The 185899-nt window shown below is 63.5% G+C and carries 188 protein-coding genes, 2 tRNA genes and 2 pseudogenes (1 of these 192 cut by a window edge); 92 read left to right on the plus strand and 100 right to left on the minus strand.

All coding sequences use genetic code 11. From position 1 onward, the window contains the following. On the minus strand, nucleotides 1-76 hold the start of the coding sequence (locus tag DKB74_RS07480) for a LysR family transcriptional regulator (protein ID WP_109807493.1). 851 nt of this gene lie to the left of the window's left edge; 76 of the gene's 927 nt are visible here — the first part of the coding sequence; its start codon is at nucleotides 74-76; the stop codon falls past the left edge of the window. A gap of 88 nt (nucleotides 77-164) precedes the next feature. On the opposite strand from DKB74_RS07480, the gene DKB74_RS07485 reads away from it, so the two are divergent. Together DKB74_RS07485 and DKB74_RS07490 are read left to right on the plus strand one after the other, a co-directional pair. Then, complete coding sequence (locus DKB74_RS07485) at nucleotides 165-485, plus strand: hypothetical protein (protein ID WP_145960923.1); 321 nt, start codon at nucleotides 165-167, stop codon at nucleotides 483-485. 26 nt (nucleotides 486-511) lie between these two features. Continuing rightward, a complete protein-coding gene (locus DKB74_RS07490) occupies nucleotides 512-1210 on the plus strand; it encodes a pirin family protein (RefSeq protein ID WP_109807693.1) in 699 nt (232 codons plus the stop codon). 50 nt (nucleotides 1211-1260) lie between these two features. Here DKB74_RS07490 and DKB74_RS07495 read toward each other — a convergent pair whose 3' ends face one another. Then, on the minus strand, nucleotides 1261-2391 hold the full coding sequence (locus tag DKB74_RS07495) for a Glu/Leu/Phe/Val family dehydrogenase (RefSeq protein ID WP_109807495.1): 1131 nt from the start codon (nucleotides 2389-2391) through the stop codon (nucleotides 1261-1263). Between the two features lie 125 nt (nucleotides 2392-2516). On the opposite strand from DKB74_RS07495, the gene DKB74_RS07500 reads away from it, so the two are divergent. Continuing rightward, nucleotides 2517-2981, plus strand: coding sequence for an Lrp/AsnC family transcriptional regulator (locus tag DKB74_RS07500; protein ID WP_109807496.1), 465 nt, complete (start codon nucleotides 2517-2519; stop codon nucleotides 2979-2981). A 13-nt stretch (nucleotides 2982-2994) separates the two neighbouring features. Here the strand turns inward: DKB74_RS07500 and DKB74_RS07505 are convergent, their stop codons facing one another. From DKB74_RS07505 to DKB74_RS07535, 7 genes are all read right to left on the minus strand, one after another. Next, on the minus strand, nucleotides 2995-4182 hold the full coding sequence (locus DKB74_RS07505; RefSeq protein ID WP_109807497.1) for a membrane dipeptidase: 1188 nt from the start codon (nucleotides 4180-4182) through the stop codon (nucleotides 2995-2997). Further along, nucleotides 4179-5771, minus strand: coding sequence for a serine hydrolase (locus DKB74_RS07510; RefSeq protein ID WP_109807498.1), 1593 nt, complete (start codon nucleotides 5769-5771; stop codon nucleotides 4179-4181). The genes DKB74_RS07505 and DKB74_RS07510 overlap by 4 nt, the downstream gene beginning before the upstream one ends. Beyond that, nucleotides 5768-6895 (minus strand): YkvI family membrane protein, encoded by a 1128-nt coding sequence (locus tag DKB74_RS07515; RefSeq protein WP_109807499.1) that lies wholly within the window; start codon nucleotides 6893-6895, stop codon nucleotides 5768-5770. Before DKB74_RS07515 ends, DKB74_RS07510 begins: the two co-directional genes overlap by 4 nt. After that, the gene (locus DKB74_RS07520; RefSeq protein WP_109807500.1) at nucleotides 6892-7941 is read right to left on the minus strand and encodes an N-acetyltransferase DgcN family protein; all 1050 of its coding nucleotides are present in this window, start codon (nucleotides 7939-7941) and stop codon (nucleotides 6892-6894) included. The genes DKB74_RS07515 and DKB74_RS07520 overlap by 4 nt, the downstream gene beginning before the upstream one ends. 12 nt (nucleotides 7942-7953) lie before the next feature. After that, nucleotides 7954-10164, minus strand: a complete 2211-nt coding sequence (locus tag DKB74_RS07525) for a TonB-dependent receptor (protein WP_109807501.1) — start codon at nucleotides 10162-10164, stop codon at nucleotides 7954-7956. Between the two features lie 244 nt (nucleotides 10165-10408). Continuing rightward, a complete protein-coding gene (locus DKB74_RS07530; protein ID WP_420822399.1) occupies nucleotides 10409-11422 on the minus strand; it encodes a dipeptide epimerase in 1014 nt (337 codons plus the stop codon). Nucleotides 11423-11427: 5 nt separating this feature from the next. Further along, entirely contained in the window at nucleotides 11428-13383 is a 1956-nt protein-coding gene (locus tag DKB74_RS07535) for a serine hydrolase domain-containing protein (protein WP_239987418.1), read from the minus strand. A 164-nt stretch (nucleotides 13384-13547) separates the two neighbouring features. On the opposite strand from DKB74_RS07535, the gene DKB74_RS07540 reads away from it, so the two are divergent. From DKB74_RS07540 to DKB74_RS07550, 3 genes are all read left to right on the plus strand, one after another. Next, nucleotides 13548-14180 (plus strand): helix-turn-helix domain-containing protein, encoded by a 633-nt coding sequence (locus tag DKB74_RS07540; protein ID WP_109807503.1) that lies wholly within the window; start codon nucleotides 13548-13550, stop codon nucleotides 14178-14180. Between the two features lie 191 nt (nucleotides 14181-14371). Then, nucleotides 14372-16015, plus strand: a complete 1644-nt coding sequence (locus tag DKB74_RS07545) for a GMC family oxidoreductase (protein ID WP_109807695.1) — start codon at nucleotides 14372-14374, stop codon at nucleotides 16013-16015. Between the two features lie 15 nt (nucleotides 16016-16030). Further along, nucleotides 16031-16594: a carboxymuconolactone decarboxylase family protein gene (locus DKB74_RS07550; protein ID WP_109807504.1), complete on the plus strand. Its 564-nt coding sequence runs from the start codon at nucleotides 16031-16033 to the stop codon at nucleotides 16592-16594. Nucleotides 16595-16629: 35 nt separating this feature from the next. Here the strand turns inward: DKB74_RS07550 and DKB74_RS07555 are convergent, their stop codons facing one another. From DKB74_RS07555 to DKB74_RS07615, 13 genes are all read right to left on the minus strand, one after another. Then, entirely contained in the window at nucleotides 16630-17352 is a 723-nt protein-coding gene (locus tag DKB74_RS07555) for an SDR family NAD(P)-dependent oxidoreductase (RefSeq protein WP_109807505.1), read from the minus strand. Then, nucleotides 17349-18401, minus strand: coding sequence for a phosphotransferase (locus tag DKB74_RS07560; RefSeq protein ID WP_109807506.1), 1053 nt, complete (start codon nucleotides 18399-18401; stop codon nucleotides 17349-17351). Before DKB74_RS07560 ends, DKB74_RS07555 begins: the two co-directional genes overlap by 4 nt. Further along, nucleotides 18398-19567 (minus strand): acyl-CoA dehydrogenase family protein, encoded by a 1170-nt coding sequence (locus DKB74_RS07565; RefSeq protein WP_109807507.1) that lies wholly within the window; start codon nucleotides 19565-19567, stop codon nucleotides 18398-18400. Before DKB74_RS07565 ends, DKB74_RS07560 begins: the two co-directional genes overlap by 4 nt. Continuing rightward, nucleotides 19560-20357 (minus strand): enoyl-CoA hydratase/isomerase family protein, encoded by a 798-nt coding sequence (locus DKB74_RS07570; protein WP_109807508.1) that lies wholly within the window; start codon nucleotides 20355-20357, stop codon nucleotides 19560-19562. Before DKB74_RS07570 ends, DKB74_RS07565 begins: the two co-directional genes overlap by 8 nt. Continuing rightward, nucleotides 20354-21163, minus strand: a complete 810-nt coding sequence (locus DKB74_RS07575; protein ID WP_109807509.1) for an SDR family oxidoreductase — start codon at nucleotides 21161-21163, stop codon at nucleotides 20354-20356. Before DKB74_RS07575 ends, DKB74_RS07570 begins: the two co-directional genes overlap by 4 nt. 10 nt (nucleotides 21164-21173) lie before the next feature. After that, nucleotides 21174-22052, minus strand: coding sequence for a crotonase/enoyl-CoA hydratase family protein (locus tag DKB74_RS07580; RefSeq protein ID WP_109807510.1), 879 nt, complete (start codon nucleotides 22050-22052; stop codon nucleotides 21174-21176). Between the two features lie 32 nt (nucleotides 22053-22084). Further along, nucleotides 22085-22879, minus strand: coding sequence for a crotonase/enoyl-CoA hydratase family protein (locus DKB74_RS07585; protein ID WP_109807511.1), 795 nt, complete (start codon nucleotides 22877-22879; stop codon nucleotides 22085-22087). Between the two features lie 4 nt (nucleotides 22880-22883). Continuing rightward, nucleotides 22884-24047, minus strand: coding sequence for an acyl-CoA dehydrogenase family protein (locus tag DKB74_RS07590; RefSeq protein ID WP_239987419.1), 1164 nt, complete (start codon nucleotides 24045-24047; stop codon nucleotides 22884-22886). A gap of 4 nt (nucleotides 24048-24051) precedes the next feature. Next, entirely contained in the window at nucleotides 24052-24834 is a 783-nt protein-coding gene (locus tag DKB74_RS07595) for an SDR family NAD(P)-dependent oxidoreductase (RefSeq protein ID WP_109807513.1), read from the minus strand. Nucleotides 24835-24859: 25 nt separating this feature from the next. Next, a complete protein-coding gene (locus DKB74_RS07600; RefSeq protein WP_109807514.1) occupies nucleotides 24860-26119 on the minus strand; it encodes an acetyl-CoA C-acetyltransferase in 1260 nt (419 codons plus the stop codon). 54 nt (nucleotides 26120-26173) lie between these two features. Continuing rightward, nucleotides 26174-28519 (minus strand): CaiB/BaiF CoA-transferase family protein, encoded by a 2346-nt coding sequence (locus tag DKB74_RS07605; protein ID WP_109807515.1) that lies wholly within the window; start codon nucleotides 28517-28519, stop codon nucleotides 26174-26176. Further along, the gene (locus DKB74_RS07610; RefSeq protein WP_109807516.1) at nucleotides 28519-28944 is read right to left on the minus strand and encodes a GFA family protein; all 426 of its coding nucleotides are present in this window, start codon (nucleotides 28942-28944) and stop codon (nucleotides 28519-28521) included. The genes DKB74_RS07605 and DKB74_RS07610 overlap by 1 nt, the downstream gene beginning before the upstream one ends. A 169-nt stretch (nucleotides 28945-29113) precedes the next feature. Continuing rightward, nucleotides 29114-31561: a TonB-dependent receptor gene (locus DKB74_RS07615; RefSeq protein ID WP_109807696.1), complete on the minus strand. Its 2448-nt coding sequence runs from the start codon at nucleotides 31559-31561 to the stop codon at nucleotides 29114-29116. A 178-nt stretch (nucleotides 31562-31739) separates the two neighbouring features. On the opposite strand from DKB74_RS07615, the gene DKB74_RS07620 reads away from it, so the two are divergent. Then, complete coding sequence (locus DKB74_RS07620) at nucleotides 31740-32420, plus strand: TetR/AcrR family transcriptional regulator (RefSeq protein WP_161956830.1); 681 nt, start codon at nucleotides 31740-31742, stop codon at nucleotides 32418-32420. A 9-nt stretch (nucleotides 32421-32429) separates the two neighbouring features. Here DKB74_RS07620 and DKB74_RS07625 read toward each other — a convergent pair whose 3' ends face one another. The 5 genes from DKB74_RS07625 to DKB74_RS07645 form a co-directional block, all read right to left on the minus strand. Continuing rightward, a complete protein-coding gene (locus DKB74_RS07625) occupies nucleotides 32430-33659 on the minus strand; it encodes a cytochrome P450 (protein WP_109807518.1) in 1230 nt (409 codons plus the stop codon). Between the two features lie 10 nt (nucleotides 33660-33669). Next, nucleotides 33670-35169 carry a class I adenylate-forming enzyme family protein gene (locus DKB74_RS07630; RefSeq protein ID WP_109807519.1) on the minus strand — a complete coding sequence of 500 codons (1500 nt, stop codon included), beginning with the start codon at nucleotides 35167-35169 and terminating at the stop codon, nucleotides 33670-33672. Nucleotides 35170-35220: 51 nt separating this feature from the next. Further along, nucleotides 35221-36402: an aromatic ring-hydroxylating oxygenase subunit alpha gene (locus tag DKB74_RS07635; RefSeq protein ID WP_109807520.1), complete on the minus strand. Its 1182-nt coding sequence runs from the start codon at nucleotides 36400-36402 to the stop codon at nucleotides 35221-35223. An 87-nt stretch (nucleotides 36403-36489) separates the two neighbouring features. After that, complete coding sequence (locus tag DKB74_RS07640) at nucleotides 36490-37344, minus strand: alpha/beta fold hydrolase (RefSeq protein WP_109807697.1); 855 nt, start codon at nucleotides 37342-37344, stop codon at nucleotides 36490-36492. 23 nt (nucleotides 37345-37367) lie between these two features. Beyond that, a complete protein-coding gene (locus DKB74_RS07645; protein ID WP_109807521.1) occupies nucleotides 37368-38858 on the minus strand; it encodes an aldehyde dehydrogenase in 1491 nt (496 codons plus the stop codon). A 313-nt stretch (nucleotides 38859-39171) separates the two neighbouring features. Between DKB74_RS07645 and DKB74_RS07650 the strand changes: the two genes are divergently transcribed. Both DKB74_RS07650 and DKB74_RS07655 read left to right on the plus strand, forming a co-directional pair. Then, complete coding sequence (locus DKB74_RS07650; protein ID WP_109807522.1) at nucleotides 39172-39492, plus strand: 2Fe-2S iron-sulfur cluster-binding protein; 321 nt, start codon at nucleotides 39172-39174, stop codon at nucleotides 39490-39492. Nucleotides 39493-39646: 154 nt separating this feature from the next. Continuing rightward, complete coding sequence (locus tag DKB74_RS07655) at nucleotides 39647-40870, plus strand: molybdopterin molybdotransferase MoeA (RefSeq protein WP_109807523.1); 1224 nt, start codon at nucleotides 39647-39649, stop codon at nucleotides 40868-40870. Nucleotides 40871-40994: 124 nt separating this feature from the next. On the opposite strand, the gene DKB74_RS07660 is transcribed toward DKB74_RS07655, so the two are convergent. After that, nucleotides 40995-42215: an NAD(P)/FAD-dependent oxidoreductase gene (locus DKB74_RS07660; RefSeq protein WP_109807524.1), complete on the minus strand. Its 1221-nt coding sequence runs from the start codon at nucleotides 42213-42215 to the stop codon at nucleotides 40995-40997. A gap of 194 nt (nucleotides 42216-42409) precedes the next feature. On the opposite strand from DKB74_RS07660, the gene DKB74_RS18780 reads away from it, so the two are divergent. Beyond that, nucleotides 42410-43165, plus strand: coding sequence for a DUF2889 domain-containing protein (locus DKB74_RS18780; RefSeq protein ID WP_161956831.1), 756 nt, complete (start codon nucleotides 42410-42412; stop codon nucleotides 43163-43165). After that, nucleotides 43153-43308 carry a DUF2889 domain-containing protein gene (locus tag DKB74_RS18785; protein WP_420822400.1) on the plus strand — a complete coding sequence of 52 codons (156 nt, stop codon included), beginning with the start codon at nucleotides 43153-43155 and terminating at the stop codon, nucleotides 43306-43308. Before DKB74_RS18780 ends, DKB74_RS18785 begins: the two co-directional genes overlap by 13 nt. A 17-nt stretch (nucleotides 43309-43325) precedes the next feature. On the opposite strand, the gene DKB74_RS07670 is transcribed toward DKB74_RS18785, so the two are convergent. From DKB74_RS07670 to DKB74_RS07700, 7 genes are all read right to left on the minus strand, one after another. Then, nucleotides 43326-44549: an acyl-CoA dehydrogenase family protein gene (locus DKB74_RS07670; RefSeq protein ID WP_338062885.1), complete on the minus strand. Its 1224-nt coding sequence runs from the start codon at nucleotides 44547-44549 to the stop codon at nucleotides 43326-43328. After that, nucleotides 44546-45538, minus strand: a complete 993-nt coding sequence (locus DKB74_RS07675) for an NAD(P)H-dependent flavin oxidoreductase (RefSeq protein WP_109807527.1) — start codon at nucleotides 45536-45538, stop codon at nucleotides 44546-44548. Before DKB74_RS07675 ends, DKB74_RS07670 begins: the two co-directional genes overlap by 4 nt. Before the next feature lies 1 nt (nucleotide 45539). After that, on the minus strand, nucleotides 45540-47888 hold the full coding sequence (locus DKB74_RS07680) for an enoyl-CoA hydratase-related protein (protein ID WP_109807528.1): 2349 nt from the start codon (nucleotides 47886-47888) through the stop codon (nucleotides 45540-45542). 79 nt (nucleotides 47889-47967) lie between these two features. Next, a complete protein-coding gene (locus DKB74_RS07685) occupies nucleotides 47968-49188 on the minus strand; it encodes an acyl-CoA dehydrogenase family protein (protein WP_109807529.1) in 1221 nt (406 codons plus the stop codon). Nucleotides 49189-49192: 4 nt separating this feature from the next. Beyond that, complete coding sequence (locus DKB74_RS07690; protein WP_109807530.1) at nucleotides 49193-50326, minus strand: acyl-CoA dehydrogenase family protein; 1134 nt, start codon at nucleotides 50324-50326, stop codon at nucleotides 49193-49195. A 14-nt stretch (nucleotides 50327-50340) separates the two neighbouring features. Further along, nucleotides 50341-51858: an acyl-CoA synthetase gene (locus tag DKB74_RS07695; protein WP_109807531.1), complete on the minus strand. Its 1518-nt coding sequence runs from the start codon at nucleotides 51856-51858 to the stop codon at nucleotides 50341-50343. A gap of 7 nt (nucleotides 51859-51865) precedes the next feature. Next, nucleotides 51866-53296 carry an aldehyde dehydrogenase family protein gene (locus DKB74_RS07700; RefSeq protein WP_109807532.1) on the minus strand — a complete coding sequence of 477 codons (1431 nt, stop codon included), beginning with the start codon at nucleotides 53294-53296 and terminating at the stop codon, nucleotides 51866-51868. 151 nt (nucleotides 53297-53447) lie between these two features. Between DKB74_RS07700 and DKB74_RS07705 the strand changes: the two genes are divergently transcribed. Continuing rightward, a complete protein-coding gene (locus DKB74_RS07705; RefSeq protein WP_109807533.1) occupies nucleotides 53448-54119 on the plus strand; it encodes a nitroreductase in 672 nt (223 codons plus the stop codon). Here the strand turns inward: DKB74_RS07705 and DKB74_RS07710 are convergent. Beyond that, nucleotides 54107-55003, minus strand: a complete 897-nt coding sequence (locus tag DKB74_RS07710) for an alpha/beta fold hydrolase (RefSeq protein ID WP_109807534.1) — start codon at nucleotides 55001-55003, stop codon at nucleotides 54107-54109. The genes DKB74_RS07705 and DKB74_RS07710 overlap by 13 nt on opposite strands. 189 nt (nucleotides 55004-55192) lie before the next feature. Between DKB74_RS07710 and DKB74_RS07715 the strand changes: the two genes are divergently transcribed. Both DKB74_RS07715 and DKB74_RS07720 read left to right on the plus strand, forming a co-directional pair. Then, a complete protein-coding gene (locus DKB74_RS07715; protein ID WP_205007849.1) occupies nucleotides 55193-55624 on the plus strand; it encodes a Zn-ribbon domain-containing OB-fold protein in 432 nt (143 codons plus the stop codon). Further along, nucleotides 55621-56793, plus strand: coding sequence for a thiolase C-terminal domain-containing protein (locus DKB74_RS07720; protein ID WP_109807536.1), 1173 nt, complete (start codon nucleotides 55621-55623; stop codon nucleotides 56791-56793). Before DKB74_RS07715 ends, DKB74_RS07720 begins: the two co-directional genes overlap by 4 nt. Nucleotides 56794-56813: 20 nt before the next feature. Here DKB74_RS07720 and DKB74_RS07725 read toward each other — a convergent pair whose 3' ends face one another. The 9 genes from DKB74_RS07725 to DKB74_RS07765 all read right to left on the minus strand — a co-directional run bounded on the left by DKB74_RS07725 (nucleotide 56814) and on the right by DKB74_RS07765 (nucleotide 66866). Beyond that, a complete protein-coding gene (locus DKB74_RS07725) occupies nucleotides 56814-57473 on the minus strand; it encodes a TetR family transcriptional regulator (RefSeq protein WP_275658163.1) in 660 nt (219 codons plus the stop codon). Nucleotides 57474-57543: 70 nt separating this feature from the next. Further along, nucleotides 57544-58647 (minus strand): CaiB/BaiF CoA transferase family protein, encoded by a 1104-nt coding sequence (locus tag DKB74_RS07730; RefSeq protein WP_109807537.1) that lies wholly within the window; start codon nucleotides 58645-58647, stop codon nucleotides 57544-57546. Nucleotides 58648-58649: 2 nt separating this feature from the next. Next, nucleotides 58650-59828 (minus strand): acetyl-CoA C-acetyltransferase, encoded by a 1179-nt coding sequence (locus tag DKB74_RS07735; RefSeq protein ID WP_109807538.1) that lies wholly within the window; start codon nucleotides 59826-59828, stop codon nucleotides 58650-58652. Nucleotides 59829-59848: 20 nt separating this feature from the next. Beyond that, the gene (locus tag DKB74_RS07740; RefSeq protein ID WP_239987420.1) at nucleotides 59849-61918 is read right to left on the minus strand and encodes a 3-hydroxyacyl-CoA dehydrogenase NAD-binding domain-containing protein; all 2070 of its coding nucleotides are present in this window, start codon (nucleotides 61916-61918) and stop codon (nucleotides 59849-59851) included. Nucleotides 61919-61942: 24 nt separating this feature from the next. Further along, nucleotides 61943-62719: an SDR family NAD(P)-dependent oxidoreductase gene (locus DKB74_RS07745; protein WP_109807539.1), complete on the minus strand. Its 777-nt coding sequence runs from the start codon at nucleotides 62717-62719 to the stop codon at nucleotides 61943-61945. After that, nucleotides 62719-63501, minus strand: coding sequence for an enoyl-CoA hydratase-related protein (locus DKB74_RS07750; RefSeq protein ID WP_239987421.1), 783 nt, complete (start codon nucleotides 63499-63501; stop codon nucleotides 62719-62721). Before DKB74_RS07750 ends, DKB74_RS07745 begins: the two co-directional genes overlap by 1 nt. A 67-nt stretch (nucleotides 63502-63568) precedes the next feature. Beyond that, complete coding sequence (locus tag DKB74_RS07755; protein ID WP_239987422.1) at nucleotides 63569-64342, minus strand: SDR family NAD(P)-dependent oxidoreductase; 774 nt, start codon at nucleotides 64340-64342, stop codon at nucleotides 63569-63571. Then, entirely contained in the window at nucleotides 64342-65349 is a 1008-nt protein-coding gene (locus DKB74_RS07760) for an NADPH:quinone oxidoreductase family protein (RefSeq protein WP_109807541.1), read from the minus strand. The genes DKB74_RS07755 and DKB74_RS07760 overlap by 1 nt, the downstream gene beginning before the upstream one ends. Further along, nucleotides 65349-66866, minus strand: a complete 1518-nt coding sequence (locus DKB74_RS07765) for a class I adenylate-forming enzyme family protein (RefSeq protein WP_109807542.1) — start codon at nucleotides 66864-66866, stop codon at nucleotides 65349-65351. Before DKB74_RS07765 ends, DKB74_RS07760 begins: the two co-directional genes overlap by 1 nt. 224 nt (nucleotides 66867-67090) lie before the next feature. Between DKB74_RS07765 and DKB74_RS07770 the strand changes: the two genes are divergently transcribed. The 3 genes from DKB74_RS07770 to DKB74_RS07780 are packed head-to-tail and all read left to right on the plus strand — an operon-like array spanning nucleotide 67091 to nucleotide 70106. After that, entirely contained in the window at nucleotides 67091-67831 is a 741-nt protein-coding gene (locus DKB74_RS07770) for an SDR family NAD(P)-dependent oxidoreductase (protein WP_109807701.1), read from the plus strand. 17 nt (nucleotides 67832-67848) lie between these two features. Further along, nucleotides 67849-69063 carry an acyl-CoA dehydrogenase family protein gene (locus DKB74_RS07775; RefSeq protein WP_109807543.1) on the plus strand — a complete coding sequence of 405 codons (1215 nt, stop codon included), beginning with the start codon at nucleotides 67849-67851 and terminating at the stop codon, nucleotides 69061-69063. 8 nt (nucleotides 69064-69071) lie between these two features. After that, nucleotides 69072-70106, plus strand: coding sequence for a phosphotransferase family protein (locus tag DKB74_RS07780; protein WP_109807544.1), 1035 nt, complete (start codon nucleotides 69072-69074; stop codon nucleotides 70104-70106). Between the two features lie 6 nt (nucleotides 70107-70112). On the opposite strand, the gene DKB74_RS07785 is transcribed toward DKB74_RS07780, so the two are convergent. The 3 genes from DKB74_RS07785 to DKB74_RS07795 are packed head-to-tail and all read right to left on the minus strand — an operon-like array spanning nucleotide 70113 to nucleotide 72917. Beyond that, the gene (locus tag DKB74_RS07785) at nucleotides 70113-70436 is read right to left on the minus strand and encodes a 2Fe-2S iron-sulfur cluster-binding protein (RefSeq protein ID WP_205007851.1); all 324 of its coding nucleotides are present in this window, start codon (nucleotides 70434-70436) and stop codon (nucleotides 70113-70115) included. After that, nucleotides 70433-71653, minus strand: a complete 1221-nt coding sequence (locus DKB74_RS07790; protein ID WP_109807546.1) for a cytochrome P450 — start codon at nucleotides 71651-71653, stop codon at nucleotides 70433-70435. Before DKB74_RS07790 ends, DKB74_RS07785 begins: the two co-directional genes overlap by 4 nt. Before the next feature lie 31 nt (nucleotides 71654-71684). Continuing rightward, a complete protein-coding gene (locus DKB74_RS07795) occupies nucleotides 71685-72917 on the minus strand; it encodes an aromatic ring-hydroxylating oxygenase subunit alpha (protein WP_109807702.1) in 1233 nt (410 codons plus the stop codon). Between the two features lie 175 nt (nucleotides 72918-73092). Here DKB74_RS07795 and DKB74_RS07800 point away from each other — a divergent pair, with 175 nt between their 5' ends. Then, complete coding sequence (locus tag DKB74_RS07800) at nucleotides 73093-75249, plus strand: molybdopterin-containing oxidoreductase family protein (RefSeq protein ID WP_145960925.1); 2157 nt, start codon at nucleotides 73093-73095, stop codon at nucleotides 75247-75249. 17 nt (nucleotides 75250-75266) lie between these two features. On the opposite strand, the gene DKB74_RS07805 is transcribed toward DKB74_RS07800, so the two are convergent. From DKB74_RS07805 to DKB74_RS07820, 4 genes are read right to left on the minus strand one after another with little or no spacing between them, the layout of a single operon-like run. Further along, on the minus strand, nucleotides 75267-76076 hold the full coding sequence (locus tag DKB74_RS07805) for a TauD/TfdA dioxygenase family protein (RefSeq protein WP_109807548.1): 810 nt from the start codon (nucleotides 76074-76076) through the stop codon (nucleotides 75267-75269). A gap of 59 nt (nucleotides 76077-76135) precedes the next feature. Then, a complete protein-coding gene (locus DKB74_RS07810) occupies nucleotides 76136-76756 on the minus strand; it encodes a TetR family transcriptional regulator (RefSeq protein WP_109807549.1) in 621 nt (206 codons plus the stop codon). 20 nt (nucleotides 76757-76776) lie between these two features. Continuing rightward, nucleotides 76777-78075: an MFS transporter gene (locus DKB74_RS07815; protein WP_161956833.1), complete on the minus strand. Its 1299-nt coding sequence runs from the start codon at nucleotides 78073-78075 to the stop codon at nucleotides 76777-76779. A gap of 1 nt (nucleotide 78076) precedes the next feature. Further along, nucleotides 78077-79567 carry a class I adenylate-forming enzyme family protein gene (locus tag DKB74_RS07820; protein WP_109807551.1) on the minus strand — a complete coding sequence of 497 codons (1491 nt, stop codon included), beginning with the start codon at nucleotides 79565-79567 and terminating at the stop codon, nucleotides 78077-78079. 401 nt (nucleotides 79568-79968) lie between these two features. Between DKB74_RS07820 and DKB74_RS07825 the strand changes: the two genes are divergently transcribed. Then, the gene (locus tag DKB74_RS07825; RefSeq protein WP_109807703.1) at nucleotides 79969-80751 is read left to right on the plus strand and encodes an SDR family NAD(P)-dependent oxidoreductase; all 783 of its coding nucleotides are present in this window, start codon (nucleotides 79969-79971) and stop codon (nucleotides 80749-80751) included. Between the two features lie 218 nt (nucleotides 80752-80969). Continuing rightward, nucleotides 80970-82157: an aromatic ring-hydroxylating oxygenase subunit alpha gene (locus tag DKB74_RS07830; RefSeq protein WP_109807552.1), complete on the plus strand. Its 1188-nt coding sequence runs from the start codon at nucleotides 80970-80972 to the stop codon at nucleotides 82155-82157. 20 nt (nucleotides 82158-82177) lie between these two features. On the opposite strand, the gene DKB74_RS07835 is transcribed toward DKB74_RS07830, so the two are convergent. Next, nucleotides 82178-83710: an acyl-CoA synthetase gene (locus DKB74_RS07835; RefSeq protein WP_109807553.1), complete on the minus strand. Its 1533-nt coding sequence runs from the start codon at nucleotides 83708-83710 to the stop codon at nucleotides 82178-82180. Nucleotides 83711-84075: 365 nt separating this feature from the next. On the opposite strand from DKB74_RS07835, the gene DKB74_RS07840 reads away from it, so the two are divergent. The 7 genes from DKB74_RS07840 to DKB74_RS07870 all read left to right on the plus strand — a co-directional run bounded on the left by DKB74_RS07840 (nucleotide 84076) and on the right by DKB74_RS07870 (nucleotide 90634). Further along, nucleotides 84076-84149: transfer RNA gene (locus tag DKB74_RS07840), tRNA-Gly, on the plus strand. A 416-nt stretch (nucleotides 84150-84565) separates the two neighbouring features. Beyond that, complete coding sequence (locus DKB74_RS07845; protein WP_109807554.1) at nucleotides 84566-86194, plus strand: phytoene desaturase family protein; 1629 nt, start codon at nucleotides 84566-84568, stop codon at nucleotides 86192-86194. A gap of 311 nt (nucleotides 86195-86505) precedes the next feature. Continuing rightward, the gene (locus tag DKB74_RS07850; RefSeq protein ID WP_109807555.1) at nucleotides 86506-86694 is read left to right on the plus strand and encodes a hypothetical protein; all 189 of its coding nucleotides are present in this window, start codon (nucleotides 86506-86508) and stop codon (nucleotides 86692-86694) included. A gap of 129 nt (nucleotides 86695-86823) precedes the next feature. Next, nucleotides 86824-87465: a type II toxin-antitoxin system toxin DNA ADP-ribosyl transferase DarT gene (gene darT / locus DKB74_RS07855; protein ID WP_205007852.1), complete on the plus strand. Its 642-nt coding sequence runs from the start codon at nucleotides 86824-86826 to the stop codon at nucleotides 87463-87465. Beyond that, nucleotides 87465-88556 (plus strand): type II toxin-antitoxin system antitoxin DNA ADP-ribosyl glycohydrolase DarG, encoded by a 1092-nt coding sequence (gene darG, locus DKB74_RS07860; protein ID WP_109807556.1) that lies wholly within the window; start codon nucleotides 87465-87467, stop codon nucleotides 88554-88556. Before darT ends, darG begins: the two co-directional genes overlap by 1 nt. An 11-nt stretch (nucleotides 88557-88567) precedes the next feature. Next, entirely contained in the window at nucleotides 88568-89347 is a 780-nt protein-coding gene (locus tag DKB74_RS07865; protein WP_109807557.1) for a DUF5131 family protein, read from the plus strand. Between the two features lie 27 nt (nucleotides 89348-89374). After that, entirely contained in the window at nucleotides 89375-90634 is a 1260-nt protein-coding gene (locus DKB74_RS07870) for a three-Cys-motif partner protein TcmP (protein WP_109807558.1), read from the plus strand. A 110-nt stretch (nucleotides 90635-90744) separates the two neighbouring features. On the opposite strand, the gene DKB74_RS07875 is transcribed toward DKB74_RS07870, so the two are convergent. Next, a complete protein-coding gene (locus DKB74_RS07875) occupies nucleotides 90745-91500 on the minus strand; it encodes a competence/damage-inducible protein A (protein ID WP_109807559.1) in 756 nt (251 codons plus the stop codon). A 65-nt stretch (nucleotides 91501-91565) separates the two neighbouring features. Here DKB74_RS07875 and map point away from each other — a divergent pair, with 65 nt between their 5' ends. After that, nucleotides 91566-92393 carry a type I methionyl aminopeptidase gene (gene map, locus DKB74_RS07880; RefSeq protein WP_109807560.1) on the plus strand — a complete coding sequence of 276 codons (828 nt, stop codon included), beginning with the start codon at nucleotides 91566-91568 and terminating at the stop codon, nucleotides 92391-92393. A gap of 30 nt (nucleotides 92394-92423) precedes the next feature. On the opposite strand, the gene DKB74_RS07885 is transcribed toward map, so the two are convergent. The 3 genes from DKB74_RS07885 to DKB74_RS07895 all read right to left on the minus strand — a co-directional run bounded on the left by DKB74_RS07885 (nucleotide 92424) and on the right by DKB74_RS07895 (nucleotide 93924). Further along, the gene (locus DKB74_RS07885; protein ID WP_109807561.1) at nucleotides 92424-92930 is read right to left on the minus strand and encodes a hypothetical protein; all 507 of its coding nucleotides are present in this window, start codon (nucleotides 92928-92930) and stop codon (nucleotides 92424-92426) included. Between the two features lie 141 nt (nucleotides 92931-93071). After that, the gene (locus DKB74_RS07890) at nucleotides 93072-93359 is read right to left on the minus strand and encodes a hypothetical protein (protein WP_109807562.1); all 288 of its coding nucleotides are present in this window, start codon (nucleotides 93357-93359) and stop codon (nucleotides 93072-93074) included. A 79-nt stretch (nucleotides 93360-93438) separates the two neighbouring features. Then, on the minus strand, nucleotides 93439-93924 hold the full coding sequence (locus tag DKB74_RS07895; RefSeq protein WP_145960926.1) for a hypothetical protein: 486 nt from the start codon (nucleotides 93922-93924) through the stop codon (nucleotides 93439-93441). Between the two features lie 270 nt (nucleotides 93925-94194). On the opposite strand from DKB74_RS07895, the gene DKB74_RS07900 reads away from it, so the two are divergent. The 5 genes from DKB74_RS07900 to DKB74_RS07920 all read left to right on the plus strand — a co-directional run bounded on the left by DKB74_RS07900 (nucleotide 94195) and on the right by DKB74_RS07920 (nucleotide 98891). Beyond that, nucleotides 94195-94533, plus strand: coding sequence for a P-II family nitrogen regulator (locus DKB74_RS07900; protein WP_109807564.1), 339 nt, complete (start codon nucleotides 94195-94197; stop codon nucleotides 94531-94533). Nucleotides 94534-94628: 95 nt separating this feature from the next. Continuing rightward, complete coding sequence (gene glnA, locus DKB74_RS07905; protein ID WP_109807565.1) at nucleotides 94629-96041, plus strand: type I glutamate--ammonia ligase; 1413 nt, start codon at nucleotides 94629-94631, stop codon at nucleotides 96039-96041. A gap of 138 nt (nucleotides 96042-96179) precedes the next feature. Further along, complete coding sequence (locus DKB74_RS07910; protein ID WP_109807566.1) at nucleotides 96180-97142, plus strand: hypothetical protein; 963 nt, start codon at nucleotides 96180-96182, stop codon at nucleotides 97140-97142. A gap of 67 nt (nucleotides 97143-97209) precedes the next feature. Then, nucleotides 97210-97986, plus strand: coding sequence for an SDR family NAD(P)-dependent oxidoreductase (locus DKB74_RS07915; protein ID WP_239987423.1), 777 nt, complete (start codon nucleotides 97210-97212; stop codon nucleotides 97984-97986). Nucleotides 97987-97991: 5 nt separating this feature from the next. Next, nucleotides 97992-98891, plus strand: a complete 900-nt coding sequence (locus tag DKB74_RS07920) for a glycoside hydrolase family 130 protein (protein WP_109807567.1) — start codon at nucleotides 97992-97994, stop codon at nucleotides 98889-98891. Nucleotides 98892-98909: 18 nt separating this feature from the next. On the opposite strand, the gene DKB74_RS07925 is transcribed toward DKB74_RS07920, so the two are convergent. Continuing rightward, nucleotides 98910-99884 carry a quinone oxidoreductase family protein gene (locus tag DKB74_RS07925; RefSeq protein WP_109807568.1) on the minus strand — a complete coding sequence of 325 codons (975 nt, stop codon included), beginning with the start codon at nucleotides 99882-99884 and terminating at the stop codon, nucleotides 98910-98912. Between the two features lie 117 nt (nucleotides 99885-100001). Here DKB74_RS07925 and DKB74_RS07930 point away from each other — a divergent pair, with 117 nt between their 5' ends. Then, complete coding sequence (locus DKB74_RS07930) at nucleotides 100002-101426, plus strand: aldehyde dehydrogenase family protein (protein ID WP_109807569.1); 1425 nt, start codon at nucleotides 100002-100004, stop codon at nucleotides 101424-101426. A gap of 100 nt (nucleotides 101427-101526) precedes the next feature. Here the strand turns inward: DKB74_RS07930 and DKB74_RS07935 are convergent, their stop codons facing one another. Together DKB74_RS07935 and DKB74_RS07940 are read right to left on the minus strand one after the other, a co-directional pair. Further along, a complete protein-coding gene (locus tag DKB74_RS07935; protein ID WP_109807570.1) occupies nucleotides 101527-103296 on the minus strand; it encodes an SLC13 family permease in 1770 nt (589 codons plus the stop codon). A gap of 149 nt (nucleotides 103297-103445) precedes the next feature. After that, entirely contained in the window at nucleotides 103446-103649 is a 204-nt protein-coding gene (locus tag DKB74_RS07940; RefSeq protein ID WP_109807706.1) for a hypothetical protein, read from the minus strand. A gap of 174 nt (nucleotides 103650-103823) precedes the next feature. On the opposite strand from DKB74_RS07940, the gene DKB74_RS07945 reads away from it, so the two are divergent. Further along, nucleotides 103824-104012 carry a hypothetical protein gene (locus DKB74_RS07945; RefSeq protein ID WP_109807571.1) on the plus strand — a complete coding sequence of 63 codons (189 nt, stop codon included), beginning with the start codon at nucleotides 103824-103826 and terminating at the stop codon, nucleotides 104010-104012. Nucleotides 104013-104049: 37 nt separating this feature from the next. Here DKB74_RS07945 and DKB74_RS07950 read toward each other — a convergent pair whose 3' ends face one another. Next, nucleotides 104050-104679 (minus strand): S24 family peptidase, encoded by a 630-nt coding sequence (locus DKB74_RS07950; RefSeq protein WP_338062886.1) that lies wholly within the window; start codon nucleotides 104677-104679, stop codon nucleotides 104050-104052. 90 nt (nucleotides 104680-104769) lie between these two features. Between DKB74_RS07950 and DKB74_RS07955 the strand changes: the two genes are divergently transcribed. Both DKB74_RS07955 and DKB74_RS07960 read left to right on the plus strand, forming a co-directional pair. Next, a complete protein-coding gene (locus DKB74_RS07955) occupies nucleotides 104770-104955 on the plus strand; it encodes a hypothetical protein (protein ID WP_109807708.1) in 186 nt (61 codons plus the stop codon). Further along, on the plus strand, nucleotides 104952-105272 hold the full coding sequence (locus tag DKB74_RS07960; protein WP_164497932.1) for a hypothetical protein: 321 nt from the start codon (nucleotides 104952-104954) through the stop codon (nucleotides 105270-105272). Before DKB74_RS07955 ends, DKB74_RS07960 begins: the two co-directional genes overlap by 4 nt. Nucleotide 105273: 1 nt before the next feature. On the opposite strand, the gene DKB74_RS07965 is transcribed toward DKB74_RS07960, so the two are convergent. Together DKB74_RS07965 and DKB74_RS07970 are read right to left on the minus strand one after the other, a co-directional pair. Then, on the minus strand, nucleotides 105274-106206 hold the full coding sequence (locus DKB74_RS07965; RefSeq protein WP_109807572.1) for a hypothetical protein: 933 nt from the start codon (nucleotides 106204-106206) through the stop codon (nucleotides 105274-105276). Continuing rightward, nucleotides 106203-107441, minus strand: coding sequence for a TIGR04063 family PEP-CTERM/XrtA system glycosyltransferase (locus tag DKB74_RS07970; protein WP_109807573.1), 1239 nt, complete (start codon nucleotides 107439-107441; stop codon nucleotides 106203-106205). The genes DKB74_RS07965 and DKB74_RS07970 overlap by 4 nt, the downstream gene beginning before the upstream one ends. Between DKB74_RS07970 and DKB74_RS18820 the strand changes: the two genes are divergently transcribed. From DKB74_RS18820 to DKB74_RS07980, 3 genes are read left to right on the plus strand one after another with little or no spacing between them, the layout of a single operon-like run. After that, a complete protein-coding gene (locus tag DKB74_RS18820; protein WP_145960927.1) occupies nucleotides 107440-107709 on the plus strand; it encodes a hypothetical protein in 270 nt (89 codons plus the stop codon). The two genes, DKB74_RS07970 and DKB74_RS18820, sit on opposite strands and share 2 nt — an antisense overlap. Continuing rightward, a complete protein-coding gene (locus tag DKB74_RS07975) occupies nucleotides 107702-109066 on the plus strand; it encodes a putative O-glycosylation ligase, exosortase A system-associated (protein ID WP_109807574.1) in 1365 nt (454 codons plus the stop codon). The genes DKB74_RS18820 and DKB74_RS07975 overlap by 8 nt, the downstream gene beginning before the upstream one ends. Then, nucleotides 109063-110160 (plus strand): acyltransferase family protein, encoded by a 1098-nt coding sequence (locus DKB74_RS07980; RefSeq protein WP_109807710.1) that lies wholly within the window; start codon nucleotides 109063-109065, stop codon nucleotides 110158-110160. Before DKB74_RS07975 ends, DKB74_RS07980 begins: the two co-directional genes overlap by 4 nt. Nucleotides 110161-110164: 4 nt before the next feature. Here the strand turns inward: DKB74_RS07980 and DKB74_RS07985 are convergent, their stop codons facing one another. Further along, nucleotides 110165-110722, minus strand: a complete 558-nt coding sequence (locus DKB74_RS07985; protein WP_109807575.1) for a type 1 glutamine amidotransferase domain-containing protein — start codon at nucleotides 110720-110722, stop codon at nucleotides 110165-110167. A gap of 117 nt (nucleotides 110723-110839) precedes the next feature. Between DKB74_RS07985 and DKB74_RS07990 the strand changes: the two genes are divergently transcribed. Next, nucleotides 110840-111859 carry a DNA topoisomerase IB gene (locus DKB74_RS07990; protein ID WP_109807576.1) on the plus strand — a complete coding sequence of 340 codons (1020 nt, stop codon included), beginning with the start codon at nucleotides 110840-110842 and terminating at the stop codon, nucleotides 111857-111859. Nucleotides 111860-111870: 11 nt separating this feature from the next. After that, nucleotides 111871-113082, plus strand: coding sequence for a mechanosensitive ion channel family protein (locus tag DKB74_RS07995; protein WP_109807577.1), 1212 nt, complete (start codon nucleotides 111871-111873; stop codon nucleotides 113080-113082). Nucleotides 113083-113128: 46 nt separating this feature from the next. On the opposite strand, the gene DKB74_RS08000 is transcribed toward DKB74_RS07995, so the two are convergent. Next, complete coding sequence (locus DKB74_RS08000; protein ID WP_109807578.1) at nucleotides 113129-114055, minus strand: DUF2167 domain-containing protein; 927 nt, start codon at nucleotides 114053-114055, stop codon at nucleotides 113129-113131. 96 nt (nucleotides 114056-114151) lie between these two features. Then, a complete protein-coding gene (locus DKB74_RS08005; protein ID WP_239987424.1) occupies nucleotides 114152-114658 on the minus strand; it encodes a hypothetical protein in 507 nt (168 codons plus the stop codon). Nucleotides 114659-114742: 84 nt separating this feature from the next. Between DKB74_RS08005 and DKB74_RS08010 the strand changes: the two genes are divergently transcribed. Then, nucleotides 114743-115363, plus strand: a complete 621-nt coding sequence (locus tag DKB74_RS08010; protein WP_109807580.1) for a TetR/AcrR family transcriptional regulator — start codon at nucleotides 114743-114745, stop codon at nucleotides 115361-115363. 65 nt (nucleotides 115364-115428) lie between these two features. Here DKB74_RS08010 and DKB74_RS08015 read toward each other — a convergent pair. Both DKB74_RS08015 and cpdR read right to left on the minus strand, forming a co-directional pair. Further along, a tRNA-Val gene (locus DKB74_RS08015) sits at nucleotides 115429-115503 on the minus strand. A gap of 62 nt (nucleotides 115504-115565) precedes the next feature. Continuing rightward, nucleotides 115566-115943 (minus strand): cell cycle two-component system response regulator CpdR, encoded by a 378-nt coding sequence (gene cpdR / locus DKB74_RS08020; RefSeq protein ID WP_109807581.1) that lies wholly within the window; start codon nucleotides 115941-115943, stop codon nucleotides 115566-115568. A gap of 108 nt (nucleotides 115944-116051) precedes the next feature. On the opposite strand from cpdR, the gene DKB74_RS08025 reads away from it, so the two are divergent. After that, a complete protein-coding gene (locus DKB74_RS08025; RefSeq protein WP_109807582.1) occupies nucleotides 116052-116897 on the plus strand; it encodes an N-formylglutamate amidohydrolase in 846 nt (281 codons plus the stop codon). 197 nt (nucleotides 116898-117094) lie between these two features. Here DKB74_RS08025 and DKB74_RS08030 read toward each other — a convergent pair whose 3' ends face one another. Genes DKB74_RS08030 through DKB74_RS08040 form a run of 3 tightly spaced genes read right to left on the minus strand, consistent with a single transcriptional unit; the run spans nucleotide 117095 to nucleotide 119897 of the window. After that, nucleotides 117095-117625 carry a cytochrome b gene (locus tag DKB74_RS08030; RefSeq protein WP_109807583.1) on the minus strand — a complete coding sequence of 177 codons (531 nt, stop codon included), beginning with the start codon at nucleotides 117623-117625 and terminating at the stop codon, nucleotides 117095-117097. A gap of 10 nt (nucleotides 117626-117635) precedes the next feature. Continuing rightward, complete coding sequence (locus DKB74_RS08035; protein WP_109807711.1) at nucleotides 117636-118418, minus strand: SapC family protein; 783 nt, start codon at nucleotides 118416-118418, stop codon at nucleotides 117636-117638. A 30-nt stretch (nucleotides 118419-118448) separates the two neighbouring features. Next, a complete protein-coding gene (locus DKB74_RS08040) occupies nucleotides 118449-119897 on the minus strand; it encodes an FAD-binding oxidoreductase (RefSeq protein WP_109807584.1) in 1449 nt (482 codons plus the stop codon). A 164-nt stretch (nucleotides 119898-120061) separates the two neighbouring features. On the opposite strand from DKB74_RS08040, the gene DKB74_RS08045 reads away from it, so the two are divergent. The 3 genes from DKB74_RS08045 to DKB74_RS08055 all read left to right on the plus strand — a co-directional run bounded on the left by DKB74_RS08045 (nucleotide 120062) and on the right by DKB74_RS08055 (nucleotide 122328). Beyond that, on the plus strand, nucleotides 120062-121522 hold the full coding sequence (locus DKB74_RS08045; protein ID WP_109807585.1) for a DEAD/DEAH box helicase: 1461 nt from the start codon (nucleotides 120062-120064) through the stop codon (nucleotides 121520-121522). A gap of 99 nt (nucleotides 121523-121621) precedes the next feature. Beyond that, entirely contained in the window at nucleotides 121622-122137 is a 516-nt protein-coding gene (locus DKB74_RS08050; protein ID WP_109807586.1) for a thioredoxin family protein, read from the plus strand. Further along, a complete protein-coding gene (locus DKB74_RS08055; RefSeq protein ID WP_109807587.1) occupies nucleotides 122122-122328 on the plus strand; it encodes a DUF1289 domain-containing protein in 207 nt (68 codons plus the stop codon). The genes DKB74_RS08050 and DKB74_RS08055 overlap by 16 nt, the downstream gene beginning before the upstream one ends. A gap of 160 nt (nucleotides 122329-122488) precedes the next feature. On the opposite strand, the gene DKB74_RS08060 is transcribed toward DKB74_RS08055, so the two are convergent. Both DKB74_RS08060 and DKB74_RS08065 read right to left on the minus strand, forming a co-directional pair. Continuing rightward, on the minus strand, nucleotides 122489-123016 hold the full coding sequence (locus DKB74_RS08060) for a TIGR00645 family protein (protein WP_109807712.1): 528 nt from the start codon (nucleotides 123014-123016) through the stop codon (nucleotides 122489-122491). Between the two features lie 79 nt (nucleotides 123017-123095). Continuing rightward, a complete protein-coding gene (locus DKB74_RS08065; protein WP_109807588.1) occupies nucleotides 123096-123728 on the minus strand; it encodes a glutathione S-transferase family protein in 633 nt (210 codons plus the stop codon). Nucleotides 123729-123889: 161 nt separating this feature from the next. Between DKB74_RS08065 and DKB74_RS08070 the strand changes: the two genes are divergently transcribed. Next, on the plus strand, nucleotides 123890-124237 hold the full coding sequence (locus DKB74_RS08070; protein WP_109807589.1) for a DUF2200 domain-containing protein: 348 nt from the start codon (nucleotides 123890-123892) through the stop codon (nucleotides 124235-124237). A 75-nt stretch (nucleotides 124238-124312) separates the two neighbouring features. Here DKB74_RS08070 and DKB74_RS08075 read toward each other — a convergent pair whose 3' ends face one another. The 3 genes from DKB74_RS08075 to DKB74_RS08085 form a co-directional block, all read right to left on the minus strand. Further along, entirely contained in the window at nucleotides 124313-124999 is a 687-nt protein-coding gene (locus DKB74_RS08075) for a DUF1013 domain-containing protein (protein ID WP_109807713.1), read from the minus strand. 127 nt (nucleotides 125000-125126) lie between these two features. Continuing rightward, nucleotides 125127-126149 carry a glycosyltransferase family 4 protein gene (locus tag DKB74_RS08080; RefSeq protein WP_109807714.1) on the minus strand — a complete coding sequence of 341 codons (1023 nt, stop codon included), beginning with the start codon at nucleotides 126147-126149 and terminating at the stop codon, nucleotides 125127-125129. A gap of 14 nt (nucleotides 126150-126163) precedes the next feature. After that, nucleotides 126164-127039, minus strand: a complete 876-nt coding sequence (locus DKB74_RS08085) for a UDP-2,3-diacylglucosamine diphosphatase (RefSeq protein ID WP_109807590.1) — start codon at nucleotides 127037-127039, stop codon at nucleotides 126164-126166. 198 nt (nucleotides 127040-127237) lie between these two features. On the opposite strand from DKB74_RS08085, the gene DKB74_RS08090 reads away from it, so the two are divergent. Together DKB74_RS08090 and DKB74_RS08100 are read left to right on the plus strand one after the other, a co-directional pair. Continuing rightward, on the plus strand, nucleotides 127238-127480 hold the full coding sequence (locus tag DKB74_RS08090) for a hypothetical protein (protein ID WP_109807591.1): 243 nt from the start codon (nucleotides 127238-127240) through the stop codon (nucleotides 127478-127480). A gap of 637 nt (nucleotides 127481-128117) precedes the next feature. Next, nucleotides 128118-128360: a hypothetical protein gene (locus DKB74_RS08100; RefSeq protein ID WP_109807593.1), complete on the plus strand. Its 243-nt coding sequence runs from the start codon at nucleotides 128118-128120 to the stop codon at nucleotides 128358-128360. 221 nt (nucleotides 128361-128581) lie between these two features. Here DKB74_RS08100 and DKB74_RS08105 read toward each other — a convergent pair whose 3' ends face one another. Then, nucleotides 128582-129562: an NAD(P)H-quinone oxidoreductase gene (locus DKB74_RS08105; protein ID WP_109807715.1), complete on the minus strand. Its 981-nt coding sequence runs from the start codon at nucleotides 129560-129562 to the stop codon at nucleotides 128582-128584. Nucleotides 129563-129692: 130 nt separating this feature from the next. On the opposite strand from DKB74_RS08105, the gene DKB74_RS08110 reads away from it, so the two are divergent. The 3 genes from DKB74_RS08110 (at nucleotide 129693) to DKB74_RS08120 (ending at nucleotide 133517) form a co-directional block, all read left to right on the plus strand. Then, complete coding sequence (locus tag DKB74_RS08110) at nucleotides 129693-129890, plus strand: DUF1192 domain-containing protein (protein WP_109807594.1); 198 nt, start codon at nucleotides 129693-129695, stop codon at nucleotides 129888-129890. Nucleotides 129891-130029: 139 nt separating this feature from the next. Then, nucleotides 130030-132348, plus strand: coding sequence for an ATP-dependent Clp protease ATP-binding subunit ClpA (gene clpA / locus DKB74_RS08115; RefSeq protein WP_109807595.1), 2319 nt, complete (start codon nucleotides 130030-130032; stop codon nucleotides 132346-132348). Nucleotides 132349-132536: 188 nt separating this feature from the next. Continuing rightward, on the plus strand, nucleotides 132537-133517 hold the full coding sequence (locus DKB74_RS08120) for a hypothetical protein (protein ID WP_109807716.1): 981 nt from the start codon (nucleotides 132537-132539) through the stop codon (nucleotides 133515-133517). Here the strand turns inward: DKB74_RS08120 and DKB74_RS08125 are convergent. After that, entirely contained in the window at nucleotides 133504-134715 is a 1212-nt protein-coding gene (locus DKB74_RS08125; RefSeq protein ID WP_239987425.1) for a DUF418 domain-containing protein, read from the minus strand. The two genes, DKB74_RS08120 and DKB74_RS08125, sit on opposite strands and share 14 nt — an antisense overlap. Before the next feature lie 133 nt (nucleotides 134716-134848). Here DKB74_RS08125 and DKB74_RS08130 point away from each other — a divergent pair, with 133 nt between their 5' ends. The 4 genes from DKB74_RS08130 (at nucleotide 134849) to DKB74_RS08145 (ending at nucleotide 139634) form a co-directional block, all read left to right on the plus strand. Further along, nucleotides 134849-136537 carry a GGDEF domain-containing protein gene (locus DKB74_RS08130; protein ID WP_239987426.1) on the plus strand — a complete coding sequence of 563 codons (1689 nt, stop codon included), beginning with the start codon at nucleotides 134849-134851 and terminating at the stop codon, nucleotides 136535-136537. A gap of 59 nt (nucleotides 136538-136596) precedes the next feature. Next, nucleotides 136597-136803 carry a hypothetical protein gene (locus tag DKB74_RS18825; protein ID WP_109807596.1) on the plus strand — a complete coding sequence of 69 codons (207 nt, stop codon included), beginning with the start codon at nucleotides 136597-136599 and terminating at the stop codon, nucleotides 136801-136803. A gap of 64 nt (nucleotides 136804-136867) precedes the next feature. Then, complete coding sequence (locus tag DKB74_RS08140) at nucleotides 136868-138562, plus strand: AMP-binding protein (protein ID WP_109807597.1); 1695 nt, start codon at nucleotides 136868-136870, stop codon at nucleotides 138560-138562. 46 nt (nucleotides 138563-138608) lie between these two features. Next, nucleotides 138609-139634 (plus strand): serine hydrolase domain-containing protein, encoded by a 1026-nt coding sequence (locus DKB74_RS08145; protein WP_161956834.1) that lies wholly within the window; start codon nucleotides 138609-138611, stop codon nucleotides 139632-139634. Nucleotides 139635-139696: 62 nt separating this feature from the next. On the opposite strand, the gene DKB74_RS08150 is transcribed toward DKB74_RS08145, so the two are convergent. Next, entirely contained in the window at nucleotides 139697-141061 is a 1365-nt protein-coding gene (locus DKB74_RS08150; protein WP_109807720.1) for an NAD-dependent succinate-semialdehyde dehydrogenase, read from the minus strand. Between the two features lie 84 nt (nucleotides 141062-141145). On the opposite strand from DKB74_RS08150, the gene DKB74_RS08155 reads away from it, so the two are divergent. The 9 genes from DKB74_RS08155 to DKB74_RS08195 all read left to right on the plus strand — a co-directional run bounded on the left by DKB74_RS08155 (nucleotide 141146) and on the right by DKB74_RS08195 (nucleotide 150332). Continuing rightward, the gene (locus DKB74_RS08155; protein WP_109807719.1) at nucleotides 141146-141391 is read left to right on the plus strand and encodes an exodeoxyribonuclease VII small subunit; all 246 of its coding nucleotides are present in this window, start codon (nucleotides 141146-141148) and stop codon (nucleotides 141389-141391) included. A gap of 61 nt (nucleotides 141392-141452) precedes the next feature. Then, on the plus strand, nucleotides 141453-142298 hold the full coding sequence (locus DKB74_RS08160) for a polyprenyl synthetase family protein (protein WP_420822401.1): 846 nt from the start codon (nucleotides 141453-141455) through the stop codon (nucleotides 142296-142298). A 9-nt stretch (nucleotides 142299-142307) separates the two neighbouring features. Further along, entirely contained in the window at nucleotides 142308-142979 is a 672-nt protein-coding gene (locus tag DKB74_RS08165; protein ID WP_109807600.1) for a GH25 family lysozyme, read from the plus strand. Between the two features lie 55 nt (nucleotides 142980-143034). Further along, nucleotides 143035-143541 (plus strand): pantetheine-phosphate adenylyltransferase, encoded by a 507-nt coding sequence (gene coaD, locus DKB74_RS08170; protein WP_109807601.1) that lies wholly within the window; start codon nucleotides 143035-143037, stop codon nucleotides 143539-143541. An 83-nt stretch (nucleotides 143542-143624) separates the two neighbouring features. Continuing rightward, nucleotides 143625-144311, plus strand: coding sequence for a peptidylprolyl isomerase (locus tag DKB74_RS08175; protein ID WP_109807602.1), 687 nt, complete (start codon nucleotides 143625-143627; stop codon nucleotides 144309-144311). Nucleotides 144312-144345: 34 nt separating this feature from the next. Beyond that, on the plus strand, nucleotides 144346-145377 hold the full coding sequence (gene queA / locus DKB74_RS08180; protein ID WP_109807603.1) for a tRNA preQ1(34) S-adenosylmethionine ribosyltransferase-isomerase QueA: 1032 nt from the start codon (nucleotides 144346-144348) through the stop codon (nucleotides 145375-145377). Nucleotides 145378-145545: 168 nt separating this feature from the next. After that, a complete protein-coding gene (locus DKB74_RS08185; protein ID WP_109807604.1) occupies nucleotides 145546-148560 on the plus strand; it encodes a pre-peptidase C-terminal domain-containing protein in 3015 nt (1004 codons plus the stop codon). Between the two features lie 142 nt (nucleotides 148561-148702). Then, nucleotides 148703-149632 carry a cation diffusion facilitator family transporter gene (locus DKB74_RS08190; protein WP_109807605.1) on the plus strand — a complete coding sequence of 310 codons (930 nt, stop codon included), beginning with the start codon at nucleotides 148703-148705 and terminating at the stop codon, nucleotides 149630-149632. Then, nucleotides 149625-150332 (plus strand): HAD hydrolase-like protein, encoded by a 708-nt coding sequence (locus tag DKB74_RS08195; protein WP_239987428.1) that lies wholly within the window; start codon nucleotides 149625-149627, stop codon nucleotides 150330-150332. The genes DKB74_RS08190 and DKB74_RS08195 overlap by 8 nt, the downstream gene beginning before the upstream one ends. Nucleotides 150333-150577: 245 nt before the next feature. Here the strand turns inward: DKB74_RS08195 and DKB74_RS08200 are convergent, their stop codons facing one another. Continuing rightward, nucleotides 150578-150871 (minus strand): YciI family protein, encoded by a 294-nt coding sequence (locus DKB74_RS08200; RefSeq protein ID WP_109807721.1) that lies wholly within the window; start codon nucleotides 150869-150871, stop codon nucleotides 150578-150580. A gap of 193 nt (nucleotides 150872-151064) precedes the next feature. On the opposite strand from DKB74_RS08200, the gene DKB74_RS08205 reads away from it, so the two are divergent. Together DKB74_RS08205 and DKB74_RS08210 are read left to right on the plus strand one after the other, a co-directional pair. Next, nucleotides 151065-151475, plus strand: coding sequence for a MarR family winged helix-turn-helix transcriptional regulator (locus DKB74_RS08205; RefSeq protein WP_161956835.1), 411 nt, complete (start codon nucleotides 151065-151067; stop codon nucleotides 151473-151475). Beyond that, nucleotides 151472-152137 (plus strand): VOC family protein, encoded by a 666-nt coding sequence (locus DKB74_RS08210; RefSeq protein WP_109807608.1) that lies wholly within the window; start codon nucleotides 151472-151474, stop codon nucleotides 152135-152137. Before DKB74_RS08205 ends, DKB74_RS08210 begins: the two co-directional genes overlap by 4 nt. Nucleotides 152138-152159: 22 nt before the next feature. Here the strand turns inward: DKB74_RS08210 and DKB74_RS08215 are convergent, their stop codons facing one another. Then, nucleotides 152160-152477, minus strand: a complete 318-nt coding sequence (locus DKB74_RS08215; RefSeq protein ID WP_109807722.1) for a cupin domain-containing protein — start codon at nucleotides 152475-152477, stop codon at nucleotides 152160-152162. Nucleotides 152478-152556: 79 nt separating this feature from the next. Here DKB74_RS08215 and tgt point away from each other — a divergent pair, with 79 nt between their 5' ends. Both tgt and DKB74_RS08225 read left to right on the plus strand, forming a co-directional pair. Then, the gene (gene tgt / locus DKB74_RS08220; protein WP_109807609.1) at nucleotides 152557-153690 is read left to right on the plus strand and encodes a tRNA guanosine(34) transglycosylase Tgt; all 1134 of its coding nucleotides are present in this window, start codon (nucleotides 152557-152559) and stop codon (nucleotides 153688-153690) included. A 144-nt stretch (nucleotides 153691-153834) separates the two neighbouring features. Next, on the plus strand, nucleotides 153835-154854 hold the full coding sequence (locus DKB74_RS08225) for a cell wall hydrolase (protein ID WP_109807610.1): 1020 nt from the start codon (nucleotides 153835-153837) through the stop codon (nucleotides 154852-154854). A 69-nt stretch (nucleotides 154855-154923) separates the two neighbouring features. Here DKB74_RS08225 and DKB74_RS08230 read toward each other — a convergent pair whose 3' ends face one another. After that, nucleotides 154924-155286, minus strand: coding sequence for a hypothetical protein (locus DKB74_RS08230; protein WP_109807611.1), 363 nt, complete (start codon nucleotides 155284-155286; stop codon nucleotides 154924-154926). 224 nt (nucleotides 155287-155510) lie between these two features. Here DKB74_RS08230 and DKB74_RS08235 point away from each other — a divergent pair, with 224 nt between their 5' ends. Continuing rightward, complete coding sequence (locus DKB74_RS08235) at nucleotides 155511-155807, plus strand: winged helix-turn-helix domain-containing protein (RefSeq protein WP_109807723.1); 297 nt, start codon at nucleotides 155511-155513, stop codon at nucleotides 155805-155807. Between the two features lie 4 nt (nucleotides 155808-155811). Here the strand turns inward: DKB74_RS08235 and recN are convergent, their stop codons facing one another. Then, nucleotides 155812-157476, minus strand: a complete 1665-nt coding sequence (gene recN, locus DKB74_RS08240; protein WP_109807612.1) for a DNA repair protein RecN — start codon at nucleotides 157474-157476, stop codon at nucleotides 155812-155814. Nucleotides 157477-157528: 52 nt separating this feature from the next. After that, a complete protein-coding gene (locus DKB74_RS08245) occupies nucleotides 157529-158329 on the minus strand; it encodes an outer membrane protein assembly factor BamD (RefSeq protein ID WP_109807613.1) in 801 nt (266 codons plus the stop codon). A 190-nt stretch (nucleotides 158330-158519) separates the two neighbouring features. Between DKB74_RS08245 and DKB74_RS08250 the strand changes: the two genes are divergently transcribed. Then, on the plus strand, nucleotides 158520-158990 hold the full coding sequence (locus tag DKB74_RS08250; RefSeq protein WP_109807614.1) for a glycine zipper 2TM domain-containing protein: 471 nt from the start codon (nucleotides 158520-158522) through the stop codon (nucleotides 158988-158990). Between the two features lie 85 nt (nucleotides 158991-159075). On the opposite strand, the gene DKB74_RS08255 is transcribed toward DKB74_RS08250, so the two are convergent. Continuing rightward, nucleotides 159076-159303: a hypothetical protein gene (locus DKB74_RS08255; protein WP_109807615.1), complete on the minus strand. Its 228-nt coding sequence runs from the start codon at nucleotides 159301-159303 to the stop codon at nucleotides 159076-159078. A gap of 140 nt (nucleotides 159304-159443) precedes the next feature. On the opposite strand from DKB74_RS08255, the gene DKB74_RS08260 reads away from it, so the two are divergent. The 7 genes from DKB74_RS08260 (at nucleotide 159444) to DKB74_RS08290 (ending at nucleotide 163958) form a co-directional block, all read left to right on the plus strand. After that, nucleotides 159444-160172, plus strand: coding sequence for a hypothetical protein (locus tag DKB74_RS08260; RefSeq protein WP_109807616.1), 729 nt, complete (start codon nucleotides 159444-159446; stop codon nucleotides 160170-160172). 54 nt (nucleotides 160173-160226) lie between these two features. Beyond that, nucleotides 160227-160604, plus strand: a complete 378-nt coding sequence (gene crcB / locus DKB74_RS08265; RefSeq protein WP_109807617.1) for a fluoride efflux transporter CrcB — start codon at nucleotides 160227-160229, stop codon at nucleotides 160602-160604. Then, nucleotides 160601-161683 (plus strand): RluA family pseudouridine synthase, encoded by a 1083-nt coding sequence (locus DKB74_RS08270; protein ID WP_109807618.1) that lies wholly within the window; start codon nucleotides 160601-160603, stop codon nucleotides 161681-161683. Before crcB ends, DKB74_RS08270 begins: the two co-directional genes overlap by 4 nt. Before the next feature lie 137 nt (nucleotides 161684-161820). Next, the gene (locus DKB74_RS08275) at nucleotides 161821-162318 is read left to right on the plus strand and encodes a hypothetical protein (RefSeq protein ID WP_109807619.1); all 498 of its coding nucleotides are present in this window, start codon (nucleotides 161821-161823) and stop codon (nucleotides 162316-162318) included. Between the two features lie 22 nt (nucleotides 162319-162340). Next, entirely contained in the window at nucleotides 162341-163048 is a 708-nt protein-coding gene (locus DKB74_RS08280) for an HAD-IA family hydrolase (protein ID WP_109807620.1), read from the plus strand. Then, nucleotides 163045-163266, plus strand: coding sequence for a hypothetical protein (locus DKB74_RS08285; protein WP_109807621.1), 222 nt, complete (start codon nucleotides 163045-163047; stop codon nucleotides 163264-163266). Before DKB74_RS08280 ends, DKB74_RS08285 begins: the two co-directional genes overlap by 4 nt. Then, nucleotides 163263-163958 (plus strand): ATP12 family chaperone protein, encoded by a 696-nt coding sequence (locus DKB74_RS08290; RefSeq protein ID WP_109807622.1) that lies wholly within the window; start codon nucleotides 163263-163265, stop codon nucleotides 163956-163958. The genes DKB74_RS08285 and DKB74_RS08290 overlap by 4 nt, the downstream gene beginning before the upstream one ends. Here DKB74_RS08290 and DKB74_RS08295 read toward each other — a convergent pair. From DKB74_RS08295 to fumC, 5 genes are all read right to left on the minus strand, one after another. Next, on the minus strand, nucleotides 163955-164518 hold the full coding sequence (locus DKB74_RS08295) for a hypothetical protein (RefSeq protein ID WP_109807623.1): 564 nt from the start codon (nucleotides 164516-164518) through the stop codon (nucleotides 163955-163957). The two genes, DKB74_RS08290 and DKB74_RS08295, sit on opposite strands and share 4 nt — an antisense overlap. 28 nt (nucleotides 164519-164546) lie before the next feature. Then, entirely contained in the window at nucleotides 164547-165197 is a 651-nt protein-coding gene (gene gmk / locus DKB74_RS08300; protein ID WP_109807624.1) for a guanylate kinase, read from the minus strand. Nucleotides 165198-165260: 63 nt separating this feature from the next. After that, nucleotides 165261-165416, minus strand: coding sequence for a hypothetical protein (locus tag DKB74_RS18695; RefSeq protein ID WP_154670830.1), 156 nt, complete (start codon nucleotides 165414-165416; stop codon nucleotides 165261-165263). After that, nucleotides 165413-165631 carry a hypothetical protein gene (locus tag DKB74_RS08305; protein ID WP_109807625.1) on the minus strand — a complete coding sequence of 73 codons (219 nt, stop codon included), beginning with the start codon at nucleotides 165629-165631 and terminating at the stop codon, nucleotides 165413-165415. Before DKB74_RS08305 ends, DKB74_RS18695 begins: the two co-directional genes overlap by 4 nt. A 347-nt stretch (nucleotides 165632-165978) precedes the next feature. Continuing rightward, on the minus strand, nucleotides 165979-167403 hold the full coding sequence (gene fumC / locus DKB74_RS08310) for a class II fumarate hydratase (RefSeq protein WP_109807626.1): 1425 nt from the start codon (nucleotides 167401-167403) through the stop codon (nucleotides 165979-165981). 571 nt (nucleotides 167404-167974) lie between these two features. Here fumC and DKB74_RS08315 point away from each other — a divergent pair. Continuing rightward, on the plus strand, nucleotides 167975-168223 hold the full coding sequence (locus DKB74_RS08315) for a hypothetical protein (RefSeq protein ID WP_145960928.1): 249 nt from the start codon (nucleotides 167975-167977) through the stop codon (nucleotides 168221-168223). A 190-nt stretch (nucleotides 168224-168413) separates the two neighbouring features. Here DKB74_RS08315 and DKB74_RS08320 read toward each other — a convergent pair whose 3' ends face one another. Continuing rightward, nucleotides 168414-168950 carry a TetR/AcrR family transcriptional regulator gene (locus DKB74_RS08320; RefSeq protein WP_161956836.1) on the minus strand — a complete coding sequence of 179 codons (537 nt, stop codon included), beginning with the start codon at nucleotides 168948-168950 and terminating at the stop codon, nucleotides 168414-168416. A gap of 150 nt (nucleotides 168951-169100) precedes the next feature. On the opposite strand from DKB74_RS08320, the gene DKB74_RS08325 reads away from it, so the two are divergent. Next, nucleotides 169101-169457, plus strand: coding sequence for a VOC family protein (locus DKB74_RS08325; RefSeq protein WP_109807724.1), 357 nt, complete (start codon nucleotides 169101-169103; stop codon nucleotides 169455-169457). Nucleotides 169458-169463: 6 nt separating this feature from the next. Here DKB74_RS08325 and DKB74_RS08330 read toward each other — a convergent pair whose 3' ends face one another. From DKB74_RS08330 to DKB74_RS08350, 5 genes are all read right to left on the minus strand, one after another. Continuing rightward, nucleotides 169464-170312 carry an ABC transporter permease gene (locus tag DKB74_RS08330; RefSeq protein ID WP_109807629.1) on the minus strand — a complete coding sequence of 283 codons (849 nt, stop codon included), beginning with the start codon at nucleotides 170310-170312 and terminating at the stop codon, nucleotides 169464-169466. Further along, nucleotides 170305-171228: an ABC transporter ATP-binding protein gene (locus DKB74_RS08335; RefSeq protein ID WP_205007853.1), complete on the minus strand. Its 924-nt coding sequence runs from the start codon at nucleotides 171226-171228 to the stop codon at nucleotides 170305-170307. The genes DKB74_RS08330 and DKB74_RS08335 overlap by 8 nt, the downstream gene beginning before the upstream one ends. A gap of 86 nt (nucleotides 171229-171314) precedes the next feature. Next, a complete protein-coding gene (locus DKB74_RS08340) occupies nucleotides 171315-172073 on the minus strand; it encodes a sulfotransferase-like domain-containing protein (RefSeq protein ID WP_205007854.1) in 759 nt (252 codons plus the stop codon). Nucleotides 172074-172084: 11 nt separating this feature from the next. Next, nucleotides 172085-173008, minus strand: coding sequence for an aminotransferase class IV (locus DKB74_RS08345; RefSeq protein WP_109807631.1), 924 nt, complete (start codon nucleotides 173006-173008; stop codon nucleotides 172085-172087). A gap of 116 nt (nucleotides 173009-173124) precedes the next feature. After that, nucleotides 173125-173616, minus strand: coding sequence for an SspB family protein (locus DKB74_RS08350; protein ID WP_109807632.1), 492 nt, complete (start codon nucleotides 173614-173616; stop codon nucleotides 173125-173127). A 101-nt stretch (nucleotides 173617-173717) separates the two neighbouring features. Between DKB74_RS08350 and hisB the strand changes: the two genes are divergently transcribed. The 7 genes from hisB to DKB74_RS08390 all read left to right on the plus strand — a co-directional run bounded on the left by hisB (nucleotide 173718) and on the right by DKB74_RS08390 (nucleotide 177513). Beyond that, the gene (hisB, locus tag DKB74_RS08355; RefSeq protein ID WP_109807726.1) at nucleotides 173718-174305 is read left to right on the plus strand and encodes an imidazoleglycerol-phosphate dehydratase HisB; all 588 of its coding nucleotides are present in this window, start codon (nucleotides 173718-173720) and stop codon (nucleotides 174303-174305) included. After that, a complete protein-coding gene (locus DKB74_RS08360) occupies nucleotides 174302-174592 on the plus strand; it encodes a YciI family protein (RefSeq protein ID WP_109807633.1) in 291 nt (96 codons plus the stop codon). The genes hisB and DKB74_RS08360 overlap by 4 nt, the downstream gene beginning before the upstream one ends. Next, a complete protein-coding gene (gene hisH / locus DKB74_RS08365) occupies nucleotides 174589-175191 on the plus strand; it encodes an imidazole glycerol phosphate synthase subunit HisH (RefSeq protein ID WP_109807634.1) in 603 nt (200 codons plus the stop codon). The genes DKB74_RS08360 and hisH overlap by 4 nt, the downstream gene beginning before the upstream one ends. Continuing rightward, on the plus strand, nucleotides 175179-175913 hold the full coding sequence (hisA, locus tag DKB74_RS08370) for a 1-(5-phosphoribosyl)-5-[(5-phosphoribosylamino)methylideneamino]imidazole-4-carboxamide isomerase (RefSeq protein ID WP_109807635.1): 735 nt from the start codon (nucleotides 175179-175181) through the stop codon (nucleotides 175911-175913). The genes hisH and hisA overlap by 13 nt, the downstream gene beginning before the upstream one ends. A gap of 241 nt (nucleotides 175914-176154) precedes the next feature. Beyond that, nucleotides 176155-176916, plus strand: a complete 762-nt coding sequence (gene hisF / locus DKB74_RS08380; protein WP_109807637.1) for an imidazole glycerol phosphate synthase subunit HisF — start codon at nucleotides 176155-176157, stop codon at nucleotides 176914-176916. Nucleotides 176917-176951: 35 nt separating this feature from the next. Next, nucleotides 176952-177161, plus strand: a complete 210-nt coding sequence (locus DKB74_RS18985; RefSeq protein ID WP_109807638.1) for a hypothetical protein — start codon at nucleotides 176952-176954, stop codon at nucleotides 177159-177161. A 31-nt stretch (nucleotides 177162-177192) separates the two neighbouring features. Continuing rightward, a complete protein-coding gene (locus tag DKB74_RS08390) occupies nucleotides 177193-177513 on the plus strand; it encodes a phosphoribosyl-ATP diphosphatase (protein WP_109807639.1) in 321 nt (106 codons plus the stop codon). Between the two features lie 656 nt (nucleotides 177514-178169). Here the strand turns inward: DKB74_RS08390 and DKB74_RS08395 are convergent. Further along, a pseudogene (locus DKB74_RS08395) lies at nucleotides 178170-178245 on the minus strand. A gap of 64 nt (nucleotides 178246-178309) precedes the next feature. Here DKB74_RS08395 and DKB74_RS08400 point away from each other — a divergent pair. Together DKB74_RS08400 and DKB74_RS08405 are read left to right on the plus strand one after the other, a co-directional pair. Next, a complete protein-coding gene (locus DKB74_RS08400) occupies nucleotides 178310-178690 on the plus strand; it encodes a histidine triad nucleotide-binding protein (RefSeq protein ID WP_109807640.1) in 381 nt (126 codons plus the stop codon). A 176-nt stretch (nucleotides 178691-178866) separates the two neighbouring features. Continuing rightward, nucleotides 178867-180450, plus strand: a complete 1584-nt coding sequence (locus DKB74_RS08405; RefSeq protein ID WP_109807641.1) for an amino acid permease — start codon at nucleotides 178867-178869, stop codon at nucleotides 180448-180450. Nucleotides 180451-180508: 58 nt separating this feature from the next. On the opposite strand, the gene DKB74_RS08410 is transcribed toward DKB74_RS08405, so the two are convergent. Together DKB74_RS08410 and DKB74_RS08415 are read right to left on the minus strand one after the other, a co-directional pair. Beyond that, nucleotides 180509-181222 carry a class I SAM-dependent methyltransferase gene (locus tag DKB74_RS08410; protein WP_239987429.1) on the minus strand — a complete coding sequence of 238 codons (714 nt, stop codon included), beginning with the start codon at nucleotides 181220-181222 and terminating at the stop codon, nucleotides 180509-180511. Next, nucleotides 181197-181673 carry an RrF2 family transcriptional regulator gene (locus DKB74_RS08415; protein ID WP_109807642.1) on the minus strand — a complete coding sequence of 159 codons (477 nt, stop codon included), beginning with the start codon at nucleotides 181671-181673 and terminating at the stop codon, nucleotides 181197-181199. The genes DKB74_RS08410 and DKB74_RS08415 overlap by 26 nt, the downstream gene beginning before the upstream one ends. A 110-nt stretch (nucleotides 181674-181783) precedes the next feature. On the opposite strand from DKB74_RS08415, the gene DKB74_RS08420 reads away from it, so the two are divergent. After that, nucleotides 181784-183325 carry an alanine/glycine:cation symporter family protein gene (locus tag DKB74_RS08420; RefSeq protein ID WP_205007855.1) on the plus strand — a complete coding sequence of 514 codons (1542 nt, stop codon included), beginning with the start codon at nucleotides 181784-181786 and terminating at the stop codon, nucleotides 183323-183325. Nucleotides 183326-183419: 94 nt separating this feature from the next. Here DKB74_RS08420 and DKB74_RS08425 read toward each other — a convergent pair whose 3' ends face one another. After that, nucleotides 183420-184418: an adenosine kinase gene (locus DKB74_RS08425; RefSeq protein WP_109807643.1), complete on the minus strand. Its 999-nt coding sequence runs from the start codon at nucleotides 184416-184418 to the stop codon at nucleotides 183420-183422. 352 nt (nucleotides 184419-184770) lie between these two features. Here DKB74_RS08425 and DKB74_RS08430 point away from each other — a divergent pair. Then, nucleotides 184771-185475, plus strand: a pseudogene (locus DKB74_RS08430) (tyrosine-type recombinase/integrase); the annotation flags it as partial. Between the last annotated feature and the right edge of the window lie 424 nt (nucleotides 185476-185899).

The following is a 185899-nucleotide window of genomic DNA, read 5'->3' on the forward strand; positions in this document are numbered from 1 at the left end:
TCGCAAAACTGCCCGTTTCCACGACAGCGAGGAACAGCCGGATCTGGTCATAGGTCGGCGTGCCGGTGCTTACCATTTCAACTTCCTCGAATAGTTCGTCCGATTTTATCCCACTGAACAGAATTATCCACAAGACCTAACTAGGGCGGGCAACGGCGATGGAGATGAGAATGCAACCCGGCGACCCGATTCTGACCAAGACCGAATGGATGGCCGTGGCGGTCGCGTTGCACGATGTTTCGAACTGCGGTTGCGGCAGCGCGTCCGATCGCACCGGCGTTGCTCGACGGCTTGTCGCGCCGCTTCAGCGGTGGCTGGGCGCGGGACCCGCGCTGCCGCTTGCCGACCCCCGACTGGAGGCGGTCCGCCGTTTCATCTGCGCCAGCAGCACAAGCGGACAGGTGCTGCCGGAAGAAACCGAGCGGCTGGAGCAAGTCGGCTTCAACGCCGCCCAGATCCGGGCGCTGAGCCTTTTGGCGCACTGATTTCAAACTGTTACGGGAGAATGACGATGATCGAACTGAGACCCTATGCGAGCCTGGGCGGCGCCAATCATGGCTGGCTGGACGCCAAGCACCATTTCTCGTTCGCCAACTATCACGATCCGCAGCGGATGCAGTGGGGCAATCTGCGCGTCTGGAACGACGATACGATCCAGCCGCAAAGCGGTTTTCCCCCGCATCCGCACCGCGACATGGAAATCATCACCTATGTTCGCAAAGGCGCGATCACCCATAAGGACAATCTGGGCAATCACGGCCGCACCGAAGCGGGCGATGTTCAGGTGATGAGCGCCGGGACCGGCATCGCGCACAGCGAATATAATATGGAGGACGAAGTCACCCAGATCTTCCAGATCTGGATCCTTCCCACCCGGCAGGGCGAGGCACCGAGCTGGGGCGCGAAACCCTTTCCCAAGGGCGACCGCGCCGGGCAGTTCGTAACGCTCGCTTCGGGCTTTGCCGAAGACGGCGATGCGCTGCCGATCCGGACCGATGCCCGAGTGATCGGCGCCACGTTGCGCGCCGGGGAAACCGCCGAATACCAGCTGGGCGACGACCGGCGCGGCTATCTGGTCCCCGCTACCGGCGCAGTCGATGTCAACGGCGTCCGCGTGCATGCGCGCGACGGCGCCGCGATCGAGAATGTCGCGGTGCTGAAAGTCACTGCGATCGAGGACAGCGAGATCGTTCTGGTCGACGCGGCCTGACCCACCAACCCTCCGCCGATGCACCCATCGGCGGAGGGTTTTTCCTTGAGTCAGACAGCGACCGGCTCACGGCTCGCGCTGCCGGATTCCGCTTCGCGCGAAGTATCGCCGCTTGCCGACGCCGCGTCCGCGGTCTCGGCATGTCCGGTCGCGATGATGCGGCGCGCGAGCGCCTCGGCTGCCGCACTCGGCACGACTCCGGCCTCGTCCGCCTCGCGAAACACGCGAAGCAGGCGCGCGCCCGTACCGTCGACGCGACGCTGAACCTCGCTTGCGTCCCAGCGCAGATATTCCGCCGCGACGCTGATGATCCCGCCGGCATTGACCACATAATCGGGCGCATAGAGAATTTCGCGCGCCGCGAGCATTGCCGCCGCCCGGTCGTCGGCGAGCTGATTATTCGCAGCGCCGCAGACCACCCGCGCATTGAGCCGCATCGCGGTTTCCACGTTGAGCACCCCGCCCAGCGCACAGGGCGCGAAAATGTCGGCGCGGGCATCGACAATCGCGTCTTTCGACATGATCTCCGCATCGCATTCGACCGCAAGCCTGGCGGCGACGCCGGGCTTCGGATCGGCGACGATCAATCGCGCTCCGGCAGCGTGGAGCAGACGGACAAGATGCGCGCCGACATGGCCCAGCCCCTGTACGGCAACCGTACATTCGGACAGGTCGCGTCCCAGACGCAGCTCGGCGGCGATCCGCATCGCGTCGAGCACGCCACGCGCGGTCCATGGCGAAGGATCGCCCCCGGGGCGGCCCGGCACGGGCGGCAGGCCCGCCACATGCCGCGTCTCGCGCGCCACCACTTCCATATCGCTGACGCTGGTGCCGACATCCTCTGCGGTGACATAGCTGCCGTCGAGCGCTTTCACCGCGCGGCCGAATGCCGCGAACAGCTGCGTCCGGCTGAATGGCGGTTCGGGCATGCGCAGCACGGCCTTGCCACCGCCCAGCGGCAGCTCTGCCACGGCGTTCTTATACGCCATACCCTCCGCCAGGCGCAGCGCATCATCGACTGCGGCGGCCGGATTGTCATAGTGCCAGAAACGGCAACCGCCGGCGGCAGGGCCGAGCGCGGTCGAGTGAATCACGATCACGCCGCTCAGACCGGAAGCAGGATCCTCCACCGGGCAAACCCGCTCGGGCGGGAGCGCCCGGTCGCTGTGCGTCATAACCATCGCTCAACTCCATTTTGTGATGCCGCCCTTGTCGCGCATCGCAGCAGGAAAAGCTGACCCGAATTGACGGGAGATTGGGATTTTGAGACAGATATATCCTGCATACCCTCATATACGGGATAACCATGCCGGATACCCTCGATAGATACGAACGATCTATCCTGAAACTGCTTCAGGAGGATTGCTCGCGATCGACCGCCGAAATCGCCGAAGCGGTCGGCCTGTCGGCTTCGCCCTGCTGGCGGCGCATCGACCGGATGGAACGCGAAGGGATCATCACGCGCCGCGTCGCGCTGGTCGATCGCCAGAAGATCGGCATGAACGCCCAGATATTCGCACAGGTGAAGCTGAACGCGCATGGCCGCGCGCATCTCGACGAATTCAGCGCCGCGATCCGCGGCTTTCCCGAAGTGCTCGAATGCTATGTGCTGATGGGACCGGTCGATTTCATGCTGCGGATCGTGACTCGCGATATCGAAGCCTATGAACGCTTCTTCTTCGACAAATTGTCGAAGCTGCCCGGGGTGCAGGAAATCAATTCGACCATGGCGCTGTCGGAAATCAAGGCGACAACGGCGGTCCCGGTTTAGGAGCAAGGCCGCGTCAGTGCGCGGCCTTTGCCTGAGCCTCCTCGACGATACGCAGGATATTGCCGCCCCACATCTTGGCGAGGTCGGTTTCGTCATAGCCGGCCTCAAGCAGCCGCTGCGTCACCACCGGCAGCATGGTGATATCCTCAAAGCCGGGAAAGCCGCCGCCGCCGTCCCAGTCGCCGCCGAAACAGGTGTGATCCACTCCGGCGACTTCGATCACGTGCAGCACCTGTTCCATATAGCGGTCGAAATCGACGCTCCACATCGGCTCGGTCTTGTCGAGCGCGCGCCATTTGCGGGCGAGATCGGCCTGCTGTTCGGGCGTCATCGTGTCCATATGCTCATAGTCGGTGAACAGCTTTTCGCGCTCGGGCCCCATATGCATTTCGGACAGATAGATGGTGCTGACGCAGATCGCCCCGCCCTTTGCCGCCAGCGCGCGAATGCGCCCATCGTCCAGGTTACGCGGCTGATCGCTCGCCCAGCGCGCGCTGGAATGCGACAAGAGGATAGGCGCAGTCGACAGCGCCAGCATCTGATCGAATGCCTCGTCCGAGGCGTGGCTCGCATCGATGACGATGCCGAGCCGGTTGGCCTCCTGGACCCATTCGCGCCCCAGCGGGCTGAGGCCATGCCATTTCGGCGTGTCGGTCGCACTGTCGGCAAATTCGTTGTTCTTGCCATGGACCGGCCCCATCAGCCGCACGCCGCGATCGTAGAATTCGCGCATCCGCGACAGGTCTTCGCCGAGCGGATAGCTGTTTTCCATGCTCTTGAACGCAATCAGCTTGCCCGCTGCAGCCGCCGCACGCGCCTGCGCCGCCGTCGTCACCGCAACGATGCGATCGGGGTAGCGCGCCAGCGTGCGATCGATCAGGTCCGATCGCCCGCGCGCAAAGGCAAGCGCATCGGTATAGCCCTGCGGCGTCAGCGGCCCCTGATCGGTATAGATCGCAAAGAAGCCGCCATCGAGATCGCCCGCCTCCATCCGCTCCATATCGACTTGCACCAGATCGCTCGCCGGATCGTGATGCCCGGCGAAATCCCAGCCGGGACGCTGAAAATGCAGCGGGGTATCAAGATGCGTGTCGAGCACGATCAGCCGGTCATGCAGCGATTTTGCCCGTTGGAGCGTCGGATGCGGCGTCGTCGCACAGCCGGCGAGCAGCAACGCAGTCAGGGGGATCAGGCGTTTCATCGGGCATTCTCCACAGGGCGCAAGTCGAGGTCGCGATAATCATAGCTGAAATCGGCGATCGGGCTTTCGACGCGCATCTTGACGCGATCCACCGAACCGTCGTCGTTCAGTTGAAAGGTGACGATCGCATTTTCGATATCGGTATCGCTGAAGCGCGTGACGAAGCTGTCATATTGATACGGCTCCAGCCGACCCTTCATATTCGGGGTGGTGGTGAAATCGATCGTCAGCCCGTCACCATCGCGTCCGACCACGACATCGCCATACCAGGGATCGCGATACGTGCCGACATAGCGATCCAGCGGCAGCGAAGGACCGCCCGGCGCGGCTTCGCCATGTGCGGCGGCGAGCGCCGCCTTGCCGCCATCGACCATGGCATTCATGAAGCTGTCGAAGCGCCCGAACCAGTCCTCGGGCGGACGGCCGGTATAATGATCGAGCAATTCGTACATCAGCCCGCGCCGCAACTCCGATTCCTCGGAATTGACGACAATGGCGAAGCCGACATCCTGATCGGGCAACAGCACCACCATGGTTATCGATCCATAGACGCCGCCGCCATGTTCGATCACCGTGACGCCGTGATACTCCTCGACCGTCCAGCCGAGCGCATAGCTGTTATAGCTGGGCAGCGCGGCATCGATCGGCGCGGGCCATTCGGCCACCGGCATCGGCGTCACCGGAGTCCACATCTCCTTCGCCGCCGCTTCGCTGTAAAGCCGCCCGCCCCCGGGCAATGCGCCATGACCGAGCTGGATCTGCAGCCAGCGCGCCAGTTCGTCGGCGCTGAGCGCGAGCCCACCGGCGGGCGCGGCATTGGCGCTGATATAAACCGCGCGTTCGTCGAGCGCGGTGATCGGACCATCGCCGCGAATGACGCCGCTGACCCGCGCATGCGGATGCGCGCGATTGGCATCGGCCAGCCGCGCTTCATTGGTCGCGGTGGCACGATCCATCCCCGCCGGCCGCAGCAAATCGTCGGTGATGAAGTCTTCCCAGCTTTTGCCCGACACTTCCTCGATCAACTGGCCGGCAGCGGTGTAGAGGATATTGTCATAGGCATAGGCCGATCGGAAACTGGTCGCGGGCTTCATATAACGCAGCCGTTCGACGGTTTCCCTGCGGCTCAGCGAAGCACGCGGAACGAACAGCAGATCGCCCTGCCCCAGCCCCAGCCCGCTGCGATGCGTCAGCAGGTCGCGCACGGTCATTTCGTTGGTCACCCAGGGATCGTACATGCGGAACCACGGCATGTGATCGATCACCTTGTCGTCCCAGCCCAACTGCCCGCGATCGACCAGCAGCGCGAGTGCCGCGACCGTGAACGCCTTGCCCGAAGATCCGATCTGGAACAGCGTATCGGCATCCACCGGCGCCGGCTTGCCGATTTCGCGCACGCCCCAGCCGCGAACCAGCGTCGGCTGGCCATGTTCGACGATTGCGATGGCGATGCCGGGCGAGCCGCTGCGCTGCCGCAGCGCCTCGACATGCGCGACGAACCCGGCGGGCGGATCGGCGAGCGCGGCGCCGGGCAACAGGCCAAGCAAGAGCGCGGACAGCGCAGTGGCGGGACGGAAGATGCGGATCATGCAGATAGCCTTTCCGATGGGGATGCCGGTGTTCGCAACAGGCGTGCGACGCCCAGAGTGAGCACCGGCAGGACGAAGACGATGAGGAACAGGATGGCGAGCAGCCGATAGCCGCTGGCGATCAGCGCGACGAGGCCGACCCGGTCGGCGACGAACATGCACCCGATCAACAGCAGCGCACCGAACAGTGCGCGCGCGCCGGGGCCGAAGCTGCTTCCGCGCGCATCGGCAACCCCGGCGATGCGTTCGTTGATCGAATGGACCGCTCCCACCCCGCTTTCGAGCAGCGCGATGAAGATCATCCCCTGAAACAGCCAGTGAAAGGCCGGCGCATCAAGGCGGCTGAGCAGGAAATCGCTGGGCAGCGTTTCGTCGCCGATGCCGGGATAGAAACCGACCATGCAGATGAAGAAAAGGATCGCCGGCAGCATCGCCAGAGGACCGGCGAGTGCGCCGGCGATCAGCGCGTCACGCCTGCCGGTGAGGTGGCGCAGCACCGGCAGGATGACGACGGCACCCACGATATTATAACTGGCATAGGTGATCCCCCCGGTCAGCCAGCCGTCGCTCGGCGCCGACGTTTCGAACCCGGCAAGGATGCGGTCGCCAAACCGCGACAGGCTGAGGATCAGGAAAGCGGCATAGACCCCGTACAGCGCGATCGAGGCGAATTTGAACAGGCGTTCGACCATCGTTTCGCCGAACGAAGTCACCAGCAGGATCGCGATGGCGAGCAATCCAGCCCCGACAAAGCCCGGCCAGCCGAACATCGCCTCGCCGATCGCGCCCGCGGTCGCGCCGAACACCGCCAGCACCAGCACGATGAAGATCAGATAGGCCATTTCGAACAGCCGCCATCCCGGCCCCAGCAACCGGATGAAAAAGGCGCGATATTCATAGGCGCCGGTCATCTGGGCAAAGGCGAAGGTGACTGCCGCGATCAGGCTCCACAACGCCATTGCGAGCACCATGCCGGCAAGACCGCCGAGCGGTCCGCTGGCCAGGAAATATTCGGCGAGTTCGCGGCCCGTGGCATAGCCGCCGCCGATAATGAATGCCTTCAGCGCGAAGCCCGGCAGCAGGAAACGCTGAAACCAGCTCGCTCCTGCCGCCGGGCCGCTCATGCTGCGTCCAGACAGGCGTCGACCAGCGCGTCGAACGCCGCACCGCCGCGGATCGGATCGGCAACGGGCAGGCCCAGCCGGTCGGCTTCGCGCGCGATATGCGCTTGCGCCTCGGCCTGCGTCATATCGCTGGTGTTGAGCGCGATGCCGCCGCAACGGATCGCCGGATTGGTGCGCTTGCCCAGCAGGATGGTGAGGTCAATCACTTCCTCGATGCTCGGCAGCGTGTAGCTGTCGAGTCCCAGAATATGGGTGCGCGCCGGGCTGTGGCACACGACGAACATGTCGGGCTGGCTGCCGTGCAGCAGCCCCAGCGAGACCGGCGCATAGGCGGGGTGAAACAGCGACCCCTGCCCCTCGACCACGTCCCAGTGCGCCGGGTCCGCGTCGGGCGACAGAATCTCGGCAGCGCCCGCTTCGAAATCGGCGACCACGGCATCCATCGGAATGCCCGATCCCGAAATCATGATCCCGGTCTGGCCGGTCGCACGGAAATCGGCATCGACACCGCGTTGCTGCATCGCCCGCCACAGCGACAGCGCAGTATATTTCTTGCCCAGCGCGCAATCGGTGCCGACCGTCAACAGTCGCTTGCCGGTACGCTTTCGCCCGGTCGCCACCGGAATGCCGGGCGGCGGCGTGCGAATGTCGATCAGCTGACGGCCATATTTTTCCGCCGCTTCGACCAGCGCCGGCATATCGGCGAGCCGGGCATGGAGGCCGCTCACCAGATCGAGCCCGACCTTCAGCGCCTCGAGCAGCGCGGGTACCCAGCCGGGATTGATGACGCCGCCCTGATTTGCGACGCCGATCACCAGCGCGCGGGCACCGGCATCATGCGCCTGCGCCGGCGTCATTTCGGAAAGGCCGGTCGAAACCGTGCATCCCGCGACGCGATATTCGCCGATACACAGATCCGTGGCCCAGTCGCGCAGCCCGAACGCCGTCTTGGCAAATTCGGGATCGCGGACGTCGCCGAGGAAGAGAAGATAGGGCTGCGGCAAGGTAAGCGGCTCGGCAGCCCGGTTCTGAAATGGTGCGTTCATTGCCACCAACGTTTAAAAGGCAAGATCGGCGGCGAGGCCGATGGTGCGCGGCTGAAGCGGCGCGATTGCCAGATAGGACGGAATGTTGAGCCCGTCGGTAAACAGGATCCGGCTGCGCTCGCCCTTGTCGTTGAACAGGTTGCGGCCATAGAGCCGCAGCGTCCAATGTTCGTCGAACATATAGCCGATATTGGCATCGACCGTGGTATAGGGTCTGGCCGAAACCGTCAGCGGATCGCTTTCGACCAGCGACAGGCGGCTGCTGGCATGGCGGACGCCGATGCCGAAATCGACCCGGTCCTTGTCGCCGACCGGCATCGTATAATCGATCCGGGCCGAGCCGCTGAATTTGGGGACTTCGGGAAGCCGGTCGCCCTTGAACCCGCCGATTTCGGGAACGTCCTCGCTCAACGTCGCGTCGGTATAGGCTGCGGTAAAGCCCAGCGTCAGTCCGCTGGTCGGCGTGATGGTAAGCGCGGCTTCGACTCCCTTGCTTTCGGCGGCGCCACCATTGGCCAGAGCGCCGATGCCGCCGAAGGAGGTCGCGACCTGAATATCCTGCCAGTCCATGTAGAAACCGGCGAGTTCGACGACGACGAGGCCGTTCGCCAGCGCGCCCTTATAGCCGATTTCATAGTTGGTCAGCGTATCCGAGTTCACCATCGGCGGAACCCCGGGAAGGATGACGTTCGGCCCGCCCGGGCGATAGCCGCTGGCCACCCGCACATAGAACATCGAATTTTCGCCGAGGAACAGCTGCGGGCTGACACTATAGGTGACGACGTCCTCGCTCGACGTCCCGGGATCGTCGGCCGGCGGCACAATGGCGCCATAGCTGACCTGCCGGAAATCCTGCTCGTTGCGCGCCCAGCGCACCCCGCCGGTAATCGCGAACATGTCGCCCAGATGCAGCGTCGCGTTCCCGAACACCGCATATTCCTGATACGCCGCCGGCAATTGTACGATCGCAAGCGGATCGAGCGCGGGGATGACATTGCCGGCCATGTCATAGGAGCGGATCGTCTGATCCTGCGTGCTGTCCTCATGCGTATAAAATCCGCCGATCAGCCATTCGAATGCGCCAGTGCCGTTCGACGCCAGCCGGACTTCCTCGGTCCATTTCTTGAGCGAGACCGTATTGTCGTACGGCGTGATACCCGCCGGGATCAGCCCTCCGGTCAGCAGCGGAAACAGCGCGCCATAGACCAGGCTGGTGTCGCGCACCTGCTGGATATGCCGCTCGCTATAGGTCGTGGTCGATGTGAGCGAAGCCCCGCCGAAATCATAGTCGAGGCTCGCGGCATAATAGTCGAAGCTCGCATTGAACGGCTCGGCGACAAAATTGTTCGCCGAATGGCCGTTGCCCAGGCGATTGCCCGACAGGTCGGCGGCATAGCGGCCCGCGCTGTCGGCATTGGTCGCCTGCCAGATGCCGCTGAGCGAAATCGAGAAATTGTCGGTCGGGCGGTATAGCAGGCTGACGCGCCCGCCGCGCTGTTCGACATCATTCTGGTCGGCCAGATCGGCATTGTTGACGCTGTCGACATAGCCCGGCGTCTTGCGCCAGGCGAAGCTGCCGGTGATACCCAGCTTGCCGGTCGCCAGCGGGGCATTGACCATCACCTGCCCCGCCCAGCCGGGATCGGCCGCAGTATCGATCATGAAAATCTCACCGCCGCCGCGCACGCCGAACTGCTCGAGATCGGGCTGCACGGTGACATATTTCACCAGCCCGCCGATCGAGCTGGCGCCGTACAGCGTTCCCTGCGGACCGCGCAGCACTTCGAGCCGTTCGATGTCATAGGGCAGCAGGTCGAGCGACATTTCGCTCCCGCGCCCGTAAAGGCTGCTCGATCCGATCGGCGCATCATCAACGTAAAAGCCGACTGCGGCCGCACTGGTCGTAGCGGAAATACCGCGCAGCGAAACCGACGCCAGCCCCGGCGTGCCGCCGCTGCTCACTTCCATGCCGGCGACATAGTTGGAATAATCGACCAGCGACGTCGCGCCCTGCTGCTGCAGCGTTTCGCCATCGACCACGCTGATCGACAACGGCACTTCGAGCAGATTCTCTTCGCGCTTCTGCGCAGTGACGACGATTTCCTGCGCGCCCGCGCGCTGCCCGGATTCCGCCTGCTGGGCCATGGCCGGCATCGCGGTGCCGATCAGCGGCAGCGCGGTCCAGGCGAGTAGCTGATGCTTCTTCATTGCGAATGTCCCCATATCTGCCGCCCGATTCCCTAGCGCCCTGTGCGCGGGTCGGATGGCACCCCTTTGCCGTTGCGAAACTCCGTCCTTCGGTCCGGCGCACGGCAGGCCCGGATGGCGGGCAGGCTGCTCCGGACGCGGAAAGCCGAAGCTTCCAGCGTGCCAGGAAACCAATTTCCTGACGCCGACTCCCGAATAACGATTATTTCAAATTGGAGACTATTGTCCTGATTAGAGAACTGTCAACCCCAATAGAAAATCAGTTGCCGGATCGCGGATATCCCCAGATTTCCGCCGGGCAATGCACGTTACCGTCGCGATAAAAGACCCCGGGCGTGCGATCGCGCGCCAGAAATGTCGGCCCGTCGAGGTCCACGACGTTGCACAATTGCCCCAGCAGGAACGACGGCGCCATCGACAGGCTCGACCCCATCATGTTGCCGACCATTACGCCAAGGCCGAGCTGGCGGGCGCGGCGGGCAATCGCAATGCCTTCGGTGAGGCCGCCGCACTTGTCGAGCTTGATGTTGACCATGTCGAACCGCCCGACCAGCCCGTCGACATCGGCGAGCGACAATGCGCTTTCGTCGGCGGCGACGGGGATCGTGCGTTTCACTCCCTCCATTCCGGCCTCGTCGCCCCGCGCCAGCGGCTGTTCGAGCAGCGCGACATCATGCCGTTCGAGCATCGCGAACAACGCCGGCAGCGCGTCGGCGCGATAGCCCTGATTGGCGTCCACGCCGATCCAGCAATCGGGTCGCGCCGATCGCACCGCCGCCACGCGCGCGGCATCGAGCGCGGCGTCGCCGGTCAGTTTCAGCTTGAGCGTAGTCGCATCGGCCAGCGCCGTCGCCGCATCGGCCATGGCGCGCGGTTCCTCCGCGCCCAGCGTGATCGTCGTGCGCAGCGGCCGTGGTTCGGGCAGCCCGGCCAATTGCCATACCGGCTCGCCACGCTGCTGCGCCTCAAGCTCCCACAAGGCACAATCGAGCGCGTTGCGCCCCCCGCAGGGCGGCAGCAATTGCTGCAATCCTGCGCGGTCGGCCCCCGCTTCGATCGCATCGCGGACGCGTTCGATCGCGGCGGTCATCGTCGCAATGTCGTCCTGCAGATAATAGGCGCCCGCCGCCTCGCCGCGCGCCCGATGCGGCCCTTCCGCAATCTCGACCACCACCAATGCGGTTTCGGTGAAGACATGGCCGGTGATGCGGAAGGGCTTCACATAGGGGAAGCGTTCGACACGGACATCCAGGGTGCGGCGCGTGCGCATCATGCCCCTCAATAGCGGGTGCCAAAGCCGATCAGATGATAGGCAAGGCCGACATAGAGGAGAAGGAACGCCGACAGGGCGAGCAGCACGCTCCACAGCTTGGCGCCCCATTTCCGGCCGCCGGTCCACACCGTCCAGCCATACCAGAGCGAGAGGCCCAACAGCCCGACAAATGCGATCGGCGTCAGGAACTGGAGCAGATAAAGTGCCCAGTCGAGCGCGCCACCCAGCGCGTTGAGATCGCTGATCATCGTGGTGACCAGCAGCATCCAGCCAATCATCACGCCAAGCGCCAGCCAGGCAAAGCCGCGGCTGAGCCGATAGGCACGCCGCGCCCGCCCGGTGAGCGCCAGCGTTGCGCCATACCGACGCCGGGCGATCGCGGCCCAGGGCCAGGCCAATGCCGTCACCGCGACAATGCCGAGCGCGAGCAACAATGCGGGCAGCAGCCATGCGGCGTTATATTGCCAGGGCGTGCGGGAGAGCACCATGAAGGGCGAGAACATGTCCGAACTGAAGCGCGTAACCTTGCCGTCCTTCACTTCGGCGGCGAGCCGTTCGCCGGTCACGGTGTCGACCCACACAAAGGGTTCGACTTCCTTCCAGTGGCGCGGCTGATCGGCCATGCTCGGCACGCCGGGGACCAGCAACCCGCCCTGTTCATCAAGGCCGACCGTCGTTTGCCCGATCAGATCGAGAATGCTGAGGAAATTGCGATAGGCGCCGCGGCTGTTGGTGTAATTGCCGACCATCATCGCGGCATGTTCGCGCGCAGTGGCTTCGTCCACCTGCCCCTTGGGCGCCGGTCCGGGCAGATAGCGATCGGCGAACTGGTGGAATAACTGCCCCCGCACCGCCAGCGAACTGCCCGGCGTGCCCTGGCTGTTCATCGAAAAGAAAATGCCGATTTTCTGATCGGGGAACAGCCACAGATAGGAATGGAAGAAATCGGTATCGCCGCCATGGGCGATCGCGCGATGGCCGTTCACCTGTTGCTCGTAGAAACCAAGCGCCATGTGATTGAGGCCGTGGATGCCCGGCGCCTCAAAATCATGCATCATCGCCGTGGTTTGCGGAGACAGCAACGGGCCGCCGCCATTGAGATGCGCGATCATGAACCTGGCCATGTCGCTGCCGCTGGCCGAAAGGCTGCCGGCAGGCGCGGGATAGATGATCTCGAACGGCTTGGGCTTTTGGGTCGAGAGCACATAGCCCTTGGACATCATCGGTGCGAGCGCAGGCGGCAGCGGCTGACGGAACGAGGAATGCCGCATGCCGAGCGGGGCGAAAATCTTCTGCTCGACATAATCGTCGAACTTCATCCCCGACTGGCGCTGGACGATATAGGCGGCCAGTGCCGTCGCATAGTTTGAATAGGCCGGGGTGGTGCCCGGTTCGAACACGCGCTGCGTCCGGCCCTCGCGAACATAATCGCCAAGCGCCATCACCGTGTCGGGATCATTGCCGATCAGGTGGCGCATGCTTTCTTCGAAACCTGCCGTATGCGTCATGATCTGGCGCATCGTGATCGGCTTGCCGTCAAAGGCGGGCATTTCGAAATCGAGATAGGTGTTCACATCGGCGTCGAGATCGATCTTGCCCTGTTCGACCAGCTGCATGACCGCGGTCCAGGTGAACAGTTTCGACACCGAACCGGGGCGGAACAGCGTGCCGTCCGGCGTTACCGGTTTCTGCGCGGCAACATCGGCATAGCCATAGCCGCGTTCGAACAGCAGCTGATCGCCCTGCACCACCGTGACGACCGCGCCGGCGATCCCGCCGCGGGCAAGCGCATAGGGCATCATGCCGTCGAGCCATGCCGACAGATCCTGTTCCGTCAGCGGATGTCCGCCCGTGGCTCCGTTATTTGCCGGCGCTGCGACCGGCGCGGGCGCCTGCCCGGCTTGCGGCGCGCTTTCCTGCGCGACCAGTGGCGTCATCGCCAGCAGGGCTCCCAAGCCCAACAACTTTCCTAAGACTCGCATTGCCAACCCCCTTGTCGACGTGTCGCGGTTGCGCTCTTTGTCGGATCGGCCTAACCTCAACTGAGAAATATTGGGCCGGATAAGGACATAATGATCCTGATTGGAAAATTGTCAAATCGGCATTCCGAACGGGAGTACCGGTAATGACCAGCGATCAGCCGACTCTGGGTGCCGTGCTGCGCGGAATTCGTGCCAAACGCGGCTGGACTCTCAAGGAAATGAGCGCGCAGAGCGGTATTCCGGTCTCGACTCTGTCGAAGGTCGAACATGACCGGCTGACGCTGACCTATGACAAGCTGCAGCAGCTCAGCCGCCGACTAAACATGCGCATGTCGGATCTGTTCGCCGAGGAGCAACAACCGGCCGATTCGCCCCGAGTCACGGCGCGGCGTTCGATCGGCAGCCTAGAAAACGCGTTCCGGGTCGAAACCGACAATTACGATTATCATTATCTCTGCACCGACCTTCGCCGGAAACGGATGATCCCGATCCTGACGCGGATTCGCGCGCGCAGCACCGAGGAATTTGGCGACCTCGTCCGTCACCATGGCGAAGAGCTGATCTATGTGATCGAAGGCCGGATCGTCGTTCACACCGAATATTATGACAGCGTCGAACTGGGACCGGGCGAATCCATCTATATCGATTCGTCGATGGGCCATGCCTATCTGGTGGCGCCCGGCCATGACGAAGCGCTGGTGCTCGGCGTGTGTTCGAGCCCAGACGAAGGGCTGATGGATTCGCTGATGAGCCTGCACGGCGAAGTCGCCGCCTGATCGCTCGCGCGCCGGCGGACGCCGATGCGTCAGGATCGACGCTCCCGGCGCTTTCCCGCTATTTTTTTGCATGTTGCGGTGGTTGCCCCTGCTGCAGCACGGCAAACAGGCTGACTTGTAATTGTTCAGTTAATTGATATCCAGTTCCAACGCTTTCTCTACCGATGATTGCATTGAAGAGGCATGATACGATGACTGAATCCACCGGCAGTGATTTCGACTATGTGATCGTCGGCGCCGGAGCGGCCGGATGCGTGCTGGCGAACCGGCTGAGTGAGGATCCCGCGATCCGCGTGGCGCTGCTGGAGGCGGGCGGGAGCGATCGACATCCCTTCTTCGCGATTCCGCGCGCGGTTCCCAAGGTGATGGGGCGCGTGGCAAATCTGTGGGGCTATCCCGTCGAACCCGAAGAAGGCACCGGAAACAAACAGGAAATGTGGCTGCGCGGCAAGGTGATCGGCGGTTCGACCTCGATCAACGGGCTGATGTATGTGCGCGGCCAACCGGCCGATTTCGATGAAATCGCCGAGCTTTCGAGCGACGATTGGGACTGGTCTAACATCGGTCCCGCCTATGCCGCCATCGAAGGCCATGAATTGGGTGCGGGCGACACCCGCGGAGCCGATGGGCCGCTCAAAATTTCGCTGCCCGGCGCCGATGTTCGCAACGACTGGCACGAAGCCGTGCTCGAAGCCGGGCAGAATATGGGCGTGCCGGAGAAAGCCGACATCAATACCCCCGACAATGACGAGGGCATCGGCTATAATCCGCGCACCGTGTGGAAGGGCAAGCGGCAATCCGCCGCGACGGCATTCCTCAAGCCGATCCTCAAGAAGCGCAGAAACCTGACGCTGATCACCAACGCCGCAGTCGATACGCTGCTGCTCGAAGGAAAGCGCGCAACCGGCGTCACGCTGAACGACGGCAGGGAGATTCGCGGTCGCGAGATCATCCTGGCGGCCGGGGCGATGGCGTCGCCGGGCATCCTCGAACGATCGGGGATCGGCGATCCGGCGGTGCTGGAGCCGCTTGGAATAACCGTCCGGCATGCGCTTCCCGCAGTCGGCGGCAACCTGCTCGAACATCGCGCGCTGCTGATGCAATGGCGCACATCGGACCATCGCTATTCGTATAATCGCGATCACAAGGGGCTGCGGCTCGCGCTCAACGGAATCAAATATCTCCTTACCCACAAGGGCGTTCTTACGTCCGCGACGTTCGATATGGGCGCATGGGTGAAAAGCCGGCCCGGGCTCAATCGCCCCGACGTCCAGTTCCTGATCGCGCCGCACAGCCTGGATTTCGCCAAGCTCGGCCGGACGACCGAGGATTTTCCTGGAATGTCGCTGGTTGTCTATCCGCTGCGCCCGTCTTCGATCGGCAGCATCCACATCACCAGCACCGACCCCAATTTGCCGCCGCGGCTCAAGCCCAACCATCGCGACACGCCGGAGGACCGGCGCGCGATGATCGACGGCGTCCGCGCGGTGCGCAGGTTCGTATCGCAGCCACCGCTCGACAAGATCGTGGTCGAGGAAACCGTTCCCGGCCCGAGCTTTCAGACCGATGAAGAGATCATCGCCGCCTATGACACCTTTGCCACCTGCGGCTATCATGCCGTCGGCAGCTGCCGCATGGGCAAGGACGAAGCCTCGGTGGTCGATCCGGAGCTGAAGGTTCGCGGAATCGAGGGGCTCCGGATCATGGACACGTCGATCATGCCGGTGGTGCCGTCGGGCAACACCCAGGGTCCGACGATGGCGATGGCGTGGCGCGCCGGCGACATCATTCTTCGCGATCGCGCAAAGACACAGGCGCCTGCCCGGGCGGCGTGACGGAAGGATAGCGCAGTGGCTCGAATCCCCTTTCCCGCCCCGGAAGATCAGAGCGAAGAGATCCGTCAGACGCTCGCCAAATATGGCGGGCTGAACGTCACGCGGATGATGTCGCACCAGCCCGGACTGATGCAGGCCTATGCAAAGATGGGCGTGCAGATACTGCGATACGGAACGCTCGATCCGGTGCTGCGCGAACGGATCATCCTGCGCGTCGGCCAGCTGTGCCGATGCGAATATGAACGCCATCAGCATCTGAGCGTAGCGCGTGCCATCGGCATGACCCCGGACCAGATCGCGGCAAGCGAGCGCGACGACCGCGCGGCGATGACCGAGGCCGAGCGGACCGCGCTGACCATCGTCGATCAGATCCATGGCGAAGGCGCAGCATCGGCTCAGGCGATCGCCGATGCCGAACGACTTTTCGGACCCGACCAGATCGTCGAGATTTGCGTGGTCACCGGCTATTACATCATGACCGCGGGCTATCTGCGCAGTCTCGACGTCGAGTGCGAGGATACGCCCCCGCTGGGCGACCGCATGGCCGCGGGCGAGCAAACCGTGATCTCCAGGTCGTGACCCCATAAACGGCGCCGCTGGCGCGCCGGCGCCTTTTATCGCAGCGTATAGCCGCCGTCCGCGACCAGCGTATGGCCGCGCACATAGGATGCCTGCGGCGACGCGAGGAACAGCACGCAGGCGGCTATTTCCTCCGGCGTACCGATCCTGCGTTCGGGAATGGCCTGAACAAATTTCTGCATCAGCGCCGCGTCGGACCGCGCCCATTCGATGATTGCCGTATCGACAAAGCCCGGCGCGACCGCGTTGCAGCGGATCGCATATTTGGCCCACAGGTCGGCGATCGATCTGGTGAACCCCACCAGCCCATGTTTGCTGGCGGCATAGGCGGGCTGATCGCGCATGCCGATGAACGACGCGACCGAGGCGATATTGACGATCGCGCCCTTGCGCGCCGAAAGCCGCTCGCGAAACCGATAGCAAAGATCGACCACGGCATTGAGGTTGATCTCGATGATCCGTTCATGCCCTTCAAGGCTATATTCATCGTCACCCGCCGCGCCGGCATTGTTGACCAGAATGTCGAGTTCGGCGATCGCCTCGCTCAATGCCGCGCGTTCGGCGGGGTTTTCCATCCGGACGCGGTGATAGGAAAAGCGTGAAAGGTCGTTGGCATAATCATCCGCGGCGGCGCGGGTGCCGGTGATATGCACGCATGCGCCGGCATCGGCAAAGGCACTCGCAATGCCGAACCCGATCCCCTGCGTACCGCCGGTGACGAGTACGACACAGCCCGAATAGTCGAACCGCAACGTCATCCCATATCCTCGGCGATGCGTCGCGCGATCGCGGCCAGAATGTCCATATTGGCCACCATCGCGGCGGCGTCGGGCGACGACGCATTGCCCCGCAACATCCGCCCCTTGATCCCATGGATGATCGCGGCGAGGCGGAACAGGTTGAAGACGATATAGACGTCGAGATGATCGATCCGCGCGCGGCCGGTGCGTTCGCAATAGGCAGCGACATATTCGGCTTCGCTCGGCAGGTTCAGCGCGGCGAGATCGCGATCGGCCAGCCCCCAGGGGATCGTGCCGGGAACGCGATACATCATCAGATTATACGTGAAATCGACCAGCGGGTGCCCCAGCGTCGACAATTCCCAGTCGAGCACCGCGATCACGCGCGGCTCGCTGGGGTGAAAGATCATATTGTCGATGCGAAAATCGCCATGCACGACACGCGTTTCTTCATTTTCCGGCGCATGTTCGGGAAGCCATTCCACCAGAAAATCGAGATCGGCCGTCGCACCGGCGAGTGTATCCTCGCGATACTGGCGCGACCAGCGGTCGATCTGCCGCTGCAGATAGCGCCCCGGCCGGCCATAATCGCCAAGGCCGATCGCTTCGGGATCGAACCCGTGCAGCGCCGCCAGCGTTGCTCCCATCGCATCCTGATGCGCGCGCTTTTGCTCCGCGTCGACGCCGGGGAAACTGCCGTCCCAGAAGATACGGCCTTCCACCATATCCATGACGTAGAACCAGGAACCGATGACAGTGTCGTCGGTACAAAGCGCATGGACATGCGGCACCGGGAATCCCGCGCTTTCCAGCGCCCGCATCACCCGCGCCTCGCGATCGACGGCATGCGCACCCTTCAGCAACTGGCCCGCCGGCTTGCGCCGCATGACATAACGCCCGCTCGGCGCAGTCAGTTTGAAGGTCGGATTGGATTGGCCCCCGGCGAATTGCTCCACCGACAGCGGCCCGCGAAACCCCGGGACGTTCGCGCCCATCCAGCGTTCGAGCGCCGCGACATCGAACCGCGCATTGGCGCGGACCTGTGTCGTCCCGCCCTGCTCGCTCATGCCGGATTCTCTGCCAGCGCCTTGCGCTTGATCTTCTTGGCGAGGCTCCATTTGTGGACCTCCGTCGGGCCGTCATAGATGCGGAAGGCGCGCACTTCGCGGAACACCTGTTCGACGATCGTATCGCCCGAAACCCCGGTGCCGCCCATCACCTGCACGCAGCGATCGGCAATCCGCATCAGCGTTTCGGAAACCGCGACCTTGGTCATCGAGCTTTCGACGCCGCCATCCGCGCCCGTATCGAGCACGCCCGCGCACCAGTCGATCATCAATTCGGTCTGTTTGAGGTCGATCATGTTTTCCGCCAGCATGAAGCCGACGCCTTCGTGATCGATCAGCAGCTTGCCGAACGCCTGACGCTTTACGGCATAGGCCGTGGCGATTTCGTTCGCGCGGACACAGGCCCCATGCCAGCGCATGCAATGCGTAAGCCGCGCGGGGGCAAGGCGGATCTGCGCGAGCTTGAACCCCTGACCCGGCTGACCGAGAATCTGGTCGGCGGGCACGCGCAACCGGTCGATCGTCACCACCGCATGGCCGCCGGGCATCGAACTGTCGATCGTGTCCAGGACGCGTTCGATCCGGATGGCGGGGTCGGGCAAATCGACGAGGAACATCGTCGCGCCTTCCTCTGTCATCGCCATGACGATCCCCACTTTGGCGCCGACGGCGCCGGTGATGAACGCCTTGCGCCCCTCGATCACCCAATGGTTGCCATCGCGCGTCGCCTTGGTGCTCAGCAGCGACGGATCGGAGCCGGCGCCGCCATCCTCGGCCGGTTCGGTCATGAAAAAGGCCGAACGCGCCTCCCCGGTCAGCATCGGGGCGAGAAAACGCTCCTTCTGTTCGGGGCCGGCGGCATGGCCCAGCAGGAACATATTGCCTTCGTCCGGCGCCGCGACATTCAGCGCGACGGGGCCGAGCGGCGACACGCCCGAGGCGCGCAAAATCTTCGCCACGTCGCGATGCGCATAATGGCCGCCATCGGCCCGGATATGCGGGGTCATCAACCCTTCGGCCCGCGCCAGATCGCGCATCTCGACCACCAGCGATTCCTCCGGGCCATGCGCGCCCAGCCGCGCATCGCGCTCGAACGGAACGATCTTCTCGCGCACGAACGCTTCGACGCGCGCGGCGACTGCGGCGCCGTCCCCAATATCAGTCATCGGTCGGTTTTCCCCAGTCGCTTGCATAGGCGGGGCGGCGCTTTTCGAAGAATGCTGAGACGCCCTCGACGAAATCCCGGCTGCTCGCACACAGTACCTGATTGCGATCCTCCATCGCGATCGCCGCCTCCAGGCTCGGCGCGTCGATCGCCATGCGCAGGCATTCCTTGGTAAGGCGCAGGCCCATCGGCGCAGTCGTCATCATCGCCTCGAGTATCGGTTCGGCGGCGGCGGCCATGTCGTCGTCGGGCACGACCCGACTGACCAATCCCAGCGCAAGCGCGCGCTGAGCGTCGATGAACGCGCCGGTGAGCATCAGTTCGGACGCAAGGCTCGCGCCCACCAGCCGGGGCAGGAAATAGGATACGCCGATGTCACAGGCAGAAAGGCCCAGCCGGATGAAGGCCGCGTTCATTCGCGCACTTTCCCCGGCGATACGGATGTCGGAAGCCAGCGCCATCCCGAAACCGCCACCGCATGCCGGACCATGCACCAGGCTGATGATCGGTTGCGGGCAATAGCGCATCTTCATCACGATCTCGGCAATCCGGCGCTGCAACGCAAACCGGTCTGTAAGATCCATCTCGCGACCCACGTCGTCACCAAGATCGAGCCCGGCGCAGAAACCCCGACCTTCGCCGCGCAACACCACGGCGCGCGTTTCCCGGTCCCCGGCCAGCGCAGAGAAATAGCCATGGAGTTCGTCGATCAGACCGCGATCGAGCGCGTTCAACTGATCGGGCCGATCGAGCGTCACCCAATCGACCGCACCGCGTTTTTCGACCTTCATCGGCTGCGCTCCGGCAAGGTGAGCGCATCGGCGGAAGCATCGCCCAGCAGCAGCCCGCCATCGACCTCTAGCGTCACGCCCGTGATGTAGCGCGCATTGTCGCTGGCAAGGAACAGCGCGGCATCGGCAATGTCCCGTTTCGTGCCATAATCACGCAGCGGGATGCGACGCTTGATCGCCGCAGTCTCTTCGTCGGTCGGCGCAAGCCGCGCCATGCCTTCGGTATCGCCGATCGGCCCCGGCGATATCGCGTTGACGCGCACGCCGGCCGGTCCCCATTCCATCGCCAGTGTTTCGGTGAGGTTGTTGATCCCCGCCTTGGCTGCGCTGGCATGCGCCTGAAAGGGAATTGCCCGCTTGGCCTGACCCGCGCTGATCGAAATCAGCGAGGCGCCGGGCTTGCGAAGATGGTCCCACGAGGCACGCAGCACATTGAACGTGCCGATCAGATCGATTTCGATCACCGTGCGAAAGGCATTGGCGGAGAGCCCGATGGCCGGCGAAAGGAAATTGCCCGCCGCGCCCGAGACGACGGTGTCGATCGCGCCCCATTTTTCCGCCACCTGCGCAAAGGCGGATGCAACCGCATCATAATCGCGCACATCGGCGGCGATACCGACCGCCTCCGCGCCGGTGCCACGCACCGATTCGGCAGCGGCGGCGATACGATCCTCGCTACGGCTGATCAGCGCGACGCGCGCGCCCATCGCGCCGAAGCGCATCGCAATGCCAAGGTTGATGCCGCTCGACCCGCCGGCCACGAAGATCGTCTTGCCGGCAAAGGCGTTGTCGCAAAAAATATCCATTCTCATTTCCTCAGCTGTACACCGGCTCTTCCCACCAGGGGAAAAAGTCGGGCATATCGGTCGAAACACGGTCCGGGAACGTGGCTTTGCGCTTTTCCAGAAACGCACTGACCCCTTCGGCGACATCGCCGCTGCGTCCGCGGGACAGGATGCCACGACTGTCGATCTTGTGCGCGTCCATCGGGCTGGTCATTTCCAGCCCCCGCCACATCATCTGACGGATCAGCGCGACCGAAACCGGTGCAGTATCCGCGGCGAATTCGCGCGCCAGTGCGCGAGCGGCGGGAAGCAGATCGTCGGGGGCGTGAAGCGAGCGCACCAGCCCGCCCGAAAGCGCTTCGCGCGCATCGAAGACGCGACCGCTATAGCACCATTCGAGCGCCTGCTGGATGCCGACGATACGCGGCAGGAAAAAGGACGAGCAGGCTTCGGGCACGATGCCGCGCCGCGCAAAGACGAAACCCATGCGCGCGTTTTCGCTCGCCAGGCGAATGTCCATCGCCAGCGTCATCGTCGCGCCGATTCCAACGGCGGGGCCATTGATCGCGGCAATGATCGGCTTGAGGCAATTATGCAGCCGCAGCGTCACCCGCCCGCCGCCGTCACGCGCGGCGTCGGGCGAATAGTTGAGGCTGCCATCGGGGTTCACGACGTCGCCTTCGAACACGAACGCATCGGCGCCTTCCGACAGGTCGGCGCCGGCGCAGAATGCCCGCCCTTCGCCCGTGACGATCACCGCGCGAACCGCATCGTCCGCATCGACGCGGTCGAGTACATCGAGCATTTCATCCATCATCTCGGTGGTGAAGGCATTGAGCTTGTCCGGACGCGACAACGTGATCGTCGCGATGCCGTCGTCCACAATATAACCAAGCGTGTTGTAGGTCATACATCCTCTCACAAATATCGGGCGGCAGCGGCCTATTCGGGAACATCGACGAAATTCGCCGGGCGCTTTTCCATCCCGGCGGCGACGGCCTCTCGCTGATTGGGGGTTCCGAACAGTGCCGACTGCTCGGCAGCCTCGGCGCGCAGGATCTCGGCTTCGGTCCCGCGCATCCGCAACAGCCGTTTGGCGGCGCGGATGGCATCCGGGCTGAGCGCGGCTATCCTGTGCGCAAGGTCGCTTGCCGCAACCTGCGGCGCTTCGGAAAGCTGTGTCGCCAGGCCGAGCCGCAGCGCTTCGGTTCCGTCGAACATGCGTGCGGTAAAAATCAGTTCGGCAAGGATATCGGGGCGCAAAAGATCCCGAAGCAGGGCCATGCCCGCCATATCGGGTACCAGACCCCATTTCGCCTCCATCACCGCCATCCGGGTGTCGGGTGCAACAATGCGGATATCGGCGCCCAAGGCGAGCTGAAATCCGCCACCCAATGCCACGCCATGCACCGCGGCGATCACCGGCATCGGCAGCCGCTGCCACACCAGCACGGCATGTTGCGCCACATTGGCGCCATCGGCGACGATCGTGTCGAGATCGATCGCGCGTTCGCCGCCGCCGCTTGCCGATCGCAGGCTGTCGAGGTCGATTCCGGAGCAAAAGCCGCGCCCCTCGCCACGCAGGATGACGGCGCGACAATCGCTGCGACCCGCCAGCATGCGGCCCGTTTCGGACAATGCCGCGATCAGTTCGTTGTTGAGCGCGTTCAGTCGTTCCGGCCGATCGAGCACGACATGCGCGACCGGCCCTTGCCAGTCGATCCGCAGCACGGCCATCGCCTTACTCCTCCAGCGTGCGCGCGATCAGCAGCTTCATGATCTCGCTGGTGCCGCCATAGACGCGCTTGACCCGCACGTCCTTGTACATCTGCGCGATCGGATATTCGTTCATATAGCCATAGCCGCCGAACAGCTGCTGACAGCGATCGATGATCGTCTGGGCATGTTCGGAAAGCCAGTATTTCGCCATGCTGGCGGTCGGCGCGTCGAGGGTTCCGGCGATATAGCGACCGATGCAATCGTCGACGAAGCTGCGGCCGATGGTCGCTTCGGTCTTGCAATCGGCAAGGACGAATTGCGTATTCTGAAAATCGAGCAGCCGCTTTCCGAATGCCTTGCGTTCGCGGACATATGCAAGCGTGTGCTCGATCGCCGATTCCATCAGCGCCAGGCACTCGACGGCGATCATCAACCGTTCCTTGGGCAACTCCTTCATCAGCTGATACAGGCCCTGCCCCTCTTCGCCGCCGATCAGATTGTCGGCGGGCACCTGAACATTGTCGAAGAAAAGTTCGGACGTGTCGCCCATCGGAATCCCGATCTTGTCGAGATTGCGCCCGCGCGAAAATCCCGCACTGTCCGCTTCGACCGCGATCAGCGAAATGCCCTTGCTGCCCGCCGACGGATCGGTCTTGGTCACGACGATGATCAGATCGGCATGCTGGCCGTTGGTGATGAAAGTCTTCTGCCCCGTCACCGCATAGCCATTGCCGCTGCGGACGGCCTGGGTCCGGATGCCCTGCAGGTCCGATCCGGCGCCGGGCTCGGTCATCGCGATCGCAGTGATCATCTCGCCCGAAACGATTTTCGGCAGCCAGCGCTGCTTCTGCTCTTCGGTGCCGTATTTTTCGATATAGGCGGCGCAGATCGCATTGTGCAGCGGGATGCCCCAGCCTTCGGCGCCGATCAGGCCCAGCCGGCGCAACAGCACCGCCTCATGCCGGAAATCGCCGCCCGCGCCGCCATATTCGGGCGACACCGAAACCCCGAGCAGACCGGCCTGTGCAGCCGCGTCCCATCCCGATCGTTCGACAATCCCGTCGGCGGCCCATTTTTCGAGCCGGCTCGCCGGGGCTATTTCGGCCAGCGCACGCTGAACCGAATCGTCGAACATGACGAGTTCTTCGTCCATCCAGGGCGAAGCATGCGGGAACAGGGCGCCCATCGGATCAGCGCGGCGCCATGCGGATGCCGCCGTCGAGACGCACATCCTCACCGTTGAAATAGCCGTTTTCGACCATCGTCAGCGCCAGATTCGCATATTCGCCCGGATCGCCGAGCCGCTTGGGGAACGGAACCGAGGCGGAAAGCGCATCGACGACCTTCTGCCCCGCGCCCAGCATCAGCGGAGTCAGGAAAATGCCCGGCAGGATCGTGTTGACGCGAATACCCTCACCCATCAGGTCGCGCGCGATCGGCAGCGTAAGGCTGACCACGCCGCCCTTCGACGCGGAATAGGCCGCCTGCCCCATCTGCCCGTCCTCTGCAGCCACCGACGCCGTCATCACGATCGCTCCGCGGTCATTATCTTCCAGCGGATCGAGCGTAAGCATGCCCGCCGCCGCTTTCGCAACACAACGGAAAGTCCCGATCAGGTTGATCTGGATGATCTTTTCGAACGCGTCGGTCGGAAAGGACTTGATGCTGCCATCTTCCTTCGACCGGCTCGCGGTCTTGATCGCATTGCCGGTGCCGGCGCAGCAGATCAGGACACGCTCCTGACCATTCGCGGCGCGCGCCTTTTCGAACCCGGCATCGACGCTGGCTTCATCGGTCACATCGACCTTGCAGAACACGCCGCCGAGTTCGCTGGCGATCGCTTCGCCGCGTTCGGCATTGAGATCGAAAATCGCGACCTTGGCACCCTTGGCCGCCAGCGCGCGCACCGTCGCTTCGCCCAGACCCGACGCGCCGCCCGTGACGATTGCGGCAACCGAACTATCCACCTTCATTTCAAAAATTCCTTCCTCGGTCGCTTCAGCCGTCGATACGTTCGATGATGATCGCGGGCGCCATGCCCCCCGCCGCGCACATGGTGACGAGCCCGTAGCGGCCGCCCGTGCGCTCCAGTTCGTCGAGCAGCGTTCCGATCAGGATCGCGCCGGTCGCGCCGATCGGATGACCCAGCGCGATCGAACCGCCATTGACGTTCACCTTGTTGCGATCGAGATCGAGATCGCGGACGAACTTCTCCGCCACGACCGCGAACGCCTCGTTGATTTCCCACAGGTCGATATCGTCCTTGGTGAGCCCCGCCTTCGCGAGCACCTTCTTTGCGGCAGGCACCGGTGCGTTGAGCATCAGTGTCGGATCGTCGCCGATATTGGCCGTCGCCACGATCCGCGCACGCGGCTTGAGCCCATGTTTTTCGGCATATTCGCGCGATGCGATCAGCACCGCGGCCGCACCGTCGACGACACCCGAGGAATTGCCGGCATGATGGACATGCTCGATTTCGAGGTCGGGGAATTTGCGATTGATCTGCTGACGGAAGGTCGATCCCTTTTCGTCATAGGCCCAGTCGGCCAGCGCGGCGAAGGCAGGTTTGAGCTGCGCCAGCCCCTCCGCCGTGGTTTCGGGGCGGGGATATTCGTCCTTGTCGAGCAGGACATTGCCGTCCTCGTCGGTGACCGGGACGATCGACTTGTCGAAACGCCCCTCCGCAATCGCGCGCGCCGCCTTGCGCTGGCTTTCGAGGCCGAACGCATCGAGTTCTTCGCGGGTAATGCCTTCGAGCGTCGCAATCGCATCACCGCAAATCCCCTGATGCGACTGCGGATGCAGCGCATCGAGATGGTCGTTGAGCGCGCCCATCATCGTGGGTTCCAGCCCGGCGGCCTGTTCGGCGGCAGTGATGCTGTTGGTATAGCTCATCATCTCGGTCCCGCCGGCGACGATGAGGTCTTCCATGCCGCTCATCACCTGCGCCGCGGCAAGGCTGACGCTGGTGATGCCGCCGCCACAGAACCGGTCGAGCGTCATGCCGCTCGCGGTGATGGCATAGCCGGCGTCGAGAGCGGCCATCCGCCCCAGATCGCCGCCCTGACGACCCTTTTGCATCGAAGTCGACCAGATGACGTCGTCGACATCGGCGGTGTCGAGCGCGTTGCGCTCCGCTATTGCCTTGAGCACGGTCGCCGCCAGTCGCTGGGGGTGCAGATGCGCCAGCGCACCCTTCCCCAATTTACCTATGCCGCGCGGCGTGCGGACCGCATCGATGATCAACGCATCAGACATGTGAATTCATTGCTCCTGCTATCGCATTTCAATTAATCATACGATTAAGAAAGGTCAACTCAAGACCGCATTGTGTCTGGCGCGCTCTTCCTCGACCGCCTTGAGCTCCGCCGGATCGATCGCCTCGAGGATGCCGCGTTCGAACAACTCGGCAACCGCAGCTTCGGGCAAATCGAGCCATTCGGCGACGACATCATGGCTGTGTTCCCCGGCCATAGGCGCCGGGCGGCGCAGGGCGTCGTCCAGATTGCGGCTCCGCGTATGCGCGGCCTCGGACGTCACGTCCTCGTTCAGATAGGGATGCTGCTCGACGCGATAAAAGCCGCGCTCGCGATAATAGGAAAAGCCCGGCAAATCGGCGAGACGCAGCATCGGCGCAGCCGGCACGCGCGCCGATTGCAGCGACTGCGCGGCATCCGACGGCGATCGTTGCGCGATCCATGGCGCCACGGCCGCATCGATCCGATCGGCTGCGGCGAGCCGGGCCTGGGCACCTTTGAGCGCGCGCCCTTCGTCCCAGCCGATCCGATCGCACAATGCCATCCAGTCGTTGTCGTCGCGGATCGCCACGGCGCACCATTCATCCTCGCCCTGGGCGGGATAGGCGGTCCATGGCCAGTCCGGCGCCCGCTGCGGCGCGAGCCCGTCGGACACGCGCGCCACATCCGCCGCGAAATGCGCCAGCATCACTTCCGATTGCGCCACGCTGGCGGTGCCGCCGCGTCCGGTACGAAGCCGCCGGATCAGCAGCGCGACAGTCGCAATCGCGCCGATCCGGGCGGCGACGTGATCGGGATAGATGGTGATCGTATCCGAAAAGCCTTCCGGATCGTCGGGATAGCGCCACGCAAGCGTCAGCCCGGTCGCCGCACGCACCAGCGGGCCATAGCCCATGCGGTTGCTCCACGGGCCGGAACTGCCGAACGCCGAACTGTCGGTCATCACGATCGCCGGATTGACCGCCGCGATCTCCGCATAGGACAGCCCGAGATTTTCGAGGGCGCCGGGTTTGAAATTGGAAAGGATCACATCGGCTTGCGCGGCAAGCTTCAGAAAGACCGCGCGGCCTTCCGGATCGCGCAGATTGATCCCCAGACTGCGCTTGTTGCGATGGCCGGCGGCGAAACTGACCGACATGCCATAGCTGAGATAGGATTGGCGGTTGCCGTCGGGATAGGCGCGTGATTCGACCTTGACGACATCGGCGCCCTGATCGCCGAGCAGGCGCCCGGTTTCGGCGCCGACCACGATCACCCCCATGTCGAGCACCTTGAGCCCGGCGAAGGGCCGCTCGGCATCCGGCCGCGAAGGCCCGGGAAATGCAGTCGCACTCGCCTGGCGCGGCGCCAGGTCGAGTCCCATGCGGCGGCCGTCGATCGTGACGACGCCATTGGGCAATGTGACGCTCCGGTCGCCCTCGATGGGGACCTGCGTTACCCCATGGCGTTCGCGCACATGGCTGGTGGCGATGCTTTCCTCGAAAGTGAGCACCGCGGAAATCGGAACGCCATGCTCCTGCCCTTCCCGCTCCAGATCCTCGCGCGTCCGACCGGCGAAAAACCGGGCGATCGCCGGCAGCAGATCCGGTGACTTATACCGCGCCACCATGTTGTTGAGCCTGGGATCGGCGAATTCGGGCGGCTCGCCCATCCAGCGAAACATCCCCTGCCATTGCCGTTTCGACAACAGGCAGATGCGGACATGGCCGTCGGCGCATTTCAGAACCGGATATTGAAATCCCTGCGACGGGCGATCGCGCGACAGAAGATTGGCGGGCTTGCCCATCGTCGCGCTGCCGCTGATGCCGTAACCGGGATCAAGCGCCTGGACCGCACCGTCCAGCGCGGAAAAGTCGATAAGATCGCCCTTGCCGGTTCGCAGCGCCCGGAACAGCGCCGTCACGAGCGTATAGGCCGCCTGCGAAGCTGCGCATTGATAGGCGAGGTCGCCGGGCGGCAACAGCGGCGCACGGCCACGGATACCGGATCGGGCCAACTCGCCTGACAGCGCGTGCAGCACCGGACCCGCGCCCTGCCAGTCGGAAATGCCGGTATCGCTGCCGAAATCGCTGACCCGCATCACCACCAGTTCCGGCCTCGCATCAGCGAGCGCCTGAAGGTCGAGCGACTGTGCCGCATCGGCAACCACGATATCGGCAGCCGCGATCAATGCGCGTGCCGCATCGCTGTCCGGCGCGATATGGTGACGCTGCTTTCCGGCATTGGCGGCAAGATCGGCATAGCGATCGGCGACCGGAGCTTCCGGCTCGATGCGCGCTACGCTCGCGCCCAATTCCGCAAGATATCGTGTCGCCGGTGCCAGCGGCCCATGGATGAGGTCTACAACTCGTATTCCGGCAAGCGGACGTTCGACACCGTCGGGGACGGAACTATCCTCCATCAGGCTTGCGGCCCCTTCGGAAAGCTGGGCATGCCCTCTGGAATCGTGACCCATGGGAGTTTCGACTGGGTCCAGATATGCACGGTCGGCGGAAAGGCATCCGCGCTGTCGAGCGTCCCGACCTTCACCGCTGCGATTTTGGGCGCAGCGCTGGAAACCGACCGGATCGGCGACCCGCATTTGCCGCAGAACTGGCGCGCCAGCGGTGCGCCGCTGTCGGTGTCGGTCTGCGTATATTCGGTAAGCTGCCCTTCGACGGTCATTGTCGAGGCGCGCACCACCATGTTCACGGAATAGGCGGAACCCGATTGTGCCCGGCAATGCGTGCAGTGACACACGGCAATGGCGAGCGGCTCCGACGCAATGGCATATCGCACCGCGCCACAATTGCATCCGCCTGTTATCTCGCGAGCTTCATCCGCCATGCAAACCTCTCAACTAACTTAATCAACTAACTGATCCGGGAACATTCATGCAAGCGGCGAAAGCAGATACTGTCAGATCGAACAGCCCAACGCTTCCGCGCGTGGATGTTCCAGGGTGCAGCCTCGGCGATTGCGGCGGGACGCACCGGTCCCGCCGCCGCCTGTTCCCCTAGAAGTGGAAACCGACCTCCACGTAGATTTCACGCGGATTTTCAACGAATGCGGACATATCCGCAGTCGATCCGACGGTGGTGCCGGTTCCGTTGCCGCCGGTGAACGGGATATCGTTCGCCGAGGTCACGACCAGTTCGTTGGAAAGGTTGCGCCCGATCAGCGCGATCGACCAGCGATCATCCTGTCCATGAAGCGTGATCGAGGCATCATATTTGGTGAAGGCAGACTGAATCCCATCCGGCCGCAGCGTGTCGGTGAAATAATAGGAAGAAGTATGGCTCACATCGCCGCTGAGCGTCAGGCGCAGCGCGTTCGACAGCGGCGCATCAAAGGTGGCACCTACGCGACCGGCGAATTCGGGTGCCTTGGGCGGGGTGCGGCCATCATAATCCTGCGCGGTATAGGCACCCCCGACCAATTGCTGATCGCACCCTTCGGCAACCGTCTGACCACCGTAGCACTGACCGACATAGTTCTTGTACTTGGCGTCGTTATACGCCGCTGCGGCGCGCAACGTCAGGCCGGGAAGCGCGCTGACCGTCCAATTGACGTCACCTTCGATACCCCGTGTGCGCAAGGTGCCGGCATTGCCGGCGATCAGCCCGATCGTAACCGGATCGAACGTCTGAACCTGCAGGTTGGTATAGTCGTAATTATACACCGTCAGGTTGATCGCCAGATCGCGGCCGAATGCCAGCGTGCGCAGCCCGACTTCGCCGCCTTCCGCCAGTTCACTTCCATAGCGGCCGGCCTCGGCGCTCGCCGCCGGAGTCAACGCCTGGGAGATATTGTAGCCGCCCGCCTTGAAGCCCTGCTTATACGATGCATAGAGCGTGGTATCGGCCCCCGGCTTGTATCGCAGCGTCACTTCGGGCGAGAGATTTTCGTCGCGGAAACGATCGGTGAACGCGATGCCGCCCGGGAATGCCCCGCTGAATGCGGAATGCGCCGGATATGACCGCTGATAGGAATCGCGGGCCTCGATGCTGTACCGCGCACCGCCCGAAAGCTCGAACTTGCCGAGTTCCAGCGTGCCCTGAACGAATACCGACATCGAGTCGGTCGAAAATCCGTTGTCGCGCTTGAACGTCGTATAGGTACCGGTGACCGGATCGATCGGCACGGGGAAGATATACGCATCGGTGTTGAAGAGGAAATCGCCGTGCGCGTAGAACAGCCCGGTCAGAATGTTCAGCGGTCCGTCGAAATCCGACTGGAACCGCAGCTCTTCGGAATATTGTTTGAAATCCGCGAGCTGCGTGAACGAAGCCGGATACGCCTCACCCGAAACATTGTTCAGATCGGTCTGCTTGAAGTGGTAGTAACCGGTAATCGACGTGACATCGATCGTGTCCGTATCGATATTCCCCGTCAGCACCGCATATTGCGAGCGGAAGCGCGCATACATGCGTCCGTCGCGGGCATAGCGGTAATTCGCGTCGGCGACCTCGACCGGGATTGATGAGGAATCAGAAACCCCGTTGACGCGGCAATCGGCGTTGGGGCTGGGCGGAATGCCGTTTGCCGCGGCCGGCGTCGTACGCCCGCTGCCACAGATCCGCTCGAGAACATCGGTGGGACCGCCGTCATCCAGCCAGGTAGCGCCGGTTTTCAGCTGCAGATTGAATGTCGGCGTCACATCCCAGTCGAGCGTCAGACGCCCGCTGAATGCCTCCCCGCCACCCCTGCGATCGGCATTGCGATGCCGCTCAAGCCCGAGGGGATTCAAATAGGTTTCCGCCGCACTGTTCTTGAACGCGCCGTCGCTATGCGAATAGCGGCCGGCAAGACGCGCGCGGAAGCCGTCGGTTATCGGACCCGAAACAAAGCCCTGAACATATTTTTCGCGCGCTTCGAACCCATAGCCTGCGCGACCACCCACCTCAAACTCATCGGTCGGGCTGTTGGAAGTGATGCTGATCAGACCAGCCGTCGTGTTCTTGCCGAAAAACAGCGCCTGCGGGCCCTTGAGCACCTGCACATTGGCGATGTCATATTGCGGAAGGCTGATTTCCCGACCGCGGCTCATGGGCAGGCCGTCAATGACGAACGACACCGACTGATCGAAGCCCGCGCTGAGCGCCGTCGACCCCACGCCGCGCAGGAAGATGCTCGCCGAGGAGCCCGATGCCGCCTTACCGGCGACCAGATTGGGGACCATCGTGGCGAGATCGGAAACGCGCGAAACCGAATAATCTTCCAGCATGTCGCCGCTGATGGCAGTGATCGCGACCGGCGCGTCGATCAGGCGCTCGTCGCGACGGCGCGCCGTAACCACGATTTCGTTTGCGGCCGGCGTCGGTGCATCCTGGGCAGCCGTGGAATCCTGCTGATCCGATGCCTGTGCTTCCTGCGCTTGCACATGAGGCGCAAAGGCCAGCGAGCCAAATCCGATTGCAAAAACACTCGCGCTCAACGCGAGCTTGCAGCGAACAATACCCATCTCCATCCTCACTTAATTATTTGCTTAAACATCCCTAGCGGCATTAGGTTTTGGGTCAACCGCTTTCGGATGCCGAAATCGCAAAATCTGGGAGGTGTGGCCAAAACCAAACACCCCGGACATGGGCTGTTGTGCGGACCGATCGCGACTGCGAAAACGCGCTCGAAAGGAATCGTTCTTGGCGCGACCATCAAAGCCCCTGATTTCCCGCAGAGGTGCGGCGGAAGCCGCCCTGGCGGTCATCGACGAAGTCGGACTTGAGAAACTAAGCCTGTCGCAGGTTGCCCAGCGGCTCGGCGTTCGGTCGCCATCGCTCTATTATCATTTCCGCGACAAGGACGCGCTGCTCGAGGAAGTCGCGCGGCTGCTGCTGCTCGAAATACGCGTTCACCTTCAGGGTCAGGCGTCTGCGGAGGAATGGATCGTCTCGCTGTGCGTCAGTGCGCGCCGCACGCTGCTTGCCCATCCCAATGCAGCGCCGCTGATGCTGCGCTTCTTCCCGCGCAAGCTTTTGCTGCGCGCCTATGATCGATGGACGAAAACCTATGACTATCCCCCCGAAGCCCATATGGCGGTGATCGAGGGGACCGAGAAGCTGACATTCGGTTCGGCATTGTTCGCCGCAGCGGCGGCGGTTCGCGGCGAGGCACCGATGCCGCCCATCGATGCGCACGAATATCCGCAACTTGGCAAAGCGCTGGAAAGCAATCCCTTCGACGAAGAGCAGCTGTTCATCGAAACGCTGCGCATGTTTCTGGCGGGCGTCCGGGCGCGTATCGAACAGGGTTCGCTCGGCCGCCCGCTGTCCCATGCCGGGGGATCGACGACCGCGCAGGCGCGCGATCGTCGATCCGCCTGAACCCGCTGGTCAGGCGCGAGTCACATCCCATTCGATCGGGAGATTTTCCAGCGCCATCACCGTGCCCATGCGGAAGCGGTGCGGCTGCCCCGCCACGGCTCGGAACGACGGAATACGCTTGATCCATTCCTCGGTGAGAATGCGGATTTCCGCGCGCCCCAGCACATGTCCGATGCACATGTGCGGACCCGAAGAAAAGGTAAGGTGCGCCGTTCGCTTGCGATCGATATCAAAGGCATTGGGCGCGTCGAACTTTTTGGGATCGCGGCTGCCGACGGTCAGGATATTGAGCACCATCTCGCCTTCCCGGAATTTCGCTTCGCCGATGTCGATGTCCTTCACCACCAGGCGCGGCGTGTTGACCACTCCGTACAGGCGGATCGCCTCATCGGCAAAGGCAGCGATCGCCGAGGAGTCGTTCACGATCCGCTCCTGGACATCGGGCATCTGCGCCAGCTGCTGATAGGCAAAGCCAGTGACATTGGTCACGGTGTCCATGCCGCCCAGGAACAGAATGAAGGTCATCGCCAGGATTTCGTCGTCGCTCATCTGGCGACCACCGATGTCGACATTGATGAAATGCGTCATCAGCTTGTCATCGGGATTGACGCGCTTTTCCGCGATCAAAACCTTCAGGATCCCCAGGATCTCTGCGCTGAGGCGGCCCATGGTCTCCGCGTCGCTCTGCGCGTCGAAAAACTCCTCGGCGAGATTCCGGAATTCCTTGAGCCGGGACAGGTCCATTCCCATCAGTTCCATGAACACCGAAACCGGGAACAGCTTGGCGACATCGCCCTGAAAGTCGCAATGTCCCTGATCGACGACGGCATCGATGATCTGCGCCGCCCATTCCCGGATCCGCGGCTCGAGCGCCTTGATCGCATTCGGCCCGAACATCGGCTGCATCGCGCGACGATAGGGCAGGTTTTCGGGCGGATCGAGGCTGAGCGGGATATAGAAAGGCGGATTTTCCACCCGCGGAATCTGCATCTCCCGGACCGAGAAATGCTCCGGATTGGTCACGACGGCAGTAATGGCGTCGAACCCCTTCGCGATCCAGTGCCCGCCGTTGAGCGGCGTCCAGAAGATATCCGGCACCTGCTCGAGCGCGCGCGCATAATCGCCCTGGACGTCTTCGCCGACGCGCGAATCGCCATAGATGTCGAACTCGAAAACAAGATGGGGCGGCACATGATCCGGAATCACGGGCGGCAATTCGATAGAGGCAGTAGCATTCATCGGTCTTCTCCTAGCGCACGCGCATCATGGTTTCGTGCGCGCCGGCATAGCGTTCACGAATCGCGGGTTTCGAAAGCTTGCCGGTGGCAAGGCGGGGCAGCGGATCGGGCGAAAAAGCCAGATATCGCGGCACTTTGTAATCAGCCAGATTGCAATTGCAGTGTTCGATCAGAGCGGTCTCGCTGACCTGTTGCGGCCCGTGATAGACTGCGAAAGGCGTCTCTCCGAACTTGGGATCGGGCGCAGCAATCACCTGGGCTTCGGTGATGCCGGGGAATTCGCACAGGACGCGCTCAACCTCTGCGGCGGAAATGTTGAGTCCGCCGGAGATGATCATGTCCTTCATCCGATCGAGAAAGGTCAGAAGGCCGCGTTCGTCGAGCATCCCGAGGTCTCCCGAATGGAGCCACCCGTCACGTAACGTGCGTGCGGTCTCTTCGGGGTTGCGCCAATAGCCGGTCATCATGCCCGGCGAGCGCATCAGGATTTCGCCGGGCTCGCCCGGTTCGCAATCGCTCCCGTCGGGACGCACCACGCGAATATCGATGAAGGCGCCGCCCCAACCGCATTTCTCCGGTTCCTCGATCGCCATATGCTCGGGCATGATCGTGGCGTTGCCGCCCACTTCGGTCTGGCCGTAAATCTGGCGGAGCGTCACGCCCTTGGCGCGATAGGTTTCGAGCAACTGCCGGCTCACCCGGGCGCCGCCGCATGTCGCTATCCTGATCGAGGAGAGATCGGCATCGGCGAATTCGGGCAGCGCGGCGATCGCTTCGAAAAAGACCGGCACTGCCGCGAAACAGGCAATCCGCTCCCGCACGATAAGCCGCAGCGTTTCGAGCGGGTCGAATTGCGGCTGCATGTAATAGGTACAGCCCTGCGCCGTATAGTGAGTCAGCTGAACGAAGCCGGCCGATGTGTTGAGCGGCGCCAGCCCGATAACGCGCGCTCCCGCCGCAGTGGCCGTCTCCTCAACCGCCCAGTTCGCGGCATAGGCGAGCATGGTACGATGCGTATAGACGACCCCCTTGGGTCGCGCGGTAGAGCCGGACGTGGCGATGATGACTACCGGCGCATCCGGATCGGGGTCATGATCGACGCTCGCCGGGGCACCCGTCCTGAGCGCGACGATTTCGCGCGTCGATCGCACGGTCGGCCCGGCAGCCTGCATCGCATCGACGAATTCCGGATCGGCAAAGGCAAGCCGCGGCTCTGTCGACTGGCAAAGCTCGCCGATCTCACGCGCGGTATAGCGAAAATTGACCGGGCTGACGATGCCGCCGGCGCGGATCGTGCCCAGGATCAATGCGCAATAGGCCAGGCTGTTACGCGCGCAGATCGCCACCCGATCACCCGGTTCCAGCCCCTCGGAGATCAACAGGGCGGCAACGCGATCCGACCAGTCCTTATATTCGGCATAGGTCAGCCGGTCCTCGCCGAGGACAATCGCCGGCTGATCGGGGCGCATCCGCGCCCACCATGCGTTCACGCCCGAAAGCGTTTGTGCCATGGCGTCATCGCCTCCCGTTCCGGGGGACCGTGTCCGCGATCGTCGAAGCGTTCACAGCAGCGCCTCGATCGCGTCGTAATAGCGGATGATATTGCTCTCGAGCCCGCAATAGACGGTTTCGGCAGGTACGCCCGCCGCCAGCCCCTGCTGGCTGATTTCAGCGGCGCGGAAATCCTCGTTGCCGAACACGCTGAGGATCAGTTCATAGGATCGCTTGAACACTTCCTCGGCCTTCGGCGTACCGGCCGGTTCGGGCGTCAGCATGAAATAGTCGACGACCGTGCGGTCCACATCGCGCGGGAACAGCAGCATGACGCTGATATAATATTGGCTGGTCACCACCACGCAGTTGGGAAAGGCCGTATAGGCATGGGTGACGAGTTTGTGGACATTGGCGCCCGCATCCGCGTCGAGCATCGCCGGCGTATAGCCGATCCGGCCCGAAATCTGGCGAACATTGGCGCCGAACATGTCGACGATGTTCGGCGCATCGGGAAACTGGTCGCCGATCGACTGCGCGTGCAGCCGCTGGACATGATAGCCTTCGAGAAAGGGTTCGAGCACGACCTTCCAATTGGCTTTCAGATCAAAGGTCTTGCGGCCATAGACATGTGCGGACGGGATGCCGAGCGAACCGAAATCCTCTGCCACGCGCTCGGAAAGCTGCGACCAGTCGGGGTCGGCGCGACCATCCAGTTGCACATAGACCACCCCGCCCCATTCGCGCGCCGGCAATTCCTTCAAACCGCGCGCCGACTTGTCGAGATTTTCGAAGGCCTCGCTGCGCGCGACACCGATCAGCTTGCCGTCGATGCCATAGGTCCAGGCGTGATAGGGACAGGTGAGTCGCGACTGGCGGTGCACTTCGCAATCCTCGACCAGCTTCGACCCCTTGTGCTGGCAGGCGTTGATGAAAGCCTTGATTTCGCCGTCGCGCGTGCGGGCGACGAGCAAGGGAATGCCATAGCCGTCCTGTGCCACCACCGATCCCGGCTCCGGCAGCAGCGCCGAAAGCGTCACGGGCACGGGGAAGCGACGAAAAATGCGCTCCTGTTCGCGCGCAAAGCGTTCGCGACCGGTGAATATCGCATTGGGCCGCGTTGCTTCGATCGGCTCGATCACGGCGTCGGCTTCGGCCGGAATCCGGCGGATAGCAGCCTGCAGACCCGGATTGAGCATCGCCAGCGTCGTAATCTTGCGCTCGGCGGGCTTCACGTCCGATTCCATGTTCATCGCCGGTCGCCTCTCGCTCGTTTATCTTACTAATTGATCGATTATCTAACACCGATAGGTTGCGCTGCCAAGTCGCCCAGATCAGCCCTACGGGCGAAATGCGTCGACAGGCATTGCGCGCGCCAGAAATTCGAGCACCCCGGCGTTGAATGCATCGTTGCGATCGCCCGCCACCATATGCCCCGCGCCTGCGACATTGACGACTTCGAGTTGGGGGACGAGCGACCGAAACGCCGCCACCCCCGCTTCGCTGACGACATCGCTGCGCAATCCGCGGACGACCATGATCGGCAAGTCGCGCTGCCGCGCCATCTCCTGCGCGGACGCGACGACTATCCGGTGGTGATGTTCCGGATCGGTCGCGACGATCTGCGGGTCCCAATGCCAATAGAGCCGCCCGTCGTCGCGCAGCCGCAGATTGCGCATCAGCCCGGTCGGATCGCGGGGGCGCCGACGCGCGGGATTATAGGCAGCCACCGCGTCGGCGGCTTCCTCGATCGAACCGAAACCATCGACATGCCCCCGCATGAAACCGACGATGCGCTGTACGCCTTCGGGTTCGGCATTCGGCACGATGTCGACCAGCACGACGGCGGCCGGGCGCAACCCCTGTGCCACCGCATGGATCGACGTCGCCCCGCCCAGCGAGGCGCCGACGAGCGCATAGGGTACGTCGAGCCGCGCCACGATCGCGCGCAGATCATCGACACGATCATCGAGCATATAGGCCCCGGCATCGGACCAGTCGCTTTCGCCATGACCACGCGCATCATAATTGATCACGCGATAGCCGCGTGCGACCAATGCCCGCATGGCGCCGGACCAGCTGTGCCGTGTCTGCCCGCCGCCATGCATCAATATTACCGTCGGCGCGCCGTCGGGGCCATCGACATCGGCCGTCAGCCTGACCCCGTCCGGCGCATGAAACGTCTCTGTCCGCATCGTTTCGCCTGTCTGCACTTCGCTCATTTCAGATGCGACGGAGCCTGGGGCAGAAACACGGTCTTGATTTCGGTGAAGGGTTCGAGCCCTTCCGGCCCGCCCTCGCGTCCATATCCCGATTTCTTGAAACCGCCGAACGGATTGGTCAGGTCGAAATCGCGCCCGTTCTGGGTGAAATGCCCGGTCCTGATCCGTCGCGCCATCGCATAGGCGCGATCGGTGTCATGGGTATAGACGCCTCCGGAAAGGCCATATTCGCTGTCATTGGCGATCCGAACCGCCTCTTCTTCGCTGTCATAGGGTATGACCGCCGTCACCGGACCGAATATTTCTTCGCTCGCGATCACCATGTCGTTGGTGGCGTTCGCGAAGACAGTCGGTTCGATGAAGAAGCCGCAGCCCAGCCCTGCGGGACGGCCGCCGCCGGTTACCAGCCGTGCGCCCTCACGCTCGCCCTGGGCGATAAAGCCACTGACCTTTTCATGGTGGCGGCGCATCGCGAGCGGTCCCATCATCGTCCCCGCATCCTGGGGATCGCCGACCACTGTGGCTTTCATCGCCGCGGCAAGGCTTTCGACATAGGCGTCGTGCCGGGCGCGCGGGACGAGAACGCGGCTGAAATTGATGCACACCTGACCGCAGAGCAAGGTGATCAGCGGCGCGATCGCCGGGCCGAGCGCCGAAGGATCGAAATCGTCGAGCACGATCGCGGCGGATTTGCCGCCCAGTTCCATCGTATAGCGCGCCATCCGCGACGCGCAGATCGATGCGATCTGCATGCCGGCCGCCGAGGATCCGGTGAACGCGACCTTGTCGATGCCGGGGTGGCGCACCAGCAGTTCCGACACTTCGCGATCGGCAGGGATCAGGTTGATGACGCCTTCGGGGAAACCCGCTGCCTCTGCCGCCTCGGCGATCAGGAACGCTTCGAGCGGCGTTTCCGGCGAGGGTTTCATCACGATCGTGCACCCGGCGGCCAGGGCCGGAGCGAGCTTGATCAGCATCGAAGCAAGCGGCCCGTTCCACGGCGCGATCGCCGCGACCACGCCCACCGGCTCGCGCACCACCACTGCGACTTCGGACATGAAGCCATGCGACGGGCGGACGTCTTCCCAGCGATAGGTTTCGGCGAGGCCCGCATAATAATCGAGCAGCCCGCAAGTGCCGCGAGTCGATCCGCCGGCCATTGAGACCGGCACACCGACCTGTGCAATCCAGGCGGCGTCGAGTGCCTCCTCACGCTCGATCAGCGCGGCGGCTAGCTTGCGCATATATTGCGCGCGTTCGGCAGGGCTGAGGCGCGGCCAGGGACCCGAATCGAACGCCTCGCGTGCAGCGGTAACGGCAAGCTCGACATCTTCCGGCCCCGCCTCGACCACCGAGGCGAAAACCTGTTCGGTCGAAGGATTGATCAGCTCGATGCGTTTTCCGCTCGTGCTTGGCCGCCAGCGCCCGCCGATGAACAGCGCATTGGGATGCGCAACCAGCGCCTTGTCAGCCGTCAATGTGCTCATTTGGTTTCTCCGGATTGGGTATCATTGTCATTGGGTATCATTACGGCGGGGATCATTATGGGTGCCGCCTCTAGCTTGTTCAGGAACCGGTCGAACATGCTGCCGCCGACCGTGAGTCGGGTGCGCGGTCAATCGCGCAGCCGGAACGCACCCCGCGCCGCCGCCAACGATCGCATAGTCAGCCTGTGTGACGCCGCTCGCTTCGCTCATTTCCGGACCTCATCACCTGCCAAATTGTTTGCCGGGCTGCGCAACCGGTCGTTTGACAGCCATGCTATGCAACATTAATCGCTTGATTGAAAGTGAGAGAGCGATGCTGAAGATAATCTATGTCGATGTGGCCGGTGCAGAGCATGTGGCAGAGGTTTCGGAAGGCACGTCGGTGATGCGCGCCGCAAAGGATAACGGCATCGACGGCATCGACGCGGATTGCGGCGGGGTATGTGCCTGCGCGACCTGCCACGTCTATGTCGACGACGCCTGGTATCCGAAAGTGGGTGCGCCGAGTGCCGATGAAGAAGACATGCTCGATTGCGTCAACGACCGGGGCGAGACCAGTCGCCTGTCGTGCCAGATCGAAATGCGCCCGGAACTCGATGGCCTGATCGTGCGCCTGCCCGAAAGCCAGAGGTAGCGGCATGGCCGTGCCCGGCTCGCTCCGCAGGGGCGAATGCGCGGCGGTGTTACCATGGGCGTGAACTTGGGTTCGCAGCGATAATGCGGCGAGCGTCGGGCGCCCCGGCGGCGGCGTCTTCGCCGCGACGATTTACCGGAAGAAGCGGCCTTTTGTGAAACCCGATGTCGCCACCGCGCTGGATTGGATCGAAGCGGCATGCGTTCCGGCACCGCTCGAAACAATCGCGCTGCGCGCTGCGGCGGGACGCATTACCGGCGCGCCGGTCCATGCGGTCCGCCCCTTTCCCCGCTTCGCCATGGCCGCGATGGACGGCTATGCCCTATCCAGTGCGGACACGGTCGGGGCGAGCGCCCTGACGCCGGTTCGCCTGCCGATCGGGCCGGAGGTCCTGACAGGAAAATCCGGTCCGCCGACAAAGGCGCGAATGGCGTATCCCATCAATACCGGCGCGGCTCTTCCCGACTGCACGGACAGCGTTGTGGCGCGCGAACGCGCGAAACCTGTCCCGACACCCGCCGGCGACATATTGTCGATCGAAGCGCCGATTGCCAGCGGCCTGAATCGTCGCGAAGCGGGAGAGGATGCCGCAGCCGGCGAGATCGTCCTTGCCGCGGGCAGGCGCGTCACCCCGGATGCGATGGCGGCACTGACCGCCTATGGAGTCACGTGCCTCCAGGTGCGCCGGGTTCCGCGCCTCGGATTGTTTTCGACCGGCGACGAGATCGCGCGCGAGGCGGCAGCACCGGGCGAGCATCAACATGCGGACTCCAACCGCCCGATGATCGAGGCCGCCGCGGAATATGCCGGCATTCCGGTGACGTTTCTGGGGCACATCTCCGAACAGCCCGCGCATTTCGAGACAATGCTGGCCGGTGCGATCGCATCGAGCGATGCCGACATATTGCTATCGACCGGTGCCGTTTCGGCGGGAACCCGCGACCTGATCCGCCCCGCGCTCAAGGCGCTTGGTGCCGAGATCCTCCTGCACGGTATCGCGATGCGTCCGGGCAAGCCGCTGCTGGTCGCGAAGCTTCCCGATGGCCGACTCTATTTCGGATTGCCCGGAAATCCGGTGGCCGCATTATTGGGTTTTCGCTTTTTCGTTTTCGCCGCGCTGCGGCGCATGTTTGGGCTGAAACGGGAGGCCGGGATCAGCGCGCGCTTCGAGGCGACGCCACGCGCAGGAACGACTCTCTTCGCCCGGGGGAGGCTCGAAAACAGCCTGGAGGGCGCGAGATTCTGTGCCGAGGCGGACCAGCGATCGCATGTGATGCGTTCGGTGCTTGCCTCCGACAGCTGGGCCCGGATCGATGATGACGCATGCGCCAGCGGGGTGTGTCGCGTCTATCCGAAATTTCCCAGCCTACTCGCCTGACGCATCCGGCTTGACGCGCGCTCCGACAGCGCGTGCAGCGCCTGGGCGGCGACCAGATACGCCGGCGGCCCAGCATCTCCACCGGCAGTGCCGCCATCGGGACGGCGGCGCGCCGGGGCCGTGGTCAGGCGACGAGTTGCTTCAACGGCGTCGCCGCATCGGACAGCAGCGCGGGATCGATGCGCGCCCGGTCGACAACCAGCTTCCTGCCCTGGACATAGTCCTTGACCGCGTTGACGCAGTCCAGTGCGATCACCTGGCCGTCCTTCAGATAGATCACCGAAAAGCTGCGCGTCGCCGGGTCGCCGCGCACGACGGTCGCATCATGGCCGGTTGAAAGTCCCACCGTCTGAAGCTTGAGGTCATATTGGTTCGACCAGAACCACGGCACCGCGTCATAGGGGGACGGGTTCCCGGTGATCGCGCGGGCCACGACGGTTGCCTGATCATTGGCGTTCTGAACCGACTCCAGACGAATGGGCATATCTTCGGCGTAGCGATTGGCATGCAGCGCACAATCGCCCACCGCAAAGATATCGGGCAGCGAAGTGCGGCATTCGGCATCCACGGCGACGCCGTTGCCGCCTTCGGCACCAGCGTCCAGCAGCGGCGCTACCGCCGGAACGATTCCGATCCCGACGACCACCAGTTGCGCCGGAAGGATGCTGCCGTCGCGCATGCGTACGCCCGCCACCTGCCCCTCACCGACGATACAGTCGACTGCCGCGTTCAACCGTATGTCGACGCCATGGGCGCGATGCTCGGCTTCATAGAAGCGCGACAGCGTTTCGCCCGCGACGCGTGCCAGAACACGGTCCAGCGCTTCGAGCAGCACCACCTGCTTGCCGAACTTGGCGAGAACGGCGGCTGCCTCCAGCCCGATATAACCGCCGCCGATCACCACCGCCTGCTGCACATCGGGCAATTCGGCCATCATCCGATCGGCGTCCGCACGAGTGCGCACCATATGCACCCCGGCAAGATCGTTGCCGGCGCATGCCAGGGTGCGCGGATGGCCGCCGGTGGCCCAGATCAGCTTGCCATAGCCAATTGTTTCGCCGTCCTCGGTCACGACATGGTGATGATCGGGATCGACGCGCACAACCTTCCGGCCCAGCAACATCGATATCTCGCGGTCGTCCCAGAATTGCGCAGGACGAATCAGGATGCGGTCGAAGCTCTTGTCGCCCGCAAGATATTCCTTGGAGAGCGGCGGGCGTTCGTACGGAAGATCGGGCTCTTCACCGATCATCGCGATCGATCCTTCGAACTTGTTCTGCCGCAAGGCGATTGCAGCCTGAGCGCCGCCATGCCCCGCCCCGACAATCACCACATCATAATGCATCTGCGCCTCCCCGCATCTGATATTCCGTCTCACCCCAGCAACTAGGAGCTTTCCATGCCAATGTTAATCGCGTAATTAGAATTATGGATTTTTCGAAGGACGGTGCATCGGGGTCAAGGCACGAATCCGGCGTCATGGTGACCGAGACACCGGCTCGCCGCCCCCATTCGGTGCGGCGAACGACTTCGATCGAAATGGAATTTCCGCAAGGACGCGACGGCCCGGTCGCATTGTACGGCTCGGCCCGCGACGCCGTGACGGAAGCAGGTGGCGGAGCCCCGCTGACGCGGCGGTTCGATGAACTGAAGGCGCTCGTCACCCCCGGCAAGATCATCGAAGCGCTCGACACCTCGCCCCGGCTTCCCGGAATCGAAACGCTGATCGGCGACAGCGCGATTGTCGGCCTGCGCGGCCGGTTGCGCCCCTTTCTCGACGATCCGCAGCTTGCAGGGCGTCCGCTGGCAGTCCTGCTCGACGATCTGGTCGGGAGCAGCATCATCGCCACCTGGGTCTGGACCAAATGGATCGAGGATCGTTCCGAGCTGATCGCATGGGTCGGCGACAGCAAATCGATGGAAAATGCCTGTGTGGGATATCGGAAGGGCGCGAGCGGCCTGGCCAGCCACGATTATTTCGACAAGATCGACTATGTCCCTGCGCTGGGCCGGGACGATGATCCCGATGCCTTTCACCCGCTGAAACCCGATCGCGAAAAAACGATGCGGCGGGTCAGGCGAGTCGATGTGTGGATCGAACATGGCAGGATCGCGATCGACGCCATGTTTCAGGACAGCGGCATCGTCCCCGGAATGCGCCGCTCCGCCGTCCACGAATACCGCGTCTGCGCCAGCGCCGATCGCGCCAGCGGCGCATTGCTTGCGATCGAGGCATTCCGGGTGTGTTGCCGCACCCCGAATGCCTGGGAGCTCCGGAAAGCGTGCAGGCGCTGATCGGCCTTCCTTTGGCCGACCTGCGGCGCGAGACGCTGCTGCGTCTGCGCGGGACGGCCGGATGCACGCATCTCAACGATGCCGCCCGCGCCTTGTCCGAGGCACAGGCGCTGGTCGACCTGCTGCCGGCAACAATCGACTGAAGCGCGGACGGTCCGCGCTACAGCCCCAGCAGCTTGGCCAGAATGTTCCGCTGAATCTCGTTCGACCCGGCATAGATCGTTCCCGCACGCTCGTTAAGGTAACGCAGCGGCGCGATCGCGGCGAAGTCGGGTCCGTTGACATCGTCGCCATGGGGAAACTGAACCGGACCGCCGGGCCGGCCCGCCTGCGGCTGATAGGCAAAGCCATAGCGCCCGGCGACGATCAGCCCGAGCTCGGTCAGCAGTTGCTGCAACTCGGTCCCGCGTATCTTCATGATCGACGCCGATGCTCCGGGGGACTTGCCTTCGGCCTCCGCCGACATGGCGCGAAACTCATAGATTTCGAGCTCCGAAATCGCGATCCGCGCCTCCGCGACGCGTCGTGAAAATGCGGCGTCTTCGCGGAGCGTGCCGGTTCCGTCGCCGGGCACCTGCCGCGCCGCCGCCTCGATCGCGTCGAGCCGGACCTGCAGTTCCGGCGCATAGGCCACGCCTCCGCGCTCAAATTCCAGAAGATATTTCGCCACCGTCCAGCCATCGTCGATCGTGCCGACGACATTGGATTTGGGCACCCGAACCTCGTCGAGGAAAATCTCGTTCTGGATATGCTCCCCCGACGGGGAAATGATCGGGCGCACCGTGACGCCGGGTGTCGCCATGTCGATCAACAGAAAGGTGATGCCCTTTTGCGGGCGATCATATTTGCCGGTGCGCACCAGGAAAAAGCCCCAATTGGCAATATCGGCATGGGTGTTCCAGATTTTCTGGCCCGAACAGATCAGATGATCGCCGTCATCCTCTGCCCGCATCTGCAGCGAAGCGAGATCGGACCCGGCACCGGGTTCGGAATATCCCTGGCACCAGAAATGTTCGCCCGACAGCATTCGTGGCAGGAAATAGGCCTTTTGCTCGGGCGTGCCATGCCCGATGATCGCCGGTCCGCACATCTGAATGCCCATCGGAGAAACCGGCGGCGCACCTGCGGCGACCCGTTCGCGCGAAAATATGTATCGCTGCGTCACGCTCCACCCGGCGCCGCCATATTCGGTGGGCCATGCCGGCGCAGCCCAGCCCCGCGCATGAAGAATGCGCTGCCATTCGAGAGAGCGTTCGTGATCGGCATAGACGCTGGTCATCAACAATCCGGCGGCGCGGATTTCGTCCGTCAGATTGGCGTCGAGGAAAGCGCGCACCTCGTCACGAAAACGAAGCTCATCCTCGTTCCAGGCCAGTTCCATCATGCGTTCGCCCGTTCGCGCGTCGCGACCAGCCCTGCCAGCCGTTCGCCGATCAACGCCTCGGCATCGCCAACAATGCGTTCGACAAGCTCGGCCACGCTGGGAATATCGTGGATCAGCCCCTGGACCATCCCCGCTGTCCAGATGCCATGTTCGGGGTCGCCATTTTCCAGGCCTTCCCTGCCACGCGCGCCTTTCACCAGATGCGCGATCGCTTCGAAGGGATTGCCCTCGCGCTCGATCTGCACGGCTTCCATGGCAACGCTGTTCCTGGCGACGCGCGCGGTGTTGCGATAGCTGCGGAACAGCAATTCGGTCGCGCGTTCGTCGTTCGCGACGATGGCCTGCTTGATCCCGTCATGGATCGGCGCTTCCTTCGTCGCGCAAAAGCGCGTCCCCATATTGATGCCCTCGGCTCCCAGCGCGAGCGCCGCGACCAGCCCGCGGCCATCGCCGAAACCGCCTGAGGCAAGCATGGGTATCTTGACCTTGTCCGCTGCCGCCGGGATCAGGATAAGGCCGGGAATATCGTCCTCGCCGGGATGCCCCGCGCATTCGAACCCGTCGATCGATATCGCGTCGACACCCATCCGCTCGGCCGAAAGCGCATGACGCACCGCAGTGCATTTATGAATCACCTTGATGCCATGCGCCTTGAACGCGTCGACATGTTCCTGTGGCTTGTATCCGGCAGTTTCGACTGCCTTGATGCCGCTTTCGATGATCGCCTGGCGATATTCGGCATAGGGCGGCGGCGTGATCGCCGGCAGGATCGTCAGGTTCACGCCGAACGGTTTGTCGGTCATCTCGCGCGTTCGCGCGATTTCCTTGACCAGCGCCTCCGGGCTCGGCTGAGTCAGCGCCGTCAGGAAGCCCAGCGCGCCCGCATCGGCGACCGCAGCGACCAGTTCGGCAGTGCCGACCCATTGCATGCCGCCCTGCGCAATCGGGTGTTCGACGCCGAACAGCTCGGTGAAACGGGTCTTGATCATGTCAGCGTCCTTTCCAGTTCGGCTTGCGCTTTTCGGCGAAGGCGAGCGGTCCTTCGCGCACGTCCGCCGAGCGGAACAGCGCCTTGACCGCGGGCAGGCGGTCCTGCTCGCCGTCGATTTCGGCAAGCGTCAGCGTATCGAGTCCCTTGCGGACGACCTGCTTCGACGCGCGGATCGACATCGGGCTGCATTCGAGGATCGATTCAGCCCAGCGCCGCGCCCCCGCGAGTGCTGCGCCCTGGGGTACGACTTCGTTGACGAAGCCAAGCGCCATGCCCTCCTGCGCCGGCACGCGACGACCGGTCAGAATCATGCCCATCGCCTGTTTCAGCCCGATCTGACGCGGCAGGCGCAACAGTCCGCCGGCAAGCGCCGCCAGCCCGACTTTCGGCTCCGGCAATGCAAAAAGCGCATTCTCGCTGGCGACGATCAGGTCGCAGGCCAGCGCAATCTCAAACCCGCCGCCCATCGCGACGCCGTTGACCGCAGCGATCACCGGCTTGTCGAGATCGAAGCGCGACGTCAGGCCGGCAAACCCGGTGACCGGGGTTTCAAGCGGCGCGCCCCGCGCCATCGACACCGACGTCGCTTTCAGATCATTTCCCGACGAGAATGCACGGTCGCCGGCCCCGGTCAGGATCGCGACCCATTGGTCAGGGTCCGCCGCGAAATCATCGAACAGTTCGGCCAGTTCGGCATTGGCCTGCGGCGTCAACGCATTCATGGAATCCGGCCGGTTGATCGTCACGATCGTCAGCGGCCCTTCCCGCTCGACCATGCAATATTTGAGCGGACGCTTCGCCGGCGCCACATAGGCTCCCAGCTCGAAGATCGGCTTGCCGAACGGATCGGTGCGAATATGCCCCTCGGTGCCGATCGCGTTGCGCTCGGCCGATTGCAGCAGCGCGATACCCGCCTCGTCGCTCCAGGGTATCCTCGCCATGGCGCGCGCGCCCTTCGGCGTGCGGGCGATCACGATGCCGTCGATCGGGCGTCCGTCGCGGCCATAGGTGATCGTATAGGTCTCGATGGTCGCCGGGCCGAAATAGTCGACAGCCAGTTCGGGCGCGGGTTCGCGCGCCGCATCGGCCTTTGCCTGCACCGAATATTCCAGCGCCATCGGCGCTTCGGGCGGACGGACGCTGACAACCATCGTATGATGCTTGTTCACATAGCCGCCCTGCCCATAGAGCAGCCCGATTTCCTCAGGCGCATCGCGCAGCCGGCGCACCATCGCGCACATGGCATGCGTCATATAATTGTTGAGCGGACCACCGAAGAAAGTGAGGCCGCCCGCGACCGTTGGAGAACGCTCCTCGGCAGTCAGGCCCAGCGTGCGCAGCGCCATTTTGGGCACCACGGGAAAGCAGCTGTAGAGTTCCATCGGGCCGAAGCGGCGCACATCGCCGCCGACCAGATCGACTGCAGCTTCCAGTGCCGCGGTTTGCGCGGTGCTGTGATCATAGCGGTCGCGCTGGAGATAATCTTCGGGCTCGTCCGCCTTCGCGCCGCCCCAGATATGGACCAGCCGATCGTCGGGGACACCTGCCGCGCGCGCAGCTGCCAGGCTGGTCACGATCACCGCGCCCGCCTGATTGACGCTGGGATTGGCGACCATGAATTTGGGATAGGGCCAGTTGATCAGCCGGTTGTTCTTGCTGACATCGGCAATCTCTGCGGCATCGGGGGCAGAGCGGATCCACGCATAGGGATTGGCCGCCGCCGCTTTTGCATAGCGCGCCCAGAGTTCGGCCGATTTCGCCTGTGCCTCGGCGGGGGGTTCGCCCCACGCCTTTTGCGTCGCCATTTCGTAGAAGGGATAGATTTGCGCCGGATCCATGATCCGCAGCTTCCTGGCCACCGGACTCATCGCATAGCGGCTCATCGGAAACTGCACTGCGGATTCGCGGCTGGCGAGCGGCGTCCAGTCGAGCTTCGCCTTTGCCTTGCGGGCCGCGTTGCGCGCATGCATCGCTTCGCCGCCGACAATCGCCGCCGTGGTCAGTTCGCCCTTTGCGATACGCACCGCCGCCTCGTGAATCAGGCGGATCGGCGTTTCGCCGCCCATGCTCGCATTCACTTGTCGCGCCGGGGCGATTCCCAGTTTTTCGCAGAGCAAACCGACCGGGTTTTCGTATCGCCAGCTGATCAATCCGATCAGCTCGATCGATTCGAGCCGATCGAGCAGCCCGCCGCCGCCATCGATATCGGCGGCGCGCAGCGCTTCGGCCATCAGTGCAACGGGTTCGCGGGCATCGGCGGGATTTTCGGGCCGGTCGACAAACTCACCAATCCCCACGATTACCGGCGTCGTTTCCGGCGTTCGCTTCGGTTCGGCTGCTCCGGCCATGGCGTCTCTCTCCGCTTCCCGTCTTGTCCTGCTCGCGGCCTAATCACGGCGCACGAGTCATGCAAGTTTAATCGATTGATTAGCTAACCGCCTGGCCCTGACGCGGCAATGCATTGGCACGCGCCAGCAACCGCCAGATGATATTCTTCTGAACCTCGGTGGCGCCGCCGTAAATGGTCTGCGCGCGCTCGAACAGATAGGATGCGGTTTGCGGCACGGCGAAGCGCTTCGCCTCAGGCAGCGTCCGGTTCCAGCCCGACAGGGTGCGCTCCAGAAACGGCTGGCGATAGCGGTCGGCGAGTTCGAGCCACAATTCGGTAATCTGCTGCGCCGCTTCGGTACACGCGATCTTGAGGGCGGAAATCACCGCGGCATCGGGTTCGCCGGTCAGCGCGCGCAACACCGATATCTCGATCACCGACGCTGCGATCTCGACCGATGCAAGGCGTTCGGCAAAGCCCGGCTCCTCGATCATCGTTTCGGCGAAATCGCCCGGCAGGTCCGACGCCATCCGGCGTATCGCCTGCAGATCCGATTTTTTCCGACCGATATGCGCATAGGAAAGGCGTTCGGATGCAAGCAGCACATTGGCATAATGCCACCCCTGCCCTTCCTCGCCGATCCGATTGGCGATCGGGGTCCGCACCCGGTCGAACGTGACGCGGTTCAGCTCATGCGTGCCGTCGATGGAAATAATCGGCTCGACGCGCACTCCGGGCGCATCCATCGGCACACAGACCAGCGAAATGCCCTGCTGCTTGCGCTCCCCGCGCGAAGTGCGGACCAGGCAGAAGATCCAGTCCGCCCAATGCGCGCCGCTGGTCCAGATCTTGGTCCCATCGAGAATATAATCGTCGCCGTCGCGCACCGCCGACATCCCGAGGCTGGCAAGGTCGGAACCCGATTCGGGCTCCGAATAGCCCTGGGCCCACATCGCCCGCGATTCCAATATGTCGGGCAGCCAGCGTTGCCGTTGCTCGGGCGTGCCGAATGCACAGATGATCGGCCCGATATAGATCACTGCCATCGGAATGATGTTCGGCGCGCCCGCCCGTTCGAGTTCCTGTTCGAAAATATAGCGTTCGGTCGGAGTCCAGCCCGGGCCGCCGAATTGCTCGGGCCAGCCGATTGCGAACCAGCCGCGCGATTGCAACGCGCATTGCGCGCGCACCTGATCTTCACGCGTGAGCAGGCTGCCTTCCCGCACTTTTGCCAGCACGTCCTGGGGGTATTCGGTCGCGAAGAACCCGCGAACCGTTTCGGCGAACGCCCGTTCGGCGGGCGTCAGGCGCAGTTCCATCGGATCAGGCCGCCGCCTTGCTCAGTTCGGCATAGCGAGCGAGATGATAATCGGTGCTGCCCAGTTCGCCTTCGATCACGGTAGCGCGCTTGAAATAATGGCCGACCGGCAATTCGTCGGTCATGCCCATGCCGCCGTGCAGCTGAACCGCATTCTGCCCGATGAACCGCAGCGCCTGGCCCACCGACACTTTCGCCGCCGAAGCCGCCTTGGCCCGTTCCGTCGCATCGGCATCGAGGCTGAGCGTCGCCAGATACACTGCCGATGTCGCCAGTTCGAGCTTCATGAACATGTCCACCATGCGATGCTGAAGCGCCTGAAAGCTCGAAATCGGCTGACCGAACTGGCGACGCTGCCTGGTATAGTCGATCGTGTCCTGAACCAGCCGCCGCATCACGCCGAGCGCTTCGGCGCCCAGTGCGGCAATCGCGACGTCACCGACCTTTTCGATCAGCGAAAGGCTCGTGCCTTCCGTCCCGACCAGCGCAGTGGCATCGACCTGCACATCATCGAAGCGAATGTCCGCCGCCCGCCGTCCATCGATCGTCGGATAGCCGCGCATCGCGACACCGCAAGCAGCCGGATCGACCAGAAACAGCGAAATACCGTCCCGATCGCGTATGTCGCCGCCGGTTCGCGCACTGACCAGCAGATGCGTCGCCCATGGCGCGGCACCGACCACCGCCTTCATGCCCGACAGCCGCCAGCCCGATCCATCGCGTACGGCGCGCGTACCGACATGGTGATAGCGATACCGCCCCTCCGGTTCCGCCCAGGCAAAGGCGTAGCGCGCATCGCCCCGCACGATCGCCTCGAGTTCCGCCTCGCGCCCCCCTGCTTGCAGCAGGCCTGCCGCCACGACGGCGGTTTCGAAATAGGGTTCGAGCACCAGACTGGCGCCCAGCTCCTCCATGATGATCATGGTTTCGACCGGACCACCGCCGATGCCGCCCACGCTTTCGGGAAGCGCCGCGCCGATGATGCCCAGTTCCTCGGCCAGGCCGCGCCAGAGATCGGCGCTCCAGCCCGGCTCGCTCCGACTGATCTTCACGCGCCGTTCGAACCCGTTGCGTTCGGCAAGATAGGATTGCAGGCTCGAACGCAGCTGCACCTGCTCGTCGGAAAAGGTGAAATCCATTGTCGTCCCTTTGTCTAGGCGTCCACGCGGTATCGATCGCGCAGCAATCGTTTGTATAATTTGCCCGTCGGCTGTCGCGGCAGCGCGTCGGTGAAATCGACGACACGCGGTGTCTTGATCGATCCCAGCCGCGCGCGCGCAAATTCGCGAATATCCGTGGCGAGTTCGGCGCTCGCGGCTGCCGGATCGCGCAGTTCGACCACTGCCACGACTTTCTCGCCCATGTCCGGATCGGGCGCGCCGATCACTGCAACATCGGCAATCGCCGGATGCGCAATCAGCGCATTCTCGATTTCCTGAGGATAGATATTCACGCCGCCCGAGATGATCATGAAATTCCGGCGATCGGTCAGATAGAGATATCCCGCATCGTCGATGCGACCGACATCGCCCAGCGTCGTCCAGCCATGGCGATTGGTCGCCGATGCGGTTTTTTCCGGATCATTGTGATAGGAAAATGCCGGTCCGTTGGCGAAATAGACATCGCCGGTTTTGCCGATGGGCAAGGCTTCGCCATCCGGGCCGCAAATGCGCAGTTCGCCGACCAGTGCGCGCCCGACCGAGCCCTTATGCGCCAGCCAGTCCTGCGCATCGATTGCGGTGAAGCCGTTGGTTTCGGTGCCTGCATAATATTCGTGCAGAACCGGGCCCCACCATGCGATCATCTGCTCCTTCACGCTGACCGGGCAAGGCGCGGCGGCATGGAGCGCGACGCGCATGGACGACAGGTCGTACCGTTCGCGCGTCGCCTGGGGCAGTTGCAGCATCCGGACGAAATGCGTGGGCACCCATTGCGAAGCGTCGATCCGGTGGCGCTCGATCAGCGTCAGCGCCTGTTGCGCATCGAAGCGATCCATCACCACCACCATCCCGCCGAGGCGCTGGACCGCCATCGACCAGCGTAGCGGGGCGGCGTGATAGAGCGGCGCCGGCGACAGATAACGCGTCTCGCTCCCCAGACCGTAATGCTGTGCAACCAGCGAATCGAGCGCGATCGGTGTGGTGATCGGCAGGCCCGGTTCGATGGCACGGCGCACGCCCTTGGGCCGTCCGGTCGTTCCGGACGAATAGAGCATGTCGATCCCGGCGCTTTCGTCGGCGATCGGTTCTGGCGGCAATTCCGCTGCGGCGGCCAGAACCGCGTCAAGATGGAGCATCCGCGCGGAAACGATCTCCGACTGCGCCGGCGCGATCCGAGGCGCAGTGATCGGCGAAACGACGACCGCAGAAGCGCCGCTGTCATTGACGATATAGGCCATGTCCGCCGCCGACAGGCCGGTTGAAATCATCACATAATATAGGCCGGAACGCTGCGCCGACCAGACGAGCGGAAACACCCACGCGTTGTTTTCGACAACGAACGCGATGGTGTCGCCGGCGCGCAGGCCGATCGCGCGCCAGTAACGCGCCAGGCGGCTGGAACGCGCTTCCAGCTCGCCATAGGATATCGCGTCACCGTCAGCGGCCATCACATAGGCGATACGATCCGGCTCCCGCTCCGCGATGCGCGCCGGATGCGAAAGACCAGACATGCGCAGGCTATTCCGCGGCCTGCGGCACTTTCGGAATGAACAATGTCCTGGGCTGGGTGAATTCCAGCAGGCCGGCCATACCGTTTTCCACGCCGATGCCCGACTGTTTCACGCCGGCGAACGGAGTATAGGGCGTGTTCTGCAGATTCTGGTTGATCCATACCGTCCCGGTTTCGATCCGCTTCGCCACCGCCACTGCGGCATCGATGTCGCTCGACCATACCGCCCCGGCAAGGCCATATTCGGAATCGTTGGCGCGCGCGATCACATCGTCGAGATCGCTATATTTGAGCAGCGGCAGGATCGGCCCGAACGCTTCCTCCTGAACGACGCGCGAATCCTCCGGCGGATTGTCGACGATCGTAAGCGGAATGAAATACCCCTCCGTCGGAACATCGCGCCCTTGCAGCAGAGTCAGACCGTTCGAGCGGGCATCCTCCAGCAACGCCATCACCCGACGATATTGCGGCTCGTTCTGAATGGGACCATATTCGCTGCCCTGCTGCGCGCCATCGCCGACGACCACGCGCCTGGCGATATCGTGCAGCTTGTCCCGCAGCGCATCGTACACATCCTCATGGATATAGAGGCGCTTGGTGGCGATGCAGACCTGGGCGGTATTGTAGAAGGCACCGAAGAATATCTGCTCGGCCACGGCGTCGACATCCACGTCGGGCAACACGATGGCGGCATCGTTGCCGCCCAGTTCGAGCGTGACGCGCTTGAGATCGCGCGCCGCCGATTCCATCACCTTCTTGCCGGTCGCGGTCGAGCCGGTGAAGCTGATCTTGTCGGAACCCTTATGCGCGGTCATCATCGGCCCGAGTTCGTCACCGCCGGAGATGACGTTGAGCACGCCGGCGGGGAGGAATTCGCGCAGCAACTCACCCAGTTTGAGCGAGCAGAGCGGCGTGAACGGCGATGGCTTCACCACCACCGTATTGCCCGCCAGCAGCGCCGGAGCGATCTTCCAGATCGCCAGCAGGAACGGGAAATTCCACGGCACGATCGCCGCGACCACCCCGACCGGTTCGTGATGCACTTCGATTCGCCGCTGCTCGGTATCTTCGGTAACATCGACCGGAAGGTCGAGCTTCGCCGTCGCTTTCATCCAATAGGCGCCATGCTTGATCTCACCGATGGCAAGCGCAAGAGGCCGCCCCTGTTCGCGCGTGAACAGGCGCCCGAACTGCTCGGCATGGGCCGCGATCGCATTGCCCGCGGCGATCAGCGCAGCGCGGCGATCGGCGATCGGCGTTGCGCGCCATCCCGGAAGCGCCCGCCGCGCCGCGGCAACGGCGGCATCAAGATCGGCCGCGCCGGCGCGCGGCGCAGTCGCAAATGGCTTGCCCGTAGCCGGATTGACGACATCGACCTGCCCTTCGCCGGGTGCATCCGCCCCGTCGATCGTCATCACATAGCCGTTTTCAAAGTCCATCGCTCTCGCCTTTAATTCTTTCGGACACATCCATAAGGTCGATCCGACCTAACATCGCGATCTCGCCATCGCAATGTAATCTAATCGCTTGATTGAAACTTAGCATATCGATCGCTAAACCCGCAATCGAAGACGAGGGGATGCCAGAATCGTGAATGTCAGTGAAGCCGTAACCACCCGCCGGTCGACGCGTGCGTTTCTTGAAAAGCCGGTCGATCTCGATCTGCTCCGGGAATTGCTTTTGAAGGCGGCGCGCGCGCCTTCGGGGGGCAATCTTCAGCCCTGGCATATTCATGTCGTGGCGGGGGAACGGATGACCGCCCTACGCAGCTTGATGGCGAAGCGGCTTGCCGAATCGCCGCTGGGCGAAGGCACCGAATATGACATCTATCCCCGCGATCTTGCCGCGCCCTATCGCGACCGGCGCTTCGCCGTCGGCGAGGCGATGTACGAACGGATCGGCATCCCCCGCGAAGACAAGGACGCGCGCCGCGCATGGTTTGCCCGCAACTATCAGTTTTTCGGGGCGCCGGTGGGCCTGTTCTGCTTCGTCGACCGTAATCACGGGCCGCCCCAATGGTCGGACTGCGGCATGTATCTTCAGACCGTCATGCTGTTACTGCGCGAGGCCGGGCTCGATTCCTGCGCACAGGAATGCTGGGCGCTATATCACCGGACGATCGCCGAATTCGTCGATGCGCCGGAGGGTCAGATGCTGTTCACTGGCATGTCGATCGGCTGGCGCGATGGCGCCGCTGCAGTGAACCAGACCGTGACGAGCCGGGCGCCCGCCGAAGAGGTCCTGCACTTTCACACCGCCTGACCACGCCCCAGAAAGTCGCGCAGAACTTTCACAAACTCGGGAAACCGGTCATGGTGCAGCCAATGGCCGGCGTCATGGAATTCGGCCACGCGCACGTCCGGAATACAGGCGGTTACGCCATCTTTTTCCGGATGAACTGCCCAGCTTCTGTCGCCCCAGGCGAGCAGTGTGGGACAGGATATGCGCGACCATAGCCGTTCGATCTGGTCGCGCGACAGGTCCACCGGCGGCGAACTGTGCGTGTAATTGTCGAATTTCCAGCTCAGCGTCCCGTCTTCGTTGCGCGCGACGGCATGCACCGTAAGATGTTCGGCCTGCTCGTCCGACAGATAGGGATTGGCCTGACGCATGCGTTCGAGCGCCTGCTGGAATGTCTGGTATCGGCGCGGGTGGCGACCGCTCATTTCGCGGCATTCCGCGATCCACTCGCGAAACCTCCGGTCGATCGGATCGAGCGCCTTTTGCCGCCTTGCCGCGGGGGTGGCGCCGGTCCCTTCGATCGCAACCAGCTTCGACACCATCTCCGGGAAAATTCCGGCATAGCGCAGGGAAATTGCGCCGCCGAGCGAATGCGCCACGATCGTGACCGGCCCCTCGCCCAGCTGATGGACCAGTTGCGCCAGGTCATAGATATATGCCGCAAAGCTGTAATTGCCGTCGGGCGACCATGCGCTGTCGCCATGCCCGCGAAGATCCGGAGCGATGACGTGCCAATCGTCGCGCAGCGCATTCGCCACCCAGTCCCAGCTGCGGCTGTGATCCTTGCCGCCGTGCACGAGCAGCAGGGGCGGCGCATCGGTATTGCCCCAGTCATTATAATGAAGCCGCAGCCGCTGAGAGACATAGGTCCCCGAGGACGGGCCGGACGGATGGCTGGAACGCATGGCCTTTTCCTTTAAATTGCGGTGCCGTTTTTCGGCATATAGTCCCCGTCGGCGAATGCAACGGCAGCCGCAGCACCGCGAAAGTTTTCATTCAATCGATTGACTGAATACGCGCATCAGTCGATATGCGTCCAAAATATCGCGCGGATGGATTCTGCGATCGCGCCAAAAAAGGAGATCGATGCCGCCATGATCGAGGCAAGCCCCAAGGACCTGGACGCGCCCTATTGGGCAGCGCTTGAACAGGGTCGGCTCAATCTGCCGACCTGCAAGAATTGCGGTGTGTGGCATTGGCCGCCGGTTTCACGGTGCGCCGAATGCGACTCCTGGGGTCTCGATTGGCATGACATTCCGCTGGAAGGCGAGATTTTCAGCTGGACGCGGACCTGGCATCCGTTCGGCGGCACGGAAGGTCTGGAAAAGCCCTTCGTAACGGTGGTCGTCGCAATCCCCGCCGCAGGAAATCGCCGCCTGATGGGCTTGCTGGAGGGAGTCGCGGATACCGCCCCGGTCCCGATCGGCGCCGCAGTGAAAGGCCGCGTTTCGCACACGCGATACGGAGAAACCGAAATCCCCACGATCCTGTGGCATCTGGCAGCGCGCGATGGAGACGCCCAATGAACAAGGCCCTGTTCGGCAAAACCGCCGTCGCCGGTGTCGGCGTCCAGCAATTCAAGCGGGGAACCGCGCCCTATTCCGAGCGCGAATGCCTGGTGCGCGCCATCATCCAGGCGTGCGAGGACGCCGGTCTCGACCCCGCCGATGTCGATGGGTTCGTGAGCTATGGCGACGACAAGAACGAGCCGGTTCGATTGATGTCCGACCTGGGCACCAAGGAGCTCAACTGGACCCAGACGGTATTCGGCGGCGGCGGCGGCGGCATCGCGGCGGCATTCGGCAGCGCGGCCGGAGCGATCCTTACCGGTCAGGCCAAGGCCGTCATCGTGTTTCGCGCGCTGGTTCAGGATGCCAGCGGTCGATTGTCGGCAGCCGTGATGGCGCACCACCTCAACCCGCACATGGCGGCGGCGGGTCTTGTAGCGCCTGCACAGGTATGTGCGCTGCGCGCCCAGCGCCTGTTCGGCTATCATGGCGTTCCCGCCGAAACGGCGGAGGCCTTTTTGCAGGCCTGCTATTATCATGGCAGCCGCAATCCGGCCGCCGTCGCCTATGGCAGCGAATTCGACCATGACGCGTATATGGCATCGCGCATGATCGCCGAACCCTTTCACCTTTTCGATTGTTCGCGCGAAAATGACGGCGCCGGCGCATTATTGCTGGTTTCGGCGGAACATGCGCGCGACCTGCGCCGCCCGCCGGTACATTTGCTGGGGGTAACCCAGGGTGCGGAAAAGGGCTGGGGCGACCTGCTCGAAAATGACGATGCAGACCTCTATGCTTCCGGCGGCTTCGGCAGCGTGGCACGTCGGCTCTGGGAGCAGACCGACCTGACCCCGACCGATATCGATGTCGCGCAAATCTATGAGAATTTCTCGGCGCAGGGTGTCACTTCGCTGATCGATCACGGCTTTTGCACGTATGAGAGCGCGAGCGAATTCATCCGGTTCGAAAATCTCATCGCGCCGTCGGGCCAGCTGCCCGTCAACACCCATGGCGGCAACACCGCACAGGGATTCATTCACGGTATCGGAATCGCACTCGAGGCGGTTCAGTGTCTGCGCGGAGAATCCGCAAATCCGGTTCCCGATGCGAAAACCTGCCTCCTGGCCGGTGGCCCGGGCGCGCCTATCGTCAGCTCGGCGATCTTCGGAACCGCTGCGATGGTGTGATGCCGTCGCAGCAAACCGGTTCAGGCGGCGCGGGAAGTTTCCGGCGTCGCCAGGACCCCATTCAGAATGAGGTCGAGCAAGGTATTGGTGTAGCGCCGCCGCAGATCATCGTCGATTGTGTCCACTCCGAACGCAACGCGAAGCATATGCTGGCCGAAGAAAAGGTGGTCGCAGGCGCCCAGCACGATGAAGTAGAAGAGCATGGGCTCGATCGGCTTGAACAAGCCAGCCGCGATGCCCTCTTCGAGAAGCGCCCGCTGGGTTTCCGCGAGCGGCGTGGAAATCGTACGGGCGACTTCCTGCCCCGCCTCGGGATCTTCGAACAGATAGTGAATAAGGCGGTTTATATACGGGTATCGGAAATATACCGTGATGATCGCCTTAACATGCAGCTTGAGCTTTTCGATCGGGTCGAGCGGCATCGACAACAGCCCCTCGAGCTGGATCAGTCCACGGCCCAGAACATCTTCGATCAGGGCAAGCATCATGCCCTGTTTGGTACCGAAATAATATTTTACGAGCGCCGAGTTCAGCCCGGAATGCTTTGCAATATCACTCAGCGATATTTCAATCGTTCCGCGTTCGGTCATCAGTTCGCTGGCGCTTCGGAGAAGCGCGTCGCGCGATGAGATCTTCTCGCCCGACGATGCGTTACCGCTTTTTGATATTTTCGTTGCCACGTCGCCACCCTACTTCACTCGGGGCAATGTTCAACCATTGATCGTCGCCCGAGCAAATTTGTTCAGTCGGCTATACAAATCGATTTGCCGCAATGTCGAGTGACTGGCGTATCGCGTCGCCGTCCGCGCCGGGAACCGCCGGTGCGCGCGGCGGATCGCACGGCGTAGCGGAATAGCGCGGCGCGGGCGCGGGCTGCTCGCCTCCGCTCGCGCCAAGGAATGTCTTTCGCGCGATATTGTGCGGATGCCGGGTCGCTTCGGACATGGTCAGCACGGGCGCCGCACAGGCGTCGGAAACGCAGAGCAACGCTTCCCATTCGGCGCGCGTTCGCGTGCGGAACAGGTCCGTCAACGCACGCTTTTGCGCAGGCCATTTCGCGCGGTCGTTCTGATCGTCGAACAAGGAATCGTCGGCAATCCCGGCGCGTTCGCGAAACTGCGCATAAAATTGCGGCTCAATCGCACCCAGCGCGATGAAACCGCCATCCGACGTTTCATAGGTGTCGTAAAAGGGCGCTCCGGTATCGAGCAGATTGACGCCGCGCTCCTCGCGCCAGGAGCCATCGGCGCGGAAACCCCACATCATCGCCGCGAGCAGCGCCGATCCGTCGGTCATCGCGCAGTCGATCACCTGCCCCGGCCCGCCCGATTTCACCGCCAGCATCGCGCTGACCATGCCGAAAGCGAGCATCATGCCGCCGCCGCCGAAATCGCCCGCCAGGTTCACCGGCGGCGTAGGCTTCTCCCCCGCCCGACCCAGCATGCCGAGCACGCCGGAAAGCGCGATATAATCGATATCGTGACCGGCAGCCTGCGCCCAGGGGCCGGTCTGTCCCCAGCCGGTCATCCGGCCGTAAACCAGCTTCGGATTTTCGGCGAGCAGCACCTCCGGCCCGACGCCGAGCCGCTCCATCACTCCGGGACGAAACCCTTCGATCAGGCCGTCCGCAGTCTTGCACAATGCGCGCAGCGTCCGAAGATCGTCGGGCGACTTCATGTCGAGCGTCATCGAACGTCGCGAGCGCAGCAGCGGATCGTCGGGCGCATGCGCGGCGCCCGGCCGCTCGATCCGGACCACTTCAGCGCCGTGATCGGCCAGCATCATCGCGGCGAACGGAGCCGGCCCGATCCCGGCCATTTCGACAATGCGAAGCCCGGTCAACGGCCCCGCCATGGTCAGAGCGCCTCGACGATGGTCACATTGGCAATGCCGCCGCCTTCGCACATCGTCTGCAGGCCATAACGCTTGCCGCGCGCACGAAGCGCATGGATCAGCGTGGTCATCAGCTTGCTCCCCGATGCACCCAGCGGATGGCCGAGCGCGATCGCGCCGCCATTGACGTTCAGCCTGTCAGGATCGGCGCCGATCGCCTTCAGCCAGGCCAGCGGCACCGGCGCGAACGCCTCGTTGACTTCATAAAGATCGATGTCTTCGATCTTCATGCCCGCGCGCTGCAGTGCCTTTTGCGTGGCGGGCAGCGGCTCCTCGAGCATGATTACCGGATCGCCGGCAGTCACGGTCAGAGTATGGATGCGCGCCAGCGGCGTCAGCCCGTGCGCCTTCAGCGCGCGCTCATTGACGACGATCACGCCCGAAGCACCATCGCAAATCTGGCTCGCGCTGGCAGCGGTGATCGTGCCGCCTTCCTGCAGCAGCTTCACGCCAGCCATCGATTCCATCGAAGCGTCGTAGCGAATGCCCTCGTCGGTCCGGTGGAGCATCGTACCGCCCTCGCCATCACTGACCTCGACCGCCACGATTTCGGCGTCGAACGCCCCGGCATCGGTCGCGGCGGCGGCGCGACGATGGCTTTCGAGCGAGAAGCGATCGAGATCCTCGCGCGAGAAGCCCCATTTGCGCGCGATCATCTCCGCGCCATGAAACTGGCTGAATTCCTTCACGCCGTAGCGGTCGAGAATCTTCTGCGACCAGGGGCCCTCGCCGATCCCCGCCTTTGCGGCAAGCACCATCGGCGATCCCATCGGCACCCGCGTCATGCTTTCCACGCCGCACGCGATCACCATGTCCTGCGTGCCCGACATCACTGCCTGCGCAGCGAAATGGATCGCCTGTTGCGAAGATCCGCACTGGCGGTCGATCGTCACGGCAGGGACGCTGTCGGGCAGGCTCGATGCCATCACCGCGCTGCGGCCGATATGCATGCTCTGTTCGCCGGCCTGGCCGACACAGCCGAGAATGACGTCGTCGATCGCCGCCGGATCGACCCCTGCCCGCGCGACCAGCGCGTCCAGCACGGTTCCGGCAAGATCGGCCGGATGCCATCCTGCAAGCTTGCCGCCACGGCGTCCGCCGGCGGTACGGCCGGCCGCGACGATATAGGCTTGGTTGGACATTTTCTTGCTCCGATTTCAGATCAGGTGAGGCTGCCGCCCTCGGCAGCGAGCTTGCGCAGCAACGGGGATACCGCATCGGCGCCGATCGTCGCGTCGAGCGCGGCAACAATCGCAGGCAGTCCAATGCTGTCCGCCCAGAACATTGGCCCTCCCGTCCATACCGGCCAGCCATATCCCGTTACCAGCGCGACATCGATGTCCGACGCGCGCAACGCGACTCCTTCCTCAAGGATTTTCGCGCCTTCGTTCACGACCGGATAGAGCAGCCGCTCGACGATTTCCGGTTCGCGGAAGCGGTGTTGATCCGCACCGGTCTTCGCGGCCATTTCGCGAACGATCTTTTCCGCCACCGGCGAAGGCTGGGCGCGGCGCTCTTCATCATAATCATAATAGCCGCCGTTCTTTTTCTGGCCCCAGCGACCCATTTCGCACAGCACTTCCTGAACCGTGCGGCCGGCGCTGTTTTCACGGTCCCAGCCGATCACGTCGACGCCGACGATATCGACCATCTGAAAGGGCCCCATCGGGAATCCATATTCGACCATGGCGCGATCGACTTCCCATGGCAGCGGACCTTCCAGGATCAGCGCATCGGCTGCGGCCTGACGCGGCGCCATGGCGCGATTGGCGATGAAGCCGTCGCACACCCGCGACAATATCGCGACTTTCCCGAGCTTGCGGCCAAGCGCCATGCCCGTGGCCACCACGACGTCGCTGGTCTTTTCCCCGCGCACGACTTCAAGCAGGCGCATGACGTTCGCGGGAACGAAGAAATGCAGCCCGACAACCTGTTCGGGGCGCGATGTCGCGGCCGCGATGGCGTCCAGATCCAGAAACGAAGTGTTGCTGGCAAGTATGGCGTCCGCTTTGGCCGCGGCATCGATCTGCGCGAAAACGGCTTTCTTCAGTTCGAGGTCTTCGAACACTGCCTCGACGATCAGGTCGGCGCCGGACACCGCGCCAGGCAAATCGACACTCGTCGACAGCAGCGCCGAACGCCGCCCGCCTTCGTCCTCGGCAATCCGGCCTTTCGCGACCATGCCGGCAATCGTCTTGCGGATATTGGCAGCGCCACGCTCGACCGCCTGCTGTTCCCGGTCGACCAAGGTGACCGGCAGGCCGATGTTGAGAAAGGCCGTGGCGATGCCGCTGCCCATCGTCCCCGCCCCGATCACGGTTACCGATCCGATGTCGACGGGTTTCACGTCGCGTCCGATATCGGGGACCTTGCCCGCCGCACGCTCCGCGAAGAACAAATGCCGCTGCGCACCGGATTCGGTCGAAGCCATCAATTCCTCGAACAGCTCCCATTCGCGCGCCAGCCCCTGGTCGAACGGCAGCGTTACCGCAGCTTCGATCGCCTGAACGATATGGCCCGGCGCCTTGAACCCCTTGAACTGTCGGGAATGCGCGACGCGATAGGTAGTGATCGCCGCCTGCGCAGCTTCGAGATCGAGGTCGACGCTCATGTCGCGAATGCGCCGCAACGGCGCCTTTTCGGTCACCAGTTGCCGGGCATAGGCAACGGCTTCGGCTTCGAGATCGCCGTCTACGATCCGGTCGACCATTCCGGCCGTTTCCGCCTTCGCCGCAGAGATCGGGCGACCGCCTACGATCAGGTCGAGTGCCATCGCAACGCCCGCGATGCGCGGTGTGCGCTGCGTGCCGCCCGCACCGGGCAGAAGACCGAGCGACACTTCGGGCAGGCCAAGCTTCGCGCTTCGCAGCGCGCAACGATAGTGGCAGGCGAGTGCGAGTTCGCATCCCCCGCCCAGCGCCGTCCCGTGGATCGCGGCGATGACGGGCTTGGGCGAACCTTCGATCACCGCAAAAATGTCATTGAGCCCGGGCAGCTTCAGTTCGCCACCGAATTCGGCAATATCGGCACCCGCAAAAAACGTCCGCCCGTCACACCGGATCACCAGCGCGCTGGCCGCCGAATCCGCAACCGCGCGCCGAATGCCTTCGTCGAGCGCCTTTCGGACCGGGAAACCCAGCGCATTCACGGGCGGCGAATTGATGGCGAGCACGGCGATGCCGTCGCGCACCGAATAGCTGGATATGGCGCCGGGCGGGCTCATGTCGTTCATGCGGAACTCCGAAATCTCGTACGTTTAAAGGGTCTGACCGTCGTCGATGGTGAACACCGATCCTGTCACCTGCGCGCTCGCGTCGGAACAGAGGTAGAGGACGCTGGGATCGAGCACGCCGATGTCCATCACGCGGTTGCGCACGAACCCGCTCGTCAGCGCCTGCCCTTTCGGGCCGTCGAGATAATCGTCGTTGAGATCGGTGCGGATATAGCCGGGGCAGACGATATTGACGTTGATGCCCTTGTTCGCCCAGTCCTTGGCAAGGCTGCGCCCCATTTGCACGACTGCGGCCTTGGTGGCGTTATAGGTCACTTGCCCGAGCGGAACGAAGGTGGCGGTGATCGACGAAATGAGGACGATGCGTCCATGTTCCCGTTCCGCCGAACCGGCGGCAACCATGCGCCGCGCCGCTTCGCGTGCGGTCAGGAATACGCCGCGCAGGTTGACCGCGACCATCTTGTCGAAATCCTCGATCGCGATGCCCATCGCGCTGCCACCGATCGCAATACCGGCATTGGCAACGACGCTGTCGACCGGGCCGAAAGCAGCCTCGACTGCGTCGAAGGCAGCAATCGTCGACTCCTCGTCGGCTACGTCCATGGTGACACAGGCCGCCTTGCCGCCCGCCGCCTCGATCTCCGCCTTCACATCGTCGAGCATTGCCGCCCGCCGCGCCGCGAGCACCACGCGCGCGCCATTGGCCGCAAGCCGCTTCGCCAGTTGCTTGCCGATCCCGGACGACGCCCCGGTTACCAATACCACCCGGTTCGACAGATCGAAGGAATAGCCGCCTGACATCACGCCCCCTGAAATTTCGCCGGCCGTTTTTCGAGAAAGGCCGCAATGCCTTCGGCGGCATCGGCGCTGCGACCGGCATGCAACTGCTCCGAACGTTCGCTGGCCAGCGCTTCCGCCCAGGGCATATCGATCGCACCCCAGACCATCCGGCGCGTTCGGCCAAGGCTGGCCGGGCCGTTGGCGAGCCGCTGTGCCAGCGCCATGGCTTCCGCCTCGAGCATATCATCGGGCACGACGCGATTGACGAGCCCCCATTCAAGCGCCGTGGCCGCGGGAAGGCGCTCGCCGAGCAGCATCATCTCCATCGCCCGAACCCGACCGATGGAGCGCGCCAACAGATGCGTCGAGCCGCCGTCGGGAACCAGACCGATCCGCGAAAATGCCTGGAGAAAATAGGCCGTCTCGCTCGCCACGATCATGTCGCCGGCCAGCGCAACCGAACAGCCGACACCCGCTGCCGCGCCGCGAACCGCCGTGATCCACGGAATGTCCAGGTCGCGCAGCCGCGTCATCATCGGATTGATATGCGTTTCCAGCGAAAGGCCGAAATCGGATTCGGACCCTTCCTGGCCCATGCCTCCCGCCAGATTGGCGCCCGAGCAGAAAGCGCGCCCGGCACCGGTTATGATGAGCGCGCGTGCGCGCGATGCCAGCACGTCCAGCGCCGCCAGGCACTCCTCGGCCATGGTCAGCGACATCGCATTCAGATTTTCGGGTTTATTCAGGCGCAATACGCCAACTGGCCCATCATATTCGATTTCGATCGTATTGAACTCAGTCACGCCTGATCCCCGGATTCCCGCCTCCACTGAACGGAACGCCCAATGAAGTCAATTGATTGATTAAGTTTCATCGCGGCATTTGTCCGTCATCCACCTTGATACAGGTGCCCGTCACCGCCTCCGAAGCCGGCGACGCAAGATAGACGAGCGTGGAATCGAGCATCGGCGGCTCTCCGATCCGACCGCGCGGCTGGCGGCTGTTGAAGAACTCCTCGCCGCGTTTCGCAATCGACGGACCGCTCATTTCCGACCGAAAGAAGCCGGGTGCGATCGCATTCACGTTGATCCCGTGCTTTGCCCATTCGACGGACAGTGCTTCGGTCATGCGCACCACCGCGCTTTTCGTGGCGACGTACATCGCACAGGGGATCTTGCCGTCATAATTGAACGCGCCGATCGACGCGATGTTGATGATGCGACCGGGCTTGCCCGCATCGATCAGGCGCCGCCCCACTTCGGCGGCCAGGACGAACGGCCCTCTGACATTTACCGCCAGCATCGCGTCGATCTCGTCGACGAGCTGATTCACCGCAGGCTTCGCCCGGGCGATTCCGGCGTTGTTGACGAGGATCGACACGGCACCGAGTTCGCGTTCCACGGCATCCACGGCGCCCGGAATGGCCGCGGCGTCGGCGATGTCGAGCCCGACGGCCATTGCGCTGGCACCTGCCTTGCGAAGCTCTGCGACCAGTTCGTCGAGCCGGTCGGTGCGCCGCGCCGCGACTGCAACGCTGGCACCCGCCGCAGCCAGCGCCACGGCGAACTGCCTTCCAAGCCCCGATGACGCGCCGGTGACGAGTGCCACCTGCCCCGCCAGCGGTTGATTGCTCTCTGGGGCCATCATCCTTCTCCTTCCGAAATTTCAACCACAAGCTTGCCGACTGCGCGGCGAGAAGAGAGCTCCGCGATCGCCTCTCCGCCGCGCGCGAGCGGATATCGCGAGGACACCAGCGGGTGCAGCAGTCCCTGACTGTACAGATCCAGCAATTCCGCGACATTCGCTCGATTCCGCTCGGGAAAACGTTCGATGAACGATCCCCAGAAGACACCGATGATGTGAATACCCTTGAGCAGCGGAAGATTGAGCGGGATGCTGGGAATGCCGGCGGGAAATCCGACCACCAGATAGCGCCCGTCCCATGCCAGAGCGCGCAGCGCGGGTTCGGCATAGCTGCCACCGACCGGGTCATAGACAATATCGATTTCGCCGCCGGCAGCCTCGCGGATCGCGGCGCCGAACGCCTTGCCTTCTTCACGGCTCAAAGGGCCGGAAGGATAGACGATCACGTCGTCCGCACCGCGATCGCGCACGACCGCGGCTTTTTCCGCGCTGGAAACCGCGCCGATCACACGCACGCCCATTGCCTTGCCCAGCTCGACCGCCGCCAGCCCGACGCCGCCCGCCGCACCCATTACCAGCATGGTCTCGCCCGGCTGCACCTTGCCGCGATCCTTGAGCGCGTGATGCGAGGTGCCATAGGTCATCAGAAACGCCGCCGCCTCGTCGAAAGGCATCGCCGCAGGGATGCGATAACAGCGCCCGTCCGGCATCAGCACCTGTTCGGCCAGCCCGCCGCAGACTTCGCCGGCCAATACCCGGTCGCCCACCGTCAGATCGGTGACGCCGGGGCCCAGCGCGTCGACAAACCCGCTGACTTCGGCACCCGGCGCGAACGGCCTTTCGGGCCGGAACTGGTACCGATCCTCAATGATCAGCGCATCGGGGAAATTGATCCCGCACGCGGCAACACGGATGCGCACCTGACCCGGGCCCGGTTCGGGCAGCGGCACGTCGCGCAAACGAAGCGTTTCGGGGCCGCCCACGGCCTCGCTCAGCAGCGCGCGCATCAGCGCACCGGCTCCGGCAGCGGCCGGTTCGAATAGGTTTCGCGCAATGCCGGCTTGGAAATCTTGCCCATCGCCAGTCGCGGCAGAGGCTCGGGCGACACCAGGATGTAGCGCGGCAGCTTGAAGCCTGACAGTTGCGCGCGGCAATGGTCAAGAATTGCCGGAATCGCGCAGTTGGGCCCATGGACGATCGCGAACGGCGTTTCGCCATAATGCTCGTCGGGCACCGCCAGGATCGCCACTTCGTCGACGCCATCGACTTCCATGATGACGCGCTCCAGTTCGGCGGAAGAGATGTTGAGACCGCCCGATTTGATGAAATCCTTCATCCGGTCGACCATCTTGAGCAGGCCATTCTCATCGACCTCGCCAATGTCTCCGGTATGCAGCCAGCCATCGACCAATGCCGCTTTGGTTGCTTCCGGATTGCGCCAATAGCCGGTCATGATCCCCGGCTTGCGCACGATGATCTGGCCCGGCGTGTTGGGTGGGACGCGATTGCCGGCATCATCGACGATCGCGATCTCGGTAAACGGACCGCCGAAACCGCAGCGATCGGGATGGCTCTTGGCGAAGCGAACCGGATTGACGCATGCGCCGCCGCCCGCCTCGGTCTGTCCATAGAGCTGGCGCAACACGACGCCGCGGTCCCACCATGCCTGTTGCAACCATGGCGGCGGCGCTGCACCGCCAATCGATGCGACGCGCACGCAGGACAAGTCGGCACTCGCGAACTCCGGCAATTCGGCGATTCGCTGAAAGAAGATCGGCGCAGCGCGAAAGGTGTTGATGCGATGATCGAGCAACAGCCGCAGCGCCTGGGCAGGATCGAATTTCTCGAGCAGGAACACGCTTCCGCCGATAACGATCATGTGGATCATCAGGTTGAATCCGCCCGCCGTGCTCAACGGCGCGGCAGTCAGCAGTTTCGTCACCCCGCCACCGATATCGGGGGCGTTGTGGACATATTCCTCCCACGCATATTCGATCATCACGCGGTGCGAATAGACGACACCCTTTGGGCGGGCCGTCGAACCGCTGGTGGTGATAATCGCCGCCGGCGCATCGGCGTCGCATTCGCGCTCCAGATCGGTGGCGACGCCGTTGCGCAACGCCGCCACATCGCCCCTGCGCAATTGCGGCGCGGATGCAGCTGCGCTGCCCGCCAGCCGCTCGGCGCCGTTATCATCGACGAAGATGAGCCCGGGCGCATATTGGTCGAACAGATAGTCGACTTCGGCGGGAACCATTCGTGAGTTGATCGGCGCGACGATCGCGCCGCAACGAATCGCCGCCAACGCCGCGACACACCATTCGAGCGACGTTTCCGCATAAAATCCGACACGATCGCCCGGCGCGATGCCGGCTTCATCGACCCGCGCGGCGACCCGCCCCACCCAGGCGTCGAGCGCAGCGTAGCCGAGCGAGTCGTCCCCCACCCGGATCGCAGTCTGCTCGGATCGGTCGCGCGCCCAGAAGCGCAGCGCCTTGTCGATGGTCGCGGCCATCGCCCGCATTCAGGCACCTCTTTTTTAATCGTTCGCTTATTTCACGCTGACACCACTGAGCATGCCGGTCAACCATCGGCGAAAAAAATTCAATTGCGCAATTAACAAGGTCGGCGCTACGGCGGAGAAAAAGGAGAGGCAGTTATGGAAAGCATCGCGCCAGCGCGCCAGCCGTACGCCGTGACATTGCGGATAACCATCGCATGAGCGGTGCCTCTGCCGACGACACCATGATCCGCGATCCTCTCGATTTTTCCGGCAAGCGTGTCTTCGTGGTTGGCGGATCGAGCGGGATCGGAAACGGAATTGCGCGCCGGTTTCTCGACCAGGGCGCAGAGGTTCATGTTTGCGGCACCCGCGCTGCGGCTTCGGACTACCGACCCGAAGATGGCGATCTTTCCGGGCTTTGTTATGCCCAGCTGGACGTCACCGATCGCGGCGCGCTGGCAACATTCCGACCTGCCTTCGACCAGCTCGATGTTCTGGTGCTCAGCCAGGGCACGGTGGTGTATAACCGCGGTGAATTCGAGCCGGAAGGCTGGGACAGGGTGATGGCCGTCAATCTGGACAGCGTCATGGCGTGCGCGACGCGTTTCAAATCGATGCTGGCCGAACAACGCGGATCGCTGATCATCCTCAGTTCGGTCGTGGCAATCGCCACCGCGCGCGGAAACCCGGCCTATGCCGCGTCAAAGGCAGGCGCCAAGCATCTGACGGCCACGCTTGGCGAAGCCTGGGCAGCGGAGGGGATCCGCGTGAACGGCATCGCCCCCGGGCTGGTGCATACCAAAATGACGTCCGTGACGATGGACAATCCCCGTCGCGCAGCCGCCGCGGTGCAGGGTATCCCGCTCGGCCGAGCGGCGGAACCGGCGGAAATGGGTGGCGTAGCGCTGTTTCTGGCGTCTCCGCTCGCTTCTTACATCATCGGCGAAACGATCGTGGTCGACGGCGGCTACACGCTCGCGCGCTAACCGGATTGCGAGGATTTATGGATTTCGAACATAGCGCAAAGGTCAAGGAGCTCATCGCGAGGCTGGGCGCCTTCATGGACGCGCATATCTATCCTGCCGAAGCCGAGGAGCATCGCTGGCATGCCGATCCGGCCAACCTGTGGAAATCCTGGCCCGGCCTCGATGCGCTGAAGGAAAAGGCGCGTGCGGCGGGGCTGTGGAACCTGTTCCTGCCGCGCGAATATGAAGAATATAGCCCCGGCCTCACCAATCTCGAATATGCGCCGCTTGCGGAGATGATGGGCCGCGTCCCCTGGTCGCCCGAGGTCTTCAACTGCGCGGCACCCGATACCGGCAATATGGAAGTGCTGGCGCGGTTCGGATCGCCCGCGCAGCGCGCGCGCTGGCTCGACCCGCTGCTGGCCGGCGAGATCCGTTCCTCCTACGCGATGACCGAGCCGGCCGTTGCCTCTTCCGATGCGACCAATGTCGCCACGACCATCCTCGCCGATGGCGACGATTATGTGATCAACGGCCGCAAATGGTGGATTTCCGGCATCATGGATCCGCGCTGCACGGTGCTGATCGTGATGGGAAAGACCCTGGCCGAAAACCCCCGCCACCAACAACATTCGATGATTCTGGTGCCCAAGGACACACCGGGCCTGTCGGTAGTCCGCACGATGACGGTGCTCGGCCGGACGCACTCCCCCGGCGGCGAGACCGAATTGCTGTTCGACAATGTGCGCGTGCCGAAGGAAAATCTGATCCTTGGCGAAGGGCGCGGTTTCGAAATCGCCCAGGGACGGCTTGGCCCAGGCCGTATCCACCATTGCATGCGCTCGATCGGTCAGGCGCAGCGCGCGCTGGAGATCATGACCCGACGCGTCGAGAGCCGCGTCGCATTCGGCAGGAAAATCTCGGAGCAGAGCAGCATCCGTCAGGATATCGCGCTTTCGTGGTGCGAGATCGAACAGGCACGCCTGTTGACGCTCAAGGCCGCCGATATGATGGACAAGGTGGGTAGCAAGGGCGCGCGCGACCTGATCGCGGCAATCAAGGTCGTCGCCCCGCGCATGGCCCAGGCAGTCACCGATCGCGCGATCCAAGCGCATGGCGCAATGGGCCTCTCCGACGATACGCCGATCGCCTATGCCTTTGCGACCAACCGCTATGTCCGGATCGCCGACGGTCCCGACGAAGTGCATATGTCGCAGCTCGCCAAGCTGAAGATCGCCGAATATGCGGACTGAGCCGCCGCATGGCTGAGTGGCAGTCGAGCGTCGATCTGGCGCGCCTTGCCGACTGGATGGACGCGCGCCAACTCGGCAGCGGCCCGATCGAGGAGGTCGCGCCGCTGGGCGGCGGCACCCAGAACATCCTGTTGCGGTTTCGCCGGTCGGGCAGCCTCTATGTCCTGCGCCGCCCGCCCGCCCATCCGCGGCCGGAATCGAACGAGACGATGCGCCGCGAAGCGCGCGTGCTGGCCGCGCTGGCCGGATCGAGCGTACCGCACCCAAGGCTGATCGCTGCTTGCGGGGATGTCGCGGCGATCGGCACCGCTTTCTATCTGATGGAGCCGATTGCGGGCATCAACGCCGCCGAAACGCTACCCCCCTTTCATCGAACGCCCGCCGTCCAGCATCGCATGGGACTCGCGATGGTCGAAGCTATCGCAGCGCTGGGCAGCATCGATCCCCAAACGGTCGGGCTTTCCGACTTCGGACGCGCGGAAGGATATCTGGCACGCCAGCCCGGGCGCTGGCGCCGGCAGCTCGAAAGCTATGCCGCTTTTGAAAACTGGCCGGGCCCCGATGCGCTTCCCGGCATCGATCGGATCGGCGACTGGCTGGCCGCCAATTGTCCGGATGCAACCGCGCCGGGCATCCTGCACGGCGACTATCATATCGGCAACGTCCTGTTCCGCCCCGATCAGCCCGAGCTGGCAGCGATCGTCGACTGGGAATTGAGCACCATCGGCGATCCGCTGGTCGATCTGGGTTGGATGGTGGCGACCTGGCAGGGAGAGGACGGCACGTCGGCGATCGTGGCGGTCGATCCCTGGACGGGCTTTCCGAAGACGACGGAACTGATCGAACATTATCGCCGTCATTCGAACCGCGATCTGGCGGCGATCGACTGGTATATCGTGCTCGCCTGCTACAAGCTCGGCATCATCCTGGAAGGGACATTCGCACGCGCCGCCGCCGGGCTTGCCGACCGCGAGACAGGCGAATCGCTGCACAATTCGACGATCCGCCTGCTCGAACGCGCGCTGTCCCGGATCGAATCCTGAACAGGTTCACATCTGGGACGCAGGTATTTCAACGATTATTCCGGCCAGCACCGGCGTCACGTCAATCTGACACGTCAAACGGGACTCCGGGCGCCGGTCGACCGCCTCGTCCAGCATCTCTGCCTCGCCTTCACCGATCGGGGGCAATTCGCCCGAAGGTCCGGGCGTGACATATGCGTGGCAGGTCCCGCAAACCATCGACCCCGAGCACACCGCCTCGATTCCGCTGATGCGCGCACCCTTGAGCGCATGCATCAGCGATTCGCCTGTCACCGCATCGATTTCACGCTCGTCTGCTCCCTGACGAACGACGATGGCAACGGTCGTCACGCGCCTTTGCCTCCTTCCCATATGAGCGGCAGCGAAAGCAGCGCGTTCACAGTTCCCAGCCGGAAACGACAGGATTGGTCGCTGGCGATTTCAAAGCGAGGAACCCGCCGCAGCCACTCCTCGGTCAGGACGCGCAGTTCGGCACGGGCAAGAATATGCCCAAGGCACAGATGCGGTCCGGATGAAAAGGTCAGATGCGCGGAATCGCTGCGGTCCAGATCGAAACGTGCGGGATCCGGGTTGCGCCGGGCATCCCGCCCCGCGAGCGCCAGCACGCAGAGCACCATCTCACCGGGGCGGAACGTGACGCCGAACCGCTCCGCCTCGCGAACCACAAGCCGGGGCGTGCTGATCACGCCGAACATGCGGAGGCTTTCGTCGACGAATTGCGGTATCCGCGCCGGGTTTTCGGCGAGTTCCCGCTGCAGTTCCGGATCCTGCGCCAGATTGCGAAACGCAAAGCCGGATACATTGGTGACTGTATCCATGCCGCCCAGAAACAGCAGGAAACAGATGCGCTGCACCTCTTCGTGCGTCAGCTTTCGCGTCTCGTCAAAATCGGCAGCGATCAGCTTGCTGATGATGTCTTCGCCGGGCTGGGTGCGGCGCAACGCGATCAGTTCATCAACGATCCCCAATATCCGGGGCACGACGCGACCAAAGTCCTCCGGTGTGCGCGCATTGAAATGCTCGTCGGCGATCTCGCGAAACTCGCGGAGACGGTCGACGGGCATGCCCATCAGCCGCATGAAGATCGTCACCGAAAACCGCGATGCGACGGCATCCACGAAATCGCACTGGTTTTTGCCGACCGTCACTTCGTCCAGAAGTTCGTTGGCCCAACGCCGCAGGTCATCATCCATGGCGCGTACCGCCTTGGGCGAAAACATCGGCATCAGGATGCGCCGATACGGGATGTTATCCGGCGGATCGAGGCTGAGCGGGATGAACTGCGGCGGATCGGGCACCCGCGGGATCTGCATCTCTCGCGCGGAGAAGTCCTGCGGATTGGTCACGACTTCGACGATCTCTTCAAAGCCGGTCACGATCCAGTGGCCGCCATTGGCCGGAGTCCAGAAAACCGGCGGGACATCCGCAAGCACATGGGCGTAATCGCCCTGGATATCTTCGCCTATGCGCGGATCGGCATAGATGTCGAAATCGAAGACCGGTGCGTGATCGCCGCGCGGCACCGTCATGTCAGGCGCAGTGGCCATGGCATTCCCTCCTTGAAAGTCCGGTCGACGGTCAGGCTGCCGAAACAGCCGCTGCAGCCGGCGTATCGGCAGCGCCCAGCATCCGCTCGATCCCCTCGTAAAAGGCGGGAATCGGCGCTTCCATGCCGCAATAGATCACGTCCTTGATCGCGCCGGTGGAAAGGCCGCGCTGGCACGTCTCCGCCGCCTTGAAGTCCTCATTGCCGAAGACATCCTGGATGACAGAGAAGGAGCGCGCATAGAGATCCTCTGCCTTGGGATTGTCCGGCGCAGCATCGGTCAGCATGTAATAGTCGACCGAAGACGTTCCGACACCGGTCGGCATGATGATCATCACGCTCATATAATAGGGGCTGGTGATGAAGACCGTGTTCGGGAAGAGATTATAGGCGTGCGTCACATAGCTGCGGATATTCACCGAGGGATCGTTGAGTATCTCGGGCGAATAGTTTCCGCGGCCCGATGTCTGGCGCAGGTGAAGCCCCAACCGGTCGGGCACGCTCACCACGTCTGCGAACATGTCCAGCCCGGCCGGGCCGATCGAATTAATGTGCAGCCGCTGCACATGATAGCCTTCGAGGAAAGGCTCCATCACCAGCTTCCAGTTCGCCTGAAGCTCGAACCGCCGGTGTCCGTAGAGATGCGCGCCGGGCAGCCCGAAATGATCGAAATCCGACGCGATCTGGTCATCAAGGATTCCGAAATCGGCTGGCGCATCCGAATTCAGAATTGCCCAGATCAGTCCGCCGCTCTCCCTGCTCGGCAATTCGGTGAGCGGGCGATCCTTCTTGTCGAACCGCGCAAGCGTTTCCTGCCGCGGAACGCCGATCAGCCTGCCATCCAGACCATAGGTCCAGGCGTGATAGGGACATGTCACGCGCCCCGCCTTCTGCGCCTTGCAGCCTTCGACCAGGATCGCGCCCTTATGCGTGCAGGTGTTGTAGAAGACATGGACCGCACCCTCGCGATCGCGGGTGATCATCAACGGCACGCCATAGCCATCATGCGCCATGACCGATCCGGCCTCGGGAATCATCGCCGATGGCGCGAGCGGGACGGGAAGGCGCCGGAAGATACGCGACTGCTCCAGATCATAGCGCTCCTGATCCAGAAAGATCGACGCGGGTCGCCGTTCCTCGATTACCGGCGGAACGGCGGCGTCATGCGCGGGAATACGCCGTATCGCGTCGATCTGGCTGTCGTTGAGTTCATTGATGCTGATGCCGAAGCGGGGCCGATTGTCCGGCGAAAAATGCTTTCCCATGATCATCCTCCTCAAATTTATCTAACAGCTATAGATAAATCGGGGTGCCGGTTTGACCGGTGTCAAACCGAGGCCGTTCGCGGCAAATTTCATTAAGCGTTTGACTTACACTTTGTCGGATCACATTTTGCCGCAGAATGCGCTGGAAAAGCGCCGCAAGATCGGGAGAGAGACGATGGCGAAGGGCCAGATTTCGATGAAGACCGGCGAGGACGGGCTGCATCCTACCTATTGCCGGATTTGCGAAGCATTGTGCGGCATGATCGCCACGGTCGAGAATGGCGAGATAACGGCTCTCGCTCCCGACCATGACAGCGTCCATTCGCACGGCCATGTCTGTGTGAAGGGACTCAATATGATCGGGGTGCAGAACGACCCCGAGCGCGTAACGCATCCGTTGAAGCGAGTCGGCGGGCCTGGTGAATTCGAGCGGGTGAGCTGGGACGAAGCGCTTGACGATATCGCCGCGCGGCTTTCGGCGATCGTCGCCGAACATGGCCCGGAAGCCTATGCGACCATGTACGGCAACCCGCCCTCGTTCGGCTTCGCAAGCTTCATGGCACCGCGCATGTTCGCCCGCGCAGTCGGTGGCACACGGACCTTTACGCCCAGTTCCGAGGACACGACCTCGACGATGCTCGCGCATCTGCTGCTCTATGGTTCGGGGAGCTTTGTCTTTCCCGATCTGGTGGAGTGCGAACGGCTTTATGTATTCGGCTCAAATCCCCTGGTCAGCCACGGATCGCTGCTGATTGCACCGCGCATCCGCGAGGATATGACCGCGATCCACAAGCGCGGCGAAGTCGTCGTGTTCGATCCGCGCCGCACCGAAAGTGCGCGCGCTTTCACCCACCAGCCGCTGCTGCCCAACAGCGACGTGTGGCTGATCGCGGCGATGTTGACGACGATTGCGGACGAGGGCCTGGTCGCCGACGCGTTCCTTGGCGAATGGACGACCGGCTGGGAAGCGTTGCGCGACGCGCTGCGACCAATCACCGCCGAACGCGCAAGCGGCTTCACCGGGATCGCGGCGGAGCGCATCCGCGAACTCGCACTCGATTTCGCGCAAACCGAAAAAGCGGCGACAATGGGCAGGCTCGGCATTTGTCGCGGCACCTTTCCCACCCTTTCCAATTTCCTGATGCATGCGCTAAACATCGTCACCGGGAAATTCCATCGTCGGGGCGGATTCGGATTCGGGCACGGCGCGGCCGATACCGGCGAAATGCTTGCCAATGCAGGCATGACCGGTTTCCGGGCAGGTGCGAGCCGCGTGTCGGACCTGCCATCGGTGGTCGGCGCGACGCCCAGCGTGACGATGTACGACGAACTCACCCAGGGTGAGGAGCGCGTCCGTGCGCTGGTGGGCAGCGGCACCAACGCAGTGCTCGCCAAACCGGGCGGACATCGGCTGGAAGAAGCGCTCGAAGCGCTGGATCTCTATGTCGCGCTCGACCTCTATGTGACCGAAACGACGCGTTTTGCCGACTATATCCTTCCCGCCACGACCTTCCTCGAACGGGACGACGTTCCCCTGACCTTTGGCGGGCATATGGTGCGCCCGACGATGCAATATGCGCCTGCCGCCGTGAAGCCGCGCGGCGAGGCGCGGCTCGAACTCTTCATCCTGCGCGATCTGGCCGTGCGCATGGGGCTGGGGGAGAAATTCCCGGAAGTCGATCCGATGGCGGCTGCCGATCATTTGCTCCGCACCGGTCCCGAAGGCGATGGATCGCCAACCGGTTTGTCGCTCAAACTCCTCGCGGAGAATCCCCATGGCGTCGTATTGAAACGCGGTCGCTGGGACTTCGACCTGAAGAAGAAGCTACGCCATCCCGATGGCCGCATTCACTTGTTCGATTCGATGATCGGCGATGAAATCGCGCGGCTGTGCGCTGAGCCGGACCCCGTTCCGGGCGAATTGCGATTGTTCGGGATGCGCAAGCTGCGCTCGATCAACAGCTGGATGCACAATGTCGACCGGCTGGTACGCAGCGATCGCCCGCTGTTGCTGGTCCACCCGCTCGACGCTGCCGATCATGGGATCGCGGAGGGCGACATGGTGCGTCTCAGCACACGCTGGGGTGCGATCGAGGTCGAAGCGACAATCACACAGGACGTCGTTCGCGGCAGCGTCTGCTACCCGCATGGCTGGGGTCATGCAAAGGGCGGCTGGACCCGGGCCAACGCGCAAAGCGGAGCGAATTTCAACGTGATCGCTCCGTCGACGCCGGACAGCGCCGAGAAGATTTCGGGGATGAGCTTCATGGACGGATTCCCGGTCACGCTGGAGCGTGTCGGCAAAGCCGGCGAGCTCGCCGCCGCCGAATAGGCGGCGGCGGCATATCGTCAGGCCGCGACGCGGCTGGTGCGTTCCCATTCGGCGACGCCGATTACCGGCTCGCCGACCACGGTCATACGCTGCATCCGGCGCGGTTCGCGATAATCGGCCACGGCATAATGCTGTGTGAATCCGTTATCCCACATGGCGACGATATCGGGCGTCCAGCGATGCCGCAGCTGATAATCGGGCAAGGTGGCAACCGATGAAAACATGCGGATGACGTCATTGCTTTCCAGTTCGCTCAGACCGACGACCCGCTTGGAAAAGCGCGTATTGATATACAGGCCGCGTCGTCCGGTCCGCGGATTGACGCGCACCGCCGGGTGCACATGCTCGCGCAGCACGCCCTTGAACATGACGCTTTGCACCACTTCGAGCTCGTCGACGAAGCGACGCAGCGAATCCGCCATCCCTTCATAAGCGGCGTACATGCTCGACCAAAGCGTATCTCCGCCGAGCGTCGGCAGATATTCGGGTCGCAGGATCGTGGCATAGGGCGGCCGCTCGCGGAACGGCACATCGGTGTGCCACATATCGGCGAACTCGCCCTTCGCGTAATTCTGGTCATTCTCGACGATGTGCACCGCCTCCATCGCGCCGCCCAGGCTGGGCAGCAGCGGCGTCACTTCAAGGTCGCCGATCACTTCGCCGAATGCGAGATATTGTTCGGGCTGCAGCTGCTGGCCGGTGAAAAAAAGCACGAGATGCTCTTCGAGCATTTCGCGCAGCCATTCCCGATCGTCCTTGGTCAGCTGTGCCAGATCGACGCCTGCAATGCGCGCGCCGATATGCGGGGTAATTTTTTCCAGATTCATGAGCCTCTCCTCTCATGAATCTTGTCGCGAAATATCCGGATTAAGTCAACTGACTTATTTCATTCGGGCTGCAGCATCGCCGCCGCCAATGTGATCAGTTTTTCCAGCAACGCGTCGCGCGAAAACGCCCGCAATTCGCCGGCATCGAACCGATCGATCGCATCGAGAAACATCGCCGAAATCAGATCCATGCGAAACGCGAATGCATCTTCCGAATGATGGGGAAACAGCGCGGCGAGTTGCTCGTTCGCCCAGTTCGCGATCGGCGCCTTGTCCGATCGCTGGCGACGACTGAGAAACCCCTGGGGCGAACGTCGCAGCCCGAGAAGGAACGCCGCATAGCTGTGCCGCCCTTCGGCGTCAGTCTGCTCGATCAGCGGACGCATGATCAGATCGAGCAGCGCGCGGCAATCGGCGGGCTCGGGCATCGCGGCGCGCAATATTGCCCGCCGTGCCTCGACTTCGGCCAGCCGGGACTCGAACAGCGCCTCGACCAGGCCCTCGCGATCTCCGAAATGATATTGGACCGCATAGTTGTTCGCCGATCCGGCAGCGGTCGCGATCGCGCGGAGCGAAGCCGTCTCAATGCCCTCGCGCGCGAAAATACGTTCGGCCGCGTTGATCAGCGCCTGCTCCGCGGCCTTTTTGCGCGAAAGGCCCTGCCCCGTTTCGTCGTTCATGCGTCACCATTTTCACGGCATCACGCCGCTTCCGGTTCCGCCTTTGCACGAAGCTCGCCGAAATGGCGACGGCCGAGCAGTCCGCAAATGACCGTGACGATCCATGCGGGAACGATGACGGCGATGATCGCCAGATGCAGGTAGGAGCGATCGGGGAACATATAATCCGAAACCAGACCGACGATCAGCGGCCCGAACCCGACCCCGGCGAGCTGAGCGGTAAGACCGTACAGCGCGAGAATGCGTCCGCGAAACATCGGCGGCACGATCGCCTGAACCGCCGCATAGACCGTCGTGGTACAAAAGCCGCCCACCGCAAGCGTGATCGTCAGGCCGGTCACGACCAGCGGCAGCGACAGCGGCAACGCGAAGAGCAGCACCCCGGGAAGGAATAAGGGCGCCAGCCAGGTAACGAGCAGGAAGGGCCCGGCAGCGTGGCGCCTCATCAAGCGGTCGGCGATCCAGCCGCCCGTCAAGGTAGCGGCGATCGGGATGACCAGCGTCATTGCCCCATAGAGCGTCGCTGCATCGGCCGGATCCAGCCCCTGTCGACGGGTCAGCAAGGTCGGCACCCAGACGATCATCGCCACCTGCATGAAGGTCAGCAGGATATAGGGCAGCAACACCAGCGTTACGCCAACCGGCTCGCGCCGGAGAAAGGCAGTGAACCCCGGCACTGCACCGCCGCTCCCGGTCGCCGCCGCAACATGGCGCGCCGGTTCGCGAATCGTGAGCGCCAGCGCAGCGACGATGATTCCTGCAATACCGAACGTGATCAGGACAAGCGACCAGGGCTGCACTTCCCCCAAAACGGGGAGCGCCTGAGGCGTTTCGAACAGCTTCAGCAGCAATCCGCCGACGAAGAGCGCCGATCCCGCGCCGATCGGTATGCCGATCGTCACCCAGGCGACCGCGCGCGCGCGCCTGTCCGGCGCGAAATAATCCGCCACCAGCGAATAGGCCGCCGGCACCACCGCCGCCTCGCCCAGCCCAACCACCGCGCGCGAAAGCGCCATCGGCCAGAACCCTGAAACCAGAGCCGTCATAACCGTGCCCGCACTCCAGATCGCAATCCCGGCAGCAAGCAATCGGCCGCGGTGATGGCGATCGGCGAGATGCCCCATCGGCAGTCCGGCGATAAGGAACAGCGACATGAAGGCCGGGCCGATGATGAGGCCCATCTGACTGTCGGTGAATCCGAGATCGGCCTGAATCGGGCTGATCAGGATGCTCATCACCTGACGATCGAGATAGGACAGCGCGCTGACGAGCATCAGCACGACTACGACATAGGTGGGATAATGGCGCCGCAGGTCCATCTCAGCGAATCCGCGGCGGGAGCGGCTTATCTCCTCCATGGCTTTGGCGCAGCGCCGGCTTGGATATCTTGCCCGAGGCGAGCCGTGGAAGCGGCGTGTCCGAATGGATCAGATAGCGCGGGACCTTGAAGTCCGACAGGTTTTCGCAGCAATAGGCCACCAATGCCGCGGTGTCGGGAACATTGCCGTGCACGACCGCCATCGGCACCTCGCCAAAGCGCTCGTCGCGCGCGGCAATGACAGCGACTTCCTCGACACCCAGTTCCAGGATCACGCGTTCGACTTCGGCCGCGGAAATATTGAGCCCGCCCGAAATGATGATGTCCTTCTTGCGGTCGATCATCTTGACCAGGCCGAGTTCGTCCATCACGCCGATATCGCCGGTGTAGAGCCAGCCATCGCGGAGCGCTTCGGCGGTAGCCTGCGGATTGTTCCAGTAACCGGCCATCATCCCCGGGCCGCGCAGCACGATTTCGCCGGTCTCGCCTGCGGCCAGAAAATTGCCCGCATCGTCGACGATGCCGATATCGGTGAACATCATCGTGCCGCCGCATTTGTCGGGACGCGTCAGCGCATGCGCGCGCGAATTGATGACGCCGGTGCCGCCGCTTTCGGTCTGGCCGAACATCTGGCGCAGGATAACGCCCTTTTTCTCCCATTTTTCGAGCAGCGGCTGGACCACGGTCGCACCGCCGGTATGCGCGATATCGAGATGGCTGACATCGGCATCGGCAAATTCGGGAAGATCCGCCATGCGCTGAAAGAATATCGGCGCGCCGGTGATGAAGTTGACTTTCTCCTCGACGATAAGCCGGAGCGCCTCAGCGGCATCGAATTTCGCTTCGAGATAGGCAGTGCCCCCGCTCAGCAGCGTATGGAGAAACGGGATGGTGCCCGCCGATGTGCTCATCGGCGCGACCAGCAATCGACGATAGGGCCCGGTCAGCGGGTCGCTGACCACCTGCCACATATTATGCTCGCAGATAGCGCGATTGGTGAACATCACGCCCTTGGGGCGCGCCGTCGATCCGCTCGTCGTAACGAGAATCGCGATATCGTCGTCGGCCTGCGGCAATTTTATGTCGCGCGAGTCTCCGGTGAGCAAACCCATAATCGTCTCGGTCGTCACCAGATTGGCGCCGCCGGGGTTCACCTTCGCAATATTGGTCGGATCGGAAACAATGATTCGGGGCGTATAGTCGGCGATCATCCAGTCGAGTTCGCTGGCGACCATTCGCGTGCTGAGCCCGGCCGAGATGCCGCCCGCCCGTATCGCCGCCAGCATCGCAACGACCCATTCCATGCCGTTTTCGGCGACGATCGCCACACGATCGCCCGGCACAAAACCCAGGTCGCAAAAATGGCTGGCAACGCGCCCTACCCAGGCATCGAGCTGCGCATAGGTGACTCGCCGTCCGGCGCAAGCCAGCATCACGCGATCGGGGTGCTCCCCCGCCCACCAGCGGAAAGCGTGGTCGATCGTCATCGGCATGAATTCTACTCCTGGAACCTGATAGGGTGGGTCTGTTTATAGGGTGTTGGCCGGCAGATATTGGTCGTGGGCGTCGGGAAATGATCCGACCGGCATTTCCCTTTTCCCGAATTGCAGCGTTTGCGCTCCCGCGTCGGGGCGAGGAGGATCCGGATAGACAGGCGAAGGCCGACCTGTCTCGACCGCCAATCGCGACGGGGCGTCATGCGCGGGCAGCGACTGGTTCCTTTTCCACCGGCTTGCTATCCGCCGTCGGGGAGACAGGACGACACGCCCGGCATCGGGATCGGCAAGCGCCGCTGCATTTTCCATCACTCTCCCCTATCGACCGCGAGCCGCGGCGCAGATTATTTAGTTGATTACTTAGCCCCTCTGTGGTTCGCGTCAAGGAAGAGGAGCGGATGGACGTACAGCAAATCGAAACAGCGCGGTCGGTGGAAGGCCGCAGCGTGCTGATCACCGGGGCCGCAAGCGGCATCGGAAGCGCAACTGCGCGGGTTTTTGCGTCGCTGGGCGCCAGGGTCGTGCTGACCGATCGCGACGAAGCCGGTCTGCGCACTGTGGCGGCGGAGATCGGTGCCGAGCGCGGAGCGGCGGAGGCTTTTCCGCTCGACATTTCCGATCCGCAGGCGATTCGTGCCGTTGTCGCGCGGGCGGGCACGGCCAATGGCGGGATCGACATCCTCGTCAACAATGCCGGAATTTCGGCGATGGCGCCGATCGACAGCGACGAATATGATGCGCATTGGGATCGCCATCTGGCGATATTGCTCACCGCCCAGCAACAGGTGATCCGTGCCGCGCTTCCCTTCCTCCGCCAGTCGAACGCTGCCCGGATCGTCAATATCGCATCAACCGAAGCGCTCGGCGCAACGTCGGGACTAAGCGCCTATGCCGCCGCCAAAGCCGGCGTTGTCGGCCTCACTCGTGCGCTCGCGGTCGAGCTCGGCAAGGAGGCGATTACGGTCAATTGCATCTGCCCCGGCCCGATCGAAACCGGAATGACGGCGGCGATTTCGTCCGACCAGAAGGCGACCTATGCCGCCCGCCGCACCGCGCTACGCCGTTATGGCAGGCCCGAAGAGATCGCGCATATGATCGCAAGCATAGCGCTTCCCGGTGCATCGTTCCTGACCGGAGCCATCATCCCCGTTGACGGCGGCCTCACCGCTCGCAACGGGTGAGCGCCGCCGGTCAGCCCTTGCGATGGAGGGCTGGTCCGCAGCATCGCAAGGGTTGGGCATCCGTCATGGCGGATATGTCGCCAATTTCAGCAGCGGCGCCCCGTCGCCGCAGTTGCTCGGTTCAGCCCTGTTCGGACCCCAGGACAGTTTGCGAAACTTGATTTACTCGCTCACTTAACCTATAACCTAACAACGTTAGATAATAAAGGAAGCCGCAGATGAACGTTGCGACCGCCGCTCGCCCCCGGGAGAAGAATGTGCCGCTTTTGGCCAGCCTGAGCACCAGCCAGCAGGAAGCGATCGCACGCATTCCGCCGCATGCCGAAGCGGATGCCAGCGCCCCGGCAATTGACGAACGGCGCCCCTCGAACATCTTTATCGACCAGGCCCGGTTCGATCTCGAATGGGAACATGTGTTTCGTGCGCTGCCGATTCCGGTGACGCTGTCGGCGCTGGTGGCGGAACCGGGCAGCCTGATCGCGGTGGAAAGCTATGGCGTGCCGATCATCGTAACCCGCGCGCGCGATGGAGAGGTTCGGGCCTTTCTCAACGCCTGCACGCACAAGGGTTCGAAACTGGTCGAGGATTGCGAACCGCACGCTGCATCGCGCGTGACCTGTCCCTATCATGCCTGGACCTATGGTCTTGATGGCAAGCTGATCGGTGTTCCGCGCGCCGAAACCATCGCCAATTTCGACAAGGGCGACCGACCGCTTGCTCAACTGCCCTGCCGCGAAGCCGGCGGCATCGTCTATGTCGGACTGGACCGTAAGCGCGACTATGATTTCTCGATGGTCGAAGGACAGCTGGCCGAGGATTTCGAAGCGCTGAACATCCCGCGCGCGCATGTCTATGGGCGCAAGATGTTCGATCTGAAGGCCAATTGGAAGCTGGTGCTGGAGCCGTTCCTCGAAGGCTATCATGTTCAGCGCCTGCACGCCGCTTCGGTCGGCCCGATGTTTGCCGATTCGCCGACCATCACCGATCGGCTGGGTCCGCATTTCCGCCAGACTTCGGGCAAGATCAATTTCGACCCCGCGAAGCTGGACCCCAATGAGAACATCCACAAGGCGGTGACCTTCGCCTATGAACTGATGCCAAATGCAGTGGTCATCACCAGCCCCTATTATATCAGCGTCATGATCCTCGCGCCGCGCGGCCCCGATCGGACAATGGTCGACTATATGATGCTGACCCGCGAAGCGCCGGACAATCCGAAAGCCGAAGAGCTTTTTGCCAAGTCCTATAACATGGTCCTTGGCGTCTTCGGCGGCGAGGATTTCCGGGCGGCGGAACTTTCGCAAGCCGGTCTTTCCACCGGCGCGATGGACGACGTGCTCTATGTCGGCCTTGAGGACAAGATTCCGGCATTTTACGAAACGCTGGAGAGCCACTTCCCCTCCTGAGCGGATTGCCCATGGGCGGTCTAGGAATAGGCCGCCCGCAATTCGGTCTTGAGAACCTTGCCTGCCGGCGAAAGCGGCAACGCTTCGACAAATGCGATTGTCTTGGGCGTCTTGTAAGCGGCGATCCGTTCGCGACAGAAGGCGCGGAGCGCGTCGGCATCGGCGACCGCTCCGGCTTTCAGAATAACCGCGGCATGGACCGCTTCGCCCCATTCCGGATGCGGCACGCCGATTACGGCGACCTGCTGTACGTCCGGATGCGCCGAAAGGGCATTTTCCACTTCGGCGGAATAGACATTCTCGCCGCCGGTCACGATCATGTCCTTCAGCCGGTCGACGACAGTGACATAGCCTTGCGCATCCATCCGGCCCATATCGCCGGTGTGCATCCAGCCATTGGCAAGCGCCTGCGCGGTCTCTTCGGGCATTCCCCAATAGCCCTGCATCACGCCCCCGCCGCGCACCACGATCTCGCCGGGGGTGCCGCGTGGCACCTCGCGATCCTCGCTATCGACGATGCGCACTTCGGTGGACGAAGTGGCACGCCCCGCCGAACGCCCTCGGCCGGCCCGGCGGGCCTCACCGCTATGGTCTTCGGGGCCCAGCAGCGTCGCGATCGGCGATACTTCGGTCATGCCATAGGCCTGAATGAACGAAACGCCCGGCAGCGCATCCATCGCGCGGTCGAGCAGCGTGTCGTCGATCGGCGATGCGCCGTAAACGATGCGCTCCACCGTAGCCATGCGACGCGGCGCGAAGGCGGGATCGAGCAGTACCGCGCGCAGCATCGTCGGGACGAGAAACAGATCGCTGACCGATTCGCGCTCGACCACATCGATCACTGCATCCGGCGCGAACATCGGCAGAAACACCTGCGCCGCTCCCGCGAGCAGCGACGTGAACATCCCCGACAGACAGCCGATATGGAACAGCGGTGCGACATGCAGATAGCTTCGCCCGGGTCGCGCGCCGGGAAATGCCAGATAGCCGTTGGCCGACGCCAGCAGATTGCCATGGCTCAACATCACACCCTTTGGCCGTCCCGTGGTTCCACCGGTGTAGAGAATGGCAGCGAGCGCATCGCCGCCGACACGGCGATCCTCGGGCAACGGCGCATCCGCTATCCATTGCGCATAGGAACGCGCGCCATCCGGCACATCCGCCGCATCGACGATGATGTCGCGTAATCCCGGCGCCTCGGCAGCGATCGCCGGAACCAGCTCTGCGAAATCCTGTGACACGATCAGCGTCCGCGTCTGACAATTTTCGAGCGAATAGGCGATCTCGCTTGCGGTCCAGCGCGTATTGACCGGGTTGATCACCGCGCCCGCCCAGAAACAGCCGAGCACATAATCGAGATAGCGACCGCTGTTGCGCGACAGAAAGGCGACCCGATCCCCCGGCGACACTCCCGAGCGCAACAGCGCGCCGGCAAAACGCCGAACATCCTGTTCGATCGCCTGCCAGTCGCGGCGCCAATCGCCGTCGATCGCGCCGATCTCCGAAGGCGCGCGCTGTATCAGGCGGTGGAGCGATTGCGTACCGTAGGTCACTTGCACCTCGTTCGAGAAACCGCCGACGCGGCCTGCACACCGATTGGCCGCTTGCCGGCATCGCGACAGGTGGCGGGGCCCGCGGCGCGTTCATGATCGCATTGACTCATATCGTACCGCACAGGATAGCAAGGCGCCCTAATCGGTCAATTAAATTGGTCGCAAAGCCGGGTGGAACGATCCCACCTGTTGGCACCGGAACAGATCCCGGTGAAATCGCGGGAGCGGCGGCTGTCGTATCGCACAGGCACATGACGATCGGCCATTGACGCACTGCCCGACTGACGGCAGAGAGCCCGCAGTCAGGGGCAATGGCGCAAGGCCGCTGTAACCGGCGGCGCCGGAACCAGCCAAGCCCTTGAAATGCGGGTGTAGCTCAATGGTAGAGCAGAAGCTTCCCAAGCTTACGACGAGGGTTCGATTCCCTTCACCCGCTCCAACCTTCCCGGACCCCTGAACCCTCGTTTTCCTGTGGCGCTCCGCCCTGCCGGGCTACGCTGGGGTTCGATTCCCTTCACCCGCTCCAACCTTCCCGGACCCCTGAACCCTCGTTCTCCTGTGGCGCTCCGCCCTGCCGGGCTACGCTTGGAGGGTTCGATTCCCTTCACCCGCTCCAACCTTCCCGGCCCCCTGAACCCTCGTTTTCCTGTGGCGCTCCGCCCTGCCGGGCTACGCTGGGGGTTCGATTCCCTTCACCCGCTCCAGCCTTCCCGGCCCCCTGAACCCTCGCTTTCCTGTGCCGCTCCGCCCTGCCGGGCTACGCTTGGAGGGTTCGATTCCCTTCACCCGCTCCAGATTCACCGCAAGAGCAACATCGACTGGCGTGGATCGGCTCCGCTCGCTAGCTTCACTGGCATGACGAAACGCTATGACGCGCTGATCATCGGTGGGGGCCATAACGGGCTCGTCTGCGCCTTTTACCTTGCCCGCAAGGGAATGAAGGTTCGCGTGCTGGAAGCGCGCGATGTGATCGGCGGGGCGTGCGTCACCGAAGAATTTCATCCCGGTTTCCGCAATTCGACCGCCAGCTATACCGTCAGCCTGCTCCAGCCCAAAGTCATTGCCGATATGAAGCTGGCCGATCATGGCTATCGCGCGGTGCAGCGACCGATTTCGAACTTCTTTCCCTGGCCCGACGATTATCTGAAGCTCGGCGGCGGGATGGAGCGGAGCTGCAACGAGATTCGGCGCATCAATGCGCGCGACGGCGACGCATATTACAACTATGATTTCATGCTGGGCGAAGTTGCCGATGCGCTGCGTTCGATCGCGCTGCGCACCCCGCCGACGCCCGGGCGGGGGTTGCGTGCGCTGGGCCATGCGCTGAGCCAGGGGCATATGCTGTCGCGGTTGCCGATCGAAACCCAGCGCAATTGCATCGAATTGTTCACGCGCAGCGCCCGCGAATTTCTGGACCGATGGTTCGAAAGCGACATGGTGAAAAGCGCCTTCTCGTTCGATGCGATCGTCGGCAATTTTGCCGGAGTGAGCACGCCGGGATCGGCCTATGTCCTGCTCCACCATGTCTTTGGCGAAGTGAACGGCGTGAAGGGCGCGTGGGGCCATGCGATCGGCGGGATGGGAGCGATCACCCAGGCGATGGCGGCGGCGTGCCGCGAACAGGGTGTCGAAATCAGCCTGGAGGCGCCGGTGGCGCGCGTGCTGATCGGCGCCGGACGGGCATGCGGCGTGCAGTTGGCGAGCGGCGAAGAGATTGCCGCAAAGATCGTCGTCGCCAATGTCGGGCCCAAATTGCTGTTCGGCAAACTGGTTCGCGACACAGACCTGCCCGGCGATTTTCGCGATCGGATCGCCGGATTCGCCGCCGGATCGGGCACGTTCCGGATGAATGTCGCGCTTTCCGAACTGCCCGATTTCAGCGTGCTGCCGGGCAAGGAGTTGGCCGAGCATCACGCCAGCGGCATCGTGATCGCGCCGGGCATGGACTATATGGACGCGGCCTATGACGATGCGAAACGGCTTGGCTGGTCGCAATCGCCGATCGTCGAAATGTGCATCCCATCGACATTGGACGACAGCCTGGCGCCGCCGGGGTGCCATGTCGCCAGCCTGTTCTGTCAGCAATTCGCCCCTGCCCTGCCCCCGAAACCCGATGGGACCGCAAGAAGCTGGGATGACGAACGCGAAGCGGCGGCGGACAGGATCATCGACACGGTGACGGCGCATGCGCCGAATTTCCGTGCCTCGATCATCGCGCGGCAAATCCATTCGCCGCTCGATCTGGAGCGCAAATTCGGCCTGATCGGCGGCGACATCTTTCACGGGCGCATGTCGCTCGATCAGCTATGGGCGGCGCGCCCGGTGCTGGGCCATGGCGATTACCGTGCGCCGATCGTCGGCCTCTATATGTGCGGATCGGGCACGCATCCCGGCGGCGGCGTGACCGGTGCGCCGGGGCATAATGCCGCGCGCGAGATATTGCGCGACCGGCCGCTTTTCGAGCGCCTGAGCGGCCGAGGCTGAGGTCAGGCAAAAACCGCAGATTTCCGTGCAAAGTTCGCACCGGTTCGCACCAATACGCGCGCGGGCGTGCGCGTGCGTGCGAGGGAAGATGATAGTTGATACAAAGAGCGGGGCAGGACGTGGCACAGATCGGGGGTTGTAGGACAGCGGAATCTTGGGGCTGGTTGCGCCCTAATCTCTGCCGCTCAGTCGGAAGCGGCACGATCCCAAAACCTCCGTTTATACAGCTGGCCCTAAACATCGACCGATTGGCACTTCCAGCGCCAGCTGTTCGGTGCTATGTTCCCACTATGTTCACATCGGAGACAGCTATGGCGAGGAATACTGGCGACGGCTTTCGACGTGGCGCGGTTACGGCGCGAACCCAGTTTCAGCGTTCGGGCGGCCATTGGCAAAAGCGCGACGAGCGCACCGGCCAGCTGATGAGCGTCAAGAACGACGGCACACCGTTCAAGGGCGTGGCGAGGGAACCCGATGGACGTGACACGCCAAACGCATAGCTGCTGATCGATACTTCTCGTTCGAACGAGAAGTGGATAAGCAGCAGTAATGTTGACGCATGTCATCCTTGGTCGAATCGCACATGCTGGACGCGGTCGTTCGCGCCATCGTCTGGCGTCCGCCTGCCGATGATGAAGGATCTGCGGCCGGACAAGGCATTCATCTTCAGGATCATTCATCGCGACAATCTCGCCTGGATCCTCGCGCACGGCATTCATTGCCGCAGCGCTGCGATGGTCAACCCCGCCTATGTCGACATCGGCAATCCGGAATTAATCAACAAACGGAACAACCGGCCGATTCCGATCGCACCCGGCGGCACTTTGAGTGACTACGTTCCATTTTACTTTACGCCCCGCTCGCCGATGCTTTTGAATATAAAGACGGGCTACAATGGAATTCGTCAGCGTGGAAATGAAGAGATCGCGATACTGGTAACCAGTCTTTATAAGGTTCGCGATCATCCGCTGGATTTCATCTTCACTGATCGCCACGCCTATCTCCAGACTGCTGTTTTTTCGTCAGATTTGGTTGGACTTTCGGCGATTGATTGGACAATATTGCAGAATAGCGATTTTAAGCGGGACAATGACGATTTGGGCAAGTTCGAGCGTTACCAAGCAGAAGCGCTGATTCATCAGCACTTGCCGACAGACGCCTTGCTCGGGATCGCCTGCGTTAATGAGAATGTGGCAGGTCAGCTGCGCGCGCAGATCGCAGCAGCAGGCCTGGCCTTGAAAGTGGCGGTAACGCCGGGATGGTATTTCTGATGATCACCTACACCCAAGGCAATCTGCTGAATGCCGATGCGGATGCGCTGGTCAACACGGTGAACACCGTCGGCGTCATGGGCAAGGGCATCGCGCTCATGTTCAAAGAGGCGTTCCCCGCCAATCTCAAAGCCTATGAAGCGGCCTGCAAGGCCCATGAGGTCGAGGTCGGTCGGATGTTTGTGACCGAGCGTCGAGAACTGATGGGTCCGAAGTGGATCATCAATTTCCCGACCAAGAAGCATTGGCGCAATCCCTCGCAAATGCCCTGGATCGAGGACGGGTTGGTCGATCTGAAGCGCGTCATTTGCGAGTTGCACATCAAGTCGATCGCCCTTCCGCCGCTGGGCAGCGGTAACGGCGGGCTCGACTGGCCGGCTGTCCGGACTAAGATCGAACAGGTGCTCGGCGATCTCGAAGGCGTCGAGGTGATCGTCTATGAGCCAACTTCGACTTATCAGAACGTTGCCAAGCGCGCCGGCGTCGAGAAGCTGACGCCCGCACGCGCGGTGGTTGCCGAACTGGTGCGCCGCTACGCGGTGCTCGGGTTCGAATGCACGCTGCTCGAAATCCAAAAGCTAGCCTATTTCGCTGAGCGGAGCATCGCCCGCTGCCAGATCGAAAACCCGCTCGACCTTCGGTTCGAAGCTAATCGCTTTGGTCCCTTTGCCGGGCGGCTGAGCCATCTGCTCAACGCGCTGGATGGCAGCTATCTTCACAGCGACAAGCGAATTGCCGATGCCGGGCCGCTGGACGTCATCTGGTTCGACGATGCCAAGAAGGATCGCGTCACGGCGTATCTCGGCTCGGAGGCGAAGGCCTATCTGCCAGCGCTGGAGGCTACCAGCGATCTTATCGATGGGTTCGAGACGCCGTTGGGCATGGAGTTATTGGCAACGGTCGATTGGCTCGTCTTCCACGGCGGCGAGCCGTCCATCGATGGCGTCAAAGCCGGGTTGCGCGACTGGAAGGGCGGTGCGGAAGCGGCGCGACGCAAACTGCACCTGTTCGACGACCGAATGATCGATATCGCGCTCAACCGGCTCGCATCCTGGCAGCAGCCTGGTGCCGCTACCGCGACGATCGCATAGCGGGACGTGGCATGGCCGAGACCCAAATTGAATGGACCGATGCGACATGGAATCCGGTCGCAGGGTGTTCCATTGTCTCCGCTGGCTGCACCCATTGCTACGCAATGGAGATGGCGCGCCGCTTAGAGGCGATGGGCGTCGACAAATATGCGGGGCTGACACGCAAGACGGGGAAGCGTACGGTCTGGAATGGTACCGTGCGCGAGGATCGCAGCGCGCTTGCCATCCCGCGCCGCTGGCGCAAGGCGCGCAAGATTTTCGTCAATTCGATGAGCGACCTGTTTCACGAAGGTGTGAGCGAGGCGTTCATCATCGAGGTATGGCGGGTGATGCAGGAAACACCGCATCACAACTATCAGATTCTGACCAAGCGGCCGGATCGCATGGCTGCGATACTTTCCACGGCGATCAGCGGCGTGCTCCCGAATGTCTGGCTCGGCACGAGCATCGAGGATGCTGATGCCGTGCCACGGATTGCCGCATTGCGTGCTGTGCCCGCCGCCATCCGGTTCCTGTCGTTCGAACCCTTGATCGGTCCGGTTGGCACCGTGGATCTCAGCGGCATCGATTGGGCGATCGTTGGTGGCGAGAGCGGTCGATCCGCCCGCCCGATCAAGGAAGAGTGGATAGACGACATCCATCGTCAATGTGCCCGCTACGGCACCGCGTTCTTTTTCAAGCAGTGGGGCACCTGGGGCAAGGACAACAAGAAACGGTCCAAGAAGGCGAACGGGCGCGAGTATCGCGGACGGACCTGGGACGAAATGCCGGCGCTGCAGGCGGCGCTATAACGCTACGCGGGCCGGCACGGGGGGAAGGTGGCCGAGAAACGATACGAATGGAGTGACGGCGCAGTCCTCGAAGACCATTCCAAGCGCAAGCATAAGATCCTGCGCGAGTATTTCTTCGAATACCTGACTGTCCGCTCCCAGCTGCCGCAACAGACCAAATTCCGACTTGCCGTGGTGGACGGCTTCGCCGGCGGTGGCCGCTATCAATGCGGCGCAGCTGGATCGCCCGTCATCTTCATCGAAGAACTCAAGCACGCCGTCGAGACGGTTAATCTCCAGCGGGTGGGTCAGGGACTCGGCATGGTGGAGGTCGAATGCCTGCTCATCCTCAATGACCATAGCCGGGATGCACTGGAACTGTTGAAGGCAAATGTCGCACCGCTACAACTCGACATTGCGCAGACCGCGCCGAAGCTGCACCTGCGGGTGGAATATCTCAACGAGGCGTTCGAGACCGCCTACCCGGATATTAAACGGCTGCTCGAAACCGGGCGCTATCGCAACGTCATCTTCAATCTCGACCAATGCGGGCACAAGCATGTCGAACGGCGCACGCTTATCGACATCATGCGCGCTTACCCTTCGGTCGAAATCTTCTACACCTTTGCGATCGAAGCGCTGGTTGCTTTTCTGCAGAAGGACGATCCGGCCTTGCTCGCAAGCCAGTTGCGCCATTTGGACGTCGAACCGACAAACCTGGCTAGTCTCGAGGGCGCGATGAGCAAAGGCAGCTGGCTCGGCGCGGCCGAGCGCATCGTCTTCGAGACTTTTCGGACGTGCGCGTCCTTCGTTAGCCCCTTCTCGATCAACAATCCCGATGGCTGGCGCTACTGGCTGATTCACTTCGCCAACATCTACCGGGCGCGTCAGGTCTATAACAACATCCTGCACGAGAACAGCAGCGCACAGGCGCATTTTGGCCGATCCGGCCTGAACATGCTGAGCTACGACCCTAGCCATGAAAATGGGTCGCTCTATCTGTTCGATCTGACCGGACGCCAACAGGCAATCGGTCAGCTGCTGGAGGATATTCCCCGCCTCGTTTCGGATTCCGGCGACGTGATCCCGGTCAGCGATTTCTACGAGAGCATCTATAATGTTACCCCGGCGCATACGGACGATGTCCACGCCGCGATTATCGAGAACCCCGATATCGAAGTGCTGACACCCGGCGGGGGCGAACGCAGAAAGGCAAACACGATCGCGGTTGGCGACGTACTTCGCCTCAAGACCCAGAAGAGCTTCTTCCCTATGTTCTTGAATGGCGGGGAGGCTCGAAAGGTGTGATCCGCGACGGTCGGCTGGCCTGCACTGTTAGGAACGACAGGTTTCCAGTGTCCGTGCTCTGAAACCAGTCAGGCCGCTGTCGGCCCAAAAGCAGCCACACGCCGCTTCCCCTAAATCCCGCCGTCGGTCACTTCCCGCCCCTGCGCCTCCAGTCCGGCGGTTAGTTCCCCGACGCAGGCGTCGATGTCTTGCTGCGATGTCGAGCGGATCACGAAATTGGCGCCGGTGCGGCCTTCGCGGAAGAAGGGGTAGCTGCCGATCGTCACGCCTTCGCGCGAGCGCTCGACTGTCGCCAGCAACTCGGCGATCTCGCTTTCGGCGACCCAGCAGCCGATGGTGCGGGCGAGCAGCGGCTTGCCGCCTTCGAGCTGGCCGGTGAGCGCGTCGAGCATCCCGGCGGCGATATGCGGCACGCCCGCGAGCATGAAGACATTGCCGATGCGGATGCCGGGCGCGCCCGACATGCGGTTGGAGATCAGCTCTGCCCCCCGCGGCACGCGCGCCATGCGCAGCCGCATGTCGGTAAGGCCGCCACGGCTGGCATAATAGCTTTCGAGGATCGCGCGCGCTTCGGGATGGATCACCACATCGACGCCGAGCGCCACAGCGATGGCATCGACGCTGATATCGTCATGCGTCGGGCCGATGCCGCCGGTGGTGAAGCAATAATCATAGCGCGTGCGCAGCGCATCGACCGCTTCGACAATCGCTTCCTGCCGATCGGCGACCACGCGCACTTCGCCCAGCCGAATGCCCTGAGCATTCAGCCAGGTGGCGAGTTGAGCCACATTCCTGTCCTGGGTGCGGCCCGACAGGATTTCGTCGCCGATCACGACAAGCCCCGCAGTCCAGATCCTCTCATCCATGAGGCGGGCCATAGCCGAGCCGGACGGTCTCGCAAAGCTCCACAAGTTCGCCTATATCGCCTGGCATGACCGAATATGTGAGCGTAACCGAAGACACGCCGATGGCACGTACCGGCGCAATCAAGCTGCACGGCCCCGAAGGATTCGAGGGGATGCGCAAGGCCGGGCGGCTGGCCGCCGAAATCCTCGACGCGCTGGTGCAGCATGTCGTGCCGGGCGTGACGACCGGCGAACTGGACGATATCGTCCGCCAGATGACGTTCGATGGCGGCGGCACGCCGGCGACTTTAGGCTATCGCGGCTATACGCACAGCTGCTGCATTTCGATCAATCATGTCGTTTGCCACGGCATTCCGGGCGACCGGGTGATCAAGGATGGCGACATTCTGAACATCGACGTCACGCCGATGGTCGATGGCTGGCACGGCGATACCAGCCGCATGTTCCTGGCCGGCAATGTGCCGATCAAGGCGAAGCGGCTGGTGGATGTGACCTATGAATGCCTGATGCTGGGCATCGAACAGGCAAAGCCTGGCAATTTCCTGGGCGATATCAGCCACGCGATTCAGGAATATGCCGAAAAGCATCGCTATGGCGTGGTGCGCGATTTCTGTGGCCATGGGCTGGGACAGGTATTCCACGACGCGCCCGAAGTGGTGCATGTCGGCCGTCCCGGCACCGGTCCCGAGCTGAAGCCGGGCATGTTCTTCACGATCGAGCCGATGATCAATATCGGCCGGCCCGATGTGAAGCTGCTCGACGATGGCTGGACGGCAGTGACGCGCGACCGGTCGCTGTCGGCGCAGTTCGAACATTCGATCGGGATCACCGAGGACGGGTGCGAGATCTTTACCAAGAGCCCCAAGGGGCTGAACGCCCCGCCCTACGCCTGATCCGGAGCGGCCGCGCGCCGCGCCGAAGGATCAGAGATTGCGCGACCGGCATTCCAGAAACGCCGCGTATAGCGCGGCGCTGTTCTGGTCGGCCGGCAAGGTGATGTCGAACAGCGTGACGCCGCCCGATCGCGCCGCCATGCGCGGATGCACCAGCAGCTTTGACGTGACCTGATCGAGCGGAATATTGATGCCGAGAACGCGACCGTCCGCGCCGAGCGCGCGCACCGTGGCGGGGACCGTCGCGACGGCATTTTGGCCGCCTTCGACGAACCAGGTAAGCTCTACCGGAACATCCTCCGCCGGATCCATTTGCGTGATCGCGTCGGAACGGAACATCAGCGCGCCGTCGCTGATCGGGCCGGCATAGAGGTGGAATTGTTCGGTGCCCTGGCGAAAGGTGGCGAGACAGCCGGTATCGGGCCCGCCATCGACCAGTTGCCAGCTTCCGAACCATTTGGTTTCGCTTTGTGCATGCGCCGGAATGGCGGCAAGCGACAAGATCAGGACATAGGCGGTAAGGAACAGCTTGCGCACGCGATATCTCCCTGTTGCGGGTATCGTCGTGCCGGAGCGTCTGCCGGTGTTCCAGTTACATTGCCGGTTAGAAAACTGAGCCTGTTGGAAAGAGGAATGTCGCAGCGCGCTGTCCAACCGGATTGCGCGCAGACGCGCGCATCAGTGCAGCGCGGAACCGCATGCGCGACGGGCAGGCTCACAAGCCGGGGTACGCGCATCCTGTGCGCCAACGCGGGACCATTGGTCGAGCCGGCGATGCACTTCTTCAGCGTCCATTCGGCCGCCAGGCGCTTCGATCCAGATATCCGCCTTGGGATCGTGGCGCACCAGCGCGGCAAGGCCATAGGCCATGATGATGAACGGGCCGCTTGCCACCCGCACGCTCTCCGCACCGCGACGCGATCGGCGGTACATGGTAACAGTCACATTCTTGGCGATCTGTCGCATTTACCGCTCCTTACGCCACTTCAATCTACATCTAGAACCTACATTAATTCGCAGATACGGATTTGGTTCCGAAACAGGACTATTCGGCCCGGCGGCAGGCCTCGAACGCGTCGTAAAAACGATCGCTGTCGGCATCGGCGGGAAGGTGCAGGTCATAGATGGACTGGCCGTTATGCGTGGCGGTAATGCGCGGGCCGGTGCGCAGCACGCTGATGCTGCGATCGAGCGGCGCCTGAAACGCCGTCGATCCGCTCACGACCGTCATTTCGACGTCCACATCCATCGATTGGCCGTCGGCGAACGCCCATGTCATCATTATAGGAACGGTTTCATCATTGCGGAACGCGCGCGTGCTGTCGCTCTTCAGCGCGATCAGCCCTTCCGCGTCGGAGCTGGCATGGATCTGAAACGCCTGGCTTTCGCGCGTATAGGTGCCCAGGCAGCCGCTGCGGCTGTGCAGCAACGTCCACGGCCCGAAATGGTCCAGCGAATGTTCCTGCGCATCGGCCGGACCGGCAACCGCACAGGCGCCGATCAGCAGAGGCATCAGTGTCGATTTCCGCATGGCATTTCCCCTTTTTTGTCTCCATCGCGACCATGCAGGCACCCCCGGCGGGCGGCCAGTTACAATGGCTGTCAGGAAAAAGCCGTGTCGACGGGTGGGCGGTGCTGCCGCGCTTTCAGGCACAAACCGCGCTGCTGCCCAATCGCTAGGCAGCGGTTAGCGCTTTCGAACCGCCCCTGCCCCGGATACAGTTGGCGCGCGATACTGGCACGCTTGTTGCCAGTGTGCGGGACGAGGGGAGATACCGGTAATGACCTGTCGGGGGAATTCGTGAAAAAGATCGAAGCAATCATCAAGCCGTTCAAGCTGGATGAAGTGAAGGAAGCGCTGCACGAAGTGGGCGTTTCGGGCATCACCGTGACCGAAGCCAAGGGCTTTGGTCGCCAGAAGGGGCACACCGAACTGTACCGCGGTGCGGAATATGTCGTCGATTTCCTGCCCAAGGTGAAGCTGGAAGTCGTTGTCGAGGACGCACTTGCGGAACGCGTGGTCGAAGCCGTGGCAAATGCCGCGCAGACCGGGCGGATCGGCGATGGCAAGGTGTTCGTGATGCCGGTGGAAACCGCGCTCCGTATCCGCACCGGGGAACGCGACGACGACGCGATTTGACGCGCCGCAGCATTTTTAGAATGGTAGGCGCGAAAGCGTAACAATCTTGCCCGAGTCGCGGGGCATGCGCATTCATCAGAAAGGGACAGACTAAAATGGCGAACGACGCAGGTACTATCCTGAAAATGATCAAGGAGCAGGAGATCGAATGGGTCGACCTGCGTTTCACGGATCCGAAGGGCAAGTGGCAGCACCTGACCATGGTGTCGAGCGTGATCGGCGAGGATGAACTGACCGACGGCCTGATGTTCGACGGTTCGTCGATCGCCGGCTGGAAGGCGATCAACGAATCCGACATGATCCTGAAACCGGATCTGGACGCGGTGTATGTCGATCCGTTCTCGGCGACCCCGATGATGATCCTGTTCTGCGACATCGTCGAGCCGTCGACCGGCGAATGGTATGCCCGCGACCCGCGCACGACGGCCAAGCGCGCCGAAGTATATCTGAAGTCCACCGGCATCGGCGACACCGTCTATGTCGGCCCGGAAGCCGAATTCTTCATGTTCGACGACGTCCGGTTCGAAAACACCTACAACACCAGCTATTACGCGATCGACGACATCGAATTGCCGACCAACAGCGGCAAGGAATATGAAGCGGGCAACCTGGCGCACCGTCCGCGCGCCAAGGGCGGTTATTTCCCGGTCGCGCCGGTCGACAGCGCCACCGACATCCGCGCTGAGATGGTTTCGACCATGCTCGAAATGGGTCTGCCGTGCGACAAGCATCACCACGAAGTCGCGGCTGCGCAGCACGAGCTGGGCCTCACCTTCGGCACGCTGGTGACCACCGCCGACCGCATGCAGATCTACAAGTACGTCGTCCACATGGTCGCCCAGGCCTATGGCAAGACGGCGACGTTCATGCCCAAGCCGATCAAGTCGGACAACGGGTCGGGCATGCACACCCATATGTCGATCTGGGACGGCAAGAACCCGCTGTTCGCGGGCGACGGCTATGCTGGCCTCAGCGAAATGTGCCTCTATTATATCGGCGGCGTCATCAAGCACGCCAAGGCGCTCAACGCCTTCACCAACCCGGCGACCAACAGCTACAAGCGTCTGGTTCCCGGTTATGAAGCGCCGGTGCTGCTCGCCTATTCGAGCCGCAACCGTTCGGCGTCGTGCCGTATCCCCTATGGCGCGGGCAGCAAGGCGAAGCGCGTCGAATTCCGCTTCCCAGACGCGATGGCCAATCCGTATCTCTGCTATGCAGCGCTGCTGATGGCCGGCCTCGACGGCATCCAGAACAAGATCCACCCGGGCGATCCGATGGACAAGAACCTTTACGATCTGCCGCCGGCCGAACTCGCCGCCGTGCCGACCGTATGCGGTTCGCTCCGCGAAGCGCTCGACAGCCTCGAAGCCGATATGGACTTCCTGCTCAAGGGTGACGTGTTCACCAAGGATCAGATCGAAGCCTATATCGAACTGAAGCGCGAAGAAGTCGCGACCTGGGAAATGGCTCCCAGCCCGGCCGAATTCGACATGTATTACAGCGCCTGATCCTTTTTCAGGTGGACAGCAGAAGCGCCCGGGCAGCGATGCCCGGGCGCTTTTTCATGGGGCATGCTGGGCGCCTTGACCCCATTGGGATACGGCGACTACAGATGTAGTCGATAGCCGTGTTCGGAGTCTCATATCGTGCGTATCGCCTTCCTCGCCCTTGCCGTCGCGGCTGCCGCGATATCGCCCGCATTCGCGGCGGCTCACCCGTCCGGCGACGACTCCACTGCCCTGATCGATGCCTGCCGCGCGCCCGAATCCGCGACGCGAACCGTGCCCGGCATCGCCGTCGCCGATATTCCCGCAGCGGCGGGCGACTTGCCGGGGCTGCTGATCCGCGATGCGACCAATCAGGCGGAAGCCCGGCTCTATTACGAACCCGCGTTCGAACAGATGGCGCGCGCGCATGCCCCCTGCTGGGGCGCGATGCTGCGCGATCTGGCGCAGGTGGTTCCCGAAACGCGACTCGGCATTCGATGGGCGTCGATCGTGCTGACGAGCGATCGCGACTATGTCCCGCCGCGCGACGGCACCGACGCGCGCTGGACCGCGCTGGTCGACGGCGACGAGGCGCATCTCGAGCAGTTCCTTTTCCTGGTCATGCCGCACGAAGAAACGCACAGCGTTCAGACGGCGCGACGCGACGGCCTGCCCCGCTGGTTCGAGGAGGGGCATGCCGAATGGGCGGCACTTCAAGTAACGGCGCTGGTGCGACCGGAAGTCGCTGCCGCGCAACGCGCCCGTCACGCCGCAGCTGCGACTGACGCGGATGCGCATCTGGGGGCCTGGGGCAGCATGCGCGTTTCGCCCGAGGCGATACGTCGGCAGCTTTCGCCCGAGGACCAGCAGCGCTTTGACAAGGATCCCGATTTCGACCCGCCGGGCCCGTTCCATTTCGGTCCCGGCGACATCGTCAGCGACGAAAGCAATCTGGAAACCCGCTATGCCGCCGCATTGGCGCTGTTCGATGCGCTGGAGGCCGCCCATGGCACGTCTGCGGTTCGGGAATGGATCGCCGCGGTGCTGGCCGATCCCGAAGCCGACCCCGTGGCTCTGGCCCGGACGATGCTGGGCGAGGATCTGACACCGCTGCTCGCCTGACGCGCAGGCCACGCACCGATCAGACGCCAGCGCGGGAGCCATTTGCGCGGGCGCGGGTTATGCCAGCGTGAGCACGACAAAACAGGCCGTGGCGCTGGTTACCGGCGCCGAATCGGGAATCGGACGTGCCAGTGCGGCGGCGCTGGCGCAGGGCGGACGCGATATCGCGATCCTCTATTTTCGCGATCAGGCGGCTGCGGAGGCCACGGCGGAGATGGTCCGCGCGGCGGGGCGCAACGCCGCCTGTATTCAGGCCGATGTCAGCGACGAAGCCGCCGTGCACGCCGCGTTCGACGCTGCGCTCGCCGCGCTGGGGCCGATCGATTGTCTGGTCAATTCGGCGGGCATCAACATGGCCGGCGTGGCAGTGGCGGAAATGGAACTGAGCCAGTGGCACCGGATGTTCGCGACCGACATGAACGGAGTGTTCCTCACCTCGCGCCGGTTCGTCCGTGATCGCCATGCCGCGGGCGAAGGCGGCAGCATCGTCAATATCTCGTCGATCCATGCAGTCGATGTCCGCCCCGGCGGCGCGGATTATTGCGCAGCGAAAGCAGCGGTGCGTTCGCTGACCGAAACGATGGCGCTGGAAGAAGCGCGGCACGACATCACGGTGAATTGCGTCGCGCCGGGCATGATCCTGACGCCGATGAATGCGCATGCGGTGCAGGATGCCAAATATCGCGCATCGCTGGAGGCCAATGTGCCCGTCGGGCGCGCCGGACAGGCGGAGGAAGTCGCCCAGACGGTCGCCTTCCTCGCCTCGCCCGCCGCGCGCTACATCACCGGGTCGACGGTGACAATCGACGGCGGGTTGTCGCTCGTCCTGGGTCAGGGAGCCTGATCGCCATGCAACTGGATTTCACAGTCGAAAAGATCGAACCGGTCACCATCGCCGCGCCGGATGCGCTGACCGGATCGGCGTGGATGAGCCCCTATGTCTGGCGGCTGGAAGGCGGCGGCCATGCGATGCTGGTGCGGGTCGTGCCGCCCCCCGGCGCCGGGCGCGTCGATACCGGCAGCATCTGGTACGGGACCAGCGAGGACGGCGTGCATTTCACGCTCGACGATAGCCCCGCGATCGCGCCCGGCCCCGATGCGAACGACATTGGCGGGTGCGAGGACCCGACCTATGTCGCCGATGGCGACCGCGTGCTGGTCTATTACACCGGCGTCGACGCCAATGGCGCGACCGGGCGGTTGATGCTGGCGCAGGGGCCCGATATGCGCCACCTGACGAAATCGGGCGTCGCGCTCGCGTCGAGCAAGACCGAGGGCAATACCAAGGAAGCGACGATCGACCGCACCAGCGGCGGAAAATGGTGGCTCTTCTATGAATATGCCCATGCCGATGCCTCGCGGATCGGGCTGGCGCTGGGCGATGGCGCATGCGGCCCGTGGCACGAACATCCGCATCCGTTCGATCCGCGCGAGGGGCGCTGGGACAGCTGGCATCTTTCGACCGGGCCGATGCTGACCACCGACAAGGAACATCCGGTGATGTTCTATAACGGCGCGACGCGCGATGCGCGCTGGCGGATCGGCTGGATCGCGTTCGACCGCGAATATACCCGCGTGGTCGATCGCTGCGTCGAACCGCTGATCGTGCCGCCGCCCCAGCCAGAGCGCAGCATGGCCGACATCGCCTTTGCCGCGTCGGTGATCGCGCATGGCGACAGCGCGATCCTCTATTATTCGATTGCCGACGCACGACTGGAGCGCGCGCATATCCGGCGCTACGCGCGCTGATCGGGCACTGCTGGCGGATCAGGGAAGCAGGAGCGTCGCGCCCTGAGTCTCGCCGGCTTCGATCGCGCGATGGGCATCGGCGGCGTCCTGCAACGCGAAACGCTGGCCGATTTCGGGTTTGAGTATGCCGCGCGCGAGCAAGTCGAACAGCCGCCCCGCCCCCGCTTCGCGCTCCTGCGGCGTGGCATAATAATCGAACAGCTTGGGGCGGGTGACGAACAGCGACCCATGCTGGTTGAGCGACGCCAGTTCGACGCCCTCCACCGGGCCGCTGGCATTGCCATAGCTGACGATCAGCCCTCGGGGCGACGCGCTGGCGAGCGAGGCTTGCCAGGTCGAGGCACCGACGCCGTCGAGGATTACCGGAACGCCCTTGCCATCGGTGATCTCACGCACGCGTTCGGCAATATCCTCACGCTTATATTCAATCACATGATCGGCGCCGTGATCGCGGGCGCGGGCGGCCTTTTCGGGCGTCCCGGCGGTGCCGATCACAATCGCGCCGATATGGTGCAGCCATTGCACCGCAAGCGAACCGACGCCGCCCGCCGCCGCATGGACGAGCACGGTCATTCCCGGCTGCACCTTTGCGCAGCGTTCGATCAGGAATTCGGCGGTACAGCCCTTAAGGAACGCAGCGGCGGCGATTTCATCGCTCACCGCGTCGGGCAGTTTGAACAGATGTTCGGCGCGGACGTTGCGCTCGGTCGCATAGGAGCCGAGGCCAGCGCCATAGGTCACGACGCGATCGCCGACGGCAAGGCTGGTGACGCCCTCTCCCACTTGCTCGACCACACCCACCCCTTCCAGGCCAAGCCCGCTGGGCAGATCGACCGGATAGAGGCCGCTGCGGTGATAGGTGTCGATGAAATTGAGCCCGGCGGCGCTGGTGCGAATGCGAACCTCGCCCGGCCCCGGAGACGGGACGTCCGTTTCGACCCATTGGATGACTTCGGGACCGCCGGTCCGTTCGATGCACACGCGATATGCCATGGTCGTCTCCTTCGCATCGCCATCTGTGGTTGCGGGGGAAAGGTTGCAAGTCGCCACCGGACACGCCAGATCACAACCCATCGAGAAACAGCAAAAGCAAATGGGATTTCGGAGCCGATGCGCAGCTATCTGAAGCAATATATCGACGGGAAATGGGTGGAGAGCGAAGGCGGCACCCGCCACGAAGTGATCAATCCGGCGACCGAGGAAGCGGTCACCGAAATCACGCTGGGCAGCAAGGCCGATGTCGACAAGGCCGTCGCCGCCGCGCGCAAGGCATTTGAAAGCTGGTCGCGCACCAGCATCGACGAACGCGTCGCGGCGATCGAGAAGATCGTCACCGAATATGAAAAGCGCGTCGATGCGATGGCCGAAGCGATCGCGCTGGAAATGGGATGCCCGATTTCCGTCGCCAAGCCCGCGCAGGTCGAATCGCGCAAGCGCCACTGGCAAGCCGCGATCGAGGCGATCCGCGCCTTTCCGATCGAAGAGCAGATCGACAACAGCCTGGTCGTGCATGAGCCGATCGGCGTCGTCGCAATGATCACGCCGTGGAACTGGCCGCTCAACCAGATCATATCAAAGGTCGCGCCCGCCATGGCAGCGGGATGCACGATGGTGCTCAAGCCTTCGGAAGAGGCGCCGGGCTGCGCCGCGATCCTGGCCGAGGCGATCGATGCCGCGGGTCTGCCGGCGGGCGTGTTCAACCTGGTGCAGGGCGATGGTCAGACCGTGGGCGAAGCGCTGTCAGGGCATCCGGGCGTCGATATGGTGAGCTTCACCGGATCGACTCGCGCGGGCATCGCCGTGGCCCAGAATGCCGCCAATACCGTCAAGCGCGTCCATCAGGAACTGGGCGGCAAATCGCCTTCGGTCGTGCTGGCCGACGGCGATCTGGAGCGCGCGGTGAAGGGGACGCTGGGCAGCGTGCTGGTCAATTCGGGCCAGAGCTGTATCGCCCCCACGCGGCTGCTGGTGCCCAAGGATCGCATGGACGAAGCGGTTGGCATCGCCACCGAAGTGATGAAGCGCACCCAGACCGGCGACCCGATGGAGGAAGGCCGCCATATCGGCCCGGTCGTCAACAAGGCGCAGTTCGACAAGATCCAGGGCCTGATCAAGAAGGGCATGGAAGAAGGCGCGAAGCTGGAAACCGGCGGTCCGGGGCGTCCCGACGGCGTGGATACCGGATTTTACGTCAAGCCGACGCTGTTTTCGCATGTCACCAACGACATGACGATCGCGCGCGAAGAGGTGTTCGGCCCGGTCGTCACACTGATCGGCTATTCGGACGAGGAAGACGCGATCGCGATCGCCAACGACACCAATTACGGATTGTCGGCGGTGGTGTGGGGCAGCCCGGAATCGACCAAGCGCGTCGCGCCGCGACTGCGCGCGGGCATGGTCTATGTGAATGGCGGCCAGCCCGATCCCAAGCTGCCCTTTGGCGGATACAAGCAATCGGGCAATGGCCGCGAACACGGCAAATACGGCCTTGCCGAGTTCATGGAAGTCAAGGCGATGGTCGGCGCGCTCGCCTGACACGCCAGGACGCCTGACACGCCACGGACGAACGGGGCGGCAGATCGCCGCCTCGTTCGTGCCGCGCCCGGGGTGGCTGCGGCTCAGCTTCTGCCGGCAGTCAGACCGCCGGCCAGAACCACATGATCAGCGGGGTGCCGCAGAGCAGCACCAGCACCGACAATGGCGCGCCCAATCGCGCATAGTCGCCGAATTTATATCCGCCCGGCCCCATCACCAGCGTGTTGCACTGATGCCCGATAGGGGTCAGGAAATCGCAGCCCGCGCCCACCGCCGTCGCCATCAGGAACGGTTCGGGCCGGTAGCCCAGGCCCGTCGCAAAGGTTGCGGCGATCGGCGCCATCACCAGCACGGTGGCGGCATTGTTGAGGAACGGCGTCACAGCCATCGCCGCGCCCATGATCAGCATCACCGCGCCCCAGGGCGGAAGCGTCGACGCGAAGACCGACAGATGCTCGCCGATCAGATCGCTGGCGCCGGTGGTACGCAGGCTGTCCGACACCGGGATCAGCGCGCCGAGCATGATCAGGATCGGCCATTCGACATGCGAATAGGCCTCGCGCACCGGCAACGCACCGGTAATGACGACCAGCCCCGCCGCCGCGAAAAAGGCGACCGCCACCGGGATCAGCCCGAGCGCAGTGGCGATCATCGCCGCGCCGAGGATCAGCAGCGGAAGCACGGTGCGGCGGGCATTGCTGCCCAATTTGAGCGAACGTTCGGCGAGCGGCAGGCAGCCGAGATCGCGGAGCCGTTCGGGAAGCAGGTCCAGCGGGCCCTGAAGCACGATGACGTCGCCCGCCGACAACATGATGTTGCCCAGCCGCCGGACCAGCCGTTCGCCCTGACGCGACACGGCGATCAGGTTGACGCCGAACCGCTCGCGCAGCTGCATCCGGCTGGCGGTACGGTGCACCAGCGGCGAATCGGTGCCCACCACCGCTTCGATCACGCCGATGTCCGAACCATTGTCGCTGATCGTCTCGCGCCCCTCCAGCTCAAGCCGGTCGCCCGCGATGACGCGTTCGAGGCTGTCGGGCGAGCCGCCGAGGATCAGGATATCCTCGACCCGCAGCACCGTGTCGGGGAACGGCGCGCTGCGATTGCCCTCGCGGATCAGATTGGTGATCGTGACTTCATGTTCGTGCCGCGTGATGAATTCGGAGACGGTTTCATCGACCGCAGGCGAACGCGGCGAAATCCGCACTTCGGTGACATAATCCTGGATATCCAGCGCCTCGCCCAGCGTCGGAGCGGCCCGCCGGTCGCGCGGCAGCAGGCGATAGCCGAGCGGCAGGAAGACGAGCCCGATCAGCGTGAGGCCAAGGCCGACGGGAAGATAGTCGAACATCCGGAAGGGTTCGCCGGTCATTTCCTCACGCACGCGCGACACGATGATGTTGGGCGAAGTGCCGATCAGCGTCATCAGCCCGCCGAGCAACGAGGCGAACGACATCGGCATCAGAAAGGCCGAGGGCGCGATGTTCGACCGTTTCGACATCTGGAATGCAACCGGAATCATCATCGCCAGCGCGCCGATATTCTTGACCAGCGCCGAAGCAAAACCGACGCTGGCGGTGAGCACCAGCAACTGGGTTTCGACCCGCTTCACGCGTTTTTGCAGGAACAGCATCATCCGGTCGATCATGCCCGAGCGCTGTACCGCGCCCGACAGCACCAGCGCGGAGCCGACAATGATGACGATATCGTCGGAAAAGCCGGTAAAGGCGGCCTTGGGCGAAACCACGCCCGTCGCGACGCCGGCAAGCAGCGCCATTACGGCCACGACGTCATAGCGGAACCGGCCCCAGATGAAGAGGCCCATCATCGCGGTAAGAACGGTGACCGAAAGAATTTGCGGTAGCGTCATTCGGCCTCGGAACAGGTCATGACAGCCTGAACCCCCAAAGAGGATTTTGTGTCCGCGCCAACCAGCGCGGACATGCGATATCAGGGGGCTGCTACCGGGAAAGGCCGGGCGTGATCAAGCGCCCGCATGCACCAGGGAGCAATGACGACCTAGTGGATGGTGCCGACGGCCCGGCCGACCGACATCAGCACCACCAGCCGCTCGATCTGGCGCCAGTGGCAGAAATGGATGTGGTTACCGATGTCGCGGCTGCGATCCGCCCGCGACGCAGCCTCGAACCCCGCATCGTCACCATATTGCCGGATCAGATCGAAGGCGTCCGAAACCGCCCCGCGATCATTGAGCCATGGCATCTGATCCATGCGATACTCCAACAAAGCCGTTACTCGCGCGTTTGCCGCGCCGGCAAAGCCCTAGCGGGCAAACGCGAAAAAGCGGTGGAGGACAAAGGTTAACCGCCCCTTCCCGACCGTTCAGGCCATGCGTCCAAGCTGGCTTTATCCGACGCGGCATGGCAGAGGAGCGCAATGAGCAACGATTCCGGAACGCCCAATTCGATCTCCGGCGGATTTCCGCTGGCGGTTTGCGTGATCGTCGGCGCCATTGCCGGTTTTCTGTCGGGTGAACCGTCAATGGGCCTGATGATCGGAGCGGCGATCGGCATCGCGATTGCGCTGACCATCTGGGTCGTGGACCGGCGACGCCAGCGCGGTTGAACGACGCGTGGGTCGGTTGGTCCCGCCTCCACACCCCCTAAAGCATCGCGCGCGAGAGCCAGACGACGCGCCCCACCACCTCGACCGATTCGCCCGGCACGATCCGCGGCGGCGGATAGGCGGGGTTGGCGCTGGCAATTTCGATATCGCGCCCGATCGCACGCAGCGATTTGACATTGAGCACGCCGTCGCTGCGCAGCACGAACAAAGCGGTCCGCGAGGACGGCGTTCGCCGGTCGCGATCGACCAGTATCTCATCCCCATCGGCAAGCCGCGGTTCCATCGAATCGCCGAGCACGCGAATCATCGACGCGGCGGCAGCGCGGACGCCCAGCCGCCGGAGCAGCGCGGGATCGAGCGAGGCCGGGCGCTGGCGCACTTCATCCTCCGATAATCCGCCTGCGCCCGCCGCAGCATCGATATCGAGCCGGGGCACCGCCGCCATGCCCGAAGGCGGCGGACCGCCCAGCCGATCTTCCCCCACGCCGAAATAGCGCGCCAGCAACGCCCGGTCGCGTTCGGGCAGCAAACGCGGCGACCCGCGTCGCATATATTGCTGAAAATAGGCCGGGTTGCGCCCGAGCAGGCGCGAGATCGACGCATGGCTTTCGCCATGTTCCGCCATCAGGGCCGCGATCGCCGCGCGCTGAGCCGCTTCATCCATCATCGAAGCATAGCGATAGGATTTTTCCTAGACAAGTAGGATTTGAGAGAACAGAAAAAGAACATCATTCAGCGACTCGGGAGGATATGGCGCATGACCGTGCTGCGCAAAGTAGAGCGATATCTGCGGGTTACCGACATGCCGGAGACCAAGTTCGGGCGGCTGGCGGTACGCGACCCGCGACTGGTGCGCGACTTGCGGAACGGGCGGGAACCGCGGGCACCGATGGTGGCGCGAATCGAAGCCTTTATCGCCGCGCATGGGGGAGACGCACGATGAGCCGGGGCCCCGATGTGGCGACGATGCTGGAGCGCGCGCTGGCGGCACAGGCGCGCAATGCCGGATGCCCGGTGACGATCGTCGAAAGCGACTGGACCCGCTGGGCCAGCGCAACCTTTACCGGCGCGCGGCATAATATCGTCCTGTCCGCGCCCCCTTCCCCCGCGCTCGACACGTGGCTGGCGGCGCTTCCCGAGGCGGAGTTCGCATTGCGCGGGCATCTGGTCGCCGACGCGCTGGTCGCGACGTGCCGGCGTTCGCAGGATGGGGTTACCGCAACGATCGAGGCGCTGACGGTGGAGGATCGAGCGTTCTAGGTCAGGCGCGGCGCGCGAGGTTGCGCAGCGTAATCAGCGCTTCCTGAAGCCCATGTTCGGGATCGCCCGGCGCGGCGCTGTCATTGGCGCTGGCCAGGCCGCGCTTCGCCACGCCCTTTTCGAGACGTTCGAGCAGCGCGTGGATCGACGCGTCGGTTTCCGGATCGGTGATCGCATGTTCGGGCGGCGCGGGCGCAGGCACCGAAGGCGGCGGCGCGGCAGCGCGGACATGCGGCGTGAGTTCGAAGGTTTCGAAGCGTTCGCTCGGTTCGAACACTGCCGGACGCGCGGGACGGCGCAACGGCAATATGGGCGATGGCGGCGCGATCGGCGCTTCGCGAATCGCCCCGGGATCGAACCGTGCCATCGGCTGATCGAGATTTTGCGGCAGCGGCGCTTCGGCAGGCGCAGGGGGCACCGGCGCGTCCGGCGCGGCCACCGTCAGATCGAGTGTGTCGAGCGGCGGCAGCGGTTCGAGTTCGTCATCGACGACCGGTTCGGCAATCGCTTCCGCGACCGGTTCCTCGGACCCCTTGCGCAGCTTTGCCGTGACTTCGAGGAATGGCGTGCCGAGATCGCGATTGGCGCGCAGCGGCGGGCGCGGCGGCGCATCGGGATGCGCGTCGGCGCGACGCACGACGGGGCGCTCCTCGACTTCCGCATCGTCGGGTTTGGCGGCGCCGATCGCAATCGAGCGCGTACCGACCAGCAGAAATGCAGCGAACCAGGCAAAGACAGCGACGAGGCCGCCGATACCGATCGCCAGGAGCAGCCGCGCGGTAAGCCCCAGCGGCGGTTCGGCCGCAGCAATCAGCGCGGGCAGCCCGCTTTCCATCACCAATTCGCCCAGCATCGGCGCCGGCACAAGCGCGACGCCTGCGGCGGCGGCAAGTCCCAATATGGCGGCGGACAGGGGGGCGATTGGCAGGTTCATGTCTTTACAGGGGAAGTTTGCGACCAGTTGGTTCCCATCGCCTCCCCTTTAGCAAGAATTTGGTAAACAGAATCATACCGGGCAACGTTCGTCGCCCAGTTTCGTTCGGTTTCGACATAGGCGCGGGCACGTGCGCGCCGCGCATCCCAGCCCTCGCGCGCTTCGAACAGTCCCGAAACCGACATGGCGAGCGCCGAAGGATTGTCCGCCGCGAACAATGTTCCGGTGTCGCCGTCGCGAATCAGTTCGCGATGGCCGCCGACGTCGGAGGCGGCGACCAGCCGGTTCTGCGCCATTGCCTCAAGCGGTTTGAGCGGCGTGACCAGATCGGTGAGCCGCATGCGCTTGCGCGGATATACCAGGACGTCGATCACGCTGTAATAATGTTCGACTTCGTCATGCGGCACGCGCCCGACGAAGCGGATATGCCCGGCGACGGGCGAAGCCTCTGCCTGGGCCCGCAGCGCCGCTTCGGCGGGGCCGCCGCCGACAAGGACGAGTTGGAGCTTCGGGCGGCGGCGGACCAGATCGGGCATCGCGTCGATCAGCACGTCGAGCCCTTCATAATCATAGAAGCTGCCGATGAAGCCGATCGTTTCCGCGTCGGCCAGGCCCAGCTTTCCGGCCAGCGCGCGGTCATAGGGCGCGGGCGTGCCGAACAGCGCCATATCGACGCCATTGGGCGACACCATGATCTTTTGCGGATCGATGCCGCGCGCGATCAGATCGTCGCGGAGCCCGTCGCAAATGACCGCGACCGCATCGGCGCGGCGCACCGCCCAGCTTTCGAGCAGGCGCGTGCCGCGATAGCGCAGCGATCCTTCGCGACCGGTGCCGTTGCCGACCGCCGCATCTTCCCAGAACGCGCGGATTTCATAAAGCAGCGGCAGGCCCAGCCGGCGTGCCGCGCGGCGCGCCGACAGCGCGTCGAGCACCGGCGAATGGGCGTGGAGAATATCGGGCTGATAATGGCGCGCGACCTGTTCGATCCGGCGCGAAAAAGTGGCGATTTCGCCCAGTTCGCGCGGCGGAAATGCGCCCGGCCGCTCGGTCGTGCGGAAAAAACGCAGGCCATCGACCATTTCCTCGGCCACATTCACCGGCCCCTGTCGGGGCCCGGTTACCGCCGCCACATCCCAGCCGCGCGCGCGCTGCGCCTTCAGAATCGCGCGGGTGCGAAAGGCATAGCCGCTGTGCAGGGGCAATCCGTGATCGAGAATGTGCAGAATCCGCATGGATGGGGATCTGCCACGACAGCCCTTAACGGCACGTCAACCGCGTGCGCCTAAACCCGCAGGCGAAGCAGCAACCACGCGCCGGGCGGACACCGCAACGATGATCGACAATTTATCGCTCGCCATATCGCATGGTCTGATGCTGCTGGCGGCGTTCCTGCTGCTCAAACGCCCCGACCTCGACGTGGAGGATGACGGAAAGGACGGCGTCAAGATCGCCGCGGAAAAACGCCGCAAGCTCCTGCGAAAGGGGCGCGAACGTGCGTGATCTTGTCTTCATTGCGTTCCTCGGCGCGTTTTTCGCGCTGGGGTTTCGCAAGCCTTTCCTGTTCGTGCTGACCTATGTCTATATCGACGTGGTTTCGCCGCAACGGCTGACCTATCTGCTGCTCAACAGCGTGCCGATTTCGATGATCGCGGTCGGATTGTCGGTGCTCGGCTGGCTGGCGATCGACGACAAGCGCAACATGCGGATCGCGCCGCGACAGGGGCTGATGCTGCTGCTGCTGGTCTATTGCGCCTACACCACACATTATGCGGATTTTCCGATCGAGGCGCAGGACAAATGGGAATGGGTGTGGAAGGCGCTGGCCTTTGCGATCTTCCTGCCGCTGACGCTGCGCACCAAGCTGCGGATCGAGGCGCTGCTGCTGTTCATGATATTGTCGGCATCGTCGATCATCATCACCGGCGGCATCAAGACGGCGCTGGGCGGCGGCGGCTATGGCGAACTCAATCTGATGGTCGACAATAATTCGGGCCTGTACGAAGGTTCGACCATCTCGACCGTCGCCATCGCGATCATCCCGCTGGTGCTGTGGTTTTCGAAATTCGGCACGATCTTCAAGCCCGATCGGCTGGTGCGGCTATTCTGCTATTGCCTGTGCTTTGCCTGTCTGTTGATCCCGGTCGGCACGTCGACGCGAACCGGGCTGCTGTGCATCGCGCTGCTCGGCGTGCTGATGCTGCGCGATGCGAAGAACCCGCTCCTCTATATCGGCGGTGCGGCGATGCTGGGCGTTGTCGCCCTGCCCTTTCTCCCTTCGGCGTTTACCCAGCGGATGGAGACGATCCAGTCGTACAAACAGGATGAGTCCGCATCGACCCGGCTGGCGGTGTGGAAGTGGACGATCGAATATGCGAAGGATCACCCGCTGGGCGGCGGGTTCGAAGCCTATCGCCAGAACCGGATCCGGTACGACATCGTGTCGGCCGAAGGCATGTCGAACAACGCCAAGCTGGACGTGAAAGTCGCGATCGATCAGGGCCGCGCCTATCACAGCGCCTATTTCGAAATGCTGGGCGAACAGGGCTATCCGGGGCTGCTGATGTGGCTGATCCTGCAGATCGGCGGGCTGTTCCGCATGGAAGTGCTGCGGCGGCGATATCGCCATTCGGACGAGCAATGGGCGTGGGTATCGCCGCTCGCCACCGCGCTTCAGCACGGGCATATCGTCTATCTGCTCGGCGCCTGTTTCGTCGGCATCGCGTTCCAGCCGTTCATGTTCATGCTGATCGGGGCGCAGATCGGGCTCGACACCTATTGCGCGCGCAAACGCGCCGAGAGTTCGTGGCGGCCGATCCGGCGCAAGCACGGCCCGCCGCCGGAGCCGGCGACCGCATGAGCAGCCAGTCCGAGCTTCGCGCACTGACGTCGGTGCGCGGCATCGCGGCGATTCTGGTCGTGTTCTATCACATCCGCCTGTCGATCGCCGGCCTGCCCGAAGCAGCGCTGGACCTGTTCGCCAAGGGGTATCTGGCGGTCGATTTCTTCTTTCTGCTGTCGGGGTTCGTCATCTGGCTGAGCTATGCCCCGCGATTGCGTGAAGGCGGGCTGGCGGCGATCCCCCGATTTCTGAAGCGCCGGATCGCGCGGATCTGGCCGCTGCACCTGTTCGTGCTGGGATGCGGCGTCGCGCTTGCGTTGCTGCTCGCGGCGACGGGACGGCATGATGCGCGCGAATTTCCGTTCGCCGAACTGCCGCTGCATATCCTGTTGATTCAGAATTGGGGATTTACCGACGCGCTGACCTGGAACGACCCGTCCTGGTCGATTTCGGCGGAAATGGGCGCCTATCTGGCGTTTCCGCTGTTCGCGATGGCGATCGACTGGCGCCGCGTGCCGAGCTGGGCAGTGGTCGCGGCCATGGTCGCACTGGCGCTGGTGCTCGCATCGATCCTGACATTCGGCGGAGCGACGACATTGGGGCAGGATATTCCCCGGTTCGGACTTGTCCGCTGCCTGATCGAATTCGCGATGGGCAATGCGACCTGTGCGCTGTGGCTGCGCTGGCGCGATCGGCCGGGCATCCCGGCTGTCGGCGCGGGGATGGTGGCGGCGCTTTGCTGTATCGGCTGGGCGGCGGGCCTTCCCGAAGCGCTGGCAGTGCCGTTGGCCTTTGCCGCGGCGCTGCTCGCGCTCGCGCTTACATCGGGCTTGCGCGGCAATCCGCTGGAGCTTGGCGTGCTCCATTGGCTGGGCGAGATCAGCTACGCCATCTATCTCGGCCATTTCCTGCTGTGGTACGCGTTCAAGCTCGCCTTTGTCAGCGACGTTTCCGCCGTGCCGCCGGGGCTGATCGCGCTGTATCTGGCGCTGGTGGTGGCGAGCAGCGCCTTTCTCTACCGCTGGGTCGAACTGCCCGCGCAACGCCGGATCAACGCCTTCGCCCCCCGCCGCCGGGATCGCCCGGCGGCAAAGGACGCGGCGCTGCGCTGACGCGTCACTCGGCGGGTTCGACTGCCACTTGCTGAAGCGCGTCGATCACTGCCTTGTTGAAAGCCGGAATATCGTCCGGGTTGCGGCTGGTGATCAGATTGCCGTCGACCGCGACTTCGCGATCGACCACATCGCCCCCTGCATTGCGCAGGTCGGTGCGGACCGACGGCCAGCTGGTCACGGTCTTTCCCTTTACCACATCGGCTTCGACGAGCAGCCAGGGGCCGTGACAGATCGCGGCGATCGTCTTTCCATCGCGCGCGAATTCGCGGACGATTTCCACCGCGCGATCCTGCATCCGCAGCGTATCGGGGTTCATCACTCCGCCGGGCAGGACCAGCGCATCGAAGCTGCCGGTATCGACGGCGTCGATCGTGGTGTCGGGGGTGATCGTATCGCCCTTCTTGTCATGCTGCATCCCCTGAATGGGATCGGTCTTGAGCGAGGCGAGCGTGACCTGGACGCCGGCATCGAGCAGCGCCTGGCGCGGTTCGAAGAGTTCGGACTGTTCGAACCCGTCGGTCGCGACGATCAGGACGCGGGTGTGGGACAGATCGGCCATGGCGGAATAGCTCCTTGTTTTGTTTGGGATATGCCCCAACAAAGCATGAGACGGCGCGCAGGTTCCGGAACGAAGCGGCGGATCGCGCATTGGGCACGACACCATAAAGAGAGATCCATGTCGCCCGCCCATCTCGTCTATGTCGACGATCAGCATCCCGGATATGCCCGGCGCAAAATGCGCCAAGGATGGGGCTATTGGGATGCGCGCGGCAAACGCGTTACCGACCGCGACGAGATCGAGCGGCTGAACGCCATCGGCCTGCCCCCCGCCTATCGCGACTGCTGGTTCTGCTGCGATCCGCGCGGCCATATTCAGGCGACCGGCCATGATGCGAAGGGGCGCAAGCAATATCGCTATCACCCCGATTATCGCGCCGCGCGCGAGGAAGCGAAATATGACCGCTGCGTTGCGTTCGGCGAGGCGTTGCCGCGTCTGCGCGCGCAGGTTGCCGCCGATCTGCGCAAACGCAGCCATTGCCGCAGCAAGGCCATCGCCGCCGTCGTCCGCCTGCTCGATCTGGGCAAGCTGCGCGTCGGCAATGAAGGCTATGTGCGCGCGAATGACAGCTATGGCGCCACCACGCTGCGCAAACATCATGCGGACGTGACGGGGCGACGGCTCCAGCTAGAATTCCGGGCCAAATCGGGCAAGATGCGGACAGTGAGCATCACCGACGCGACACTCACCAATTTCGCCAAACGGTGTCAGGATCTGCCCGGCCAGCATCTGTTCGGCTGGCTGGACGAAGAGGGCATAGCGCATCCGGTCACGTCGACCGACGTCAACGCCTATATCCACGACGCGATGGGCGAGGATTTCACGGCCAAGCATTTCCGGACCTGGGGTGCCAGCGCGATTGCGTTTCGTGCGCTGGCCGATGCCGCGGCACCGATCACGCTCAAGGAAATGCTCGAGCCGGTGACGGCCGCGCTGGGCAACACGCCGGCGATCGCGCGCAAATCCTATGTCCATCCCGCACTGATCGAAGTGACCAAAAGCAAGGCGGCACAGGCGGGTGCGTTCGGTAATTTGCATCTGCCCCGCACGACCCGCTATCTCAGCCGGCACGAACGCGGTCTGATCGCGTTCCTCAATGGGGCGCAAGCCGCCCCTTCCCTTCCCCAAGCAGCCTGACGCAGGATTTGATGAGCAACAATCAGGCGGCCGAAGCCGCAGCCACACGTTTCTCGCCCGATCAACTGAACGCCAACGCCCAGGAACTGGCGGTGAGCAGCGTGGCATGGCTGCGCGGCCACTGGCTGGACGTGGTGATCGCATTCGCCGCTGCGGTAGTTATCGTCATACTGCTCCATGCCGTGCGCGCATGGGGCATGAAGCTGTGCAAGAAGACGCCGGGCATCACCGGCTGGGGATCGATCATCGGCCGCGCGGTTGCGCGCACGGGCAATTTCTTCATCATCATGGTCGCCGCCAAACTGGTGATCGGATATGCATCGGCGCCGCCGCTGCTCGAACAGACCGTGAAGTTCCTGTTCACGATCGCGGCAGTGTTTCAGGGCGCGGTCTGGGCGCGCGAAATCATCCTCGGCTTTATCGAAAAGCGCACCGAGGCGGATAATTATCACGGCGAGACGCTGTCCAACGCAATCGGCCTGATTCGCGTGCTGGTGACGGTGGCGCTGTTTTCGATCGCACTGATCGTCGTGCTGTCCAACCTGGGGGTCAATGTCACCGGCCTGGTCGCGGGTCTGGGCGTCGGCGGCATCGCCATCGGCCTGGCCGCGCAGGGGATTTTCGCCGACCTGTTCGCGGCGCTTTCGATCATTTTCGACAAGCCGTTCCGGCGCGGCGACAGCGTATCCTATGACACGACCAGCGGCACGATCGACGCGATCGGCCTGAAATCGACACGCATCCGCGCCTTTACCGGCGAGGAGCTGATCATTTCGAACCGCAACCTGCTCGACAAGGAAATCACCAACAACACGCTGCGCACGCACCGGCGCGGCGCGCTGGCGATCGGCGTCACCTATCAGACGGCGCCCGAAGTCTGCACGAAGATCCCCGAGATTCTAAAGGAGATCGTCGAAGCCAATGAATGCGATTTCGTCCGCTGCGGCTTTACCGGTTTCGGTGCTTCAAGCCTCGATTTCGAGCTGTTGTTCGACAGCCAGGGCCCCGATTATGCGCAATTCTATGCCCGTCGCACGGCGATCGGCATCGCGATCCTGAGCAAGTTCAACGCCGAGGGTATCGAAATCGCCTATCCGACCCAGACCACCTTTACCGCCGACCCCGACGGCAAGATGATCATGCCCTATCCGCAGGTTCAGCCCGTCGTCGGCGTGGACGGCACGCATATGGTGAAGGACGCGCCGGAGAACGGCGGAAAGTGAGGCTTTCCGCCGCCGGATCGTTCAGACCGCCTGCGCAGCGAAGCGATCAATACTCTTCTTCCTTGCGGCCGAACAGGTTGCGGACGAAGGCGAAAGCGGCGCCGCCAAAGGCGATCAGGCCGATGATGATGATCTTGCCGAATTTGAGCAGCAGCGCGAAAATGCCCATTTTCTGCGCCACGGCGACGGCCGCGCCGCCCGCGACCAGCCCCGACAGTCCATAGCCGGCGTCCTTGTCGCTGCCCGCGACGAAATCGCCATAGCGCCAGCCGGATTCGAATTCGGCCGCACGCCCGAACATGGCGGCGGCGCTGCCGACATCGGCAAGCGCATCCATGGTCGATACCATGTTGAGGCTGAGCGTGCCGGTGCGCCCGAGCAGGCGAACGTCATAGTTGAGGCTGTTCACCTGCTGATCCGATAGCGCAAATTCCTTTGCCCAGATCAGCGCATGGCGGGCCTTGTCATAGGAAGGCGGCTGCGCCCAGCCGATCAGGTTCATGGTCGGATAGCCTGCCTCGCGCCGCGCGGCATTGTCGGCGGCATCGCCCTTCTGCATCTCGGCAAGGACCTTGGCATAATCTTCATGTTCGGCATTGGCGTCGGAGATGTGGCCGGTAGCGTCATAGCTGATCACCGCGCCCCAGACATTGTCGAAGATCGTCGCGTCCTTTTCGAACACCATGCCGAGCACGTTCGACACCGCAGAGGGCGGATTGTCCCAGACATCGACCAGCACCTTCTTCGCTTCATCGGCGGAGAGATAATAATAATCCTCGCCCAGATGCAGCACGGCATGCGCGGCGGGAATCGTGATGTCGCCGGTCTGCGGATGCAGGCTCTTTTCGATTTCGAGCAGTTCCGGGGCGATACCGCCCGATTCGACCGACGCCGTTTCCTGCGCCGCAACCGGCGTCACACCGGCACCAAGAAGCGCGAGCGCGCCAAGCGCGCCCAATATAGAATTCCGCATGCCCCAATTCCCCCCGGAACCTGATTCGTCCGCAGGGAATGGGGCGGGAATTCTTCCTTCGGTCAAGAAATTATTGCAGCGACTATGCCGGCGCAGCTATTGCGCGAGCGCCTGTCCCGCCATCGCGGCGAGCATCGCCTGCCAGCCTGCGACGGTCATCGTGGCGCGATATTCGGCCTGCATTTCCGGGGTCAGGATTTCGACCATACGCGTGCCCTCAAGCCAGAGTTCGAGCACACCGAACGCACCGCCGCGCTTGCAATATTTGACCGGCCAGCCTTCGCGCGCGGCGATTGCGAGCACTTGCCCGACGTTCATGTCGGTCGCCATCGCGAAATGCGTCGACGATTTCCGGCCATTGGCACCGATCTCGCCAAAGGCATCGGCATCGCCCTCTGCGGCGACCAGTTCGGTACCACGCGGATAGACTTCCACCGTGGTGTTTCGATCATCGCCGGCAAAAGCGACCCAGCTGCCCGCGATCACCGGCGGAAAGGGCGTGGCGGTGCCGCCCCAGAGTTCGGCGATCACTTCGGCAACGTGCTGCGGATCATCGGCATCGATCGACAGGTGGAACAACATGGCAGGGTCTTTCCGAATCAATGTGTGTTGCTGTAACAATACGCATGACACAATTTGTGTCAACGGGATTTGACACAAATTGTGCCGCCTGCCACCTGACCGCGCATGACGCGTAAATTCCTGCTTGAAGACCCTGCGAAACCGCAGCGCACCTCCCACAACAAGGCTACCGGCGAACGGATCGAAGATGCGCTGCTGGCGCTGACCGCCGAAGCCGCCGTGATCAATCACGACGCCGTCGCCGAACGCGCGGGCGTGTCGCGCCGAACCGTCTATCGCTATTTTCCCGATCAGGACGCACTGCGCGCCGCCATCTGGCGCAGGATGAGCCCGCCGGGCGGCATGCCGACCACGCTCGACGCGCTGCTCGACGGCATGGCCGAACGCTTTCGCAAATTCGACCAGCATGAAGCGGCGATGACCGTGATGATGGCAAGCGCGGAGGGCCGCGCCGCGCGCAACCTGATGAAGCCCGATCGCATCGCGGCGTTTCGCGGCATGCTGTCCGAAGCCACTGCCTATCTTCCCGAACCGGACCGGCGATGGGCGATCGCGGCGATCCAGTTGATCGGCAGCGGCTTTGCCTGGCGCGAAATGCGCGACCAGTGGGACATGAAGGGCGACGACATCGCCGTCGCGGCACGCTGGGCGATCGAAACGCTGCTCGCCGATCTGGCGCGGCGCGGCAGCCGGCCGCTGTCCGACGGGCCCGTTGCGCCCAGCTGAATTGCGTCGGCGTCTGAATCAAAAAAGGCCCGCCGATCCGATCCGGAACGGCGGGCCTTTTGAAATGGTGGGCGTGGCAAGGATTGAACTTGCGACCCCTGCGATGTCAACACAGTGCTCTACCACTGAGCTACACGCCCCCGAGAGCCGCGCGCTTTAACGAGTGCTTTGCGCCGGTGCAAGCGAAAGCGACGGCAAAAATTCAGTTCCTGCTGGGCACGCTCTCGGCTTCAAACATCCGGTCGACTTCGAGCACCAGATCGCGCAGGTGAAACGGCTTGGAAAGCACGCGCGCCTGCGGCACCTGTTTCCCCGCCTTCAGCGTTACCGCCGCGAAGCCGGTGATGAACATCACCCGCATGTCCGGTGCCAGATCGGCGGCGCGCTGGGCGAGTTCGATCCCGTCCATTTCGGGCATGACGATATCGCTGAGCAGCAGGTCGAATCGCTCCTGTTCGAGGAGCGGCAGCGCGGCCGTACCGCGATCGACGGCCGAGACGGCATATCCCGACCGCTCGAGCGCGCGGGTCAGATATTCGCGCATCACGCGATCATCCTCTGCCAGCAATATCTTGATCATCCTCACCCCGAAGCCGAAATCCCCGGTACAATATGCGGGAAGGGCTTAACATTTTCCAGCCATGTACGGCGATGCTTGTCCGTCGCCTGTCCCGGTTATACGCATCCCATGGTGAACGAACCTGCGTCCTTCGAACGATATGGCCCCGCCGAGCCGGACAGCCCCATCCTGCTGTCGGTGCCGCATGCGGGGCGCGACTATCCGCTCGCACTGCGCACGGCGATCCGGGTGCCGCTCGAATCGCTGCGCGCGCTTGAGGACCGCCATGTCGATTCGATCGCGCTGGCTGCCCGGCGTGACGAAACGCTGATCGTCGCGCGGCGCGCGCGTGCGTGGATCGACCTTAACCGTGCAGAGGACGAACGCGACCCGCGACTCGACGATGGCGCGCGCGGCATCGGCCGCCCGCTATCGGCGAAGCTGCGCAGCGGATTGGGGCTGGTGCCGCGCCGGGCATCCAACAGCGATATCTGGCGGCGGCGGCTGTCGGACGAGGAAGTGCGCGCGCGGATCGCATCGGACCACCGCCCCTATCACCAGGCATTGTCACAGGCGCTGGAGGCGGCGCGGAACCGTTTCGGAGTGGCGGTACTGATCGACGTGCATTCGATGCCGCCGCTGGGCCCGGTCGCCGAAGCGCCGAGACTCGTTTTCGGGGACCGTTTCGGCAAATCGGCCGGGTCGCGCATGGTGTCGCGGCTGGAGGGCGTCGCGCGCGCCCATGATATCGCCAGTGCCGTCAACAGCCCCTATCCGGGCGGGCATATCCTGAACCGCCATGGCGATCCGCGACGCGGCGTTCATGCCATCCAGATCGAAATCGATCGCACGCTGTATCTGGACGGTCAGCTCGACCAGCCCGGACCGGGAGCGTCCCGTATCAGCGCCATGTTGCGCGCGATGATCGATGCGATCGGCGACGAAATCGCGCCCCGCGCGCTGGCCGCCGAATAAAAAACCACCTCGCGCAAGCTGCGCGAGGTGGCCAAGGTTCAGGGAGGAGACACGCCCGGAGGCGTGCCGCACGTACTCGCGAAAGGGGGAACACGAGCCCGTACCCAAGCAATATAGGTCAGTGTGCAGAGCGCTTCAAGACGTTCAAGTGCACGCGCAAATATTTGTTCTGCAAGATGAATATTTGTTCAGCTTGCTTAGCGGAGCATGCGCGTCAGCACCCGGTCGCGCAGGATGAAATGGTGCCGCAGCGCCGCTGCGATGTGGATGACGACCAGCGCCGCCATCAACAGCCCGAGGATTTCATGCGCTTCGTGCGAGAACCCGGCAATCGCCTTGCCGGTCGGCAGAATCGGGAAATCGAACAGGCCGAACCAGCTGATCGGGCGCGGCCGCTCCGGATTGGACGACATCGCCCAGCCAGTAAGCGGCAGCAGCACGATCAGGGCATAGAGCAGCACGTGCATCGATTTTGCCGCCATCTTCTCCCATGACGGAAGTTCGGGCGGCAGCGCCGGACCACGATGCCCCAGCCGCCAGAACAACCTGCCGATGCTGAGGATCAGGACGGTCATGCCCACCGATTTGTGAATGGGCATGACCTGGCGCGGGTCGAACAATGATTCGTGGAACAACCCGATGATCACATTGACGATCACCAGCACGGCGATCACCCAGTGAAACGAAATCGCTACCCGGTCGTAACGGTCACTATCGGTGGTCGCCATTGCCGTTCCTTCAGTTTGCGGGCTGCTGCATCGTCGGCTGCGGCGATTTGCCGAGCGACACCTGGCGGCCGAAGATTTCACGCATCAGCGTCAGCGAGAAGAGATGCGCATAGATCAGCGGGAGCATGCCGTTCTGCACGATCTTGCGAAGCTGATCGCCGCGCAGTTCGTTGAGCTTGCTTTCGTCGACCATCCGGAAACCGCGATAGATGAAGGGCTGCGGCGCGCCGTCGGGCTGAATCGAAACTTCGCCGTCCATCAGGATGCCGAGTTCGTTCAGTTCCTTCATGAACTGGCCGGTACGCTGACCCGCCTGTTCGAACTGTTCGTTGAACGACAGCACCGACTTGGTCACCTCGCTCGGCTGACCTTCGTCGAACAGCTTTTCGCCATCCTCGAACGCACCGATCGTGTCCGTGCTGGGATCGAAGCAGAGCGACAGTTCCTCGCTGTCCGGACGCAGCCGGGCGAGCATGAACGGATAGCGGCGGATATAGGCCGGGATATAGAGCTGCTTTTCGGTCAGCGTGCCTTCATCGTCGAAGAAGACATTGACGCCGTCGTTCAGGCCCATCAGCGCCAGCGGCACCGAATTGTCGCCCGCCGAAAAGACGATCGGCATGTGCCGCTGGACCAGCGGAAACTCCTCGACGGTCACCGGGATGGCGTGCTGGCCAACGACGAACGGCGCGCGATCGCTGCGGCGGACGCGGAAATCGGCATGTTCCTGGCTCGAAAGCGGAGCGAGGTCCTTGTAGAAAAGCGGAAGCGACTGCGTGGGCGCGGTGGCCATCATTATCTCCTGAAAGGCGTTTGCCGCTGTCTATGGCGCGGTGCGCGCGGGCGCAAGCGTCACAAGCTTGCCCGGATTGAAGATTCCGTCCGGATCGAGGGCAGACTTGATCGCGCGCAGCGCGGCCATGCGCGCGGGGGGCGACAGCCGCTCGAGTTCCGCGCGTTTCATCTGGCCGATACCATGTTCGGCGGAGATCGATCCGCCGGCGGCGACGACCAGATCGTGGACGAATCGCGTGATTTCGGGCGCATCGGTGGCGTACCAGCGATTCGGATCGGCGCCCGCCGGGGCGCGGACATGGAAATGGACATTGCCGTCGCCCAGATGCCCGAACGCCGTTGCATGCGTGCCGGGAAAACGCTGTTCCGCTGCGCTCGCCGCGTCGATCATGAAGCGCGGCATGTCCGCGACCGGGACGGAGATATCGTGCTGCACCGCCGGACCCGCAGACCGCTCCGCCTCCGACAGCGAATCGCGCAGCCGCCAGAACGCCTCTGCCTGCGCTTCGCTCGCGGCGATCACCGCGTCCTGAACCAGCCCCGATTCGAGCGCGTCGGCAAGCAGCCGCTCGAGCAGCTTTGCGGGAGGCTCCTCCCCAAGATCGCCGATCACCGCTTCGATCAGCACATGCCAGCGATGCGGGTCGGCGAGCGGCGCGCGCGTATCGGGGATATGGCCGAGCACCAGCGCCAGCGAATCGCCGGGAATGATCTCGAAACTTTCGATCGTCCGGGTACGCGCCTCCATCGCGCGCAACAGAGCGAGCGCGGCGACGGGGCTTTCGAGCCCGACCCACGCCACGGCCCGCGCAGCGACTGCGGGTACGAGCTTCAGGCTGGCGGCAGTGACGACGCCCAGCGTCCCTTCCGCACCGATCAGCAGCTGATTGAGGTCATATCCGCGATTGTCCTTGCGCAGCGCCGACAGGCCGTCATGGATCGACCCGTCGGGAAGCACTGCCTCCACCCCCGCGACCAGCGAGCGCATCGTGCCGAAGCGCAGCACCTGGGTGCCGCCGGCATTGGTGGATACCAGCCCGCCGATCGTGGCGCTGCCCCGCGCGCCCAGCGTGAGCGGGAAACGCCGCCCCTGTTCGAGCGCCGCGGCATGGAGATCGGCGAGGATCACTCCCGCCTCCGCCACCGCGAGCATATCCGGCGCCGAAAGCGCGCGGATGCGGTTCATCCGCCGCAGCGACAATATCAGCGCGGATCCGTCCGCAGGCGGCGTCGCGCCGCCGACCATCGATGTATTACCCCCCTGGGGCACCAGCGCGATGCGCGATTGCGCCGCCAGCGCGACGATCGCGGCGGCCTGATCGGTCGATGCGGGCGACAGGATCGCCGGCGCCGCCCCATGGAAACGGCCGCGCCAGTCGGTGGTCCAGGGCGCGATATCGTGCGGATCGGTCGTCACTGCCTTGTCGCCGAAGCGTTGGCGTATCGTTTCGACGAGCCGGGATTGATCGGGTGTCATGGTGGCGCGCCGATAGCATGCGGCATGCGATCGACGAAATTTCTACGGATTTCGGGGCGATTCAATGGGTGTCAGGTCGAGTCGCGCTTGACATCTCGGCCGGAATCCGCAAGCGCCTGTCACACTTACCCGGCGCGACTTGCGCCCGATTTCCGGACATTTGCATGAGCTTTGCCGATCTCGGCCTTTCTGACGAACTTCTGCGTGCTGTAACCGAAGCCGGCTATACTGAGCCGACTCCAATTCAGGCGAGCGCGATCCCCAGTGTGCTGATGATGCGCGACCTGATCGGTGTGGCGCAGACGGGGACAGGCAAAACCGCCAGTTTCGTGCTGCCGATGATCGACATTCTCGCCCAGGGACGCAGCCGCGCGCGGATGCCGCGCAGCCTGATCCTGGAGCCGACGCGCGAGCTTGCCGCGCAGGTGTCCGAGAATTTCGAGAAATACGGCCAGTATCACAAGCTTTCGATGGCGCTGCTGATCGGCGGCGTATCGATGGGCGACCAGATCAAGGCGTTGGAAAAGGGCGTCGACGTGCTGATCGCCACGCCGGGGCGCCTGCTCGACCTGTTCGGCCGGGGCAATATCCTGCTCACCGGTTGCGAATTGCTGGTGATCGACGAAGCCGACCGGATGCTCGACATGGGGTTCATTCCCGATATCGAGGAAATCTGCACCAAATTGCCCAAGACGCGTCAGACGCTGTTGTTTTCGGCGACGATGCCGCCGCCGATCAAGAAGCTGGCCGACAAGTTTCTCAGCAATCCCAAGACGATCGAAGTCGCGCGTCCGGCAACGACCAATATCAACATCACCCAGTGGCTGGTGCCGGTGCCTTCGGCGGGCCATGCCAAGCGCAACGTGCTGCGTTCAATGCTGGAAAAGGACGATATCGCGACGGCGATCATCTTCTGTAACCGCAAGACCACGGTGCGCGAGCTCAACAAGAGCCTGAAACGCTATGGCTATCGCTCCAGCGAGATCCATGGCGATATGGACCAGCCGCAGCGCCTTGCCGAACTCGACCGCTTCAAGAAGGGCGAGGTCAACATCCTCGTCGCATCGGATGTCGCCGCACGCGGGCTCGACATCAAGGGTGTGAGCCACGTCTTCAATTTCGACGCGCCCTGGCACCCGGACGATTATGTCCATCGCATCGGCCGCACCGGTCGCGCGGGCGCCAGCGGCACTGCCTATACCTTCGTCACCTCCGCCGATGCCGAGAATATCGAGAATATCGAGAAGCTGACCGGCCAGAAGATCGAGAAGGTCGGCGAACTGGCGAGCGGCGCGGGCCGCAGCGAGGATGCCGAGGCGAAACCGGCGAAAAGCGAAGCCAAGCGCAGTAGCACGTCCCGATCGCGGTCGGGTGGCGGACGTCGCGGCAGCAAATCGGCGGCGCCCGAAGCCGACAAGGCACCCGAGGCGGACAAGGCAGCGGTCGAAACACGCGAAGACGCCGCGCCGGCCGAACCGAAACCGGCAGCCAAGCGCACGCGCGCCGCATCCGAATCGGCACCCCGCCGTGCGCCCGCCCGCCAACGCGAGCCTGAAGGCGACGCCGGCGAGCAGGGATGGAATGGCCCGATGCCGGAATTCCTGAACTACGGGTTCAACAGCTGACGATCGCTGCCGGTCGCGGCATTTCCCCCGGAAGGGCTGGCATCGACCACGGGATCGGTGCAGCATGACGCTCGTCGAAATCCGGGGGGGGGAATCAGAATGTTGAAACGCGCGCTGCTCGGTCTCTTTTCAATGCTGGCGCTTGCCGGGTTCGCTCCGGGTGGCGAAGGTGCGCCGCAGCTGACGATCGCCAGCATCGCGCAGCTCCCCCGCCCGCTTCCCCTGCCCTATCATGAAGGCCGCGATGCATCGGCGGATGTCGACGCGGCGCTGCAGCGTGCCCGCGCGGCGAACAAGCCGCTGATGATCGAATTCGGCGGAAACTGGTGCGCGGATTGCCGCATTCTGGCGGGCGTGCTGGCGCTTCCCCAGATGCGCGGCTGGATGGCGCGCAATTATGAAGTCGTGCATGTCGATGTCGGGCAATTCGACCGCAATCTGGATATTCCCGCGCGCTTCGGCCTTGCCCGGCTGCGTGCGGTTCCGGCCGTGCTGATCATCGACCCCGCGACCGGCCGGATGCGCAACAGCGGGCGCGAACTGGCGCTTGCCGACGCGCGGATATTGCGTCCGCAGGCGATTGCCGACTGGATGGCGCAATGGACGACGAACTGATCGCCTATCTGCCGCCCGAGCCGATCGAAAGCCCCTGTAGCAATATCTGCCGGATCGCGCGCACGACGGGGCTGTGCGAGGGATGTTCGCGAACGATCGACGAAATTGCCCGCTGGGGAACGATGGATGTCGCCGAACGGAGGGCGATCATGGCGGAACTGCCGAAGCGGGGCGGCGGATACAGCCGTTAGGTCGTGAACCCATAAACGGCGCCGCGTCGCAACAGAGCAACGAGCCCTTCGCGATCTCCTGAACTCAGCAGCGCATCGAACCGGTCGAACCGCCCGGTCCCGAACGGTCACTCGTTCAGCGTCATGCCCGCCAGCTCGCGCCCGGATGCATCGCTTCCGCTCATCCCGACGAACTCTTGCTGCCACGCGCCGACAGATAATCGGTGAGCGCGGAGAGGACGGCGGTAATGACGAACGCAAAGTGGATGATCGTCGCCCACATCAGGTCGTGGCCGTCGACCGGTTTCTGACCGATGCCCATGAACAGCTTGAGCAGCTGAATCCCCGAAATCGCGACGATCGAGGCGTAGAGTTTGAGCTTGAGGCCGGAAAAGGTGGTCGTCCCCATCCAGCCGGGCCGATCCTCATGCCCCTCGGTGTCGATCTTCGACACGAAGCTTTCATAGCCCGCGAGAATGACGACCAGGATCAGATTGGCCGCCAGCGCCAGATCGAGCAGCGTCAGCACTTTCAGGATCGCGACTTCGACGCTCATCGTCAGCGCATCGGGAATGGCGGCGAAGAAGGTGCGCGCGAACACGACCAGCAGCAGCAATAGCGCAGCGATCAGCCCGACATAGAAGGGCGCGAGGATCCAGCGCGAGGCGAACAGCCCCGTTTCGAAAATATGCTCAAGCTTCTTCCACATCCCCGCCCCCTTGCGCGCTTGCCGGCCCTTCATTCCCGCGAATGCGGGCCGGCGCAAGCGGCCAGTTCCGCCGAGCGGATCAGGCAGCGGGCGCTTGCGTCGGCATCAGTGCATCGTCCATTTCATTGGCGCGGATATAGGCGTCGCGCGCAGCGAGCCGCCCGATATAGTCGAGAAACACATTGCGTTTGGGCAGCGTCCCGAATTGCGTTCCCCACATCAGCGCCGAACCGACATAGACATCGGCGGCAGTGAAACGATCGCCGGCGATATGGCGATGGGCCGAAACCGCCTTTTCCAGCGTATCGACTGCCTGTTCATAGCTGCCATAGCCGAACGTCCGGCCCTGCTCCGCGCTCGGCATGAAGCCGGCGTGATTGTTGGTCACTGCCTGCTCGAGCGGCCCCGCGGCGAAGAACAGCCAGCGATAATAATCGGCGCGCTCGGCCAGCGTTTCCGGCGCGAGCCCCGCGTCGGGAAATACATCGGCAAGATAGGCGCAGATCGCGGCGCATTCGGTAACGACCTTGCCGTGATGGGCGATCGCCGGGACCTTTCCCATCGGGTTGATCGCCAGATATTCGGCACCCTTCATCGTGTCGGCATAGCCGAGCAGGACGGTTTCATATTCGGCCCCGACTTCCTCAAGCATCCAGCGGGCGACACGCCCGCGCGACATCGGGTTTGTATAGAAAACCAGTTTGTCGGCCATTTTCTCTCTCCTCCGCACGACTCGCCATCGATCGGAACAAAAGATGAACAATATCATGGCTGCGGTAAAGAGGGTTTCGCACGCCGCCGCCCGCCAAGCATTGCGCTTCGATACGGCAACAGGCAGGATTCGCCGAAGGAACAGCAGATCGAGGCGGCGCCATGACCGGCCACCGAATCTATGCAATCAGCGTTGCCAGCGTGTACAAAGCCTATGTCGCCAAGGCCGAGCGCAAGGGCCGCAGCAAGGCGGAAGTCGACGCGATCCTGTGTTGGCTGACCGGGCACAGCCAGAGCACGCTGGAAGCCGCGCTGGAGCAAGGCACGAATTTCGAGGATTTCTTCGCCGAGGCGCCGGCGATGAACCCGTCACGTGAGAAGATTACGGGCGTGGTCTGCGGCGTGCGCGTCGAGAATGTCGAAGAGCCGTTGATGCGGGAAATCCGCTATCTCGACAAGCTGATCGACGAACTGGCCAGGGGCAAGGCGATGGAGAAAATCCTGCGCTGACGCGAAAAGCCCCTCCGCCGGATGGGCGAAGGGGCCTTGGTCACGGGTCGGGCGCGCCGTCGGCGCACCGGACGATTATTTCTTGAACGGATCCTCGAATGCCGGTGTCGCGGGAGCGGCCGGAGCCGGTGCATCGCCTGCGGCTTCGGCAGCGGCGGCGACTTCGGCGTCACGCACCGCCTGTTCGCGCTGCTGGCGCAATTCGGTGATCAGCGCTTCGCGATCGCCTTCGAGCCGGTTGTCGGTCGGCGCTTCGATACCGGCCTGCTTGGCCGCCTTGGCAACGATGGCATCGAGTTCGCGCTGCGAGCAGAGACCGAGCGTCACCGGATCCTTGGGAACGATGTTGGCGATGTTCCAGTGCGTCCGGTCGCGGATCGCACCGATCGTGGTGCGGGTGGTGCCGATCAGCTTGCCGATCGCGCCGTCCGAAATTTCGGGATGGTTGCGCAGGATCCACGCGATGCCGTCGGGCTTGTCCTGACGCTTCGAAACCGGCGTGTAGCGCGGCCCCTTGGTGCGACGGATCTGTTCGGGCCCCTTCGACATTTTGAGCCGGTAATCGGGGTTCTGCTGCCCCTTTTCGATCTCTTCCATCGTCAGTTCGTGCGCACGGACCGGGTCACGACCGGTCAGCTTGGTCGCGGCGGTATCATCGGCGATCGCCTGGACTTCCAGAATGTGCAGACCGCAAAAGTCGGCGATCTGTTCAAAGGTGAGCGCAGTATTTTCGACCAGCCAGGAAGCGGTCGCGTGCGGCATCAGCGGTTGGGCCTGGGCCACGGGCATTCTCCAGAAACAATAAGGGCCGCCCTACCCGGGCGGCCGTAAACAAGCGTGACTTAGTGCGAGCCGCGCGCGGGGGCAAGGTTTCAGTTGCGCGACACCGCTAGGCCGCGATGCGCACATCGCCGATATAGACGAGCGCGCTGAGGAATTGCCGCGCGCTGGCCGCCCAGGTGAAGGTGCGGCCATATTCCGCGCAGATACCGCGATCGCATGTCAGCGCCCGCCCGATCGCATCGGTCAGATCGTCTCCCATCGCGCCGACACTGTCGTTGAGGATGTCGATCGGCCCGGTCACCGGATAGGCCGCAACCGGCACGCCGCAGGCCAGCGCCTCGATCATCACCAGCCCGAACGTGTCGGTACGGCTGGGAAAGACGAACACATCGGCGGCGCTATAGGCGCTTGCCAGTTCGGCGCCGAACATCGCGCCCAGAAACTTCGCTTCGGGATATTTTGCCTGAAGCGACGCGCGCACCGGGCCGTCGCCGACCACCACCTTGGTGCCCGGATGCGAGGATTTGAGGAACGCCTCGAGATTCTTTTCGACCGCGACGCGGCCGACATAGAGCTGCACAGGCCCCTCGAGCCCCGCCATCTTCGGATGCGGCGCGATGCCGGTGCGGAAATTGTCGAGGTCGACGCCACGGCCCCAATGGCGCACCTGGGGAAGGCCATGATCGACCAGCGACTGGCGGATCGATGGCGTCGAAGCCAGGATCGCCGCCGATGGCCCGTGGAACCAACGGATATAGCGCCAGATCCATTCCGCCGGGACGCCCGATCGCGCCGAGACATAATCGGGAAACTGGGTGTGATAGGCGGTGGTGAACGGCAAGTCGCGGCGCAGGCACCAGCGGCGCGCGGCGACGCATAGCGGCCCTTCGGTCGCCAGATGGATCGCCTCCGGTTCGAATTCGCGCAGCAGCGCGCCGACCTGTGCAACGCGCGCGAGCGCCAGACGGATTTCGGGATAGGTGGGGCACGGCACCGAATAGAATCGGTCGGGCGAGATGATGAGCACCTGATGCCCCATCTTCTCCAGCTCGGCCTTGACCGCCTGAAGCGTGCGCACGACTCCGTTCACCTGAGGCTCCCAGGCGTCAGTGACGATGGCGATGCGCACGCTCTGCTCCTCGCTCACGCGGCGGCCAGTGCCGCGACTCCTGACGCGCTACGCGCAGCCATTTCGTCGGCCCAATGAAGAATCTCCATTGTGCCGTCGTAGTGCTCGACCAGCGCAGTGCAACCCTCGACCCAGTCGCCGTCGTTATAATACGCGATCCCGTCGATTTCCCGCATCTCGGCGGTGTGGATATGGCCGGCGATGACGCCGTCGACGCCGCGCGTTCCCGCTTCGCGTGCGACCACTTCCTCGAACCGGCCGATAAACTCGACGGCGTTCTTGACCTTGGCCTTGGCATATTTGCTGAGCGACCAATAAGGCAGGCCGAAGATGCGCTGGAAAGTCGTTACCCAGCGATTGACCGCCATCATCATGGTGTAGGCGGCGTCGCCCAGATGCGCGAGCCAGCGATGCGACAGCGTGATCGCGTCGAATTCGTCGCCATGCAGCACCAGCAACCGGCGGCCGTCGGCGGTTTCGTGAATCGCCTGGCGCCGGATTTCGACGCCGCCGAAGTTCAGCCCGGTAAACTGGCGGAAAATTTCGTCGTGATTGCCGGGGATATATACGATCCGCGTGCCGCGCTTGGCGCGTTTGAGGATGCGCCAGACGATGTCGTTATGCGCAGCGGGCCAATAGAATTTCTTCTTGAGCTGCCATCCGTCGATGATGTCGCCCACAAGATACATTGTGTCGCTGTCGACATGATCGAGGAAGTCGATCAGCATCGCCGCATTGCAGCCGCGCGTGCCCAGATGCACGTCGGAAATCCACACGGTGCGGTATTTGCGCCGCTCGGTAACCGCCTTTTCGGGAATCGACGGGCGCGACACCGCAAAATCGGCGAGCGCGGCAAGATCGCGCGAACGAAGTTTGGTGACGGAAGCCATATGCCCCTGGGCCCTCGTACAATGCTTCGATTGCCCCGGCTCTATGGCGAGGGATTGTTACAGTTTGAATCGATTGACGTAGTTTTTTCTGTTGCTGTTGCGCATCACAATTAACCTTTTTTGCTGCGGGGCAGCATTTCGACTTGTCTTTCGGTCACCACCATGAAATCAGTAATTCGAACATTAAGGGGAAACGATATGACCAACATCAAGAAGGGATTGCTTGCCGCCGCGACTTCGCTCGCGCTTGTGGTCGGCCCGACCGTTGTTCAGGCAAACAGCGCTTCGACGCTGTCGCTGACCTCGGGTCGCGCCACGACCTCGGCAGAAAAGGCCAACAAGATCGCACCGGCAATCATCATCGCCGTGATTGCGGGGGCGGCGCTTATCGGTGGCGTCGTGGCGATCGTCGACGACGAAGACGAACCCGCCAGCCCCTAGTATCGGGTTTTCGATTTGAAATACGAACGGGCGTCCGGCATCGGGCGCCCGTTTTCATTTGGCGGGCGCCCGGCTGCGGTTCGGTTCGCGCTAGGCTAGGCCGCCGCGATCCCGCCGAAGACAGGGGCCCGCCCCCAAACGTCGCCCCCCAAGCGGGAAGTGTCGTCGATGTCGCCCGCTTCCGCACCCTGGGGTCAGATCGTGCGGACCCGTTCCCCGGCGTCGCCCGATCTGAGCGCACGGTCGCCGCCACGCAACTTCTGTCCGGTGCACGTCAGGCCGCGGCGCATGGCAACCGCGCGCCCCCGGAGAAGCGTCGAAAATCCACCGCGCGCGGTATTTGCAGCGCCAGGCTGCAGCCCCCGATGAATCGGCAATGGCGGAACACAAGGACCGCGAATCCCAGCAAGACCGTAGGTGCAATTTTTATTACGGAAGCGATACATCCTGATCTTCTGGGTAATGTTTCGATTGCCCGGAGCATAGGGTTGTCGATTCGTAGATTGGGAATCGACTGACGACGTTTTGCGTTGCTTTTGCGCATCGCGATTACTCTTTTTTGGTGCAGGACACAGTTAAGGGTTGTCTTTCAACACCATCAATGGAATCAGAGAAGCGAACGACAAGGGAATAATATATGACCAACATCAAGAAGGGACTGCTCACTGCCGCGACTTCGCTCGCGCTCGTGGTCGGCCCGACCGTCGCCCAGGCGACGAGCGCTTCAGCGCTTTCGCTGACCTCGGGTCGCGCTACGACTTCGGTCGGCAAGGCCAACAAGGTTGCGCCTGCCGTTATTATCAGCGTGCTTGCCGTCGCCACCGTTGTTGCCGGCGCGGTCATCGTCGAGACGCAAGACAACACGCCCGACAGCCCCTAGTAGCGGGTTTTCAGTCCGGAATAGGAACGGGCGTCCGGCTTCCGGGCGCCCTTTTTCGTGGCGACGACTCTGCCAGGTCGACTCGCAGCGGCTATCGTATCGCAGGCGGGCGCCGGCGCACCGGACCGCCGCCGATCAGGCTCCAGCAGCCCTCAGGCCCCAGTGGCGCTCAGACCACCAGGGTATTCAGATCTTAAGTGGCATTCAGACCTTGGCGGCACTCAATCCAGGGTCAGGACGATTTTCCCGACATGCTCGCCGCTTTCCATCCGCCGATGGGCATCCGCCGCCCGATCGAGCGGGAAAGTGGCGTCAATGATCGGTTTCAGGCGCCCCTGTTCGACAAACGGCCAGACATTGCGAGAGAGTTCGTCGGCAACCAGCGCCTTGAACGCACTGTCGCGCGGGCGCAGCGTCGATCCGGTCAGCGTCAGGCGGCGGCGCATGATTTCGAAAATCGGGACTTCCGCCCTGGCCCCGCCCTGAACCGCGATTGACACGTGGCGACCATCCTCGGCCATGCATTGCATGTTCCGCGCGACATAATCGCCGCCGACCATGTCGAGCACGGCGTTCACTCCTGCCCCGCCGGTGATTTCCTTCACCCGCGCGACGAAATCCTCGGTCTTGTAGTTGATCGCGTGATTCGCGCCATGCGCGATGGCTGCGGCGCATTTCGCGTCCGATCCGGCGGTGACGATGATCGTGACGCCGAACAGATTGCACAGCGATATCGCCATCGTGCCGATGCCGCTGGTGCCGCCATGGACAAGCACGGTGTCGCCTTCCTGAGCATAGGCGCGCTCGAACAGGTTCGACCAGACGGTGAACAGCGTTTCGGGCATCGCCGCGGCTTCGGCCATCGTCAGCGCGGACGGCACCGATAGGCACTGGCCGGCAGGGGCAACCGCATATTCGGCATAGCCGCCGCCGCCGAGCAGCGCGCAGACACGCTGGCCGATCATTTCGCGCGCGACCTCCTGCCCCGCCGCGACCACGGTGCCGGCAACTTCCAGACCAAGCGTCGACGGCGCACCCGGCGGCGGCGGATAGCTGCCCTTGCGCTGCAGCACGTCGGGCCGGTTGACCCCGGCCGCCGCAACCTGAATCAAAACCTCGTCCGGCCCCGGAACCGGAACCGGAATTTCGCTGGTTTTCAGAACTTCCGGACCACCCGACTGCGCCGGATCGATCGCGCGCATCGTCGCTGACACTGACATTGTCTGGCCCCACCCTCCGATATCGGGAAAATTCCGAACCCGCACAAATCCCGGGCCCGTATTTGACCGGGGCCTTATTGACTTCATGCGGCGGAGGGTCAACGCTGTGCCCATGGACGCCGAAGAGAATCTGCCGCGTCGCAAGGACGATCCCGTGGCCCTGCTGGCCCGACAGGATCTCGATCCGCTTTCGGTCGAGGAACTGGAAGCGCGGATCGACGCTCTCGAAACGGAAATCGCCCGAACGCGCGTAAAAATAAAACGCGCCGTTAACCACCGCGCAAGCGCGGACGCTCTATTTAAGAAATGAGCGTGGTAGCACCGGAGCCGGGCACTAGGCCGCAAATCTCCGGTGCGGAGCCGCTGCGCTTGATGCGAGGGCTCACCGACCCGACATGGGGGAAAAGGAGCCGGCGCGTCATTGCCGGCTCGACTGGAGTAGTTATCTGATGCCTAGCTTTGCTTCCGCACTGGAATCCACGCTGCACAAGGCGCTCGAAGCCGCCTCGTCGCGCCGTCACGAATATGCGACCCTGGAGCATCTGCTCCTCGCACTGATCGACGACGAACATGCGTCGAAAGTGATGAGCGCATGCGGCGTCGATCTGGGCGAGCTGAAAACCACCGTCGCGCATTATCTCGATACCGAGCTTGAGGCGCTGAAGGTCGATCAGACGACCGATCCCTCGCCGACCAGCGGGTTCCAGCGCGTCGTCCAGCGCGCGATCCTGCATGTTCAGTCCTCGGGTCGCGACGAAGTGACGGGCGCCAATGTGCTCGTCGCTTTGTTCAGCGAGCGCGAGAGCTATGCCGTTTATTTCCTGCAGCAGCAGGATATGAGCCGTCTCGATGCCGTCAGCTATATCAGCCACGGCGTCGGCAAGGGCGGCCAGCCGATCGAATCGAACTCGCCCAAGGGCGCCGACGAACCGAAGGACGCCAAGCAGGACAAGAGCGGCAAGGGCGAAAGCGCGCTCAAGCAGTTCACTGTCGATCTCAATGAAAAGGCCCGCAACGGCAAGGTCGATCCGCTGATCGGCCGCAGCGCCGAAGTGGATCGCACGGTGCAGATCCTGTGCCGCCGCAGCAAGAACAACCCGCTTTATGTGGGCGATCCCGGCGTCGGCAAGACCGCCATCGCCGAGGGTCTGGCGCGCAAGATCATCGAAGGCGACGTGCCCGACGTGCTGAAGGAAGCGGTGATCTATTCGCTCGACATGGGCGCGCTGCTGGCGGGCACGCGGTATCGCGGCGATTTCGAGGAGCGGCTGAAACAGGTCGTCAACGAGCTGGAAAAGCTGCCGCATGCGATCCTGTTCATCGACGAGATCCACACGGTGATCGGTGCCGGCGCGACCAGCGGCGGCGCGATGGACGCGTCGAACCTGCTCAAGCCGGCACTGTCGGGCGGCACGATCCGTTGCATCGGTTCGACCACCTACAAGGAATTCCGCAACCATTTCGAAAAGGACCGCGCGCTGCTGCGCCGTTTCCAGAAGATCGACGTCAACGAACCGTCGATCGAGGATACGATCAAGATCCTGACCGGGCTGCGCACGGCGTTCCAGGAACATCACGACGTCAAATACACGCCCGACGCGATCAAGTCGGCGGTCGAGCTGTCTGCACGCTACATCAACGACCGCAAGCTGCCCGACAAGGCGATCGACGTGATCGACGAAGTCGGCGCGATGCAGATGCTGGTGCCGCCCAGCCGCCGCAAGAAAACGATCACGCCCCGCGAGATCGAAGCGGTGATCGCGACGATGGCGCGCATCCCGCCGAAGAGCGTGTCGCACGACGACACCAAGACGCTGGCGAATCTGGAAACCGATCTGAAACGAGTCGTGTTCGGCCAGGACAAGGCGATCGAAGTGCTCAGTTCGGCGATCAAGCTGAGCCGTGCCGGCCTGCGCGATCCCGACAAACCGATCGGCAATTACCTCTTCTCCGGCCCCACCGGTGTCGGCAAGACCGAGGTCACGCGCCAGCTTGCCGAAATCCTGGGCATTCCGCTCCAGCGGTTCGACATGTCGGAATATATGGAACGCCACAGCGTTTCGCGGCTGATCGGCGCGCCTCCGGGCTATGTCGGCTATGATCAGGGCGGTCTGCTGACCGATGCGATCGACCAGCAGCCGCATTGCGTGCTGTTGCTCGACGAAATCGAAAAGGCGCATCCCGATCTGTTCAACATCCTGTTGCAGGTGATGGACAATGGCAAGCTGACCGATCACCACGGCAAGACGGTGGATTTCCGCAACGTCATTCTGATCATGACGACCAATGCGGGCGCCAGCGACATGGCCAAGGAATCGATCGGTTTCGGCACGATGAGCCGCGAGGACGTTCAGGAAGACGCGGTGCGGAAGCTGTTCACGCCGGAATTCCGCAACCGTCTCGATGCGATTGTGCCGTTCGGATATCTGCCGACCGAAGTCGTCGAGCGCGTTGTCGAGAAGTTCATCCTGCAGCTCGAACTGCAGCTGGCCGATCGCAACGTTCATATCAGCCTGGACGACGACGCCAAGGCGTGGCTCACCGAGCGCGGCTATGACAAACTCTATGGCGCGCGTCCGATGGGGCGCCTGATCCAGGAGAAGATCAAACAGCCGCTTGCCGAGGAATTGCTGTTCGGCAAGCTTGTCCATGGCGGCGAAGTGAAGGTGCGGATGAAGGACGAAGCGCTCAGCTTCGAAGTCACCCCCGCCCCGCCGAAAAAGCCGGGCGGCAAGAAGGGCAAGAAGGCGCCTGCCAAGGCGAAATAAGCCGCTTCTTCAGAGCAGATGCAGACGGGCCGGGGGAAACTCCGGCCCGTTTTTCATTGGCACCATGCGCTCGGCAATGGCTAAGTTTACGCGCAATCTTCCCCGGCATGGGGGAAGATGTCCGCAGCATGGCCGACAGGAGCGACCATCGTGCGGCAGTTTATCGATGGGAAAAAAGCGTGACCCGGATGCGCAAGAAGCTGCTTGCACTTATCCTGCTGGGATTGGCCGCTATCGGCCCTGCCTGGGGGCAGGCCCGCCCCGACCCGCGCAACTTTGTCTTTCTGGGCGGCGATCCTGCCGCCGATCATAGCGAAATTCTGGCCCGCCCCGACATTGAAGGCGCGCAGATCGTCTATAGCTGGCGCCAACTCGAGCCGCGCGAAGGCGAATATGACTTTTCGGCAATCGAGACCGACCTCGCGACGCTCGATGCGCTCCACCGCAAGCTGTTCGTGCAGTTGCAGGACCGGTTCTTTTCTGCCGATGCACGCCGCCTGCCCGACTATCTGCTCACCGAGCCGCGCTATGACGGTGGGCTTGCACGGCAATATGACAATCCCGGCGAAGGCGAGCCGATCGGGCAAGGCTGGACGGCGATTCAGTGGAATGGGGCGGTGCGTGCGCGCTTCCAGGCGCTGATCGCGGCACTGGGCAAGCGGTTCGACAAACGGCTTTTCGGCATCAACCTGCCCGAAACGGCATTTGATCGCGTGGAGGGCAACGACCCGCCGGGATTCAGCTGCGACAGCTATTTCGAGGCCGCACTCGACAATATGCGCGCGCTGCGGGCGGCCTTTTCGCAAACGCAGGTCGTCCAATATGTCAATTTCTGGCCGTGCGAATGGAATAACGACCATCATTATATGGAACGCGCCTTTGCACTGGCGGCGGAACTGGGCGTCGGCATGGGTGGGCCGGATATCGTACCCTATCGGCGCGGTCAGATGCGCAACGCCTATCCTTTTTTCCACGACTATCGCGGCCGGCTGTCGCTTGTCGCAATGGCGGTGCAGGAACCAACCCTGACCCATACCAACCCGCAGACCGGCAGGCGCTTCACGCATGATGATTTCGTGACTTTCGCGCGCGATTATCTGGGCGTCGACATCATCTTCTGGACCCTGGAAGCACCCTGGCTATCGCAACAAGGCCTCAGAACGCCGTAGGTTCAGCAGGCTTCTCACGCTTGAGCAGCGGCACCCTGCGGCCCCAATAGGTCAGCGCGCGCCAGACCCATTCGAGCGGGCCATAGCGGAAATAGCGCAGCCACACTGCCGCGAAGATCATTTGCAGCGCGATGCCGCCCAGCCCCAGCCACAGCCGGCCCATCGCGTCGAGCTTGTCATGCAGGGCAAGGCCGAAACCATAGAAGAGCGGCAGGCAGATCACCGATTGCGCGACATAGAGTGTCAGCGTGAGCCGCCCCATCGGCACCAGCGGCTGGAGGATATGGCGCACAAAGGTGCGGCTGAGCGCGATGATGACCAGCATCCAAGTCATCGACCCGGCAAAGTCATAATAGCTGCCGATCAGCCAGGTGAAGGCGCGCACCGCCCCCTCGCTCCACCCCGCCGCGCGGAACGCGTCGATCAGCGGATGGAGCGCGAAATACATGACGAACGCAAAGCCGCCGATCAGCGCGAACGCGATCCAGCGCTGCCTGGTATAGCGGCCCGGATCGGCGAAAAACCCGACACGGCCAAGCAAAAGCCCGACCAGATAGAGGCCGAAAATCTGGACCATGCGGCCCGATTCGATCGCGTACCACCATTTGGGCCATTGCCCGATCCACAGGTTCGCGCGCAGCACGTCCCAATAATTGCCGTGGAGATAGACGCGCATCGCCGGGTCCTGCCAATGCGTCGGCGGATTGCCCGGCCCGGCATAGCCGGTGAACCACGAAATCGCGATCTGGGCGATACCCACCGGCCCGGCGAGGCAGAAAATGGCCATCGCCAGGATGATGCGATTGTCGCGGATCCGATTGACCAGCAGCAGCGGGAACCCGAGCAGCGCCAGCGTCTGCATGATGTCGCCGCGATAGATATAGCTGTGGATCGTCGCGATCCCGAACAGCAATGTCAGCCGCCAGGCGAAGCGCGCCGTGAAATCCTCGCCGCGTTTTTCGGCGCGATCCATCAGGATGAAGAAGCTGAAGCCGAAGCACATGGCGAGCAGCGCAAAGCTTTTGCCCATCAACAGCATGAACACTGCATCCGAAGCGGGTTCGGACACCGGGTGCATCCAGTGGAGCTCGAAACTTTCCATCACATGGACGAGAAACAGCCCCGCCAATGCAAAGCCGCGCAGCATGTCGACGGTCTCGATGCGCCGATTGCCAACCATCTGCGCCGATTGCGCCATTCACCTTCTCCCGGCGGATATCCTGCGCCGTCGCAGCCGGCCGAGCCGCGCTCCCTTGTCGCAAAATCGGGAAATGTCCAGCCGAACCCAATGTGTTTACGCTTTATTCGCTACGTGGGCGCAATCACAAATCATGTCCGGTTTTCAGATCGCGCGCCGCATAGCGACGTCGTGGGCCATGGTCATGGCCTGCCTTTGCGCGACGGTCGCATTTGCGCAATCGCCGTTGCCCGGCGAGCAGCTGGCGGTGTGCATCTCCCGCGATACCGGACAGGCAGCGAATGCCATGATCGCCGATCCGGCAGCGTTCGATTGCAAAACCGCGCAGACAAAATTCGGTCCGGGCGATTTCTGGGCGCTTTCACAACCGTTCGACGTGCGATCGACCGAGGCGGTGCCGCTGACGGTGCGCATCGCGAGCCTGTGGCAGGAGGGACTCGACCTTCACGTCCTATATGCCGACGGCCATGTCGAAACGATCGTCGCCGATGCCCGCGGCGTCGCGCAGCGGATCCAGCTCGGCGCGCTTGTCGAATATGTCATCCCGCCGCGCGACTCGCCCGCGGTCCGGCTGTTGTGGCATGTCCGCCAGTCGGCGAATCTGCGCGGCATCCTGCTGGGCCAGCGGCTTTCGGATGCGCATGCCAGCAACACGGCAAACCTGCTCTGCGCATCGCTCTATGCCGGATTTGCCGGGCTGTGCCTTGCGCTGCTGATCTATAATCTCGCTTTATGGGGGGCGCTGCGCCACCGGTTCCAGCTTGCCTATTGCGCGATGGTGGCGGCGTTGCTGCTCTATTCGATTTCGGCGTCGGGCGCGATGGCGTGGCTGATCCCGGGCATTTCGAACAATCTGCGGCTGCGCGTGAACTATTTCACGATCAGCCTCTCCGCCGCCGCGGCGCTGCAATTCATGCGCTTCTATTTCGAACCGCGCATCTTTGCCGGGTGGATGGACCGGCTGATGCATATCGGCGCGATCGCGCTGATGCTGGGCGGCGGCGCCTTCTTCCTCTTTGCGCCCTGGCATATCGGGTCGATGGACCTGCTGGTGACTGCGCTGTTCGTCGGCTGCGGATTGCTGATCCCGGCGGCGCTGTGGCGTACATTCCGGCGGCGCAGCGCCTATCGCTGGCTGTTCACCTGTGCCTGGGCGGCGCCGGTGCTGGGCGTGGCGGCGCGTTCGCTCGGCAATATGGGGCTGATCCCGTGGAGCTTCTGGCTCGACAATTCGTCGATCGCGGCGATGGCGGCCGAAGCCGCGATCTCGAGCCTGGCAATCGCCTATCGCATCCGCGTGCTGAGCCGCGAACGCGACGCGGCGATCGAAGGCGAAGTCATGGCGCGCCACCTGGCCGATACCGATCCGCTGACCGGCCTGCTCAATCGCCGTGCATTTCTGAACGCGGCGATCGGCCGCAATGGCGAACAACAGCTGCTGCTCGCCGACATCGATCATTTCAAGCGCGTCAACGACACGCTGGGCCATGATGGCGGCGACGAAGTGCTGCGGATCTTCGCCCGCGCGCTGCGCCGATACGTCCCCACCGCCGCGCTGGTTGCGCGGATCGGCGGCGAGGAATTCGCGATCATCTGTGATACCGGCGATCCGGTCGAGCCCGGCGATTTGCTTTCCAACCTGCGCCGCACGACCTTTCCCTTCGACCTGCGCATCACCGCCAGCATCGGCACATGCTGCGGGCCGCTGGCCAGCGAAGCCGACTGGAAACAATTATATCGCTGCGCCGACAGGGCACTGTTCGAAGCCAAATCCTCCGGCCGCGACCGGTGGCGCGGCAACGACGCGCGTTTCGCCGCCTGACCGTAAAATCACGCAACTGCTTGCTTGCCGGAAAGCCCGCAAGACGGTAACCAAGCGACATGGACCGTCGGAATCTTTCCCTGTTTGCGGTATTCGCGCTGATCGTGACGGTGATCGCCGTCACTCCGCGCCCGCACGCCGACATCCGGCTCCTGACTCACGAAAGCAGCGACCTCGCCCCGCACAAGCTGCAGGCGGCGGTCGATCTGGGCGTCATCGTCGTAGATTTTCTCTACACCTGGACGAGCCGCGCGCTGACTCACTGAGACAGCGCGTGCACCGGTCGATCATCGCTTGCCTGACCCGACAAGGGTACTTACATCCATGTCAATGATTGCTCCCGAAGAAGCCTGGCGCAACGCCTATCGTCACCCCGGCCCGTGGGACATGCGCTTTCCGCCACTCTCGCTGGTCGATCTGTTCGACGAAAGCGCGCGCCGGTGCGGCGATCGCCCGCTCATCGATTTCATGGGGCGGCATTACAGCTATGCCGAAACGCTGGACGGCGCCAATCGCGTCGCGTGCGGCCTGCGCAAGCTGGGCTATGGCGCGGGCGACCGGATCGGCCTGTTCCTGCCCAATGTGCCGCATTATGTCGCGGCCTATTACGGAATCCTCAAGCTCGGCGCGACGGTGGTCAATTTCTCGCCGCTCTATACCGTCGACGAACTGGCGCATCAGGTCGAGGATTCGGGCACGCGCGTGCTGTTCACGCTTTCGGCGAGTGCGCTGTTGCCCACTGCGCTCAAGGTGCTCGATGGCAGCCGGCTCGAGCGGCTGGTGGTGGGATCGGTGGCTGGCGCGCTGCCGACTGCCAAGTCGCTCTTCTATCGCCTGTTTCGTGGGTCGGAGGTCGCGAAGCGGCCCGACGATCCGCGCATCATCTCCTTTTCCAAGCTGATCGCCAATGACGGCGAATGCCGCCCGCCGGAGATCGACCCGGAAACCGGGCTGGCGCTGATCCAATATACCGGCGGGACCACCGGCACGCCCAAGGGCGCGATGCTGACGCACCAGAATCTGTCCGCCAATGCGCGGCAGGTTGCGCGGCTCGACCCGCAACTGAGCACTGCGGTCGACCGCGTGCTCGGCGTGCTGCCGATGTTCCATGTCTTCGCCAATACCTGCGTCCTCAACCGCACGGTGGCGACGGGCGGCGAGATCGTCATGATGCCGCGCTTCAACGCCGCGCAGACGCTGGCCGCGATCGAACGGACCAAGGCGACTGCCCTGCCCGGCGTGCCGACCATGTTCCAGGCGCTGCTCGACAATCCCAAGCTGGGCAGCACCGATTTCTCCAGCCTGCGCGTGTGCATTTCGGGCGGCGCACCGTTGCCGGCGGAACTCAAGTCCAAGTTCGAAAAGGCGACCGGCGCGACGTTGATCGAAGGCTATGGCCTGTCCGAAAGCTCGGGCGTGGTATCGAGCAATCCCTATGAGGCGGAAGGCAAGTCGGGCACGATCGGCCAGCCGATCGCCGGGACGCGCGTGGCACTGGTCGACAAGGCCGATCCGCACCAGCCCGCACCCGAAGGCGAACCGGGCGAAATCGTCGCCAACGGCCCGCAGATCATGAAGGGCTATTGGAACCGCCCCGATGCCGACGAAGCGGTGTTCGTTACCGACGGCCAGGGGCGCCGCTGGTTGCGGACCGGCGACGTCGGCTTGATCGACGATGACGGTTTCATCCGCATTGTCGACCGGCTGAAGGACATGATCGCGGTCGGCGGGTTCAAGGTGTTTCCGAGCCAGATCGAAGCCGTGCTCTATCGCAACCCAGCGGTGAAAGAAGCGCTCGTCATCGGCCTGCCCGATTCCTATCACGGCGAAATGCCGCGCGCCTATGTCACGCTGGAGGAGGGCGAGACGCTGACCGGCGAGGAACTGCGCGAATGGCTCAACCCGCAACTGGGCAAGCATGAGCGCGTCGATCAGGTGGTGGTGCGGAAAAGCCTGCCCAAGACGATGATCGGCAAGCTGAGCCGCAAGGACCTGATCGCCGAAGTGATGGCGGAACAGGGATAATACGCCCGATTTGCGCATGTGTGTTGTTTGTGCAATACACTTACGCATGATAGGAAAGCTCGCACTCGCAGCCCTGCTCGGCGGATCGTCGCTGGCCGGAGCCGCAATCGCCGCCGGCCCGACACAGGATGCCGTGCAAACCACCCCTGCCTATGCCGAAGCGACGCTGGGCGCCGACGGCGCTTTCCGCACGCGCGCCGGCAATGGCGGGCGCGACGGGGCGCGCTATCAGGCAGGATCGACGTCCAAATATGCCTGTTCGCTGCTGGCGGTTATCCTGGAGCGCGACGGCAAGCTGCGGCTTTCCGATACGCTCGCCGATCTGCTGCCCGGCTATACCGCGCCCGATGCGGACAAGATCACGCTGCGCGATCTGCTGCACAATCGTTCGGGCGTTGCCGATGGCCTGATGGCGGCGTTTCGCGAGGATGCGGCAGGGCTGTCGCAAACCGAGTTGACGCCGCTGGATGCCGCGAACCGGTTCGGCCTGGGGCGCACCGGCGATGCGCCGGGCACCGCGTTCGATTATGTGAACACCAACTGGGTCCTGGTGCAGGCCGTGCTGGAACATGCCGGCGGGGCGCCGCTGGAGCAGATGTTACAGACGCGCGTCTTCGATCCGGCGGACATGAGCAGCGCCGTCATCATGAGCGACGGGCACCTGCCCGGCGCCGACCCGGTGGTGGCGAGCAGCCCGATAATCCGAATTCCCGACTTCGTACTGTGTGCAGGCGGCCTCGCCGCGACGCCCGACGATCTGATCCGGCTGCTGCGCTTCCCCTATCATGCCGGCAAGTTCACGCCCGCAATGATCGAAGCGATCGAAACCGTCGCCAGCCCCGACGATCATTACGCGCTCGGCGGCCGGGTGCGGCGGGTGCGCGTGGACGGCGCCGAACATCGCATTGCCTGGGAAAGCGGCAGCAACGGCGCGTTCAAATCCTATTCGGTTTATGATCCGGAAGCGGACATGGGATATGCGGTGATGACCAATGAAGACGATTTCGACTTCATCGGCGAACGCCGCGACGCTTGGATTCGCGACGTGCTGGGCGGCGAACTGCTGGATTAGGTCGGGCAACATGGTTTGCGGCGCAGGCGATACGCGAAAGGCCTGCGCCGCATGCTCCGCCGTCAGTCCGCTCGCATCACGGCCTTCAGATTCATGAACTCGTGCAGGCCCCAGGGGCCGAGTTCGCGGCCATGGCCGGATTTCTTGATGCCGCCGAACGGCGCCTCGGCAGTCGAGGCGAGCATGGCGTTGACGGCAGTCATCCCCGCAGCGATGTCGCGCGTGAACCGGGCGATTTCGCCATCGTCCCGGGTCCAGACGCTCGACCCCAGACCGAACGGCGTGTCGTTGGCGAGCGCGATCGCATCGTCGATGTCCTTTGCCTTGAACACCATCGCGACGGGGCCGAAAATCTCTTCCTTCGCAAAATGGCTTTCGGGATCGACATCGGTCAAAACGCCGGGGGTCATCCACGCGCCGGGGCGATCGATCTTTTCGCCGCCGAACAACAGGGTTGCCCCCTGATCCTGTGCCTCGGCGACCTGATCGAGCACCGTGTCGCGCTGTTCGACACTCGACAGCGGCCCCATCTCGGTCGCTTCCTCCATCGGGTCGCCGATCTTCACTGCTTTCATGCCGGCATTGAAGCGATCGAGAAATTCGTCGTGCACATCGGCATGGACGATCATCCGCTTGGCGCAGATGCATGATTGCCCGGCATTCTGAATCCGCGCCTTGACCGCCGTATTTGCCGCGGTTTCGAGATCGGCCGAAGGCATGACGATGAACGGATCGGAGCCGCCGAGTTCGAGTACGACTTTCTTGAGCGCGCGGCCCGCCGCTTCGGCGACTTTCACGCCCGCCCCTTCGCTGCCGGTCAGCGTGACTGCCGCGACGCGATCATCGGCGATGATGGCAGAAACCTTGTCCGATTTGATCGGCAGATTCTGGAATAGCCCGTCCGGGGCGCCCGCGCCGCTTACCAGTTGCTGGATGATCGCCGCGCACCCCTGCGTCAGCGACGCATGTTTGAGCAGGCCGACATTGCCCGCCATGATGGTGGGTGCGAGGAAACGGACCACCTGCCAATAGGGGAAGTTCCACGGCATCACCGCAAGCACCGGACCGAGCGGCAGCCAGTGGGTTTCCGCGCGACCGCTGGCTGTCTTCACTTCGCCCGGTTCGAGCAAGGCGGGTCCGTGTTCGGCATAATAGCGAAAGGCACTGGCGCATTTAACCGCCTCGGCGCGGGCCGCGGCGATCGGCTTGCCCATTTCGCCGGTGCAGATTTCGGCGAGATGATCGGCCTCCGCCTCGAATCGATCGGCGATGGCGGCGAGCAGATCGGTGCGAGTCTTCATGTCGCTGACCCGCCAGGAGCGCCACGCCGTCGCCGCGCGATCGAGCGCAAAACCGATGTCGCCCTCCTCCATTTCCGGAATGGGTTCGCCGGCTTCGCCCGTTGCGGGATTGATGGGTGTGAACATGATCGCTCCTTTCGCTTCGGTCTTCTCAACCCGCCGCGCCATCGGGAGTTGCAATCGCGCATGGCACTGCCGCATAGCGTCACCATGACAGAGCAAGCGGATATCGCCGAACTTTCCTTTGAGGAAGCGCTGAAGGAACTGGAGCGGATCGTCAGCCGCCTGGAAAGCGGCGAGGCGCAGCTTCAGGAAGCGATCGACCTGTATGAACGCGGCGACCGGCTGCGTCGCCAATGCGCCGCGCGGCTGGATGCGGCGCAGGCGCGGATCGAAGCCATCAAGCTCGATTCCGAAGGCAAGCCGTCCGGCACGACTCCCTTTGCCGCGGGATAATATCGGCGTGACGCAGACCTCCCTCACGCTCAATGCCGCGCTCCGCGATGTCGCGGAAGAGATGGATCGCCAGTTCGACCGGTTGTTGCCGGTGCCCGACGATCCCCGCGCGGACCTGTATCGTGCGATGCGGCATGCGGCGATCGGCGGCGGCAAGCGGCTGCGCCCGCTGCTGGTATTCGCGACGGCGCGGCTGTTCGGCGTGGATCGCAGCTGTACCGCGCGCGCGGCGCTGGCGGTGGAATGCGTCCATGTCTATTCGCTGATCCACGACGATCTGCCCGCGATGGACGATGATGATCTGCGCCGGGGCAAACCGACCGTGCATCGCGCATTCGACGAATCGACTGCGGTGCTGGCGGGCGATTGTCTCCACGCGCTCGCATTCGAAGTACTGGCCGACGAAGCGACGCACCCCGACCCGTTCGTGCGCAGCGAACTGGTCGCGGCGCTGGCGCATGCGGCGGGTCCGGCGGGAATGGCCGGCGGCCAGATGATGGACCTGCGCGCCGAAAGCCAGAGCTTCGACTTGCCGACGGTAACCCGGCTGCAGGCGATGAAAACCGGCGCGCTGATCGGCTGCGCAGTCGAATCGGGCGCGATCCTGGGGCGGCTGACGATCGAGGGGCGGCGCGGGCTGCGCGGCTATGCGCACGATCTGGGTCTCGCCTTTCAGATCGCCGACGATATTCTCGACGCGACGGGCGATGAGGAAAGCGTCGGCAAGCGGCTGCGCAAGGACGGCGAACAGGGCAAGGAGACGTTCCTGACTTTGCTCGGCCTCGATCGCGCGCGCGAACAGGCCCAGATCCTGGTGCGACAGGCAGTCGAACATCTGCAGCATTATGGCGAGGAAGCCGATCTGCTGCGCGAGATCGCCGGGTTCGTGCTGGAGCGCGACCGTTAAGTCGCGGCCATGCTGCGCCGAACCGCCCTGTTCGTCCTGATCCTGACGATATTGCTGGTGACCGGATGGGTCATCGCCGCCGACTGGCGACCCGCCGAGGCCGATTATCCCAGCCAGGGCATCGACGTTTCCCAGCGCCAGGGAATCATCGACTGGGAAGCGCTGCCCGACGACGTCGATTTCGCCTATATCAAGGCGACCGAGGGGAACGGACATATCGACCGCCGGTTCCGGTCGAACTGGGCGGATGCACGCGCCGCCGGGATCAAGCGCGGCGCCTATCACCGATTTTCGCTCTGCGTGCCCGGCGCCGATCAGGCCGATGGCTTTATCGGCACGGTTCCCGCCGATCGCGACATGCTGCCGCCCGCAGTCGAACTGCGGTTCGAAGGCAATTGCAGCGAACGTCCCACACCGGACGCGCTGGCGACCGAGCTGACCATTTTCGTCAAACGCATCGAGGCGCGCTATGGCCGCCGGGTCCTTCTGTATCTGACGCGCGAATTCGACGGCGGATACGAGGTCAGCCGCCGCTTTCCCGACCAGCCCCTGTGGCTGCGCAGCATCGCGCTGAAGCCCGATTGGGGCAGGCGGCCATGGACGCTGTGGCAGGCATCGAGCTTTCGCCGCATCGCCGGGATCAGCGGCCCGGTCGACTGGAACGTCGCCGCACGGCCTTGACTTGCCCACGCGCCGCCCGCAGCACGTCCCGCGATCAAAGGGAGGATTTTCCGCAATGACCGTCCGCACCGGTGTCTATCCCGGCACTTTCGATCCCATCACGCTGGGCCATATGGATATTATCAGCCGCGCGGCGAAGCTGGTCGACCGGCTGGTCATCGGCGTCACGACCAATCCGTCGAAGAACCCGATGTTCTCGGTCGAGGAACGCATGGCGATGGTCAAACGCGAAGTCGATGCGATCGGCGGCGAAATCCACGTCGTCAGCTTCAATTCGCTGCTGATGGATTTCGCCGAGCGCGAAGGCGCGAGCATGATCGTCCGCGGCCTGCGCGCGGTTGCCGATTTCGAATATGAATATCAGATGGCGGGGATGAACCAGCAGCTCAACGACACGATCGAGACCGTCTTCCTGATGGCCGATGTGTCGCTGCAACCGATTGCCAGCCGGCTGGTCAAGGAAATCGCTCTGTTCGGCGGCGATATCGGCAAATTCGTTACGCCGTCGGTGCGCGACGAAATGGTCGCGCGCGTGGCGCAGATGGGTCGCAAGGGCGATTGAGCGCGGCGAAAGGGGCTATGCCTGACGTCTGCAATTGCCTAAACCTGCCGCTGACTGCGGTTTTCTTTGGGTTGGGGAAGTTGATGCGTTTCGCCGTAATGCTCCTGTCGATGCTGGGGCTGTTTTCCACCGTGCCGGCGTCGGCACAGACCGCACGGGTGATGCCGACCAGCCGGCCTGAGCCCGCCTCTCCCACCGATCCGGAAAATCTCTGGCTGCTCGATCTGTCCGACGGCGGCCGGGTGACGATCTGGCTGCGCCCGGACGTCGCACCGAACATGGTCGAGCGCGTGAAGACGCTGACTCGCCAGCATTTCTATGACGGGCTGATCTTTCATCGCGTCATAGACGGCTTCATGGCGCAGGGCGGCGATCCGCAGGGCACCGGCGAAGGCGGATCGGATCTTCCCGATGTGACTGCCGAGTTCAACTATCTGCCGCATGTGCGCGGTGCCGTGGGTGCTGCCCGCGAAGGCGCGCCTCCCGGAGCGGACGAGGAAACGCGGACCAAGGCGGAAAACAGCGCCAACAGCCAGTTTTACATCATGTTCGCGCCGCGCCTGTCGCTCGACCGCGATTATACGGTGTTCGGGCGGGTGATCAGCGGCATGGAATATGTCGATGCGATCGCGCGCGGCCAGCCGCCGGCCAATCCGACCCGCATCCTGCACGCCTATATCGCCGCGGATAATCCCCCCGCCTATCAGCCCCCTGCCCCGAGCGCGCTGCCCGAGGGTGAGGAGCGGATAACGCTGCCCGGCGCGGAATGAGGACACGCCCGGCGGCGTGCCGGGCCAATCCGCGATGAACGTCGACCTTTTCGACTTCGACCTGCCGAACGAGCGTATCGCGCTGCGCCCGGCCAGTCCGCGCGATGCCGCGCGGATGCTGGTGCTTCAGGGCGCGGCCACGCGCGACATGGGCGTGCGCGACCTGCCGGCCATATTGCGGCCGGGCGACATACTGGTGTTCAACGACACGCGCGTCATTCCCGCGCAGCTGGAAGGAACGCGTGGTGCAGCGCGGATCGGCGCGACGCTGCACAAGCGCGAAGGGCCGCGCCGCTGGCGCGCCTTTATCCGCAATGCCAAACGGCTGCGCGATGGCGATACCATTGATTTTGGCGCCGGCGTTACCGCGCGGGCATGCGACCGGGCGGAGGATGGCAGCTTCGCACTCGAATTTCCGGGCAACGAGCCAGTCGAACTGCTGCTTGAACGCGCGGGCCGGATGCCCCTGCCCCCTTATATCGCCGGGAAGCGCGACACCGACGCCCGCGACGCCGACGATTATCAGACGATGTTCGCGCGCGAAGCCGGCGCGGTCGCCGCCCCCACTGCCGCACTGCATTTCACGCCCGAATTGATGGCGGCGCTGGAACAGGCTGGAATCGGCCATGAAACGCTGACGCTCCATGTCGGGGCGGGCACGTTCCTGCCGGTCAAGGCGACCGATACCAACGCGCATCGGATGCATGCCGAATGGGGGCGCATCGACGCGGCAACCGCGGATCGGCTGAACGCGGCGCGCGCCAGTGGCGGGCGCGTGATCGCGGTCGGCACCACCAGCCTGAGGCTGCTGGAAAGCGCAACGGGGGAAGATGACGTCATCCGCCCGTTCGAAGGCGACACTGCGATCTTCATCACCCCCGGCTATCGCTTTCGCGCGATCGACGGGCTGATGACCAATTTCCACCTGCCGCGCTCGACCCTGTTCATGCTGGTATCGGCGCTGATGGGGCTGGAGCGGATGCAGGCAGCCTATGCCCATGCCATCGCAGAGGAATATCGTTTCTATTCCTATGGCGACGCCAGCCTGTTGATACCGGATTTGTAATATTTGTCCGACTTGACGGTTCCGGGCACCGGTTTATCCATTCGAGATACGAGTCTTGAGCGTTTCGGCGGGGATGTCCGCGCCGCAATTCAGGACAGGTTCAAGCCTGCAAGGTCAGCGTTGCGTAGATGACCGTGTAGACGGGCAATCGGATTCGGGGGGATTTCGATGGGCGGCGGACGTTTCTTTGCAATTCTGGCTGCGGCGATGGCAGGTGCGATGGCGTTCGCCCAACCGGCGGTCGCGCAGAACCAGACGACCAGCGGGCAATTGTCAGCCAGCGATCCGAAGCTCGACAATGGCGAATATTTCGATTCGGTTCCGCTGAACCTGACGGCGGGACAGCGCATCACGCTGACGCTCGAATCGTCCGATTTCGATGCCTATCTGCTGGTCATCGGCCCGGATGATTTCGCGGAGCAAAATGACGATGCGACCGAAGACTCGACCAACGCATCGCTCAGCTTCACGGCACCGACCGCCGGCGAATATACTATCGTCGTCACCAGTTATGAGGGTGGAGAGACCGGCAGCTATCGGCTGACCATCGCCGGAGCGGGCGGCGGATCGGGCGGATCGACCGTTTCGGGCAGTTCGAACGCGCGCGGCAGCGGATCGGGACGCGCAATCTCGGCAAGGCTCGATGCGCATGACGGCAAGCTCGAAAGCGGCGAATATCGCGATATCTATACCTTTTCGGCGCGGTCGGGACAGCATGTCACGCTGCGCGTCGCTTCGGACGATTTCGATACCTATCTGATGGTGCGCGGTCCTGAGGATTTCTCGCAGGACAATGACGATGCCAGCGAAAGCGATCGCAACGCGGCCGTTTCCTTCGACGCACCCGCCACGGGCGATTATCGCGCCATCATAACCAGTTTCGAAGCGGGCGAAACCGGCGCCTATACGCTCGACATCGGCGGCGTGACGCTCGATCCCGAAAGCGTAGCGCTCAACCAGTCGGTCTATGACCAGACGATCCGCGGCGCGCTGGAACGCAGCGATTCGCGGCTGGGCAGCGGCGAATATACCGATACCTATACCTTCACTGCCCGCGCCGGACAGCAAGTGGCGCTGTCGGCGCTGTCGGACGATTTCGATACCTATCTGATGGTGCGCGGGCCGGGCGATTTTTCGCAGGACAATGACGATGCCGTCCCCGGCGAACGCAATGCCGCGGTCAATTTCACTGCCCCCGCCAATGGCGAATATCGCGTCATCGTCACCAGCTATGCCGAAGGGACGACGGGCGATTACCAATTGTCGATCGGCGGCGCGCGGATCGATGGCCAGGGCAGCGGATCGGGCAGTTCGCAACAGGCGCAGAGCGGCGGCGGATCGCTGAGCCTGGGCACGCCGACTCGCGGTACGCTTGCATCGGGCGACAGCGAGCTGCGTTCGGGCGAATATGTCGACGCCTATGACCTGCGCGGTACGCCGGGTGAGCGGATCGCGGTGCGCCTGTCGTCGCGCGATATCGACACCTATCTGATCGTGCTGGGTGCCGATGGGCGGATCGGCGACAATGACGATGATCCCAACGGCAATGGTTCGAGCGATTCGATGCTCGAATTCACGATGCCGTCCGATGGCCATGTGTCGATCGGCGCCACCAGCTATCAGTCGGGCGAAACCGGCAGCTATACGCTGATCGCCGAGCGCGTTGGCGGGGCAGCGGGCGGCAATGCTCCTGCCGGGGGCGGCCAGGGCGCGATCCAGGTCGGCCAGACGGTGCGCGGCACGCTGGGCGCGCAGGGCGCGACCGACGGCAAATATGAGGATGTCTATACGCTGCGCGGTCAGGCCGGGCAGAGCATCGAAGTGCGGCTCGCTTCGACCGAGTTCGATCCGACGCTGGCGATCCGCGGCAGCGGTGGCTTTTCCGAATCGAACGACGATGATTCGTCGGTCGAAAACTCGCTCAACAGCCGGCTTGTCGTCACCCTGCCCGAAAGCGGCACCTATAACCTGATCGTTTCAAGCTATCAGGCGCAGTCGACCGGCGCCTATTCGCTGAGCGTCGCGGCGGCGCAGAATCAGGCGCCCGCCAGCGCGAGCAACAGCGGCGCGGCTGCATCGGGCACGCTGACGCCAGGACGTACCGCCACCGGACGGCTGCAGAGCGGCGACCGGCAGCTGACATCGGGCGAATATACCGATGCCTACAGCTTTCAGGGAACGCGCGGACAGCAAGTCGCGATCGACCTGAATTCGGGCGATTTCGACACCTATCTGATCCTTGCCGGCCCGGGCGACTTCCGCGAGGAAAATGACGATGCGGTGGGCGACAATGGGCGCTCGACGCATGACAGCCGGATCGTGGTGACTCTGCCCGAAAACGGCACTTATTATGTCAATGTCACGTCGTACCAGTCGGGCGAGACCGGCGCCTATCGCGTCGCGCTCAACGCCGACAACAGCGCGTCGAACGTCTCCGCCAACAACAGCAACGCCAGCGGCGGCCCGCGTGTCTTTGCCGTGATGGTGGGCATCGCCGACTATCCCGGCACGGTGAACGACCTTTCGAGCACCGACGAGGATGCGATCAAGCTGGGCGAAACGCTTCGCCGCGCCGGCCTGCTCAACCCCGCCAGCGTCACGCTGGTCGATGCACGGGCGACGCGCGAAGGCGTGCGCGCCGCGATCGCCAGCGTCGCGGCACAGGCGGGCCCGGAAGATCTGTTCCTCTTCTTCTATTCGGGCCATGGCAATCAGGTGCCGACGCCCGTTTCCGCGGAGGAGCTCGACGGGCGCTCCGAAACCATCATGCTGTACGACGGACAGGCGAGCGACACCGAACTCGCCCAATGGCTGTCGACCGTGCGCGCGCGGATGCAACTGGTGGTATTCGATTCCTGCTTCAGCGGGGGCATGAACAATCTGGTCAATCGCCCCAATGTGATGGGCATCTTCAGTTCCGAAGAGGATCTGACCAGTCTGGTCGCCAGCAAATATCAGGCGGGCGGCTATCTGGCCTATTTCCTGCGCAACGGCCTGTCGGGCGAAGCCGACAGCAACCATGACCGGATTTTGACGGCGGGCGAGCTGACTCAGTATCTGCGCCTGAAATTCAGTGCGGAGGGGCCGCTGCCCGCTTCGACGCTGGACGATATCCGCAACTATCAGAATCTGACGATCGATCGCGGCGGCGTGCGCGTCGACGATATGGTGCTGCGTCTGTAAGCTGCATCGGCCGGGCAGTTGCACGCTTTCCCGCCGCAAATCGGGCGCGGGGAAGGCGTGCAGCCGGTCGACGCCCGCTCCCGCGCGCGGTTGTTGCATGTGCTAGCATCTCCTGCACCCTGCCCGCTATGAACCGGACATAATGGGCGCGAATCACGATCACCATCACGGGCCGGGCCATGGCCATTCCCATGCTCCTGCCGATTTCGGTCGCGCCTTTGCGATCGGAACCACGCTCAACATCGCCTTTGTCCTTGTCGAGGGCACGGCGGGGTTCCTGACCGATTCGGTCGCGCTGCTTGCGGATGCGGGGCATAATCTGTCGGACGTTCTGGGGCTGCTGATCGCATGGGGCGGCGCGGAGCTTTCCAAACGCCCGCCGTCGCGGCGCTTTACCTATGGCCTGCGCGGTTCCTCGATCCTGGCGGCGCTTTCCAACGGCGTATTGCTGCTCGTCGCGGTGGGCATGATCGCCTGGGAAGCGATCGGGCGCTTCGCCGATCCCCCGCCCGTATCGGGCAGCACCGTGATGATCGTGGCGAGCATCGGCATCGTCATCAACACCGCGACCGCGTTGTTGTTCGTGCGCGGGCGCAAGGGCGACGTGAACATCCGCGGCGCATTCCTCCACATGGCGGCGGACGCGGCGGTATCGGCGGGCGTGGTGATCGGCGGCGCCGTGATCCTGTGGACCGGATCGGAATGGGTCGATCCCGTGGTCAGCCTGTTGATCGTGGCGGTGATCCTGTGGAGCACCTGGGGCCTGTTGCAGGATTCGGTGAAAATGGCGCTGCAGGCCGTGCCGCCCGGCATCGACATCGACAAGGTCGAGGCGACATTGATGCGCCTGCCGGGCGTGGCGCATATTCACGATCTGCATATCTGGCCGATGAGCACGACCGAAACCGCACTGACGGCGCATCTCATCATGCCCGAAGGTCATCCGGGCGACACATTCCTCGCCGATTTACAGCACAAGCTGGCGCACGACTTCGGTATCGACCATACCACCGTGCAGATCGAACTGGCGAACGGAGCGGAATGCCGGGTACATGGGAAAAATAATGTCTGAAGCTACCACCATGGACGCGATTCGCGATCCGCAGGCAGCGGACGACACCGCCGGTGCAGCATTCGATCCGATCAAGCTGGTGATTTTCGATTTCGACGGCACGCTGTCGGACAGCGGCGAATGGTTCCTGTCGGTGATCGACGAACTGGCCAAGCGCTTCAAGTTCCGCACCGTCACCGACGACGAAGTCGAAGAGCTGCGCCACCGTTCGACGCGCGAAGTGATCCAGTATCTGGGCATCCCCAACTGGAAGCTGCCGTTCATCGCCCGCTATGTCCGCAAGCTGGTCTATAAGCGGCATTACGAATTCCACTTGTTCCCCGGCGTCGGCGAGATGCTGAACCGGCTGGGCGAAGAGGGCATGCGCGTTGCGCTGGTGACGTCGAACGCCGAACCCAATGTCCGCGCGATATTGGGTGAGGAAAATTCGGCGAAGATCGAGATATTCTCGTGCGGCTCGTCGCTGTACGGCAAGGCGCCGAAATTCCGGCGGGTGCTGAAACGCGCCGGCGTTGCGCCGGCACAGGCGCTGGCGGTGGGCGATGAAACCCGCGATGTCGATGCCGCGCGCGAAGTCGGCATGCGCGCAGGGTCGGTGCTGTGGGGCTATGCCAGCGAAACCGCGCTGACCGGCATGGCGCCCGATGTGATGTTCCGATCCACCGACGAGATCGTCGCGTATATCCTCGCCAACCGGTGAAGCGGCTGGCGAGAGCGAAGTTTCTCGCGCCGTTGCGGCGATCGAAACATCCGCCGCACCGGCCCGCCGTCAGGAGGGCATATCGCCAGGTCATGAACGCATAAACGGCGCCGTCGGGGTTTCAGCCAAAATGGCTCAACGCAAGGAGATAAAGCGTAGGAATATAGATATATTTCAAGGTCTTACGACGCAGCTCCGGGCAATTTTGGTCACATCCCATCGGGACGCCGGAATGGGTTCACAATTTAGTCGCGCGGCAGTTCGCGTATCTCCACCGTGCCGCCACATTCGAACACCGGATTGCCGGCAAGCAATTCTTCGGCTTGCGTCGGGTTGTCTGCCCGAACCCGGATATAGCCGGCCAGCAGGTCGCTGACCGCCGCCAACGCGCCATCCCTGCGGAAAGCGCGTCCGGAGCCGATCGCGCTGCCGCCCTGAAAGACGCCAAGGCTGCGCAGCCGCGTGAAATAGGATGACCACATTTCCGGCGGCGGGGCCGTGGTTACATCGTCATGCATCAGCAGAATGAAATCGCGCACACCGCTCTCCATCTTCGAATCCGGGATAACCCGGACAACCGGATGGTTGTATTTATAGTACAAAATATTGATGGTCAATCTAATTGACTATATCGGTGCTACCCTGCATATAGCTGCCATGGACACGCAAACCGACCCGGGGCCATCGCTGCCCTCGCTTCTCCGTCACGCACGCAGAACCTATGGCAAGGCGATGCGCACAGCGCTCGAACGCGAAGGCTATGACGATATCCCCGCCAATGGTCTCTATATCATCGGCCGCCTTGCAGCGGGCGAACGCGGCGTTCCGATCAGCACATTGGTGAAGGAACTGGGCGTGTCCAAACAGGCAGTGGGACAGCTGGTCGATACGTTGGTGACACGGGGCTATCTTCAGCGCACCCCGGACGATAACGACCGCCGTCAGCTGATCATCACCCTCACCCAACGCGGCCGCGCAGCCGCCGACACGCAGACGATTGCGCGCCGGGCCATCGACGCCGCCTTGCTGTCTGCGGTCGGCCCGGTCGATCTCGACAGCACGCGGCGCACGCTCGCCGCGCTGATCGATCTCGATCGACCCGCCGCGCCAGAACCGATCGCCGGTACGGGAAGCAAGCAATGAGCCATAGCAAAATGTTCGAGAACCAGTCGCTCGACGATGCACTGTTCCGTGATTGTACCATGACGCGAACGCGGTTCGACGATGTCCGGCTCGCCGATGCCCGCTTCGAGAATGTCGATCTGCAGCGGGTGCATCTGCGCAACGTAAACCTGACCGATGGTTCGATCGAGGACGCCGATATTTCCGGCCTCAAGATCATGGGCCACGATGTATCGGATCTGATCCGGCAACAGCGAAATGACCTGCCCAGCGTCGGAACCAATAACAGTTCCGACGGGATGGCCGTAGAGCCGCAGCTTTACGTGGGCGACTTGGATCGGTCGTGCGAATTCTATTGCAGCAAGCTCGGCTTCCACATTGCCTTTTCCTATGGAGAACCGCCTTTTTATGCACAAGTCGTGCGCGGCGGGTGGCGCCTCAACCTGCGGGTCGTGCACGGCCCGGTATTCGATGGCGGGTTCAGGGACAGGGAGGCCGACGCGCTCTCGGCGACATTGACGATCGGCGACGCGCGCCCGGTCTTTCGCGAATGGCAGGAGGCGGAGGTCGATTTTCACCAGCCTCTGAAAGAGGAGCCATGGGGAGCCATTGGTTTCATCCTTCGCGACCCCGACGGCAATCTTATCGCCGTGGCGGGACGCCCGGCGGAAGCGGGCCTGTAGCGCGGTTCCAAGCCCGGGCCGGCTATTCCAGATGCACCGCCAGCCAGATGCTGGGCATATCCGGATCGGTCCAGGTCACCCAATGCACGGTGCCGCGCGGAATCCACATCCAGTCGCCGGGCGCCAGGTTCTGCTCCGCCTCGCCATCGATCCGTAATCGCGCGCCGCCGGTCAGCAGGACGACCCATTCGTCCTGATCCTGCACCATCGGCGCGTCTTCGGGTGTTGCCTGCCCCAGCGACACGATCCGTTCGATTCGCACCCCCGTTCGGGCGAACAGTTCGGTAAAGACCTCCGCCCCGGTCGCATCGGGCAGATTTGCATAGAGATTGGCTGACATGGGCTGCGCTCCGTCTTCCTGCGGCCTGATGGCCTTTCCCTCTTTCGCACGCCACCGCAGCGGCAGTAAGGGCACGGGCATGACATCGCGTTTCGACTTTCAGATCCACGCCACCGACGGCAAGGCGCGGACCGGCACCATCACCATGCGCCGCGGCGAAATCCGCACGCCCGCGTTCATGCCGGTCGGCACCGCCGCCACGGTGAAGGCAATGAAGCCGCAGGATGTGCGCGCTTCGGGTGCCGACATCATCCTGGGCAATACCTATCACCTCATGCTCCGACCGACCGCCGAGCGCGTCGACCGGCTGGGCGGATTGCATGATTTCATGGGCTGGGACCGCCCGATCCTGACCGATAGCGGCGGCTATCAGGTGATGAGCCTGTCCGAACTGACCAAGCGCAATGAGGAAGGAATCACCTTCAAATCGCATCTTGACGGGTCGCGGCACTTGCTGAGCCCCGAACGATCGATGGAGATTCAGCGGCTGCTGGGGTCGGACATCGTGATGGCGTTTGACGAGCTGGTGCCGACCACCTCGACGCGCGACGTGCAGGCAGCGGCAATGGAGCGATCGATGCGCTGGGCGCGCCGCAGCCGCGCGGGATTCGATTCAGGCGGCGAACATGCCGAACGCGCGGCACTGTTCGGCATTCAGCAGGGCGCGCTAGATGAGGCATTGCGCAAGGCGAGCGCCGACGCGCTGCTCGATATCGGGTTCGACGGCTATGCCATCGGTGGGCTGGCGGTCGGCGAAGGGCAGGAGGCGATGTTCGGCGTGCTCGATTACGCGCCGGCGCAGCTCGATCCGGCCAGGCCGCGTTATTTGATGGGCGTGGGCAAGCCCGACGATATCGTCGGCGCGGTCGAACGCGGCATCGACATGTTCGATTGCGTGCTGCCGACGCGCTCGGGCCGTACCGGTCAGGCATTTACGCGCAGCGGCCCGATCAACATCCGCAATGCACGCTTTGCCGAGGATCAGGGCCCGATCGATCCCGAATGCGGCTGTCCGGTCTGTGGCAAATGGAGCCGCGCCTATCTGCACCACCTCGTCCGCGCGGGCGAGATTTTGGGGGCGATGCTGATGACCGAGCATAACCTCTATTTCTATCAGGCGCTGATGGCCGATCTGCGCGCGTCGATTGCCGACGGGCGGCTGACGGCCTTCGCAAAGGATTTCCGCAACCGCTATTATGCCCGCGAGACCTGACCGCGCGGCAAATGTTTACGTTAACCATCAAGTGTTTCGCGACAGGACAGTGGAAAATCCCCAGGCGCGCGCGACTCGGTTCTGCGCTATCGCTGCGCCCGAGTCCGAAGGAATCGGGTTCGGGTTTTGGGGTTTCGCGTACATATGTTCTGGCGTCGGTTCACGCGAATGCAGGCACGCGGCATTGCCGCCGCGCTGCTCGTTTCGCTGATCGGCGCGGGATATTCGGCGCAGGCGCTGGCGCCCGCCGGGCCGGGCGCCGCGCAAAGCGACCCCACCCCCAGCGGATATGAGGCCGAGGATCATTTCCCCGGCGCGGCCTATTTCACTGCGATCGACGACGGCGAAATGGCCATGGCCGGCGGGGCGACCGGCACGACCGAATTGCCCGACATGCCGGTTCCCGACACGGTGGTCGATGACGGGACGATCATCGCGGCGCGTCCCTTTGCACTCGCCGGCAACGCGAACGATCATGCCCGCGCGCTGCAATGCCTGACCGACGCGATTTATTATGAAGCCGCGAACGAGCCGACCAACGGCCAGCGCGCAGTCGCGCAAGTGGTGCTCAATCGCGTGCGGCACCCCGCCTTCCCCGCCACGGTTTGCGGCGTGGTGTTTCAGGGGTCGGAACGCTCCGGATGCCAGTTCAGCTTTGCCTGTGACGGATCGATGCGCCGCCAGCGCGCGCGCGCCGCATGGGATCGCGCCGAGCGCGTGGCGCAAGCCGCATTGAAAGGCGATGTGTTCGCGCCGGTGGGGCTGGCGACGCATTACCATACTTATGCCGTCACTCCGTCGTGGAACCGCAAGCTGGTGATGACCGGCGTGTTCGGCGCGCATTTCTTTCATCGCTGGCAGGGATGGTGGGGCACTGCCGCTGCGTTCAGCCAGCGCTATCGCGGTGGCGAACCCACGCCCGGGCCGCACGCGCCGATTCAGCCGGAAAAGCTGGCGCCAGCCGCCGCGCCGCCAGCGCCAGCGGCAGCGGCAGTTTCGACACGCCCCGCAACGACGCCTTCGGCGAATATCCGCCCGCGTTATGCCGATAGCGGGACGCCGCGCGATTCGCAGCAGGCGGACATATCGGCACCCGAGGCGCCGGGCCTGCCCGAATCGACGATCCTCGACCGCTGGAAAGGCACCGGCCAGCCGATTCGCTGAACCCGTGCCCGAACGAGTCGAGCCCCGCAGTTTCCTGCGGGGCCCGTTTCCAGTCCGGTCGGCGCGCTGTTAGCGGCGGTTATACCGTCCATTGCCGCGATGGTCGCGATCATGGCGCTCGGCGCGGATCTGACGCGACAGCTGGTCGAAGCGGCGGTCGAGATCGCGGCGTTCCGCGAGCGTCAGCCGATGTCCGCTCTGGCGATAGCGATATTCGAGCCGTTCGAGGCTGCGAAACGCAGTGCGCAGGCGGGCTGCTTCGGCGCGAGTCAACGATCCGTTGCGAACGCCGGCATTGATCCGATGCTCCAGATTGGCCTGGCGCTGATTGATGCTGGCCCAGCGTTCGGGAGCCGGAGCCGCGCTCGCAGTGGCGGGGATGGCGGTGGCGATCATGCCGAAACCGGCGACGGCGAAGAGAAGCTTTTTCATCGTGACACTCCTTCAACTGAAATCCAGGGCCACCAATTGCGGCCACGAATTGGGTTATCGGGCGTGCCTGTCGCGAAGCTGTGCCAGAGAAAGCACGAATGTGTCACAGACTGTCGCAACGCCGTCGGGTTCGTTCAGCTTCGCGCCGATCTTTCGCGCAAGCCGCCGCATGCGCGCCAACGCGTCTATAATGCAAACCAGTTGTTGTTTTGGCGGAGGGGCGCGTGGCGCGTTTCGATATCGACACTCTGGACGAAGTAATCCACGCGCGGTTGCGGCTGGGCATCATGGCCTATCTGGTCGACACCGGCAGCGCCGATTTCGTCGAACTGAAGCGCGAGATGCAAGCGACGCAGGGCAATTTGTCCATCCACCTGCGCAAGCTGGAGGAGGCCGGCTATATCGCGCTTGAAAAGCGGTTCGCCGATCGCAAGCCGGTAACGCGCGCACGGCTGAGCGCGCGCGGGCGCAAGGCATTCGGCAATTATATCCAGGCGCTGGGCCGCGTGATCGCGCCCTGACGGTTCAGGCGGTTTCGATCAGCCGTTCGGCCTGCGCGCGCGCTTCGGCAGTGATTTCTGCGCCCGAAAGCATGCGGGCGATCTCTTCGCGCCGCTGATCGGCATCGAGCGGCGTGACCCCGGTGCGAGTCACGGTCCCGTCATGGCTCTTGGCGATCAGCAGGTGCCGGTTGCCGCGCGCCGCCACCTGCGGACTGTGCGTCACCACCAATAGTTGCGACCCCGTGGCAAGCCGCGCCAGCCGCTCCCCGATCGCGCTCGCCACCGCGCCACCGACACCGCGATCGATTTCGTCGAAGATCAGGGTAGCCGCCCCGCCCTCTTCGGCAAGCGCGACCTTCAGCGACAGGATGAAGCGCGACAATTCGCCGCCCGACGCGATCTTGATCAGCGGCGCGAAATCGGCGCCGGGATTGGTCGATATCTCGAACTCCACCCGGTCCATGCCCGCCGCGCCCCATTGCTCCTCGGGCAATTGCGCGACGACGGTGCGGAAACGCGCGGCATCGAGCTTGAGCGGCTTGAGTTCGGCAGCGACAGCCGCGTCGAGACGTTTCGCCGCCTTGCTGCGTTCGCCCGAGAGCTTGGCGGCTGCCTTTTCATAGGCTGCGCGCGCAAGCGCGACCGCAGCTTCGAGTTTGGCGATCCCGGCGCCGCCGCTTTCCAGCCGATCGAGCCGGTCGCCCAGTTCCCCGGTCAGCGCCGCCAGTTCGTCGGGCTGTACCCGGTGCTTGCGTGCCAGTCCGCGCAAATCGAACAGCCGCGCCTCATCGGCTTCCAGCGCTGCGGGATCGAAGGCCAGTGCCTCTGCCGCCTCGTCGACGCGCTCCTGCGCCGAGGATGCTTCGATGATCGCGCGATCGACGGCGGCCAGCGCCTCGGCCAGCGCGGCATGGTCTTCGGCGATGCGATCGAGAATGCGTGCTGCCTGGCGCACCCGCGTCAGCGCGCCATCCGATCCGTCGAGCAGGTCGGCCACCGACTGAAGGTCGCCCGCGATCTTTTCCCCGCGCTGCATCGTCGCGCGCCGTTCGGCGAGCTGTTCCTCCTCGCCCTGTTCGGGGGACAGCGCGCGCAGCTCCGCAACGGCATGTTCCAGCCATTCGCGATCGCGCTCGGCCGCATCCTGTTCGGCGCGCGCCGCCGCCAGCGCTTCCTCCGAGTCGCGCCAGTCGCGATGCGCATGCGCGACAGCGGCGGTGTCGCAGCGCCCATAGACATCGAGCAACGCCCGGTGGCCGCGCGGATTGAGCAGCCCGCGATCGTCATGCTGGCCATGAATTTCGACAAGATGCGGCGCCAGTTCGCGCAACAGCCCGACCGACGCGGGCTGATCGTTGACAAAGGCGCGGCTGCCGCCATCGGCCTTGACGATGCGGCGAATGATCAGCGGTTCGCCGGGCTCCATTTCCAGCCCGTTTTCGGCCATCAGCGCCGAAACACCCGCGGCGCGCGGCGAAAGTTCGAAACTCGCCGTCACGACCGCCTGTGCCGCGCCCTGTCGTACCAACCCGCTGTCGCCACGCCCGCCGAGCGCCAGCCCCAGCGCGTCGAGCAGGATCGACTTGCCCGCGCCGGTTTCGCCAGTGAGCACGCCGAGACCGGCGCCGAACTCCAGGTCCAGCGCCTCAATCAGCACCACGTCTCGAATGGATAGCGCCGTCAGCATTGCCGACTGCTTTTACCCGCTTGTCGTTTCCGCGAAAGGCGGAAAGTCGATTTCAGTTGCCGCTCGCCACGACCTGGTCGGGCGCGTATTTCTGCATCAGCTCATAGGCGTGCTCATACCAGTCGCTGCCCGGATAATTGGCGCCGAGCACTGCCGCAGCCTTTTGCGCTTCTTCCGGAACGCCGAGCGCCAGATAGGATTCGGTCAGCCGCATCAGCGCCTCGGGCGTGTGCGACGTGGTCTGGTAATTTTCGACGACGGTGCGGAACCGCATGCTGGCGGCGAGCCACTGGCCGCGTTCCTCATAGAAACGGCCGATTTCCATTTCCTTGCCCGCGAGGTGATCGCGCAGCAGATCCATCTTGAGGCGCGCATCGGAGGCATAGGCCGATTGGGGATAGCGGCGCGTCAGTTCGCCCAGCGCATCGAGTGCGTCCTGCGACACTTTCTGGTCGCGGGTAACGTCGCTGATCTGTTCGTAATAGCTGAGGCCGATCAGATAATAGGCATAGGGGGCGTCGCGGTTGCCCGGATGCACCGCCAGGAAGCGGCGCGCGCCCTGAATCGCTTCGGCATAATCGCGGTTCATATAATAGCTGAACGCGCCCATCAGCTGCGCGCGGCGGGCCCAGATCGAATAAGGGTGCTGGCGCTCGACTTCATCGAACAGCGCCGCCGCCTGTTTGTAGCGGCCGCGATCGAGACGATCCTTTGCCGCCGAATAGAGCGTGCCAACATCGCGTGCGACATAGGGCGTGTCGGGTCGGCCACGCGAAGTGGCACAACCGGCAAGGGGAACGGCAACAGCGGCGAGCGTGAGGAGCGTCAGCGCGCGGGGCATCGGAATACGCATGGCCGCCGTCTTAGCCGAGCCGTGGCGCGACGAACAACATCTTTCGCGACGAGCCGAATGCGACTCCCGTTTCGCGGTGAAACGGCGACGTTCCTGACCCTCCGATGAACGAAAGATAATGATCCGTTCACGCAACCGGCGCGCGGAAAAGCGCGTTTTTGTGCCGTCCCCATCGCATAGGGAGAGTAACATGCGTATCACGTTTCTTGCCGCTGCTGCGGCGGCTCTCACGCTTCCGGCAATGCCGGCAGCCGCACAGCATCATGGCGACCGCCACGGTCGTGTCCATTACGACGCCCATGGGCGCGCGCATCAGGACAATCGGCATAACCGCAACTGGCGCGGATATCGCCACTATGACTGGAACCGAGTCGAATCGGGCCAGCGCGGATATTATGCCGACCGCTATTATCGCGACGGCCGCTATTATCAGCCGCGCCGGCTGACGCGCAACGACCGGATCTATCGCGGATCGAACGGGCGCTATTATTGCCGCCGTTCGGACGGCACGACCGGCTTGATCGTCGGCGGCGTGGCGGGCGCGTTGCTCGGCAATTCGCTGACCGACGGGCGATCGGCGACGCTTGGCACGCTGCTGGGCGCAGCCGCCGGCGCAGCGATCGGTCGGGAAATCGACCGCGGCAATGTCGTCTGCCGCTAATGCGGTACAAATCGGCGGAAAGACATTCGTCGAAAGACAGAAGTTCGAACGACAGGGCGGGAGCACCGGCTCCCGCCCTTTTCCGTCAGATCAGGCCCCAGGTCAGGAACAGGCGGCCGCCCGAGAGCACCGCGACCAGCAGATTGAGGTTGCGCCCCTCATTGCGGTCGGAAAGCACGCCCAGCGCCACACCGACGATCGCGATCGGAAACGCGAACCAGTTGACGAGCGGAAGCAGCGGGATCGGCAACAGGCCGACCAGCGCGATAAGCAGGCCGACAGCGCCCACCAGCAGCGAAAGAAGGTTCAACATGATGTATAGATAGGGCAACCATGGTGTGTTGGCAAGGTAAAACACCGCAGGTATTTCGCGCAAAATGCGCGGGCGATCCGACGTTCCAAACCGAACCTTAACCCTTAATCGGCATCAGTTCGGTCAAACGGAGTTGATTGATGGTCCGCAGGCCGAGCCTTTTTTGCGCGATATTGATGCCGCTGGCGCTTGCCGGCTGCGGCGACGGACAGTCCCGCACCGATGCGATCGACAACGGACAGGAAGCCGATCCGGCGCTGACGGCGGCGCTGCAGGACCAGATCATGGTCGACCCCGCTTTGTCGCAGCAATCCAATCGCGATTCGATCCGTCCCCCTGCCCAGCCCTATTCGGGCGCCATGCCCGCCGATGGCGTTGCGGCAAACGGCAATGCGGTCGGCGGCGATTTGATGCAGGTGCCCGATCCCAAGCCGGCGGACGCAGATTGCCAGGAATGCAAGGCGGCGCGCGATTCGGTGACGCTGGGCGGTCTTGCCGCGCGTCAGGCGAATGGCGATCTGGGCGGGTGCGCGGCGAATCTGCAATATTCGGCGAGCTGGGCACAGCGCCTGCCGCGCGACATTCCGCTCTATCCGCAGGCACGCGTGACCGAAGCGGCGGGAACCGAAGGGGGCAGTTGCAGCCTTCGCGTCGTCAGCTTCTCCGCGCCCCAGCCGATCGGCCACCTGCTCAACTGGTATTATACCGCCGCAAAACGCGCGGGATATGATGCCGAGCATCAGGTGGACGGCGAGGAACATATTCTGGGCGGCACACGCGAGCGCGACGACGCCGCCTATGTCCTGTTCATGACGCCGCGTCCTGATGGGGGCACCGACGTCGATCTGGTCGCAAACCGCGGAATCTGAACCGCGCGCTACGGCTCGTTTCCCTTTCGCCGCGAACCGCGCTAACGCGCGGACATGCTGCATCTCCTTATCGTCATGCTGGGCGGCGCCATCGGGGCGGGCGGCCGGCACATGATCGGCAAGCTCAGCTTGCTGTGGTTCGGCCCGGGCTATCCTTGGGGCACGCTGGCCGCCAACCTGATCGGCGGGCTGCTGATGGGCCTTCTGGTCGGCGCGATGGCGCGGGTGGGCGCCGGGGGCGAGCAATGGCGCCTGTTTCTGGGCACCGGCATTTTGGGCGGATTCACGACATTTTCCACTTTCTCGCTCGACGCGATGGTGATGATCGAACGCGGCGACTGGACCGGAATGCTGGGCTATGTCCTGATTTCGGTGATCGGCGCGATTGCTGCAGTCGCGGCGGGTCTTACTCTGGTACGGGCACTGGCATGAACGAAGTACGTCAGTTCACGGTCGCAGCCGACGATGACGGCATCCGGCTCGACCGCTGGTTCAAGCGGCATTTGCCCGAAGCGACGTTCAATGTGGTGTCGCGCTGGGCACGCACCGGACAGTTGCGAGTCGATGGCGCGCGCGCCGCTCCGGGCGACCGGATCGAAGCGGGACAGGTCATTCGCGTTCCCCCGGCAGAGCCGGAAAAGCCGGCGCGCAAGAAGTCGAGCCGCCCGCCGCTGTCGCCCGAACAGACCGAGTTCATCCAGTCGCTGGTGATCCACCGCGATGCCCAGGCGCTGGTGATCAACAAGCCGCCGGGACTGGCGACGCAGGGCGGCACCAAGACGCATGAGCATGTCGATGCGCTGCTCGACGGCATCCAGTTCGATCTCGAGACGCGGCCCAAGCTGGTCCATCGGCTCGACAAGGACACGTCGGGCGTGTTGCTGCTGGCACGCACGGCGCGCGCCGCGGCATATTTCGCCAAGCATTTTTCGGGGCGCAGCGCGCGGAAAGTCTATTGGGCGCTGGTGATCGGCGTGCCGGAGATCGATGACGGCGTGATCGACCTGCCGCTCGCCAAACAGCCCGGCACCGGCGGCGAAAAAATGCATGTCGACGAGGAAGAAGGCCTCCCCTCGCGCTCACGCTATCGCGTGATCGAGCGCGCGGGAAACCGTGCCGCCTGGGTCGAGTTGCAACCGCATACCGGGCGGACCCATCAATTGCGCGTGCACATGGCCGCGATCGGACATCCAATCGTCGGCGACGGTAAATATGGCGGGCAGGATGCCTTTCTGACCGGCGGGATCAGCCGCAAGATGCATCTCCACGCCCGGCGCATTCGCATCGATCATCCCGATGGCGGCAAGCTCGACGTGACTGCGTCGCTGCCCTCGCATTTCGCAGAGTCGCTCGACACGCTGGGTTTCGAGGAAGCGCAAGGCGATGCGATGCCGCAGGACGATGCCGCACCGCCCGAAACCCGCGAGCAGAAAAAGGCCCGGGCCCGCGCCCATGCCAAGACCGTGCGCAAGGAACGGCGCGGCGAACGGCGCAAGCGCAGCAAGAACTGATCTGCATCAATTCCCTGCCGCAAAGCTGTTCATTACAAGCACAGTTAGCATCCGATAGAGGCTGGCAAAGCGGCTCAAGATCGGGGTATCAGGCCGATGGGACGCTGGTCGAACGACTGGGAATTGGGGAGAAGATTATGAAATTTCGTGCAGCTATTGCCGCGGTGGCCGCGGCTGTTGCGATGACGCCGGCGGTTGCTTCGGCGCAGGATACCTATGCCGAAGTCGGTGGCTGGAGCATTTTCAAGAATCCCGATAACTGCCGCGCCATCGGCTCGTTCGACGGCGATACGCATCTTGCGGTCGGCTTTTATCCGGCTGACGACAAGGTGATCATGGTCGTGATCGACCCCGATTTCACCATGACGAGCAATCAGGAGCTGAAGTATAATATGTACTTCGCCCAGGGCGACAACCTGAACGACGATTGGGGCGAAATCACTGCCTATGGCCTGCAAATGGATGGCGGCAAGCACGCCTTCCGCGTCAGCCTTGACGGCAATGACTTTCTGAACGATTTCGGCGACAACGAGCTGCTCGGCTTCTTTGTCGGCAGCGACCTGCTGATCAGCCTGCGGCTCGAGAATTCGGCAGAGATCGAAAGCAAGCTGCGCCAGTGCGCGGCGACGATCTGATCGTCCTATCGACGGAGTTAGCGTGAATCATCTGGCACTGTTCGACTGCGATGGAACGCTGGTCGACAGCCAGGCCAACATCTGCCGGGCGATGGAGGAATGTTTCTCCATCGCCCGTCTTGTTCCGCCCGACCGCGCGGCGATCCGCCAGATTGTCGGGCTTAGCCTGGTCGAAGCGATTGCGAAGCTGGTGCCGGACGCCGACGACGCGCTGCACCGGACGATGGCCGAAGACTATAAGCGGACGTTTCAGGCGATGCGCCGGACGGGTACGCTCGACGAAGAACCGCTGTTCGACGGTATTGCCGATACGCTGGCCGCATTGGAAGACGACGGCTGGTTGCTCGGCGTAGCGACGGGAAAGTCCGACCGCGGGCTGCACCATATTCTGGAATATCATGGCCTGAAACGGCGTTTCGTAACGCTGCAGACGGCCGATCGCCACCCTTCCAAACCGCATCCATCGATGGTGGAAACCGCGATGGCAGAGGCCGGCGCAGCCCCTGAAACGACGGTGGTGATCGGCGATACCAGCTTCGACATGGCGATGGCCGCGGCGGCGCGAGCGCATGGAGTCGGCGTATCCTGGGGCTATCATGCCCCGGCGGAATTGCTGAGCGCGGGCGCGCGGATCGTCACCGATCATGCGCTGCACCTGCCCGCGCATCTCAACGGTCTTTGCGCGCCCCCTTCCCCGCCGACCGCGCAATCGACTAAGATCGCATCATGACCGAATCCGACAAGCTGGCGCGCAATCGCTATTTCATGATGGCGGGCGTGAATATCCTCGCCGTTGCGGGCGCTGTATTCGGCCTGATCCTGGCCGGGCGCGCGACGAGCTGGGAGCTTACGGTGCTGGGCGGCGCGATTCTGCTCAGCGGGCTTTATGTCATGGCGGTGGTGCCGCGCGCCATGGCCCGACGCTGGCGCACGCCCCCCGCGCAATGAAACGTTTCTGGACGGAAGTGACCGTTGCCGAACGGGACGGCAGCGGCTTCGGCATCGCGCTCGACGAACGACCGGTGAACACACCGGGCCGGGTGCGTCTGGCCGTGCCGACTCACGTGCTTGCTCAGGCGATTGCGGACGAATGGCGCGCCGTGGACATACAGATCGACCCGCGCGCCATGCCGTTGACCGGGCTTGCCAACGCGGCGATCGATCGCATCGGCCCTGCCGCAGACGATTTTGCCGCCGGCCTTGCCGCTTATGGCGAGAGCGACCTGCTCTGCTATCGCGCCGATACGCCCGCCGAACTGGTCGCGCGGCAGGTCGCACATTGGGATCCGCTGCTCGACTGGGCGGCGCGACACTATGATGTGCGTTTCGAAACCGTTGCCGGCGTGATGCACCGTCCCCAGCCCGAGGCCACGACCCGGCGCCTGTCGCACGCAGTCAGGCAACGATCGCCGTTCGAACTGGCGGGCCTGTCGCCGCTGGTGACGATCAGCGGGTCGCTGGTCGCTGCGCTTGCGATGCTGGAAGGCGCGGCGACTCGCGACGCGGTCTGGGTCGCCGCGCATGTCGATGAGGACTGGCAGGCCGAACAATGGGGCGAGGACAGCCTCGCACAGAAGGCCCGCGAGGTGCACCGCGCCGATTTCGACGCGGGCGCCCGTTTGCTCGCCCTGCTGGCTTAATTCGCGCCGGGCAGCTGCTTCGGCAGGAACCAGCGCGAAATCACCGCACCGGCGACCAGGAACGTCAGTAGGTCGCTGACCCACAGATAGACGAAATAGCCCCAGGGCGCGTGATTGAAGACCGGCTGGCCGAGATCGACATAGGCGGTGATCGCAACGGCAAAGAACGCCACCAGCTTCATCCGCGTACCGAAACTCGCCCCCGTCGCGAAGCTGCGCAGAGCGAAGGCGATAATCAGCGAACAGACGATCGCGAGAACCAGCCCGCCGATCAGCGCGCTGCTGTCCACCACCGGAAAGCCATGGTCGTTGAACAGCACCAACGCAGTCGGGCCGTTGCCATAGGCGGACGTCCCCGCCGTCGTGCCCGGCCACGGAATCGGATAGGCACCGGAGCCGGTCGGCCCGAGATGCAGCGCAAGCGAGTCCTGAACCGCCAGTCCGTCGGCATCGGGCGCGATCTTATACGCCAGATAACTGAGCGGCGTGCCCCAGAACAGGAAGCCCACCAGCCACATTGCGACACCACCGACGACACCGCCAACCAACAGCTTCGGCATGACGCACTCCCCCTAAATTAGTCCGAGGCTATTTGAGCAGCCCCCGGATGAATCCGATCAATCCGGTCTGTCGCGAACGCCGGATACGCTCTGCAGCCAGGATCGTCCTGACCTGCTCATAGCATTTTTCGACATCGTCGTTCACCAGAACATAGTCATAGCCGTCCCAATGGCTGACTTCGCCCGCGGCCCGCGCCATGCGGCGATTGATGACGTCCTCCGAATCGGTGGCGCGCGCGATCAGCCTTTTGTGCAGTTCCTCCATCGACGGCGGCAGGATGAAGACGCGAACCACGTCGCCGCCGGCAAGCTGAAACAGCTGCTGCGCGCCTTGCCAGTCGATGTCGAACAACACGTCATGCCCGGCCGCCAGCATCGAAAAGACGCTTTGCTTCGGCGTGCCATAGCGATGATCGAAGACATGCGCCCATTCGAGGAATTCGTTGGCCGACACCATCGACCGGAACGTCTCGGTATCGACGAAATGATAATCCACGCCTTCCTGTTCGCCGGGGCGCATCGGACGCGTCGTATAGGATACCGACATCGTCAGATCGGGGTCGCTCGCCAGCAATTTGCGTGCGATCGTCGATTTGCCGGCACCGGAAGGCGAGGAAAGGACGAATAATACGCCGCGTCGCTTTAGGCCGTGCGGATCCTGTTCGTGGCTGTGGGGCATGCGCGCTAGTGGCGCGGCGCAACGGTTCCCGTCAAGCACCCACGTGCGCAAATGCGCAACAGATCAGCCTTGCGCCGTTTCCTCGCGGGATTTCTTGCGGTCGCGATGCAGGCGCCAGAGCGCATAGCCGCCCGCCGCCGCCCAGCCGATCGGACCGAAGCGCAGAACACGCTGAAGCGCGAGCGCCGCAACTGCGCTTTTGATGCCGCGACCGCTCATGCGTGCTGGCGCGGGCTGGATGCGACATCGTACCAGAGCGACTTTGCGCCGCGATAGGCCGCATATCCCACCGCAGCGGTGACCACGACCGGCAGCGTGAATTTGAGGACATTGGCGATGATTGCGCCCTTCATTGCGCCGTCGGTAATGCCGTCATCACCGCTCATCGCGTCGATTGCACCGCCGATAACGGCTCCGGTCGTTGTAGCACCCATGATTTTCCTCCCGAATTTCAGTTCGGAGGGAAAGCGCCGGAGCGCGCAGGAAGTTCCCGCGGGACACAACAACAGCGAAGCGATTTCCGTTCGCGCTAAGCCCGTCGAGGCCCTCACCTGCCTTCTTCAATCGAGACTTAGAAAGAGCAGCACTTCGACAAGCTCAGTGCAAACGGATCGGGTTTGACCCCGCATCCTTCCTCACCCGCCAGGGGGAGGTGTCACCGAAGGTGACGGAGGGGGAGGACGGCGGATCGCTTGCTATCCTTCAACACCCCCCCCGTCTCCGCCCCCTCCGCCAGCTTCGCTGGTCCCCCTCCCCCTTGCGGGGGAGGAAGATGGTTGCATCATCGACCCAGCATCGTTTCCGGGCGGACATATTGGTCGAACGTCGCTTCATCGACCAGGCCGAGCTGGAGCCCGCTTTCCTTGAGCGTCAGCCCCTTTTCATGCGCGTTCTTGGCGATCTTGGCGGCGTTGTCATAGCCGATCGCCGGCGCCAGCGCCGTCACCAGCATCAGCGAGCGGCCGACCAGATCGGCGATCTGCTGTTCATTGGCTTCGATCCCGTCGACACAGCGTTCGGCGAAATTGACCATGCCGACCGCCATCAGGTCGATCGAACGCATCACATTCGCACCGATCAGCGGCATGAACACATTGAGTTCGAAATGGCCCTGCATGCCGCCGACGGTCACTGCCTGATGGTTGCCGACGACCTGTGCCGCCAGCATCGTCAGCGATTCGCACTGCGTGGGATTGACCTTGCCCGGCATGATCGAGCTGCCCGGCTCGTTCGCGGGCAGCGACAATTCGCCCAGACCCGAACGCGGGCCGGAACCCAAAAAGCGGATGTCGTTGGCGATCTTGTTGAGCGCGACCGCCAGCGTGTTGAGCGCGCCCGAGAAGAAGACCAGCCCGTCCTTCGCCGCAAGCTGTTCGAACTTGTTCGGCGCGGGTTCGAATTCCATGCCCGAAATGTCGCTGATCGCGGCGCACATATCCTCGGCCCAGCCTTCCGGAGCATTGAGGCCGGTGCCGACCGCCGTGCCGCCGATGGCGAGTTTCTTGAGGTTGCCGTTACGCGCGCCGTCGAGCCGCGCCTTGCAGCTGATCAGCTGTGCGGCATAGCCCGAGAACTCCTGGCCGAGCGTCAGCGGCGTTGCGTCCTGCGTATGGGTGCGGCCGATCTTGACGATGTGATCCCATGCCTTTGCCTTGTTGGTCAGCGCGCCTTCGAGCCGGTCGAGCGCGGGATCGAGCACATCGCGCGCCGCCAGCGCCGCCGCGACATGGAGCGCGGTGGGGAAGCTGTCGTTCGACGATTGCGACATGTTGACGTGATCGTTCGGGTGGACCGGCGATTTGCCGCCGCGCGTGCCGGACAGCATTTCATTGGCGCGACCGGCGATCACTTCGTTGACGTTCATGTTGGTCTGGGTGCCGCTGCCGGTCTGCCAGATCACCAGCGGGAACTGATCGTCGAGCTTGCCGCTGATCACTTCCTGCGCCGCCGCTTCGATCGCATCGGCGATTTTGGGGTCGAGCCCGTGCTTCCTGTTCACCCGCGCCGCCGCCTGTTTCACGATCGCCTGCGCATGGACGATGCCGATCGGCATGCGTTCCTGGCTGCCGAACGGGAAGTTCTGAATCGAACGCTGGGTCTGTGCGCCCCAATAGGCGTCGGCGGGAACTTCGATGGCGCCGATCGAATCGGTTTCGGTGCGGGTGGTCACGGGCGTGTTTCCTTTTTGACATCCGGTCCCGCGCATTCCCAGCACGGGAGTCGCGGGCGCTCTAGCGCGCGAATCGGGGCGATGCCAAGCGGCGCAACGCCGGTACCGGGGACGCCCCGGAAGTTTAGGAAGTTTACGACACGTCCCGCCTCTTTTCCCCTCCGCACCGGCACCGACGCAAAACGCGGGGTGGCTGAAGGATGTGCGAGGACAGGCATCGTCCCGCGATTTAGACACAGATTGCGTATGTAGGACAGCGAAGCCTGCACCCGTCGAGGATGGGTGGCCAGCAGCGGTGGTATCGGCACATATCCGTGAATTTCGAAGGCGCTGTCCGCATGCCTCGGCGATGTAGTAGAGCAGCGGCTATGCCGATTTTCGTTTATGAGAATGAGGGCGAGGAAGAAGTCACCTTCATTTTGAGCCCGAATGAGGAAGAATTCAGGATTGCGCCGCTGGCCAGTGCGATCGCACCTTTCTCTCGGTGGGAAGATATTTAGTCAATTTCTGGTGCGAAAGCGCGGCGCGCGAGACGGAGATCGTCCATCCCGGCGCGTTTGATCTACTGCTCGCCAGTCTTGCCAGACATGGCTTTTGCGGAGGGATCGTGAACGATCAACCTACTCACGTCTGCGACCTGCTCCCGGCATCAGGAATGATCACAGCCGAAGCGTTTGCCACGCTGGTCCTCCGGGCGGAAGGCGACGGAAACGATCTCTCACGTGATATTGAGCGCTGGTCGGATGGTCTGAAAGCAGCATTTATCCAGCATATGGGCAGCGAGGTGGCGCCGGCGACGATGTTGAAGCAGAATTTCGCTCAACCATTCGATGCGTCGGCAAATACCGCCGGCTAAACGCATTCGTGCGAGCTAAGCATCTTTGACAGCGACGGCCTCCCCCGTCGCCCCTGCGCAGGCAGGGGCCTGTTTCTCTTTCGTCACGCGGGTTAGCCTGACACATTCCTCGCCCTCGCGTGTCTGCCGGTTCCACCAACGCTACAGAGATGGGCCCCTGCCTGCGCAGGGGCGACAGGAATGATCAGGGTTAGGCTTTCCTGGCAACCAGCCGCGAACAGGCCAGCATCCTTTCGGTCATCGCATCGATGTTGCTCGGCGCTTCGCCGATCAGCCAGCAGCGAAGCATGGCGAGTTGGGCCGCCGCCGCGCCGGTTGCGGCGATGTGCGCGTCGCCTTCGGCATGGCCCGCGCGCAGGGCATGCGGGAGGATGGCTTCGGACAGGCTGCGGCGGATCGCCCCGGCGGCTTCGGAGTCAAGCAGCGGGCGGATCAGCGCGCGGCGGTCCCACAGATGCGCCACCATGTTGCGCACGTAGCTGCGCGCGGCGCGGCCGGATGCTGCCGTTGCCAGTGCGAGCAGGATCGGCGCAGTCGCCTCGAGCATCACTGCATCCTTGCCGGTGAAATGCTCGTAGAAGGTCGATCTGCCGATATTCGCCGCGCGGATGATGTCGCCTACCCGGATCGCTTCATAGCGCCGTTCGAGCGCCAGCGCGGTGAAGGCGCGCAGGATCGCGGCATGAGTCGCCGCGCTCTGGCGACCGGGGGAAGCGGGCGGTTGCATCGGCACATGCTGATACGGACGAGCCGCCAAGTCCATCCGGACATTTTCACACATTTGTCCGGAACGCGTGCGATCGGCCGGTTTCGCTATTGGCAAGGCGCGGCAACCTCCGCCATCCCGCCACCATCATGGCGAACGGAGATGCCGGATATGAACCATCATGTAGTTGCGATCGTGCCGAGCAGCGATCTGAACGCCAGCGAGGCCTTTTACCGGCGGCTCGGTTTCGATGTGGTCAGCGATTACGGCCAGTATCGCATCCTGGCCGATGGCCGGGGCTGGCACCTGCACCTCAATCACATGCCCGGCTGGCCGCGGCATATCGAGGATAATCCGTTCGGGCTCTACCTCTATGTCGAGGATGTCGATGCGCTGGCGCAGCAGGTGCGCGAGCTGATCATCGAACCCGATGCGCCCAAGGCCCGCCCCTGGGGCACCTATGAATTTTCGCTAAGCGACCCCAGCGGGCTGTTGGTGCGGGTGGGCCGGGTCATCGACCCGGCCTGATCGCGCCTAGTTCAGATCCTGCCGGGCGAAGCGCAGCTGGGTGGCTGCGGCGGCGGCGGCGATCCATGCGGAGAGAATCGCGAGCGATGCGCCGAAGCTGAATCCGATTGCCGCATCGGGGCCGAGCGCGAGTGTCATCCCCTGCCCCTTGGCCCAGGCCATGACATTGGCGACGTGATAGAGCGGCAGCACTTCGATCAGCGGCGTGCTGATCCCCGGCATGTAATTATGGCCGAGCACCGCGAGCAGCGGCAACAACCCCTCGATGATCACCAGTGCGATCGACAGGATTACCGTCGCGAGGATCGATTGCGTCAGTACCCCGAACAGCCCGGCAAAGGCGACGGTGTAGAGGATCGGCGCCAGCGCAAAGCCAATCGCGCGGATATGGGCTTCCAGCAGCGCTCCGATCGTCACGCCTGCGGGAATCGCTTCGCCCTGAAGGCTGCCGAGCAGTTCGCCGATCAGCCCGATCAGATCGGTGACGATCAGCGAAATGAGCACGAAGCCGACCACGACCACCCATTTGGCGGCAATCAATTGCCAACGGGCGCGGGCGGGAATGATCAGTTTCCAGGTATTCCAGCCATATTCGCCGGCAAAAACCAGCGCGGCAAAGCCCGCGATCAGGAACCGACCCGGCGCGGATTTGGGAATCTCCCAGAAAATCAGCGTGTTGTTGATCCATTGCTCGGCAGTGGCGGTCGTCCCGGCCTCGCCGGCCGGCGCAACCGCGCCATAGAGCAGCACGCCGATCAGGATCAGCGCGACGACAATCGGATAGATCCACACCATCAGCCAGGTGGCGCGATGGCGGCGAAGCTTCAGCGCTTCGGCATAAACGGCATCAAGCATCGCTGTCCCTCGTCATGGTGAGGAAGATGTCTTCCAGGCTGTGGCCGTCGGGGCCGATTGCGAAGATATCGACATTGGCGGCGGCGAGCTGGCGCACGATTTCGGGCGTGTCGGCGCGGCTCGCCTGAACGGTCAGTCCGGTTTCGGTGCGCTGGGCAGGCCAGCGCCCACCCAATGCGGCAAGCGCGGCATCGCCCGGTTCCGCTTCGATGCGCAGGGCATCGCCGACATCGAGCAATTCGCCGACCGTCGCTTCGCGCAGCAGCTTGCCCTTGTGGACGACAGCGACGCGGTCGCAAATCTGTTCGACTTCGTGGAGCAAGTGACTCGACAGGAACACCGCCTTGCCTTCGGCGGCAAGACCGCGGATCAGCGCGCGCATGTCCTGAATCCCGGCGGCATCGAGGCCATTGGCGGGTTCGTCGAGGATCACCAGATCGGGATTGTCGAGCAATGCCGCGGCGACGCCCAGCCGCTGCTTCATCCCGGTCGAATATCCCTTCACCTTGCGCTTTGCATCGCGGTCCAGTTCGACGCGTTCGAGCACTTCGTCGATCCGGGCACCGTCGCCCCCCTGCGTCCGCGCCAGCACGCGCAGATTGTCGCGCCCCGACAGGAAGCCATAGAAAGTGCCGCCATCGACCAGCGAACCGACCCGCGCCAGCGCGCCCTTTTCGGTGGGGTGCCGCCCGAAGATCAGCGCTTCGCCGGCTGTCGGGCGAATGAGGCTGAGCGCCATGCGGATCGTGGTGCTCTTGCCCGCGCCATTGGGCCCGAGAAAGCCATAGACCTCACCACAACGCACGCGGAGCGAGACATCGTCCACCGCGCGCTTGGCGTTGGCGCCGCGTCCATAGGCCTTGCCGATGCCGCGCAATTCCAGCGCGATCGTTTCGGCGGGTTCGCTGTCGACCAATCGTTCCTCCCTGTTCGGGCCCGATGCCGGCGCCCGCGTTGCGCCCATGGTGCCCGATCGAAAGTGTCTTATCAAGGCAATACAGATCAGGCGATAGCGTGGCGCGCCATGCGTTCGTAAAATGGCCGGGCGGCTTCGGCGATCGGCTTTACTGCATCGGGAAGGTCTTCGAATGTCGCGGTGCGCGCCGGGGCAGCGAAACCGGTCGATTTTTCCACTGCGTCATACCATGCCGGCGCCCATGCCCCGTCGCTTGCCCGGCGCCCCGGCGGCCAGTTCAGCATCCGCTCCGAAAAGGCGATGCCCAGTGCGGCGCAAAGGCGCGTGAGGCTGTCGCGCGGATTGCACTGCACGCCCGGGCCTTCGATCACGACCGGCGCAGTGCCGGTGCGATCGGCCACGCGATCGAACAATTCGCACTGGCGGACGACGCCGATATCCTGAAGCGTCACGTCGCCGCGCTTGACGATATACGATGCCAGCACCTGTTCGGGCGGGCGGATCAGAAAGGCGTTGGTGACCGCGTCCATCCAGTCGAGCCCGAAATCGGGGAGCATGTGATGGCACATATGCTTCTGATACCAGATCGGCGCGCCGTGCGGCGCTTCGCCCGCCATCGCCGCGGCGACATCGCGCCAGTCATTGGGCTGCGATGCGAGCACCGCGTCGTTCATCGGGTGGATGATGCCGGTTTCCGCCAGAAACGCGGCATAGAAGGGTTCGTCCGAAACGTCGCAATCGGGGCGATTTTCGAAGGCGCGCATCATCGCGGTCGAGCAATTGCGCGGGCCGGACCACATCGCGATTCTGATCGCGCCGTGATCGGGGGCAATGCGGCGATTCATGGCTGTCTCCGTCAAATCAGCGCGTTCGCGGCGGCGTCCGCATCCTTCATCACGGCATAGGCTTCGGCGATCGCCTGTGTCACCGGGCCGTTGACGTGCGGCAGCGCGCGACCGTCGATCATCCGCACCGGGGTAATGCCGCCCATCGTTCCGGTGACAAAGGCTTCGTCTGCTTCGCAAACCCGTTCGGGCGGGAAACTGCCCTGCCGGATCGGCGCGACGCCGCCGTTGCAGGCGAGGATCACATTGCCGCGCGTGATACCGTTGAAACAGTAACGGTCGCCGGCGACGAACACCGCCCCGTCCTTTACCCAGAAGAAGTTGGTGGCGTTGCAACTGGCGACATGCCCATGCGGATCGAGCATCAGCGCTTCGTCGGCTTCGGGGTCGATATCGATCGCTTCGAGCAGCGCGCGGATGAAGTTGAGGCGGCTGTGCGAATTCAATCGCATGTCGAACATGTCCGGGCCGGTGGTGCGCGTGGTCACGCTCTGCACCTTCAGGCCGCCGCCGGGGATCGGCGCAGGCGTCTTATATTCGGCGGTGATGACGATGGTTGCGCGGCCGAGCGCGTTGCGCGGGTCCTGATTGACCGTCGCCTTGCGACCGCGCGTCACCATCAGGCGGAGATGCGCGCCATCGCTCATGCCGTTGGCGATCAGCAACTCGCGCAGCGCTGCCCGCATTTCCTCGCGGGTCAGCCCGATATCGATGCGGATCGCCGCGGCGCCGGCGTAGAGCCGGTCGAGATGCGCATCGAGGAACAGCAGCGCCCCGCGATGCAGCCGCAGCCCCTCCCACACGCCATCGCCGAGCCCGAATCCCGCATCGAAAATCGACACGCTGGCGCCGTCATGCGGCACCAGTTCGCCGTTCAGGTGAACGAGGAGATTGGCGTTGCGGGGATCGGGTGTGAAATCTTGCGAACCGGCCATGGTGTCAGCCTAGGTGGACTATGGCGGCACGGGAAGGGTTTTAGGCGTTTCCATGCCAGCTCTGAGCAGTCAGCCCCACACCTGCCTCCGGCGGAGTAATTCGTCCCCCGGACAAATTACTTCTTCCGCTTGAAATCCACCGATACGACGTTCGAGCCGTCTTCGGCCTGGGTCACGACTGCGCCCTCGCCGTCATTTTCGGCTTCTTCGTACGAATCGGGATCGTTTTCCGGGTCGTCATTGACCTGGAAACGCAGTTCGAAATTGACCGCCGGATCGTGGAAGCCGGTGATCGCCGCAAAGGGGATGACCAGCATCGCCGGCACCTGATTGAAGCTGAGCCCGACCGAGAATCGCTCCGCATCGACCTTCAGGTCCCAGAAACGATGCTGGAGGACGATCGTCATTTCGTCGGGGAAACGCTCCATCAGCCGGTCGGGGATGTCCACGCCGGGCGCCTGCGTCTTGAACGTGATGTAGAAATGATGCGATCCGGGCAGTCCGCCGGTCGTGGCAACCTGCCCCAGCACCCGGCCGACCACGGCGCGCAGGGCCTCCTGCACGATTTCGTCATAGGGAATCAGGCTATCGGGTACGGCAGTGTTCATGCGCCAACTGCTAGCGGATGAGCCACGCCGGTCAAGCCAGACTTGCCCCGCGCCAAGTCAATCCGAATTGCATGGACGCAAAGGAACGCTATGGAGGCGCCATGCGCACCGCCACCGTCAGCCGCAAGACCAGCGAGACATCGGTCGACGTCACCGTCAATCTGGACGGGACGGGATCCTATGCGATTTCCACCGGAATCGGCTTTTTCGACCATATGCTCGAACAGCTGTCGCGCCATTCGCTGATCGACATGGACATAAAGACGGTCGGCGACCTGCATATCGACCAGCATCACACGGTCGAGGATACCGGGCTTGCCATCGGCGAGGCGGTTGCCAAGGCGCTGGATGATAAAAAGGGCATTCGCCGCTATGCCGATGCGCTGTCGCCGATGGACGAGACGCTGACGCGCGTCGCGATCGACATCTCCGGGCGTCCCTATTGCGTGTTCAAGACGCAGTTCAGCCAGAAGCGCCTCGGCGAAATGGACACCGAAATGTTCGAACATTGGTTCCAGAGCTTTTCGCAGACCGCGGGCCTGACGCTGCATGTCGAGACGCTGTATGGCGACAACAACCACCATATCGCCGAAAGCTGTTTCAAGGGCCTTGCCCGCGCGCTGCGCGAAGCAGTCGAGATCGACCCGCGCAAGGCCGGGGTGATTCCGAGCACCAAGGGGACGCTGTGAGCCTTACCGTCGTCGAACTGACCTATAAGGTCGACCCCGCCGAGATTACCGAATTGCGCCCGGCGCATCTGGAATGGCTGCGCGAGGGGCTGGCGGCGGGCAAGCTGGTCCTTTCGGGGCGAAAGATGCCGGTGACCGGTGGCATGCTGATCGTACGCGGCGATGTGGACGCTGCGCGCGCATGGTGCGAGAGCGACCCCTTCGCGCTCGCCGATGTCGCCGATTATCGGTATTTCGCGTTCGAACCGAGCATGGCGGCACCGGGGCTGGAATCGCTGCTGGCATGAGCATCGCGCTGATCGATTATGGCGCGGGCAATCTCCATTCGGTGCATAATGCGCTGAAGGCGGCGGGCGCGCGCGACATCGCGGTGACTGCCGATCCGCAAGCGGTGCTGCGCGCCGATCGCGTGGTGTTGCCCGGCGTCGGCGCCTTCGGCGCCTGCGCGGCGGGGCTGCGCGGGATCGACGGCATGGTCGAAGCGCTGGAAACGCGGGTGCTGACCGGCGGCGCGCCGTTTCTGGGCGTGTGCGTGGGGATGCAGCTGCTCGCCACCACCGGCGAGGAAATGGGCAGCCATGCCGGGCTCGGCTGGATGCCGGGCGTCGTCCGCCAATTGCCCGCCGACACGGTCCGCGTGCCGCATATGGGCTGGAACGATGTCACGCCTTTGGTCGATCACCCGCTGATCGAAGCGGGCGAAGCCTATTTCCTGCACAGCTTTGCGTTTGAAGCCACCGACGGCATTCTGGCGGTGACCGATCATGGCGGTCCGGTGACCGCCGCGATCGGCCGCGACAATATCGTCGGGGTCCAGTTTCACCCCGAAAAAAGCCAGCGTTACGGCATTGCGCTGGTCGAAAGGTTCCTTGCTTGGCGTCCCTGACCGTTTTTCCCGCGATCGACCTCAAGGCCGGCAAGGTGGTGCGCCTTGCCGAAGGCGATATGGCGCGCGCCACCGTCTATGGCGAAGACCCTGCCGCGCAGGCGCAGGCATTTGCCGCAGCGGGCGCGGATCATCTTCATGTCGTCGATCTGGACGGCGCCTTTGCCGGCAAGACCGTCAATCGCGCGGCAGTCGATCAGGCGATCCGCGCGTTCCCCGGCAAGGTGCAGCTGGGCGGCGGCATCCGCACGCGCGATACGATCGAGCGCTGGCTGGAAATCGGCGTGGCGCGGATCGTGATCGGCACCGCCGCGATGGAAAATCCCGCGCTGGTGCGCGAGGCGGCGCGCGTCCATCCCGGCAGGATCGTCGTCGCGGTCGATGCGCGCGACGGCATGGTCGCCACCAATGGCTGGGCGGACGTGACCAATGTTTCGGTCGAAGAACTCGCCCGGCGGTTCGAGGATGCGGGCGTTGCCGCTTTGCTGTTCACCGATGTGGGGCGCGACGGGCTGCTCAAGGGCTGCAATGTCGAAGCGACGGTGGCGCTCGCCCGTGCGGTCGATATTCCGGTGATCGCCAGCGGCGGCGTTGCGGGGATCGGGGATATCGAAGCGCTGACCGGGCATGTCCGCGACGGCGTCGAAGGGGTGATCACCGGTCGCGCGCTCTATGACGGGCGGCTGGATCTGGCCGAAGCGATCCGGGTGGCGAAGGGATGAGCCTTTTCTCCGCATACCCCCTCCCCCGTTCGTCCCGAGCGCAGTCGAGGGACATGTCCGGAGCGTTGAACAAGCGTGTCTCGACTTCGCTCGACACGAACGGGGCAGCTTGGGGCAAGGGGAGGTGGCAGCGCGAAGCGCTGACGGAGGGGGATAGCCTCCACGCGATCTCGCCTGTGGCAGCCCCCCTCCACCACGCCGCTGCGCGGCGCGGTCCCCCTCCCCGCTACGGGGAGGAGAGATGACCGTCCGGGCGCGCGTCATTCCCTGTCTCGACGTTGCCGAGGGCCGCGTGGTCAAGGGCGTCAATTTCGTCGAACTGCGCGATGCGGGCGATCCGGTCGAGCAGGCGCGCGCCTATGACGCGGCGGGCGCCGACGAGCTGTGCTTCCTCGACATCACCGCAAGCCATGAAGAGCGCGGCACGTTTCTGGATGTCGTCAGCCGCACCGCCGAAGTGTGCTTCATGCCGCTGACCGTGGGCGGCGGGGTGCGCAGTGTCGAGGATGCGCGCGCGCTGCTGCTCGCCGGGGCCGACAAGGTCGCAGTGAACAGCGCCGCGGTTTCGCGCCCCGAAGTCGTGTCGGACATCGCCGAGAAGATGGGCAGCCAATGCGTCGTCGCCTCGGTCGATGCGCGACGCGTGGCGCCGGGCAAATGGGAAGTCTTCACCCATGGCGGGCGCCGTCCGACCGGGATCGACGCAGTCGAACATGCGCTCAAGCTCGCCCGGCTGGGCGCTGGCGAAATCCTGCTGACATCGATGGATCGCGACGGCACGCGCGAGGGGTTCGACCTCGAGCTGGTCCGCGCCATCGCCGACCAGGTGACGGTGCCGGTGGTCGCATCGGGCGGCGTCGGCAATTTGCAGCATCTGGTCGAAGGGATACGCGACGGCCATGCCAGCGCGGTGCTGGCGGCATCGATCTTTCACTTCGGCGAATCTACGATTGCGCAGGCGCATGCGGCGCTGGCTGCCGCCGGAATCCCCGTTCGCGCTTAACCTTGTGGTGAGCGGTGCGCGCTAAAAGCGGCGCCATGGTTCGACTGCTCACTCTGATTCCCGCGTTCATTGCCGTTCCGGCGCTCGCCTATGCGCCGCATTCGGGCGAAGCGGGGACGCGCACCATGCCGCAGCTTTCGGATATCGCGCTGGTGGTGTTTGCCGCAGGCGCGCTGTGGTTCGTTCGCCACGCGATGCGCCGTCGCAAGCGCAAACAGGACGCGCCGCAACCTGCGGAAGATTGACAGCAGCGCCCAGCCGCGCAAGGCGGGTGGCATGTCCCATGACGATATTCTCGACCGGCTGGAAGCCACGATCCGCGAACGCCGCAGCGGCGATCCCGAAACCAGCTATGTCGCGCGGCTAACGGCCAAAGGCCGCAAGAAAATCGCGCAGAAGCTGGGCGAGGAAGGCGTCGAAACCGCCATCGCGGCGGTCGCCGAGGATAAAGCCGCGCTGACCGGCGAAGCGGCGGACCTGATCTTTCACCTGATCGTGCTGCTGGCGGATGCCGGGCTGACCCTGGACGACGTCCGCGCCGAACTGGCGCGGCGCGAGGGGATGTCGGGGATTGCGGAGAAGGCGTCGCGGGGGTGACGATAGGGTCGCAGCCCCTGCCCCATTCGCGCTGAGCCTGTCGAAGCGCTGCTGTTTCTTCAAAGACCGTCGGCGAAGCGAGGACGGAGCTTCGAAAATTCTCCCGAGCCCGGTCGAGAGGTTCAGCCCACGGCGTTTGGGAGAGCAGGGTGGGCCAAGGCAACGAACGCGCGATAATTCCCGTCGTCCCTGCGCAGGCAGGGACCCATGGCTTATCGCCCCGCGCACCCCCGGTCACAGATCCGACGCGCCTGTGTCAGCCCATCCCCGCAAGATACAGCGATAGGCCCCTGCCTGCGCAGGGGCGACGGCTTTGACCGTCAATTCGACAGCCAACCCCGCCGTCACCCCGGACTTGATCCGGGGTCCAGCTGCCTTTTTCCAGCGGCCGCAGAAGAAGCTGGATCCCGGGTCAAGCCCGGGATGACGACCTGATTAGTCTCTGGCGGGGGAAACACCACGCTTCGCCGCGGCAGCGGCCATGAGGATGCGTTCGACTATTGCCTCAAGCGACGTTTCCATGCCCGGCCACCATCCATGGAGATCCCCCCAGCTCAGCAGTTCGTGAGCAGCGGCCTCCAATTCGGCGTTGGAAGGTCGGTCTGCTTCAACAAATTTGCGTGGATGCATGATCGCCCTGCCTGCCAGTCAAAATTAGCCGGCGGCAGGGATCGAACCTGCACCCTGTCGGGACCGCTGGTGCGATACGTTTACCAATTCCGTCACGCCGACCAGCGCGACCTACACCTCTCGGCGAAGAATGGCTATGCGCTTGGCAACCGAAAGGAGACTGCGCATGCCCATCGACGCCACCGCGCCCTATGACGATCAGAATATCTTCGCGAAGATCCTGCGCGGCGAAATTCCGAACAAGACGGTGTATGAGGATGCATTCGCGCTCGCATTCCACGACATCAATCCGCAGGCGCCGCATCACATCCTCGTGATTCCCAAGGGCCCCTATGTCAGCTGGGACGATTTTTCGGCCAGCGCGTCCGACGCGGAAATCGCCGGATTTGTCCGCGCGGTGGGAAAGGTGGCGCGCGAGGCCGGGTTCGTCGAACCGGGATACCGGTTGCTCGCCAATGTCGGGATGGACGCGCATCAGGAAGTCCCGCATCTGCACGTCCACATCTTTGCCGGGCGCAAATTGGGGCCGATGCTCGCCCACGATTGAGGCCGGGGGCACGGCGCGAAGGCCGCCGCCCCTTCCCCATGCCGAATTCCTGCCGTGGTGCAATCGGTTACCGCGACGTAAATGCGCCCTTGCCCCGTGCAATTTCGCCGCTAGGCTCGCGCCTTTCGTAACCACGTGGCGGCATCGAACCGCCACGGCTTTCAAAGGGGCCCTCCATGATATTCGGGCGCATCAAGCCACTCGATGCAATTCTGGCCACCGCCGAGAAGAAATCGCTGACGCGCACGCTGGGCGCGGTGCAACTGACGCTGCTCGGCGTCGGCGCGATCATCGGCACCGGCATCTTCGTCCTCACTTCCGAAGCGGCGCAAAAGGCCGGCCCGGGGATGATGTGGGCGTTCGTCATTGCAGCCGTCGTGTGCGGCGTCGCCGCGCTCTGCTATTCCGAAATCGCGTCGATGGTGCCGGTTTCGGGCTCGGCCTATACCTATACCTATGCGGTGATGGGCGAATTGCTCGCCTGGATGGTCGGCTGGGCGCTGATCCTCGAATATGCCGTCGCGGCGTCGGCCGTGTCGGTCGGCTGGTCGGGCTATTTCGTGGGCCTGTTACACAGTTGGGGCGTGGAAATGCCTCATATCCTGGCGGTCGGGCCCTATGCGGGCGGCATCGTCAACCTGCCCGCGCTGGTGATCGCGCTGCTCGTCACGCTGTTGCTGATGATCGGCACCACCGAAAGCGCGCGCGTCAACGCCGTGCTGGTGGCGATCAAGGTGACGGCGCTTACGGTGTTCATCGCGCTGACATTGCCGGTGATGAAGGGTGCGAATTTCGAACCGTTCATGCCCAATGGCTGGTTCGGCAACGGCCATGGCGCGGGTCTGGGCGCTGTCGGCGCCGCGGCTTCGATCTTCTTCGCCTATGTCGGTTTCGACGCGGTTTCGACTGCGGCCGAGGAAACCAAGAACCCGCAGCGCAACGTGCCGATCGGCCTGATCGGATCGCTGGCGATCTGTACGGTCTTCTATCTGCTCGTCGCCGCCGGCGCGATCGGATCGATGGGTGCGCAGCCGGTAACCGGCCTGGGCGGCGAAATCCTGTCGCCCGGCACGACCGAGCTTGCCGACCGCTGTCAGGCGATCGCCGCAGTCACCACCGAACCGCTGGTCTGTTCGCGTGAGGCGCTGGCGCATGTGCTGCGCACGATCGGGTATGAACGGCTGGGCGATCTGATCGGCGTTGCCGCCTTCCTGGCGCTGCCGTCGGTCATCCTGATCATGTTGTTCGGCCAGACCCGCATCTTCTTCGTGATGGCGCGCGATGGCCTGCTTCCCGAAAAGCTGGCGACGATCCATCCCAAGTGGAAAACGCCGCATATCGTGACGATGATCACGGGTGTCGCGGTGGCGTTCTTTGCCGCGTTCCTGCCGGTGGGGCAGCTTGCCGACATTTCCAATTCGGGAACGCTGTTCGCCTTCTTCATGGTGGCGATCGCGGTGCTGATCCTGCGTCGTACCCAGCCGGATCGTCCGCGTCCGTTCCGCACCCCGCTGGTCTGGGTCGTCGCGCCGCTGGCGATCCTCGGTACGCTGGGGCTCTACTTCAACCTGCCGTTCGAAGCGAAGATGGTGCTCCCGGTCTGGGGCGGCATCGGCCTCGTCGTCTATTTCCTCTATGGCTATCGCAAGAGCCATGTGGGTCGCGGCATCATCGACGTCCATGAGGACGATCCCGACGCCCCGCCGCAGCCGGTCCCGCCGATCGGCAGCGCGCATACGCCGGGCGGCAAGGACGCCTGATCGCGGCGCACGACCGATGAAAAGGGGCCGGCAGCAATGTCGGCCCCTTTTTCATGCATCACGCGTGACCGACCCAGCCGCGCCAGGTAAAGGCGGCGTAGAATTGTTCAGCATCGGCAAAGCCGCCGCGGTGCAGGATTTCGAGATCCTGTTCGGGCGACAACATGTTGCCGCTGGCCAGCACCGCGTCGCGCGCAGTCCGCGCCTGTTCGGGATCGGCGCCCGAAGCGATGGCGAAGTGCATGTAGCGATCGACCCAGCACACCTGTTCTTCATGCGATCCGCGCGGGAAGCTGCCATGCGCAGCGACGAACGGCGCGCCGGGGCGCAGGCGGCGATGGATCGCGCGGACGGTATCCTCGCGTGCCTGCGGCGGCAGGAAATGGAGCGTCAGCAGGCACGTCGCGCCATCGAACGGGCCGTCGGGCGCATCGTCGATCAGCCCTTCGATCAGGTCGACGCGATCCATCGCATCGCCGACCGTGCGCGCCGCCAGCCGCAGCATCGCGCCCGCCGGATCGACGCCGACAAAGCGCCAGCCAGGATAGGCATCGGCCAGCGCCCTGAGCTCGAGCCCACCCCCTGCCCCCAGCACGAGGATACGCGCATGTTCCGGCGCACGCTCGGCAAGCAACAGCCCGGTCATGCGGTGCAGCGCGTCGAGCCCCGGCGTGAACCGGCGCGGCCCGTTGGCATAATCGGCAATCGCCGCGTCATCGTCGAAATGGCGCAGGAAAATGCGCTGGCTATCCTCGGTCATCGTGTCGGTCATGCGGAATGTCCCTGTGAGCGTGGGGATGCGCGACCATGCGCGCGTGGAAATCGGCCGACAGCTGCGCGAGCGTGACATTGGCGAAGGATGCGAGCAGCACCGCTTCGGCTTCGCCCAGCGCGCCATCGAGCGCGGCGTTGACCGATTGTTCGACCAGGCATTGCGGATCGGCATTGCGATGGCCGATGGCGAACAGGGAAGGCGCGCCGAGCGCCGCGTAGATATCCGCCAGCGTCACCTGATCGAGCGGACGCGCCAATCGCCACCCGCCGCCATGGCCGCGTTCGGATGCGACATAACCCTGTTCGCGCAGCCCCGCCATGATCCGCCGGATGACGACCGGATTGGTCTGCATCGCCTGCGCCAAGATTTCCGACGTTACCGGGCCATCCTGTTCGGCCATGTGCAGCAGCACGTGCAGCACCCCGGAAAGTCGACCATCGCGTTTCATGTAACTTTACATGTTACGATTCGTCGGCTGCGTCAAGGGACAACGGCCTTTCCCCCGGGGGCGGCTTGCGTTAGCTTCCCGTTTTGGACGTTTCCAAAAGGGGGGTAATTTTGGCAGCAGATCCTGCGGCGGGGACCGCGCTTATCGATCACGTAACCAATGTGTCGGACCTGCTGTGGGGCGGCACGTGGAACGGCGCGGAAATCCTGCCGATTCCACCGCTGGTCGTGATCTTGTTCGGTGTCGGCCTGTATCTGATGATCGGCCTGAAATTCTATCCGATCCTGCAGCTTCCGCACGCGTTCAAGGCGCTGTTCACCAAATCGGGCGGCAACGGAGCGGGCGAGATTTCCCCCTTTGCAGCGCTTTCGACCGCGCTTTCGGGTCAGGTCGGCACGGGCAACCTTGCCGGGGTCGCGACTGCCATCACGCTGGGCGGGCCCGGAGCGGTATTCTGGATGTGGATTACCGCGCTGCTCGGCATGTCGCTCGCCTTTGCCGAAGGCTCGCTTGCGATCCGCTATCGCGAAGTCACGTCGGAAGGCCATTATCGCGGCGGTCCGATGAGCTACATCACGTTCGGCATGGGGCCGAAATGGAAATGGCTGGCGGTGCTTTTCTGTCTCGCGGTGCTGTTTTCGGGCCTGATCACCGGTAACGGCATTCAGGCGAACAGCTTTGCCGATTCGGTGAACGAACTTACCGGACTGGACGAATGGGTCGGCGGCGCGATTGCCGCAGTCGCAGTGTTCGTCGTCATCATCGGCGGCATCAAATCGATCGGCGCAGTGGCTGAAAAGATCGTGCCGACCATGGCGATCACCTATATCATCATGGCGCTGATCGCGCTGGCGCTCAATTTCGGCGACCTGCCCGAAACCTTTGCCCGCATCTTTGGCGGGGCATTCAACCCGCAATCGGCGCTGGGCGGCTTTCTGGGCGCGAGCATGATCGTCGCGATCCGTGCCGGCGCGGCGCGCGGCCTGTTTTCGAACGAAGCGGGCCAGGGTTCAACGCCGATCGCGCATGCCGTCGCGCAGACCCGCGACCCCGCGATGCAGGGCCGGTTCGCGATGATGGGGACGTTCATCGACACGATCCTGATCTGCACGATGACGGCACTGGTGATCCTGACCGTGGAGGGCAATTTCAGCGCGGGCGGCGAAGCCGTGAAACATGCGTGGCAATCCGATCTCAACGGCTTTTCGATGACATCGGGTGCCTTTGCCGCGGCATTCCCGCTCGACATTGCCGGCATTCCGATCGGTACGTTGATCGCGTCGGTCGCGCTGCTGTTGTTCGTGTTCACCACCTTGCTCACCTGGAGCTATTATGGCGAACGCGCGATCACCTTCCTCTACGACCAGTTGCCCGGCGCTTCGCCGAAGGGCGAAAAGACGCTGCATTTCATCTGGCGCCTGCTGTGGTGCGTGGTGATCTATGTCAGCTCGACCGTCGATCTGGAGCTGATCTGGCGGCTGGGCGATATTTCCAACGCGACGATGGTGCTGCCCAACCTGCTGGCGCTCGCGATCCTGTCGCCGGTGGTGTTCAAACTGGCCAAGGGCATCCGCAATGCGGGCAAGGACCATGGCCGCGAAACGCCGAGCGAATTGTTCGACGAGGCACCGGCACCGGCACCGGCCGAGTAAGCCGGACGCCGGCGGCGACAAAAACAAAGGGCCGGGGAGCGATCCCCGGCCCTTTTGCTTTGACCCATTCCTCCCCGCGTGGGGAGGAAAAGGGTCAGCCCAGCTTCTTTTCGACCAGCGCCTTGAGGTCGACTTCGGGGCGCGCGCCATAATGGCTGATGATCTCGGCTGCGCAGAGCGCGCCCATCTTGAGCGAATCGGCGACGCTCCTGCCCTGCGCCTGACCGCGCAGGAAGCCGGCGGCGAACAGATCGCCTGCGCCCGTCGTGTCGACCACCTTGGCGATCGGCTCGGCAGACACTTGCGCGCGTTCGCCGTTGGTGATTGCAATCGCGCCCTTTTCGCTACGGGTGACGACCAGCACCGGCACTTGCGGCGCGATCTTTGCGACTGCTTCCTCGAAATCCTCGACCTGCGCGAGCGCAAGCAGTTCGTTTTCATTGGCGAACAGGATGTCGAGCAGCCCTTCGGCGAGCAGCGCGCGGAAATCGTCGCCATGGCGCGAAATGCAGAACACGTCGGACAGAGTGAACGCGACCTTGCGTCCGTTCGAGCGCGCGACGTCGATCGCAGCGCGCATCGCCTGACGCGGCTCTTCGGGATCCCAGAGATAGCCTTCGAGATAGAGGATCGCACCGCGCGCGATCAGATCGAGGTCGAGCGCGCTTTCGGGCAGGAATTGCGACGCGCCGAGAAAGGTGTTCATCGTGCGCTGGCCGTCGGGCGTCACGAAGATCAGGCAGCGCGCGGTGGTCGGATCCCCGGCGCGCGGCGCGGTATCGAAATGGACGCCCGCTGCGTTGATGTCATGTTTGAACACGGTGCCGAGCTGGTCGTCCGCCACCTGGCCGATAAAGCCGCATTTGCCGCCGAGCGAGGCGATCCCCGCGACCGTGTTCGCCGCCGAACCGCCCGAAACCTCGCGTCCCGGCCCCATCTTGGCATAAAGCGCATCGGCTTCTTCAGGAGAGAAGATCAGCTGCATCGAGCCCTTGGCCACGCCCAGTTCGACGATGAAGTCGTCGGTCGCCTGCGCAAGCACGTCGACAATGGCGTTACCGATTGCGACGACGTCGAATTCAGGGGTGGTCACACATTTCTCCTTCGGGGTTGCAGCCTGCCCCTAGGCAACGGCAAGAAGGAGCGCAACCGAAGCGCGCGCGAAGGGAACGACGACTAGGTCGTGAACCCATAAACGGCGCCGTCGAGGTTTGAGGCAAAATGGCTCAGCGCAAGGAGGCAGGGCGCAGGAATATGGCGATATTTCAAGCTCTGCCGACGCAGCGCTGGGCCATTTTGGTCAAATCCCTTCGGGACGCCGGAATGGCTTCCATCTCGACCCAAAGCGGCCTTGGAAGGGCGCCCAGCCCTCCCGGCGGCCACTTTGGCCCGATATGTTCGCCATTCCGGCGCCTCGGCGGTGCCGTTTATGGGTTCACGACCTAGTCTTCCGCTATGCCGTTGCCACGGCCCGACTAAGGTCCGATCCCACGCGGGACTTGCGCGGCGCGCTGACGACGCCAACGGTCACTCACTATGGGGCAGTAACTGAAGCCAGTCAGGTCGGGGAACTGCTCAGGTCCATCGACGGCTACCAAGGCCAGGGCATGACGAAATGGGCGCTGCAACTCGCACCGCATGTCTTCGTTCGCCCCGGCGAATTGCGCCACGCTCGGTGGGATGAGATAAATCTGGAAACGGGGCTGTGGATCATCCCCGCCGAGAAGATGAAGATGCGCAAGCCGCACCACGTGCCGCTCTCGCGTCAGTCGATTGCGATCCTGGAGGAAATCCGGTCCATCACCGGGTCGTCGGGCTATGTTTTTCCATCGATGCGCACGCGCTTGCGGCCGATGTCCGAGAACACACTCAATTCGGCCTTGCGGCGACTTGGTTATGCCAGCAACGAAATGACGGCACATGGCTTTCGGGCGATGGCCAGCACTCTACTCAACGAATCAGGCAAGTGGTCACCGGACGCCATCGAACGCTCGCTGGCGCATGGTGACAGCGACAAGGTCCGCGCGGCCTAGCACCGCGGCGCCCATTGGAAGGAGCGTGTTGCGATGGCGCAATGGTGGTCCGATCTCTTGGATTCGTTGCGGAGCGGAGCCACCATCCTGCCCTTTCCGGGGGTGATGGCCGGCTAGGCAATTTGGGAACTATCCGACTTTCCTCACTCGTCCGCTGGTTTCCTCATGTTGACGGGCTGGAACCGGCACCTCAGCGGAAGTCTGTTTTGAAGTACGAAGCGCCAGACTGCCAAGCGCGTTCTGATCCACGCCGACAGCCGTTCCACCAATCTGGTCGACCAGAAGATGCTTTGTGTCGCGCTGTCACGCGCGAAGGCCAAGGCCGCAATACTCACCGGCGACAAGGACAGGCTTATCCGCGCGATCTTCGATCGCGCAAGCGAGAAGCAAACGGCCATGAGTGCGGCGACGGCCTGACGTGACCCCCGGCTTTCATCCAGTGGCAACCAGAGACCGACTGTTGTTGTCGCGCAAGAGCGCGGGTGAAGCAACGGGCGGGGTTAACCCCGCCCGTTGCTTTTCGAGTTCGGCGGCGAATGCC

This window comes from Stakelama portus, from assembly GCF_003171655.1.
Lineage (GTDB): Bacteria > Pseudomonadota > Alphaproteobacteria > Sphingomonadales > Sphingomonadaceae > Sphingomonas > Sphingomonas portus.

What these genes read in the sequence shown, in the direction of transcription:
- DKB74_RS07800 (WP_145960925.1), top strand. Translation starts at nt 73,093, where the DNA reads ATGGCGAAGGGCCAGATTTCGATGAAGACCGGCGAGGACGGGCTGCAT.
- DKB74_RS07950 (WP_338062886.1), bottom strand. Translation starts at nt 104,679, where the DNA reads ATGATGGATGAAGCGGCTCAGCGCGCGGCGATCGCGGCCCTGATGGCG.
- DKB74_RS08030 (WP_109807583.1), bottom strand. Translation starts at nt 117,625, where the DNA reads ATGGCGACCACCGATAGTGACCGTTACGACCGGGTAGCGATTTCGTTT.
- DKB74_RS08045 (WP_109807585.1), top strand. Translation starts at nt 120,062, where the DNA reads ATGAGCTTTGCCGATCTCGGCCTTTCTGACGAACTTCTGCGTGCTGTA.
- DKB74_RS07690 (WP_109807530.1), bottom strand. Translation starts at nt 50,326, where the DNA reads ATGGATTTCACCTTTTCCGACGAGCAGGTGCAGCTGCGTTCGAGCCTG.
- DKB74_RS07505 (WP_109807497.1), bottom strand. Translation starts at nt 4,182, where the DNA reads ATGAAACGCCTGATCCCCCTGACTGCGTTGCTGCTCGCCGGCTGTGCG.
- DKB74_RS07520 (WP_109807500.1), bottom strand. Translation starts at nt 7,941, where the DNA reads ATGAACGCACCATTTCAGAACCGGGCTGCCGAGCCGCTTACCTTGCCG.
- DKB74_RS07830 (WP_109807552.1), top strand. Translation starts at nt 80,970, where the DNA reads ATGAACGTTGCGACCGCCGCTCGCCCCCGGGAGAAGAATGTGCCGCTT.
- DKB74_RS07740 (WP_239987420.1), bottom strand. Translation starts at nt 61,918, where the DNA reads ATGAACGACATGAGCCCGCCCGGCGCCATATCCAGCTATTCGGTGCGC.
- DKB74_RS07805 (WP_109807548.1), bottom strand. Translation starts at nt 76,076, where the DNA reads ATGAATCTGGAAAAAATTACCCCGCATATCGGCGCGCGCATTGCAGGC.
- gmk (WP_109807624.1), bottom strand. Translation starts at nt 165,197, where the DNA reads ATGCCCCACAGCCACGAACAGGATCCGCACGGCCTAAAGCGACGCGGC.
- DKB74_RS07970 (WP_109807573.1), bottom strand. Translation starts at nt 107,441, where the DNA reads ATGCGGATTCTGCACATTCTCGATCACGGATTGCCCCTGCACAGCGGC.
- DKB74_RS07490 (WP_109807693.1), top strand. Translation starts at nt 512, where the DNA reads ATGATCGAACTGAGACCCTATGCGAGCCTGGGCGGCGCCAATCATGGC.
- DKB74_RS07570 (WP_109807508.1), bottom strand. Translation starts at nt 20,357, where the DNA reads ATGAAGGTCGAAAAACGCGGTGCGGTCGATTGGGTGACGCTCGATCGG.
- map (WP_109807560.1), top strand. Translation starts at nt 91,566, where the DNA reads ATGACCGAATATGTGAGCGTAACCGAAGACACGCCGATGGCACGTACC.
- DKB74_RS08120 (WP_109807716.1), top strand. Translation starts at nt 132,537, where the DNA reads ATGCGCAAGAAGCTGCTTGCACTTATCCTGCTGGGATTGGCCGCTATC.
- DKB74_RS08405 (WP_109807641.1), top strand. Translation starts at nt 178,867, where the DNA reads ATGATATTCGGGCGCATCAAGCCACTCGATGCAATTCTGGCCACCGCC.
- DKB74_RS08070 (WP_109807589.1), top strand. Translation starts at nt 123,890, where the DNA reads ATGACCGGCCACCGAATCTATGCAATCAGCGTTGCCAGCGTGTACAAA.
- DKB74_RS07710 (WP_109807534.1), bottom strand. Translation starts at nt 55,003, where the DNA reads ATGCGTTCCAGCCATCCGTCCGGCCCGTCCTCGGGGACCTATGTCTCT.
- DKB74_RS08340 (WP_205007854.1), bottom strand. Translation starts at nt 172,073, where the DNA reads ATGAATCGCCGCATTGCCCCCGATCACGGCGCGATCAGAATCGCGATG.
- DKB74_RS18820 (WP_145960927.1), top strand. Translation starts at nt 107,440, where the DNA reads ATGGATGGGGATCTGCCACGACAGCCCTTAACGGCACGTCAACCGCGT.
- DKB74_RS08270 (WP_109807618.1), top strand. Translation starts at nt 160,601, where the DNA reads ATGAACGAAGTACGTCAGTTCACGGTCGCAGCCGACGATGACGGCATC.
- DKB74_RS07580 (WP_109807510.1), bottom strand. Translation starts at nt 22,052, where the DNA reads ATGACCTACAACACGCTTGGTTATATTGTGGACGACGGCATCGCGACG.
- DKB74_RS08060 (WP_109807712.1), bottom strand. Translation starts at nt 123,016, where the DNA reads ATGTGGAAGAAGCTTGAGCATATTTTCGAAACGGGGCTGTTCGCCTCG.
- DKB74_RS07845 (WP_109807554.1), top strand. Translation starts at nt 84,566, where the DNA reads ATGACGAAACGCTATGACGCGCTGATCATCGGTGGGGGCCATAACGGG.
- DKB74_RS08250 (WP_109807614.1), top strand. Translation starts at nt 158,520, where the DNA reads ATGCGTATCACGTTTCTTGCCGCTGCTGCGGCGGCTCTCACGCTTCCG.
- tgt (WP_109807609.1), top strand. Translation starts at nt 152,557, where the DNA reads ATGACATCGCGTTTCGACTTTCAGATCCACGCCACCGACGGCAAGGCG.
- DKB74_RS08100 (WP_109807593.1), top strand. Translation starts at nt 128,118, where the DNA reads ATGACCAACATCAAGAAGGGACTGCTCACTGCCGCGACTTCGCTCGCG.
- DKB74_RS08275 (WP_109807619.1), top strand. Translation starts at nt 161,821, where the DNA reads ATGAAATTTCGTGCAGCTATTGCCGCGGTGGCCGCGGCTGTTGCGATG.
- DKB74_RS08055 (WP_109807587.1), top strand. Translation starts at nt 122,122, where the DNA reads ATGGACGACGAACTGATCGCCTATCTGCCGCCCGAGCCGATCGAAAGC.
- DKB74_RS07575 (WP_109807509.1), bottom strand. Translation starts at nt 21,163, where the DNA reads ATGGATATTTTTTGCGACAACGCCTTTGCCGGCAAGACGATCTTCGTG.
- DKB74_RS07495 (WP_109807495.1), bottom strand. Translation starts at nt 2,391, where the DNA reads ATGGTTATGACGCACAGCGACCGGGCGCTCCCGCCCGAGCGGGTTTGC.
- DKB74_RS07695 (WP_109807531.1), bottom strand. Translation starts at nt 51,858, where the DNA reads ATGTCTGGTCTTTCGCATCCGGCGCGCATCGCGGAGCGGGAGCCGGAT.
- DKB74_RS18825 (WP_109807596.1), top strand. Translation starts at nt 136,597, where the DNA reads ATGGACCGTCGGAATCTTTCCCTGTTTGCGGTATTCGCGCTGATCGTG.
- DKB74_RS08245 (WP_109807613.1), bottom strand. Translation starts at nt 158,329, where the DNA reads ATGCGTATTCCGATGCCCCGCGCGCTGACGCTCCTCACGCTCGCCGCT.
- DKB74_RS07735 (WP_109807538.1), bottom strand. Translation starts at nt 59,828, where the DNA reads ATGTCCAACCAAGCCTATATCGTCGCGGCCGGCCGTACCGCCGGCGGA.
- DKB74_RS08085 (WP_109807590.1), bottom strand. Translation starts at nt 127,039, where the DNA reads ATGGCTTCCGTCACCAAACTTCGTTCGCGCGATCTTGCCGCGCTCGCC.
- DKB74_RS08110 (WP_109807594.1), top strand. Translation starts at nt 129,693, where the DNA reads ATGGACGCCGAAGAGAATCTGCCGCGTCGCAAGGACGATCCCGTGGCC.
- DKB74_RS08140 (WP_109807597.1), top strand. Translation starts at nt 136,868, where the DNA reads ATGATTGCTCCCGAAGAAGCCTGGCGCAACGCCTATCGTCACCCCGGC.
- DKB74_RS07875 (WP_109807559.1), bottom strand. Translation starts at nt 91,500, where the DNA reads ATGGATGAGAGGATCTGGACTGCGGGGCTTGTCGTGATCGGCGACGAA.
- DKB74_RS07565 (WP_109807507.1), bottom strand. Translation starts at nt 19,567, where the DNA reads ATGACTGATATTGGGGACGGCGCCGCAGTCGCCGCGCGCGTCGAAGCG.
- DKB74_RS07730 (WP_109807537.1), bottom strand. Translation starts at nt 58,647, where the DNA reads ATGGCGGGGCCGTTGACCGGGCTTCGCATTGTCGAAATGGCCGGGATC.
- DKB74_RS08225 (WP_109807610.1), top strand. Translation starts at nt 153,835, where the DNA reads ATGTTCTGGCGTCGGTTCACGCGAATGCAGGCACGCGGCATTGCCGCC.
- DKB74_RS07895 (WP_145960926.1), bottom strand. Translation starts at nt 93,924, where the DNA reads ATGCGGAAATCGACACTGATGCCTCTGCTGATCGGCGCCTGTGCGGTT.
- DKB74_RS07590 (WP_239987419.1), bottom strand. Translation starts at nt 24,047, where the DNA reads ATGGGCGCCCTGTTCCCGCATGCTTCGCCCTGGATGGACGAAGAACTC.
- DKB74_RS08010 (WP_109807580.1), top strand. Translation starts at nt 114,743, where the DNA reads ATGACGCGTAAATTCCTGCTTGAAGACCCTGCGAAACCGCAGCGCACC.
- DKB74_RS18985 (WP_109807638.1), top strand. Translation starts at nt 176,952, where the DNA reads ATGGTTCGACTGCTCACTCTGATTCCCGCGTTCATTGCCGTTCCGGCG.
- DKB74_RS07670 (WP_338062885.1), bottom strand. Translation starts at nt 44,549, where the DNA reads ATGATGGAACTGGCCTGGAACGAGGATGAGCTTCGTTTTCGTGACGAG.
- DKB74_RS07510 (WP_109807498.1), bottom strand. Translation starts at nt 5,771, where the DNA reads ATGATCCGCATCTTCCGTCCCGCCACTGCGCTGTCCGCGCTCTTGCTT.
- DKB74_RS07930 (WP_109807569.1), top strand. Translation starts at nt 100,002, where the DNA reads ATGCGCAGCTATCTGAAGCAATATATCGACGGGAAATGGGTGGAGAGC.
- DKB74_RS07980 (WP_109807710.1), top strand. Translation starts at nt 109,063, where the DNA reads ATGAGCAGCCAGTCCGAGCTTCGCGCACTGACGTCGGTGCGCGGCATC.
- DKB74_RS07660 (WP_109807524.1), bottom strand. Translation starts at nt 42,215, where the DNA reads ATGCATTATGATGTGGTGATTGTCGGGGCGGGGCATGGCGGCGCTCAG.
- DKB74_RS07810 (WP_109807549.1), bottom strand. Translation starts at nt 76,756, where the DNA reads ATGAACGACGAAACGGGGCAGGGCCTTTCGCGCAAAAAGGCCGCGGAG.
- DKB74_RS07500 (WP_109807496.1), top strand. Translation starts at nt 2,517, where the DNA reads ATGCCGGATACCCTCGATAGATACGAACGATCTATCCTGAAACTGCTT.
- clpA (WP_109807595.1), top strand. Translation starts at nt 130,030, where the DNA reads ATGCCTAGCTTTGCTTCCGCACTGGAATCCACGCTGCACAAGGCGCTC.
- DKB74_RS07555 (WP_109807505.1), bottom strand. Translation starts at nt 17,352, where the DNA reads ATGACGTTGCGGTTCGACTATTCGGGCTGTGTCGTACTCGTCACCGGC.
- DKB74_RS07675 (WP_109807527.1), bottom strand. Translation starts at nt 45,538, where the DNA reads ATGATCAAGACCCGTTTCACCGAGCTGTTCGGCGTCGAACACCCGATT.
- DKB74_RS07645 (WP_109807521.1), bottom strand. Translation starts at nt 38,858, where the DNA reads ATGAGCACATTGACGGCTGACAAGGCGCTGGTTGCGCATCCCAATGCG.
- DKB74_RS08285 (WP_109807621.1), top strand. Translation starts at nt 163,045, where the DNA reads ATGACCGAATCCGACAAGCTGGCGCGCAATCGCTATTTCATGATGGCG.
- DKB74_RS07755 (WP_239987422.1), bottom strand. Translation starts at nt 64,342, where the DNA reads ATGGCCCCAGAGAGCAATCAACCGCTGGCGGGGCAGGTGGCACTCGTC.
- DKB74_RS08195 (WP_239987428.1), top strand. Translation starts at nt 149,625, where the DNA reads ATGTCTGAAGCTACCACCATGGACGCGATTCGCGATCCGCAGGCAGCG.
- DKB74_RS08320 (WP_161956836.1), bottom strand. Translation starts at nt 168,950, where the DNA reads ATGCAACCGCCCGCTTCCCCCGGTCGCCAGAGCGCGGCGACTCATGCC.
- DKB74_RS07650 (WP_109807522.1), top strand. Translation starts at nt 39,172, where the DNA reads ATGCTGAAGATAATCTATGTCGATGTGGCCGGTGCAGAGCATGTGGCA.
- DKB74_RS08035 (WP_109807711.1), bottom strand. Translation starts at nt 118,418, where the DNA reads ATGGCCACCGCGCCCACGCAGTCGCTTCCGCTTTTCTACAAGGACCTC.
- DKB74_RS08230 (WP_109807611.1), bottom strand. Translation starts at nt 155,286, where the DNA reads ATGAAAAAGCTTCTCTTCGCCGTCGCCGGTTTCGGCATGATCGCCACC.
- DKB74_RS07525 (WP_109807501.1), bottom strand. Translation starts at nt 10,164, where the DNA reads ATGGGGACATTCGCAATGAAGAAGCATCAGCTACTCGCCTGGACCGCG.
- DKB74_RS08105 (WP_109807715.1), bottom strand. Translation starts at nt 129,562, where the DNA reads ATGCGCGCGATCGATCCGGCGCAGTCGGGTGGTCCGGAAGTTCTGAAA.
- DKB74_RS07545 (WP_109807695.1), top strand. Translation starts at nt 14,372, where the DNA reads ATGACTGAATCCACCGGCAGTGATTTCGACTATGTGATCGTCGGCGCC.
- queA (WP_109807603.1), top strand. Translation starts at nt 144,346, where the DNA reads ATGAACGTCGACCTTTTCGACTTCGACCTGCCGAACGAGCGTATCGCG.
- DKB74_RS08190 (WP_109807605.1), top strand. Translation starts at nt 148,703, where the DNA reads ATGGGCGCGAATCACGATCACCATCACGGGCCGGGCCATGGCCATTCC.
- DKB74_RS07760 (WP_109807541.1), bottom strand. Translation starts at nt 65,349, where the DNA reads ATGCGCGCGCTGCTGAGCGAGGCCGTGGGCGGCCCCGAAACGCTTCGT.
- DKB74_RS08400 (WP_109807640.1), top strand. Translation starts at nt 178,310, where the DNA reads ATGCCCATCGACGCCACCGCGCCCTATGACGATCAGAATATCTTCGCG.
- DKB74_RS08330 (WP_109807629.1), bottom strand. Translation starts at nt 170,312, where the DNA reads ATGCTTGATGCCGTTTATGCCGAAGCGCTGAAGCTTCGCCGCCATCGC.
- DKB74_RS07795 (WP_109807702.1), bottom strand. Translation starts at nt 72,917, where the DNA reads ATGGGAAAGCATTTTTCGCCGGACAATCGGCCCCGCTTCGGCATCAGC.
- DKB74_RS08345 (WP_109807631.1), bottom strand. Translation starts at nt 173,008, where the DNA reads ATGGCCGGTTCGCAAGATTTCACACCCGATCCCCGCAACGCCAATCTC.
- DKB74_RS07605 (WP_109807515.1), bottom strand. Translation starts at nt 28,519, where the DNA reads ATGGAGGATAGTTCCGTCCCCGACGGTGTCGAACGTCCGCTTGCCGGA.
- DKB74_RS08075 (WP_109807713.1), bottom strand. Translation starts at nt 124,999, where the DNA reads ATGCCGCACGCGACCGCTTCCTGGCTGGTCGAAAATACTGCGCTCACC.
- DKB74_RS07995 (WP_109807577.1), top strand. Translation starts at nt 111,871, where the DNA reads ATGAGCAACAATCAGGCGGCCGAAGCCGCAGCCACACGTTTCTCGCCC.
- DKB74_RS07615 (WP_109807696.1), bottom strand. Translation starts at nt 31,561, where the DNA reads ATGGGTATTGTTCGCTGCAAGCTCGCGTTGAGCGCGAGTGTTTTTGCA.
- DKB74_RS08350 (WP_109807632.1), bottom strand. Translation starts at nt 173,616, where the DNA reads ATGAACACTGCCGTACCCGATAGCCTGATTCCCTATGACGAAATCGTG.
- DKB74_RS07825 (WP_109807703.1), top strand. Translation starts at nt 79,969, where the DNA reads ATGGACGTACAGCAAATCGAAACAGCGCGGTCGGTGGAAGGCCGCAGC.
- DKB74_RS07540 (WP_109807503.1), top strand. Translation starts at nt 13,548, where the DNA reads ATGACCAGCGATCAGCCGACTCTGGGTGCCGTGCTGCGCGGAATTCGT.
- DKB74_RS07715 (WP_205007849.1), top strand. Translation starts at nt 55,193, where the DNA reads ATGATCGAGGCAAGCCCCAAGGACCTGGACGCGCCCTATTGGGCAGCG.
- DKB74_RS08410 (WP_239987429.1), bottom strand. Translation starts at nt 181,222, where the DNA reads ATGACCGACACGATGACCGAGGATAGCCAGCGCATTTTCCTGCGCCAT.
- DKB74_RS07765 (WP_109807542.1), bottom strand. Translation starts at nt 66,866, where the DNA reads ATGCGGGCGATGGCCGCGACCATCGACAAGGCGCTGCGCTTCTGGGCG.
- DKB74_RS07630 (WP_109807519.1), bottom strand. Translation starts at nt 35,169, where the DNA reads ATGGCACAAACGCTTTCGGGCGTGAACGCATGGTGGGCGCGGATGCGC.
- DKB74_RS18780 (WP_161956831.1), top strand. Translation starts at nt 42,410, where the DNA reads ATGGAATTTCCGCAAGGACGCGACGGCCCGGTCGCATTGTACGGCTCG.
- DKB74_RS08025 (WP_109807582.1), top strand. Translation starts at nt 116,052, where the DNA reads ATGGTGAACGAACCTGCGTCCTTCGAACGATATGGCCCCGCCGAGCCG.
- DKB74_RS08145 (WP_161956834.1), top strand. Translation starts at nt 138,609, where the DNA reads ATGATAGGAAAGCTCGCACTCGCAGCCCTGCTCGGCGGATCGTCGCTG.
- DKB74_RS08130 (WP_239987426.1), top strand. Translation starts at nt 134,849, where the DNA reads ATGTCCGGTTTTCAGATCGCGCGCCGCATAGCGACGTCGTGGGCCATG.
- DKB74_RS08155 (WP_109807719.1), top strand. Translation starts at nt 141,146, where the DNA reads ATGACAGAGCAAGCGGATATCGCCGAACTTTCCTTTGAGGAAGCGCTG.
- crcB (WP_109807617.1), top strand. Translation starts at nt 160,227, where the DNA reads ATGCTGCATCTCCTTATCGTCATGCTGGGCGGCGCCATCGGGGCGGGC.
- DKB74_RS07685 (WP_109807529.1), bottom strand. Translation starts at nt 49,188, where the DNA reads ATGGAACTGCGCCTGACGCCCGCCGAACGGGCGTTCGCCGAAACGGTT.
- DKB74_RS08185 (WP_109807604.1), top strand. Translation starts at nt 145,546, where the DNA reads ATGGGCGGCGGACGTTTCTTTGCAATTCTGGCTGCGGCGATGGCAGGT.
- DKB74_RS08090 (WP_109807591.1), top strand. Translation starts at nt 127,238, where the DNA reads ATGACCAACATCAAGAAGGGATTGCTTGCCGCCGCGACTTCGCTCGCG.
- DKB74_RS07780 (WP_109807544.1), top strand. Translation starts at nt 69,072, where the DNA reads ATGGCTGAGTGGCAGTCGAGCGTCGATCTGGCGCGCCTTGCCGACTGG.
- hisF (WP_109807637.1), top strand. Translation starts at nt 176,155, where the DNA reads ATGACCGTCCGGGCGCGCGTCATTCCCTGTCTCGACGTTGCCGAGGGC.
- DKB74_RS08210 (WP_109807608.1), top strand. Translation starts at nt 151,472, where the DNA reads ATGAGCCATAGCAAAATGTTCGAGAACCAGTCGCTCGACGATGCACTG.
- DKB74_RS08255 (WP_109807615.1), bottom strand. Translation starts at nt 159,303, where the DNA reads ATGTTGAACCTTCTTTCGCTGCTGGTGGGCGCTGTCGGCCTGCTTATC.
- DKB74_RS07720 (WP_109807536.1), top strand. Translation starts at nt 55,621, where the DNA reads ATGAACAAGGCCCTGTTCGGCAAAACCGCCGTCGCCGGTGTCGGCGTC.
- DKB74_RS07775 (WP_109807543.1), top strand. Translation starts at nt 67,849, where the DNA reads ATGGATTTCGAACATAGCGCAAAGGTCAAGGAGCTCATCGCGAGGCTG.
- DKB74_RS07890 (WP_109807562.1), bottom strand. Translation starts at nt 93,359, where the DNA reads ATGCGACAGATCGCCAAGAATGTGACTGTTACCATGTACCGCCGATCG.
- DKB74_RS08065 (WP_109807588.1), bottom strand. Translation starts at nt 123,728, where the DNA reads ATGGCCGACAAACTGGTTTTCTATACAAACCCGATGTCGCGCGGGCGT.
- DKB74_RS07960 (WP_164497932.1), top strand. Translation starts at nt 104,952, where the DNA reads ATGAGCCGGGGCCCCGATGTGGCGACGATGCTGGAGCGCGCGCTGGCG.
- DKB74_RS07945 (WP_109807571.1), top strand. Translation starts at nt 103,824, where the DNA reads ATGAGCAACGATTCCGGAACGCCCAATTCGATCTCCGGCGGATTTCCG.
- DKB74_RS07595 (WP_109807513.1), bottom strand. Translation starts at nt 24,834, where the DNA reads ATGAAGGTGGATAGTTCGGTTGCCGCAATCGTCACGGGCGGCGCGTCG.
- darG (WP_109807556.1), top strand. Translation starts at nt 87,465, where the DNA reads ATGATCACCTACACCCAAGGCAATCTGCTGAATGCCGATGCGGATGCG.
- DKB74_RS08160 (WP_420822401.1), top strand. Translation starts at nt 141,453, where the DNA reads ATGGATCGCCAGTTCGACCGGTTGTTGCCGGTGCCCGACGATCCCCGC.
- DKB74_RS07850 (WP_109807555.1), top strand. Translation starts at nt 86,506, where the DNA reads ATGGCGAGGAATACTGGCGACGGCTTTCGACGTGGCGCGGTTACGGCG.
- DKB74_RS07790 (WP_109807546.1), bottom strand. Translation starts at nt 71,653, where the DNA reads ATGGCCACTGCGCCTGACATGACGGTGCCGCGCGGCGATCACGCACCG.
- DKB74_RS08215 (WP_109807722.1), bottom strand. Translation starts at nt 152,477, where the DNA reads ATGTCAGCCAATCTCTATGCAAATCTGCCCGATGCGACCGGGGCGGAG.
- DKB74_RS07865 (WP_109807557.1), top strand. Translation starts at nt 88,568, where the DNA reads ATGGCCGAGACCCAAATTGAATGGACCGATGCGACATGGAATCCGGTC.
- DKB74_RS07530 (WP_420822399.1), bottom strand. Translation starts at nt 11,422, where the DNA reads ATGATGCGCACGCGCCGCACCCTGGATGTCCGTGTCGAACGCTTCCCC.
- DKB74_RS08205 (WP_161956835.1), top strand. Translation starts at nt 151,065, where the DNA reads ATGCGCACAGCGCTCGAACGCGAAGGCTATGACGATATCCCCGCCAAT.
- DKB74_RS07920 (WP_109807567.1), top strand. Translation starts at nt 97,992, where the DNA reads ATGCAACTGGATTTCACAGTCGAAAAGATCGAACCGGTCACCATCGCC.
- recN (WP_109807612.1), bottom strand. Translation starts at nt 157,476, where the DNA reads ATGCTGACGGCGCTATCCATTCGAGACGTGGTGCTGATTGAGGCGCTG.
- DKB74_RS08040 (WP_109807584.1), bottom strand. Translation starts at nt 119,897, where the DNA reads ATGACACCCGATCAATCCCGGCTCGTCGAAACGATACGCCAACGCTTC.
- DKB74_RS08175 (WP_109807602.1), top strand. Translation starts at nt 143,625, where the DNA reads ATGCGTTTCGCCGTAATGCTCCTGTCGATGCTGGGGCTGTTTTCCACC.
- DKB74_RS07820 (WP_109807551.1), bottom strand. Translation starts at nt 79,567, where the DNA reads ATGCCGATGACGATCGACCACGCTTTCCGCTGGTGGGCGGGGGAGCAC.
- DKB74_RS07935 (WP_109807570.1), bottom strand. Translation starts at nt 103,296, where the DNA reads ATGACGCTACCGCAAATTCTTTCGGTCACCGTTCTTACCGCGATGATG.
- DKB74_RS07585 (WP_109807511.1), bottom strand. Translation starts at nt 22,879, where the DNA reads ATGGCCGTGCTGCGGATCGACTGGCAAGGGCCGGTCGCGCATGTCGTG.
- DKB74_RS07640 (WP_109807697.1), bottom strand. Translation starts at nt 37,344, where the DNA reads ATGCGGACAGAGACGTTTCATGCGCCGGACGGGGTCAGGCTGACGGCC.
- DKB74_RS08415 (WP_109807642.1), bottom strand. Translation starts at nt 181,673, where the DNA reads ATGAAACGCGATGGTCGACTTTCCGGGGTGCTGCACGTGCTGCTGCAC.
- darT (WP_205007852.1), top strand. Translation starts at nt 86,824, where the DNA reads ATGATGAAGGATCTGCGGCCGGACAAGGCATTCATCTTCAGGATCATT.
- DKB74_RS07625 (WP_109807518.1), bottom strand. Translation starts at nt 33,659, where the DNA reads ATGAATGCTACTGCCTCTATCGAATTGCCGCCCGTGATTCCGGATCAT.
- DKB74_RS07815 (WP_161956833.1), bottom strand. Translation starts at nt 78,075, where the DNA reads ATGGACCTGCGGCGCCATTATCCCACCTATGTCGTAGTCGTGCTGATG.
- DKB74_RS08150 (WP_109807720.1), bottom strand. Translation starts at nt 141,061, where the DNA reads ATGTTCACACCCATCAATCCCGCAACGGGCGAAGCCGGCGAACCCATT.
- DKB74_RS07700 (WP_109807532.1), bottom strand. Translation starts at nt 53,296, where the DNA reads ATGGACTTTGAAAACGGCTATGTGATGACGATCGACGGGGCGGATGCA.
- cpdR (WP_109807581.1), bottom strand. Translation starts at nt 115,943, where the DNA reads ATGATCAAGATATTGCTGGCAGAGGATGATCGCGTGATGCGCGAATAT.
- DKB74_RS08260 (WP_109807616.1), top strand. Translation starts at nt 159,444, where the DNA reads ATGGTCCGCAGGCCGAGCCTTTTTTGCGCGATATTGATGCCGCTGGCG.
- hisH (WP_109807634.1), top strand. Translation starts at nt 174,589, where the DNA reads ATGAGCATCGCGCTGATCGATTATGGCGCGGGCAATCTCCATTCGGTG.
- DKB74_RS08325 (WP_109807724.1), top strand. Translation starts at nt 169,101, where the DNA reads ATGAACCATCATGTAGTTGCGATCGTGCCGAGCAGCGATCTGAACGCC.
- fumC (WP_109807626.1), bottom strand. Translation starts at nt 167,403, where the DNA reads ATGCGCGGGACCGGATGTCAAAAAGGAAACACGCCCGTGACCACCCGC.
- DKB74_RS08165 (WP_109807600.1), top strand. Translation starts at nt 142,308, where the DNA reads ATGCTGCGCCGAACCGCCCTGTTCGTCCTGATCCTGACGATATTGCTG.
- hisB (WP_109807726.1), top strand. Translation starts at nt 173,718, where the DNA reads ATGCGCACCGCCACCGTCAGCCGCAAGACCAGCGAGACATCGGTCGAC.
- DKB74_RS07955 (WP_109807708.1), top strand. Translation starts at nt 104,770, where the DNA reads ATGACCGTGCTGCGCAAAGTAGAGCGATATCTGCGGGTTACCGACATG.
- DKB74_RS07985 (WP_109807575.1), bottom strand. Translation starts at nt 110,722, where the DNA reads ATGGCCGATCTGTCCCACACCCGCGTCCTGATCGTCGCGACCGACGGG.
- DKB74_RS08305 (WP_109807625.1), bottom strand. Translation starts at nt 165,631, where the DNA reads ATGGGTGCTACAACGACCGGAGCCGTTATCGGCGGTGCAATCGACGCG.
- DKB74_RS07515 (WP_109807499.1), bottom strand. Translation starts at nt 6,895, where the DNA reads ATGAGCGGCCCGGCGGCAGGAGCGAGCTGGTTTCAGCGTTTCCTGCTG.
- glnA (WP_109807565.1), top strand. Translation starts at nt 94,629, where the DNA reads ATGGCGAACGACGCAGGTACTATCCTGAAAATGATCAAGGAGCAGGAG.
- DKB74_RS18695 (WP_154670830.1), bottom strand. Translation starts at nt 165,416, where the DNA reads ATGAGCGGTCGCGGCATCAAAAGCGCAGTTGCGGCGCTCGCGCTTCAG.
- DKB74_RS07925 (WP_109807568.1), bottom strand. Translation starts at nt 99,884, where the DNA reads ATGGCATATCGCGTGTGCATCGAACGGACCGGCGGTCCCGAAGTCATC.
- DKB74_RS07560 (WP_109807506.1), bottom strand. Translation starts at nt 18,401, where the DNA reads ATGAGCGAGCAGGGCGGGACGACACAGGTCCGCGCCAATGCGCGGTTC.
- DKB74_RS07600 (WP_109807514.1), bottom strand. Translation starts at nt 26,119, where the DNA reads ATGTCTGATGCGTTGATCATCGATGCGGTCCGCACGCCGCGCGGCATA.
- coaD (WP_109807601.1), top strand. Translation starts at nt 143,035, where the DNA reads ATGACCGTCCGCACCGGTGTCTATCCCGGCACTTTCGATCCCATCACG.
- DKB74_RS07940 (WP_109807706.1), bottom strand. Translation starts at nt 103,649, where the DNA reads ATGCCATGGCTCAATGATCGCGGGGCGGTTTCGGACGCCTTCGATCTG.
- DKB74_RS08050 (WP_109807586.1), top strand. Translation starts at nt 121,622, where the DNA reads ATGTTGAAACGCGCGCTGCTCGGTCTCTTTTCAATGCTGGCGCTTGCC.
- DKB74_RS07635 (WP_109807520.1), bottom strand. Translation starts at nt 36,402, where the DNA reads ATGAACATGGAATCGGACGTGAAGCCCGCCGAGCGCAAGATTACGACG.
- DKB74_RS08290 (WP_109807622.1), top strand. Translation starts at nt 163,263, where the DNA reads ATGAAACGTTTCTGGACGGAAGTGACCGTTGCCGAACGGGACGGCAGC.
- DKB74_RS07485 (WP_145960923.1), top strand. Translation starts at nt 165, where the DNA reads ATGAGAATGCAACCCGGCGACCCGATTCTGACCAAGACCGAATGGATG.
- DKB74_RS08390 (WP_109807639.1), top strand. Translation starts at nt 177,193, where the DNA reads ATGTCCCATGACGATATTCTCGACCGGCTGGAAGCCACGATCCGCGAA.
- DKB74_RS07610 (WP_109807516.1), bottom strand. Translation starts at nt 28,944, where the DNA reads ATGGCGGATGAAGCTCGCGAGATAACAGGCGGATGCAATTGTGGCGCG.
- DKB74_RS07680 (WP_109807528.1), bottom strand. Translation starts at nt 47,888, where the DNA reads ATGGCCGGAGCAGCCGAACCGAAGCGAACGCCGGAAACGACGCCGGTA.
- DKB74_RS07965 (WP_109807572.1), bottom strand. Translation starts at nt 106,206, where the DNA reads ATGAACCTGCCAATCGCCCCCCTGTCCGCCGCCATATTGGGACTTGCC.
- DKB74_RS07990 (WP_109807576.1), top strand. Translation starts at nt 110,840, where the DNA reads ATGTCGCCCGCCCATCTCGTCTATGTCGACGATCAGCATCCCGGATAT.
- DKB74_RS07745 (WP_109807539.1), bottom strand. Translation starts at nt 62,719, where the DNA reads ATGTCAGGCGGCTATTCCTTCGATCTGTCGAACCGGGTGGTATTGGTA.
- DKB74_RS08000 (WP_109807578.1), bottom strand. Translation starts at nt 114,055, where the DNA reads ATGCGGAATTCTATATTGGGCGCGCTTGGCGCGCTCGCGCTTCTTGGT.
- DKB74_RS08125 (WP_239987425.1), bottom strand. Translation starts at nt 134,715, where the DNA reads ATGGCGCAATCGGCGCAGATGGTTGGCAATCGGCGCATCGAGACCGTC.
- DKB74_RS08295 (WP_109807623.1), bottom strand. Translation starts at nt 164,518, where the DNA reads ATGCCGAAGCTGTTGGTTGGCGGTGTCGTCGGTGGTGTCGCAATGTGG.